Annotated in this window: 211 protein-coding genes, 1 tRNA gene and 2 pseudogenes (1 of these 214 cut by a window edge); 134 read left to right on the top strand and 80 right to left on the bottom strand. The window is 62.6% G+C overall.

Going from position 1 to position 227,416, the window contains the following annotated elements; genetic code table 11:
- Nucleotides 1-221 (bottom strand): helix-turn-helix domain-containing protein (locus BLT09_RS12960; RefSeq protein ID WP_167366419.1); only part of this gene is annotated, 221 nt, incomplete at its 3' end.
- 141 nt (nt 222-362) lie between these two features.
- Nucleotides 363-1,691, bottom strand: a complete 1,329-nt coding sequence (locus BLT09_RS12965) for a DNA polymerase IV (protein WP_091593567.1) — start codon at nt 1,689-1,691, stop codon at nt 363-365.
- Nucleotides 1,692-1,759: 68 nt separating this feature from the next.
- Here BLT09_RS12965 and BLT09_RS12970 point away from each other — a divergent pair.
- From BLT09_RS12970 to BLT09_RS34280, 3 genes and pseudogenes are all read left to right on the top strand, one after another.
- A pseudogene (locus BLT09_RS12970) lies at nt 1,760-2,335 on the top strand (GNAT family N-acetyltransferase).
- A 123-nt stretch (nt 2,336-2,458) separates the two neighbouring features.
- Entirely contained in the window at nt 2,459-3,181 is a 723-nt protein-coding gene (locus BLT09_RS12975; RefSeq protein WP_091593569.1) for a DUF6065 family protein, read from the top strand.
- Between the two features lie 741 nt (nt 3,182-3,922).
- Nucleotides 3,923-4,438 (top strand): hypothetical protein, encoded by a 516-nt coding sequence (locus BLT09_RS34280; protein WP_167366420.1) that lies wholly within the window; start codon nt 3,923-3,925, stop codon nt 4,436-4,438.
- On the opposite strand, the gene BLT09_RS12985 is transcribed toward BLT09_RS34280, so the two are convergent.
- A complete protein-coding gene (locus tag BLT09_RS12985; RefSeq protein WP_091593572.1) occupies nt 4,398-5,189 on the bottom strand; it encodes an anti-sigma factor family protein in 792 nt (263 codons plus the stop codon). The two genes, BLT09_RS34280 and BLT09_RS12985, sit on opposite strands and share 41 nt — an antisense overlap.
- The gene (locus BLT09_RS12990; protein ID WP_091593575.1) at nt 5,186-5,728 is read right to left on the bottom strand and encodes an RNA polymerase sigma factor; all 543 of its coding nucleotides are present in this window, start codon (nt 5,726-5,728) and stop codon (nt 5,186-5,188) included. Before BLT09_RS12990 ends, BLT09_RS12985 begins: the two co-directional genes overlap by 4 nt.
- Nucleotides 5,729-5,829: 101 nt before the next feature.
- Here BLT09_RS12990 and BLT09_RS12995 point away from each other — a divergent pair, with 101 nt between their 5' ends.
- Both BLT09_RS12995 and BLT09_RS13000 read left to right on the top strand, forming a co-directional pair.
- On the top strand, nt 5,830-7,290 hold the full coding sequence (locus BLT09_RS12995; protein WP_236473603.1) for a S8 family serine peptidase: 1,461 nt from the start codon (nt 5,830-5,832) through the stop codon (nt 7,288-7,290).
- Nucleotides 7,291-7,440: 150 nt separating this feature from the next.
- Entirely contained in the window at nt 7,441-8,934 is a 1,494-nt protein-coding gene (locus BLT09_RS13000) for a hypothetical protein (protein ID WP_091593578.1), read from the top strand.
- Nucleotides 8,935-8,958: 24 nt separating this feature from the next.
- Here the strand turns inward: BLT09_RS13000 and BLT09_RS13005 are convergent, their stop codons facing one another.
- On the bottom strand, nt 8,959-9,258 hold the full coding sequence (locus tag BLT09_RS13005; protein ID WP_091593580.1) for a DUF3572 domain-containing protein: 300 nt from the start codon (nt 9,256-9,258) through the stop codon (nt 8,959-8,961).
- Nucleotides 9,259-9,507: 249 nt separating this feature from the next.
- Between BLT09_RS13005 and BLT09_RS13010 the strand changes: the two genes are divergently transcribed.
- A complete protein-coding gene (locus BLT09_RS13010) occupies nt 9,508-9,864 on the top strand; it encodes a response regulator (protein WP_287247952.1) in 357 nt (118 codons plus the stop codon).
- 33 nt (nt 9,865-9,897) lie between these two features.
- Nucleotides 9,898-11,271, top strand: coding sequence for a PleD family two-component system response regulator (locus BLT09_RS13015; protein WP_023801084.1), 1,374 nt, complete (start codon nt 9,898-9,900; stop codon nt 11,269-11,271).
- 392 nt (nt 11,272-11,663) lie between these two features.
- On the opposite strand, the gene rpmG is transcribed toward BLT09_RS13015, so the two are convergent.
- The 7 genes from rpmG to topA form a co-directional block, all read right to left on the bottom strand.
- A complete protein-coding gene (rpmG, locus tag BLT09_RS13025) occupies nt 11,664-11,831 on the bottom strand; it encodes a 50S ribosomal protein L33 (protein WP_006201775.1) in 168 nt (55 codons plus the stop codon).
- Between the two features lie 243 nt (nt 11,832-12,074).
- Nucleotides 12,075-12,527, bottom strand: coding sequence for a hypothetical protein (locus tag BLT09_RS13035; RefSeq protein WP_091593586.1), 453 nt, complete (start codon nt 12,525-12,527; stop codon nt 12,075-12,077).
- Between the two features lie 104 nt (nt 12,528-12,631).
- Nucleotides 12,632-13,807 carry an MFS transporter gene (locus BLT09_RS13040; RefSeq protein ID WP_091593587.1) on the bottom strand — a complete coding sequence of 392 codons (1,176 nt, stop codon included), beginning with the start codon at nt 13,805-13,807 and terminating at the stop codon, nt 12,632-12,634.
- A gap of 21 nt (nt 13,808-13,828) precedes the next feature.
- Nucleotides 13,829-14,563, bottom strand: coding sequence for an NUDIX hydrolase (locus BLT09_RS13045; RefSeq protein WP_091593589.1), 735 nt, complete (start codon nt 14,561-14,563; stop codon nt 13,829-13,831).
- A gap of 73 nt (nt 14,564-14,636) precedes the next feature.
- Nucleotides 14,637-15,089: a DUF983 domain-containing protein gene (locus BLT09_RS13050; protein ID WP_091593591.1), complete on the bottom strand. Its 453-nt coding sequence runs from the start codon at nt 15,087-15,089 to the stop codon at nt 14,637-14,639.
- Nucleotides 15,089-17,395: a ribonuclease R gene (gene rnr, locus BLT09_RS13055; protein ID WP_091593593.1), complete on the bottom strand. Its 2,307-nt coding sequence runs from the start codon at nt 17,393-17,395 to the stop codon at nt 15,089-15,091. The genes BLT09_RS13050 and rnr overlap by 1 nt, the downstream gene beginning before the upstream one ends.
- Before the next feature lie 6 nt (nt 17,396-17,401).
- The gene (gene topA, locus BLT09_RS13060) at nt 17,402-20,041 is read right to left on the bottom strand and encodes a type I DNA topoisomerase (RefSeq protein WP_091593595.1); all 2,640 of its coding nucleotides are present in this window, start codon (nt 20,039-20,041) and stop codon (nt 17,402-17,404) included.
- 415 nt (nt 20,042-20,456) lie between these two features.
- Between topA and BLT09_RS13065 the strand changes: the two genes are divergently transcribed.
- The 6 genes from BLT09_RS13065 to BLT09_RS13095 all read left to right on the top strand — a co-directional run bounded on the left by BLT09_RS13065 (nt 20,457) and on the right by BLT09_RS13095 (nt 26,471).
- Nucleotides 20,457-21,203 (top strand): cytochrome c biogenesis CcdA family protein, encoded by a 747-nt coding sequence (locus BLT09_RS13065; RefSeq protein ID WP_091593984.1) that lies wholly within the window; start codon nt 20,457-20,459, stop codon nt 21,201-21,203.
- A 348-nt stretch (nt 21,204-21,551) separates the two neighbouring features.
- Nucleotides 21,552-22,913 (top strand): bifunctional UDP-N-acetylglucosamine diphosphorylase/glucosamine-1-phosphate N-acetyltransferase GlmU, encoded by a 1,362-nt coding sequence (gene glmU / locus BLT09_RS13075; protein WP_091593597.1) that lies wholly within the window; start codon nt 21,552-21,554, stop codon nt 22,911-22,913.
- Nucleotides 22,914-23,071: 158 nt separating this feature from the next.
- Nucleotides 23,072-24,895 (top strand): glutamine--fructose-6-phosphate transaminase (isomerizing), encoded by a 1,824-nt coding sequence (gene glmS, locus BLT09_RS13080; RefSeq protein ID WP_091593599.1) that lies wholly within the window; start codon nt 23,072-23,074, stop codon nt 24,893-24,895.
- 118 nt (nt 24,896-25,013) lie between these two features.
- Nucleotides 25,014-25,295 (top strand): type II toxin-antitoxin system RelE/ParE family toxin, encoded by a 282-nt coding sequence (locus tag BLT09_RS13085; protein WP_091593986.1) that lies wholly within the window; start codon nt 25,014-25,016, stop codon nt 25,293-25,295.
- A gap of 37 nt (nt 25,296-25,332) precedes the next feature.
- A complete protein-coding gene (locus tag BLT09_RS13090; protein ID WP_077383967.1) occupies nt 25,333-25,632 on the top strand; it encodes a HigA family addiction module antitoxin in 300 nt (99 codons plus the stop codon).
- 80 nt (nt 25,633-25,712) lie between these two features.
- Entirely contained in the window at nt 25,713-26,471 is a 759-nt protein-coding gene (locus BLT09_RS13095) for a DUF502 domain-containing protein (RefSeq protein ID WP_091593601.1), read from the top strand.
- Here the strand turns inward: BLT09_RS13095 and recG are convergent.
- Nucleotides 26,423-28,534: an ATP-dependent DNA helicase RecG gene (gene recG / locus BLT09_RS13100; protein ID WP_091593603.1), complete on the bottom strand. Its 2,112-nt coding sequence runs from the start codon at nt 28,532-28,534 to the stop codon at nt 26,423-26,425. The genes BLT09_RS13095 and recG overlap by 49 nt on opposite strands.
- Before the next feature lie 310 nt (nt 28,535-28,844).
- Here recG and BLT09_RS13110 point away from each other — a divergent pair, with 310 nt between their 5' ends.
- The 3 genes from BLT09_RS13110 (at nt 28,845) to BLT09_RS13120 (ending at nt 34,468) form a co-directional block, all read left to right on the top strand.
- Nucleotides 28,845-29,132 carry an FAD assembly factor SdhE gene (locus BLT09_RS13110; protein WP_091593605.1) on the top strand — a complete coding sequence of 96 codons (288 nt, stop codon included), beginning with the start codon at nt 28,845-28,847 and terminating at the stop codon, nt 29,130-29,132.
- Between the two features lie 13 nt (nt 29,133-29,145).
- The gene (mfd, locus tag BLT09_RS13115; RefSeq protein WP_091593607.1) at nt 29,146-32,643 is read left to right on the top strand and encodes a transcription-repair coupling factor; all 3,498 of its coding nucleotides are present in this window, start codon (nt 29,146-29,148) and stop codon (nt 32,641-32,643) included.
- Nucleotides 32,644-33,094: 451 nt separating this feature from the next.
- Complete coding sequence (locus BLT09_RS13120) at nt 33,095-34,468, top strand: class II 3-deoxy-7-phosphoheptulonate synthase (protein WP_091593609.1); 1,374 nt, start codon at nt 33,095-33,097, stop codon at nt 34,466-34,468.
- Nucleotides 34,469-34,562: 94 nt separating this feature from the next.
- On the opposite strand, the gene BLT09_RS13125 is transcribed toward BLT09_RS13120, so the two are convergent.
- The 4 genes from BLT09_RS13125 to BLT09_RS13140 all read right to left on the bottom strand — a co-directional run bounded on the left by BLT09_RS13125 (nt 34,563) and on the right by BLT09_RS13140 (nt 36,521).
- Nucleotides 34,563-34,928, bottom strand: coding sequence for a type II toxin-antitoxin system RelE/ParE family toxin (locus BLT09_RS13125; RefSeq protein WP_091593611.1), 366 nt, complete (start codon nt 34,926-34,928; stop codon nt 34,563-34,565).
- Nucleotides 34,925-35,191 carry a type II toxin-antitoxin system ParD family antitoxin gene (locus BLT09_RS13130; RefSeq protein WP_091593613.1) on the bottom strand — a complete coding sequence of 89 codons (267 nt, stop codon included), beginning with the start codon at nt 35,189-35,191 and terminating at the stop codon, nt 34,925-34,927. Before BLT09_RS13130 ends, BLT09_RS13125 begins: the two co-directional genes overlap by 4 nt.
- Nucleotides 35,192-35,380: 189 nt before the next feature.
- On the bottom strand, nt 35,381-36,187 hold the full coding sequence (locus tag BLT09_RS13135) for an RES family NAD+ phosphorylase (protein ID WP_091593615.1): 807 nt from the start codon (nt 36,185-36,187) through the stop codon (nt 35,381-35,383).
- Entirely contained in the window at nt 36,147-36,521 is a 375-nt protein-coding gene (locus BLT09_RS13140) for an MbcA/ParS/Xre antitoxin family protein (protein ID WP_091593990.1), read from the bottom strand. Before BLT09_RS13140 ends, BLT09_RS13135 begins: the two co-directional genes overlap by 41 nt.
- A 235-nt stretch (nt 36,522-36,756) precedes the next feature.
- Here BLT09_RS13140 and BLT09_RS13145 point away from each other — a divergent pair, with 235 nt between their 5' ends.
- The 3 genes from BLT09_RS13145 to BLT09_RS13155 all read left to right on the top strand — a co-directional run bounded on the left by BLT09_RS13145 (nt 36,757) and on the right by BLT09_RS13155 (nt 38,310).
- On the top strand, nt 36,757-37,176 hold the full coding sequence (locus BLT09_RS13145) for a GFA family protein (RefSeq protein ID WP_091593992.1): 420 nt from the start codon (nt 36,757-36,759) through the stop codon (nt 37,174-37,176).
- Between the two features lie 94 nt (nt 37,177-37,270).
- Complete coding sequence (locus BLT09_RS13150) at nt 37,271-37,630, top strand: diacylglycerol kinase (RefSeq protein ID WP_091593617.1); 360 nt, start codon at nt 37,271-37,273, stop codon at nt 37,628-37,630.
- Nucleotides 37,631-37,728: 98 nt separating this feature from the next.
- Entirely contained in the window at nt 37,729-38,310 is a 582-nt protein-coding gene (locus BLT09_RS13155; RefSeq protein ID WP_091593620.1) for a hemerythrin domain-containing protein, read from the top strand.
- A 3-nt stretch (nt 38,311-38,313) separates the two neighbouring features.
- Here the strand turns inward: BLT09_RS13155 and BLT09_RS13160 are convergent, their stop codons facing one another.
- Together BLT09_RS13160 and BLT09_RS13165 are read right to left on the bottom strand one after the other, a co-directional pair.
- Nucleotides 38,314-38,901 carry a DedA family protein gene (locus BLT09_RS13160; protein ID WP_091593622.1) on the bottom strand — a complete coding sequence of 196 codons (588 nt, stop codon included), beginning with the start codon at nt 38,899-38,901 and terminating at the stop codon, nt 38,314-38,316.
- On the bottom strand, nt 38,898-39,461 hold the full coding sequence (locus BLT09_RS13165) for a DUF1003 domain-containing protein (protein ID WP_091593994.1): 564 nt from the start codon (nt 39,459-39,461) through the stop codon (nt 38,898-38,900). Before BLT09_RS13165 ends, BLT09_RS13160 begins: the two co-directional genes overlap by 4 nt.
- Nucleotides 39,462-39,550: 89 nt before the next feature.
- On the opposite strand from BLT09_RS13165, the gene BLT09_RS13170 reads away from it, so the two are divergent.
- From BLT09_RS13170 to gltX (BLT09_RS13185), 4 genes are all read left to right on the top strand, one after another.
- A complete protein-coding gene (locus tag BLT09_RS13170; RefSeq protein WP_091593623.1) occupies nt 39,551-40,264 on the top strand; it encodes a DNA-3-methyladenine glycosylase I in 714 nt (237 codons plus the stop codon).
- A 174-nt stretch (nt 40,265-40,438) separates the two neighbouring features.
- Nucleotides 40,439-42,184: an NAD+ synthase gene (locus tag BLT09_RS13175; RefSeq protein WP_091593624.1), complete on the top strand. Its 1,746-nt coding sequence runs from the start codon at nt 40,439-40,441 to the stop codon at nt 42,182-42,184.
- Between the two features lie 419 nt (nt 42,185-42,603).
- Complete coding sequence (locus BLT09_RS13180) at nt 42,604-44,409, top strand: ABC transporter ATP-binding protein (protein ID WP_091593996.1); 1,806 nt, start codon at nt 42,604-42,606, stop codon at nt 44,407-44,409.
- Between the two features lie 297 nt (nt 44,410-44,706).
- On the top strand, nt 44,707-46,080 hold the full coding sequence (gene gltX / locus BLT09_RS13185; RefSeq protein WP_091593627.1) for a glutamate--tRNA ligase: 1,374 nt from the start codon (nt 44,707-44,709) through the stop codon (nt 46,078-46,080).
- On the opposite strand, the gene BLT09_RS13190 is transcribed toward gltX (BLT09_RS13185), so the two are convergent.
- The 6 genes and pseudogenes from BLT09_RS13190 to BLT09_RS35670 all read right to left on the bottom strand — a co-directional run.
- Nucleotides 45,998-47,134, bottom strand: coding sequence for a DUF2865 domain-containing protein (locus BLT09_RS13190; protein ID WP_091593629.1), 1,137 nt, complete (start codon nt 47,132-47,134; stop codon nt 45,998-46,000). The genes gltX (BLT09_RS13185) and BLT09_RS13190 overlap by 83 nt on opposite strands.
- 310 nt (nt 47,135-47,444) lie before the next feature.
- Nucleotides 47,445-49,769: an NADP-dependent malic enzyme gene (locus BLT09_RS35800; protein WP_091593630.1), complete on the bottom strand. Its 2,325-nt coding sequence runs from the start codon at nt 49,767-49,769 to the stop codon at nt 47,445-47,447.
- A 366-nt stretch (nt 49,770-50,135) separates the two neighbouring features.
- Nucleotides 50,136-50,510 carry a type II toxin-antitoxin system VapC family toxin gene (locus BLT09_RS13205; protein ID WP_023801114.1) on the bottom strand — a complete coding sequence of 125 codons (375 nt, stop codon included), beginning with the start codon at nt 50,508-50,510 and terminating at the stop codon, nt 50,136-50,138.
- Complete coding sequence (locus tag BLT09_RS13210; RefSeq protein WP_268929459.1) at nt 50,510-50,728, bottom strand: AbrB/MazE/SpoVT family DNA-binding domain-containing protein; 219 nt, start codon at nt 50,726-50,728, stop codon at nt 50,510-50,512. The genes BLT09_RS13205 and BLT09_RS13210 overlap by 1 nt, the downstream gene beginning before the upstream one ends.
- A 394-nt stretch (nt 50,729-51,122) precedes the next feature.
- Complete coding sequence (locus tag BLT09_RS13215) at nt 51,123-51,716, bottom strand: LysR family substrate-binding domain-containing protein (RefSeq protein ID WP_236473608.1); 594 nt, start codon at nt 51,714-51,716, stop codon at nt 51,123-51,125.
- A 168-nt stretch (nt 51,717-51,884) separates the two neighbouring features.
- Nucleotides 51,885-52,007 (bottom strand): annotated as a pseudogene (locus BLT09_RS35670) (LysR family transcriptional regulator); the annotation flags it as partial.
- 96 nt (nt 52,008-52,103) lie between these two features.
- On the opposite strand from BLT09_RS35670, the gene BLT09_RS13220 reads away from it, so the two are divergent.
- Nucleotides 52,104-53,177, top strand: coding sequence for an alpha/beta fold hydrolase (locus BLT09_RS13220; RefSeq protein WP_091594001.1), 1,074 nt, complete (start codon nt 52,104-52,106; stop codon nt 53,175-53,177).
- A 186-nt stretch (nt 53,178-53,363) separates the two neighbouring features.
- Here the strand turns inward: BLT09_RS13220 and BLT09_RS13225 are convergent, their stop codons facing one another.
- Nucleotides 53,364-54,311, bottom strand: coding sequence for a LysR family transcriptional regulator (locus BLT09_RS13225; RefSeq protein WP_091593634.1), 948 nt, complete (start codon nt 54,309-54,311; stop codon nt 53,364-53,366).
- Nucleotides 54,312-54,450: 139 nt separating this feature from the next.
- Between BLT09_RS13225 and BLT09_RS13230 the strand changes: the two genes are divergently transcribed.
- Nucleotides 54,451-55,419, top strand: a complete 969-nt coding sequence (locus BLT09_RS13230) for an MBL fold metallo-hydrolase (RefSeq protein WP_091593636.1) — start codon at nt 54,451-54,453, stop codon at nt 55,417-55,419.
- Between the two features lie 354 nt (nt 55,420-55,773).
- On the opposite strand, the gene BLT09_RS13235 is transcribed toward BLT09_RS13230, so the two are convergent.
- Entirely contained in the window at nt 55,774-56,184 is a 411-nt protein-coding gene (locus BLT09_RS13235) for a DUF1761 domain-containing protein (RefSeq protein WP_091593638.1), read from the bottom strand.
- Nucleotides 56,185-56,255: 71 nt separating this feature from the next.
- Between BLT09_RS13235 and BLT09_RS13240 the strand changes: the two genes are divergently transcribed.
- On the top strand, nt 56,256-56,891 hold the full coding sequence (locus BLT09_RS13240) for a TetR/AcrR family transcriptional regulator (protein ID WP_091593640.1): 636 nt from the start codon (nt 56,256-56,258) through the stop codon (nt 56,889-56,891).
- A gap of 125 nt (nt 56,892-57,016) precedes the next feature.
- Here the strand turns inward: BLT09_RS13240 and BLT09_RS13245 are convergent, their stop codons facing one another.
- Entirely contained in the window at nt 57,017-57,796 is a 780-nt protein-coding gene (locus tag BLT09_RS13245; RefSeq protein WP_091593642.1) for an SDR family oxidoreductase, read from the bottom strand.
- A gap of 119 nt (nt 57,797-57,915) precedes the next feature.
- On the opposite strand from BLT09_RS13245, the gene BLT09_RS13250 reads away from it, so the two are divergent.
- On the top strand, nt 57,916-58,746 hold the full coding sequence (locus tag BLT09_RS13250; protein WP_091593644.1) for a UDP-2,3-diacylglucosamine diphosphatase: 831 nt from the start codon (nt 57,916-57,918) through the stop codon (nt 58,744-58,746).
- Nucleotides 58,747-58,959: 213 nt separating this feature from the next.
- On the top strand, nt 58,960-60,177 hold the full coding sequence (locus BLT09_RS13255) for an MFS transporter (RefSeq protein WP_091594004.1): 1,218 nt from the start codon (nt 58,960-58,962) through the stop codon (nt 60,175-60,177).
- Here the strand turns inward: BLT09_RS13255 and dgcA are convergent.
- Nucleotides 60,148-61,131, bottom strand: a complete 984-nt coding sequence (dgcA, locus tag BLT09_RS13260; RefSeq protein WP_091593646.1) for an N-acetyl-D-Glu racemase DgcA — start codon at nt 61,129-61,131, stop codon at nt 60,148-60,150. The genes BLT09_RS13255 and dgcA overlap by 30 nt on opposite strands.
- 101 nt (nt 61,132-61,232) lie before the next feature.
- On the opposite strand from dgcA, the gene BLT09_RS13265 reads away from it, so the two are divergent.
- From BLT09_RS13265 to BLT09_RS13280, 4 genes are all read left to right on the top strand, one after another.
- Nucleotides 61,233-62,420, top strand: a complete 1,188-nt coding sequence (locus BLT09_RS13265) for an ABC transporter permease (RefSeq protein ID WP_027155114.1) — start codon at nt 61,233-61,235, stop codon at nt 62,418-62,420.
- Between the two features lies 1 nt (nt 62,421).
- Entirely contained in the window at nt 62,422-63,237 is an 816-nt protein-coding gene (locus tag BLT09_RS13270) for an ABC transporter ATP-binding protein (RefSeq protein WP_091593649.1), read from the top strand.
- Between the two features lie 14 nt (nt 63,238-63,251).
- Nucleotides 63,252-64,625: an MlaD family protein gene (locus tag BLT09_RS13275; RefSeq protein ID WP_091593650.1), complete on the top strand. Its 1,374-nt coding sequence runs from the start codon at nt 63,252-63,254 to the stop codon at nt 64,623-64,625.
- 115 nt (nt 64,626-64,740) lie between these two features.
- Nucleotides 64,741-65,355 (top strand): ABC-type transport auxiliary lipoprotein family protein, encoded by a 615-nt coding sequence (locus BLT09_RS13280; protein ID WP_413468419.1) that lies wholly within the window; start codon nt 64,741-64,743, stop codon nt 65,353-65,355.
- A gap of 141 nt (nt 65,356-65,496) precedes the next feature.
- Here the strand turns inward: BLT09_RS13280 and BLT09_RS13285 are convergent, their stop codons facing one another.
- Complete coding sequence (locus BLT09_RS13285; protein ID WP_483127908.1) at nt 65,497-71,613, bottom strand: kinesin; 6,117 nt, start codon at nt 71,611-71,613, stop codon at nt 65,497-65,499.
- A gap of 303 nt (nt 71,614-71,916) precedes the next feature.
- Between BLT09_RS13285 and BLT09_RS35805 the strand changes: the two genes are divergently transcribed.
- From BLT09_RS35805 to BLT09_RS13300, 4 genes are all read left to right on the top strand, one after another.
- The gene (locus BLT09_RS35805) at nt 71,917-73,056 is read left to right on the top strand and encodes a pentapeptide repeat-containing protein (RefSeq protein WP_413468415.1); all 1,140 of its coding nucleotides are present in this window, start codon (nt 71,917-71,919) and stop codon (nt 73,054-73,056) included.
- Nucleotides 73,057-73,276: 220 nt separating this feature from the next.
- Nucleotides 73,277-73,645 (top strand): Hpt domain-containing protein, encoded by a 369-nt coding sequence (locus BLT09_RS13290; protein WP_091593656.1) that lies wholly within the window; start codon nt 73,277-73,279, stop codon nt 73,643-73,645.
- A gap of 100 nt (nt 73,646-73,745) precedes the next feature.
- Nucleotides 73,746-74,066 (top strand): 2Fe-2S iron-sulfur cluster-binding protein, encoded by a 321-nt coding sequence (locus BLT09_RS13295; RefSeq protein WP_006334837.1) that lies wholly within the window; start codon nt 73,746-73,748, stop codon nt 74,064-74,066.
- Nucleotides 74,067-74,273: 207 nt separating this feature from the next.
- Nucleotides 74,274-75,302 carry an NAD(P)/FAD-dependent oxidoreductase gene (locus tag BLT09_RS13300; RefSeq protein ID WP_091594006.1) on the top strand — a complete coding sequence of 343 codons (1,029 nt, stop codon included), beginning with the start codon at nt 74,274-74,276 and terminating at the stop codon, nt 75,300-75,302.
- A gap of 42 nt (nt 75,303-75,344) precedes the next feature.
- Here BLT09_RS13300 and BLT09_RS13305 read toward each other — a convergent pair whose 3' ends face one another.
- Complete coding sequence (locus BLT09_RS13305; RefSeq protein ID WP_167366422.1) at nt 75,345-75,962, bottom strand: DUF922 domain-containing Zn-dependent protease; 618 nt, start codon at nt 75,960-75,962, stop codon at nt 75,345-75,347.
- Between the two features lie 84 nt (nt 75,963-76,046).
- On the opposite strand from BLT09_RS13305, the gene folP reads away from it, so the two are divergent.
- The 3 genes from folP (at nt 76,047) to folK (ending at nt 77,854) form a co-directional block, all read left to right on the top strand.
- Nucleotides 76,047-76,889, top strand: a complete 843-nt coding sequence (folP, locus tag BLT09_RS13310) for a dihydropteroate synthase (protein ID WP_091593660.1) — start codon at nt 76,047-76,049, stop codon at nt 76,887-76,889.
- A 109-nt stretch (nt 76,890-76,998) separates the two neighbouring features.
- Nucleotides 76,999-77,358 carry a dihydroneopterin aldolase gene (gene folB / locus BLT09_RS13315; protein WP_091593663.1) on the top strand — a complete coding sequence of 120 codons (360 nt, stop codon included), beginning with the start codon at nt 76,999-77,001 and terminating at the stop codon, nt 77,356-77,358.
- The gene (gene folK, locus BLT09_RS13320; RefSeq protein WP_091593665.1) at nt 77,342-77,854 is read left to right on the top strand and encodes a 2-amino-4-hydroxy-6-hydroxymethyldihydropteridine diphosphokinase; all 513 of its coding nucleotides are present in this window, start codon (nt 77,342-77,344) and stop codon (nt 77,852-77,854) included. The genes folB and folK overlap by 17 nt, the downstream gene beginning before the upstream one ends.
- A gap of 170 nt (nt 77,855-78,024) precedes the next feature.
- Here folK and BLT09_RS13325 read toward each other — a convergent pair whose 3' ends face one another.
- Nucleotides 78,025-78,573: a DUF924 family protein gene (locus BLT09_RS13325; RefSeq protein ID WP_167366423.1), complete on the bottom strand. Its 549-nt coding sequence runs from the start codon at nt 78,571-78,573 to the stop codon at nt 78,025-78,027.
- A gap of 18 nt (nt 78,574-78,591) precedes the next feature.
- Entirely contained in the window at nt 78,592-80,427 is a 1,836-nt protein-coding gene (locus tag BLT09_RS13330; RefSeq protein WP_091593667.1) for a monovalent cation:proton antiporter-2 (CPA2) family protein, read from the bottom strand.
- 252 nt (nt 80,428-80,679) lie between these two features.
- Here BLT09_RS13330 and BLT09_RS13335 point away from each other — a divergent pair, with 252 nt between their 5' ends.
- The gene (locus BLT09_RS13335) at nt 80,680-80,946 is read left to right on the top strand and encodes a hypothetical protein (RefSeq protein WP_023801139.1); all 267 of its coding nucleotides are present in this window, start codon (nt 80,680-80,682) and stop codon (nt 80,944-80,946) included.
- A 186-nt stretch (nt 80,947-81,132) separates the two neighbouring features.
- Here BLT09_RS13335 and BLT09_RS13340 read toward each other — a convergent pair whose 3' ends face one another.
- The 4 genes from BLT09_RS13340 to BLT09_RS13355 all read right to left on the bottom strand — a co-directional run bounded on the left by BLT09_RS13340 (nt 81,133) and on the right by BLT09_RS13355 (nt 85,207).
- Nucleotides 81,133-81,687: a hypothetical protein gene (locus BLT09_RS13340; RefSeq protein WP_091593669.1), complete on the bottom strand. Its 555-nt coding sequence runs from the start codon at nt 81,685-81,687 to the stop codon at nt 81,133-81,135.
- A 190-nt stretch (nt 81,688-81,877) separates the two neighbouring features.
- Nucleotides 81,878-82,966 carry a YcjF family protein gene (locus tag BLT09_RS13345; RefSeq protein ID WP_091593671.1) on the bottom strand — a complete coding sequence of 363 codons (1,089 nt, stop codon included), beginning with the start codon at nt 82,964-82,966 and terminating at the stop codon, nt 81,878-81,880.
- Nucleotides 82,963-84,477 carry a YcjX family GTP-binding protein gene (locus BLT09_RS13350; RefSeq protein WP_091593674.1) on the bottom strand — a complete coding sequence of 505 codons (1,515 nt, stop codon included), beginning with the start codon at nt 84,475-84,477 and terminating at the stop codon, nt 82,963-82,965. The genes BLT09_RS13345 and BLT09_RS13350 overlap by 4 nt, the downstream gene beginning before the upstream one ends.
- A gap of 226 nt (nt 84,478-84,703) precedes the next feature.
- Nucleotides 84,704-85,207, bottom strand: coding sequence for a SixA phosphatase family protein (locus tag BLT09_RS13355; protein WP_091594010.1), 504 nt, complete (start codon nt 85,205-85,207; stop codon nt 84,704-84,706).
- 264 nt (nt 85,208-85,471) lie between these two features.
- On the opposite strand from BLT09_RS13355, the gene dksA reads away from it, so the two are divergent.
- The gene (gene dksA, locus BLT09_RS13360; protein ID WP_006202025.1) at nt 85,472-85,888 is read left to right on the top strand and encodes an RNA polymerase-binding protein DksA; all 417 of its coding nucleotides are present in this window, start codon (nt 85,472-85,474) and stop codon (nt 85,886-85,888) included.
- Nucleotides 85,889-85,972: 84 nt separating this feature from the next.
- On the opposite strand, the gene BLT09_RS13365 is transcribed toward dksA, so the two are convergent.
- Complete coding sequence (locus tag BLT09_RS13365) at nt 85,973-86,719, bottom strand: flagellar biosynthetic protein FliO (protein ID WP_167366424.1); 747 nt, start codon at nt 86,717-86,719, stop codon at nt 85,973-85,975.
- Between the two features lie 368 nt (nt 86,720-87,087).
- Here BLT09_RS13365 and cckA point away from each other — a divergent pair, with 368 nt between their 5' ends.
- Both cckA and BLT09_RS13375 read left to right on the top strand, forming a co-directional pair.
- Nucleotides 87,088-89,658, top strand: coding sequence for a cell cycle histidine kinase CckA (cckA, locus tag BLT09_RS13370; protein ID WP_091593676.1), 2,571 nt, complete (start codon nt 87,088-87,090; stop codon nt 89,656-89,658).
- 188 nt (nt 89,659-89,846) lie between these two features.
- The gene (locus BLT09_RS13375; RefSeq protein ID WP_091594014.1) at nt 89,847-90,557 is read left to right on the top strand and encodes a purine-nucleoside phosphorylase; all 711 of its coding nucleotides are present in this window, start codon (nt 89,847-89,849) and stop codon (nt 90,555-90,557) included.
- Here the strand turns inward: BLT09_RS13375 and BLT09_RS13380 are convergent.
- Nucleotides 90,554-90,859, bottom strand: coding sequence for a ribbon-helix-helix domain-containing protein (locus tag BLT09_RS13380; protein ID WP_027151971.1), 306 nt, complete (start codon nt 90,857-90,859; stop codon nt 90,554-90,556). The genes BLT09_RS13375 and BLT09_RS13380 overlap by 4 nt on opposite strands.
- Before the next feature lie 257 nt (nt 90,860-91,116).
- Here BLT09_RS13380 and BLT09_RS13385 point away from each other — a divergent pair, with 257 nt between their 5' ends.
- From BLT09_RS13385 to BLT09_RS13395, 3 genes are all read left to right on the top strand, one after another.
- The gene (locus BLT09_RS13385; RefSeq protein ID WP_091593678.1) at nt 91,117-91,512 is read left to right on the top strand and encodes a VOC family protein; all 396 of its coding nucleotides are present in this window, start codon (nt 91,117-91,119) and stop codon (nt 91,510-91,512) included.
- 79 nt (nt 91,513-91,591) lie between these two features.
- Nucleotides 91,592-92,140 (top strand): Twin-arginine translocation pathway signal, encoded by a 549-nt coding sequence (locus BLT09_RS13390; protein WP_091593680.1) that lies wholly within the window; start codon nt 91,592-91,594, stop codon nt 92,138-92,140.
- A 46-nt stretch (nt 92,141-92,186) separates the two neighbouring features.
- Nucleotides 92,187-93,758 carry a GMC family oxidoreductase gene (locus BLT09_RS13395; RefSeq protein WP_091593682.1) on the top strand — a complete coding sequence of 524 codons (1,572 nt, stop codon included), beginning with the start codon at nt 92,187-92,189 and terminating at the stop codon, nt 93,756-93,758.
- 66 nt (nt 93,759-93,824) lie between these two features.
- Here BLT09_RS13395 and BLT09_RS13400 read toward each other — a convergent pair whose 3' ends face one another.
- The gene (locus BLT09_RS13400; protein ID WP_091593684.1) at nt 93,825-94,220 is read right to left on the bottom strand and encodes a hypothetical protein; all 396 of its coding nucleotides are present in this window, start codon (nt 94,218-94,220) and stop codon (nt 93,825-93,827) included.
- Between the two features lie 292 nt (nt 94,221-94,512).
- On the opposite strand from BLT09_RS13400, the gene urtA reads away from it, so the two are divergent.
- The 6 genes from urtA to BLT09_RS34285 all read left to right on the top strand — a co-directional run bounded on the left by urtA (nt 94,513) and on the right by BLT09_RS34285 (nt 100,775).
- Nucleotides 94,513-95,823, top strand: a complete 1,311-nt coding sequence (gene urtA, locus BLT09_RS13405) for an urea ABC transporter substrate-binding protein (protein ID WP_091593686.1) — start codon at nt 94,513-94,515, stop codon at nt 95,821-95,823.
- Between the two features lie 124 nt (nt 95,824-95,947).
- Complete coding sequence (gene urtB, locus BLT09_RS13410; protein WP_091593689.1) at nt 95,948-97,564, top strand: urea ABC transporter permease subunit UrtB; 1,617 nt, start codon at nt 95,948-95,950, stop codon at nt 97,562-97,564.
- Nucleotides 97,561-98,793 (top strand): urea ABC transporter permease subunit UrtC, encoded by a 1,233-nt coding sequence (urtC, locus tag BLT09_RS13415; protein WP_091593692.1) that lies wholly within the window; start codon nt 97,561-97,563, stop codon nt 98,791-98,793. The genes urtB and urtC overlap by 4 nt, the downstream gene beginning before the upstream one ends.
- Before the next feature lie 3 nt (nt 98,794-98,796).
- The gene (gene urtD, locus BLT09_RS13420; RefSeq protein ID WP_091593693.1) at nt 98,797-99,543 is read left to right on the top strand and encodes an urea ABC transporter ATP-binding protein UrtD; all 747 of its coding nucleotides are present in this window, start codon (nt 98,797-98,799) and stop codon (nt 99,541-99,543) included.
- A gap of 70 nt (nt 99,544-99,613) precedes the next feature.
- Nucleotides 99,614-100,309 carry an urea ABC transporter ATP-binding subunit UrtE gene (urtE, locus tag BLT09_RS13425; protein ID WP_091593695.1) on the top strand — a complete coding sequence of 232 codons (696 nt, stop codon included), beginning with the start codon at nt 99,614-99,616 and terminating at the stop codon, nt 100,307-100,309.
- A 289-nt stretch (nt 100,310-100,598) separates the two neighbouring features.
- A complete protein-coding gene (locus tag BLT09_RS34285) occupies nt 100,599-100,775 on the top strand; it encodes a hypothetical protein (RefSeq protein WP_091593697.1) in 177 nt (58 codons plus the stop codon).
- 31 nt (nt 100,776-100,806) lie between these two features.
- On the opposite strand, the gene BLT09_RS13435 is transcribed toward BLT09_RS34285, so the two are convergent.
- The 6 genes from BLT09_RS13435 to BLT09_RS13460 form a co-directional block, all read right to left on the bottom strand.
- Complete coding sequence (locus tag BLT09_RS13435) at nt 100,807-101,613, bottom strand: DUF72 domain-containing protein (protein ID WP_091593699.1); 807 nt, start codon at nt 101,611-101,613, stop codon at nt 100,807-100,809.
- Nucleotides 101,614-101,814: 201 nt separating this feature from the next.
- The gene (uvrA, locus tag BLT09_RS13440; protein WP_091593700.1) at nt 101,815-104,736 is read right to left on the bottom strand and encodes an excinuclease ABC subunit UvrA; all 2,922 of its coding nucleotides are present in this window, start codon (nt 104,734-104,736) and stop codon (nt 101,815-101,817) included.
- 299 nt (nt 104,737-105,035) lie between these two features.
- A complete protein-coding gene (locus BLT09_RS34290) occupies nt 105,036-105,212 on the bottom strand; it encodes a hypothetical protein (protein ID WP_167366425.1) in 177 nt (58 codons plus the stop codon).
- Nucleotides 105,213-105,985: 773 nt separating this feature from the next.
- Nucleotides 105,986-106,591, bottom strand: coding sequence for an ATP-dependent Clp protease proteolytic subunit (locus tag BLT09_RS13450; RefSeq protein ID WP_091593704.1), 606 nt, complete (start codon nt 106,589-106,591; stop codon nt 105,986-105,988).
- 21 nt (nt 106,592-106,612) lie between these two features.
- A complete protein-coding gene (locus BLT09_RS13455; RefSeq protein WP_091593705.1) occupies nt 106,613-107,107 on the bottom strand; it encodes an SRPBCC family protein in 495 nt (164 codons plus the stop codon).
- Nucleotides 107,104-107,421 carry an ArsR/SmtB family transcription factor gene (locus BLT09_RS13460; protein ID WP_091593707.1) on the bottom strand — a complete coding sequence of 106 codons (318 nt, stop codon included), beginning with the start codon at nt 107,419-107,421 and terminating at the stop codon, nt 107,104-107,106. The genes BLT09_RS13455 and BLT09_RS13460 overlap by 4 nt, the downstream gene beginning before the upstream one ends.
- A gap of 133 nt (nt 107,422-107,554) precedes the next feature.
- Here BLT09_RS13460 and BLT09_RS13465 point away from each other — a divergent pair, with 133 nt between their 5' ends.
- Nucleotides 107,555-108,073, top strand: a complete 519-nt coding sequence (locus tag BLT09_RS13465; protein ID WP_091593708.1) for a single-stranded DNA-binding protein — start codon at nt 107,555-107,557, stop codon at nt 108,071-108,073.
- Nucleotides 108,074-108,205: 132 nt separating this feature from the next.
- Entirely contained in the window at nt 108,206-108,631 is a 426-nt protein-coding gene (locus tag BLT09_RS13470; RefSeq protein WP_091594016.1) for an OsmC family protein, read from the top strand.
- Between the two features lie 84 nt (nt 108,632-108,715).
- Here BLT09_RS13470 and BLT09_RS13475 read toward each other — a convergent pair whose 3' ends face one another.
- Together BLT09_RS13475 and BLT09_RS13480 are read right to left on the bottom strand one after the other, a co-directional pair.
- Nucleotides 108,716-109,345 carry a MarC family protein gene (locus BLT09_RS13475; RefSeq protein ID WP_091593709.1) on the bottom strand — a complete coding sequence of 210 codons (630 nt, stop codon included), beginning with the start codon at nt 109,343-109,345 and terminating at the stop codon, nt 108,716-108,718.
- A gap of 78 nt (nt 109,346-109,423) precedes the next feature.
- Complete coding sequence (locus BLT09_RS13480; protein WP_091593711.1) at nt 109,424-109,960, bottom strand: hypothetical protein; 537 nt, start codon at nt 109,958-109,960, stop codon at nt 109,424-109,426.
- Between the two features lie 84 nt (nt 109,961-110,044).
- Between BLT09_RS13480 and BLT09_RS13485 the strand changes: the two genes are divergently transcribed.
- Both BLT09_RS13485 and gyrA read left to right on the top strand, forming a co-directional pair.
- Entirely contained in the window at nt 110,045-110,899 is an 855-nt protein-coding gene (locus tag BLT09_RS13485) for a helix-turn-helix transcriptional regulator (protein WP_091593712.1), read from the top strand.
- A 192-nt stretch (nt 110,900-111,091) separates the two neighbouring features.
- A complete protein-coding gene (gene gyrA, locus BLT09_RS13490; protein WP_091593714.1) occupies nt 111,092-113,902 on the top strand; it encodes a DNA gyrase subunit A in 2,811 nt (936 codons plus the stop codon).
- Nucleotides 113,903-113,959: 57 nt separating this feature from the next.
- Here gyrA and BLT09_RS13495 read toward each other — a convergent pair whose 3' ends face one another.
- Nucleotides 113,960-114,112 carry a hypothetical protein gene (locus BLT09_RS13495; RefSeq protein ID WP_084646649.1) on the bottom strand — a complete coding sequence of 51 codons (153 nt, stop codon included), beginning with the start codon at nt 114,110-114,112 and terminating at the stop codon, nt 113,960-113,962.
- A gap of 325 nt (nt 114,113-114,437) precedes the next feature.
- Between BLT09_RS13495 and coaD the strand changes: the two genes are divergently transcribed.
- From coaD to glpK, 20 genes are all read left to right on the top strand, one after another.
- On the top strand, nt 114,438-114,938 hold the full coding sequence (gene coaD, locus BLT09_RS13500) for a pantetheine-phosphate adenylyltransferase (RefSeq protein WP_027151950.1): 501 nt from the start codon (nt 114,438-114,440) through the stop codon (nt 114,936-114,938).
- A 74-nt stretch (nt 114,939-115,012) separates the two neighbouring features.
- Nucleotides 115,013-115,603, top strand: a complete 591-nt coding sequence (locus BLT09_RS13505; RefSeq protein WP_091594018.1) for a peptidylprolyl isomerase — start codon at nt 115,013-115,015, stop codon at nt 115,601-115,603.
- A gap of 29 nt (nt 115,604-115,632) precedes the next feature.
- Entirely contained in the window at nt 115,633-116,145 is a 513-nt protein-coding gene (locus BLT09_RS13510) for a peptidylprolyl isomerase (protein WP_091593716.1), read from the top strand.
- A 122-nt stretch (nt 116,146-116,267) separates the two neighbouring features.
- Nucleotides 116,268-117,380: a tRNA preQ1(34) S-adenosylmethionine ribosyltransferase-isomerase QueA gene (gene queA / locus BLT09_RS13515; RefSeq protein ID WP_091593718.1), complete on the top strand. Its 1,113-nt coding sequence runs from the start codon at nt 116,268-116,270 to the stop codon at nt 117,378-117,380.
- Entirely contained in the window at nt 117,377-118,507 is a 1,131-nt protein-coding gene (gene tgt, locus BLT09_RS13520; RefSeq protein WP_091593720.1) for a tRNA guanosine(34) transglycosylase Tgt, read from the top strand. The genes queA and tgt overlap by 4 nt, the downstream gene beginning before the upstream one ends.
- A 181-nt stretch (nt 118,508-118,688) precedes the next feature.
- The gene (locus BLT09_RS13525) at nt 118,689-118,925 is read left to right on the top strand and encodes an Lrp/AsnC ligand binding domain-containing protein (RefSeq protein WP_023801175.1); all 237 of its coding nucleotides are present in this window, start codon (nt 118,689-118,691) and stop codon (nt 118,923-118,925) included.
- Nucleotides 118,926-119,096: 171 nt separating this feature from the next.
- Nucleotides 119,097-120,509 carry a circularly permuted type 2 ATP-grasp protein gene (locus tag BLT09_RS13530; RefSeq protein ID WP_167366426.1) on the top strand — a complete coding sequence of 471 codons (1,413 nt, stop codon included), beginning with the start codon at nt 119,097-119,099 and terminating at the stop codon, nt 120,507-120,509.
- Between the two features lie 236 nt (nt 120,510-120,745).
- The gene (locus tag BLT09_RS13540) at nt 120,746-121,687 is read left to right on the top strand and encodes an alpha-E domain-containing protein (protein WP_091593725.1); all 942 of its coding nucleotides are present in this window, start codon (nt 120,746-120,748) and stop codon (nt 121,685-121,687) included.
- Between the two features lie 117 nt (nt 121,688-121,804).
- Entirely contained in the window at nt 121,805-122,599 is a 795-nt protein-coding gene (locus BLT09_RS13545; protein ID WP_023801178.1) for a transglutaminase family protein, read from the top strand.
- Nucleotides 122,600-122,631: 32 nt separating this feature from the next.
- Nucleotides 122,632-123,363: a proteasome-type protease gene (locus BLT09_RS13550; RefSeq protein ID WP_091593727.1), complete on the top strand. Its 732-nt coding sequence runs from the start codon at nt 122,632-122,634 to the stop codon at nt 123,361-123,363.
- 55 nt (nt 123,364-123,418) lie between these two features.
- Complete coding sequence (locus BLT09_RS13555; RefSeq protein WP_091594020.1) at nt 123,419-124,828, top strand: pyridoxal phosphate-dependent decarboxylase family protein; 1,410 nt, start codon at nt 123,419-123,421, stop codon at nt 124,826-124,828.
- Nucleotides 124,829-124,955: 127 nt separating this feature from the next.
- Entirely contained in the window at nt 124,956-125,735 is a 780-nt protein-coding gene (locus BLT09_RS13560; protein WP_091593730.1) for a DeoR/GlpR family DNA-binding transcription regulator, read from the top strand.
- Nucleotides 125,736-125,861: 126 nt separating this feature from the next.
- Nucleotides 125,862-127,388 (top strand): glycerol-3-phosphate dehydrogenase, encoded by a 1,527-nt coding sequence (glpD, locus tag BLT09_RS13565; RefSeq protein ID WP_091594023.1) that lies wholly within the window; start codon nt 125,862-125,864, stop codon nt 127,386-127,388.
- 28 nt (nt 127,389-127,416) lie between these two features.
- Entirely contained in the window at nt 127,417-128,499 is a 1,083-nt protein-coding gene (locus BLT09_RS13570) for an ABC transporter ATP-binding protein (protein WP_091594025.1), read from the top strand.
- A gap of 12 nt (nt 128,500-128,511) precedes the next feature.
- Nucleotides 128,512-129,582 carry an ABC transporter ATP-binding protein gene (locus BLT09_RS13575; protein ID WP_091593732.1) on the top strand — a complete coding sequence of 357 codons (1,071 nt, stop codon included), beginning with the start codon at nt 128,512-128,514 and terminating at the stop codon, nt 129,580-129,582.
- Between the two features lie 2 nt (nt 129,583-129,584).
- The gene (locus BLT09_RS13580) at nt 129,585-130,451 is read left to right on the top strand and encodes a carbohydrate ABC transporter permease (RefSeq protein ID WP_091593734.1); all 867 of its coding nucleotides are present in this window, start codon (nt 129,585-129,587) and stop codon (nt 130,449-130,451) included.
- A gap of 43 nt (nt 130,452-130,494) precedes the next feature.
- On the top strand, nt 130,495-131,373 hold the full coding sequence (locus tag BLT09_RS13585; RefSeq protein WP_413468417.1) for a carbohydrate ABC transporter permease: 879 nt from the start codon (nt 130,495-130,497) through the stop codon (nt 131,371-131,373).
- Nucleotides 131,374-131,375: 2 nt separating this feature from the next.
- Nucleotides 131,376-131,657 (top strand): DUF2160 domain-containing protein, encoded by a 282-nt coding sequence (locus BLT09_RS13590; RefSeq protein WP_023801186.1) that lies wholly within the window; start codon nt 131,376-131,378, stop codon nt 131,655-131,657.
- A gap of 72 nt (nt 131,658-131,729) precedes the next feature.
- Complete coding sequence (locus BLT09_RS13595) at nt 131,730-133,454, top strand: ABC transporter substrate-binding protein (protein ID WP_091593736.1); 1,725 nt, start codon at nt 131,730-131,732, stop codon at nt 133,452-133,454.
- An 88-nt stretch (nt 133,455-133,542) separates the two neighbouring features.
- Nucleotides 133,543-135,036 carry a glycerol kinase GlpK gene (glpK, locus tag BLT09_RS13600; protein ID WP_091593738.1) on the top strand — a complete coding sequence of 498 codons (1,494 nt, stop codon included), beginning with the start codon at nt 133,543-133,545 and terminating at the stop codon, nt 135,034-135,036.
- Between the two features lie 81 nt (nt 135,037-135,117).
- Here the strand turns inward: glpK and BLT09_RS13605 are convergent, their stop codons facing one another.
- Nucleotides 135,118-135,696: a BA14K family protein gene (locus tag BLT09_RS13605; protein WP_091594029.1), complete on the bottom strand. Its 579-nt coding sequence runs from the start codon at nt 135,694-135,696 to the stop codon at nt 135,118-135,120.
- A 263-nt stretch (nt 135,697-135,959) separates the two neighbouring features.
- On the opposite strand from BLT09_RS13605, the gene BLT09_RS13610 reads away from it, so the two are divergent.
- Nucleotides 135,960-136,035, top strand: a tRNA-Lys gene (locus BLT09_RS13610).
- A gap of 116 nt (nt 136,036-136,151) precedes the next feature.
- Here the strand turns inward: BLT09_RS13610 and dprA are convergent.
- From dprA to BLT09_RS13630, 4 genes are all read right to left on the bottom strand, one after another.
- A complete protein-coding gene (dprA, locus tag BLT09_RS13615) occupies nt 136,152-137,276 on the bottom strand; it encodes a DNA-processing protein DprA (protein ID WP_091593740.1) in 1,125 nt (374 codons plus the stop codon).
- Complete coding sequence (gene plsY, locus BLT09_RS13620; protein ID WP_091593741.1) at nt 137,273-137,860, bottom strand: glycerol-3-phosphate 1-O-acyltransferase PlsY; 588 nt, start codon at nt 137,858-137,860, stop codon at nt 137,273-137,275. Before plsY ends, dprA begins: the two co-directional genes overlap by 4 nt.
- A 146-nt stretch (nt 137,861-138,006) precedes the next feature.
- Nucleotides 138,007-139,293 carry a dihydroorotase gene (locus BLT09_RS13625; protein ID WP_091593743.1) on the bottom strand — a complete coding sequence of 429 codons (1,287 nt, stop codon included), beginning with the start codon at nt 139,291-139,293 and terminating at the stop codon, nt 138,007-138,009.
- A complete protein-coding gene (locus BLT09_RS13630) occupies nt 139,290-140,255 on the bottom strand; it encodes an aspartate carbamoyltransferase catalytic subunit (protein ID WP_091593745.1) in 966 nt (321 codons plus the stop codon). Before BLT09_RS13630 ends, BLT09_RS13625 begins: the two co-directional genes overlap by 4 nt.
- 158 nt (nt 140,256-140,413) lie before the next feature.
- On the opposite strand from BLT09_RS13630, the gene BLT09_RS13635 reads away from it, so the two are divergent.
- The 3 genes from BLT09_RS13635 to BLT09_RS13645 all read left to right on the top strand — a co-directional run bounded on the left by BLT09_RS13635 (nt 140,414) and on the right by BLT09_RS13645 (nt 143,351).
- Nucleotides 140,414-142,042, top strand: a complete 1,629-nt coding sequence (locus tag BLT09_RS13635) for a DNA alkylation response protein (RefSeq protein WP_023801194.1) — start codon at nt 140,414-140,416, stop codon at nt 142,040-142,042.
- 156 nt (nt 142,043-142,198) lie between these two features.
- On the top strand, nt 142,199-142,618 hold the full coding sequence (locus BLT09_RS13640) for a UPF0158 family protein (RefSeq protein ID WP_091594031.1): 420 nt from the start codon (nt 142,199-142,201) through the stop codon (nt 142,616-142,618).
- A 391-nt stretch (nt 142,619-143,009) separates the two neighbouring features.
- Nucleotides 143,010-143,351: a DUF6105 family protein gene (locus BLT09_RS13645; protein WP_413468414.1), complete on the top strand. Its 342-nt coding sequence runs from the start codon at nt 143,010-143,012 to the stop codon at nt 143,349-143,351.
- On the opposite strand, the gene ruvX is transcribed toward BLT09_RS13645, so the two are convergent.
- Nucleotides 143,318-143,803 (bottom strand): Holliday junction resolvase RuvX, encoded by a 486-nt coding sequence (gene ruvX, locus BLT09_RS13650; protein WP_023801197.1) that lies wholly within the window; start codon nt 143,801-143,803, stop codon nt 143,318-143,320. The two genes, BLT09_RS13645 and ruvX, sit on opposite strands and share 34 nt — an antisense overlap.
- A 100-nt stretch (nt 143,804-143,903) precedes the next feature.
- On the opposite strand from ruvX, the gene BLT09_RS13655 reads away from it, so the two are divergent.
- The 4 genes from BLT09_RS13655 to BLT09_RS13670 all read left to right on the top strand — a co-directional run bounded on the left by BLT09_RS13655 (nt 143,904) and on the right by BLT09_RS13670 (nt 147,086).
- A complete protein-coding gene (locus tag BLT09_RS13655; protein ID WP_091594033.1) occupies nt 143,904-144,608 on the top strand; it encodes a metal-dependent hydrolase in 705 nt (234 codons plus the stop codon).
- Nucleotides 144,609-144,767: 159 nt separating this feature from the next.
- Nucleotides 144,768-145,055: an Asp-tRNA(Asn)/Glu-tRNA(Gln) amidotransferase subunit GatC gene (gene gatC / locus BLT09_RS13660; protein ID WP_023801200.1), complete on the top strand. Its 288-nt coding sequence runs from the start codon at nt 144,768-144,770 to the stop codon at nt 145,053-145,055.
- A 7-nt stretch (nt 145,056-145,062) separates the two neighbouring features.
- Nucleotides 145,063-145,521 (top strand): GNAT family N-acetyltransferase, encoded by a 459-nt coding sequence (locus BLT09_RS13665; protein ID WP_091593749.1) that lies wholly within the window; start codon nt 145,063-145,065, stop codon nt 145,519-145,521.
- Nucleotides 145,521-147,086, top strand: coding sequence for an amidase (locus tag BLT09_RS13670; RefSeq protein WP_091593751.1), 1,566 nt, complete (start codon nt 145,521-145,523; stop codon nt 147,084-147,086). Before BLT09_RS13665 ends, BLT09_RS13670 begins: the two co-directional genes overlap by 1 nt.
- 35 nt (nt 147,087-147,121) lie before the next feature.
- Here BLT09_RS13670 and BLT09_RS13675 read toward each other — a convergent pair whose 3' ends face one another.
- On the bottom strand, nt 147,122-147,877 hold the full coding sequence (locus BLT09_RS13675; protein ID WP_091593754.1) for a DUF599 domain-containing protein: 756 nt from the start codon (nt 147,875-147,877) through the stop codon (nt 147,122-147,124).
- Between the two features lie 159 nt (nt 147,878-148,036).
- Between BLT09_RS13675 and BLT09_RS13680 the strand changes: the two genes are divergently transcribed.
- From BLT09_RS13680 to BLT09_RS13695, 4 genes are all read left to right on the top strand, one after another.
- Nucleotides 148,037-149,440 carry an L-serine ammonia-lyase gene (locus tag BLT09_RS13680; protein ID WP_091593757.1) on the top strand — a complete coding sequence of 468 codons (1,404 nt, stop codon included), beginning with the start codon at nt 148,037-148,039 and terminating at the stop codon, nt 149,438-149,440.
- Nucleotides 149,441-149,562: 122 nt separating this feature from the next.
- The gene (locus BLT09_RS13685) at nt 149,563-150,000 is read left to right on the top strand and encodes a DUF1489 family protein (protein WP_091593759.1); all 438 of its coding nucleotides are present in this window, start codon (nt 149,563-149,565) and stop codon (nt 149,998-150,000) included.
- A gap of 97 nt (nt 150,001-150,097) precedes the next feature.
- On the top strand, nt 150,098-150,829 hold the full coding sequence (locus BLT09_RS13690; RefSeq protein ID WP_167366427.1) for a VWA domain-containing protein: 732 nt from the start codon (nt 150,098-150,100) through the stop codon (nt 150,827-150,829).
- Entirely contained in the window at nt 150,826-151,527 is a 702-nt protein-coding gene (locus BLT09_RS13695; protein ID WP_091593763.1) for a DnaJ domain-containing protein, read from the top strand. Before BLT09_RS13690 ends, BLT09_RS13695 begins: the two co-directional genes overlap by 4 nt.
- Nucleotides 151,528-151,571: 44 nt before the next feature.
- Here the strand turns inward: BLT09_RS13695 and BLT09_RS13700 are convergent, their stop codons facing one another.
- A complete protein-coding gene (locus BLT09_RS13700; RefSeq protein WP_091593765.1) occupies nt 151,572-153,002 on the bottom strand; it encodes a D-alanyl-D-alanine carboxypeptidase in 1,431 nt (476 codons plus the stop codon).
- Nucleotides 153,003-153,341: 339 nt separating this feature from the next.
- On the opposite strand from BLT09_RS13700, the gene BLT09_RS13705 reads away from it, so the two are divergent.
- From BLT09_RS13705 to clpA, 6 genes are all read left to right on the top strand, one after another.
- On the top strand, nt 153,342-153,671 hold the full coding sequence (locus BLT09_RS13705; protein ID WP_023801209.1) for a phasin family protein: 330 nt from the start codon (nt 153,342-153,344) through the stop codon (nt 153,669-153,671).
- A gap of 154 nt (nt 153,672-153,825) precedes the next feature.
- Nucleotides 153,826-154,893 carry an ABC transporter ATP-binding protein gene (locus BLT09_RS13710; RefSeq protein WP_236473600.1) on the top strand — a complete coding sequence of 356 codons (1,068 nt, stop codon included), beginning with the start codon at nt 153,826-153,828 and terminating at the stop codon, nt 154,891-154,893.
- A gap of 115 nt (nt 154,894-155,008) precedes the next feature.
- The gene (locus BLT09_RS13715) at nt 155,009-156,034 is read left to right on the top strand and encodes an extracellular solute-binding protein (RefSeq protein WP_091594037.1); all 1,026 of its coding nucleotides are present in this window, start codon (nt 155,009-155,011) and stop codon (nt 156,032-156,034) included.
- Nucleotides 156,034-157,755, top strand: a complete 1,722-nt coding sequence (locus BLT09_RS13720; RefSeq protein ID WP_208602503.1) for an ABC transporter permease — start codon at nt 156,034-156,036, stop codon at nt 157,753-157,755. Before BLT09_RS13715 ends, BLT09_RS13720 begins: the two co-directional genes overlap by 1 nt.
- A 432-nt stretch (nt 157,756-158,187) precedes the next feature.
- Nucleotides 158,188-158,514, top strand: a complete 327-nt coding sequence (clpS, locus tag BLT09_RS13725) for an ATP-dependent Clp protease adapter ClpS (RefSeq protein ID WP_023801212.1) — start codon at nt 158,188-158,190, stop codon at nt 158,512-158,514.
- Between the two features lie 6 nt (nt 158,515-158,520).
- Nucleotides 158,521-160,986: an ATP-dependent Clp protease ATP-binding subunit ClpA gene (clpA, locus tag BLT09_RS13730; RefSeq protein WP_023801213.1), complete on the top strand. Its 2,466-nt coding sequence runs from the start codon at nt 158,521-158,523 to the stop codon at nt 160,984-160,986.
- A 90-nt stretch (nt 160,987-161,076) separates the two neighbouring features.
- Here clpA and BLT09_RS13735 read toward each other — a convergent pair whose 3' ends face one another.
- The 4 genes from BLT09_RS13735 to BLT09_RS13750 form a co-directional block, all read right to left on the bottom strand.
- Complete coding sequence (locus BLT09_RS13735; protein ID WP_091593767.1) at nt 161,077-161,511, bottom strand: HIT family protein; 435 nt, start codon at nt 161,509-161,511, stop codon at nt 161,077-161,079.
- Between the two features lie 118 nt (nt 161,512-161,629).
- Complete coding sequence (locus BLT09_RS13740; RefSeq protein ID WP_091593770.1) at nt 161,630-162,847, bottom strand: GNAT family N-acetyltransferase; 1,218 nt, start codon at nt 162,845-162,847, stop codon at nt 161,630-161,632.
- A 41-nt stretch (nt 162,848-162,888) separates the two neighbouring features.
- Nucleotides 162,889-163,617: a glycerophosphodiester phosphodiesterase gene (locus BLT09_RS13745; RefSeq protein ID WP_091593772.1), complete on the bottom strand. Its 729-nt coding sequence runs from the start codon at nt 163,615-163,617 to the stop codon at nt 162,889-162,891.
- Nucleotides 163,618-163,624: 7 nt separating this feature from the next.
- Nucleotides 163,625-164,089 (bottom strand): RidA family protein, encoded by a 465-nt coding sequence (locus BLT09_RS13750; protein ID WP_091593774.1) that lies wholly within the window; start codon nt 164,087-164,089, stop codon nt 163,625-163,627.
- Between the two features lie 138 nt (nt 164,090-164,227).
- Here BLT09_RS13750 and BLT09_RS13755 point away from each other — a divergent pair, with 138 nt between their 5' ends.
- The 17 genes from BLT09_RS13755 (at nt 164,228) to lpxB (ending at nt 181,227) form a co-directional block, all read left to right on the top strand.
- On the top strand, nt 164,228-165,055 hold the full coding sequence (locus BLT09_RS13755) for a cell envelope integrity EipB family protein (RefSeq protein WP_023801218.1): 828 nt from the start codon (nt 164,228-164,230) through the stop codon (nt 165,053-165,055).
- Nucleotides 165,056-165,154: 99 nt separating this feature from the next.
- Nucleotides 165,155-166,453: a hypothetical protein gene (locus BLT09_RS13760; RefSeq protein WP_091593777.1), complete on the top strand. Its 1,299-nt coding sequence runs from the start codon at nt 165,155-165,157 to the stop codon at nt 166,451-166,453.
- Nucleotides 166,454-166,554: 101 nt separating this feature from the next.
- On the top strand, nt 166,555-166,833 hold the full coding sequence (locus BLT09_RS13765; RefSeq protein WP_091593780.1) for a DUF4031 domain-containing protein: 279 nt from the start codon (nt 166,555-166,557) through the stop codon (nt 166,831-166,833).
- Complete coding sequence (locus BLT09_RS13770; RefSeq protein ID WP_091593782.1) at nt 166,830-167,441, top strand: LysE family translocator; 612 nt, start codon at nt 166,830-166,832, stop codon at nt 167,439-167,441. The genes BLT09_RS13765 and BLT09_RS13770 overlap by 4 nt, the downstream gene beginning before the upstream one ends.
- Before the next feature lie 177 nt (nt 167,442-167,618).
- Nucleotides 167,619-168,416: a 30S ribosomal protein S2 gene (rpsB, locus tag BLT09_RS13775; RefSeq protein WP_027151898.1), complete on the top strand. Its 798-nt coding sequence runs from the start codon at nt 167,619-167,621 to the stop codon at nt 168,414-168,416.
- Nucleotides 168,417-168,533: 117 nt separating this feature from the next.
- On the top strand, nt 168,534-169,457 hold the full coding sequence (tsf, locus tag BLT09_RS13780; protein ID WP_091593785.1) for a translation elongation factor Ts: 924 nt from the start codon (nt 168,534-168,536) through the stop codon (nt 169,455-169,457).
- 321 nt (nt 169,458-169,778) lie between these two features.
- Entirely contained in the window at nt 169,779-170,501 is a 723-nt protein-coding gene (gene pyrH / locus BLT09_RS13785) for a UMP kinase (protein WP_023801221.1), read from the top strand.
- A 122-nt stretch (nt 170,502-170,623) separates the two neighbouring features.
- On the top strand, nt 170,624-171,178 hold the full coding sequence (gene frr / locus BLT09_RS13790; protein WP_077384157.1) for a ribosome recycling factor: 555 nt from the start codon (nt 170,624-170,626) through the stop codon (nt 171,176-171,178).
- A 32-nt stretch (nt 171,179-171,210) separates the two neighbouring features.
- Nucleotides 171,211-171,942 (top strand): isoprenyl transferase, encoded by a 732-nt coding sequence (locus tag BLT09_RS13795; protein WP_091593787.1) that lies wholly within the window; start codon nt 171,211-171,213, stop codon nt 171,940-171,942.
- On the top strand, nt 171,939-172,769 hold the full coding sequence (locus BLT09_RS13800; protein ID WP_091593789.1) for a phosphatidate cytidylyltransferase: 831 nt from the start codon (nt 171,939-171,941) through the stop codon (nt 172,767-172,769). Before BLT09_RS13795 ends, BLT09_RS13800 begins: the two co-directional genes overlap by 4 nt.
- Before the next feature lie 134 nt (nt 172,770-172,903).
- A complete protein-coding gene (rseP, locus tag BLT09_RS13805) occupies nt 172,904-174,046 on the top strand; it encodes an RIP metalloprotease RseP (protein ID WP_091593791.1) in 1,143 nt (380 codons plus the stop codon).
- Between the two features lie 217 nt (nt 174,047-174,263).
- Nucleotides 174,264-176,636, top strand: coding sequence for an outer membrane protein assembly factor BamA (gene bamA, locus BLT09_RS13810; protein WP_091593793.1), 2,373 nt, complete (start codon nt 174,264-174,266; stop codon nt 176,634-176,636).
- A 180-nt stretch (nt 176,637-176,816) separates the two neighbouring features.
- Entirely contained in the window at nt 176,817-177,875 is a 1,059-nt protein-coding gene (gene lpxD, locus BLT09_RS13815; RefSeq protein WP_023801227.1) for a UDP-3-O-(3-hydroxymyristoyl)glucosamine N-acyltransferase, read from the top strand.
- Between the two features lies 1 nt (nt 177,876).
- The gene (fabZ, locus tag BLT09_RS13820) at nt 177,877-178,335 is read left to right on the top strand and encodes a 3-hydroxyacyl-ACP dehydratase FabZ (protein WP_023801228.1); all 459 of its coding nucleotides are present in this window, start codon (nt 177,877-177,879) and stop codon (nt 178,333-178,335) included.
- A 13-nt stretch (nt 178,336-178,348) separates the two neighbouring features.
- A complete protein-coding gene (gene lpxA, locus BLT09_RS13825; protein WP_091594041.1) occupies nt 178,349-179,182 on the top strand; it encodes an acyl-ACP--UDP-N-acetylglucosamine O-acyltransferase in 834 nt (277 codons plus the stop codon).
- The gene (locus BLT09_RS13830) at nt 179,169-180,071 is read left to right on the top strand and encodes an LpxI family protein (RefSeq protein ID WP_091594043.1); all 903 of its coding nucleotides are present in this window, start codon (nt 179,169-179,171) and stop codon (nt 180,069-180,071) included. The genes lpxA and BLT09_RS13830 overlap by 14 nt, the downstream gene beginning before the upstream one ends.
- Complete coding sequence (gene lpxB, locus BLT09_RS13835) at nt 180,061-181,227, top strand: lipid-A-disaccharide synthase (protein ID WP_091593795.1); 1,167 nt, start codon at nt 180,061-180,063, stop codon at nt 181,225-181,227. Before BLT09_RS13830 ends, lpxB begins: the two co-directional genes overlap by 11 nt.
- 137 nt (nt 181,228-181,364) lie before the next feature.
- Here lpxB and gltA read toward each other — a convergent pair whose 3' ends face one another.
- Nucleotides 181,365-182,693, bottom strand: coding sequence for a citrate synthase (gltA, locus tag BLT09_RS13840; protein WP_031255684.1), 1,329 nt, complete (start codon nt 182,691-182,693; stop codon nt 181,365-181,367).
- 179 nt (nt 182,694-182,872) lie between these two features.
- Nucleotides 182,873-184,297, bottom strand: coding sequence for a glutamate--tRNA ligase (gene gltX / locus BLT09_RS13845; RefSeq protein ID WP_091593797.1), 1,425 nt, complete (start codon nt 184,295-184,297; stop codon nt 182,873-182,875).
- 103 nt (nt 184,298-184,400) lie between these two features.
- Here gltX (BLT09_RS13845) and BLT09_RS13850 point away from each other — a divergent pair, with 103 nt between their 5' ends.
- Nucleotides 184,401-186,857, top strand: coding sequence for a ComEC/Rec2 family competence protein (locus BLT09_RS13850; RefSeq protein WP_091593799.1), 2,457 nt, complete (start codon nt 184,401-184,403; stop codon nt 186,855-186,857).
- Here BLT09_RS13850 and lexA read toward each other — a convergent pair.
- From lexA to BLT09_RS13880, 6 genes are all read right to left on the bottom strand, one after another.
- Nucleotides 186,851-187,603 carry a transcriptional repressor LexA gene (lexA, locus tag BLT09_RS13855; protein WP_091593801.1) on the bottom strand — a complete coding sequence of 251 codons (753 nt, stop codon included), beginning with the start codon at nt 187,601-187,603 and terminating at the stop codon, nt 186,851-186,853. The genes BLT09_RS13850 and lexA overlap by 7 nt on opposite strands.
- Before the next feature lie 104 nt (nt 187,604-187,707).
- Complete coding sequence (locus BLT09_RS13860; RefSeq protein ID WP_091593802.1) at nt 187,708-188,913, bottom strand: molybdopterin molybdotransferase MoeA; 1,206 nt, start codon at nt 188,911-188,913, stop codon at nt 187,708-187,710.
- On the bottom strand, nt 188,913-189,410 hold the full coding sequence (moaC, locus tag BLT09_RS13865) for a cyclic pyranopterin monophosphate synthase MoaC (protein WP_091594045.1): 498 nt from the start codon (nt 189,408-189,410) through the stop codon (nt 188,913-188,915). The genes BLT09_RS13860 and moaC overlap by 1 nt, the downstream gene beginning before the upstream one ends.
- Nucleotides 189,411-189,476: 66 nt before the next feature.
- Complete coding sequence (gene trpC, locus BLT09_RS13870) at nt 189,477-190,328, bottom strand: indole-3-glycerol phosphate synthase TrpC (protein ID WP_091593804.1); 852 nt, start codon at nt 190,326-190,328, stop codon at nt 189,477-189,479.
- 4 nt (nt 190,329-190,332) lie between these two features.
- Entirely contained in the window at nt 190,333-191,343 is a 1,011-nt protein-coding gene (gene trpD, locus BLT09_RS13875; RefSeq protein ID WP_091593807.1) for an anthranilate phosphoribosyltransferase, read from the bottom strand.
- On the bottom strand, nt 191,340-193,232 hold the full coding sequence (locus BLT09_RS13880) for a SurA N-terminal domain-containing protein (protein WP_091594047.1): 1,893 nt from the start codon (nt 193,230-193,232) through the stop codon (nt 191,340-191,342). Before BLT09_RS13880 ends, trpD begins: the two co-directional genes overlap by 4 nt.
- A gap of 146 nt (nt 193,233-193,378) precedes the next feature.
- Here BLT09_RS13880 and tpiA point away from each other — a divergent pair, with 146 nt between their 5' ends.
- The 8 genes from tpiA (at nt 193,379) to BLT09_RS13920 (ending at nt 200,208) form a co-directional block, all read left to right on the top strand.
- Nucleotides 193,379-194,146, top strand: a complete 768-nt coding sequence (tpiA, locus tag BLT09_RS13885) for a triose-phosphate isomerase (protein WP_091593810.1) — start codon at nt 193,379-193,381, stop codon at nt 194,144-194,146.
- A gap of 301 nt (nt 194,147-194,447) precedes the next feature.
- Nucleotides 194,448-194,906 (top strand): preprotein translocase subunit SecG, encoded by a 459-nt coding sequence (secG, locus tag BLT09_RS13890; protein WP_023801242.1) that lies wholly within the window; start codon nt 194,448-194,450, stop codon nt 194,904-194,906.
- 211 nt (nt 194,907-195,117) lie between these two features.
- Entirely contained in the window at nt 195,118-196,236 is a 1,119-nt protein-coding gene (locus BLT09_RS13895; protein ID WP_091594049.1) for a L,D-transpeptidase family protein, read from the top strand.
- A gap of 137 nt (nt 196,237-196,373) precedes the next feature.
- Nucleotides 196,374-198,011, top strand: coding sequence for a CTP synthase (locus BLT09_RS13900; RefSeq protein WP_091593812.1), 1,638 nt, complete (start codon nt 196,374-196,376; stop codon nt 198,009-198,011).
- Nucleotides 198,012-198,044: 33 nt separating this feature from the next.
- Nucleotides 198,045-198,584: a DUF1697 domain-containing protein gene (locus BLT09_RS13905; RefSeq protein WP_091593814.1), complete on the top strand. Its 540-nt coding sequence runs from the start codon at nt 198,045-198,047 to the stop codon at nt 198,582-198,584.
- Between the two features lie 332 nt (nt 198,585-198,916).
- On the top strand, nt 198,917-199,168 hold the full coding sequence (locus BLT09_RS13910; RefSeq protein ID WP_023798583.1) for a type II toxin-antitoxin system Phd/YefM family antitoxin: 252 nt from the start codon (nt 198,917-198,919) through the stop codon (nt 199,166-199,168).
- The gene (locus BLT09_RS13915) at nt 199,165-199,599 is read left to right on the top strand and encodes a type II toxin-antitoxin system VapC family toxin (RefSeq protein WP_091593817.1); all 435 of its coding nucleotides are present in this window, start codon (nt 199,165-199,167) and stop codon (nt 199,597-199,599) included. The genes BLT09_RS13910 and BLT09_RS13915 overlap by 4 nt, the downstream gene beginning before the upstream one ends.
- A 306-nt stretch (nt 199,600-199,905) precedes the next feature.
- Entirely contained in the window at nt 199,906-200,208 is a 303-nt protein-coding gene (locus BLT09_RS13920; protein ID WP_091593819.1) for a DUF982 domain-containing protein, read from the top strand.
- Between the two features lie 60 nt (nt 200,209-200,268).
- Here the strand turns inward: BLT09_RS13920 and BLT09_RS13925 are convergent, their stop codons facing one another.
- Nucleotides 200,269-201,051: a response regulator gene (locus tag BLT09_RS13925; protein ID WP_091593821.1), complete on the bottom strand. Its 783-nt coding sequence runs from the start codon at nt 201,049-201,051 to the stop codon at nt 200,269-200,271.
- A 125-nt stretch (nt 201,052-201,176) separates the two neighbouring features.
- Between BLT09_RS13925 and BLT09_RS13930 the strand changes: the two genes are divergently transcribed.
- From BLT09_RS13930 to BLT09_RS13950, 5 genes are all read left to right on the top strand, one after another.
- Nucleotides 201,177-202,199 (top strand): cytochrome-c peroxidase, encoded by a 1,023-nt coding sequence (locus BLT09_RS13930; RefSeq protein WP_091593824.1) that lies wholly within the window; start codon nt 201,177-201,179, stop codon nt 202,197-202,199.
- Complete coding sequence (locus tag BLT09_RS13935) at nt 202,196-204,718, top strand: two-component system VirA-like sensor kinase (protein ID WP_091593826.1); 2,523 nt, start codon at nt 202,196-202,198, stop codon at nt 204,716-204,718. The genes BLT09_RS13930 and BLT09_RS13935 overlap by 4 nt, the downstream gene beginning before the upstream one ends.
- 148 nt (nt 204,719-204,866) lie before the next feature.
- Entirely contained in the window at nt 204,867-205,373 is a 507-nt protein-coding gene (locus BLT09_RS13940; RefSeq protein WP_208602504.1) for a c-type cytochrome, read from the top strand.
- 230 nt (nt 205,374-205,603) lie between these two features.
- Nucleotides 205,604-206,479, top strand: a complete 876-nt coding sequence (locus BLT09_RS13945; protein WP_091593828.1) for a class I SAM-dependent methyltransferase — start codon at nt 205,604-205,606, stop codon at nt 206,477-206,479.
- A 14-nt stretch (nt 206,480-206,493) separates the two neighbouring features.
- Entirely contained in the window at nt 206,494-207,024 is a 531-nt protein-coding gene (locus tag BLT09_RS13950) for a cupin domain-containing protein (RefSeq protein WP_167366429.1), read from the top strand.
- A 101-nt stretch (nt 207,025-207,125) separates the two neighbouring features.
- On the opposite strand, the gene BLT09_RS13955 is transcribed toward BLT09_RS13950, so the two are convergent.
- On the bottom strand, nt 207,126-207,809 hold the full coding sequence (locus BLT09_RS13955) for a TetR/AcrR family transcriptional regulator (RefSeq protein ID WP_236473594.1): 684 nt from the start codon (nt 207,807-207,809) through the stop codon (nt 207,126-207,128).
- A 132-nt stretch (nt 207,810-207,941) separates the two neighbouring features.
- Between BLT09_RS13955 and BLT09_RS13960 the strand changes: the two genes are divergently transcribed.
- From BLT09_RS13960 to BLT09_RS13970, 3 genes are read left to right on the top strand one after another with little or no spacing between them, the layout of a single operon-like run.
- Complete coding sequence (locus BLT09_RS13960) at nt 207,942-208,967, top strand: efflux RND transporter periplasmic adaptor subunit (protein ID WP_091593834.1); 1,026 nt, start codon at nt 207,942-207,944, stop codon at nt 208,965-208,967.
- Between the two features lie 6 nt (nt 208,968-208,973).
- Nucleotides 208,974-210,215, top strand: a complete 1,242-nt coding sequence (locus tag BLT09_RS13965; protein WP_091593837.1) for an ABC transporter permease — start codon at nt 208,974-208,976, stop codon at nt 210,213-210,215.
- The gene (locus tag BLT09_RS13970) at nt 210,212-210,883 is read left to right on the top strand and encodes an ABC transporter ATP-binding protein (protein WP_091593840.1); all 672 of its coding nucleotides are present in this window, start codon (nt 210,212-210,214) and stop codon (nt 210,881-210,883) included. Before BLT09_RS13965 ends, BLT09_RS13970 begins: the two co-directional genes overlap by 4 nt.
- 69 nt (nt 210,884-210,952) lie before the next feature.
- Here BLT09_RS13970 and otsB read toward each other — a convergent pair whose 3' ends face one another.
- The 4 genes from otsB to BLT09_RS13990 form a co-directional block, all read right to left on the bottom strand.
- Complete coding sequence (otsB, locus tag BLT09_RS13975) at nt 210,953-211,714, bottom strand: trehalose-phosphatase (protein WP_091593842.1); 762 nt, start codon at nt 211,712-211,714, stop codon at nt 210,953-210,955.
- Nucleotides 211,711-213,471 carry an alpha,alpha-trehalose-phosphate synthase (UDP-forming) gene (locus BLT09_RS13980; RefSeq protein WP_091594053.1) on the bottom strand — a complete coding sequence of 587 codons (1,761 nt, stop codon included), beginning with the start codon at nt 213,469-213,471 and terminating at the stop codon, nt 211,711-211,713. Before BLT09_RS13980 ends, otsB begins: the two co-directional genes overlap by 4 nt.
- A 152-nt stretch (nt 213,472-213,623) precedes the next feature.
- Nucleotides 213,624-215,786: an amylo-alpha-1,6-glucosidase gene (locus tag BLT09_RS13985; RefSeq protein WP_091593846.1), complete on the bottom strand. Its 2,163-nt coding sequence runs from the start codon at nt 215,784-215,786 to the stop codon at nt 213,624-213,626.
- 44 nt (nt 215,787-215,830) lie between these two features.
- Complete coding sequence (locus tag BLT09_RS13990) at nt 215,831-216,892, bottom strand: glycosyltransferase family 4 protein (RefSeq protein WP_091593848.1); 1,062 nt, start codon at nt 216,890-216,892, stop codon at nt 215,831-215,833.
- A gap of 215 nt (nt 216,893-217,107) precedes the next feature.
- Here BLT09_RS13990 and BLT09_RS13995 point away from each other — a divergent pair, with 215 nt between their 5' ends.
- Nucleotides 217,108-217,410, top strand: coding sequence for a DUF982 domain-containing protein (locus BLT09_RS13995; protein WP_091593850.1), 303 nt, complete (start codon nt 217,108-217,110; stop codon nt 217,408-217,410).
- Between the two features lie 125 nt (nt 217,411-217,535).
- Here BLT09_RS13995 and BLT09_RS14000 read toward each other — a convergent pair whose 3' ends face one another.
- Entirely contained in the window at nt 217,536-218,276 is a 741-nt protein-coding gene (locus BLT09_RS14000) for a helix-turn-helix transcriptional regulator (protein WP_091594055.1), read from the bottom strand.
- Between the two features lie 246 nt (nt 218,277-218,522).
- Between BLT09_RS14000 and BLT09_RS14005 the strand changes: the two genes are divergently transcribed.
- A complete protein-coding gene (locus BLT09_RS14005) occupies nt 218,523-220,274 on the top strand; it encodes a PAS domain S-box protein (RefSeq protein WP_236473591.1) in 1,752 nt (583 codons plus the stop codon).
- A 67-nt stretch (nt 220,275-220,341) separates the two neighbouring features.
- Here BLT09_RS14005 and BLT09_RS14010 read toward each other — a convergent pair whose 3' ends face one another.
- Nucleotides 220,342-221,016, bottom strand: coding sequence for a LuxR C-terminal-related transcriptional regulator (locus BLT09_RS14010; RefSeq protein ID WP_091593852.1), 675 nt, complete (start codon nt 221,014-221,016; stop codon nt 220,342-220,344).
- A 371-nt stretch (nt 221,017-221,387) separates the two neighbouring features.
- On the opposite strand from BLT09_RS14010, the gene BLT09_RS14015 reads away from it, so the two are divergent.
- The gene (locus tag BLT09_RS14015) at nt 221,388-222,074 is read left to right on the top strand and encodes a N5-glutamine methyltransferase family protein (RefSeq protein WP_091593855.1); all 687 of its coding nucleotides are present in this window, start codon (nt 221,388-221,390) and stop codon (nt 222,072-222,074) included.
- 83 nt (nt 222,075-222,157) lie between these two features.
- On the opposite strand, the gene BLT09_RS14020 is transcribed toward BLT09_RS14015, so the two are convergent.
- On the bottom strand, nt 222,158-222,433 hold the full coding sequence (locus BLT09_RS14020) for a hypothetical protein (RefSeq protein WP_167366430.1): 276 nt from the start codon (nt 222,431-222,433) through the stop codon (nt 222,158-222,160).
- A 115-nt stretch (nt 222,434-222,548) separates the two neighbouring features.
- Nucleotides 222,549-223,406 carry a beta-keto acid cleavage family enzyme gene (locus tag BLT09_RS14025; RefSeq protein ID WP_091593857.1) on the bottom strand — a complete coding sequence of 286 codons (858 nt, stop codon included), beginning with the start codon at nt 223,404-223,406 and terminating at the stop codon, nt 222,549-222,551.
- 94 nt (nt 223,407-223,500) lie between these two features.
- On the opposite strand from BLT09_RS14025, the gene BLT09_RS14030 reads away from it, so the two are divergent.
- Nucleotides 223,501-224,823, top strand: a complete 1,323-nt coding sequence (locus BLT09_RS14030; protein ID WP_091594059.1) for an aspartate aminotransferase family protein — start codon at nt 223,501-223,503, stop codon at nt 224,821-224,823.
- A gap of 12 nt (nt 224,824-224,835) precedes the next feature.
- Here the strand turns inward: BLT09_RS14030 and BLT09_RS14035 are convergent, their stop codons facing one another.
- Complete coding sequence (locus BLT09_RS14035) at nt 224,836-225,708, bottom strand: MurR/RpiR family transcriptional regulator (RefSeq protein ID WP_167366431.1); 873 nt, start codon at nt 225,706-225,708, stop codon at nt 224,836-224,838.
- Nucleotides 225,709-225,825: 117 nt separating this feature from the next.
- On the opposite strand from BLT09_RS14035, the gene BLT09_RS14040 reads away from it, so the two are divergent.
- Both BLT09_RS14040 and BLT09_RS14045 read left to right on the top strand, forming a co-directional pair.
- Nucleotides 225,826-226,809: a TAXI family TRAP transporter solute-binding subunit gene (locus tag BLT09_RS14040; protein WP_091593861.1), complete on the top strand. Its 984-nt coding sequence runs from the start codon at nt 225,826-225,828 to the stop codon at nt 226,807-226,809.
- Between the two features lie 72 nt (nt 226,810-226,881).
- A protein-coding gene (locus BLT09_RS14045; RefSeq protein WP_091593863.1) for a TRAP transporter permease crosses the window boundary here: on the top strand, nt 226,882-227,416 show its 5' portion. The gene runs 2,069 nt beyond the window's last position; only the first 535 of its 2,604 coding nucleotides appear in the window; it begins with the start codon at nt 226,882-226,884; its stop codon lies off the right edge, out of view.

The following is a 227,416-nucleotide window of genomic DNA, read 5'->3' on the forward strand; positions in this document are numbered from 1 at the left end:
GCACGCACCGCAAGTGCAGCCGTTTCCACCTCCGGCGCGCACTGCGCCGGGCTCGATCGCGGCCGCCGCGACTGCTCGGCCAGTCCTGCCTCGCCCTCGCTCCGGTAGCGCAAAAGCAGCTTGTGGCCGCACGTCCGTCCGATACCGAAGCGCCGACACAACGCGCTCACATTCGCCCCCTCTGCGGAGGCGAGCCTCACGAACTCCAACCTCTGTTTCATCGCGCTTTTGTCCTTGAATGGCATCCCGAACCCCTCGCGCGCAATGCGCAAAACTGTTCGCGATGTCTTCGCACACCTGTTCGCGATGTCTCCGGTCCAAACAAAGGGGAGAAGGGGAGCCAATCTCGGTTCGGGGCCATGTCAGTCCTCGATCGGCTCGGGCGGGTGGGCATTGCGGCCCTTGCCGAAGGTGTAGCCGGTCTCCACCGCCCTGCGGCCGAACTTGTCGCGCAGCGTGTCGATCGCGCCTTCGGCCATGGCACGCTTGCGTGACTGGATATCGACGAGGTCGGGCGGATCGGCCTTTTCGTCCTTCGAGAGGTCGCTGACGCCGATGCCGAGCAGCCGGTATCTGGTGCCGTCCGCCTCCTTGCGCAGCAGCTCGAGCCCGGTCGAGAAAATGCGGTCGGCCAGCCGTGTCGGGTCGCCGAGCTGCCGGTTGCGCGTGCGGGTCTTGAAATCCTGCGTCTTCAGCTTCAGCACGACGGTGCGCCCGGCAATGCCGGACTTCTTCAGCCGCCCCGAGACTTTTTCCGACAGCGCTCTCAGCACCGAAACCAGTTGCTCGGGGGAGGCGATGTCGGTGTCGAAAGTGGTCTCTGCCGAGACGCTTTTCGCATCCTGGTCGGGGTGAACGCGGCGGTCGTCCTCGCCGCGTGAAAGATGGTACAGCCGGTCGCCCATCACGCCGTAGCGGCGCATCAGGTCGCCGCGCTCCATGCGCTGCAACTGGCCGATGGTGCGGATGCCGTCGCGCTCAAGCGTGGCGGCGAAGGCTTTTCCCACCCCCCAGATCAGCGTCACCGGCTGCTCGGCCAGGAAGCCGGTCGCCTCGGCCTCGCCGATCACCGAAAAGCCGCGCGGCTTGCGAAAGTCCGACGCCACCTTGGCCAGGAACTTGCAGTAGGAAAGGCCTGATGAAACGGTGATGCCGATCTCCTTCTCCACCTCGAGCGCGAAGCGTGCCAGCACCACCGCCGGCGGCAAGCCATGCAGGCGCTCGGTGCCGGCAAGGTCCAGAAACGCTTCGTCGATGGAGATCGGCTCGACCAGCGGCGTCAGCGCCTGCATCATGGCGCGCACCTCGCGGCCGACGCGACCATATTTTTCCATGTTAGGCGGGATGACGACCGCTTCCGGACAGGCTTCGAGCGCCTTGAACATCGGCATCGCCGAGCGCACCCCGTGGATGCGGGCGATGTAGCAAGCGGTGGAGACGACGCCGCGCTTGCCGCCGCCGATGATCAACGGCCGGTCCTTCAGCGCCGGGTTGTCGCGCTTTTCGACCGCCGCATAAAACGCGTCGCAGTCGATGTGGGCGAGATGCAGCCGGTAGAGCTCCGGATGGCGGGCCAGCCGTGGACTGCCGCAGCGCTCACAGCGCCGTACCGCACCGCGCTGAAAGGTCAGGCAGTCGCGGCAAAAACCGTGATCGGGATTGTTGACAGGAACCGCCATCGCTGCGAACATAAAGAGAACAAAAGCAATGGTACGTCAGGACGGACGCCACGACAAGGCGGTGGGCCGGGAGAGAGTTCGTGAATACGACCATAGCGCCGCTGGTGCCCGAGCTTTGGGCGGATTTTGAAGATCTTTTCGGTAAGCAGGGTGCCTGCTACGGCTGTTGGTGCACGCATTTCCGGCTGTCGCCGGCCGCGCGCCGCGCCAGCAACCGGGAACGCAACAAGGACCACATCAAGGCGCGGATCGAGGCCGGGCCGCCACCGGGCGTGCTGGCGTTCGAGGATGGCAAGGCGGTCGGCTGGATGCAGATCGGCCCGCGCGCCGACGTGCCCGAATGGAACAACAAGGGCAGGGGGTCGGCGCCGGTCGATCCCGCCGACGCCACCGATCCGGGCGTCTGAGCGATTTCCTGCTTCTTCATCCGCGTCAAGGCGCGCGGCAGGGGCGTGACGCACCGGCTGGTCGAAGGGGGGATCGAATTTGCTCGCCAGAATGGCGCGCGGCTGGTCGAGGCATGCCCGATCGACCTGTCGAGAGATTCGCGTTCGATCGGGCTGTTCGTCGGCTCGTCGCGGGTCTTCGAGAAAGCCGGTTTCGAGAGGCTGGTCGAGCGCAAGGCGGGCCGGCCGCTGATGCGATTGGTGCTTTAGACAACGCTGCTGTGCGCGCCGCGGCGACCGAACTATCGTAGTCGGCCTGCATATCAGACGCCCATCCGGGAATAAATCCGGCTGCGGCCCGTTCCTCCTCGGATTTTTCCATGGAGGCCATCGATGTTTCATTTTTCCCAGACTTCTCAGAAGACCTCTCGCTCGATCCGGTTTGCCTGTCGGCCGGAAGATCATGGCGTCATCGCGCCGCCAGTGGCGGCCAAGACGGTCCTGCCGGACTGGTTCCGCAAACTGCCGCCGGTCGATGCGCAGCAAGCCTCGGCCACCAACAATGGCCTGACCGTCAAGCGCTGCATGCCGTTTCTCGACGCGATGACAACCGGCTGGATCCTGCCGCTCGCGGCGACCGTCCGCCTTGAGGTCAAGGATGGCGGCAGCGCCGTCGATGCCGGCTGGGAGTTCGACAGGGTGATGGTGAGCAATCATGGCGCCCATCAGGTCGCCGGCAATCCGAAGGAACCGGCACCGCCATGCAAGTTTCACAATTACTGGTCGATCCGTACCCCGCCGGGCTGGAGTTGTCTGTTCCTGCCGCCGCTCAATCGGCCGGCTCAGCCTTTTGAATGCGTCGCCGGCATCGTCGATACCGACACCTACGCAGCCCACATCCATTTTCCGTTCTTTGCGACGGCGCCGGATGGCCTCTACGTCATCGAAAAGGGAACGCCGCTGGTCCAGGTCATACCGTTTCGCCGCGAAGATGCGGCGCTCAAGGCCGAGATCCAGGCGGAGACCGGAGCCGAGGCGACCGAGCGCGAAACGGTCTACCGCAACACGATTGCCAGCGAAGGCTGGTATCGCAAATGGGCCCGCGCGGCCCGCTAGACTTTTTCTGGAGAAGAATACGAAAACGGGGCCGCTAGGCCCCGTTTCCTTGTGGATTGCCAAGCGCGGATGATTTTCAAGTCGAAGCGAACCGTCGCTCTGTCTTGACGCATCGGGGGCGGTCGGCAGCGAACGTGCACAATCCCTTTCAGCCGAATCGCAGACTTTTGAGATTGGCCGAAAACACCCCTCCCTCGTCATCCTAGGGCGAAGCGACGCAGACCCCTGGGATGCATACCGTTACCTTGGAGCGCTGCTGCGGTGCAGAACCTTTGATCGCCGAGGGACAGCGCCCCCCTCTGTCCTGCCGGACATCTCCCCCACAAGGAGGGAGATTGGCCTTCATCACTGATTTCGCCAACCACCAGCGTTGCAAAAAGAATGCTGTCCGCGAAGCTGCCAATCTCCCCCCAAGTGGGGGAGATGTCCGGCAGGACAGAGGGGGGCGCGAAGGATCGCTACAGAGCGCTTTTATTCTGCATTCTTCGGCGGATGTCACGGAATGGATCCCAGGGTCTGCACCGCGTCGCTTCGCTCCTTGCTCCACCCTAAGATTACGAACTCGTGGTGGCCTATGCCAATCGCCAGCGAATGCGAAACGGGGGCCGGCTGGCCCCCGTTTGTCTTTCGATAGTTTAGAGCGGCGGACACAAGTCGAAGCGCGCCGCCGCTCTATCGTCCGGCCTATGTCAACGCCGCCAGTTGCGCGACCAGCCGCGATCCGAACCGTTCGAGTTCGAGTTGGAGGAACTGTTCGACGATGAGTTCGAATTCGAGTTGCTCGAGGAATTGGAGCTGGAGTTCGAAGACGAGTTCGAATTCGAATTGCTCGACGAATTAGAGCTGGAATTCGACGAACCGTTGGACGACGAATTGGAGCTCGAATTTGAAGAGCTGTTGCCAGCGACGATGAAGGAACCGTCGCTTTGGCTGGACATTGCCGCCGGCGGACGCTCGGTTTCCGGCGCCCCCGCGGGAGACTCCTTCGCCTGCGCCGTGGTGCTCGCGAGCGCTGCCATTCCTGCGACCAGTGTCGACTTGAGCTTCCAGTGTCTTGTCATGGTAGTTACTCCTTGTTTCAGACCGGACCGGCAGTTGCGGCCCGGCGGAGTAACGGGCGATCGCCGGCTTTATTCCATTCAAAGAAAGTTGGATTCCATTTCAGAGCAAGCCGGGCCAGAGCAAGCGGGGTCAGAGCAGCCGGGCCGTCGCAGTTTCACTTCCGGTCCTTCTGACGGATCTCGTCCAGCGCTTTGACTTCCTCCTCGGCTGACATCGGAGCGCCTGCTTCGATCGCCGAAAGATAGGCGTCGAGGGCTTCGGTCGACGAGGCCGGGGCATAGCCTCCGGCGTCGCCCGGCGCCACGACCGCGAAGCTGACGCGCCATTCGTCGCCGGAACGGCAGGCGACCGACATCACCGTGGAGCGGTCCTGCGAGTCGACCTCGAATTCGCGGCACAAATCCTGCGAATCGTTACGGAACGTAGCGATGGCCCGAAACCGGTCGCTGATCCCGGCGAGCTTGATCTCCTTGCCGGACTCGACCGTTTCAAGGGCCTGGGCCAGGCCCGGCCTGATGACGCCGGCAACCCACAAGCCGCCCTGCGTGCGTTCGTTGCTGCCTGCTGCCCAATAGCCGGCGAGCCCGCCGCCAATTGCCGCCGCGAGAGAGGCGGCAATTGGCAGCATCCATCGAGACCTCGAAGCAGGCCCTGCCAAGCGCCTGTTGCCGAAGGGCAGTATCGATGCTGTCGCCGCTTTCTCGCCGGCACGCCTGGCCTCGATCATCTGCTCGACGGCCGCGACAAGTTTTTCGGGAACCGGCTCGTCGAGCAGCGGCTTCAGCGCGGCCTGCGCCTGCGCTCTGGTTTCGATGAACACAGCAATCCTGGCCACCAGACGGTCGTCCGTTTCCATCGCCTGCTCGATCCTGGCGACCATGTCCGGATCAAGCTCACCGTCGGCGAACCGCATCAGGATTTCGTCCGAAAAAGTCTCTTCGGTCATTTTGCAGCCCCTTTTGTGACCGGAGAACGGGTGGGCGCCGAAGTTATTCCAGTCGCCTCCGCCAGATTCCTCCTCGCCCGGGCCAGCCTGCTCATCACCGTCCCGATCGGCACGGCAAGGACTTCCGCGGCCTCCTTGTAGGAAAGCTCTTCGACACAGACCAGAAGCAGCACGTCGCGCTGGTCGGCGGCGAGATCGCCTATGGCTTGCGCCACGCTGTTCAGCGCCAGCCGCGCCTCCATCTCGCGCTCACCGGAAACGCCGGCGATGTCATGGCGCCCGTCGATATCGTCCTGCGGGCCGGCGACCTTGCGCTTGCGGATGTCGTCGATCCACAGGTTTCTCAGGATCGTGAACATCCACGCGTCGAAGCGCGTCCCTGGCTCGAAACGCTGCTCGTTGGCGAGCGCCCGTTCGCAGGCGCGCTGGACAAGATCGTCCGCGATGTCGCGGGACCGGCACAGCGCAATCGCGAACCGGCGCAGATTCGGCAGAAAAGCGACAAGCTGATCTTGGACGCGGTCGGCTTTTTCCGGCATGTTGCTCCAGGTTCTGGAATAAAGCGGCCCCGCGCCCGTTCCTCGCAAGGCTAGCTTATTGCCAGACAGCTCCGCTAGCCTCGCGATGTTGAAAATCGGCGATGGCCGGAAATGTGAGGGAGACCATGCGCGCCACCTCCTGGTTGAGACCAAAAGCCCTGCTGCTTTTCTGGGTCGCCGTCGCATTGCTCGTCGATCCTCAGGCGCCGGGCGGCCAGCTCGCGCTCGGCGAGTTCGGACCAAGATCGGCGTTGGCCGATGACGACGGTGGCGGTGACGATGGTGGCGACGATGGCGGTGGTGATGACGGCGGTCAGTCCGGCGCTTCGCCCGGTGGCTCGCGAACGACGTCCAGCCGATCGACCGGCCCGAACCTGTTTCGCGCGCTGACGGATCGGTTTCTTCCGCGCCCGCCAAGGCGCAGCGGCAGGCGCGCGCAACGGCCAGCCGCCCCTTTGCCGTCTCGGGTACCGGGCCAGATCGTGGCGACCGGGCTGAGTTCGGCTGAGATCGGTCGGCTTCAGGCAACCGGCTTCACCGTACTGGACCGTGCCGACATTCAGCTTCTTGGATCGGAGCTGATTCGGCTGCGCATTCCACCCAACATGCCGCTGGAGGCTGCGCGCGATCTTGTCATCGATGCCGCTCCGCAGTCGACGGCAGATTTCGTGCATTACTACCGGCCGGGACAGGAAGCTGAATGTGCCGGGCCGCACTGCGCCGCCGCGGGCCTGATCGGCTGGCCGGCCGGTAGCGGACTGCCAGCCGGCTGCGGTGGCAATGTCACGATCGGCCTTATCGACACCGCGATCAATCCTGCGCATGACGCCTTCTCGAAAGGCCGGGTCGAAGTTCTTCGCCTGTCGGACGACGGCGTTCCCGAGTCCGGCCGCCAGCACGGCACCGCCGTCGCGGCCCTGCTTGTCGGCGGCGCCGACAGCCGTACTCCCGGCCTGCTGCCGCACGCCAGGCTCATCGCGGTCGATGCGTTTCATCGGGGCGATCGCCAGGATGACCGCTCGGACGCCTACGATCTGCTTCGCGCGCTCGATCTTCTTTCGGCGCGCGGCGTGCAGGTGACGAATATGAGCCTGTCGGGTCCTGCGAATGCGCTTCTCGAGCAGGTTGTCCGAAGACTCTCCGAACGCGGCATGGTGATCGTCGCCGCCGCCGGCAATGGCGGCCCAAAAGCCGGGCCTGCCTATCCGGCGGCCTATGCTGAAGTGATCGCGGTGACGGCGGTCGACCGCATGAAACGCCCATACAGGCGCGCCGGCCGCGGCGAGCATATCGACCTGGCCGCTCCCGGCGTCCAAGTGTGGACGGCCGCGTCGGTCAGCGGCGCACGGCCGAAGACCGGCACCTCCTTCGCGGCGCCCTTCGTCACCGCAGCCGCTGCCTTGATGAAATCGGCAAACAGCAACGCCACCGCAGCCGACATTCAAGACGCGCTCGGCAAGTCGGCGGAAGATCTCGGCGCGCCGGGCAAGGACGACGTCTTCGGCTGGGGCCTGCTCAATGCCAGCGCCGCTTGCCTCGTCACGTCGAAGAAGGCGACCTGAAGCTCCACTGTCGATGCCGGAGGATAGCGCGGAGGGCGAAGGCTGGTTATAGACCGGCTTCCAGCCCCAACGAGGGGATTGCACCCCAACGGTTTCCGATTACGGTTGCGGCTGGAGTTTTTACCACAGAAACAGCAACGGAGATTCTGCGTGAATCGTGTTCTGCCGGCCGTCTTTGTCCTCGCGCTCAGCGCGCCTGCCTTCGGCCAGACCGTCGACGGCGAGGGTGCCAAGCAGCTCTCCGAAAATCTGTCCCGCTATTTCGGCAGCAAGGCGATCGACAGCGGCTTCCTGAAGGTTTCGGTGGAAGGCGACGCCTATAAACTCGCCGTCGACTTCAAACCTGTCGTCGACCTGCTGGCGGCGCAGAATTCCTTCAAGTTCGACTTCAGCCCCTACGCATTGCTCGTCAAGCCAGGCAGCAACGGGACATGGAGCGTCTCGGCGGACGTGTCGCAAAGCGGGTCCTTCGAGTTCAAGGGGCCAGAGGGCCCGCAGAGCATGGAGTTCTCGATTACAAACGGCAAGTTTTCCGGCGTCTACGATCCCGAACTCGCGGCTTTCACCAGCGCCACACAGTCGATAGCCGGGATGACGATGAATTCCCGGGACGCCGTGCAGCGCGCCAAGGTGAGCACCGGCGCCGGTACGGCCACCATGAACGCAAGCAAAGCTGTGAATGGCGGCGTGGATTTTACCGCAACGCAGTCGCTCGCCGATTTCGCCGAAGCGCTCGACTTTGACGATCCCAAGAGCGGGCTGAAATTCCCGCTCACGATCAAATCGCCAAAGCTGTCGGTGAACGCGACCGGCAAAGGCGTGCGGACCAGGCCGCTTCTCGATCTGCTGGCATTTGCCGTCGCCAATGAAGACGAGGCCAGACTGAAGGCCAACCAGGCGCAGCTCAAATCGCTGCTGCTCGCCGCGCTGCCGCTGTGGGAGCGGATCGACGGAACCTACGGGTTCAAGGATCTCACCGTCGAAAGCCCAGTCGGGCTTTTCGGGGCGACTGAGCTGGACACAGGCTTCGGGACCGACGGCATCGCCCAGAACGGAGCAATCAACTACTCGATCAGGGCCGCGGGACTGAAGATCCCTGACAATCTCGCGCCCGCCTGGAGCACGGCGCTGCTGCCGACCGATGTCAATCTGAGTTTCGGCGGCGCCAATATCGATCTCGACAGCATGGCGAAAAAGGCGATCGAAGCCTTTGATCTGAACAAGAATCCACCGCTGCCGGCCGACTTCGGCGACACCTTGACCGCTGATTTCATGGCCAAGATGCCGAAATTTGTCATCGGCCACAGCACGGTGAAAAACGGCGATATGGAAATCGCGATGGAAGGCGAGATGACGTTCGCCGGCATGAAGCCGGAGGCCAATGTGACCATCGATATCGCAGGCTATGACAGGATCGTGGAAAGCCTGCAGGCGGCGGCGAAGTCGGAGCCGGAAGCCGCGCAATATGTGCCGGTGGCGCTTGCGATCAAGGGATTCGGCAAGACGCTGCCGGACGGCCGCATCGAATGGGTCGTCAACGGCAAGCCGGACGGTTCGGTCACCGTCAATGGTGTCATGGTGAAGCCGGCCGATCCGGTTGCGAATGATGAAGGCGACGACGGCGAAGAAGAAGCGACGCCGTAGGCGTTTTGGCGATCCGATCGTCGCTTATATCGAATGCTCATGGTCGTCGTCGCCAAGCGGCAGCGCCCGTAGCGCCTTGCCGACGGAAGCCGGCGGCGTGCTGGTTTCCGCCGCGAACCGCATGAGCGTCGGCTCGTGGGCGAGGATGAACTGCAGCACGCCGGCCAGGAATCCCGGCTCGCCGGCGGCCTGGCGGATCGAATGCGCCTCGATGCCGGTGATCGCCAGGAAGCGGGGCAGAAGTTCCGGATCGGCGGCGACGAAGCCCAATGCCTTGACGGCAATGGTTTCCGCTTCCTCGCGCATTGACCCTGGGTTTGCCATCACTACCTTCTTGTGGGTTGAATGAGTCTGTTTTTGGCAGTAATCGCAAGCGTCGCCTGCGGCAAGCCATCTGTCTCTGCAATGCGGAGTTCGCGGTGAAATCCGAAGCTTTTCCGGCAGCCGGTTTCCGTTTCGTCAATTATCTCGCGGTAGAGTTGAGCAGGGTTTGGTGCGTACCGGCGAGGGCGCATGGCGGCATCCTTCGAGCGGAAGGCAGGCCGGGACGGGAATTTGATGCCTAAGAAGGTCATGATCGTCGAGGACAACGAGCTCAACATGAAGCTCTTTCGCGACCTCATTGAAGCGAGCGGTTACGAGACGGTACGCACGCGCAACGGTCTGGAAGCGCTGGATCTGGCGCGACTGCACAAGCCGGACCTCATTTTGATGGACATCCAGCTGCCCGAAGTGTCGGGGCTGGAAGTGACCAAATGGCTGAAGGAGGACGACGACCTCCATGTCATCCCGGTCATTGCCGTCACCGCATTCGCGATGAAAGGCGATGAGGAGCGTATCCGCCAGGGTGGCTGCGAAGCCTATATTTCCAAGCCGATCTCGGTGCCGCGTTTCATCGAAACCATCAAATCCTACCTGGGCGACGCCTGATGCGCCCTTCCAGCCGAGCCGGAGCTTTATGAGATGACTGCACGGATCCTCGTCGTCGACGACATCCCTGCCAATGTCAGGCTGCTCGAGGTCCGGCTGCTTGCCGAATATTTCGAGGTGCTGACCGCCACCAACGGGCCGGACGCGATCGAGACCTGTGAAAACGGCAAGGTCGATGTCGTATTGCTCGACGTGATGATGCCTGACATGGACGGGTTCGAAGTCTGCCGCCGGCTGAAGAGCGATCCGGCGACGTCGCACATCCCGGTTGTCATGATCACCGCGCTCGACCAGGTTTCGGACCGGGTGCGCGGCCTCGAGGCCGGTGCGGACGATTTTCTGACCAAGCCGGTCAACGATCTGCAGTTGATGACCCGCGTCAAAAGCCTGGTCCGGCTGAAGACTTTGACCGATGAGCTGCGCCTGCGCGCCTCGACCACGCGCAATATCGGCATCGAGGAGCTGTTGAGCCGCAACTTCGCGTCCGCGGACACCACGCCGAAGGTTCTGCTGATCGACGAGCGCAAATCCTCCATTGAGCGCGTCCAGAAGATGCTGCGCAGCAGCGCCGACCTCGACATCGCCACCGATCCGCATGCCGGCTTCTTCCAGGCCGCCGAGACGCCCTATGAATGCGTGATGATCTCGACGGGTTTTGCCGATTTCGATCCGCTCAGGCTCTGCTCGCAACTGCGTTCGCTCGATCGCACCCGTTTCGTGCCGATCATCCTTTTGGCGGAGCAGGGTGAGGAGGGACGCATCGTCCGCGGCCTCGAGCTTGGCATCAACGATTATCTGATGCGTCCGATCGACCAGCATGAATTGACCGCGCGGCTGCGCACGCAGGTGCGCCGCAAGCGCTACAACGACCAGTTGCGCGCCAGCGTCACCCAGACCATCGAGATGGCGGTGACCGACCCGCTGACGGGATTGCACAATCGCCGTTACCTCGACAGCCATCTGCAGACACTGTTCGACCGCGCCGTGGCGCGGCGGCGGCCGCTGTCGGTGATGATCACCGATCTCGACCGCTTCAAGACCGTCAACGACACGCATGGCCATGACGGCGGCGACGAGGTGCTGCGCGAATTCGCGCGGCGGCTGCGCAAGAATGTGCGCGGCATCGATCTCGCCTGCCGCTTCGGTGGCGAGGAGTTCGTCGTGGTGATGCCGGACACGGACGGCGCCGTCGCCGAAAAGGTGGCGGAGCGGATTCGCGCCGAAATCGCCCAGATGCCGTTTGCCGTCGGTCAGGACGGCAAGACGATCGAGGTTACCGTCAGCGTCGGCGTGTCGTCGGTGCTGAAGGGTGTCGACTCGGTTGCCGGGCTGATGAAGCGGGCCGACCTCGCGCTCTACGAAGCCAAGAGCGCCGGCCGCAACCGGGTCGTCGCCAAGGCGGCGTAAAAGTCCGATTATCCTGTCAATGTGACAGGGTTACGAATTTACCTTAACGCAAGCGATTCGCCGGGCTTGGTTAAGAAATTGTTGATTTTCGCAGGCAGTTGCGCAAATGTGCAGGCCGATGACGGGACCGGCGCGAGGGCAGATCGCCGGATCGATCCGAAGAATACCCCATGATTCAGGTCCGCCGCATCTCCTGGGTCCGTGGGGTCGGCCGGCCGGCGCTGGCACATAGTGGCCTCCTCGTACCGCTGCCAAACGCCGGCCGGCCCCCATTCTCAAAATAACATCAAGTCTCTGCGCCAAGCATTGGAAATTCTGGACTTTTCGAGCTTTGAAAACAAAAAAGCCGCCCACGGGGCGGCGTTTTTGTCTAGGCAGGAAAGCAGATTAGATTACTTGATCTTGGTTTCCTTGAACTCGACGTGCTTCTTGGCGACCGGATCGTATTTGCGGAACGACAGCTTGTCGGTCTTGGTGCGGCTGTTCTTGCTGGTGACGTAGAAGAAACCGGTGTCGGCGGTCGACAGAAGCTTGATCTTGATGTTTGCGGCTTTGGCCATTGTATCAGTCCATTATGTTCGTGGAGTCTTGGCCGCTGGAGCACGGGAAAACACCCGGACGCGGGAAACTTGGCGCGACACATAAACAACGCGCCCGGAAAGTCAACCCTGTGAGGCGACCTCTTCCTTCTCCCCTTGTGGGAGAAGGTGGATCGGCGCGTAGCGCCGAGACGGAAGAGGGGTGTTGGACGGAGTGCTGTCGGTGCCAAGCCGGAGCTCCCCTCATCCGGCCGCGTTCCGATTCTACGCATCTTCTTTAACTGCGGCCTTCTTCCAGTCTCCCGTGGTGTTCCACCAGCGGTTCGGGTTCGAGCGGTCGTCCAATCCCTTGGATCGGCTGGCGAGGATCGGCTGGATGCGGATCACCGGCTCCTGATAGGTGTGGACCCGGAAGATCGCCTCGACGATGCGGGCGGCCAACGCCTGGTCGTCGGGCAGCTCGAACGACACTTCCACCGTGCCATGCCGTCGGCGCAATTCGGTCTCGGCGCCGGCGGCAGCACCTTCGAGCGCCCGGTAGCGCTCGATGCCGTGCGCCGACTGGTAGGCATTGCTGTCGTATTTGCCCGTGGTGAGCGGGGCGATCGCGACCACCGCTTCCATGATACGGTCGACATCGGAAGCCGGCGCCTGGAAGGTCACAAGCAGCAGCAATTCCATCCGCAGCGATTTCGTTTCAAACCCGGAGTCGATCATGGCGGCATCCTCAAATTCGTGGCGTGTTGCTGACAATCTACCCAGGTGCTGCTGACACGGTTATGTCAGCAGCCTTGCGCCACCTGAGGCATCGATCGGGTCTTTTACAGGATTTTTCGGATGAGCCTGGCGCCGACCAGCGCGATATAGAAGGCGAAGAACAAGCCGAGCGCCCAGCCGAAACCGGAGGGGCCGAAAAGGTCCATGCCGATGCCGATCGCCTGCGGGCCGAGCACCATGCCGACACCGTAGCAGAGCACGAATGCAGCGTTGGCCGAGGCCAGGTCGTGGCCGGAAAGCTGCGAGCCGAGATGGGCCAGGCCGATCGTGTACATGGCCGCGACGACGCCGCCCCAGACGAACAGAAGCGCCGCCATCAGATGCCAGTTCTGCGCGAAGTGCGGCATGAAGATGGTGCCGGCAAGCCCGATGGTTGCACAGGCCAGAAGCAGATAACGGCGGTCGTTGACACGGTCGCTGATCATGCCGAGCGGGATCTGCAACAGCACGTTGCCGAGGCCGATCATGGTGAGCAGCAGGGCGGCATCGGCCTCGGAGTAGCCGATACGATTGCCATAGACGGGGAACAGCGCAAAGCCACCGGTCTCGACCGCGCCGAACACCAGCACCGCAGCTGTCGCTGTCGGCACCAGCCAGATGTAGCGCAGGAAGTTGCTGGTTTCGCCGTTGGAGACGATCGTCGGGCTCTCGTTGCGGGCCGCCAGAACTGGAATGGCGGCCAGCGTCACTAGCGCCATGATGACGCCGAAGGGCAGGAAGCCAGCGCTGCCGAGTTGGGCGAACAGCCACGGCCCGGCGGCAAAGCCGAGCGACAGCACGGTGGCGTAGATGCCGAGGACGAGACCGCGCCGGTGCGGCGGCGCCGATGTGCTGATCCAGAATTCCGACAGGATGAAAAGCACCGTCAGCGCGATGTGCAGCAGGACGCGCAGCGGAAACCACATCCAGAAGTCCGGTGCGAAATGGAAGCCGACAAAGGCCAGCACTCCGGTGGCGATCATGGCGAGCATCGTCCTGGCGACGCCGAACCGCATCGCCAGCGGGGTGGCGAGCGGTGCGCCGGCGATCGAGGCGAGGCCGGCGACAGCGGTGTTGAAGCCGATCATCGACGCCGAATGGCCACGCGTTTCGAGAATGACGCTGAGCAGCGGCATGCCGAGGCCGATGGCGATGCCGACGACGCTGATCGACGAGATCGCCGCGATCATCGGCAGCCAATGGACGCGTTCTTCGACCTCTTGCTGGGTATCGACTGTCATGGGATGTGAATGCTCTATGCTCTAAAGAATTTCGCGAACGAAGCGATTGCCGACAAGCCGGTAGAATGGCACGGAACCACCGGGGCGCAGCAGCGGATCGTCGACGAGCCGCTTTTCCAGCTCCCCCAGGATGGCCCTGGTGATGTCGGGCACATCAGCTTCTCTGGCCTTGGCGAGCGGCAGCCAGACCAGTTCCTCCAGCTCGTTGGTCGGGCCGCCGTCCAGCAGCTCCACGGCGACGTCTTCGCGCCAGGCGCTGAAGAAGCGCGTGTCGAAGCGCCGCACCCGGTTTGGCGGGGTGATGGCGCGCGCGATGAAGCGCAGCGCTTCCAGCGACGGTCTTACGCCGTGCTCGGCAAAACCCTGCCAATCGCGTCTGGTCGTGGCGAAGGCGCCCTTCTGGCCGATCAGCAGGCCGGCTTCTTCATAGGTCTCGCGAATCGCCGACAGGGCGATGGCGCGGGCACGGGCCGGGCTGGTGCGGCCGACGCCGGCGGTCAGCCTCGCCTGTTCCTCAGGGTGCAGCGCTGTGGCAACGGGAATTCGGCTGTCGGCCGGATCGGTGCGGCCACCGGGAAAGACGAATTTCCCCGGCATGAAGGCGTGACGGGCGTGGCGCCTGCCCATCAGCACCAGGAACTCGGCGCCCCTGCGGTCGAGCAGGATCAGCGTCGCGGCGTCGCGGGGGCGTATAGGCCTGGCGTCGAGCGCGATCGGCTCAACCTTGTCGACTTCCGCCTTGGTCATAACGTCCATGCGCACGACCTAGCGGAATCTTCTTCGATGCGAAAGTGGCGTCCAGCCATGCCGATTTGCGCCAGCCTCGATTTCAAGCCTCGGGATGCGACTCGATCAGATCTTCTTCCCCGCCGAAGCCGTGCATATAGAACGCCCATTGCAGGCCGATGACGGCGCCCTTGACCGGCTGCAGCAAGACGATCGCCATGAGGATGGTCAGCGGCACCCAGATGGCGACGTGCTGCCATGTGGACAGAGTGGAGGCCGCTTCGACACCCATGAAGGCGCCGAGCACGATGTGGCCGACGATGGCCACCACCAGATAGGCCGGCAGGTCGTCGGCGCGGTGGTGATGAAGCGCCTCACCGCAATGATCGCATGTATCGACGGTCTTGACGAAGGCACGAAACAGCTTTCCCTCGCCGCAATGTGGGCAGCGGCCAAACGCGCCACGCTTCATCGCCGTCCACAGCGGGCGGGCGATCCGTCCCGTGTGCTGTTCGCCGCCGAAAACCTGTTCGTTCATTTTCAGATCGCTTGGCATTACCGTCTCCTGCCGCGCGAGCCTGGACGCGATTGCGACGCACGGGCGCGGCCCTTGGCCTTGTGAAACGACCGTTTGGAGCCGGGCAGCGGCTTTGGGTCGGTCAGCATCTCGAAACGCATCGCGCCGGCCATAGGCGCCACCTCGATCAGGCGAACCTCGACGCGGTCGGCAAGCTGATAGCCCTTGCCGGTGCGTTCTCCGAAAAGCGATCGGGCAGTTTCGTCGTATATATAGTAATCGCCGCCCAGACTTGACACCGGAATGAAACCATCTGCGCCATACTGCGGCAATTGGACAAATAGTCCCGATTTGGTGACGCCCGAAATGCGTGCATCGAAGCAATCGTCGACACGCTCTGCCAGATAGGCGGCGATCAGCCGGTCGACCGTGTCGCGCTCGGCGGCCATGGCGCGGCGCTCGGTGGCTGAGATCAGCGCAGAAACTTCTTCCAGCCGCTCCGCTTCATCCTGCGTCAGTCCGCCTGCACCGAAGCCGAGCGCGGCAATCAGCCCGCGATGCACGATCAGGTCGGCATATCTGCGGATCGGCGAGGTGAAGTGCGCATAGCGTTTCAGGTTGAGGCCGAAATGGCCGATATTGCTTGGCGAATATTCGGCCTGCATCTGCGTGCGCAGCACCACCTCGTTGACCAGCCCCTCATGGTCGGCGCCGCGGACGCGATCCAGGATGCCGTTGAACTGGTTTGGCCGCATCTGGGCGCCGCGCGCCAGCGAAAGGCCAAGCGTCTGCAGGAATTCACGCAGCGATTCCTGCTTGGCGAGCGAAGGTGCGTCATGGATGCGGTAGACCAGCGCCTGTCGTTTCGCCTCCAGCGTCTCGGCCGCCGCGACATTGGCCTGGATCATGAATTCTTCGATCAGCTTGTGCGCGTCAAGCCGCTCCGGCACGACGACGCGGTCAACGGTGCCGTCCTCCTTGAGCAGGATCTTCCGCTCCGGCAGTTCGAGCTCGAGCGGCTGGCGCGTCTCACGACCGCGCTTCACCACGGCATAGGCGTCCCACAGCGGCTTCATCACCGTGTCGAGAATCGGGCCGGTCTTGTCGTCCGGCGCGCCGTCGATCGCGGTCTGCGCCTGGCGATAGGCGAGTTTTGCCGCCGATTTCATCATGATGCGGTGGAACGAATGCCTGAGCTTGCGGCCATCGGCCGAGAAGGTCATGCGGACCGCCAGCGCCGGGCGGTCCTGGCCTTCGCGCAGCGAACAAAGGTCGTTGGAGATGCGCTCCGGCAGCATCGGCACGACGCGATCCGGGAAATAGACCGAGTTGCCACGCTTCAGCGCCTCGCGGTCGAGCGCGGTGCCATAGCGCACATAAGCGGCGACATCGGCAATCGCCACGGTAACGACCACGCCGCCGGGGTTCTTCTCGTCCGGATCTGCTGTCGCGAACACGGCGTCGTCATGGTCCTTGGCGTCGGCCGGATCGATGGTGACCAGCGGCAGCTCGCGCCAGTCTTCGCGGCCGGCCAGCGTCGCCGGTTTGACCGCCTCCGCCTCGGCGGTGACGTCTGCCGGGAAAATATGCGGAATGTCGTGCGCGTGGATGGCGATCATCGAGACCGCCTTTTCGCTGGTCAGCGAACCCAGCACCGCCAGCACCTTGGCCCTGGGCAGCCCGTAGCGGGAGGCCCGCGCCGGCTCGACCTCGACCAGATCGCCGTTCTTGGCGCCGTTCTGGAATTCCTTGTCGACGACCAACTCCGGCTGGCGCCTTTCGACAGGCTCGATGCGGAAGGTACCGTCCTGCAGCACGCGAAAAACGCCGAGAACAGCATCGGTGCGCTTCTCGAAGATCTTCATCACCCGCCCGGTATAGGCAGGGCCGGTCGCATCATCGGTTGGAAAGGTCTTGGCCAGCACGCGGTCGCCAATGCCCGGGGTCGGGCCGCCGCCGCCACGCGACACCCGGATCGCTATGACAGGAGGCTCGCCGTTGCCCACCGCTTCGGTTGGGTGCGCCAAAAGCACGCCGTCGGCATCGCGGCCAAAGATGTCGAGCACGGCGACATGGGCGAGGGAGCCGACGCGGGCGAGCCGCTTGCGCTCCTTGGTCAGCAGGCCTTCATCCTGCAAGTCGCGCAATACGTCCTTCAGCCAGATACGGTCCTCGCCGCGCAGCGCGAACGCCTTGGCGATGTCGCGTTTGCCTGAGCGATCCGGATTTTCGGCGATATAGCGCAGGATTTCGTCGCGGGACGGCCGGTAATCATCCTTGACTTTGGCCCGGGTGTCGGCGGTGCGCAGATCGCCATGACTTCTTCCGGATTCCCTGCGCGCCACGATGCACTATCCCTTCTTGTTGGCCACTTTCTTGGCCGCCATTTTTTGGGCCGCCGGTTTTTTGGCCGCAGGCTTTTTGGCAGGTGCGGCCGCTTTGCGGAAGGGCTTTCTGCCGCCATTGCCGCCCTTGGCTTCCTTCTCGGCAATGAGCGCCACCGCGTCCTCGATCGTCACCGACTGCGGGTCCTTGCCCTTCGGCAGCGTCGCATTGACCTTGCCGAAATTGACATAGGGCCCGTATTTGCCATCACGCACGACGATCTTGCCGCCGCCCGCCGGATGCTCGCCAAGTTCCTTCAAGGCGGCGGGCGTGCCGCCATTGCGACCGCCGGGGCCCTTCAATTGCTTCTCGGCGATCACCGACACGGCGCGGTTGAGACCGATCGAGAACACGTCCTCGATATTGTCGAGATTGGCGTAGGTGCCGTCATGCAGCACGAACGGGCCGTAGCGCCCCAGCCCGGCCGAGATCATCTTGCCGGATTCCGGATGCTTGCCGACGTCGCGCGGCAGCGACAGCAGGGCGAGGGCTTTTTCGTGGTCGATCGAATCGGCGGTCCAGCCCTTGGGCAGGCTGGAGCGCTTGGCTTCCTTGCCGTCGCCGCGCTGGACATAGGGCCCGAAACGACCACTGCGCAGCGTGATTTCCTCCGCCGTATAGGGATCCTTGCCCAGCACCTTGGTGCCGTCCTCGCCATTGCCGTTTTCGGCATTGGGGTTGGCGGCGTCGCCGAGCTGGCGGGTGAAGGAGCATTCGGGATAGTTCGAGCAGCCGACAAAGGCGCCGAATTTGCCGAGCTTCAGCGACAGGTTGCCGGTACCGCATTTCGGGCAGATCCGCGGGTTCGAACCGTCTTCCCGCGCCGGAAACACCAGCGGCGCCAGTTCCTCGTTGAGGGCGTCGAGCACATCGGTGACGCGCAATTCCTTGATATCGGCGACGGCGCCTGAAAAATCCTTCCAGAAATCGCGCAGCACATCCTTCCAGGCGAGCTTGCCGTCGGAAATCTCGTCGAGTTTTTCCTCGAGCGAGGCGGTGAAATCATATTCGACATAGCGCTCGAAGAAGCTTTCGAGGAAGGCCGACAACAGCCGGCCCTTGGCCTGCGGCAACAGCTTGCGCTTGTCCATGCTGACGTAGTCGCGGTCCTCCAGCGTCTTCAGGATCGCCGTGTAGGTCGACGGCCGGCCGATGCCGAGCTCTTCCAGCTTCTTGATCAGCGAGGCTTCCGAATAGCGCGGCGGCGGTTCGGTGGTGTGCTGGGTGGCGTTGATCGCCTCGCGCTCGAGCTGTTCGCCGGCACGGATCTCGGGCAGACGGCGGTCTTCCTCGTCTTCCGCATCCTCGTCCTTCTGGTCGGTGTAGGCGGCAATGAAGCCATCGAAGCGAACGACCGAACCGACGGCGCGAAGCTCCGCGCTGCGGGCGCCGTTGACCGCCTCGATCTCGACGGTGGTGCGCTCGATCTCGGCCGGCTGCATCTGGCTGGCGATGGCGCGTTTCCAGACAATCTCGTAAAGCCGCGCCTGGTCGGCATCGAGATATTGCCTGACCGAAGCCGGCGTGCGCATGAAATCGGTCGGGCGGATCGCTTCGTGCGCTTCCTGGGCGTTCTTGGCCTTGGTCGTGTAGTTGCGCGGCTTTTCGGGCAGGTATTTTGGGCCGAACTCTTTTGCGATCGCATCGCGCGCGGCTGATATCGCCTCGGGCGCCATCTGCACGCCGTCGGTTCGCATATAGGTGATCAGGCCGGTGGTCTCGCCGCCGATGTCCATGCCTTCATAGAGCCGCTGCGCCACCTGCATGGTGCGGCTTGCCGAAAAACCGAGGCGCGAGGAGGCGGCCTGCTGCAGCGTCGAGGTGGTGAAGGGCGGGCCTGGATTGCGCCTGGTCGGCTTGGCTTCGACCGACAGCGCCTTGAAGGTCGCGCCATCCAGCATCGCCTTGATGTCGTCGGCCTGCGCCTTGTTCGAAATGTCGAGCTTTTGCAGTCTCTTGCGATCGAAGGCAGTCAGCCGCGCCTCGAAATTATCCTTGCGCGGCGTGCCGAGAATGGCGGCGATCTGCCAGTATTCCTCGCGGATGAAGCGCTCGATTTCCAATTCGCGGTCGCAGACGAGGCGCAGTGCCACCGACTGGACGCGGCCGGCGGAGCGGGCGCCCGGCAGCTTGCGCCACAGCACGGGCGACAGCGTGAATCCGACGAGATAGTCGAGCGCGCGGCGGGCGAGATAGGCGTCGACCAGCGGCGCATCGATCTGGCGCGGATTGGCCATCGCTTCCAGCACCGACGATTTGGTGATGGCGTTGAAGACGACGCGGCTGACCGGCTTGTCCTTCAGCGCACGCTTCTGCTTCAGCACTTCAAGGACATGCCAGGAAATGGCTTCGCCCTCACGGTCCGGATCGGTGGCGAGGATCAGGCCGTCGGCGTCTTTGACCGCCTTGGCGATGTCGGCAAGACGTTTGCTCGAGGCGGTGTCGACAGCCCAGGACATGGCAAAATCCTCGTCCGGACGCACCGAGCCATCCTTGGCCGGCAGATCGCGGACGTGGCCGAACGAGGCCAGGACCTTGTAGTTCTTTCCGAGGTACTTGTTGATTGTCTTCGCTTTGGCCGGCGATTCGACGACGACGACGTCCATGAGGTCTCATATCAGCTGTGGTGCGGCAGAAGAATTCCGCTGCGCGCGACGAAATCTCGTATAATTGTCGCTCACATGGCCGTGCTTTTGCATCCGGTCAAGGGCAAGCGCCCAAAATGCAGTCCTGCATTGAGGGGTGCGTCATGTGATATCCGCAATCCTGGATAGGGAGAGCGGCTGCCCTGATCGTTGGACAAACCGGCAATGAATCCGGGAGAACGGGACAAATACTTGCGCCGATATAAGAGAAACATCGATCACGCGCCAGCCCTGGTTTGAAGAGACGGCAGGCATGATGCGACGTTGACGGGCGAGACGGGCGTGGCAAGCGGCCGTGCGACTTGCCACGCGATGGTGATTGGCGGATCGGCGCGGTCGCGGCTATATGGCAGCGCAAACCATCAGGAGTTCGGGAATGGCGTTGGATATCGGCTATGTCAGCGCGGTCGGGGCGGGGGCGATCTCGTTCCTGTCGCCTTGCGTGCTGCCGCTGGTGCCGCCCTATCTCTGCTATATGGCCGGCGTGTCGGTCGATGATTTCCGCGGCAATGCCGGCGCCACCGCCAGGGCCGACGCACGCAGCGCGCTGCTTTTTGCCTCGATCGCCTTCGTTCTCGGCTTCTCGACCGTGTTCGTGGCGCTGGGCGCCGGCGCCTCGACCATCGGCCGGCTGCTGCGCGTCTGGCAGGAGCCGCTGGCGATGGCGGCTGGCGTGCTCATCATCCTGATGGGGCTGAATTTTCTCGGCATATTGCGCATCCCGCTGCTGTCGCGTGAGGCGCGCTTCCAGTCACAGGGCAAGCCGGCCAGTATCGTTGCCGCTTATGTCATGGGACTGGCCTTCGCCTTCGGCTGGACACCCTGCATCGGACCGGTGCTGGGTCCGATCCTGACGCTGGCCGGCGGCCGCGAGACGGTGGGCGAGGGCGCGGCTCTGCTTGCCGCCTATTCGCTCGGCCTCGGCATACCGTTCCTGGTCGCGGCGCTGTTTTCCGGCGCCTTCATGCGCTTTCTCGCAAAATTCCGCGTCCATCTCGGCCGCGTCGAAAAGGCGATGGGCGCGCTGCTGGTCGTCGCCGGCGTGTTTTTCCTGACCGGCGGCGTGCAGGCCGCATCCTACTGGCTGCTGGAGAATTTCCCGGTGCTGGGGCAGTTGGGGTGAAATTGGATCAATGCTGTCGCAAATTGGTGTTGCCGGCCCGCAATCGCTTCAGGTCTGCGCTGCCCCTCATCGCCCTGCCGGGCACTTCTCCCCGTATAGTGACGGGGAGAAGGGACGCCTTCGCAGAGGATTTCGCCAATCTCCAACGCTGCAGAAAGAGCGCCAAGGTTGCGGCCAGCCCTCTTCTCCCCGTCACTATACGGGGAGAAGGTGCCGGCAGGCGGATGAGGGGCAGCGCCGAGTTCGAAAATTGGACTGCCGCAAATCTCACCGGAATTTAACCGCATTGGTGCAGCATGGCGCCAATCCATGCCTTGATTCCCAACCCTCTTTATATGGTCGCATTCCATGAGCCAGAGAACCTGCCTGTCCGTCATCCTCGCCGCCGGCGAGGGCACGCGCATGAAAAGCGCTGTGCCAAAAGTGCTGCACCCGATCGCCGGCCTGCCGATGGTCGCCCATGTCGTCAAGGCTGCGGAAGCCGCAGGCAGCGGTGATCTGGCGCTGGTGATCGGCCATGGCGCGGACGAGATGCGCAAGGCCACGCAAAAATTCGCGCCGAAGGCGGAGACCTTCGTCCAGGACAAGCGGCTCGGCACGGCGCATGCCGTTCTGGCGGCTCGCGACGCGATCTCAAAGGGTTACGACGACATCCTCGTCATGTTCGGCGACACGCCGCTGATCGACCCGGAGGTGCTGAGTGCTGCGCGTCTGAAACTGGCCGGAGGCGCTGCCGTCGTTGTGGTCGGCTTCCGCACGTCAAATCCGTCCGGCTATGGCCGACTGATCGAAAAAGGCGGCAAGCTCATCGCCATCCGCGAGGAAAAGGACTGCACCGACGAGGAGAAGAAAATCACCTTCTGCAATGGCGGTCTGATGGCGGTTGCCGGCAAGCACGCGCTGCAGCTGCTCGACCAGGTCGGCAACGACAACGCCAAGGGCGAATACTATCTCACCGACATCGTCGAGATCGCCGGCGGGCAGGGTTTTGACGTCGTTGCGGCAGAAGCCGGCTTCGAGAATGTGCTCGGCATCAACAACCGTGCCGAACTCGCTGCGGCCGAAGGCATCTGGCAGGCGCGCCGGCGGCGCGAGGCCATGCTCTCCGGGGTTTCCCTGATCGCACCCGAAACCGTCTTCTTTTCATACGATACCGAGATCGGCGCCGATACGATCGTCGAGCCCAATGTCTGGTTCGGGCCGGGCGTGACAATCGCCACCGGCGCCAGGATCCATGCCTTCAGCCATATTGAAGGTGCCACGATCGCTTCGAACTGCGATGTCGGTCCGTTTGCACGGCTGCGGCCGGGCGCCGATCTCAAGCAAAGAGCCAAGGTCGGCAATTTCTGCGAGGTCAAGCAGGCGACGGTCGAGGAGGGCGCCAAGGTCAATCACCTGACCTATATCGGCGATGCCCGCGTCGGCGCCGGCGCCAATATCGGCGCTGGAACCATCACCTGCAATTATGACGGCTACTCGAAGTTCTTCACCGACATCGGCGAAGGCGCCTTCGTCGGCTCGAATTCGTCGCTGGTGGCGCCTGTCACAATCGGCAAGGGCGGCTACGTCGCTTCGGGCAGCGTGATCACCGAAAGCGTGCCCGACGATGCGCTCGCCTTCGGCCGCGCCCGCCAGAGGACGCTGCCTGGCAAGGGCAAGGAATTGCGCGAGCGTTTTGCTGCGGCTGCGGCGGCCCGGAAAAAAGGCTAGCCTGGCTGCTGTAACCGGATTGCAAGAGCGCCCTGTCATGGTGCATCTGTGCAGAACCGTTCCGGCTGATACGGAACAAAACGCAATGTGATTTTCGCGGCAGCCCGGCCAACCCTAAATAGCGCCGGGTTTTCATGCCGGAATCGGGGGCAACGTCTATGTGCGGTATCGTCGGAATTGTCAGTCACTCGCCGGTCGCGCCGCTCATCGTCGATGCGCTGAAAAGGCTCGAATATCGCGGCTATGATTCGGCCGGCGTCGCCACCGTCGAGCACGGCCAGCTGGCGCGTCGTCGCGCCGAGGGCAAGCTGATCAATCTCGAACGCCGGCTGAAGGACGAACCGCTCGACGGCATGATCGGCATCGGCCATACGCGCTGGGCGACGCATGGCGTGCCCAACGAGACCAATGCGCATCCGCATTTTTCCGACGGCGTCGCCATCGTCCACAACGGCATCATCGAGAATTTCGCCGAATTGCGCGACGAGCTGATGCGCGACGGCTACACATTTTCATCGCAGACCGACACCGAGGTCGTCGCACACCTGGTCGGGCGCGAACTGGCCAGGGGCCTGCAGCCGGTCGAGGCCACGCACCAAGCGCTGAAGCGGCTGGAAGGCGCCTTTGCGCTGGCCATCATGTTCAGGGGAGACGAGGATCTCATCGTTGGCGCGCGCAACGGTCCACCGCTGGCCGTCGGCCATGGCGATGGCGAGATGTTTTTGGGCTCCGACGCTATCGCGCTTGCCCCCTTCACCAATTCGATCACCTATCTGGAGGATGGCGACTGGGCGGTGGTGCGCCGTAACGAGGTTGCCATCTTCGACATGGACGGCAACAAGGTCGAGCGCAAGCGCCAGCAGTCGCTTAGCACCAGCTTCATGGTCGACAAGGGCAACCGGCGCCATTTCATGGAGAAGGAAATCCATGAACAGCCCGAGGTGATCTCGCACACGCTGGCGCATTATGTGGATTTCGTTGGCGGCGTCTCGAAGCCGCTCGACCTGCCGTTCGATTTCGCCAAAATCGACCGGCTGGCGATTTCGGCCTGCGGCACTGCCTATCTGGCCGGCCTGATCAGCAAATACTGGTTCGAGCGCTATGCGCGGCTGCCGGTCGACATCGATGTCGCTTCGGAATTCCGTTACCGTGAAATGCCGCTGTCGAAGACAGACGCCGCCTTCTTCATCTCGCAATCGGGCGAGACCGCCGACACGCTGGCCTCGCTGCGCTATTGCCGCAAGGCCGGCATGAAGATCGGCGCGGTCGTCAATGTCCGCGAATCGACGATGGCGCGCGAATCCGACGTTATCCTGCCGACGCTGGCCGGGCCGGAGATCGGCGTCGCCTCGACCAAGGCTTTTACCTGTCAATTGTCGGTGCTGGCTTCGCTTGCCGTGCGGGCCGGGGTGGCGCGCGGAACGATTTCGCCGGAACAGGAAACGACGCTGGTCCGCCAACTGTCGGAAGCGCCGCGCTACGCCAACCAGGTCCTGAAGCTCGACGGCCAGATCGAGAAGGTTGCGCGCGACCTCTCGCACTACAAGAACGTGCTCTATCTCGGCCGCGACACCAATTTCCCGCTGGCCATGGAAGGCGCGCTGAAGCTCAAGGAAATCTCCTATATCCATGCCGAGGGCTATGCTGCCGGCGAGCTGAAGCACGGGCCGATCGCGCTGATCGACGAGAACATGCCGGTGATCGTCATTGCCCCGCATGACCGCATTTTTGAAAAAACCGTGTCGAACATGCAGGAAGTGGCGGCGCGCGGCGGCAAGATCATCCTGATCACCGACAGCAAGGGTGCCGCGCACGCCACGGTGAAGACGATGGAGACGATCGTGCTGCCGGACGTGCCGGAAATCATCTCGCCGATCGTCTACGCGCTGCCGATCCAGATGCTGGCCTATTTCACCGCGGTGTTCATGGGCACCGACGTCGACCAGCCGCGCAACCTGGCGAAATCGGTGACGGTGGAGTAAGGGCTGGCAAGTTTCGACCAGCTGCCGATAGGTCCGGTGACGGTTAGTATCAGTTATTGATACATATTTCTTGCACGCCCTCGTGTATCAATGTATGATACGTGACGAGGGGCAGAAATTGATCGTTTCGTTCAAAGGCAAGGCGGTGGAAGCGGTTGCCGAGGGGAAGGCGCCGAAGGGTTTTCCACCCGATCTGGTTGCCCGTGGCGAACGTCGTCTTCGTGCTATCGCCAATGCCGCCCAATTGAATGACCTTAGATCGCCACCCGGAAACCACCTTGAAGCTCTGAAAGGGAGTAGAGCTGGGCAGCATTCTATCCGTATCAACGACCAATGGCGCATCTGCTTCAGATGGACTGATGCTGGCGCCGAGGATGTGGAGATCGTCGACTACCATTGAGTGGGCACTTGCCCTAATCCTTCGAGGTCCCTGAACCATGCTCAAGTTCGCACGTCCAATTCACCCCGGAGAATTCCTGCGCGAGGAATATCTCCTCCCGCTTGGCATGAGCGCTGGCGCGCTGGCGAAGAAGCTTAATCTTCCGCGCACTCGTATCGAACGCATTGCCAAGGAAGAGATCGGCTTGACTCCCGATACCGCGCTTCGCCTCGCCAGGTTCTTCAACACCACGCCGGAATTCTGGATGAATTTTCAGCAGGCCTATGAGCTCGAAACCGAGGCACGGAAACTCGCGCCGGAGCTCGAGAAGATCGAGCCGCTGGAAGTCGCGGCATAGTTGATCTTTTAAAAAATTCGCAGTTCCAAAGCCGGATGCGGTTCATTAATGTCGCGCCGCAATCAGCGCTGCGGTGAACCATGTCCGATGCTTCCAAGACCTCAGGCATGACCCGGCTGCGGAATTACTTCCTGACAGGCTTTGTCGTCTGTGCGCCGCTGGCGATCACCGCCTACATCGCCTGGTCGTTCATCGGCTGGGTCGATTCCTGGGTAAAGCCCTATATTCCGGCGCGTTACAACCCAGATAGCTATCTGCCGGCGCCGGTTCCGGGGTTCGGGCTTATCGTCGCGTTGATCCTGATCACCCTGATCGGTTTCCTGACCGCCAATATCGTCGGCCGGGCCATCGTCTTGTTCGGCGAACGGCTGCTCGGCCGCATGCCGCTGGTGCGCGGCATCTACGGCTCGCTGAAGCAGATCTTCGAGACCGTGCTGTCGAACAAGGGCGACATGTTCCGCCAGGTCGGGCTGGTCGAATATCCGCGCAAGGGCGTCTGGTCGCTGGTCTTCGTTGCCAGCGAGAAGGAAACCGAGATCAACCAGAAGCTCGACCAGGAGGGTGATCCGCTGATCGCGGTGTTCATGCCGTGCACGCCCAACCCGACCACCGGCTTCCTGATGTATGTGCCGAAATCCGATATCGTGCTGCTCGACATGACGATCGAGGACGGCGCCAAGCTGATCGTTTCGGCAGGCCTGGTGGCGCCGGCGGTCAAGACGAAAATGGTAACGTTGAACGGCAAGCCGATCGGCGGCCAGATCGGCAATCCGCCTGTGGATGTCGAGCCTCAGCCGGCGCGCAAGAGCCGCACCGCCTCGTCGCGGCCGAACAAATAAAGCAGCATGCGAAGGGCGGCGCCGCGTTCGGATTGCAGTTCCGGATCGCGCGACAGGATCAGCCGCGCGTCGTCGCGAGCCGCTTCGAGCAGGTCGGCATGCGCCTCGATGCGCGCCACCTGGAAGCCAGGTGTGCCGGACTGGCGGGTGCCGAGCAACTCGCCTTCGCCACGCAGTTTCAGATCTTCCTCGGCGATGCGAAACCCGTCCTCGGTATCGCGCATCACTGACAGCCGGCGCGTTGCCGTCTCGCCGAGCGGGTCCTTGTAGAGCAGCACGCAGGACGACGGTTTTTCGCCGCGACCGACCCGGCCGCGCAACTGGTGCAACTGGGCGAGGCCGAAGCGCTCGGCATGCTCGATGACCATGATCGTCGCATCCGGCACATCGATGCCGACCTCGATGACCGTGGTGGCGATCAGGATGCGTGTCTCGCCGGCCTTGAAGGCGCGCATCGCCTCGTCTTTTTCGACGCCCTTCATGCGCCCGTGCACCAGGCCGATCCGGTCGCCGAACAGCGGCTTCAAGGAGGCAAAACGGTCCTCCGCCGACATCAGCTTGATCTCTTCGGATTCCTCGACCAGCGGACAGATCCAATAGATCTTCTGGCCGTCGGCGACGGCGTCGCGCATGCGGCCGACTAGTTCGTCGAGCCGCTCGAGCGGCAGGGTGACGGTGCGGATCGGCTGGCGCCCGGCCGGCTTTTCCGTCAGCTTCGACACATCCATGTCGCCGAAGGCGGTTAGCACCAGCGTGCGCGGGATCGGCGTCGCAGTCATCACCAGCATGTCGGGCGCGTCGCCCTTGGCGGTGATGGCGAGCCGCTGGTGGACGCCAAACCGGTGCTGCTCGTCGATGACGGCAAGGACCAGGTCGTGGAACGTCACCGTTTGCTGGAACAGCGCGTGGGTGCCGACGACGATGTCGATCTCGCCACTGGCCAGACCGGTCAGCGTCTCGGTGCGCTCGCGGCCCTTTTCGCGGCCGGTGAGGATGGCGATGCGCAGGCCTGCTTGTTCCGCCAACGGCGCAATCGTCGCAAGATGCTGGCGCGCCAAAATTTCGGTCGGCGCCATCAATGCCGCCTGGCCGCCGGCCTCGACAGCGCGCGCCATGGCGAGCAGCGCGACAACCGTCTTGCCTGACCCGACATCACCCTGCAGCAGGCGCAGCATGCGTTCGGGGTCACCGAGATCGGCATTGATTTCGGCAAGCGCCATTTCCTGCGAATTGGTCAGCGAATAGGAAAGGGCGGCGCGCAGCTTTTCGACGAAGCGGCCGTCCCCGACCAGCGGCCGGCCGGACAGGCGGCGGACTTTTGCGCGCACCAGCGCCAGCGACACCTGGCCTGCCAGAAACTCGTCATAGGCGAGACGCCGCCAGGCCGCGCCGTCGACCGACACGTCGATCGGGTCGGCGGGATTGTGGATGCGGGCGAGCGCATCACCGAAGGCGGGAAAGCTGCGGCGGCGCAGAAACTCACCCTCCTGCCATTCCGGCAGCGCCGGCAAGCGAGCGAGCGCCTGGCCGATTGCCCGGCGCAGCACTTTTCCCGAGAGGCCGGCGGTGAGCGGATAGACCGGCTCGACCAGCGGCAGGTTTTCCACTTCGCTGGCCAGTGCGATGTGGTCGGGATGAACCATGGTCGGGCGGCCGTTGAACCATTCCATGCGGCCGGAGACCATGACATGCTCGCCCTCCGGCATCGCCTTTTCGAGATAGGCGGCATGCGCATGGAAGAAGGTCAGCGCGATCTCGCCGGTGTCGTCATGGGCGTAAACCCGGTACGGCACCGATCGGTTGCCGCGCGGCGGCGGCTGGTGACGATCGATGCGCACTTCGAGGGTGACGATCGCGCCTTCGGCCGAACCGACGATGCCCGGCCGGTTGCGGCGGTCGATCACCGAATGCGGCAGCACGAACAGAAGATCGCCGGCACGTGCGGGGCGGCGATCACCAAGATCGGCCGGCACGATCTTCTCGATCAGTGCGCCGACCTTCGGCCCGACGCCGGCAAGCGAGGTGATCGGGACAAACAGCGGATCGAGGAGGGAAGGTCTCATAGGTGAGAGACCACGCGATGTCGGCGCTCACCGCCCTCCGTCCTGCCGGACATCTCCCCCTCAAGGGGGGAGATCGGCAGCTTTGGCCTCATCGCCCATCCTGCAGCTGTGGAGATTGGCGAAATCAGTCGCGACGGCAAATCTCCCCCCTTGAGGGGGAGATGGCCGGCAGGCCAGAGGGGGGTGCCTGGGCCGATGTTGTCAGGAGTGTATGTCACACCGGGATGTTAGACACCCGCCGGACCGTTGCAAGGCTGACACCGCGCTCTATCCACGCTATATGCGCCGCTTCAGGCAAGGATGCTGGACAATGACCGGAACAAGACGATCAAGCGAGGGGCTCGACGCCCGCCGCCGCAAGCTTCTGTTTCGATCCTGGCATCGCGGCATGCGCGAAATGGACCTTATTCTCGGCAGTTTCGCCGACGCCGAGATCGGCGCCTTGACCGGCAACGAACTCGACCAATATGAGAGGCTCCTCGAAATTGCCGACACCGAATTCCTGCCTGTGATCACCGGCGAGCGGCCGATTCCGGCTGACATCGACTGTGCCGTCCTGCAAAAAATCCTGGCGTCGCGCCAGGCGATGACATTCTGAAATACGTGATTTCATGAGCCTGATCCCCACCATCGGCCTGCCGAAAGGCCGCGCCGGCCAGTTCATCGTCGACGGCGTCGCCGACGGTTACGAAGCCTTCGCGCTGGTGCAGGCCGCGCACGAGATCGCGCCCGACAAGCCGGTGCTGTTCGTGGCACGCGACGGCCAGCGCCTGCCTTCGATCGTCGAGGCGCTTTCATTCGCCGCGCCTGGCCTGCCGGTGCTCGAACTGCCGGCCTGGGACTGTCTGCCCTATGACCGCGTTTCGCCCGCCTCGGATGCAGCCGCGCGGCGGCTGGACGCGCTCACCGCGATGATCGCGCTGGCAAAAAACCCACACCGCGCCGTCATCCTGACCACCGCCAACGCGCTGCTGCAGCGCATTCCGCCGGCAGGCCTTGTCGAGGCGCAGACATTTCACGCCAAACCCGGCAACCAGATCGACATGAACGCACTGGCGTCGCGGCTGGAGATATCAGGCTTCGAGCGGGTGCCGACCGTGCGCGGCGTCGGCGAGTTCGCCGTGCGCGGCGGCATTCTGGACCTGTTGGCGCCGGGCTGGACGGAAGCCCTCAGGCTCGATTTCTTCGGCGATACGCTGGAATCGATCCGCGTCTTCGACGCCGCCACGCAGCGCACCACCGGCCAGCGCAAGTCGATGGCGCTGCAGGCGATGAGCGAAGTGGCGCTGACGCCGGAGACCATCAGCCGCTTCCGCCGCAGCTACATCGACGCTTTTGGCGCGCCCTCGCGCGACGACGGGTTGTATGCGGCGGTCAGCGAGGGACGGCGTTTCGCCGGCATGGAGCACTGGCTGCCATTCTTCTACGAGCGGCTGGAGACGGTGTTCGACTATCTGCCGGACACGCCTGTCGTGTTCGACCATCTGGCGCATGAGGCACTGGCCGAGCGTCATGCGCTGATCCTCGACCATTACGAGGCGCGCAGGAAGCAGGCTGACGGCGCGCTGAAGGACGCCGTCCCCTACAAGCCGGTGCCGCCCGACCTGCTTTATCTGTCGCCGGAAAACCTCATCGCCTCGCTTGGCCCGCGCGAGGCGATCGACTTCACGCCGTTCGACGCGCCCGACGCCGGCGCCAGGAAAATCTTCCATGCCGGGTCGCGGCACGGCCGCAGCTTCGTCGAGGAACGCGCCGACCCCAACGTCAACGTCTTCGACGTCGTTGTAAAACACATAGCCGACGAGCGCGCCGCCCGCCGCCGCGTCGTCGTCGCCGGCTGGACCGAAGGTTCGCTCGACCGGCTCGGCCAGATCCTGGCCGAGCATCATCTCGGCAACCTCGAGCCGGTGGCTACGCTGGCCGAGGCGGAAAAGCTCGAGCCGGGGCAGGCGGGACTTGCCGTACTGCCGCTCGAATCCGGCTTCGAGACCGAGAAACTGGTCGTCGTCGCCGAGCAGGACATTCTGGGCGACCGGCTCATCCGTCGCTCGAAGCGCAAGAAGCGTCCTTCCGATTTCATCGCCGAAGCCTCGGCGTTGTCCTCCGGCGACATCGTCGTCCATAGCGACCACGGTATTGGCCGCTTCATCGGGCTGCGCACCATCGAGGCGGTCGGCGCGCCGCATGATTGCCTCGAAATCCATTACGCCGGTGACGACCGGCTGTTCCTGCCGGTGGAGAACATCGAGCTTTTGTCGCGCTATGGCTCGGATTCGACTGAGGCGACATTGGACAAGCTTGGCGGCGGCGCCTGGCAGTCCAGAAAAGCGCGGCTGAAGAAACGCCTGCTCGACATGGCCGGACAGTTGATCCGCATCGCCGCCGAGCGGCAGATGCGCGCTGCCCCTTCGCTGGTGCCGGCAGACGGTCTCTATGACGAATTCGCCGCGCGGTTTCCCTATGAGGAGACCGACGACCAGCAGACGGCGATCGATTCGGTCATGGGCGACCTGGGCGCCGGCAAGCCGATGGATCGGCTGATCTGCGGCGATGTCGGCTTCGGCAAGACCGAGGTGGCCCTTCGCGCCGCCTTCATTGCGGCGATGGAAGGCTTTCAGGTCGCGGTGGTGGTGCCGACGACGCTGCTGTCGCGCCAGCATTTCAAGACCTTTTTGCAGCGCTTCTCCGGCCTGCCGATCCGCGTCGCCCAGGCCTCGCGGCTGGTCGGTGCCAAGGAACTGGCAGAGGCCAAGAAAGGCATCGCCGACGGCACCGTCGACATCGTCATCGGCACTCACGCTCTGCTCGGCTCGTCGATCTCGTTCAAGAATCTCGGCCTGTTGATCATCGACGAGGAACAGCATTTTGGCGTCAAGCACAAGGAGCGGCTGAAGGACCTGAAGAGCGACGTGCATGTGCTGACGCTGTCGGCGACGCCGATCCCGCGCACGCTGCAACTGGCGTTGACCGGGGTGCGCGAACTGTCGCTGATCGCCACGCCGCCGGTCGACCGCCTGGCGGTGCGCACCTTCATCTCGCCCTTCGACCCGCTGGTCATCCGCGAGACCCTGCTGCGGGAACGCTACCGCGGCGGTCATTCCTTCTATGTCGTGCCGCGCATCAGCGATCTGGCGGAAATTCATGATTTCCTTCGTGAATCCGTACCCGAGCTAAAGGTGGCTGTCGCTCACGGCCAGATGCCGCCCGGCGAGCTCGACGACATCATGAACGCCTTCTACGACGGCCAGTACGATGTGCTGTTGTCGACCACCATCGTCGAATCCGGCCTCGATATCCCGACCGCCAACACGCTGATCGTGCATCGCGCCGACATGTTCGGCCTGTCGCAGCTCTACCAGCTGCGCGGCCGCGTCGGCCGCTCGAAGGTGCGCGCCTATGCGCTGTTCACGCTGCCGGCCAACCGCAAGCTGACCGATACCGCCGAGCGCCGGCTGAAAGTGCTGCAGTCGCTCGACACGCTCGGCGCCGGTTTCCAGCTCGCCAGCCACGATCTCGACATCCGAGGTGCCGGCAATCTTCTCGGCGAAGAGCAGTCCGGCCACATCAAGGAGGTCGGCTTCGAGCTCTACCAGCAGATGCTGGAGGAGGCCGTTGCCGAGGTCAAGGATTCCGGCGAGGTGCAGGATGGCGGCTGGTCGCCGCAGATCGCCGTCGGCACGGCGGTGATGATCCCCGAAAGCTATGTTCCGGACCTGCAGCTGCGGCTGGCGCTCTACCGCCGCCTCGGCGATCTCGAAAACACCGAGGAGATCGACGCTTTCGGCGCCGAGCTGATCGACCGCTTCGGACCGCTGCCGGAGGAAGTGAAGCATCTCTTGAAGATCGTCTTCATCAAGGCGCTGTGCCGCAAGGCCAATGTCGAAAAGCTCGATGCCGGACCAAAGGGCGTCGTCATCCATTTCCGCAAGCGCGAGTTCTCCAACCCCGTCGGGCTGGTCACCTTCATCGGCGAGCAGGGTTCGCTGGCCAAGATCCGGCCGGACCACAGCGTCGTTTTCGTCCGCGACTGGCCGACACCTGAAAAGCGGCTGGCCGGTTCAGCGGTCGTCATGACGCAGCTGGCAAGGCTGGTGGAGAAGGCGGCTTAGCGCGGCTCAGCCGGCTCCCCCTTCTCCCCTTGTGGGAGACGGTGGCCGCGAAGCGGTCGGATGAGACACATCGCCCGGCGCCGGGCGCCATCGTAGATGAAAGGTGCGCGGGCCGCTTTCTCTGGTATCTCGGTTTTAAAATCGAGCCCTTGGCCCCAAGTCGCTATCCGATTGAAATAAAACAGAGTTTGAAGTTACTTTCATGGCAGGGGTGTTCCAGCTTGGCAAAACCGCGCTCCGGCCAACACCCCTCATCCGTCTTGGCGCTGCGCGCCAATCCACCTTCTCCCACAAGGGGAGAAGGAAAGACAGGCGGCGAGCTTGCGCCATTCGCCACCACCGAAATTCCGGTCTAGAATACGAAATCGGCTTCGTGTATGGAGCCGCGATCCCCATATTGGGGCGAAATGGCGGGCGACAGCACCCGCTGGAAAGAATTTTGGGTGCAACGATGACGAAATGGTCGCCGAATTCGTGGAGAGCAAAGCCGATCCAGCAGGTTCCTGCCTATCCGGATCTTGCCGCGCTGAAGAACACGGAAGCCCAGCTCGCCACCTTTCCCCCGCTGGTTTTTGCAGGTGAGGCACGCAAGCTGAAGAAGCAACTTGCGACCGTCGCTGCCGGTGACGCATTCCTTCTGCAGGGCGGCGATTGCGCCGAGAGTTTTGCCGAACATGGCGCGGACAACATCCGCGACTTCTTCCGCGTCTTCCTGCAGATGTCCGTGGTGCTGACCTTCGCCGGCGCGCAGCCGGTGGTGAAGGTCGGCCGTGTTGCCGGCCAGTTCGCCAAGCCGCGCTCGTCCGACGCCGAGACCAAGGGCGGCGTTACCTTGCCCAGCTATCGCGGCGACATCATCAACGGCATCGAGTTCGACGCCAAGTCGCGCATTCCCGACCCTGCACGCCAGGAGATGGCCTACCGCCAGTCAGCGGCGACGCTCAACCTGTTGCGCGCTTTTGCGCAGGGCGGCTACGCCAGCCTGGAGAACGTGCATCAATGGATGCTGGGCTTCGTGTCCGACAGCCCGCAGGGCGAGAAATACGAGTCGCTCGCCAACCGCATCACCGAGACGATGGACTTCATGAAGGCTGTCGGCATCACCTCGGAGACCAATTACGCGCTGCGCGAGACCGACTTCTATACCAGCCACGAGGCGCTGCTGCTCGGCTACGAGGAGGCGCTGACCCGCGTCGATTCGACCTCCGGCGACTGGTATGCAACCTCCGGCCACATGATCTGGATCGGCGATCGCACCCGCCAGCCCGACCATGCCCATGTCGAATACTGCCGTGGCATCAAGAACCCGCTGGGCCTGAAATGCGGCCCGTCACTGACGCCGGACGGCTTGCTGCAGCTCATCGACCTGCTCAATCCGGAAAACGAGCCCGGCCGGCTGACGCTGATCGCGCGCTTCGGCTCCGACAAGGTCGCCGAGCATCTGCCGAAGCTGGTGCGCGCAGTGCAGAAGGAAGGCCGCAGCGTGGTGTGGTCGTCGGACCCGATGCATGGCAACACGATCGAGGCCGCCGGCTACAAGACACGGCCGTTCGACCGCATCCTGAAGGAAGTGCAGAGCTTCTTCGAGGTGCATCGCGCCGAAGGCACGCATCCGGGCGGCATCCATATCGAGATGACCGGCAAGAACGTCACCGAATGCACCGGTGGCGCCCGCGCCATCACCGCCGAGGAATTGCAGGACCGCTACCACACCCATTGCGACCCACGCCTCAACGCCGACCAGGCGATCGAACTGGCGTTCCTGGTGTCGGACCTGCTCAAGAAAAGCCACCCGGTCCAGCACAAGCAGGCCGTCAACGGCTGATTTCATTCGCCATCGATCAAGAAGCGCCTGACAAGTTCCCGGCTCCTGAGGAACCCGGACCACCGGACGGCTCATCACCGCCGGGTATCTCCGGCTATCTACCTTGGCTTTTCTTGAGTGCTCTGATCACTCTATGCCGTGGTTCCATGCGCTCGTGGAGCACTCGAACGACAATGACGCCGATCGTATCGTCCGAAAGGCGACCCTTCATGTAATAGAGGCAATGCGCGGCACCTCCGAGCCTTCTCGCAGCGATCTCCAGGTGCAGCAGTCGAACACCGGCGGCGAGTTCGGCGCGCTCGATGGAGCCTGGTCGATCCGGATCTTCCGAGACTAGTTCGATACCACGATCGATGATGCGGGCGTAGGCCCGGACTTGCTGCGGACCGAACGTCTGCAGCGTATGTCGCAAGATGTCCCGGATGTCGCGTTCGGCGGGTTCGGTAAGCTCGTGTCTCATTTCCTGGGCGATTCGAGCATCACCTCATCGAGAATGTCACTGACGCTTTTCTTCGAGAAGCGCCCTGCATCAGCGGCTTCCATCCCAATACTGATTTCGCGCCGAAGGATGGCGAGTTTCTCCGCCTGCTGGGCCTTTTCGTGTCGCAGCAGGCGCAGCGCTTCCCTGACCACTTCACTCGAGGAGCCGTACCCGCCTTGGGAGACTTCATGCTCCACGAATTCAACCATCTCGCTTGGAAGGCTTACGTTCATCGTTGCCATGTCGCTTCCTCTGCACCTGCACTTCTCCTGGATAGATGAGTGTTTGGCAATCTTTGTCAATGGCATGAAATCCGAATGGGGCGGTGGCAAGGCCGCTTGGTAAGGAAAGCCTTACCCAGGGCGAGACGCTGCTGCGCTACGCGCCCGCCGGTTGAATAGTGGCCGCCGTCGTGTCTAGCCAGGATCTGCTCAGCGGCCGCGCTCCCAGCGCAGTCCGTTGAGCCGGGGATCGGCGGCAAACGCGGTCCTGGAAAACTCGATCCGGTTTTGCGGGAACTCGCAGATCGCCTGCACGCCGAAGGCGCCCAGCCTGATGCGCCAGGTGTGGGGTTCCAGCGGTTTCGGCTTGGCAAAGCCGCTGCATGCCAGCAGCGCCACATTAGCGCCTTTCGGGTCGCGCACGGAGCGATAGCGGATCGCCTCCATCCCGGCTTCGCGCGCGACATCGGCAATATTTTGGCAGGCCGCATAGTCGGTCGGGTGCGTCCACGCCGCTGCGTCGCGGTCGAGCGGCGGCCGCGTCAGGTCGATCACCTTTGTGCTGCGTATCGCTGCGGCGAAGGCGGTGTATTCGGCGGCGTCGCGTGGCCACGGCGTAGCCGGCGATTCGGCGAAGAACAGCAGGCGGTAAAAAGCCATCTCAGAGACGGCGGTCATAATGGTTTCCGCCGCATAGTAGACGCCCTTGGTCCTGCCGGCGCGGCGGAAGCGCGAACCGTGTGGATAGATCGAGCCGTAGCGGAAGGGTGTTGCCAGGAGATAATGCAGATGCCGGCATTCCAAGGGGATTTGCGGCTTGGTTTCCTCGATCAGGTCTTCGAGGACGGCCTGCTCGTCGAGCGTGTCAACGACTTTCAATGTCGAGACGCGGTGCTGCGCCTCGACCATGCGCCAGTATTTGCCGTCGAGCCCATCCTTGCCATCGAGCCCATGCTTGCCACCTCGTTTGGCGGATTCAGACGAGAGCGCGTCGGGAGTCCAGATAGGCGATGACATCGACAAGCCCTGATATAGTCACGATTTTTTCGAGCGGGGTGCCATCGAAGGCCGTGTTGGCATTCTTCAGCCATGCCCGGGCGACGGTCTCGTCGCCGCCGACAATGGCGTCGAGCGAGCGGAACAGGCGGACGAACAGCACGGCAAGCTCGAACGGCTTGGTTCCACGCTCCAGCAGGAATTCCTGCCTGCGCATGCGCGAAACCGTGGCTTCCGAAACCCCGATGATGGAGGCCAGCATCCTGGCGGTAATGTCCAGCAGGTCGGCGGCGCGCAGCGTCGCCTTGGTCAGCACTGCATTTTCGGCCGTGTTGGCGGCGAGATTGGGTTGCATTGTCGGCAGCGTCTCCTTTCTGTTGAAAATATAGCGCACAAAAATTCATATGGAAAGATATTGCTTTAACAATTGGCGGAGCGTCGAGAGGCTGTTGGCGCGGCCTGCCGCTTTGTCCAAACCGTGCTGTGCGGAACACGCTCGTCGAATGTCGCATTCGCTTGAGCACGGCCGCTGCAAAACTGGAATCCTGGCAAGGGACGCCGAGGATCACGGCTGCGTCGGGAGGCCCGAGATGGACAACACACATAGCGGCTCTTGCCTGTGCGGGGCTGTGCGGTTCAAGACGCGAGGGGCCTTGCGCGGTGTCATCTACTGCCACTGCTCGCAATGCCGGAAGCAGAGCGGGCATTTCTACGCTGCAACCAATGTTGCCAACGCAGACATCACGATTATGGGCGCGAAAAGCATCACCTGGTACCAAGCATCGTCGTTTGCCAGGCGCGGTTTCTGCAAGACATGCGGCTCGTTGCTGTTCTGGAAGCCGCAGGATGATGAATATGTTTCGGTTCTCGCCGGACTGTTCGACAAGCCCACCGGACTTCAGGGCCAATGCCACATATTCGTCGGCGACAAGGGCGACTACTACATGATCGACGATGGGCTGCCGCAGTTCGAAAAGTCCACGTCGTCGATCAAGGTCGCCGATGAGTGACAAGCTCGCCGGCAAATGATTTTTGCAGCGATCGCCTTATTCCCTTGATCCGGCCATTGCGCTATCCCCTGCCGGTGATTCGGAAAGGTTTGGCATGCAGCGGCTGATCGATGCTTTCTACAATTCAGTGCGGGCATTTCGCAAATTGGCTTCCAGCGAAAAAGCCTTCCAGCAGGAGCTGATGCTGCTCGTGCTGGCGCTGCCGCTCGGCTGGTTTGTTTCGGTGTCGTGGCGCGGCTATGCGCTGCTGATCGGCGCGGTGCTGCTGCTGATCATGGTCGAAGTGCTGAACACCGGCATCGAGGCCGCATGCGATGCGTTCAGCCGGGAGTTCAACGTCGATATCCAGCTCGCCAAGGACTGCGGTTCGCTGGCGGTGCTGATTTCGGTGGTGATCGTTGCCGGCGTCTGGGGCATCGCCATCATCGAGCGAATCATGGGGCTACCGATCTAGCCATCAAACCCCTACATGCCGGTCACCACAACCTGATCCCATGATCTGTTCCGAAACCCGGTATCCACTTTCCGGGATCATGGTCTGAGGAGACCGACATGACCGCCGATTCCCTGCTGCTCGAACGCGCAGGCCTGCCGGACGATTTGCGCTGGCTGGCTGAAAAATACCCGCGCGAGGTCTGGCAGGGCCACGCCAATATCCATGGCATCGCCACTATGTGGCTGCAGCGGCACGACATGTTCCGCGAGCTCGGCGGCATCCTGACCAACGGCATTGGCGACTATCGCGACGGCAGGCTGACGGCGCCGGGGTTCGCGGGCTGGTTCGCGCCGCGGCTCAACCACTTTCTTGGGCACCTCGACGGCCACCATAATGTCGAGGATATCCATTATTTTCCGGTCTTCGCCAAGGCCGAGACCCGGCTGAAGCGCGGCTTCGAGATTCTCGATACCGATCATCATACGATCCATGAAGGGCTGGAGCGCAATGCCGAGGCGGCAAACGCTTTCATCCGCACGCTAAGCGAGAGCGAGGACAAGCAGCGCTTTGCCGCCGATGCCTATGCCGACGAGAACAGCCGGCTGATCGCCATGCTGACCCGGCACCTTGCCGACGAGGAAGACCTGATCATCCCGCTGATCCTTGATCGCGGCGACCGGGCGCTCGGCATCGACTGATCATCACGTCTCCTTGCTACGCTCCTTCTTGGCAATGGTATGAGCGATGAACCAGGCAAAGACGGCCACGCCCAACCCAATCGCCAGGGCGATCAGCAATCGCTCGTGACGGACCAGCGCCTGGCCGACGATGCGCTCCGCGCCCAGCCCGAACACATAGCCGACGGTGGTGAACAATCCGGCCCAGACCATCGATGAAATGGCGTTGAGAATGACAAAGCGCGTCACGGCAATGCCGGACAGTCCGGCCGCGATGCCGCCGACCAGGCGCAGGCCATAGATAAAGCGGTTCGTCAGCACGAAAATGTCGGGATGGGTGGAGACAAGACGGTAGGCGTGGCTGAAACCCGGCCGGCCCTTCAGTTTGACCACGAACGGATGGTCGGCGAAGCTTCGTCCGAGGATAAAGAAAAAACTGTCGCCGGCAAAGGCGCCGATGGCGGCCGCCAGAAACGCCTGCCACAGGACGAAGACATGCTGATGCGCGAAAAAACCGCCGAGGAGGGCGGCACTTTCGCCCTCGGCGACACAGCCCAGAAAGACGGCAATCAGCCCATATTGCTCGATGAGATTATGGATGGCATCCGTCATGAAGGCGTCCGCTGCTTCGACAGGATATCGTCGATCCGCTTCACCTGTTCGGCCAGCTGCGCGATCTCGTCGCGCATGCCAACGATCTGGCTGTGGCGCAGTTCGTCCAGCTTCTCATGCAGCGCCATGATCTCGATCTCGGCCTTGAGATTGACCTCGTAGTCGTGGGCGGCGTCGATGCGGTCGCGCTCGGCCTGGCGGTTCTGCGCCATCATGATCACCGGCGCCTGCAGCGCAGCGACCATCGACAGGATAAGGTTGAGGAAGATGAAGGGATAGGGATCGAAGGCGTCGCGCGACAAAAGCCAGGCATTGCCTGACGTCCACAGGATCAGGAAGGCGATGAAGACCAGGATGAAGGACCACGAACCGCCGATCCGGGCGATGGTATCGGCGAGGCGGTCGCCAAACGTCTGGTGAAAAGCGACGGCCTTGTTGGTGTCCTTCGCGATCGTGGTGCGTTCGAGCGTGCTTTGCAGCACCTGGCTCTCGACCTGGCTTAGGCCATCCGGCCTTCGCCGCAGCCAGCGGTTTGCCAGATCTTCGATCGTCTTGTTCATTGTCGCCTCCGTCGTCAGCGTCCGCATAGACCTAGAGGCTGCCGGTTCGCGCGGGAAGTGGTAGATTGACGCGACAGGGTGAGGAAACAATGATGGATTTTCAGAAAATCCGCGCCCGCGCGGCCAAACGCAAGGGCGGGGAAGCGGTGCTGGCGTCGCTGCTGGGGCCGATGCCTGACAATGCCGCGGTGGCTGACATTTCCGATGATCGCATCCTGTCGACGATGGCCGAGCGTGTTTTCGCCGCCGGCTTCGTCTGGCGCGTCATCGAGCAGAAATGGCCGGGTTTCGAACAAGCGTTCCTCGGCTTCGAGCCGAAGCGGCTGTTGTTCCAGCCTGACGATTTCTGGCACGAACTGACGGCCGACGAGCGCATCGTGCGCAATCCGCAGAAGATCAAGGCGGTTCGCGACAACGCGGCTTTCGTCGAGCGTGTGTCGAAGGAGCACGGCGGCTTTGGCAGGTTCCTCGCCGACTGGCCAGAAGACGACCAGGTTGGACTGATGGCCTATCTCGCCAAGCACGGCAGCCGGCTCGGCGGCAATACCGGCCAGTATTTTTTGAGGTGGCTGGAGTGGGACGCCTTCATCATCTCAGGCGACATGGCGGCCGCACTGCGCGACGCCGGCCTGGACATCGCCGAACACCCGACCTCGAAGCGCGATCTCGACAAGATCCAGAACCAGATCAATGCCTGGGCGGCGGACACCGGGCTGCCGCGCCGGCATATTTCGCGCATCCTGGCGATGTCGATCGGCGAAAACCATTCGCCGCAGGCATTGCGCGAATATATGGGCGAATAGGACGCGATCGGTATCCGGCGGTCCGATCGGTCTTACGAATGAGATGTGTCATACGGTCTGACACGAATGACCTAGGTCATTCGGTCTGGACACGAATGACCTAGGTCATTCGGTCTGGGGTGGTCCAAGCAAACGCCATTGCCCGGCCAATTCTGTCGCGCTAAGTCAACAGGCATGACCGACAAGACCGCTTCCGACATATTGCGCATCGCCGTCGCCCAGCTCAATCCAACGGTTGGCGATGTCGTCGGCAATCTCGCCAAGGCGCGCGAGGCGAGGGCGGATGCCGCTCGCCAGGGCGCCGACATCGTGCTGTTCACCGAGCTTTTCCTTGCTGGGTATCCGCCCGAAGACCTGGTGCTGAAACCGGCGTTCCTGAAGGCCTGCGAGCGGGCGGCGCAGGATTTCGCTGGCGATACTGCCGATGGCGGGCCTGGCTTCATTATTGGCACGCCGCTGAAGCGCAAGAGCGGCACGCACAATTCGATCATCTTTGCCGATGGCGGCAAGATCCTTGCCGAGCGCTACAAGCTCGATCTGCCGAACTACGGCGAATTCGACGAGAAGCGCGTCTTCCAGGCCGGCCCTGAAATCCAGGGGCCGGTCAATTTCCGCGGCGTGCGCCTGGGGATTCCGATCTGCGAAGATATTTGGGGCGATGTCGGCGTCTGCGAGACGCTGGCCGAAAGCGGTGCTGAAATCCTGCTGGTGCCGAACGGCTCGCCCTATTATCGCGGCAAGGTCGATGTTCGCCACCAGATTGTCATCCGCCAGGTCATCGAATGCGGATTGCCGATCATCTATGCCAACCAGCTTGGCGGCCAGGACGAGCTGATCTTCGACGGCGCGTCGTTTGCCATAGGTTCCGACAAGACGCTGGCCTTCCAAATGAGCCAGTTCGAGGAAACGGTCAACGTCACCACCTGGAAGCGCAACCGCGCCGCCGCAGGCGCGCAAAATAGAAATAACGCCGCGGCAGGCGTGCAAAGTGGAAATAGTTCCGAGGGCTGGGTCTGCTCCGAAGGACCGATGTCAAAAATCCCGGAAAAGGAGGAGGCCGATTACCGCGCCTGCATGCTGGGCCTGCGCGACTACGTCAACAAGAACAGTTTCAGGAATGTCGTGCTCGGTCTTTCCGGCGGCATCGATTCGGCGATCTGCGCCGCACTTGCCGTCGATGCGCTCGGCGAGGAGCGGCTGCGCGCCGTGATGATGCCTTACCGCTACACCTCGAAGGACTCGCTCAAAGACGCCGAGGATTGCGCCCGCGCGCTCGGCTGCCGTTACGACATCGTGCCGATCTTCGAGCCGGTCGAGGGATTCCTGCATACGCTGACGCAGCTTTTCGAGGGAACAAAGGAAGGCATCACCGAAGAAAACCTGCAGAGCCGCGCGCGCGGCACCATTTTGATGGCGATCTCCAACAAGTTCGGCTCGATGGTGGTGACCACCGGCAACAAGAGCGAGATGTCGGTCGGCTACGCCACGCTCTACGGCGACATGAATGGCGGCTTCAACCCGATAAAAGACCTCTACAAGATGCAGGTCTATGCGCTGGCGCGCTGGCGCAATACGCATGTGCCTCCGGGTGCGCTAGGCCCTTCCGGCGAGGTGATCCCGAACAACATCATCGACAAGGCGCCGTCGGCGGAACTGCGCGAGAACCAGACGGATCAGGATTCGCTGCCGCCCTATCCGGTGCTGGACGACATATTGGAGTGTCTGGTCGAGAACGAGATGGGTGTCGACGAGATCGTTGCCCGCGGCCACGACCGGGCAACGGTGACGCGCATCGAGCACCTGCTCTACATCGCCGAATACAAGCGCCGGCAGGCAGCGCCGGGCGTCAAGATCACCAAAAAGAATTTCGGCCGCGACCGCCGTTATCCCATCACCAACCGGTTCAGGGATGGCGGATAGATCGCCGTTTTTTGCTCCTGTGAAAATGGCAGCCGCGAGGAAGTGCACAACCCGCGATTGTTGCAAATCGCCTCACCAATTGGACCAGATGCGCTTTCAGCAACTTGCTGGCTTGGCGACACGGTGACGCATCTCTATAAACGCCTTTCCGCGATCCCTTATGCGGGAGGACCGAATGCCAGGATTTGACATCGTTATGCGAGGCCGCGAAGCCTAGGTTTCAGATGGCGCCGGGAGGTTTTCAGCTTCACGGCCAGGCAATCTGACAACAGGGCATTCGTCGATGCCGGTCGCCGCCCGTATTCGGGCGAGCCGCCAATATGCCGAACCTTCCGCATTCCCGGGCACTCACGCGCCCAACGCGGTTTTCTCAATTTCGACCTTACCGGGACCGGGCTCGTTTGCGCCCGAATGACATCATGGCTCGTTTTCAGATCGATTTGCGCGCCGGCGCCTTTCGCAGCGTCCTTGGCTTCACGCTCAGTCATTGGCGGCGCCAGCCGTGGCGGCTTTCGCTCATCATGGGCACATTCCTGCTGTCGACCTTGGCCGACGTGCTGACGCCGCTCTATTCCGGCCGGCTGGTCGACGCCGTCGCCAGCAGTGCTGCGGCCGACGATGTCGCCTGGGACGCGGCGATGGCGGCCTTTTCGATGCTGGTGGCGCTGGCGCTCACCGGTGTCGTGCTGCGCAACCTCGCCTTCATGGCCATCGTCGAATTGACCCTGAAGATGATGGCGGATATCGCCGCCGACGCCTTCCACCGGGTCCAGCGTTTCTCCACCGACTGGCACGCCAACAGCTTCGCCGGATCGACCGTGCGCAAGATAACCCGTGGCATGTGGGCGCTCGACCTGCTCAACGACACGATCCTGATCGCGCTGCTGCCGTCCGTCGTCATGCTCGTCGGCTCGACGCTGCTGCTCGGCTGGTTCTGGCCGCTGATGGGTGCTGTCGTCGCCGCAGGCTCGGTGCTGTTCATCGCGGTGACGGCGCTGCTGTCGCTTGGCTATGTCGCGCCCGCGGCAAGGCTTGCCAATGCATGGGACACGCGCCTTGGCGGCTCGCTGGCCGATGCGGTGAGCTGCAACGCCGTGGTCAAGGGCTTTGGCGCCGAGGAACGCGAGGAAACACGCCTCGCCAAGGTCGTCGCCAGATGGCGCGCCCGCACGCGCCACACCTGGGTGCGCGGCACCATCAACGGCACCACGCAAGGATCGATGCTGCTGCTTCTGCGAACAGCGGTGATCGGATTTTCGCTGCTTTTGTGGTCGTGGGGGCAGGCGAGCGCCGGCGATGTCACCTTCGTGCTGACCTCGTTCTTCGTGCTGCAAGGCTATCTGCGCGATATCGGCACGCACATCCGCAATTTGCAGCGCTCGATCAACGACATGGAGGAACTGGTCGACTTCCAGTCCGAGCCGCTCGGCATCGAGGATGTGCCCGGCGCCAGGCCGATCCGCATCACCGACGGCCGCATCAGCTTCGACAACGTCACCTTCCATTATGGCAGCCACCGACTGCCGCTGTATCGCGACTTTTCGGTGGACATCGCGCCGGGCGAGCGCGTCGGGCTGGTCGGCCATTCGGGCTCGGGCAAGACGACCTTCGTCAAGCTGATCCAGCGGCTTTACGACGTGAACGCGGGAACGATCCTGATCGACGGCCAGGATATCTCCGGGGTGGCGCAGGCGTCGCTGCGCGGGCAGATCGCTATCGTCCAGCAGGAGCCGATCCTGTTCCACCGGTCGCTGGCCGAAAACATCGCCTATGCCCGGCCGAGCGCGACGCAGGCAGAGATCGAGCATGCCGCACGGCTGGCAAGCGCGCACGACTTCATCGTCGATCTGCCGAAAGCCTATGGCACGCTAGTCGGCGAGCGCGGCGTGAAATTGTCGGGCGGCGAGCGCCAGCGGGTGGCGATCGCGCGGGCTTTCCTTGCCGATGCGCGGATCCTCATTCTGGACGAGGCGACGTCGAGCCTCGATTCGGAATCGGAGGTGCTGATCCAGCAGGCGATGGAGCGGTTGATGGTCGGCCGCACGACGCTGGTCATCGCGCACCGGCTTTCGACGGTGCGAGCGCTTGACAGGCTCCTGGTGTTCGATCGCGGCCGCATTGTCGAGGAGGGCTCGCATGATCAGCTGATCCGGCTGCAAGGCGGCATCTACCGCCGGCTGTTCGAGCGCCAGGCGCTCGAATTGACCAAGGGGCTGGCGATCTGACGACTTGCAGCGCCGCGCGCGTCCAACAACTTTGAATCTGCGGATTGTGCTTTCCGCAAATCGGTTCCGATTTTCGGGCCGATTAGAGCGACGTGCGTCCCCTTGGACGCACAAAGTACGCTCTAACAACTTTGAATCTGCGCATCGTGCTTTCCGCAAATCGGTTCCGATTTTCGGGCCGATGCGCTAAAACGCGCGTCGCTGCCGCCTTTTCATCGCCTTCGTCATGTCTTATGTCTGCGGCCAAGCGCGGGGGCGTGTCTTGTCAACAGCAAAACCATCCGGTACGCCCCATTCATGACAGTTACCGTCCGTTTCGCCCCATCACCCACCGGCCGCATTCATATCGGCAATGCCCGCACTGCGCTGTTCAACTGGCTGTTCGCCATGAACAACAAGGGCCGCTTCATCCAGCGCTTCGACGACACCGACGTCGCGCGCTCGACGCAGGAATTCTCCGACGCCATCCTCTACGACCTGCATTGGCTTGGCATCTTTCCCGACGCCACGGAATACCAGTCGCGGCGCTTCGAGTTCTACGATGCGGCGGTGGAGAAATTGAAGGCGGCGCGCCTTCTCTATGCTTGCTACGAAACACCGGAAGAGCTCGATCTCAGGCGAAAGGTGCGCCGCACGCGCGGGCTGCCGCCGGTCTACGGCCGCGAGGCGCTGACGCTGACGGCTGAGCAGGTCGCCGAATACCAGACCGACGGCCGCCGGCCGCATTGGCGCTTTCTGCTGCCCAATTTCACCAGCGACCCGCTGCAGCCGGAGCGCACCGAAATCCACTGGAACGATCTGGTGCGCGGCGAGGAAACCGTCGACCTAGCCTCGCTTTCCGACCCGGTTCTCATGCGCGAGGACGGCACCTATCTCTATACTCTGCCTTCGGTGGTCGACGACATCGAGATGGGGATCAGCCATGTCATCCGCGGCGACGACCACGTCACCAATACCGGCGTGCAGTTGGCCTTGTTCCAGGCGCTGGGTGCCGAGCCGCCGGTGTTCGGCCACCACAATCTGTTGACCACCGCATCGGGCGAGGGCCTGTCGAAGCGGAGTGGCGGGCTGTCCATCGAAAGCCTGCGCGAGACCGGCATCGAGCCGATGGCGGTCGCCTCGCTGGCGGTGCTCGTCGGCACCTCGGAAAACGTCGCCGCCGTGCAGACGATGGCTGAGCTTGCCGAGCGCTTCGATCCGGCGGCGACATCGAAATCCCCGGCCAAATTCGATCCGGACGAGCTTTTCGTGCTCAATCGCACGCTGCTGCACCACATGCCGTTTTCCGAGGCGCGCGACCGGCTGATCGTGCTCGGCATTTCCGGCGAACAGGCGGAGCCGTTCTGGCTGGCGGTTCGCGGCAATCTCGACAGGTTGGCCGACGCCGCAATCTGGTGGCGCACACTTCGCGACGGCCCGCAGGAGCAGCCGGACTTTTCCGACCCCGACCGCGAGTTCCTTCGCCAGGCGTTCGACCTTTTGCCGGAAGACCCCTGGAACGGGTCGGTCTGGAAGGAGTGGACCGGCAGGATCAGGGAAGCAACCGGCCGCAAGGGCAAAGCGCTGTTCACGCCGCTCAGGCTGGCCCTTACGGGCCAGCCCTCGGGGCCGGAGCTTGCAGATCTGTTGCCGCTGCTGGGTCGGGAAGGAACGTTGGCCCGACGACCCTGACCTTGCGCTGTTCCGGCGGCGGCAAGGTCGTCGGCGAGGGTTTTGCGGCGGGGCGCTCGATGGCTTCGCGATCGAGCCGGCCTTCGACATTGGCCAAACTCTCGGGGTCGGCGGGGGCAGCCTGTTTCGGGCTTGGCGGGTTGCCGGCAATGATCTCGAAATTTCGCGCGGCGTTGCAGCCGCAGGCCGGCGGACGCGCGGGCTGCTTGTAGAGATAGGCGGTCGGCAGTTCGCTGTAGGGCCTGCCGGTTACCGAAGACATCATGCCGCCCGAGTCGTCGCCAAAGCCGCGCGCATAAAACACCTGCATCTCGGTGCCGGGGCAACTCGAATCGCAGTTCTTCTGGTCGCGCTCGAAATCGCCCAGCGAGGCGGCGTTCGACATCGGGAAGAAATAGCCGTCGCAGGTGCGCACGCACATGGTGCGGAATTCGCCGTGCGGCTGGCCCATGTCGTCGGCATTATCGAGCATGGTGCGGATGTCGCGCGGACCCACGGCTTGATCGGGCTCTTCAGGCCGGTCGGACGCGCCGGGTCCAATTGCGTCGCTGCCCAAAAGCTGGTCGAGCAAGTTTTTCTCGTCGGTTCCACGGCTGGCGTCGCGGCCCGTTGCCGGCTTTGGCGGCGCCGCATCATCGCGGCAGCCATTGGCGTCGAGCGAAGCCAATATGCGTGCGCGATTGCGGTGCGAGCCGTCGCCGGCGAGTTCAGCGCGTGTGGCTTGCAAGCCGTCGAGATTGGCTGCCATCCGATCGATGGTGGCGTCGAGTGTGGCGCATGCGTTGGCGTTGCGGCGCGACGGCGAAAAGCCGCAGCCGGCGCGGCTGGATTGGCTGACGGCCTTTGAAATCCGCTGGCGCTGCCGCACGATTGCATCATCATATTTCCTGAGCAGGGCTGGCTTGGTGCCGCCACTGCGCGAGGCGGCCGCGAGATCGGCTTCCAGCTGCCGGCAAACACCGGAGGCGGCCTGCGGTTCGGTGGCGGCAAAGCCTGACAATGCCAGGGCACCGAGCAGTGCTGCGGCGCGCGTCAGCTTCCACCCTCCGCCCATACGGAACTCCGCTTGCCTCGTCCGTTGCGAAGGTTACCGCGTCCGCGGTTAACTGTTTATTTAGCTTACCCGTCAAATTGCGTTTTGTTGGGCGTGACCAATGCAACGTCGGCGCCGCCCCTCATCTGCCTGCCGGCATCTTCTCCCCGTATTGTGACGGGGAGAAAGGGGCTGGCCGCAACCTTGGCACCCATTCTGCAACGCTGGAGATTGGCGAAATCGTTTGCGAAGGCGTCTTTCTCGCCGTCACTATACGGGGAGAAATGCCCGGCAGGGCAATGAGGGGCAGCGCAGACCTGAAGCGATTGCCTTATCCCAAACTTACGACCGCCTGCGCCTTGTGGGCCGCTTCGACCACCGCGAGCGCCGTCATGTTGACGACGCCGCGTGACGTCACCGACGGCGTCAATATATGCGCCGGCCTGTCGGTGCCGAGCAGGATCGGGCCGACATGCAGCGCGTCCATCATCGCGCGCAGCGCAGTGAGCGTGATGTTCGCCGAATCGAGATTGGGGAAGACCAGCAGATTGGCTTCGCCCTTCAGCCGCGAATGCGGATAGACCCGCTGGCGCAGCGGCTCCGACAGAGCCGAGTCGGCATGCATCTCGCCGTCGCATTGCAGGTCCGGCGCGATGCGCGCCAGGATCGCCGCTGCCTGCCGCATCTTGAGCGCGCTTGGCGAATCGCGCGAGCCAAAATCCGAATGCGACAGCAGGGCGGCCTTGGGCTCGATGCCGAAGCGCTGGATTTCCTCGGCCGCCAGCACCGTCATCTCGGCGATCTCCTCGGCGGTCGGATCGACGGTGACATGGGTGTCGGTGAGGAAAACGATGCCGCGCTGCGAGATCAGCATGGAGAGCGTCGACAGGTCGTGATCCTTGATGCCGGCGCGCGGGCCGATGATCAGGGTGACATTGCGCAAATGCCGCTCGAACCGTCCTTCCAGGCCGCAGACCATGGCGTCGGCGTCGCCACGCTTGAGGGCAAGTGCGGCGATCACCGTGTTGTCGGTGCGCACCATGGTGCGCGCGGCCTCCGTCGTGACGCCACGCCGGCCGGCGAGCTCGATCAAAAGGTCGACATAGTGGCGATAACGCGGATCGTCCTCGGGATTGATCAGGCCGAAATCGACGCCCGGTTTGATGCGCAGCCCGTAGCGTTTCAGCCTGACTTCGATGACATGCGGGCGGCCGATCAGGATCGGCTCGGCGATGCCTTCCTCCAGCACCACCTGGGCGGCGCGCAGCACGCGCTCGTCCTCGCCGTCGGCATAGATGACGCGCTTGGCGCTCGACGTCTTGGCCATCGTGAACACCGGCTTCATGACCAGGCCGGAGCGGAAGACGAAGCGGTTGAGCGTGTCGATATAAGCGGCAAAGTCGGTGATCGGCCGTGTCGCGACGCCGGTGTCGCAGGCGGCCTTGGCCACCGCCGGCGCGATGCGCAGGATCAGCCTGGGATCGAACGGCGAGGGGATCAGGAAATCGGGCCCGAAGATCGGCGTTTCGCCGGAATAGGCGCGGGCAGCGACGTCAGACGGTTCCTCGCGGGCAAGGGCTGCGATCGCCCGCACCGCAGCCATCTTCATCTCTTCGTTGATGGCGCTGGCGCCGCAGTCCAGGGCGCCACGGAAAATGTAAGGAAAGCAGAGTACGTTGTTGACCTGGTTGGGAAAATCGGAACGGCCGGTGCAGATCATCGCGTCGGGTCGCGCCGCCCGTGCCGCTTCCGGCATGATCTCGGGGTTGGGGTTGGCCAAGGCCAGGATCAGCGGTTTTGGCGCCATGTGCTGGAGCAATTCCGGTTTCAGCACGCCGGCGGCCGAAAGGCCCAGGAACACGTCGGCGCCCGGCAGCACATCGGCCAGCGTGCGCGCCTCGGTGTCCTTCACATAGGGGTCCTTCCAGCGGTCCATTTCGTCGACGCGGCCCTTGTAGGCGACGCCGAAACGATCGGTGACCCAGATGTTTTCGATGCGCGCGCCGAGCAAAACCAGCAAGTTGAGGCAGGCGAGGGCCGCTGCCCCGGCGCCGGAGGTGACGATCTTGATGTCGGAGATCGTCTTGCCGGCAAATTCCAGCCCGTTGAGCACGGCGGCGGCGACGATGATCGCAGTGCCGTGCTGATCGTCGTGGAAGACCGGTATGGCCATGCGCGCCTTCAGTCGTTCCTCGACCTCAAAACATTCTGGCGCCTTGATGTCCTCGAGGTTGATGCCGCCGAAGGTCGGCTCCAGCGCCGAGATCGTCTCGACCATCCGCTCGATGTCAGGCGCGTCGATCTCGATGTCGAAGACGTCGATGCCGGCGAATTTCTTGAACAGCACCGCCTTGCCTTCCATCACCGGCTTGGAGGCCAGCGGGCCGATATTGCCCAAGCCGAGCACCGCCGTACCGTTGGAGACGACACCAACCAGATTGGCCCGCGCCGTGTAGTCGGCGGCGGCTGCCGGATTGTCGCGGATCTCCAGACAGGGCGCCGCGACGCCCGGCGAATAGGCAAGCGCCAGATCGCGCTGGTTGCCGAGCGGTTTTGTTGCCTGGATTTCAAGCTTTCCAGGGCGTGGATGCTTGTGGAAATAAAGTGCGGCTTCGTCGAGGTCCGACCGGGCTGCTTTTTTGTTTTCGCCTTGCATGCCGGCCGCTCCTCAGTCCGTTTGCTGTTTTGAGTCTCTTAGCATGCAGCCGAGGCTTTTCGAGAGGTGATATGTCGCAAAGTGCGGCCTTTGGCTTCGCATCGCCGGTCCGGCCTGTGTGGTCTGCCATTGAATGTTGGGATGACGGGCGGGGTGCTGTGACGAGCTACGCCGACATCCCAGTTTGAATGTCTGCAATGGGTGGAAAACGACCTTCACGCGCGAGCCGCATCGAATACGAGCGCGCTTCTGTTCGCTTGGGCAAAGCAGAAAATTCTACGTCTTGACCGACGTGCCGAGTTTTCACTCGCTCTCGGTCGAGAGCTGCCGGAGCCGACATCACCCCGCGGCCCAACAATGTCAGCGCTAGATCTTTTCGATGAGGGTGACGACTGGCAGGCTCTCGAAATGCTTGTCGCAAGTCAGGAGCGTCGCGTCATGCGCCCGAGCGGTCGCGAAAATGATCGCATCTGCGGTCGCCAATTTGTGCTTCCGGCAGGCTTCGGCGGCCGCTAGCGCGATTTCCGTGTCAAGCGGGACCACCGTACAGACCTGCGTAAAGGCGATGGTCTGATCGGCTTTGTCTTCGCCTACTTCGCGAGTGAGCCATTTTGCGAGTTCCAACTGCACAATGGTCGGAACGAGCCAGTCGGCTCGCTCGGGCAGATGCTCTGCCACCTGCTCTCCAGTCGGAGAGCCTATCAGCCATTCGATCCAAGCCGAGGTATCGACGAGCACCATCAGAAACGGTCCGACCGGTCGCGATATTCCGTCGCCGAAGCGCCCTTCGCCAGCCCCTTCAGCGCTTCCCGCTTCGGCACAGGGACGAGTAGCACGCCCGTTCCCTTCGGGATGAAGGCCAAGGTCAAACCCGCTTCCCAATGCTGGGCGGTCCGGATCGCCTTGGGGATCGATATCTGGAACTTCGAGGACAGGGTTGCAGTCTCCGGCATTATCATACCCTCACTTGATCGATGCGCCAAACGTAAGACGCAATGAGGGCCAATGCAAGGAGCTTACGGCAGCCGTCTAGTCTCGGATTTCGAGACAGGGCACCGCCACGCCGGGCGAATAGGCGAGCGCCAGGTCGCGCGGGTTGCCGAGCGGCTTGTCGCCTGGATTTCAAGCTTTCCAGCGCGTGGATGCTTGTGGAAATAAAGTGCGGCTGCGTCGAGGTTTAGCATGCAGCGCAGGTTTTCACGATGCCAAATGACGCAGCCGCCATTAGGGGGAAGGATCGTGGAAAACCATACCATGTCAGATTGTTGCGCTGAAATCCTCACCTGCCTTGTCGCGGCCGGCGCGGATGTCATCGGGCGCGTCGCGCGGCCGGGCGTGTCCAGTCGCGGGCGGTCAACTCACGTCTGAACGAGCCTCAAGCAGTTTCCAGACGCTATCGACAATCGCCGGCCGTGGCCGCCGTTTCGCGATCACGGCAAGTGGCCAGGCGGGCAGCGATACGTCTGCGATCGCTGCATAGCGGACGCCCTGAAACACAAGGCGCTGGGTCGATCGTGGCAGCAGCGCCGCTCCAAAGCCGGCGGCTACGAGCGAGAGCATGGTCAGTGCCCGCGTTGCCTCCTGGACGATCCGCACCTCGAGACCAGCCCTGGTGAACGTGTCCATGATGCGGGCGTGGAGTGCCGGGCCTTGTACAGCCGGAAACATGATGAGCCCGTGGCGGGCGATGTCCGTCAGCGTCACCCCGTGCGTGTGCCGGTCATCAGGCAGAACCGCGATAAGATCTTCAGCAGGATAGCCATGGATGTCGAGACGTTCGTCAGTACCGAGCGGTGGATGCACGAAACCGATGTCGATCTCACTCCGCGACAGCGCCGCAATCTGCTCATTGGTGGACACCTCGATGAGCTTTGGATGGATGTCCGGATATGTCTCGCGAAGCCGGGATAGGAGATGCGGCAGATGTTCGTACAGAGCCGCCGACACGAAGCCAATCCTGATCTCGCCAGCTTCGCCGTCATGCGCTGCGCGGGCGACGTGAAGCGCCGCATCGGCGTGCAGTACCGATGCCCGCGCCTCCTCCACGAAGGCCGCGCCGGCGCGCGTCAAGGTCAGGCGGCGGTTGGCCCGCTCGAACAGCTTGACGCCGAGTTCTTTCTCCAGGCGACCGATCGATTGACTAAGCGGAGGCTGCGCCATGGCCAGCCGCAGTGCGGCACGCCCCATATGCAATTCCTCCGCAACGGCGAGGAAATGTCGCAAGTGCCGAAGTTCCATATCTTGACGATATCAAACGGGCTCAAATACGTCATCGATAAGATATCGAATAGCTGGCAGTCTTTGCGAAACGCGATTGCGATCGGAGATATCATCATGTCCCATTTCACCGCCTTTCCCCTTGTGCTCGCCGCAGCCATGATGGCTGCGGCTCCAGTCCCGGCAGGCGAGCCGGATCTCGTCAGGGCCGACAGGTTCGTCGAACTACCGACGGGCGAGCGCCTCTTCGTCCGGGAGGTGCGCCGTCCTGGCGCAGCGTCCGAACCCAAGTCCGCCGTCCTCCTCATCCATGGCGCACGCGTGCCCGGCGTCGCGTCCTTCGATCTGCCTGTTGCGGGCGGATCGTTTGCCGCCGACCTCGCGGCGGGCGGGCACCTTGTCTATGTCCTGGATCTTCGCGGCTACGGCGCATCGAGCCGTCCTGTGGCCATGGACAGGCCGCCGGACAAGTCCGCTCCCCTGATGCGCACCGAAGACGTCGTGGCGGATATTTCCGCAGCGGTCGACGGCATCGCGAGATGGAGCGATGTTTCGAGGATCAGCCTCGTCGGCTGGGCCACCGGCGGGCATTGGGCCGGCGCCTATGCCAGCCGCTTTCCGCAGACGGTTGATCGGCTCATCCTCTACAACACCCTGTATGGAGGCTCAGACCAGCATCCCACTCTTGGCACCGGCTCGCCGCTCGAAAATCCGGACCGGCCCGGGACGTTCAATGTCCACGCGTTCGGCGGTTATCGGCTGAATACACGTCCGAGTCTGTTCACCGCCTGGGACGACAGCATCCCGGCCGCGGACAAGGCTCAGTGGCGCGATCCCGCGGTGGCCGCGGCCTATGGTGATGCGGCACTCGCCTCCGACGAGACGGCGTCGACGCGCCAGCCGCCGAGTTTCCGGTCACCGAGCGGCGCCATGGCCGACAGCTTCGAACTCGCGTTCGATCGCCGGCAATGGTCGGCGGCGGCGCTCACCATGCCGGTGCTCGTCATCCGTTCCGGACGGGATTTCTGGAGCCGACCGGAGGATGCGAAGGCAATTGTGGACGAAGCACCAAAAGCGGAACGCCTGAACATCCCGGACGCTACCCACTTCGTGCATCTCGACCGCGAGGCCGCAGGGCGCGGTGTGTTCCTCGGCGCCGTGAAGCGGTTTCTCGATCGGCAGGAGGAATGACCATGAAGGGCAGTTCATGTGTCCTGGGGGAGCAGCAGCCGCAACGGTCGACCGCCTCCAGGCTTTGCGGCTACCGTCCACCCGACAGCTACTCACTGCGCGGTTGCGGGGCTACGCCTATCTCCGCCGCGCCACATCTCGACTCCCCCGTCTCCGCCATTTCCCTGCGCGTACAAACGTCAGACTTCACTGGGCCGGCGCCGTTTCCCTGGATGTACATGCTTTTTTGTCATCGATGAACGCACCCATCGCGGCGAGGTGGTCGGCAAAGCCGGCAACGAACCGCCTAACCTTCAACGGAATGAAGCGGTTCGATGGATAGACCGCATGCACATGGTGCGGCGCATAGTGCCAGTCCGGCAGCACATGTTCGAGCAAGCCTTCGGCGATGAGCGGATCGAGTGTCACCCTGTGCCCGAGGCCGATGCCGACGCCGGACAGCAACGCTTGATGATTGAGCAGCGAATTGTCGGAGCGCATGGCCGGCCGGATTCGCACCTCGGCCTTTTCGCCGCCCGGGCCGGTGAGCGGCACGACATCGCGCTTCCTGATGTGGGCGTAAAGCAGATAATCATGGTCGGCGAGATCTTCCGGGCGTCGCGGCCGGCCCCTGCGGTCGAGATACTCTGGCGTTGCCGCAAGGCAGCGCCCGATCACCCCGAGCCTGCGCACGATCAGCCGGTCGTCATCGATGGTCCCCATACGGATCGCCACGTCGAGCCCCTCTGCGATCACATCGACGAAACTGTCGGTCAGCGCCACGTCGAGCAACAGTTCCGGATAGGCGCGCTTGAACTCGATCAGATAGCTGCCAAGCACGCCGGCGCCGAAGCTGGCCGGCGCGCCGACGGCAAGACGTCCGCACATCTTCGATTCGAGGCAGCCGACGCTGCGGTCCGCCTCCTCGAGGCGCTCAATGATGTCGCGGGCGCGCTCCAGATAACGCCGGCCGGCTTCCGTCGGCGAAACATGGCGGGTCGTACGGTCAAAGAGCCGGACGCCTAGACGCGTTTCCAGTGCACGGATCTGCTGGCTGACGGCCGGCTGGCTCAAGCCCAACTCGCGCGCTGCCGCCGAGAAGCTGGCGGTATCGCAGGCGCGTACGAAGCTGGTCAGCTCGGTCAAGCGGTCCATGATGGCAACTCTCCGTCGTGATTAATAAACAAGAGTAATAAGACATATAAGGAATTGGCAAGTTCAAAAAGCTGAGCCTATGGCATAGACCCGCCTTGCTCCGCCTGGAGCTCTAGATCCCCAAACTGGAGACGATGCAATGCCGCTTTCCCGCCGTCATTTTCTCGCCGGTGCCGGCCTAACCGGCGGCACTCTCCTAGCCAATGTCTCCGTTCCGGCGGTGGCCCGCGCGCCGCTGGTCGACGCCGCAACGCTTGGCGCGCTGCGCCGCAACGTGGGATCGGTCCAGGTTACGGCGCTACTAGATGGCTATATCGACCTTGGTTCCGAGCTGGTCATCGGGCTCGCTGAGGCCGATGCGGAGCGGCTGGCTGAGGCCAGCTTCCAGAAGCCCGGACCGCGCCGCGCACCGGTCAATGCCTATCTCATCAATCTTGGCGACCGTCTGGTGCTCGTCGACGCCGGTACGTCGGACAGCATGGGCCCGTCACTCGGCCGACTTCCGGCCGCTATCGAGGCGGCCGGCGTCTCTCCGGACCAGATCGATACATTGCTGATTACCCACATGCATCCCGACCATATCAACGGCGTTCTGACTCCCGCCGGCCAGGCACTGTTTCCCAATGCCGAGCTCGTCGTCACCGCCGCCGATTACGCCTTCTGGCATGACGACGCGAACATGAACCAGGCGCCGGATGGGGCAAGGCCGTTCTTCATCGGCGCCCGCCAGGCCGCCGCCGCCTATGCGAACCGCGTGCGGCAGGTGGGTGGCGAGGGCGAGGCGGTCGGCGCGATCCGCACCGTGCCGCTGCCCGGCCACACTCCGGGCCATGCCGGCTTCATCGTGGAATCGGACGGCGAGGCGCTGTTCATCTGGGGCGATGTCGTGCACATGGCGACCTACCAGTTCGCGCGCCCGGACTGGAGCATCGCCTTCGATGTCGATTCCAAGCTGGGTGCCGAAACGCGCAAGCGGACGCTCGACCGGGTCGCTGCTGACCGGATGCTGATCGCCGGCATGCATTTGCCGTTCCCCGGCTTCGGCCATGTGGCGCGCGATGGCGACGCCTATCGCTTCGTGCCGGACGAATGGCCCTATGCACTGTAGCGGCGGCCGGCGCGGGAAGGGGCCATCATAGCCCCGCTGCTCAACACCACACCCGGCCCCTCGCCAGCGCAGCCGATGTCTTTGAGACTTCGGACGATAAATCGGCTCCTTATGGTCTGGCACGGCACCTGCAACGCCTGCGTTCAGAGCCGTCACTTCCTGACAAGAACGGCCGAGATGGATCGCCTCCCGGCGTTCCCAGACAGCAACAGCCACACGTCATCCATAAAGTGCCAATGCCAGCGCTTGGATTTTTTCGTTAGAATCGCGACACGGCCGTAAACCCGCTCGTCAACTTGCGCCGCAGTGCGAGCAAATCCGGATGCCTGGAACAGGTCGACAACAGCGCCTTTGTTACCGTAACACGGTCAGGATCACGCCCATTGCCACCATGCTGACCAAGCGATAGCCGGCATTGATCGCATAATAGCGCAGAGGCCGGTGCTCATAGGTCACCGAATGCAGCAGCGTGACAGCGACGAAGCCGAGCCAGAGCAGGAAAGTGCAGAGAACGGTCGAGACGATCGTCAGCGCGCCCCAGGCGTGAAGTACCTGATCGAGGATAAACGCCATGACCGCAAACGAGGCAAGGTCGACCGCAATCGCCCGCCCCAGGCCGGCGGCGAATTTCGCGCCGTCGACGCCCGACATCTCGGCCCACGGTCGGATGAAGAGCAGCGGCGAATACCAAAGCCCAGCGACAACCCAGGCTGCGAGGACCGCAGTTCCAATCCCCCAGAGGTTTATCGGCACAAACTCGATCATGCTGCTCCTCCTTCCAGCCTACTGATTCAATGATCTGGCGATTATATTGGGTATAGCTTACTATATCCAATATGAATGACAATTCAAAGACCCGCAGGCGCTACGACGTACGGCTGCGGTCGGAGCGCGCTTCCGGCACGCGCCAACGCATTCTCGATGTGGCGAAAGAGCTCTTTACTGCGCGCGGAGTGGAAAAGGTCACGATCAATGACATCTCATCAGCCGCCGGTGTTTCGGCACCGACCGTCTATGCCCTGTTCCAGTCGAAGACCGGCATTCTAAGAGCCGTGGTCGAGCGTTCCTTCTTCGGCCCGCGCTATGCGGAGATAGCCAAGCAGGCCGAGAACGCGAGAGACCCCGAGGAGATTCTGCGTATTACTGCCTCGATCTCTCGGGTCATCCTTGATGCGGAACGCGAGGAGATCGGCCTTATGCGAGGCGTCTCGGCGCTGTCTCCCGAGCTGAAGGCGATCGAGACGGAGTTGGAGACCGTTCGCTTCAAGCTCCAGGAAGCGCGTGCCAACCTTCTCGTCGCATCCGTCACTGTCGCGCGCCAACTCGGCTTAGCCCGCGTGCGCGACATCCTATGGATGTATACCGGCCGCGACGTATATCGCATGCTCGTGTTGGAGCGGGGTTGGTCTTCGGACGAATATGAAAGCTGGCTCGCCGAGACGCTGATCAAAGCGCTGATGGGGCGAGACTAGTTGCACTCTCATAAGTGCGTGGAGGCGGTCAGGGGCGGCCGCAGCAAGCCTCGGGATCCGCCGTGAAAGACGGTCAGAAAAACATCCTTTTTCTCGCCGTTGCCAGCGGGACCAAGCGTTAAGCGCTAAAACGCGCTGACGTAGAGGCCACCGTCGACCGGTATGTTCTGCCCGGTCAGGTAGCCGGCATGAACCGAGCACAGGAAGGCGCAGATCTGGCCGAATTCCTCGGGCGTGCCGAGCCGCTTGGCCGGAATGTTGACTGCTGCCTGTGCCTTGCGTGCGGCGGCGGCAGCCGGATCTTCCGGGGTGCCGGCTTCATGCGGGGGACGCAGCCGGTCGGTGTCGAGCTTGCCCGGCAGCATGTTGTTGATCGTTACGTTGCGGTCGATCACCGTCCGCGCGACGCCGGCCAGGAACGAAGTCAGGCCGGCGCGCGCGCCGGACGACAGATCGAGGCCGGGAATGGGAACATAGACCGACAGCGAGGTGATGTTGACGATGCGGCCGAAGCCGCGCTCGGCCATGCCGTCGATCACAGCCTGGACCAGTTCGACCGGGGTCACCATGTTCTGGGTGACGCCTTCGAGGATTTTTTCGCGGTCGAGCTCGCGGAAATCGCGAAGCGGCGGTCCGCCATTGTTGTTGATGAGGATATCGGGATCGGGACAGGCGGCAAGCAGCGCCTTCTGCACCTCGGGCTTCGACACGTCGCCGACGATCTCGGTCACCTCAACGCCAAATCTTTCGCGCAGTTCGGCGGCGGTCTTGGCCAGTTGGTCGGCGTTGCGCCCGTTGACGACCAGGTCGCAGCCGGCTTCGGCCAGCGCTATGGCGCAGCCGCGCCCAAGGCCTTTGCTCGAAGCACAGACGATGGCCTTTTTTCCGCGAATACCGAGATCCATGGCGATTTCTCCTCTGATTGGGGTCGCAACCTACTCTTGGCGCTGGACCAATCGCAACCGTCATACGGTTGTTGCATGAATCGAGGCATAGCCTGTTCGGAAGCAACGGTGAGAATCCAATGCCTGGCGCAGAGCCCCGCACTTTCCGCAGCATGTTCATCTCCGACGTCCATCTCGGATCGAAGGCGGCGAAGGCCGAGTTCCTGATCGATTTCCTGCGCCATCATGACGCCGATATCATCTACCTCGTCGGCGACATCGTCGACGGCTGGCGGCTGAGACGGAACTGGCACTGGCCGCAAAGCCACAATGACGTCGTCCAGAAATTGCTGCGCAAGGCGCGCAAGGGCGCCAGCATCACCTACATCGCCGGCAATCACGACGAATTCGCGCGCCAGTTCCAGGGCGTGCATTTCGGCGGCATCGTCGTCGCCGACCGCGTCGTCCACGAGACCGCCAACGGCAAACGCTTTCTTGTCATCCATGGCGACCAGTTCGACACCGTCGTCCACAATGCGCGCTGGCTGGCCTATCTCGGCGACTACGCCTATGACGCGGCAATGCTGGTCAACCGCGCGGTGACGCGGCTTCGCCAACTGCTTGGCCTGCCATACTGGTCGTTTTCGTCCTGGGCCAAGGTCAACGTCAAGAAGGCGGTGAATTTCATCGGCTCGTTCCAGACCATGCTGACCGAGGAAGCGCGCCGCTCGCATGTCGACGGCGTGATCTGCGGCCACATCCACCATGCCGCGATCGAAAATTATGAGGATGTGCAGTACATCAACACCGGCGACTGGGTGGAGAGCTGCACCGCGGTGGTCGAGCATTTCGACGGCCAGATGGAGATCCTGCACTGGGCGCATGTCCTGCCGGAGGCTCCGGTCGGCGGCGAAGTGCTGGTGCCGATCGACATCGTCGCCATCAAGGGCAGGGCGGTCCAGGCTGCCTGACGCGATGATGCGTTCATGCATGTCGCGCAAAGGTGTGCAGCGGTTTTGCGATAACGACATGCATAAAACAAGAAACCTAAAGCGCGTCGCATGAGGCCGGTCAAACGCGACGCGCTTTAGCCCACGGTTTCATCGCTTTTTTCGCCATGTTATGGGATCGGCGTGCGTTGGCTGGCCGGCCGGTCGAATGCTGCGCCGACGGATTGCCTGTTGATGTCCTCCCTGCCGCCGCTTTCACCCGAACAACTCGTCAAGCCGCGTCAGTTCGAACTGCGCATGGGCCTGATCTTCTTCACGCTTTTCGTGCCGCTCGGGATACATTTGCCGTACTTTCCGTTGTGGCTGCAGGCAAACGGTTTTGATGCCGAGCAGATAGCGATCATTCTCGCGGCACCGATGTTCCTGCGCGTGGTGACGACGCCATTGTTTACGGCACTGGCCGACAGGGCGAGCGACCGCGCCCATGTCTATGTCGCGCTGACGGCCGCATCGTTGGCGCTGTCCGCCGGTTATTTCCTGACGCCGACTTATGCCATGGTGCTGGCCGTTTCGCTGGCGCTCACTGTCGCCTGGACGCCGCATTCGCCGATCGCCGATTCGCTGGCGCTGTCGGGGGTGCGCCGCTTCGGCTCGAATTATGCCAACATGCGCAAATGGGGATCGATCTCCTATCTGTGCGCAAATCTTGCCGGCGGTTTTATCCTGTCGGCGACCGGCGCCCAGGCAGTTCCGGTGATCATCTTCGTGGCGTTTGGCGCCGCACTTGTCGTCGCACTGATCGCGCCGCGGCTCGGCCGTCCCCGCCGTGCCTCGCCGCTTTCGGCTGCCGACATCCAGCAGTCGGCGCCAAATCTCCTCAACGGCTATTTCCTGTATTTCTCCGTCGGCGTCGGCGTCATCACCGCCAGCCACGCGTTTTTCTACGGCTTCGTCTCGATCTACTGGAAATCGATCGGCATCGGCGACTCTGTGGTCGGGCTGCTTTGGGGTTGGGGTGTCCTGGCCGAGATCGGCATGTTCATGATCTTTACTCGGGTTTTCGGTTCCTTCTCGGTCGTATCGATCATGGTGATGGCGGGAATAGGCGCGATCGTGCGCTGGATTGCCTTTCCCTTGATCTGGCCACTTGGCCTTGGCGTAGGCGGGTTTTTCGCAGTCCAGACGCTGCACGCGGTCTCGGTGGCGCTGGTGCTGATCGGCCTGCAGAAAATGATCGGTGAGACGGTCGCGGAGGAACGCACCGGGGCCGCGCAAGGCATCGCCTATTTCTCCAACGGCTTTTTCACCGCTGTGGTGACACTCCTGTGCGGCCCGCTTTACGACCGCTTCGGCGTCGACGGCTTTTTTGCCATGATCCCGATCGCCCTGGTCGGCCTTGTGCTGATCGGGCTTGCGGCGCGTTCAGCCCCACAGCGTCGGATCGGGCGGTGACACCAGCGAACCTTGGTAGACAAGGCCAGGCGCACGGTCGCGGGCCAGCAGCAGCGGACCGTCGAGATCGACGAAATCGGCATCCTGGGCCAACAGCACCGCCGGCGCCATGGCCAATGACGTGCCGACCATGCAGCCGACCATGACGCCAAAACCCAGTTCGCGGGCGCGATCGCGAAGGACGAGGGCAGCGGTCAAGCCGCCTGACTTGTCGAGCTTGATGTTGACGGCATCGTAAAGGCCGACAAGCGAGGCAAGGTCTTTAGCCTCATGCAGGCTTTCATCGGCGCAGATCGGCACCGGATGGGCGATGTTGCGAAGGATGCCATCACGGCCCGCCGGCAGCGGCTGTTCGATCAGCGCGATGTCGTGCTCGGCGGCAAAGGTCAGATTTGCAACGATGTTGTCGTCGCTCCAGCCCTCGTTGGCGTCCAGGATGATGCGGCTCGCCGGTGCCGCCTCGCTGACCGCGCGGATGCGGGCCATGTCGTTGTCGCCGCCGATCTTGACCTTGAGAAGCGGGCGCAGGGCATTGGCGCGGGCCTGGGCTGCCATGGCTTCGGGCTCGCCGAGCGACAGTGTGTAAGCCGTCTCGAGCGCCCTCGGCGGCGCCGCGCAGATGCTGGAAGCCACCGGCTTGCCTGCGATCTTCGCCTCCAGGTCCCATAGCGCGCAGTCGACGGCGTTGCGCGCCGCGCCCGCCGGCATGGCGTCGAGCAGCGCGGCCCGGCTGATGCCGTCTTGAATCTGCTCCCGCATCGCCTCGATCGCATCGCGCACACCCTCGATGGTTTCGCCATAGCGTTTGTAGGGGACGCATTCGCCGCGCCCCCTCTGGCCGTCCTCGCCGATCGTCACTGTGACGACCTCGGCTTCGGTTTTCGAACCGCGCGAGATGGTGAAGGTCCCGGCGATAGGAAAGCGCTCGGACTCGACCGAAATGACACGCGCCATATTTTTCTGCTCCGGCTGTGCGACAACAAGCTTGTCGGCAAATCGACAGGTGGGTTCTGTCAGGTTAAACAGATCGGCCCCGTCAGGCTAAATAGGACGCCATGTTGACGATCCGCAAACGCGACGCAAGCGGCACGACCGCCAAGGAGGCCGACCACCAGCCGCGCGTTGTGGTCGGCGAGGACGGCGGCGTCCTCGGCTGCGCTTTCTCCGGGACCTGGACGACACGCACCGTGGCGCTCGTCGATGCCGAGATGCGCAAGATCGAGCAACGCAGCGGCTTTCAGACGCTGGCGCTCGATCTCTCGCATATCGAGAAAATGGATACCGCCGGGGCCTGGGTGATCGACCGTCTGGTCAGCGCCTTCGAAAAGCAGGGTGTGAAAATCACGATGCAGGGGCAAAGCGAGGTTGCCTCGATCCTGCTCGGCGCCGTCGGTGACGCCGTTCGACGCGAACCTGATTCCGGCATCGTTGGGCCGCCGAACATCGTCATTCGCGCGCTCGAGGCGGTTGGCCGGCGCGTCTATGAGATGCGTGACGATTTCCTGGCCGCGATGAACATACTGGGCGCCACGATACGTGGCGCGCAGATGAAGCTTGGCCGCGGCCATGCGGTCAATCCGGCGGCGATCTTCAACCAGATGGACCGCATGGGCGTCGGCGCCATCCCGGTGGTTGTGCTGATGTCGGCCATCGTCGGGGCGATCGTCGCCCAGCAAGGCGCCTATCAGCTCAGCTATTTCGGTGCCGATATCTTCGTCGTCGACCTTGTCGGCGTGCTGATCCTGCGCGAGCTCGGCGTGCTGATGACTGCGATCATGATCGCCGGCCGTTCGGGCAGCGCCATCACGGCTGAAATCGGCTCGATGAAAATGCGCGAGGAGGTCGACGCGCTGAAGGTCATCGGGCTCAATCCGATCGGCGTTCTGGTGTTTCCGCGGCTGGTCGCGCTGGTGATCGCACTGCCTTGCCTGACGATCATTGCCAATTTCGCCGCACTCGGCGGCGGCATACTGGCGGCATGGCTCTACTCCGACATCGCACCGGCCGCCTTCATCGACCGGCTGCGCGTTGCCATCGATCTCAGCACCATCTTTGCCGGGCTGATCAAGGCGCCGTTCATGGCCATGATCATCGGCACGATCGCCTCGGTCGAAGGCATGAAGGTCGGCGGCAGCGCCGAATCGCTCGGGCAGCACGTGACTGCTTCGGTGGTGAAGTCGATCTTCGTGGTGATCATCCTCGACGGGCTTTTCGCCATGTTCTACGCAGCGATCGAGTTTTGACATGGCGCTGCTTGGCACAAAGCCGACGACTACGCAAAGGGCCGACGAGGACGAGATCGTGCTTTCTGCGCACGACGTCACCGTCTCCTTCGGCGACAAGGTCATTCTCGACAAATTGTCGCTCCATATCCGGCGTGGCGAAATTCTCGGCTTCGTCGGCGCCTCCGGCGCCGGCAAGTCGGTTCTCCTGCGCACCATTCTCGGCCTGGTGCACAAGCAGTCGGGAACGATCAAGCTGTTCGGCGTCGATGTCGAAAAGGCGAGCGAGAGGGAGCGCCTTCGCATCGACATGCGCCTTGGCGTCCTCTTTCAGCACGGCGCGCTGTTTTCGGCGCTCACGGTGCTCGAAAACGTGCAGGTGCCGATGCGCGAATATCTCGATCTGCCGAAAAAGCTGATGGACGAGTTGGCGATGCTCAAGGTCGAACTGGTCGGGTTGCCGCCGGATGCGGCGCAGAAATTCCCGTCCGAGCTTTCCGGCGGCATGATCAAGCGTGCGGCGCTGGCCCGCGCGCTGGCGCTCGACCCCGACATCGTGTTCCTGGACGAGCCGACATCCGGCCTCGATCCGATCAGCGCGGCTGAGTTCGACGAACTGGTCGTCAAGCTGCGCGATACCATGGATCTGACCGTATACATGGTCACGCACGATCTCGACACGCTGTTCACCGCTTGTGATCGGGTGGCCGTGCTCGGCAACAAGAAAGTGCTGGTCGAAGGCACGATCGACGACATGCTCAAGAGCGAGGAACCCTGGGTGAAATCCTATTTTCGCGGAAAACGTGCGCGGCAACTTGATCTTGCGGCCCGCGCGTAGCCATAAGTGGATAAATGGAAACCAGAGCCAACTACGTCATTGTCGGCATTTTCACGCTAGCCGCGATCCTGGCGGCATTCGCGTTCGTCTATTGGACGGCCGCGATCGGCGACAGGGGTGAGACGGCGATGCTGCGGGTGCGCATTCCGGGATCGGCTTCCGGCCTCGGCCGCGGCAGTTTCGTGCTGTTCAACGGCGTCAGGGTCGGGGATGTCAGGCGCGTCTATATCGACCCCGCCAATCCGAACGACGCCATAGCCGAAGCCGAAGTAGGCCGCACGACGCCGATCACCAAATCGACGCAGGCCGATATCGGGATCGTCAGCCTCGCCGGCCAAGCGAGTATCGAGCTCAGGGGCGCTGACCCCAAGGAGGTCAACCTTCTCGACCAGGCGGAGCAGGAGGGCCGCGTCGCCGAGATCGTCGCCAACCCGTCGGCGGTCACCAACCTGTTGCAGACGGCGCAGAACATCTTCACCCGCGCCGATACGGTTCTCTCCCAGCTCGAAGGCTTCACCAGGGACGTTCGCGGGCCGCTGACGCAGACCGTCAACAATGTGCAGACCTTCTCCGATGCGCTGGCCAAGAACTCTGACGGCATCGACAAATTCCTCGCCAGCGTCAGTTCGCTGTCGGAGGAACTGAGGGGCGTCTCGGGCAAGCTTGACGGCACGCTGAAGGCGGCGGAAGGGCTGCTCAACGCCGTCGACAAGGATCAGATCAAGAGTATTGTCGCCAACGTCGATACGGTGACCGAGAACCTGAAGGAAACCAGCAAGCAGTTCGACACGGTCGTCAGGAATGTCGACACCGCGGTGGGGTCGATCAACGATTTCGCCCAAAGGACGCAAGGCACGCTGGCCAAGGTCGACGGCGTTCTCGACGGCATCGATCCGGCACAGGTCCGCACCGCGCTGGCCAACATCCAGAAGGCCAGCGAAAACGCCAACGAGGCTGCCGCCGACATCGCCAAGGTGACCAACAAATTCGCCAACCGGGCCGACGATATCGACCAGACGATCAAGGACGCGCAGCAGCTCGCGGAGCGCCTCAACGACGCTTCGGTGCGTGTCGACGGCATCCTCGTCAAGGTCGATACATTGCTCGGCTCAGGCCAGGCCGACGGCATGATAGCCGATGCCAGGAATACCCTGAAATCGTTCAAGCAGGTCGCCGACACGCTGAACGCCCGCCTCGGCACCATCACCGACAATCTGGCGCGATTCTCCGGCCAGGGCCTGCAGGACGTCGAAGCGCTGGTTCAAGACAGCCGTCGCTCGATCAACCGCATCGAAGAGGCGGTAACGGATCTCAGCCGCAATCCGCAGCGAATCCTGTCAGGCGGCGAAGGTGAGGTTCGGCAATTCGATGGCAGGGTGCGGCGTTGACTTCGGCTTTCGCCGGCCCCAAGAACGGCAGGCAAGTACGCTGCGGGTGCGATTTGCTCATTCGATTCGGGGACAACGGGGATCGCGTGTGAAGTCGGTCGTGCTTAAATTGGGCGTGCTTAGATTGGGCGGGGTCAAAGCGGGCGGGCCCACTGCGGGTGTGGCATTGCTTGCGCTTTCGCTGGCCGGCTGCGCGTTTTTGCCGGGCGGCGGGCCGGCGCCCCTGGACACTTTCGAACTGTCGGCGCCGTCGCTCGATGCGCGCGGCCGCGGCCGCCAACAAATCCTCATCGCCCAGCCTTCCGCGCTCAAGGCGCTGGACAGCCAGAACATCGTCATCAAGCCGTCGGTGCGCTCGATCCAGTACCTCAAGGGAGCGCAATGGGCCGACCGGCTGCCGCTGATCGTGCAGGCGCGGTTGGCCGAGACATTCCAGCGCTCGGGCAGTTTCGCCGGCGTCGGAAAGCCGGGCGAGGGCCTGGCGATCGACTATCAGGTGATCGTCGAGGTTCGTTCCTTCGAAGTCCGCGTCGACGGCGGCCAACATGCCGAGGTCGAGCTGTTCGTGCGGATATTGAACGACCGCAATGGCGAGGTGCGTGCCTCCAAGAGCTTCAACGCGACCGCGCCCGTCTCGGGCAGCGGCAACCAGGCCTATGTCGACGCGCTCGACAGGGCGTTCGGCGATGCTGCCAAGGACATCGTCCGCTGGACCGATGCGGTGATCTGACCTCAGCCGGGCACTCAATTGTCGCAGCCGGCGCCGCCCGAGGGGCAGCGCCAACGCCGGTAACGGTGTGAAATTCAATTCCGAAGCGATTGCCCTAAAAGGCGGGAGTTTCCCGCCTTTTTCTGTTCGCTTATCGTCTGATCAATGCAGGCGGCCACTGGCGTGGGCAAGCATCGTATAGACCTTGCCGGTGTCCGACGTCAGGTAGGTCTGCGCCATCATGTTGTCACGGTCGTTGCGCGACACGTCCTTGAGCAGCTTTTCGAAATCGTCGCAGTAACGGTCGACGGCGGCGCGAAATTCCGCCTCCATCTGATATTTGCGGCGAATCTCGTCGAACGTCTGCTGTCCCTTCAGCGTGTAGAGACGCCGGGTGAACACGTCACGCTCGCCGCTCCGGTAGCGGTTCCACAGTTCGATCGAGGCGTCGTGATCGATGGCGCGGGCGATGTCGACGGAAAGCGAGTTGAGCGACTCCACGACATGAAGCGGCGAGCGCTGGGCAGGGGCTGCCGAGCGTGGCGCTTCCGAAGGTGCTGCTGGCTTGGCGGCCTCTTCGCGCGATGCCCCGGTCAAGAGATCGCGCACCCAGCCGCCCTGCGGCGCGCGGCCATTAGGGTCGCGCTGGCGCGGCGCCGTCTCCGGCGGGCGTTCCAGGTCGCCGCGCAGTGCGGTGTCACCCGACGGCGCCTGCGGGGCAAGGGGTTCCGGGGCCGGAGGACGGCGCAGCGGCTCAGTGGCGCGCGGGGCAGGCGCCTGTTGTGCCGGGCGCAGGTTGCGCGGCTCCGAGGAGTCGGTGCTGCGGCCAGATTTCGCAACGATATCAGAGAGTTCCTTCAGGGCGTTGATTTGCTCGGAAACGGCACGGCGGATGGCCGTGGTCGATTCCTTTGCCTCTTCCGGCATCTCGATGACACCCTTCTTGAGCTCGGCGCGGGTAAGGTCGAGCTCGCTCTTGATCGAGCTGGCGGTGCGTCGCATCTCCTCGGTCGCGTCGGCAAAGCGCTTGGTTGCCGAATCGACGACGTCGGCAATGGAGGTACGGATCTTGTCCGCCGACTCCAGCGTTTTGCCTTCGGCGTTCTGCAACGTCTGGCCGACCAGATCCTCGAACGAGCGCATGACTTTTTCGAGATCCTCCGACTTCTTGACCAAGCCGACGGCGAGGTCCTCCAGCGACGACTGCCTTTCCAGCGTGTGTTCGAGGTTGCTCTGGGCCGAGCTCAACAGGTCCGAAGCACTCGACAGCAATCGGCTGTGCTCGTCGAACTTGGTGGCGATCGAGGCAACCTCGCGCAAGGTCGAGGACGACAGCTCGGTAAGCCGTGTCGTATTCGAATCGACCAGGCGCGCCGAGCTGGCGAAAGTCTGCGCGGCTTTTTCCGTTGTCGCCGCAAAGCTTTGCGTGCTGCCGGTCAGGCGTTCGTCGACCTGGCCGAGATTGGCCGCCGCCTGTTCGATCAGCTGGCCGAGCTGTGCGCTCGAGGTGCTCATGCGGCCGATGAGGTCGGCGACGCTGTCGGCGAGCGTCGAGCGCGCCCCTTCGACGGCCGACAATGTTTCGGCCGTGCGGCTGGCGAGCGCGTCAACCAAGGCGGCGTTTTCGCTGCGCAGCTTCTCGGTGGCGCGTTCGGTCACCTCTTCCATGCTCTTTTGCAGTTCCGAGCCGCCGTGGGCGAAGCGCTCGACCAGGGGCCGAGCCGTTTCATCGAGGATTTTCGAGATCTCGGCCGAACGTGCCGCAAGCATGGTGTTGAGTTCGCGGGTGTTGGTGCCGATGGTCTTGGCGGCGTCGTTGGTGCTCTGGCCGATATGCTGGCCGACCGCCGTGAAGGTTTCGGCGATCGAGTTGGCGCGCGAAATGAGCTGCGCCTCAGCGGTCGAAACCTGCTCGTTGAGCTTCTGGCCTATCGTTTCGGTGGTGTTGACCAGACGGTTTTCGACGCCGGCAACCTGTTCCTCGACGCGAGCCGCCGCGGCCGCCGCGCTGGAGGCCAGGCGCTCGTCGGCGCCGGCGAGCGCCTGCTCGATCTCACGGGCGTGGACGGCCAGGTCCTGCCCGGTCTGCTTTGCACGTTCGGCAACCCGCTGCTCGGTGCTGGCGAAGGCCCCGACGATGTTGTCGGCATGTTCTCCGATCGTCGACGTGCTGTCGGCGATACGCGACACCAGGCGGTGATCCGCCTCATCGAAGATGCGGCCGATCTCGGACGCGCGGGCCGACAACGCTTCCGAACCTTCGGCGATGCGCGAGATCAGCTGCTGGTCGGCAGCATCGAAAATGCGGCCAAGGTCCGATGCACGCGCTGCGAGCGCTTCGGCCGATTCGCCGATGCGCACGCTGAGCCGTTCGTCGGCGCCTTCGAAATTGCGCAGGATGTCACCGGCGCGTTCCGCCAGCGACTGTGCCGTTTCGACCGCGCGGGCAACCAGCTTCTGGTCCGCCGCATCGAATGTACCGGCGATCTCGCTGGCACGGGCAGCCAGCTGGTCGGCCGTTTCCTGGGCGCGCGCCAGCAACGAGTTCGAGGTGTCGTCGACGCGGGCCATGATTGCGCTCGATGCACCCTCCGCCCGGGCAACGAGCGCGCTTGACGTGTCTTCGGCACGTGCGGCGAGGCGGCGATCCGCTTCCTCGAAGGTGCGTGCGATATCCTCCGCCCTGGCGAGCAGGGCAGCAGAGGTCTGCTCCGCCCGTTCGGCGATCTTGCGATCGGCGTCACTGAAAGCCGCGCCTGCCTGCTCATGCAGTGCGCTGGTGACTTCCATGACCTTTTCGCGCAGCGCTCCGGCAACGAAGACGGCGCTCTTTTCGAGCACGTTGCGGACGTTGTCAACGCCGGTCGACAGCGCGCGCTCCATGGTCCCGGCACGCTCCTCGATGATGCCGGTCTGGCGGCTGAACGCCTGCTCGATCTTTTCGACGTCGGCGGCAATGGCGTCCGAGATGTCGGTGCTCCTGGCGGCGATCTGGTCGATATGGCCGGACAGGGAACGGTCGACTTCCTTGCGCGTGTCGGCGAGCTTGGAGAGGTCGTCCTCCAGCGCACGGGTCAGCGCGTCGCGGCCTTCGGTCAGCTTGCCGACGTGCCCGGCGATGATGTCGTCTATGTCGCTGCGGCTTGCCGCAATTTTCTGCAGGTCTGCTTCCAGCGCACGTCTGAGGATGTCGCGGCCTTCGGCCAGCTTCTCGACCTGGCCGGAAACCAGCCCGTCGATGCTCGACCGGCTTTCCGCCAGCTTGGCGAGATCGTCTTCGAGCGCCTTGGACAGGATCGAGCGGTCCTGGATGAGCTTCTCGGCGTGGCTGTTCACAAGACCGTTGACGCTGCCGAGGTCGGCCTCCAGCGCCCGCGCAAACTCTGCGCGATTGTCGGTCAGCTGCTGAGACTGGTCGGCGACGACACCCTTGATGGTGTTGAGGTCTGCTTCCAGCGCACGTCTGAGGATGTCGCGGCCTTCGGCCAGCTTCTCGACCTGGCCGGAAACCAGCCCGTCGATGCTCGACCGGCTTTCCGCCAACTTGGCGAGATCGTCTTCGAGCGCCTTGGACAGGATCGAGCGGTCCTGGATGAGCTTTTCGGCGTGACTGTTCACAAGACCATTGACACCGCCGAGATCGGCCTCCAGCGCCCGCGCGAACTCTGCGCGATTGTCGGTCAGCTGCTGAGACTGGTCGGCGACGACACCCTTGATGGTGTTGAGGTCTGCTTCCAATGCGCGTCTGAGCAGGTCGCGGCCTTCGGCCAGCTTCTCGACCTGGCCGGCAACCAGCCCGTCGATGCTCGACCGGCTTTCCGCCAATTTGGCGAGATCGTCTTCGAGCGCCTGGGACAGGGTCGAGCGGTCTGCGGCGAGCCTGTTCATGTGATCGGAGATCAGGCCGTTCACATTCTGCAGGTCGGTCTCCAAGGCTTGCGACAGTTGACCACGATCTTCCGCCAGCTTTTCCGACTGGCCTGAAATGACGTCCTTGATCGTGTTGAGATCGGATTCGAGCGCGCGCTTGAGGATGTCGCGGCCTTCGGCCAGCTTCTCGACCTGGCCGGCAACCAGCCCGTCGATGCTCGACCGGCTTTGCGCCAGCTTGGCGAGATCGTCCTCGAGCGCCTTCGACAGGATCGAGCGGTCTTCCACAAGCTTTTCGGACTGGTCCGATATAACGCTTTTGATCGTGTTGAGATCGGATTCGAGCGCGCGCTTGAGAATGTCGCGACCCTCGGCCAGTTTCTCGACCTGCCCGGTAACCAGCCCATCGATGCTCGACCGGCTTTCCGCCAATTTGGCGAGATCGTCTTCGAGCGCCTGGGACAGGGTCGAGCGATCTGCGGCGAGCCTGTTCATGTGATCGGAGATAAGGCCGTTCACGCTCTGCAGGTCGGTTTCCAACGCCTTCGAGAGCTGATCACGGTCTTCCGCCAGCTTTTCGGACTGGCCTGATAGGACCTCCTTGATCGTGTTGAGATCGGATTCGAGCGCGCGCTTGAGGATGTCGCGGCCTTCGGCCAGTTTCTCGACCTGGCCGGCAACCAGCCCGTCGATGCTCGACCGGCTTTCGGCCAGCTTGGCGAGATCGTCTTCGAGCGCCTTCGACAGGATTGAACGGTCCTCGGCGAGCCTGTTCATGTGATCGGAGATAAGGCCATTCACGCCCTGCAGGTCGGTTTCCAACGCTCGCGCTAGTTGACCACGATCTTCCGCCAGCTTTTCGGACTGGTCCGATAGAACGCTTTTGATCGTGTTGAGATCGGATTCGAGCGCGCGCTTGAGGATGTCGCGACCTTCGGCCAGTTTCTCGACCTGCCCGGTGACCAGCCCATCGATGCTCGACCGGCTTTCCGCCAGCTTGGCGAGATCGTCTTCGAGCGCCTTCGACAGGATAGAACGGTCCTCGGAGAGCCGGTTCATGTGATCGGAGATAAGGCCGTTCACGCTCTGCAGGTCGGTTTCCAACGCCTTCGAGAGCTGACCACGGTCTTCCGCCAGCTTTTCGGACTGGCCTGATATGACCTCCTTGATCGTGTTGAGATCGGATTCGAGCGCGCGCTTGAGGATGTTGCGGCCTTCGGCCAGCTTCTCGACCTGACCGGCGACCAGCCCGTCGATGCTCGACCGGCTTTCCGCCAATTTGGCAAGGTCTGCCTCGAGCGTTTGCGAAAGCAGGCTGCGATCGTCGGCGAGCCTGCCCGAATGGTCCTCGATCAGGCTTCGGATGCCCGACAGGTCGTCTTGGAGCGAACGCGAAAGCTCGCTGCGGTCTTCCGCCAGTTTGGCGGAATGGGTCTCGATGAGACCCTTGATGCCGACAATGTCGGTTTCCAGCGCCTTGGCGAGCAAGGCGCGGCCTTCGGCGATCTTCTCGACCTGGCCAGCGACCAGGCCGTCGATGCTGGCGCGACTGTCGGCCAGCTTGCCGAGATCGGCATCGAGAGCGCGTGAAAGAATGCTGCGGCCTTCGGCGAGCTTTCCAACATGGCCGGCAACCATTTCGTCAATGATCGTGCGGGCTTGTACAAGTTTTCCAGAGTCTTCGTTCAAGGCCTGCGAAAGCCTGTTGCGGCCCTCTTCGAGCCGTTCGAGATGGCTGCCGAGCGACGCATCGATGGCGGCTCGCGACTCGTTGACCTTGCGCAGATCCTCCTCGAGGGCGCGCGAGATCAGGTTGCGGCCTTCGGAAAGCTTCTGCACCTGGTCGGTGACAGCCGCGTCGATGCCGGCGCGGCTTTCGGCGAATTTCTCCAGATCGGCCTGCATGGCCGCCGTCATGTGTTCGCGGCTTTCGGAAAGCTTGCGGCTGTGGTTCTCGACAGCCTCCTCGATGCCGACGCGGGCATCGGCAAGCCGCTGGATGTCGGCGTCGAAGGCGCGCGACACCACATGACGGGCCGCTTCCATGCGGCCGGCGAAATCGCCGGCGCGTGCTTCGAGCATCGACGAGGTCGATGAAACGATATCGGCCATGTCGGCGCCGATCTGGGTCTTGCCCTGATCGATCATCGCCGAAAGCGTCTCCTTGCTCTCCTGGAAGGTATGGGCGATTTCGCGCGCGCGCTCGACCAGGGTCTCGTTGATCTGGCGTGCGCGGGCCTCGAGCGCGGCGTTGAGCTTTTGGGTGCCGGTGTCCAGCGCTTCGGCGCGGGTCTGGAACTCGCTGATCAGCACCTGGCCGCGTTCGGCCAGCGTCCGCTCGATGCCGTCAAGGCTGGCTTCAAATTCGGAGTTGAGCGTGCGTGCGGCGCCGCCGAGCAGCGACACCATGCCGGAGGTCCGATCGTCGAGCAGATCGGTCAGCGACCGGGTGAGGCCGTCGGTCGTCTCCGTCAGCTTGGCAATGCGTGTGTCGAGAAGGCTGGCGAAGGCTTCGCCGGAGGTCGACAGCCGGTCGGTGATGGATTCGAGCCGGCCTTCCACCGAATCGAAGATCGACAGCGAGCTTTGGTTGATCCTGTCGATCAGCGTCTCGCCGGAATTGGTGATGGTCATCGACAGGTTGGTCGAGGCGTTGAGGATACTGTCGCGAATGATGTCGCTGGCAGCCCCGATATCGTCCTTCAGCGTCTCATGCGCGCCGGCGATCGTGGCGCGCACGCGTTCGGCGTGGGTGACCACCGCTTCGCGCTCGCTGCCCAGCCCGTCGACGAGCGAGCGGATGCGGGATTCATTCTCCGAATAGGAGCGCTCGATCTGGTTGACCTCGCTGTGGACCAGGGTTTCGAGCTCGACGGCACGTGCAAGCGTGCGCTCGATGCCTTCACCCATGGCCGCAACCTCGCGGCGGACGGCTTGACCGATCATCATGACGCGATCCTGGGCGATTTGCTCCGGCTCGGTCAGGCGAAAAGCCACCTCCGTCATCGACTGAGCGGCGATGCGCATCTCCTGCGCGCGGCGAATCATGGCTGCAAACGCCCAGAACAGGAGGACCGGCAGGATCGCAGCGATTGCCAGGCCAATCAGTTCGGGACGGGCGAAAAACTGGCCGGGCGTGCGGATTTGCCAAATGCCTGGGCCAAACAGCAGATTTGCCAATGCACCGGCGCCCGCGATCCAGGCGAGCGAAACGAGCGCCACGACCCAGTAGATCGTGTTCGAGGCACGCCGATTGAGGGTGTGCAGCAGCGTCTTGTAATCTTTTTGACGAGGATCGTTGGCCGGCGTGAAGCCGGCCGGCTGCGTGCCATTGCGCGTTTCAACGGGGCGCGTTTCAACAGGGCGCGTCTCAAAAGGGCGCGTCCCAAAAAGGCGCGTTTCAACAGGGCGCAGTTCAGCAGGGCGCGGTTCCGCCGGCTTGGCGTTTGCCGCTTCTCTCTGGTCCTGGGCTTTCTGGTCCTGATTGGCGGCAGGCTCGGCATTCTGGCTCGGGTTGGCGATAGGCTCGGCATTCTGGCTCTGGTCGGCGACAGGCTCGGCATTCTGGCTCTGGTTGGCGACAGGCTCGGCATCCTGGTCACGGCCCTCACGTGCCAACTCGTCGGCGGCCTGCGATATCTGCGCTTCCAGATCCTCCATCGACGCGGCGATGTCGAGATCGCCGCCGGCATCGCCGCTCAGATCGATTTCAAGTGCTTTTTCGAGTTCCCTGGCTACGTCGTTGTCAAGCGTTCTTGTCGTCGATGTTTTCTTCGCCATGCCTTCGCTACCCTGTACAAGCTGCCGCGGGACTTGTTGATGTTGCTTTTCGTGTCCCACGCAAGAGGCTGAAAATGGACCTTTCGTATCGTAATGACACACCGGGGTAAAGAAAACCTGCATTCGGTGCGATACGTAAAACTTTAAATATAAGGTTAACAGAACTGTGATTCCGGCGCCGCTATCGCAACATTTTTTCGGGCCAATCATTAACCGGTCGTCCACAGGATGGGCCTATTTTTTTGGCGGCTGCCTCGTTTTTTGGCGGCTGGAAGAACGGAGTTGCAGAGTCATGCGTGGCGAAAACGGCATTGCCTTCTCGATGCCCGGCGGCGATGTGTCGGGAACGGCCGGGTCGCGGCCCGTGGACCTGGCGCATCTGGCGCGCCAGACGATGGGCGACCGCAGCCTCGAACAGGAGGTGCTGGCGCTGTTCGTGCAGCAGGCATTGTCGGTTCGCGACAGGATCATCGACGCCGATGTGAAGCAAAGACTGCTCCTGGCGCACGGGCTGAAAGGCTCGGCGCGCGGCGTCGGCGCCTTCGCTGTTGCCGATTGCGCCGGCGCGATCGAACTTCAACCTGAAGATACCAATACCCTCAAGCGGCTTGGCTCCCTGATCGAAGAAGTCCGCGATTTCGTCGCCGCCATCAGCCGTTAAACCCATTTCCGAAAAAAACGGCATAGAGCGACGCTTTCGCGCCGCAGTTGACTTGTCTGCGGGAGTGATTATCTCGGCTGGGACTCCCTTCAGGTGACAAATGACCAAGCTGACCTTCATCGCCCATGACGGCACACATTTTGACGTGGATGCCGAAAACGGCTCGACCGTCATGGAGAACGCGATCCGCAACGCGGTGCCGGGGATCGAGGCCGAATGCGGCGGCGCTTGCGCCTGCGCGACCTGCCATGTCTATGTCGATGAGGCGTGGACGGCCGAGGTCGGCGAGCCGGAAGCGATGGAAGAGGACATGCTGGACTTCGCCTACGACGTCCAGCCGAACTCACGGCTCTCCTGTCAGATCAAGGTGCGCGACGCTCTCGACGGCCTGGTTGTGCGCGTGCCCGCCCGCCAGGGCTGAAGCGTGGAGGCTTAAGCGGGGGATATAGCCGATTTTTCCGGCGCCGGCTTGGCAGCGGGCCAATGGTCATGCAGTGTCGCGCCGTTCTCTACAGCGCCGCACGTTCCCTGGACCACGCAAAGCACGCTGTAGCACGGTGATTTGGCGCAGGATCCCCGGCGAGAATCGATTCCGATTTTCGGGGTCATGCGCATCGAAGGCGCATGCATGACCGATATCATCAGGACGGACGTATTGATTGTCGGGGCAGGGCCTGTCGGCCTGTTCGCCGTGTTCGAGCTCGGCCTCTTCGACATGACATGCCATCTGATCGACATACTCGATCGGCCCGGCGGGCAATGCGCCGAACTCTATCCGGAAAAGCCGATCTACGACATTCCCGGCTGGCCATCGATCTCGGCCCAGGGCCTGGTCGACAGACTGCTTGAGCAGATCGCGCCGTTCAAGCCCGACTTCACCTTTAACCGCATGGTCTCGAGCCTCGAAAAGCTCGAGGACGGCAGCTTTCGCGTCATCACCGACGAGAACGAGGTGTTTGAAGCCAAGATTGTGGTTATCGCCGCCGGCGGCGGCTCTTTCCAGCCGAAGCGGCCGCCAATTCCGGGCATCGAGCTTTATGAGGGCAAGAGCGTCTTCTACTCGGTGCGCCGGATGGAGGAATTCCGCGGCCACGACCTGGTTATCGTCGGCGGCGGCGATTCGGCGCTCGACTGGACGCTGAACCTGCAGCCGGTGGCCAAGAGCGTGACACTTGTCCACCGGCGGCCGGAGTTCCGCGCGGCGCCCGACAGCGTCAACAAGATGTACGCCATGCAGGAGATGAAGGAACTGAATTTCCATGTCGGGCAGGTGACCGGGCTGACCGGCACGGACGGCCATCTCTCGGCGGCGACCATCAAGGGACCCGATGGTGACAGCGAGGTGCCGTGCACTCGGTTGCTGCCGTTCTTCGGCCTGACCATGAAGCTCGGACCGATCGCCGAGTGGGGGCTCAATCTTCATGAGAACCTGATCCCGGTCGACACCGAGAAATTCCAGACGTCGGTACCGGGCATCTTCGCCGTCGGCGACATCAACTGGTATCCCGGCAAGCTGAAGCTGATCCTGTCGGGCTTCCATGAGGTCGCGCTGATGGCGCAGGCGGCCAAGCGCATCGTCAGCCCCGGCGAGCGCATCGTATTCCAGTATACGACGTCGTCGACCAGCCTGCAGAAGAAGCTCGGCGTCGCCGGCTGAGTCTCTTACTCGACGAGAATCGCCCTTACCGTCTGGCCGAAGCTAACCCGGCAGCTGGCCGTTTTCGATGCGCTTCATGCGATAACGCAGCAGCCGCAGGATGCGGCTTTCGAAATTGATGGTTTCGACGCGATCGAACTGCATCTGGGCGCGGTCGTGCTTGGCAAGAATAGCGGCGGAGATCTCCGCTGCCTTGGCCTTGGCCTCCTGGCAGGTCTTGCGCGGGTGGGTCGCCTTCAGCGCATCCTCGAGTTCGCCGGCATGGTTCTTGGCGATCTCGACATGGCGGTCCTCATGACGCTTGATGTCGGCGGACAATGTATCCCAAAACAGCCTTACGCCGGCATCAGCCTTGCGCGGGCGGCGCCAGTCGGGAAGGATCACCTTGACCTTGACGGTGACATCGGCGTCGGCAATCGCGCAGGAGTTCGATCTTTCCGCATAGCTGACGCGGGTGGTGAACGCCATCTGCGTGGCGCCTGGATGCCGCATCCCGGTGCTCTTCACCCGAGGTCCAAGTTTCGTAAGCTGGGATCCGATATCATCGAGCGTTCTGCCGCCGATGCTGAAATAGCTATATGTCTTCACCAAATTCGCCGTGCCCGCCGGCAAGGCGGAACAAGCAAGCATCAGGGCGCAAAGCAGGGATCGTTTCATCATGTTGCCTCTTTGCCTACCTTGCGCTACGGCCGTTGCCGACGCAACGGAATTGATCTTTGGTGGATCACACATGGTTTATCGACAATGACGACGGGGCGATGGCAGTTGGCGCATGGGCGCCATCTCGACCTTGGCGGCAAGGCGGTGATCGTCGGTATTCTCAATGTCACGCCGGACAGTTTTTCTGACGGCGGACTGTTCGTCGCGCCCGAACAGGCGATTGCCCAGGCGCGCCGGATGGTGGAAGAAGGGGCCTCCGTCATTGACGTCGGTGGGGAATCGACACGCCCCGGCGCATTTCCGGTAGCCATCGAGGAAGAGCAGGCCCGCGTGCTGCCTGTCATCAAGGCGGTCGCCGGGCTCGGCGAGGCGCTGATTTCGGTCGACACCTATCGCGAGGACACCGCCCGGCTTGCCGTCGCCGCCGGCGCCCACATCCTCAACGACGTCTGGGGCCTGCAACGCGAACCGGGCATCGCGCGGGTCGCGGCCGAAACCGGCGCCGGCCTTGTCATCATGCACACCGGGCGTGACAGGCAAAAACTGCCCGACGTGATCGAGGATCAGTTTTTCTTCCTCGGCAAGTCCCTTGAAATCGCCCGGCGAAGCGGCGTTGCCGACGACCAGATCGTGCTCGATCCGGGCTTTGGCTTCGCCAAGGAAACCGCGGAGGAAAATCTCGACCTGATGACACGGTTTTCCGAGCTCGATGTCTTGGGCTTTCCGCTGATGGCCGGTACATCGCGAAAGCGCTTCATCGGCGCCGTCACCGGCCGCGACGCCTCGGCCAGAGACGCCGGAACAGCGGCGACGAGCGTCATACTGAGGCTCAAGGGCGCGCGGCTTTTTCGCGTCCACGATGTCGCAATCAATGTGGATGCGCTGGCGGTTGCGGATGCTATGCTGGCGCGTGAAACCGCCGCATAGCTCGCAAATCGAAATCGATTCCAGCAGGATGCGTAGATTAAAAGCCTTAGAGCGTAGTCTGTGCGCCCAAGCGGACGCGCATCGCTCCAATCGAGCAGGACGCTGAGCGATGTATATCATCCGCATGAAAAATTGCGCCTTCTTCGCTCGGCACGGCGTGCTGGATGAGGAGGAGACGCTCGGCCAGCGCTTCTATGTCGACGCTGCGCTCACCGTCGAACCCGGCCGCGCGCTGGTCGATGATGCCATCGAGGATACCGTCCACTATGGCGTTGCCTTCGGGGTGATCGAAAAGATCATCACCGGGGAGAGGCGTTTTCTGATAGAAGCGCTGGCGCTGGAGGTGGCCCGGGCGCTGACAGCCCGCTTTCCCCAGATAAAAAAGGCCGAGATCACTGTGCGCAAGCCGAACGCGCCGGTGCCCGGCGTGCTCGATCATGTCGAGGTGACCGTTGCCTGGCCCCAATAACACGGTCTACCTCAGCCTTGGCGGCAATCTCGGCGACCCGGCAAGGTCGATGGGCGCGGCGCTGCGCATGCTGGACGCCGACGGGAACACGCGCGTCGTTGTCGTCTCCTCGCTTTACCGCACGCCGCCCTGGGGCAAGCTCGACCAGCCGGATTTTCTCAATGCGGCTGCCGAAATTTCGACCGTGCTCGCACCACATGCATTGCTCGATCTCTGTCTCGACGTCGAGCGCAGGCTGAAGCGGGTGCGCGAGGAGCGCTGGGGTCCACGGCTGATCGACATCGACATTCTGGTGTTCGGCGATCGGATCATCCACGAAACCGGGCTAGAAGTGCCGCATCCGCGCATGCTGGAGCGCGCCTTCGTTCTGGCGCCGCTGGCCGAGATCGCGCCTGACCTCACCGTCGACGGCAGAAGCGTGGCGGAGCGGCTTGCCGCTCTCGACAGCGCCGGCATCGAGCAATTGTCGTCCGGCCGGGATTGGTGGCTGACTTGACGTCATAAACGCGGGCCACAATCGTCGAGGGCAATCGGTTCAGGTTTGCGCTGCCCCTCATCGCCCTGCCGGGCACTTCTCCCCGTATAGTGACGGGGAGAAGGAGGCCTTCGCAAAGGATTTCGCCAATCTCCATTAATCTTTGCCTGAGGCGATTGCCCTGCGCAAAGTCAGCCGGCAAATCCGCCGCCGTCGAGGAACACCTGTTCCTCCGGCGTCGTCTCGCGGCCGAGCATCCTGTTTCGATGCGGAAAGCGGCCGAAGCGCTGAATGATCTCCAGGTGCTCGACGGCATACTTCAGATAGGATTGGGCTTTGGCCGTGGTGACTTCCACCGATTTGAGCTGGTCGGCGAGATGCTCCGAATGCTCATAAGGCAAATAGAGGAAGACGCGAAGCTCTTCGTCGAGCGCCAGATCCTGGCCGGCGGCGATCGCCTTTTCGGCAAAATGCCTTGCCAGCGGGTCGGTGGCATACATATGGCCGGTGCCGCGAAAGCAGTTTCGCGGGAACTGGTCGAGCAGGATCATCAGCGCCAGTGAGCCTTCGGCATGCTCCGACCATCCGTCACATTCACGCCGCGCGGCAGCGTAATGCAGCTCGAGAAACCAGTTGCGGAACTCCGCGTCGAAGGCGTCATTCTTCTCGAACCATGCATCTTTCCCGGCGTCACGCCAGAATTTGGTGACGGAGAGCGCGCGCTCGTCCAGTTCGATCATCTGTTTGCTCTCCAATGTTTAGTCGGCAGGCTCGGATTTGTGCAGAACGCCGGCGGTTTCTTCATTGAGCGCCTGACCGGAGCGGCGCGGCTGGCTGAGCGGTGTCGGAATGGGTGTGCCGATATTGCCCTTGAGGAAGCGCGCTCCGGCGCGAACCCCTTCGGCGAGCTGCAACTCGAAACGGGCGGAATCGCGGTGGCGGACGTCCTCGATCACCTCGGCGACTTCCTCGGGGTCGACGCCCAGTGCTTCCAGCGTGGAGCCGCCGAAGACAAGCGCTGATTCGAAGGTTTCGCGAATCTGGAAATCGACGTCGGCACGTATCAACTGCAGTGCGGTTCCGCGGTCGAAAGCGCGTGCCAGCACGGTGAGCAGGGGAAACTCCGCCTTGATCAGCTTTGCGATGCGGACGGCGACATCGGGCTTGTCGACGCAGATCAACACGGCGCGCGCGCGGCCGGCGCCGGCGGCACGCAGAATGTCCAGCCGCGTGCCGTCGCCATAATAGACCTTGAAACCGAAATCGGCCGCCGCCTGGATCATCTCGACCTCATTGTCGATGATCGAGACGTCGATCCCGCGCAGCAGAAGCGGCTGGCTGGCGATTTGGCCGAAGCGGCCGAAGCCGATGATCAGCACGCTGCCGGTCAGGCCATCGGCGATGTCGACGCCTTCGAGCGACTGCTCGTCGCGTGGCGTCAGATACCGCAATGCCAGAATGGCCAGCGGCGTCAGCACCATGGAGATGATGACGATCGCCGTCAGCGTCGCGTTAGCCTGGCTGTCGATGATGCCGACCGCCGCCGCGGCGGAATAGAGAACGAAGGCGAATTCGCCGCCTTGCGCCATGAAGACGGCGCGCTCGAGCGCCTCCCGGTGGCCGGTCTTGAGGATGCGGGCGACGAGATAGATGCCGATCGCCTTTATCACCATGTAGGCGACGACGTAGATGGCGACAAGCCGCCAGCTCTGGGCAACCACGTGCAGGTCGAGCGACATGCCGACAGCGAGGAAGAACAGCCCGAGCAGCACACCGCGGAAGGGTTCGATGTCGGCCTCGAGCTGATGGCGGAAGGTGGATTCCGACAACAGCACGCCGGCCAGGAAAGCGCCCATCGCCATCGACAGGCCGCTGAGCTGCATGGCAAGCGCCGACCCCAGAACGACCAGAAGGGCGGCGGCGGTCATCACTTCGCGGGCGCGGGCATCCGCCAGGATGCGGAAGAACGGATTGAGCAGGTAACGCCCGGCCAGCACCAGCCCGACGATGGCGGCAAGACCGATGCCCACCTCCGTCAGCCGCTGCGTCAAGCTCATATCGGCGCCGCCCGGTGCCAGGAAAGCGATCAGCGCCAGCAGCGGCACGATCGCCAGGTCTTCGAGCAGCAGGATGGAGACGATGCGCTGGCCTTTGGGCGCGGCCATCTCACCGCGTTCCTCCAGAAGCTGCATGACGATCGCCGTCGAGGTCAGCACGAAACCGGCGCCGGCGACGAAGGATTGCGAGACCGGAAAACCTCCCGCCAGTCCGACCCCGGTCAGCAACAGCGCGCACACGCCGACCTGCAATGCGCCAAGGCCAAAGATCTCTCGCCTGAGGCCCCACAGCCGTGACGGCTGCATCTCCAGCCCGATGATGAACAGGAACATGACGACGCCGAGCTCGGCGACGTGAAGAATGGCTTCCGATTCGGAAAAGATGCCGATGCCGAACGGGCCGATGACCACGCCGGCCGCCAGATAGCCGAGGATGGAGCCAAGCCCGATGCGCTTGAAGATCGGCACGGCGACAACACCTGCGGCGAGCAGCGCCACGACGTGGATCAAATCGCTGCCCGCTGCTTCTGCCGCCATGCCTGCCGTTCCGTTCTCTCTAGGGACCGCTGCACGTGCTGCGGTATCGAGCGGCAAAGATAGGGGCTTCGGTTGAGATCGAACAGTCCGAATCCGGAAACTGGTGCAGCAGTGTTGCAGGCGCGCTCCACAACTTTATCCACCGGCTGCGTTGTGTGTTGCAGAAATCGGGCGCTAAGGACGCCGCGGCCTTGGCCGTGAGGGGCGGATGACGATCAAGTCGGCCGCCTTTTTTCGAGGGAGACGACTGACATGAAGACATTTTTGCTTGTTGCCGTTGGCATCGCGGCGCTTGCCGGATCGGCCTGCTCGAAGGCGCCGGACTGCACCACCGAAATGCTGACCAAGAAGGCCCAGGACATGACCGCAGCCCTTCAGGAGGCAATTACCAAGGATCCGGCCAAGGCAGCCGATCTCACCGCCAAGGTCCAGGCGGTCACAACCAAGTATCAGGGCGCGACGACGGCGGAGGAGGCCTGCAAGGCCTATGACGAGCTGACTGCCGCCATCAAGGCCTGAGAATCGATTTGAGTTTTGCTAAAAGAAGCGGTGGCCGTGGCTGCCGCTTTTTTGGTGAATAGTGAATAGTGAATAGTGAGTAGTCAGTACTCAGTGGTCAGTAGTGAATATCTAATTCCATTCACCATTCACCATTCACTAAATTGCACAGCGCGTTGCATTTTCACTGGATGCGCAGACGATCGTTCAGTTCGGCCCGATGGAGCCGACTTCGAGCGTATCGACGCGCTTCAGCTTCATGCCGATGACCGGCACCAATTGCTGGTCGACGCGCACCGCAACCGTCACTGTCATCGAATTGTCGTTGGGGACAAGAGCCTGCATGACGCCGCGCAACTGGTTACGGTTGATGGTGAAGACGACCTTGTTGGCGCTGACCACATTGCCGCCGATGATGTCGAGACCGGAACCGGCGGCACCGCCCATGAAGCTGCCCTTGTAGCCCTCGCGGCCCTTGTGCTGGATCGTCGCCGACATCTGCTGGGTGAACATGCCGACCCGGCAACCGCCGTCGAGCGACATGCCGATCTTGCCGTCCGGCGTCGAACCGGTGAAATTGCAGGTGAATTTCGTGCCCTTGTATTTGCCGGCGACGATTTCCCCCGGGCCGACCCATTCGCCTTTCACCGATTGAAAGAACTTCTTGTCCCGTTCTGCCGCAAAGGTCTTTTCGGCCATGCCGGCGGTTGTTGAAACCACGACTGCCATGGGCAGGACGCTAGACAAGATCACGCTTTTCATCGACGACACCCGGCAACAAAGAGACTGGTTTGGAACCCATCCGACCATGAACAAGATTGGTTAATGCTTCGTCACCGGTTGCGGATGACCCCGAAAATCGGACGCGATTTGCGCTGGGATCATGGGCAAAACAAACGTGTTGCAGCATCCCTTGGCGCGCCACCAGGACGTGCCGCGTCGGAGACGGTCGTCAGGTGTCGGAAGCGGATGTTTCCTTCTGCTTTTTGGTTGCAAATGATGTCAGCGCGGACAGGAAATCGCCCATGCCGGGCCGCCTCGCGGCGCTGAAGGGCAGGGGCCTTGCGGTCTCCATCGCAGCAATGCCGATGCGCGCCGTCATCATGCCGTTGACGACGCCTTCGCCAAGTTTTGCCGAGAGCCGGGCGGCAAGGCCATGGCCGACGATCTGCTGCACGAAACTGTCGCCGACGGCAATCGAGCCGGTCACCGCCAGATGGGCGAGAACGCTGCGTGCCAGCCGGAAGAACCCCAGCGTGCCCGGCCGGCCGCCATAAAGCTCCGACAGCCGGCGAATCAGCCGGCCGGCTTCGAACACGACATAGGCGACGTCGACCAGAGCGCGAGGGCTGACCGCCGTCACCAGCGACACACGCTTTGCCGCTTCGAGGATCATCACCTTGGCGCGCGCATCGAGGGGACCGAGGATTTCGGTCTCGGCCAGGCGCACCAGATTGCCACCGTCGATGATCTCGTCGCGCAAGTCCGCCAGGGCGCGCCTGCCGGCCGCGGTTTCCGGCTTGGCGGCGACAAAGGCCGAGAGCTCGTCGACCACATCGCGAGCGGCTTTCGGATCGTCGCGGGCGACGGCGTCGAGCGCCCGCTTCTGCAGCTTTTCGACCTCGGCGAGGCGGGCGATCGCCAGGAACTCGCGGGCAAGGATGACCAGGAGCGCGAGCAGCGCGATCACGGCCATGCCGGCGGCCAGCCAGCCCAGCCATTCGGCACGGGCGAACAGATCGCGAATCAGCTGGTCGGTCCAAAGGCCGAGGGCCAGCGAAACCAGAACGCCCAATGCGCCGAAAAACAGGCTGCCTGATATCGAGCGCTGCCGCGGCGCGGTTGCCGGCGGCGGTTCGGCGGCGATGATGTCCGGCTCGTCGAAAACGTCGATTTCCGCCGGCGTGACGACGGCGAGGTCAGCGTTCACGGTGCGCGGTTTTCTGGCCGCAGCGGCGTCGGGCTGGCGCAAGGCCGCCTGTTGCTTTGGCTGGGCTTCCGGCTCAATGCGAAATGCCGCCGGCTTGCGGGGCGGGGTCATGCCAGATGATCTCCGATCAGGAACTGCAGGGCGCGGTCGAGCCTGATATGCGGCAGCGACAGCGTGACGCCTTCGGCAGTGCGTTCGAGTTTTGGCGGGCGAAAGCGCACGAAGCGGATCGCCGGGTCCTCATTGCCCTGCCGATGGCCTGGGCTCTGCCGATGGCCCGGGTTCTGCTGACGGTCTGGTCCGGAGACATCGAACACTGCATCAATTTTCTCCGGCAAGTCACCGGGAAATATGGCTGTTTCTGTTCTGCCGTCAAATGTTTCGCCGTTGATCTTTTCACCTTTCAACGGTGTGCCGATGATGACCGGCAGCGTTTCACGGCCTTGCTTGACCGCGCCTTCCCGGGTCGCTCGCACCGCCGCGAGGGCGACCACATCGACATCGGCGCCGGTGAAATTCGCGCGCGCCACGGCGCGGTCGGCGAGCCGCCGCACGATCGCCTGCAGCCGCTCATGGCTTTCGTGATGCAGATGGTCCGCCTTTGTCGCCGCCACCAATATGCGGTCGATGCGCCTTGAAAAAAAGTCGGTCAGGAAATTGCCGCGGCCGGGGCGGAAACAGGCGAGGATTTCGGTCACCGCACGTTCGAGATCGGCCATTGCGCCGGGTCCCGCATTCAAGGCCTGCAAGGCGTCTATCACAACGATCTGACGGTCGAGGCGCGTGATGTGCTCCCGGAAGAACGGCTTTACGACATGCGTCCTGTAGGCCTCGTAGCGCCGCTCCATCATCGCCTGAAGCGACCCGGGCCGCGCCCGCCGCTCGCTCAGGCCCGGCAACGGCGCGAAGGTCAGCGCCGGTGAGCCCTCAAGGTCGCCGGGCATCAGGAAACGGCCGGGTGGCAGGGTCGAAAGCGCCCGCTCGTCGAGCTTGCATGCCTTGAGATATGCGGCGAAGCTCTCGGCGAGGCGTCGCGCCGTCATCTCATCGGCGTCGGCATTCGGGTCGATTGCGGCGGAGAGCGCGCGCCATTCCTGCGAAAGGTCGGCGCGCACCGGCAGCACGGCCATGTCAAAGGCTTCGCGTGAGAAATCAGCGTAGGATTTCCCGAGCAGCGGCAGGTCAAGCAGCCATTCCCCAGGATAGTCGACGATATCGACCGACAATCTGCCTGATGAGAACATGCGGCTCCAGCCGGAGGCCGATTCATATTCGATGGTAAGCCTCAGCTCGGAAATGGCACGTGTCGAATCCGGCCACAGGCGGTCGTTGACCAGGGCCGCGATGTGGTCCTCGTACTGGAATCGCGGCACGGCGTCATCGGGTTGCTCTTCGAGGAAGGCACGGGCGATACGCCCCGATTTCTGCGCCTCGAACAGCGGCAACCGCCCGCCATGGATCAGATTGTGGACAAAGGCTGAGATGAACACCGTCTTGCCGGCGCGGGAGAGGCCGGTAACACCCAGCCGCAGCGATGGCGAAAAAAGTCCGGTAGCGCGCCCCGACAGCGTATCCAGGGCAATCTTCGCCTCGTCGGTGAAAGTGGTCAGCGATGATGCCAAAATGCGGTCTCTCGGGGCTTCGGTCCGCCCCGATATAGGCGCTGCCGGCTAGTGTGGCGAATCCGAAATTCGCGGTACCTTGGAGCATCGCAGTGAGCGAATTTCGGTTCTAAGTCACACTGGCAAACCATCGTTTCTAGCGTGGTTTTGGATTTGAAGTTCCTGAACGCTGACGCCATTGAAGTGGCAGGAACGTCAAATCCACCACGCTACGTTTGAAATGGCGTCAGATATCGGCCGGCGACAGGAAGGCTTCGAGATAGCCGGTGCCTTGCGCGGCGTTGGCAAGACTGCCTGGAAAACGGACGACCGCGAGGCCGGAGGTCGGGAAGCCGTGGTTCAGCATTCCCCTGGCGACCTCCTCGCCATCACCCGAAAGCGCGATGGTGAGATCTTCCGTCATCGGATTGTGGCCGACGACGAGCAGCGAGCCTGGCCCGCCATTGCCGCGGATGAGGTTGAGATAGCCGGCGGCATCCTCGCTGTAGAGCGTCTCCAGGAACTGAACCCGGCCCGTATCGGTGTGACCGGCAAGGCCTTCAAGCGTTTGGCGCGCTCGCTTTGCATTCGAGCAAAGGGTCAGGTCCGGAATGTAGTTGCAGGCCCGCATGACCGCACCCATCGTATCGGCGTCGGCGACGCCGGATGCGTCGAGTGGACGATCGAAATCGCGCATGCCCGGCAGGGCCCATCCGGCCTTCGCATGCCTCAGCAGATAAAGCTTGCTCACCGGTCCCTCGCTTGTGCCAAACACCGAAACTCGTCAAAAGGCGCTGCGGGATTAGTCATGAGAAACGCCTTGCGCACAATGGCCGGCGCCCTACAAACCTAACGAATCATACGCGAATTCGGTCGCGCCCTTCATGCGAATGATGCGGCCCATGGCGTATTGGCCGAGATTAACAATTGCGTGAATCAGTCGTCGATTGCGCTTGTGCAGCATTCGGTCCGTGAATATATAGGCGCCAAATTTGGGGCTGTCTGGGTGAGTCGAATGAACGACATCGTTACCGCCGATTACGTACCCTCCGAAGACGAGCCGTTCATGAACGAGCGGCAGAAATCCTACTTTCGCCTGAAGCTCGTCACCTGGAAGAACGACATACTGCGCGAAGCGCGCGAAACTCTCGAAATCCTGCAGCAGGAAAACGCCAACCACCCCGATCTCGCCGATCGCGCCTCTTCGGAAACCGACCGCGCCATCGAACTTCGTGCCCGCGATCGCCAGCGGAAACTCATTTCAAAGATCGATTCTGCACTTCAGCGCATCGATGAAGGCACTTACGGCTATTGTGAGGAAACCGGCGAGCCGATCGCGCTGAAGCGGCTCGATGCGCGTCCGATCGCGACCCTGTCGATCGAGGCGCAGGAGCGTCACGAACGCCGCGAGAAGGTCTACCGCGACGACTGAAGCACGGGCGACGCGTCCAAAACGCAGCCAATAGCGATTTGTCAGGGCCGGTCTCCGGCCATTTTTTTGTTGGCTGTTGGCCGGTTATCTCTTCTGGCTGGACAACTCGCCGAGAAGCTTCGTCATCTCGTCATCGAGAGACGACGGCGCTTTCGCCGCCGGCTTGCTCTCCGGCTTGGCGGGGTGCGGGTCATCAAACGGGACCTCGAGCTCCCTCATCAGCGTATCGTCGATGGAATCCTCTTTTGCCAGGGAATTCGGCTTTGCCGGGGAATCCTGTCTTGCCGGCGATGGCGCGTACCGAACAGCATTGGTGTAGGCGGGCAGCGGCGTGATGGTCGCCGATTGAGGGCTTTGCGCTGCTGGCCTCGGCGCCGGTGCGGGCTGATGCGGCCGGACAGGCGTTGGGGCCGTGCTTGCCGGCGGCGGAGACGGTGCTTGCCTCACTGGCGCGGGAGCCGGTTGCGGCGCGCGCGGCGGCGGTGCCGGCTGATGGCCGCCGCCATCTCCGGTCAGTGCAGGACGGCGTAGCGCCGACAGCCTGATGTCGCGTTCGACGACGACGTCGGTCGGGCCGCCGATCAGCAGCAGGTGCTCGATATCGTCGCGGCGCACCAGCACCAACCGGCGGTGACTGTCGACTGCGGTGGCGTCCATCACGGCCAGCCGCGTCTTGCGGTTCCTGCCGCCGGCAACGAATGTTCCAAAAGTCAGATTGCGGACCAGCTTGATGATGAGGAGAACAATGACCACAAGGACAAGCGCGACAAAGGTCCACAGGATCGCCGCGGCATAACCGGGACCCGCCACGCTATCCAGCCACTGCAGCATTGGTGCACCCAAAATCAGCTTTCGAAGAAGACGCGACACTAGACTGTTGCGGCACGCGACTGCAAGTTACGTTTCGCGCTTCGTGAACAGCTTGAAACACCCATGTGGTGGATTTCAAGCTCCTGCGAATTGAGGGCGTCAGCGTCCCCACTTCAATCCACGACGCTGGATTTTCAGCAAGTTGCTGGCGTGATGAATCCGAAATTCGCTCGCGTCGGACCAGGAATGATGCGAATTTCGGATTCGCCGCACCAAGCGCCGAACGGGTGTCATTTTTAGCGGACAGTTGCCGCCAAGGCCTTTTCCGGACCCTGAGAATGTGATTCAACCGGGCAGGGCAAGTACCGGAATTCACGAGCAGGGGGCACATGGCCAAGGAAGCGCGCGGCGATTTCTATCCGGTACCGATCGTCGACCAGAACACGCGACCGGGCGCGGTCACCCGGCTCATCGTCTTCATCGTTGTGCTGACAGGGGCGGCGATCGTTTTCGGCCTTTTCCGAGAACGTCTTGGCGATCCATTCCTGCTTGGAATGCTTGGCGTGCTGGCGATGATCGGTGTCGGCTTCCTGTTCGCCACCGCCATCGGCTTCGTGCAGATCACACCTCGCTCGACGAGTGACGAGCTGTCGAAGGCCTTCGTCGATTCAATGTCGCAAGGCCTTCTGGTCACCGACACCAAGGGTCGTGTCGTCTACGCCAATCGGGCCTATGCCGACATGACGGGCGCGGCTTCTGCGGCGGATCTAAAGACCGTCGAAGGGTTGCTGTCCGATGTTCCCGAGGCCTCGGTGACCATATACCGGCTCGCCTCCGGCCTGCGCGACGGCCAGCCCGGCGACGGTGAGTTTCGCCTTGCCCAATCCATTCGACCCGGCGCCGAGCCGGGCGCGCGCTGGTACCGTGTCCGCGCCCGCGCATTCAGCGTTCCGGGCCAGCGGCTGCCCTTGCTCGCCTGGCAACTCGCCGACATCTCGAAAGAACGGGCCGAGCAGGAGCGCTTCTTCCTTGATCTGCAGGAGGCCATCGACCATCTCGACCATGCGCCTGCCGGCTTCTTTTCGGCCGACCAGGAAGGCCGCGTCACCTACATCAACGCCACGCTTGCGGAGTGGCTGGGCATCGACCTGACGAGCTTCACGCCTGGTGCCGTCACGCTTGCGGAGATCGTCGCTGGCGACGGCATGGCGCTGGTCCGCTCGGTCAAGGCCGATCCCGGCACCACCCGCAATGCGGTCATCGATCTCGATCTGACGACAGTGAAGGGCGAGGCGCTGCCCGTGCGTTTCATGCATCGGGTTTCGGCCAGCCGCGAGGGCGCCAACGGTCCGACGCGCACCATCGTGCTCAACCGGACGCAAGGCGAGGACGCTTCCGCCGATCTGCGCGCCTCGGAGATCCGCTTCACCCGCTTCTTCAATTCGACACCGATGGCAATAGCGGCTGTCGACAACCGCGGGCGCATCCTGCGCACCAACGCGCCTTTCCTGTCGCTGTTTTCCTCCGTCGTCGACGGGGACGCGGTCGATCGGCGCGTGCGGCTGGACACGGTGATCCATGAGCGCGACCGGCCCGCCTTTGCCGCGGCGTTCGAAAAAGCGCGACAACGGCAGGCCGATATCGAACCGATCGATACGCTGCTGCCCGGCAATGAAGAACGGCACATGCGCTTCTACGTCAACGCGGTTGCCGACGGCACCGGCGAGGGCGCCGAAGAATCGGCCATCGTCTACGCCGTCGAGACCACCGAGCAGAAGGCGCTCGAGGGCCAGATGGCGCAAAGCCAGAAGATGCAGGCGGTCGGCCAGCTTGCCGGCGGCATCGCACACGACTTCAACAATGTGCTGACCGCCATCATCATGGCGTCGGACCTGTTGTTGACCAACCACCGCCCGTCGGACCCGTCCTTCCCCGACATCATGAACATCAAGCAGAATGCCAACCGGGCGGCCTCGCTGGTGCGGCAGCTTCTGGCCTTCTCGCGCAAGCAGACGCTGCGGCCGGAGGTGCTCAACCTGACCGACGTGCTTGCCGATCTGCGGATGCTGCTGGCCCGTCTGGTCGGCAACGACATCAAGCTGAAGGTCGATCATGGCCGCGATCTGTGGCCGGTGAAGGTCGACATCGGGCAGTTCGAGCAGGTGGTGGTCAACCTGGCGGTCAATGCGCGCGACGCGATGCCGAACGGCGGCGAGCTCACCGTGCGCACCCGCAATGTGACCACACAGGAGAGCAAGAGCCTTCCCTACCGCGAACTTGCGCCTGCCGATTATGTGGTGGTCGAAGTTGAAGACACCGGCAGCGGCATCGCCCCCGAAGTGCTCAAGAAGATTTTCGAACCCTTCTTCACCACCAAGGAGGTCGGCAAGGGCACCGGCCTCGGCCTGTCGATGGTCTATGGCATCATCAAGCAGACAGGCGGCTTCATCTTCTGCGAGTCCGAGGTCGACAAAGGATCGGTGTTCCGCATCTTCCTGCCGCGCTACATTGCTGAGGCGAGAACGGCAGGCGAGCCCGGCGAGGCGCCGGCTGCACCGGCAAAGGTCGCCGACGCAGCCAAGGACCTGTCAGGTTCGGCCACGGTGCTGCTCGTCGAGGACGAGGATGCCGTGCGCATGGGCGGCATGCGGGCGCTGACGTCGCGCGGTTACACCGTCCACGAAGCGTCCTCGGGCGTCGAGGCGCTGGAAATCTTCGAGGCGCTCGGCGGCAAGATCGACATTGTCGTTTCCGATGTGGTGATGCCGGAAATGGATGGGCCGACGCTGCTCGGCGAATTGCGCAAGCGGCAGCCGGACATCAAATTCGTCTTCGTTTCCGGCTACGCGGAGGACGCGTTCGCCAAGAACCTGCCGGCAGACGCGCATTTCGGTTTCCTGCCGAAGCCGTTTTCGCTCAAGCAACTGGCCACAATCGTCAAGGACGTGCTGGAATCTTAATGCATGTCGCGCAAAAGTGTGCAGCGGTTTTGCGATCACGACATGCACAAAAACAACAACCTAAAGCGCGCCGCATGAGACCGGTCAATGCGACGCGCTTTAGGGCTCACTAATTCGCACTTGCGAAATGGCGTGAGACTGCCATGATTATGGGGCCAAACAGACGGCGGGTTTTGGGGGAGCATGCCGTGACGCCGCACAACGAGGCAGGCAAGGGTGATTATGCGGCAACAGTGCTGTTGCCGGGCGATCCGCAGCGTGCCGAATGGATGGCGGAAACCTTTCTCGAGGCGCCGCGCTGCGTCAACCGTCGAAGGCAGGCCCTCGGCTTTACCGGCTTGTTTCGCGGCAAGCCCGTCAGCATCCAGTCCACCGGCATCGGCGTCTCGTCATTCCTGATCTACGCGCACGAATTGCTCGACTTCCATGGCGTGAGGACACTGATCCGCACCGGTACCTGTGGTGCCCTGACTGCCGCGGTCAAACTGCGCAGTCTGGTGATCTCGCAAGCGGTGCGGGGTGAAAGTTCCGAGAGCGGCCAGGTTTTTGGGCTCTATGGTGCTGATGCCGGACCCGATCCGGGTCTGGTTTCCCAAGCCCTGGCCCGGGCTGCCGAAATCGGCATCGAACATCAGGCCGGGCTGACCATCTGCAGCGACATATTCTATCACCCCAAGGGGCGCGACCGCTTCGCCGAAGCGCAGGCACAGGGCGCGCTGGCCGTGGATATGGAGACCAGCGCGCTCTATCGCATCGCCGCGCATTTCGGCGCCAGGGCCTTGTCGATGCTGACTGTCGTCGACAATGTGGTGACCGGCGAGCAAACCGATTATTCCGAACGCCAGGCGCTCTTCACCGATATGACCCGCCTGGCGCTCGATGTCGCGATCGAAAGTTAAGCTGCCTGCCGCTTCGGCGCCGTGTGTTCTTCGATGCCGGGCCGATGGCCGCGCAGATAGAGAGCACAGGTCGTGCGCAGCATCGAGGCGAAGTTCGGAATCTGGCCATTGATCTCGATGGCCTCGTCATAAAGCTTCGAGATGAATTTCGGCGTCGTCAGGCCCTGGCTGTCGGCGATCTCGTCGAGCAATGCCCAGAACGTCGCCTCGAGCTGGATGCTGGTCGAATGCCCGTCGATACGAATCGACCGGTTGATCTGCCGGTAGCCATCCGGATCCTGCCCGGCAAAAACCCTGCACATCGTTACCTCCCGTTCTTATTGATCTGGTCGTTCTTATTGATTTTGGGCGCAATCGGCAGTGATTCGCGCCTTTGGCAGTGCCTTGTCGTGGCCAATTATCTTCAGCTGGAAAGCGGAAAACAGCAATCGGACTTTCGTCCTTAGGCGGTTTTCCCCGTCGTTAGATTAGCGCGTGGTAATCGGCTGCCACCACGTTTGCCGCAACCCGCGCATAATCACGCCGACGCGCACATCGCGCTTACCGCACGGAGTGTCATTTGGCGAAGGCGATCCACACCATGATCCGGGTTCTCGACGAGGCCCGGTCCGTCGACTTCTACCGGAAAGCGTTTGGACTGGACGTCGCCGAACGGCTCGATTTCGAAACCTTTACGCTGGTCTATCTGAGCAATGCCGAGGCGGAGCTCGAGGTCGAGATCACCGTCAATAAGGGCCGCCAGGAGCCTTATGCGCTCGGCGACGGCTACGGCCATCTCGCGGTTTCGGTCGCCGATCTGGACAGCGAACATGACCGGCTCGGCGCGCTTGGCCTGATCCCGAAGAAGATCGTCGAGCTCAACCGCGACGGAGCGCTGCTCGCACGCTTCTTCTTCATCGAGGATCCCGATGGCTACAAGATCGAGGTTCTGCAGCGTCAGGGCCGGTTCAAATAGGAGATACGACGGCCGCGCCGGCCAGCGCGGCGCCAGCCAGGGCACCTTCGGGTGCAGACAGCAAGCAAGGGAGGAACAATTGGTCACAATTTATGAGAGCAAGCCGGTCCATGAAACGAAGCCAGTTCTATCGCGCCGCGAGCTACTGAAGCGCGGCGGTGTCGGCGCGCTGCTGGTCATTTCAGGCAGTGCCGTCATCAGCCCGGAACATGCCTGGGGTCTCGAAACATCCGCGCTCAAGCCCGAAACCATGGCGACCCTGATCCAGATGGCGCGCGACATCTACCCGCACGACCAAGTGCCTGACAAATATTACGCAATTGCCGTCAAGGCGCACGATGAGCAGGCCGGCAAGGACCCTGCCCACAAGGACCTTATCGAAAAGGGTATCGCCGATCTCGACTTGAAATCGGGCAAGGACGGCTACACCGGTCTCGGCTGGGAGGAGCAGCGCGTTGCGGTGCTCAGGGATATCGAGGACACGCCGTTCTTCCAGGCCGTCCGCGGCGGGCTTGTCGTCGGCCTCTACAACCAGAAGGAGGTCTGGCCGATCTTCGGCTACGAGGGCGAATCCTACTCCAAGGGCGGCTACATGGCGCGCGGGTTCGACGACATCGAGTGGCTCTGAGCCCCATCGTCGCAACCGCACACAACAGACATCATGGGAGGAAACCTTGGCAGCACCATTTGATCTCAACAACGACGGCGTGGTCGTCATCATCGGCTCGGGCGCCGGCGGCGGCACGCTCGGCAATGAGCTTGCGCAGAAGGGCATCGATGTCGTCATGCTGGAGGCGGGCGCCCGTCACGAATACGAGGATTTCATCAATGACGAGTGGGATTCATTCGCCCAACTCGCCTGGACGGACAAGCGCACGACCTCGGGCGACTGGCGGGTGGCGAAGGATTTCCCCAACCTGCCGGCATGGATCGTCAAGGCGGTCGGCGGCTCGACCACGCACTGGGCAGGCGCCTCGCTGCGCTTTCAGGAGCACGAATTCAAAACGCTTTCGACCTACGGAAAACTGGAAGGCGCGAACCTGCTCGACTGGCCGATCACGCTTGCCGAGCTCGAGCCCTACTACGCAAAGGCCGAAGACAAGCTAGGCGTGACGCTCACCAGCAACATCCCGGGCCTTCCCGGCAACAACAACTTCAAGGTGATGAAGGCCGGCGCCGACATGCTCGGCTACAGGGAGTGCCACACCGGCCGGATGGCAATCAATTCCGAGCCGCGCGACGACCGCAATGCCTGCCAGCAGACCGGCTTCTGCTTCCAGGGCTGCAAATGGGGCGCCAAATGGTCGACGCTCTACAGCGAAATTCCCAAGGGCGAGGCGACCGGCCATCTCGAGGTCAGGCCGAATGCCATGGCCATCAAGATCAACCACGATGCGTCGGGCAAGGTAACCGGGGTCGTCTATGCCGACAAGGACGGCAGACTGAGGGAACAGAAGGCCCGCATCGTCGCGGTCGCCGGAAATTCGATCGAAAGCCCGCGGCTGCTGCTCAATTCGGCATCGAGCCAGTTTCCCGACGGCCTTGCCAATTCGTCGGGGCAGGTCGGCAAGAACTACATGCGCCACACCACCGGCTCGGTCTACGGCATCTTCGACAAGCCGGTGCATATGTATCGCGGCACCACCATGGCCGGTATCATCCGCGATGAGGCCCGCAACGATCCCTCGCGCGGCTTCGTCGGCGGCTACGAGTTAGAGACGCTGTCGCTCGGCCTGCCGTTCATGGCCGCCTTCCTCAATCCCGGCGGCTGGGGGCGTTCCTTCACCACGGCGCTCGACCATTACGACCACATGGCCGGCATGTGGATCGTCGGCGAGGACATGCCGCGCCAGGAAAACCGCATCACGCTGCATGCCGATATCAAGGACGCGCACGGCATGCCGGTGGCGGACGTCCATTTCGACGACCATGCCAACGACACGGCGATGCGCAACCACGCCTACAAGCAGGGCTCGGCGCTCTACGAGGCGGTCGGGGCGACGCGGACCTTCCCGACGCCACCCTATCCGTCGACCCACAATCTCGGAACCAATCGGATGAGCGAGAAGGCGGCCGACGGCGTCGTCAACAAGCATGGCCAGGCGCACGACATCAAGAACCTGTTCGTGTCGGATGGCAGCCAGTTCACCACGGGCGGGGCTGAAAATCCGACATTGACGATCGTGTCGCTGGCGATCCGTCAGGCCGAGTACATTGCCGGACAAATGTCGGCCAAAAGCATCTAGCCATAGCCTCCCGACTGCTGCTGGCGCGGAACCTCACAAGGTTTCGCGCCTCTTCTTGTCGGCCGTTCAACGCTTCGTGCAGGTCGAGGCGGTGAAGGCGCCGTCAGGCTGCTTCATGATGATGTCGAAGGACGGGCTGGTTTGACCGTCCAGGGTGGCTTGCGTGAGCGAGATCGAGTTGCCGCCGGTCGTGTAGCCGCCCAACGGGCCCAACCAGGTGATCTCGCCATTTTTATTCATCTGATAGTTGTAGCCCTGCCGGGCGGTTCCGAAGCTCACCGGGCCGCTATAGACATTGCCCTTGACGGTGATGTCGCCAAGGCTGAGGAACATGCCAAGCAGATAGACTTCGCAGTGATAGGTGCCATCCGGCAATTTGCCATCGATGAAGTCGGCGCGGGCGCTGCCGGTTGCCGCAACCAGAAGCATGGTGCTGAAAATGCGGGAAATCCTGGAGGTCATGCGGTCGCTCTTGTGAAGATCGATGTTGCCCCATTTTCCTGCAGCGCTGCAACGGTTCGCCGTCTATTGCTCAAAATTCATGCATTAATTCGCGAGTGATCAAAAATTGGGCGATAGCGGGGGACTTTTTCTCAAGCAGAGCACTGGCAGCGGCGCTTATCTTTGGCGGCTAATATATTAACCGGCTGATAGGGCTGGGAAATCCAGACCCGCTTGATTTTGCTCCTGCGGTTGGCACAGCCGTTGCATGGTCTGTTCGCGATGCGATCAACCAGTCAGGGAGTTTTGAAATATGCGGGGCAGTTTCTCGACAATAACAAAAATGTTTTCGGCAGGCGCGGTCACGGCCGGCCTGCTGATGAGCGTCCCGGCCAGGGCGGCTGACGACACGATCAAGGTGGGTATCCTCCACTCGCTGTCAGGGACCATGGCGATTTCGGAGACGACGCTGAAGGACGCCATGCTGATGCTCATCGAAGAGCAGAATGCAAAGGGCGGTCTGCTCGGCAAGAAACTCGAAGCGGTCGTCGTCGATCCGGCTTCGAACTGGCCGCTGTTCGCCGAAAAGGCGCGCGAGCTGATCTCCAAGGACAAGGTCGCGGCGGTGTTCGGGTGCTGGACCTCGGTGTCGCGCAAGTCGGTGCTGCCGGTGTTCAGCGAACTCGACAACATCCTGTTCTACCCTGTCCAGTATGAGGGCGAGGAGAGCGAGCGCAACGTGTTCTACACCGGCGCGGCGCCGAACCAGCAGGCTATTCCGGCTGTCGACTATCTGATGAGCGAGGACGGCGGTTCGGTTAAGCGCTGGGTGCTTGAAGGCACCGACTACGTCTACCCGCGCACCACCAACAAGATTCTCGAAGCCTATCTGAAAGCCAAGGGCGTCGCTGCCGAAGACATCATGGTCAACTACACGCCGTTCGGCTTTTCGGATTGGCAGACCGAGGTCGCGGCGATCAAGAAGTTCGGCTCCGCCGGCAAGAAGACCGCCGTCGTCTCGACGGTCAATGGCGACGCCAACGTGCCGTTCTACAAGGAGCTTGGCAACCAGGGCATCAAGGCCGAGGATATCCCGGTCATGGCCTTCTCGGTCGGCGAGGAAGAGCTTGCCGGTCTCGACACCGCGCCGCTCGTCGGTCATCTCGCAGCCTGGAACTATTTTCAGAGCATCGATACGCCCGAGAACGCCAAGTTCATCGCCGACTGGCACAAGTTCATCAAGAGCGACAAGCGCACCACCAACGACCCGATGGAAGCCCATTATGTCGGCTTCAACATGTGGGTGAAGGCGGTCGAGAAGGCCGGCACCATCGAACCTGACAAGGTCATCGACGCCGTGATCGGCGTCTCGGTGCCGAACCTGACCGGTGGCTATTCGACGATGATGCCGAACCATCACATCACCAAGCCGGTGCTGATCGGCGAAATCCAGGCCGATGGCCAGTTCGAGACCGTGTCGCAGACGCCTGGCCCGGTGATGGGCGACGAGTGGTCCGACTATCTGGCCGATTCGAAGGACCTGATCTCCGATTGGCGCGCGCCTCTGTCCTGCGGCAATTTTAATGTCGCCACCGGCAAATGCGGCGGCAAGGGAACCAACTGATCCTCCCGGGTCTGACGGTCGTGGATTTCTCCACGACCTGGACCGCGACGCGTCCGGGCGAACTCGTCCTCTCCTCCAGTTCGCCCGGACGCGAAGTTTCAACCATCAAGAATCGCAGAAATCGATGATCCTCACCCGCGCGATCGGCCTGACGCTGCTGCTCCTCCTGGGGATGCTGTCGCCGTCGAACGCTGCCGAAGCGGATCTGCGCGCCATCATCGCCAAATTTGCCACTGCCTCGAATTTCTCGGCCACCGAAGCTGTCGTGCGCGAGCTGGCGGCCACCGGTGATACTGCCGTCGAACGTCCGCTTGGCGCGCTTGCCGAGGGCGATCTTTACGTCCGCAAGGCCGATTCGCTGGTTTTCATCGGCAAGGCAGCTGGCGGCAGCGTTGAGCTGCTCGACCCGCTGAGCGGTGAAAAATCCGGTGACGCGGCCAAAAGCGAGATCACCAAGATCAAGGTCAACAACACGCTGCGCCGCGCCATCCGCGATGCGCTGGGCACGCTGACGCTCGGCGCAAAAGATCCGGCCGCGCGCATTGCCGCCGCCGACACCATGTTCAGGACGCCCGATGCGACAAACATCGAGCCGCTCGATGCTGCAGTCGCCAGCGAGACCGTGGCGAGCGTCAAAGCGCTGCTCGAACAGGCCCGCGCCGCATCGGTTCTGGTGTCCGACAGGTCGGAGTCCGACAAGCTGGCGGCGGTCGCCCTGATCGGCGGGCGCGGCGACCGCAACGCGCTGTCCCTGCTCACAGCCGTCGAGGCCAATTCCGAAGGCGCGGTCAAGGACGCGGCGACGGCGGCGATCGCCAACATCAATTCGACGCTGGCGCTGTGGGATGCGGGCCAGAACATCTGGTACGGCATTTCGCTCGGATCGGTGCTGCTGCTGGCGGCGATCGGCCTCGCCATCACCTTTGGCGTCATGGGCGTCATCAACATGGCGCATGGCGAAATGGTGATGCTCGGCGCCTACACGACCTTTGTCGTGCAGGAGGTGATCCGAACCTCCTTTCCCGGCCTGTTCGACTGGTCGCTGGTTATCGCGCTGCCGCTCGCCTTCTCGGTCGCGGCGTTCGTCGGCCTCCTCATCGAGCGGGGCGTGATCCGTTTTCTCTACGGCCGGCCGCTGGAGACGCTGCTGGCGACATGGGGCGTCTCGCTGATCCTGCAGCAGGCCGTGCGCACCATCTTCGGGCCGACCAACCAGGAGGTCGGCAATCCGTCGTGGATGTCGGGTTCGTTCTATATCGGCCAGCTTGCGGTGACCTGGAACCGGCTCTGGATACTGGTATTCGCGCTCGGCGTGTTCGCGGTGCTGCTTTATGTGATGAAGCGCACCCCCTGGGGCCTGCAGATGCGCGCCGTCACCGCCAATCGCCGCATGGCCGCTTCGATGGGCATCAGGACGCCGTGGGTCGACGCGCTGACCTTTGCCCTGGGATCCGGCATTGCCGGCATCGCCGGTGTCGCGCTCAGCCAGATCGACAATGTCTCGCCCAATCTCGGCCGCGGCTACATCATCGACAGCTTCATGGTCGTCGTCTTCGGCGGGGTCGGCAATCTCTGGGGGACGCTGGTCGGCGCCTTCTCGCTCGGCATCGTCAACAAGTTCCTCGAACCCTATGCCGGCGCGGTTCTCGGCAAGATCGTCGTGCTGGTCCTCATCATCCTGTTCATCCAGAAACGCCCGCGCGGCCTGTTCGCGCTGAAGGGCAGGTCGGTGGAAGCATGATCACCGGACGCTTCTTCGCCGCCGGCGCCGACCGCCGCATCGCCATCACGATCTTCATCCTTCTGGCGGTCGCCATCATCGTGCCGCTGCTCAATCTTGCGGTATCGCCGACAAGTGCGTTCTACGTACCGTCCTATGTCGTCGCGCTCACCGGCAAATACCTCTGCTACGCGCTGCTCGCCCTGGCGCTCGATCTCGTCTGGGGCTATTGCGGCATCCTTTCGCTCGGCCACGGCGCCTTCTTCGCGCTCGGCGGCTATGCGATGGGCATGTATCTGATGCGCCAGATCGGTTCGCGCGGCGTCTACGGCAATCCGCTGCTGCCGGACTTCATGGTGTTCCTGAATTATGGGGAATTGCCGTGGTTCTGGTACGGTTTCGACCAATTCTGGTTTGCCGCGATCATGGTTCTTGCGGTGCCTGGCCTGCTCGCCTTCGTCTTCGGCTGGTTTGCCTTCCGCAGCCGCGTCACCGGCGTCTATCTGTCGATCATCACCCAGGCGATGACCTATGCGCTGCTGCTTGCGTTTTTCCGCAACGACATGGGTTTCGGCGGCAACAACGGCCTGACCGATTTCAAGGATATTCTCGGCTACAACGTGCAGGCCGATGCGACACGCTCGGCATTGTTCGCGGCCAGCGCCGTCACCCTGGCGCTCGCCGTGTTCGTCACCTGGGCGATCGTCGGTTCCAAATACGGCAAGCTGCTGATGGCGGTGCGCGACGCCGAGAGCCGCACGCGCTTTCTCGGCTGGCGGGCGGAAAACGTCAAACTGTTCGCCTTCACCGTGTCGGCTGTCATGGCCGGCATTGCCGGCGCGCTCTACGTGCCGCAGGTCGGCATCATCAATCCGGGCGAGTTCGAGCCGTCCAATTCGATCGAGGTCGTGGTATGGGCGGCCGTCGGCGGGCGCGGCACCATCGTCGGGCCGATCATCGGCGCGCTCGTGGTCAATGCCGGAAAATCCTGGTTCACCGGCGTGCTGCCGGCGTTCTGGCTGTTTGCGCTGGGCGGGCTGTTCGTCGCCGTCACGCTGTTCCTGCCCAAGGGCATTGTCGGCATGTGGGATTCCTGGCGCGGCAATGCCAGGGCGCTGCGCGCAGCCTCGATCGCCGAGGAGGACGGCACCGATCCTGACGTCGCGCCACCGCCGAAGATCGTTCGCTCGGCTGCGAGAACGCCGGGCGACTGGTCCGCATCCGGCCCCGAACCGCAGCCGGCGGAGTGAGCGATGTCGAAGAGCAACACCATCCTCTATCTCGACGGCGTCTCGGTTTCCTTCGACGGCTTTCGCGCCATCAACAATTTGTCGCTGGTGCTCGACAAGGGCGAGATGCGGGCGATCATCGGTCCCAACGGCGCCGGCAAGACCACGATGATGGACATCGTCACCGGCAAGACGCGCCCCGACTCGGGCGAGGTTTATTTCGACGGGCAGGTCGACCTGACGAAACATGACGAGGCCGAGATCGCCATGATGGGCATCGGCAGGAAATTCCAGAAGCCGACGGTGTTCGAAAGCCACACGATCGAGGACAACCTGATGCTGGCGCTGAAGGGCCCACGCTCGATCTTCCCGGCACTGTTCCATCGCCGCTCGGCGGCGGAGGCGCGGCGGATCGACGACATCCTCGGCATCATCCGGCTCGGTGACAAGCGCGACGAGCTCGCCGCCAATCTCAGCCACGGACAGAAGCAATGGCTCGAGATCGGCATGCTTTTGGCGCAGGATCCGAAGCTGCTTTTGGTCGACGAACCGGTCGCCGGCATGACCGACGCCGAAACCGAGGAGACCGCGCGGCTGCTCAGGGATATTGCCCGCGACCATTCGGTCATCGTCGTCGAGCACGACATGCATTTCGTGCGCGAGCTCGGCGTCAAGGTCACCTGCCTGCACGAAGGCTCGGTGCTGTCCGAAGGCTCGCTCGATTTCGTTTCGGCCGACGAGCGTGTCGTCGAAGTCTATCTGGGGAGATGATCATGGTCTGGCGCGTTCCGTTCCATCATTTCGATCTTTCGTTCTTCAGGCGCTGGAGAAGGCGCTGACCATGCTCGAAGTCTCCAACGCCACGCTGCACTACGGCGCCGCCCAGGCGCTGCGTGGCGTCTCGCTGAAGGCCGGCGCCGGCAAGATCACCTGCGTGCTCGGCCGCAACGGCGTCGGCAAAACCAGTTTGATGAGATCGATCGTCGGCCACCACCGGCTGACGAGCGGAAGCGTTGCCTTCGAGGGGAAGGCGCTCGACCGGAGCGCGGCGTATGATCGCGCCCGGTCGGGCATCGCATTCGTGCCGCAGGGCAGGGAGATCTTCCCGCTGCTCACCGTGCGGGAAAACCTCGAATCGGGCTTTGCGCCATTGAAGCGCGCCGACCGCAACATTCCCGGCCACGTCTTCGAATTGTTCCCGGTGCTGAAGCAGATGCTCGGCCGCAGGGGCGGCGACCTTTCCGGTGGCCAGCAGCAGCAGCTTGCCATTGGCAGGGCACTGGTGATGCGGCCGAAACTGCTGGTGCTCGACGAGCCGACCGAGGGCATCCAGCCGTCGATCATCAAGGATATCGGCCGCGCCATCCGCTATCTGCGCGACCAGGCCGATATCGCCGTGCTGCTGGTCGAACAGTATCTCGATTTCTGCCGGGAACTGGCCGACGAAGTCAACATCATGGACCGCGGCCTGATCGTCCACACCGGCCCGGCCGAGGATCTCGACCGGGCGGATGTGAGGAAGTTTCTTACGGTGTAGGGTTCATCCCGTCGGTCGAGTAGAGGCGATTGGGCGACCATCGCCACTACTCGACCGAAGTCGCGAATGCCCGCCCAGTCTATCCTGAACGCCTTTGTTCCTGAACGCCTCTGGCGCGCTGAAGATTGCATGCTAGGCTTTACTTGGCCTTGTTGAGTCGGCCGCTTTCCGTATCAGTCACGTCGACAGATCAGGCGCAGGCTCAGCCGGCACGTTCCGTGCAAGCAGCCTCCTCCTGCGATCTGATCGTTGTTCAAACGCATTTGGGGCACTTGGGCCAGGGCAGCCGATGGAACGTTACGTCGAGGACCACCAGAAACGACGGCTTACCGAGCACGTCGACATCATGACCGCCATCGATATTCTGAAATCGCAAGGATACGACCACGACGAACTGATCGCGGAGCTCACCAAGGTGTTCTTCGTCGATCTCGATGCCTACAACGAAGTCGTGGTTGCGGCATGACCGAAGGGGTGGACGCGATGTGCCGCCAACGTCAGCCTGTGACGCGCTTCATCAGCGCCATGGCGCCGAACGGCGCGCGGGCCTTGCCTTCGGTGATGAAGTAGACGAACACATCACGCGGTTTGAGCGGCGCTTCGGTTGAGGGATCGGCACGCGGCAGGTCGGCCGGCGCCTTGCCCTGCGCCCAGGTCTTTGCCCGCGCCGCCCATTCGTCGAGCGTCTTTGGCGTGTAGCAGTCGGGATTGTCGTCGCTGCCGATCTGCAGCCGGACATAAATGAAATCGCCGGTGACGTCGGCGATCGCTGGATATTTGGCGTGGTCGGCGTAGACGATCGCCACCTTGTATTGGCGCGCCAGGGCAGCGAATTCCGACACGACGAAACTGTCGTTGCGCACCTCGACCGCATGGCGCAGCGCAACGCCGTCCTGCTTTTCAGGCAACAGCTTGAGGAAAGCCTCGAAATCGTCCGGGTCGAATTTTTTGGTTGGCGCGAACTGCCACAGGATCGGCCCGAGCTTGTCGCCGAGCGCGGCGACGCCCGATCCCAGGAAACGCGTCATCGACTCGCCGGCTTCACCGAGGACGCGGCGGTTGGTGACGAAACGGTTGCCCTTCAGCGAATAGACAAAACCGTCCGGCGCTTCGTTTGCCCATTTGACGAAGGTCGGCTCCTTGAAACTCGAATAATAGGTGCCGTTGACCTCGATGCTTGGCACCTGCCGGGTTGCATAGTGCAGTTGCTTCGCCTTGGACAACTTGTCCGGGTAGAAAGACTTGTCCCAGGGCTCGAAGGTCCAGCCGCCCATGCCGGCGCGGATTTTTCCAGATTGAGTCACTTTCGTCCTCCCGGGTTGAAATGGATCAGGCCGTAGCGAGCGTCTCGACAGCTTTAGTCATGTCGACAAGCGTCAGCCGGTGCGGATTGGGCGTAGGGCGCAAAGACGGCTTGCGTCAGCCGGGCGACAGCATCAGGATCACCGGCAAGCGCTCTTCTGATCTTCATTTGAAGGTTCTTCCAGACGCCAGCCAGTCTTCACTCACTCCGCCGCTTCGCGCTTGCCTCCGGGCCGCCGCTCCAGCAGCTCCCGCAGGAACTGGCCGGTGTAGCTGCGCTTTTCGCGAACAATATCCTCCGGCGTGCCCGAGGCCACCAGCTCGCCGCCGCCGTCGCCGCCTTCGGGACCGAGGTCGAGCACCCAGTCTGCTGTTTTTATCACTTCCAGATTGTGCTCGATGACGACCACCGTGTTGCCCTGGTCGACCAGCTCGTGCAGCACTTCCAGGAGCTTGGCGACGTCGTGGAAATGCAGGCCGGTGGTTGGCTCGTCGAGGATGTAGAGCGTCTTGCCGGTCGCCTTGCGCGACAGCTCCTTGGCCAGCTTGATGCGCTGCGCCTCGCCGCCCGACAACGTCGTCGCCTGCTGGCCGACATGGATGTAGCCGAGGCCGACCTGCTTCAGCGTCTCCAGCTTGTCGCGCACGCCGGGCACCGCGGCGAAGAAATCGACGCCTTCCTCGACCGTCATGTCGAGCACGTCGGCAATCGACTTGCCCTTGAACAGGACGTCGAGCGTCTCTCTGTTATAGCGCTTGCCGTGACAGACGTCGCAGGTGACATAGACGTCGGGCAAAAAGTGCATCTCGATCTTGATGACGCCGTCGCCCTGGCAGGCCTCGCAGCGGCCGCCCTTGACGTTGAACGAGAAGCGACCTGGCTGATAGCCGCGCGCTTTGGATTCCGGCAGGCCGGCGAACCAGTCGCGGATCGGCGTGAAGGCGCCGGTATAGGTGGCGGGATTGGAGCGAGGCGTCCGTCCGATCGGCGATTGGTCGATATCGATGACCTTGTCGAGGAACTCGAGGCCCTCGATGCGGTCGTGCTCGGCCGGGTGCTCGCGCGAACCCATGATGCGGCGCGACGCCGCCTTGAACAAGGTCTCGATCAGGAAGGTCGACTTGCCGCCGCCGGAGACGCCGGTGACGGCGGTGAAGGTGCCGAGCGGGATTTCGGCGGTGACGTTCTTCAGATTGTTGCCGCGCGCGCCGACGATCTTCAGGCGCCGGTTCTTCTTGGCCTCGCGTCGCACCGCCGGCGTCGCCACTTCGAGCTCGCCGGACAGATATTTGCCGGTGATCGAGGCGGGGCTGGCCATGATCTGCTGCGGCGTTCCCTGCGCGATGATGTGGCCGCCGTGGATGCCGGCGGCCGGGCCGATATCGACGACATAATCGGCATGCAGGATGGCGTCCTCGTCATGCTCGACGACGATCACCGTGTTGCCGATGTCGCGCAAATGCTTCAGCGTGTCGAGCAGGCGCGCATTGTCGCGCTGGTGCAGGCCGATCGACGGCTCGTCCAGCACATAGAGCACGCCGGTGAGGCCGGAGCCGATCTGCGAGGCCAGCCGTATGCGCTGGCTCTCGCCGCCCGACAGCGTGCCGGAATTGCGCGACAGCGTCAGGTAGTCGAGCCCGACATCGTTGAGGAAGCGCAGCCGCTCGCGGATTTCCTTGAGCACGCGCACCGCGATCTCGTTCTGCTTGTCGCTGAGTGCGGCGGGCAGTTCGGTGAACCATTGGTCAGCCTTGCGGATCGACAGCTCGGTGACCTCGCCGATGTGCTTGCCGGCAATCTTCACCGCCAGCGCTTCCGGCTTCAGCCGGTAGCCGCGGCAGGCCGGGCAAGGCGTGGCCGACATGAAGCGCTCGATCTCCTCGCGCATCCAGGCGGATTCGGTTTCCTTCCAGCGCCGCTCGAGATTGGGGATGACGCCTTCGAATGTCTTTGTCGTCTGGTAGGAGCGCAGGCCGTCATCGTACTGGAAAGTGACCTCGCGCTCGCCGGTGCCGTGCAGGATGGCTTGCTTTGCCTCTGCGGTCAGGTCGCGGAACTTGTCGCCGAGCTTGAAGCCATAAGCCTTGCCCAGCGCCTCGAGCGTCTGCACGTAATAGGGTGAGGTCGATTTCGCCCATGGGCTGACGGCGCCGGCGCGCAGCGACAGATTGTCGTCGGGCACGATCAGGCTGGCGTCGATGGCGCGCTGGCTGCCGAGGCCGTCGCAGGTCGGGCAGGCGCCGAACGGGTTGTTGAAGGAGAACAGCCTGGGCTCGATCTCGGGAATGGTGAAGCCGGACACCGGGCAGGCGAATTTTTCGGAGAACAGGATGCGCTCATGCGTCTCGTTCTTCGATTTGTTGACCGAATCCTCGCCGGTCTGGCTGGCGTCGAGCGGCCGGTCGGCGAATTCGGCCACCGCCAGCCCGTCGGCGAGCTTCAGCGCGGTCTCGATGGAATCGGCAAGCCGCGTCGCCAGATCGCCGCGCACGACGATGCGGTCGACGACGACGTCGAGGTCATGCTTGTACTTCTTGTCCAGCGCCGGCACGTCGGCGATCTCGTAAAAGACACCATCGACCTTGACGCGCTGAAAACCCTTTTTCTGCAGCTCCAGCAGTTCCTTGCGGTATTCGCCTTTGCGGCCTCGCACCATCGGCGCCAGGATGAACAGACGCGTGCCTTCCTCGACCGCCAGCACGCGGTCGACCATCTGCGAAACCGTCTGGCTCTCGATCGGCAGGCCGGTGGCCGGCGAATAGGGGATGCCGACGCGCGCGAACAGCAGCCGCATATAGTCGTAGATCTCGGTGACGGTGCCAACCGTCGAGCGCGGGTTCTTCGACGTGGTCTTCTGCTCGATGGAGATGGCCGGCGACAAGCCGTCGATCTGGTCGACATCAGGCTTCTGCATCATTTCGAGGAACTGCCGCGCATAGGCCGACAGGCTCTCGACGTAGCGGCGCTGGCCCTCGGCATAGATGGTGTCGAAGGCGAGCGACGACTTGCCGGACCCCGACAGCCCGGTCATGACGATCAGGCTGTCACGCGGCAGGTCGAGATCGACATTCTTCAGATTGTGTTCGCGCGCCCCGCGAATGGAAAGATATTTATGGTCGGCCATCGCCGGTCGCCGCCTCAGATCTGGAATCTCGTGGGATGGCGGGTTGTCCCGGCCATCTCCCATGTAGGTAATTTCGCTCACCATTTCGAGAGAACTCTCGACCAAAGCCTTTAACCGTCTTTCGCGCGGGCGAGCAAGCGGAAAGAACAAAGGCCGAACACGCTCCTGACAAATGCGCTCATCAAACCAGCTTCGCGCACCACCGCATTAAAGTTCCACGCGTTAGCAAACGTGCGAACCCCAAACGGGTGGACAGCTTGCGACCAATGCGGAACCCGGCGCACCTTTCGAGAACGAAGTCACACTGCAACAAAAGAAATCGTACCCAATAATACAATCGCTGCTGCCGCAGCGAACCAATACGACGAGCGCACAATGTTGCGATTGTTTTTCTTCCCGTCGCCTCTCACAAGCAAGACCAAGCCGACCGAGCAAAAGATAAATCCCACAAGGGCCGACAGAATAAAAAGATACATGCCGGTCTCCAACTCCAAGTCGCATTCTAGCGAATGGAGACTTCTGTCGATAGTCACCTCGGCGCAAGGCGCAGCGCTCTGATCCATGGCCGACGCCGCGCTGCTCAAAACGGATGCAAATTTCGGATTCGCCACACAAGCGATCACGTTTTTGGTAAATCGGCTATCCACCTGTTGACGTCTTAACCTCAAGGAGTCAGACTCCAGGCGTCACCGAAGCCGACTATCTTTCGATGGCCTCGCCGCCCTAAGGCGGCCTGCACGAGTTGCAGGCTTTTGCGATATGCGCTTCGGACGACACCAGTCGCAATGGACAGAAAAGGAGAGCAGAGGAATGACTCCACCGGACAGTCCCTTGAGGCTCCACGTGTCGCTGGAGCCGCGGCAGGCATAAGTGCCAGGGCCAGGCGTTTGCGCCGCCCGACAAACCGTGACCTGCCGATCCCATTAAAATCAGAGACTACTAGTCGGATCGTCGGCTGAACGCCGCGAAGCATCCGAGATCAAAGAGCCGGCAGTTCGCTCCCGGCCATTGGATTTCAGATCCAAAAAAGCCCCGACCGTTTTGCGGAAGCAGCGGCGGGGCTATTTGTTTCTATGGTGCAAGCACGCGGTCTTGCCTTCTCCCCTTGTTGTGGGAGAAGGTGGATTGGCGCGTAGCGCCAAGACGGTTGAGGGGTGACCAAGCTTCGCTCGGCCACCTTCTCCCACAACAAGGGGAGAAGGGGGGCCAAGCTCGAATGTCGGCGACTGGCGCTCATGGCGTTCGGCTTTCAAGCCGCCTGTTTGCGCGTATCAAAAACATGATCGACAAGGCCCCAGGCCTTTGCCTCCGCGGCGGTCATGAAATGGTCGCGGTCGAGCGTGCGTTCGACCTCTTCGAACGTGCGACCGCAGTGGCGCGCGTAAAGCTCGGTCATGCGCCGCTTGGTCCTGAGGATGCCTTCGGCGTGGCGCTGGATGTCGGAGGCCTGGCCCTGGAAACCGCCTGACGGCTGGTGCAGCAGGATGCTGGTGTTGGGCAGCGCGATGCGTCGCCCCGGGGTGCCGGCCATCAGCAGGAAGGAGGCCATCGACGCAGCAAAGCCCATGCAGACGGTCGATACGGGGCAAGAAACGTACTGCATCGTGTCGTAGATAGCGAAGCCGCTGGTCACCACACCGCCCGGCGAGTTGATGTAGAGGGAAATTTCCTTGTCTGGATTGTCGGATTCCAGCGACAGGAGCTGGGCACAGACCAACGCCGACACATTGTCGTCGATCGGACCGTTGATGAAGATGATGCGCTCGCGCAGCAGCCGCGAGAAAATGTCGAAGGCGCGTTCGCCGCGGCTCGACTGCTCGATCACCATCGGCACCAGATTGGCAAAACCGCTCATCGCTTTTCTCCGTTGTGCTGCTCAGGCCGCGCGCAGGACGAGGCGATGCGTGTTTGCGGCTATGGTCTGTCTGGGGTTTTGTGCGTTGAGCGAAAGCCGGCAACCGGCGCCGGCAACCGCAGGCGTCGCTACTCGCGCAAATCCGTCGTGGACGATGCGCAGATGCGTGCCGCCCGACACAGTGCGGTCAAGCGTGAAGGTGACGATGCTGTCCATTGGGCTGTCCAGCGGGCTGGTGAGCGGATTCGCTGTATTGCCAGGCGCCGGCCGCTCCCGCCAGGAGTAGCGCAGCAGGCGTTCGGGCTCGGCGTCGAGGATTTCGCACTCGATCGGTGCATCCGCCTTGGCAAAGGCAAAGCGGCTGCCGATCTCGGGCTTGATGTCGTTCGGCATCATCCAGGCCGCGAGCAGGTCCGGCACCGTCAGCGCCCGCCACACTTTTTCCGGCGGGTCTGGGAGCTCGCACTCGAACTCGATCGAGTCTGCCGCCATGTTTGAATGCTGTTTTGCCGTCATTGGTCCATATCCTTCAAAACCGCCTTGAGCCGTTCGATACGCTCGGGCCAGAACGCACGGTAACGCTCGATCCAGCCGAGCAGAGGCTCAAGCCCTTGCGGATCGGCGCGATAATAGGAGTTGCGGCCGGCTCGCCGCTCGGTCACCAGGCCGGCGCCGCGCAGCACTGCGAGATGCTGCGACACGGCCGGTTGCGACACGCTCGTGCCGCTGCGCAGCTCCGACACCGTCATCTCGCCGGCGGCGAGCCGTTCGTAGACGGCGCGGCGCGTCGGGTCGGCAAGCGCTCGAAATTGCTGACATTCCTTGACAATAGGGATCGATGGTTATAGAACGAAAAGAGAACAAAAACCTTGTGGGAAAAGCCAGCCACGGCAGGCGGGGATTGTCCGCAGTCTATAAGGTGAGAGCGAGAAAATTTGTTTCGGATGAGCGCGGAGAAGTATCATGGCGGGTAGCGTCAACAAGGTCATTCTGGTGGGCAATCTCGGGGCGGACCCGGAAATCCGCCGTTTGAATTCGGGTGAGCCGGTCGTCAATATCCGCGTCGCCACCTCGGAAAGCTGGCGCGACAAGACTTCCGGCGAGCGCAAGGAAAAGACCGAGTGGCACAATGTCGTCATCTTCAACGAGCAACTCGCCAAGGTCGCCGAGCAGTATCTGAAGAAGGGTGCGAAGGTTTATGTCGAAGGCCAGTTGCAGACACGCAAATGGCAGGACCAGACCGGCAATGATCGCTACACGACCGAAATCGTGCTGCAGAAATTCCGTGGCGAGCTGCAGATGCTCGACGCACGCGGGCAGGGCGAGGGCGGTCAGGTCGGCAGCTATGCCGGTGGCGGCAGCAGCCGCGGTTCCGATTTCGGCCAGTCCGGCCCGGGCGAGAGTCTCAATCGCGGCGGCGGTGGCGGCAACAAGGGTGGCGGCGGTTCGTCGCGCGAACTCGACGACGAAATTCCGTTCTGATCCCTCGGCGCGAGCGGGTCTGCGCGAGCTGACACCCAGCTACTTGAGGTCACGCATTGGCGTCCCGAAAATCTGTCTCGGATTTTCGGGACGTTGTGCGTTTGAGCGGTGCACGGTGAAAGGACGTATCAGGTGAAAGCACGGATCAAATGGGTCGAGGAGCGCACTTTCGTCGGCGAGTCCGGCAGCGGTCACAAGGTGGTGCTGGGAACCGCGTTCGGACCGGACGGCAAGACGCCGGGGCCGAGCCCGATGGAACTGGTGCTGCTCGGCACTGGCGGCTGCTCAGCCTATGATGTCGTCCACATTCTCGAAAAGGGCCGCGAGGCGGTCGAAGACTGCGTGGTTGAACTCGACGCCGACCGGGCGGAGAAGGAGCCGCGGGTGTTCACCCGCATCCATATGCATTTCATCGTCAAGGGCCGCGCGCTTTCGCCTGACAAGGTCAGGCGGGCGATCGACCTGTCGATCGAAAAATACTGCTCGGCCTCGGCAATGATGGCCAAGACCGCCGAGATCACCCACGACTTCGAAGTTATTGATACGACGGCGAAGTAGGATAGCGTCCAGTGGCCGTTCGTTGCGCGAGATGGATGACGAAAATGACGGCCTCGGCAATCAAGCGCGAGGCCGCTTTCATTTTCATGCCGCCATCAACGCCTTGACGCCGTCGGCGACGAACTGCACGGCGAGCGCCGCGAGGATGACACCGAGCAGCCGGGTCAGGATCGAGCGGCCGGTCTGGCCGAGGACCCGGTCGATGCGCTCGGCCAGCACGAACACCAGGTAAGTGATGACAAGGCAGATCGCGATGATGCCGACAAGGGCCGCCTGCGCGCCAAAACCTGGAAACGAGCCGGACAACAGGACGGTCGCTGAAATCGCGCCCGGACCGGCGATCAGCGGGATCGCCAGCGGAAAGGCGGCAATGTTGTGGATCATGTCCTTGGTGATGGCGACGTCGCCGATCTTCTCCTTGCGGTCCTGCCGACGCTCGAACACCATTTCGAAGGCGATGAAGAACAGCAGGAACCCGCCGGCGACGCGGAACGCCGGCAGCGTGATGCCGAACACCGACAGGATCGATGCGCCGGCGATTGCAAACAGCGCCATCACCAGGAAAGCAATGATCGAGGCACGCACGGAAACCTGGTTACGCTCCTCGCGGTTCATCCCGCGCGTCACGGCAAGGAAGAGCGGCGCCAGGCCAGGCGGGTCGATGGTCACCAGAATGGTGACGAAGGCGTTGAACAGGGTGTCGAAGCTCGGCATCTCTGACCCTCCCCGCCGGGCGGTGCCCGAGACCCCAGCATTGGTAGAGCAAAGCGGCGTCAGGGGGAACCGTGCAGGTCAGGTGCTGGCGACGCGTCGCGCCAGGAACTCGACTTCGAGCCGCCAGGTCGCACCATTGTCCTGCGAGCGTTCGCCCAGCCAGCGGAACGAATCTTCGGTGATCCGGGAAAAACTCCAGCGCACCGCGGCGCCGGTGCCGTCGGCGCCTTGCTGGACGATGGTGTCGCCCTCGGCGCGGCCGAGCTGGCGGCTGTAATACTGGGTGCGCGGATCGCTCCAGAAGATATGCCAGGCGTCGACGCCGGGGTCATAGACGCGCAGTGTCGTGCCATAGAAGGTCCATTGGCCGAGCGAGTTCTGTGCGCCACTGTTCCGCGCGGGCAAGATCCATACGTCCTGGATCGCGCGGCCCTCGAGCACCCAGCCGAAATGCACCTCGCCGCGTCCGGTCAGAACCTGGCCGTCTTCGAGATGGCGCGTGGCATCGAACGTCCAGGCGCCGACGAAGCGGCCGTAAAGGTTCAGTTTCTCGGCAAGGTCTGCGGCTGGCCCGTCGCTGTGCAGGGCTTCGGCAACGGAAGATGAATTGAACATGGTTTCTGCCCACTTTGTCAGGAGACCGGGAAGAATAGGCTTGGCAGTCTTCTTGCGCTTGGGAAAAATTGCTATCTTTCGGCCATGACGACGAGCGTGCATACACTGGCGTCCGGAAAAGGCTGGCGGGTGTCGGACGTAGTCTGCACTGCCGGCGCCGCTGATCGCCCGTTCGAGGAAGAGCATCGCAGCTTCTGTGTCGCAGTGGTGACCAACGGCACCTTCCGCTACCGCGCACGCCAGGGCACGGCGATGTTGACGCCGGGCGCAATTCTGCTCGGCAACCCCCGCACTTGCTACGAGTGTGGGCACGAGCATGGCGCCGGCGACCGCTGCATCTCCTATCATTTCAGCCCGGCCTATATGGAGCAGATCGTCGCCGACTCGCCGGGCGCGAAGAAGCTGGCCTTCAAGACGCCGCTTCTGCCGCCCTTGCCGGCGCTGGCACGGCTGCTGGCCGAGGCGGAAGCCGCGCGCGAGATGGCCGAGATCGAGGCGTTCGAGGAACTCGGACTGCGGATTGCCGGCGCAGCCGTCGCCTCCGGTATCACGCCCGCTGCCCGGTCACCGAGCCGCCGCGATCAGAAACGCGTTGCGGAGGCGGTGCGGCGCATCGAAAAGGATGCCGAAAGGCCGGTCTCGCTCGCCGAGCTTGCAAGCGAAACGGCGACCAGTCCTTACCATTTCCTGCGCAGCTTCCGGCATGTCGCGGGCATGACGCCCTACCAGTTCGTGCTGAAAACCCGGCTGCACAGGACGGCGGTGCGGCTGCGCATGTCGGACGAGGCGATCTCGACGATCGCCTTCGAAGCCGGGTTCAACGATTTGTCGACCTTCAACCGCCGTTTCCGCCGCGTGATGGGGGAGGCGCCCGGCGCCTACCGGCTCCGGCGGCGAGGTGATAAATTGCCGAACGCGTCCGTGGTTCCGGCTTTGTGAAGCAAAAAATTGGCCTGACAATGAGCTTTGCCCCGGCGGCCACGAAAGCGCCTCGGCCATATCGTCGCAATCAGTGATATCCTTTTGAAATCACCACAAAAACCGCCACTGGAAAACTGCCGCGGACGTTGGAGTTTCGGCCCGGCTTCCTATATAAGCACCGAGTGATTCCCGTTTTGATTGTGACCTGATTTGACCGACCAGAAGACACCGCGCGGCGCCGATGGCGGCCCCACCGGCATCGAGCCGATATCCATCATCGAGGAGATGCAGCGCTCCTATCTCGATTACGCGATGAGCGTGATCGTCAGCCGTGCGCTGCCCGACGTGCGCGACGGGTTGAAGCCGGTGCATCGCCGCATCCTCTATGCCGCCCATGAGAGCGGCTATCACTGGAACCGCAAATATGTGAAGTCGGCGCGCCCGGTCGCCGACGTGATGGGTAAATACCATCCGCATGGCGATGCCTCGATTTACGACGCCTTGGTGCGGATGGCGCAGGACTGGTCGCTGCGCGTGCCGCTGATCGACGGGCAGGGCAATTTCGGCTCGATCGACGGCGATCCGCCGGCGGCGATGCGTTACACCGAATCGAGGCTGACCAAGGTCGCGCATGAGTTGCTGGAAGACATCGACAAGGACACGGTCGATTTCCAGGACACTTATGATGCGTCCGGCAGCGAACCGAAAGTCCTGCCGGCGCGCTTTCCGAACCTGTTGGTCAACGGCTCCGGCGGCATCGCCGTCGGCATGGCCACCAACATCCCGCCGCACAATCTGGGCGAGGTCTGCAACGGCGCCATTGCCCTTATCGACAATCCGGCGATCGATCTGCCGGCGCTGATGGAGATCATTCCGGGGCCGGATTTTCCGACCGGCGGCATCGTGCTCGGCCGTTCCGGCATCTACAGCGCCTATTCGACCGGCCGCGGCTCCATCGTCATGCGCGGCCGCGTCAACGTCGAGGCGCGCGGCAACGACCGTGAATCGATCGTCATCACCGAGGTTCCCTACCAGGTGAACAAGTCGTCGATGATCGAGAAGATGGCCGAACTGGTGCGTGACAAGCGCATCGAAGGCATTTCCGACATCCGCGACGAGAGCGATCGGCAGGGCTACCGTGTCGTCATCGAACTGAAGCGCGACGCGGTCGCCGACGTCATCCTCAACCAGCTCTACCGTTTCACGCCGCTGCAGACGTCGTTCGGCGCCAACATGGTGGCGCTGAACGGCGGCAAGCCGGAATTGCTGACGCTGACCGACATGCTTAAGGCGTTCGTCGCCTTCCGCGAGGACGTGATCAGCCGGCGCACGAAATTCCTGCTGCGCAAGGCGCGCGACCGTGCCCATGTGCTGGTCGGCCTCGCCATAGCCGTCGCCAACATCGACGAGGTGATAAAGCTGATCCGCAGCGCGCCGGATCCGCAGACGGCGCGCGAGCAGTTGATGGAGCGGCGCTGGCCCTCGGGCGACGTCGAATCGCTGATCCTGCTGATCGACGATCCGCGCCACCGCATCAACGAGGACGGCACCTACAATCTGTCCGAGGAACAGGCGCGCGCCATCCTCGAACTGCGCCTGCAGCGGCTGACCGCGCTCGGCCGCGACGAGATCGCCGACGAGTTGAATACGATCGGCGACGAGATCAAGGACTATCTGGACATCCTGTCGTCGCGCGCCCGCATTCAGCAGATCGTCAAGGACGAGCTTGCCGCCGTGCGCGACGAGTTCGGCACGCCGCGCCGCACCGAGCTGTCCGATGGCGGGGCGGATATGGAAGACGAGGACCTGATCCAGCGCGAGGACATGGTCGTGACGGTCAGCCATTCCGGCTACATCAAGCGTGTGCCGTTGTCGCTCTACCGGGCCCAGCGCCGCGGCGGCAAAGGCCGCTCCGGCATGTCGACCAAGGAAGAGGATTTCGTCACCCGGCTGTTCGTCGCCAACACGCACACGCCGGTGCTGTTCTTCTCTTCGCGTGGCATCGTCTACAAGGAAAAGGTGTGGCGCCTGCCGATCGGCAACCCGCAGTCGCGCGGCAAGGCGCTGATCAACATGCTGCCGCTGGAGCAGGGCGAACGCATCACCACCATCATGCCGCTGCCCGAGGACGAGACCAGCTGGGGCGAACTCGACGTGATGTTCGCCACGACGCGCGGCACGGTGCGCCGCAACAAGCTGTCGGATTTCGTCCAGGTCAACCGCAACGGCAAGATCGCCATGAAGCTGGAAGAGGAGGGCGACGAGATACTCGGCGTCGAGACCTGCACCGACAATGACGACGTGCTTTTGACCGCAAGCTCCGGCCAGTGCATACGCTTCTCGGTTAGCGACGTGCGCGTTTTCCAGAGCCGCAACTCGGTCGGCGTGCGCGGCATCGCCATGGCTGCCAGCGACCGGGTGATCTCGATGGCGGTGATCGAACATGTCGATGCGTCGCCGGCCGAGCGCGCCGCTTATCTCAAGCGGGTGGCGGCCGAACGGCGGCTCGCCGCCGGCATTGCGGCGGGCGAGGACGAAGACTTCCAGCTCACCAATGAGGAGGTCGGCGAGGAGACGGAGCTTTCCGACGAGCGCTACGAATTCCTCAAGGCACACGAGCAGTTCGTGCTGACGGTGACGGAATATGGCTACGGCAAGCGCTCGTCTTCCTATGATTTCCGCCAGATAGGGCGCGGCGGCAAGGGCATCCGCGCCACCGATGTGTCGAAAGTGGCTGAGATCGGCCGTCTGGTGGCGACTTTCCCGGTCGGCAATGACGACCAGATCATGCTTGTCTCGGATGGCGGCACCGTCATCCGCGTGCCGGTCAACGGCATTCGCTTCGCCAGCCGCGCCACCAAAGGCGTAACCATCTTCAACACGGCCGACGGCGAGAAGGTCGTTTCGGTGGAGCGGATAACGGAACCGCAGTCGGACGAGGAAGCAGAAGAGAGTGTCGAGGGCGACGCAACTCTGGATACCGGCACTGAAGGCGCTGGCCCGGACAATAACGCCGAGTAGATCTTGATGCGCAATGCCGGCCCGATGGACCGGCGCCGTCAACCGATAGTGGCCGGTCTAGAAGTGGCGTGAAGGCTTGCGGATACCGAAGCCTCCGAATCGCTTGGCATTGGACTTGGCGCGGACGCGCTCTGCTTCCTGATGCAGCCCGAATACGGTGGCGATCAGCATGGCGATGGTCATTGCGGTGGCGAGCATGTAGATCAGCATGTGCGTGTTCTCCTGCACCTAGCAACGATCAAATGGGGTTTTGGTTTCATCTTCTGAAGCTGCAATCTAATGAACGCTGCGTGAAGCCTTCGTGATCGGCCCATTCATTGGTCGTTCATCTCGGCCAAAAGGTTCACTCAAAGCGCATCGCGATTACCGTGGCTCAGGCGATGCGCTTTGAAGTCCCGTTTGGGTGGATGCCGTTGTTCCAAACCGCTGCGCACCCTCGGGTCAGGCCCCAAAGGCAGGCGTTTGCGGCGACTTGCATTGGCGGCTCGCCGATCGGATTTGCCTTTGCGAGAGAGGCTCGCTAGAAGCACCTGCCATGACCGAACGCATCGCCCTTTATGCCGGCTCCTTCGACCCGCCGACCAACGGCCATCTCGACGTGCTGAAGGCGTCGCTGGCTGTGGCGGACACCGTCTATGCAGCGATCGGCATTCATCCCGGCAAGAAACCGCTGTTCTCGTTCGAGGAGCGGGTCGGCCTCATCGAAGCTGCGACGAAGGCCGAATTCGGTCGCGACGGCGCGCGCATCAAGGTCGTCGCTTTCGACGGGCTGGTCATCGACGCTGCCAGGAAGCAGGGCGCCTCGATCATGATCCGTGGCCTGCGCGACGGCACCGATCTCGACTACGAGATGCAGATGGCCGGTATGAACGAGACCATGGCGCCGGAACTGCAGACGGTTTTTCTGCCCGCCAGCCCTTCGGTGCGAACCATTACCGCCACACTTGTCCGTCAGATAGCCTCGATGGGCGGCGACATTCGCCCCTTCGTGCCGGCGGCCGTGGCTGGCGCACTCACCGCCAAATTTGCGAAATAATGCATGTCGCCCAAACGTGGAACCCGGTTTGGGGCAACGACATGCGTGAAACAAAGGTTTTCGGAGAAAGATCCATGCAGCTCAAAAGGCTCGCCACCTGCTTTGTCGTTCTTTTCGGTCTTGTGACCGCCTCCGTTTCGGCGTTTGCCGCCGATCCGGAAAACACGATGATCATCACGCTTAAGGACGGCGACGTGACCGTCGCGCTCAGGCCCGATCTCGCGCCGAAGCATGTCGAGCAGATCAAGAAGCTGGTGCGCCAGGGCGCTTATGACAACGTCGCTTTCCACCGTGTCATCGACGGCTTCATGGCGCAGACCGGCGACGTGAAGTTCGGCAACATGAAGAACGGCTTCAGCGCCGACGCTGTCGGCACCGGCGGTTCCGATCTTCCCGACCTGCCGGCCGAATTCTCTCAGACCGAGCGCTATCAGCGCGGCGTGGTCGGGATGGCCCGCTCGCAGGACCCGGATTCCGCCAATTCGCAGTTCTTCATCATGTTCGCGCCGGCGCCGCCGCTCGATGGCCAGTACACCATCGTCGGCAATGTCGAGAACGGCATGGAGTTGGTGGACAAGATCAAGAAAGGCGACGCGGCGCAGAACGGGGTCGTCACCGATCCCGATCGCATGATCAAGGTGCGCATCGCCGCCGACGGCAAGTAAACCCATTTATTTCAAAAGGATATTCTGACATGGCCGAGATCAAGGACCGCGAGAACGCGCTCATCATGGAAACGACCAAGGGCAAGGTCGTCATCGAACTGTTTCCCGATCTGGCGCCTGGCCATGTCGGCCGCATCAAGGAACTGGCGCGCGAAGGCGCTTACGACGGCGTGGTGTTCCACCGCGTCATCGACGGTTTCATGGCGCAGACCGGCGACGTGAAATTCGGCAATTCCAGCAAGCCCTCTTTCGCACCGGCGCGCGCCGGCACCGGCGGCTCCGACAAGCCCGATTTGAAGGCGGAGTTCTCCAACGCCAATCACGGCCGCGGCACCTGCTCGATGGCGCGCTCGCAGAATCCGAACTCGGCCAATTCGCAATTCTTCATCTGCTTCGACGATGCCGCCTTCCTCAACCGCCAATACACGGTCTGGGGCCAGGTCATCGAAGGCATGGACAATGTCGACAAGATCAAGCGCGGCGAGCCGGTGCCGGATCCCGACAAGATCGTGTCGCTGAAGGTCGCGGCCGACGTGAAATGACCTCCTCGGCTGTCGCGGCTATCACTCGGATACTTGCCGCGGCGGCCGCTCCGGCGCTGGCGACGGGGTCGATCGCTGGCGCCTGGGCGGTGGCCTGCCCGGAACTTTGAGGCGGGATTTTCTTGCGCGTCGATCTTTTCGACTTCGATCTGCCGGAGGAGCGCATCGCGCTTCGACCGGCAGAACCGCGCGACAGCGCCAAAATGCTGGTTGTCAGGCCGGGTGAAGGTCTCGAAGACCGGACGGTGCGCGAGCTGCCGTCGCTGCTCGAGACCGGTGACGTGCTGGTCTTCAATGACACCAAGGTCATTCCGGCACAGTTGAAGGGCATCAGGCGGCGCGGCGAAGCGGCGGCGCAAATCGAAGCCACGCTGCACATGCGGGTGGCGCCGGACCGCTGGCTGGCTTTCATGCGGCCGGGCAAGCGCATCGCCGCCGGTGACCGCATCCATTTCGGCCATGACGCCAATTCCTGCTTTCTCGGCCAGCTCGATGCCACGGTGATCGAAAAGGGCGAGGCTGGCGAGGCTTTGTTGGGTTTTGACCTCTCAGGTGCGTTTCTCGACGAGGCGCTGCACGCCGTCGGTCACATTCCGCTGCCGCCTTATATCGCTTCGAAGCGCGACGACGACGAACGCGATCGCAGCGACTACCAGACCATCTATGCCAGGGAGGAGGGGGCTGTGGCGGCCCCCACGGCCGGCCTGCATTTCACGCCCGAGCTTTTCGCCGCCCTCGATGCCAAGGGCGTCGAACGGCGTTTCGTCACCCTGCATGTCGGCGCCGGCACGTTCCTGCCGGTGAAAGTCGACGACACCGCCGATCACAAGATGCATGCCGAGATCGGTTCGGTCAGTCCGGAAACCGCCAGGGCGCTGAACGCGGCAAAGGCGCGTGGCGGGCGCATCATCGCCGTCGGCACGACATCGCTGCGCCTGCTGGAGAGCGCCGCGCGGAAGGACGGCATGCTGGCTGGATGGTCGGGTCCGACCGATATCTTCATCACGCCCGGCTATCGCTTCAAGGCCGCCGACATGCTGATGACCAATTTCCATCTGCCGCGCTCGACGCTGTTCATGCTGGTTTCGGCATTTTGCGGTCTGGAAACGATGCGTGCGGCCTATGCGCATGCCATCGAGAACCGCTACAGGTTCTACTCCTACGGAGATGCAAGTCTGCTGCTCAAGCAGGAGAACGATGGACGCGCGCCCGGTATAGAACAAGGAATTCAATGACTAAAGCGTTCACCTTCAAGGTGCTGGCGACCGACGGCAAAGCGCGGCGCGGCTCCATCACCATGCCGCGCGGAGAAATCCGCACGCCGGCCTTCATGCCGGTCGGCACCGGCGGCACGGTCAAGACCATGTATATGGATCAGGTGCGCGGCGTCGGCTCGGACATCATCCTTGGCAACACCTATCATCTGATGCTGCGGCCGGGCGCCGAGCGTGTGGCGCGGCTTGGCGGTCTGCATGAATTCGCCCGCTGGCCGCACCCGATCCTGACCGACAGCGGCGGCTTCCAGGTGATGTCGCTGTCGAAGCTGAGGAAACTGACCGAAAAGGGCGTCACCTTCCGCTCCCATATCGACGGCGCCGCCTATGAGATGTCGCCCGAGCGCTCGATCGAAATCCAGGGACTGCTCGGCGCCGACATCCAGATGCAGCTCGACGAATGCACCGCGCTGCCGGCCATGGAGAAGGAGATCGAGCGGGCGATGGAGCTGTCGCTGCGCTGGGCCGAGCGTTGCAGGACGGCGTTCGGCGACCAGCAGGGCAAGGCGATGTTCGGCATCGTCCAGGGCGGCGACATACCGGCCCTGCGGCTGCGCTCCGCGCAGGCGCTGAAAGCGATGGACCTCAAGGGCTACGCGATCGGCGGGCTGGCGGTCGGCGAGCCGCAAGCGGTGATGCTCGAAATGCTCGACATCACCTGCCCGGAGCTGCCGGCGGACAGGCCGCGCTATCTGATGGGTGTCGGCACGCCCGACGACATATTGAAATCGGTGGCGCGCGGCATCGACATGTTCGATTGCGTGATGCCGACACGCGCTGGCCGCCATGGCCTCGCCTATACAAGGCGCGGCAAGGTCAATCTGCGCAACGCCCGCCATGCCGACGATCCGCGCCCGTTGGACGAGGAGAGCGACTGCCCGGCTGCCCGAGATTATTCACGCGCCTACCTGCACCATCTGGTCCGCTCGCAAGAGGCGCTCGGGGCGATGCTTCTGACCTGGAACAATCTTTCCTACTACCAGAAACTGATGCAGGACATTCGTGCCGCCATCGAAGCCGGTACCTTCGAGGCGCGGGCGGCGGAAATTTCCGAGGGCTGGGCCAGGGGCGATATCCCGGCGATGTGATCGAGCCCTCAGGTGCTCAGCAGAGATGCACGGTTTCAGCGCCCGCGTACATCCGCCGTTTGGCTGCACTAAAGCTTCCCCCAGGTCCGCTTCTGCCTGAGCGCCGTCCTGACGCTTGAAAGCCGGGCGGCAGTCTGCCACAAGGGCGGCCTATGCGTGCAAGCTTGAGCAGGACCGGGCAATGAAGGCATTTTTCGTGCAGATAAAGTGCGATCTGGGCAAGTCCTATGACGTTGCCGGCGCATTGGCCGATGCCGAGATCGCCTCGGAAATCTACTCGACAGCCGGCGACTACGATCTGCTCGCCAAATTCTATGTCGACGACGATGAAGACATCGGCCACTTCGTCAACGAGAAGGTGCAGAGTCTTCCAGGCATCAAGGACACGTTTACAGTCGTCACCTTCCGCGCGTTCTGAGCGGCGCCTGCCGCCTGCCCGGGCACAAGGCAAAGCCTGACCCAGCCATATCGGCGCTGCCCTAATTTTAGGCAGGTCGCGACATACTGATCGCCAACATCCTCCAAATCACCGATTGCGCTTGATTTTCTCCGGTGACGCCAGTGAAATGGCCTGACAGGGAGTAAGCGATTGGCAGCGTTCGACGAAATGCTTCCGGAAATCTCCGGATTGAGAAAACCGTATTCGGCTTACGATCGCTGGCTGAAGGAGCAGGATCCGGCCAGGCTTACCGAAAAGATGCAGGACGCCGAACGCGTCTTTCGCAAGACCGGCATCACTTTTGCCGTCTATGGCGAGCAGGAAGCCTCCGAGCGCCTTATTCCCTTCGACATCGTTCCGCGCATCATTTCCGGCAATGAATGGCGACGGCTGACGCAAGGCATCGAGCAGCGCGTCCAGGCGCTGAACGCCTTTCTCGACGATATCTACCACCGCCAGGAGATTTTGCGCGCCGGGCGCGTCCCCAAGGAATTGATCGCCAGGAACGAGGCGTTCCTGCCGGAGATGATCGGAGTGCGGCCGCCAGCCGGCGTCTACACCCATATCATCGGCGTCGATATCGTTCGCATCAGCGAGAACGAATTCTACGTGCTGGAGGACAATGCGCGCACGCCGTCCGGCGTCTCCTACATGCTGGAGAACCGCGAGACGATGATGCAGCTCTTTCCCGAGCTGTTCCAGCAGATCAAGGTACGGCCGGTGGAAAACTATCCGCAGCTCTTGCGCCAGTCGCTGGCGGCAGTGCGGCCGCAAGGCACCAAGGGCGCGCCGACCATTGCCGTGCTGACGCCGGGCAGCTTCAACTCCGCCTATTTCGAACATGCCTTCCTTGCCGACCAGATGGGTGTGCAGCTTGTCGAGGGGCAGGATCTGCGCGTCGTCGATGGCCACGTCGCGATGCGCACGACCGAAGGCTACAAGCAGATCGACGTGCTTTATCGAAGGGTGGACGATTCTTTTCTCGATCCGCTGACCTTCCGTCCGGACTCGGCACTGGGTGTGCCGGGCATCATGGATGTCTACCGTGCCGGCAACATCACCATCGCCAATGCACCGGGAACCGGCATCGCCGACGACAAGGCGATCTATTCCTATATGCCCGAGATCGTTGAATTCTACACCGGCCGCAAAGCAATCCTCGGCAACATCCCGACTTGGCGCTGCTCGGAGCCGGACAGCCTGAAATACGTGCTCGAACATATCGACGAGCTGGTGGTGAAGGAGGTGCATGGCTCCGGCGGCTACGGCATGCTGGTCGGGCCGGCCGCTACCAAGAAGGAATGCGAGGATTTTTCCAAGAAACTCGCGGCAAGACCGTCGAACTACATCGCCCAGCCGACGCTGGCGCTGTCGACCTGTCCGATCCTGACCGACAAGGGACTGGCGCCGCGCCATGTCGATCTCAGGCCCTACGTGCTGGTATCTGATCGCATCCAGATCGTGCCGGGCGGGCTGACGCGTGTGGCGCTGAAAGAAGGCTCACTGGTGGTCAATTCGTCCCAGGGCGGCGGGACGAAGGATACTTGGGTGCTGGATGATTAGAGTGGGAAGTAGCGAGTAGGGAATAGCGAGTAGTGAATAGCGAGTAGTGAATAGTGAATAGTGAATAGTGAATAGTGCATAGTGCATAGTGCATAGTGGATAGTGAATAGACAAGGATGACATGTCGTTGATGTTGGTGAAATGCCCTGAAATAAAGCACGCGGCGTCGTGCCCTGGAAAAATTTGGCCATTCACCATTCACCATTCACCATTCACCGTCCGAAGGACCGCGTAGAATGCTTCTCGGCCGCACCGCCAACGGGCTCTACTGGATGAACCGCTACATCGAGCGGGCGGAAAACATGGCGCGGCTGGTCGATGCCGGGCTGCGCATGGCGCTGACCCGCACCCAGAACGCCTCCGAAGAGTGGAATTCGGTGCTGCTCAGTGCCGGTTCGGACGCCGCCTTCACGCAGAAATATTCCGACTATACCGCCGCCAACGTTGCCGATTTCCTGCTGCGCGACACATCCAACCCGTCGAGCACGATGACGTCGATCGAAACGGCCCGTAACAATGCCCGCATGGTGCGCACCGCATTGACGCGCGAGACCTGGGAAAGCATCAACGAAGCCTGGATGTCGCTGAAGCGCATGCTGGCCAAGCCGATCGACGAGCGCGACCTGCCCAGCGTGCTCGACGCGATCAAGCGCGAAACGGCACTGATCCGCGGCTCGTTCTACGGCACCATGCTGCGCAACGAGATCTTCGATTTCTCGCAGCTCGGCACCTATGTCGAACGCGCCGACAACACGGCGCGCATCCTGGACGTGAAATACTACGTGCTGTTGCCGTCGATCGCGTGGGTCGGCTCCACGCTCGACAACTACCAGTGGGAATCGATCCTGCGTTCGGTGTCGGCGCATCGCTCCTATCGCTGGGTCTACGAGGCCGACTACAAGCCGACCAACATTGCCGACTATCTGATCCTCAACGTTCGCATGCCGCGCTCGCTGACCTTCTGCTACCGCTTCCTGACGGAGCATCTGAAATTCCTGGGCGATGATTATGGCGAGCGCCATGCCTGTCATGTGACAGCCGGCAACACCCAGGCCATGCTGGCCGCCGGCTCGATCAAGGACATATTCGACGCCGGGCTGCATGAATTCCTGGCCAATTTCATCCGCGACAACATCAGGCTCGGCGACGAGATCGCGCAGGACTACAGGTTTTATTGAGCATGATCCCGGAAAGTGGAAGCCGGTTTCCGGAACAGATCATGCTCGGGGGACGAGCATGATCCCGGAAGGTGGAAGCCGGTTTCCGGAAATGATCATGCTCTGGGGACGAGTGCAATGCGGCTGAAGATCACCCACCGGACCGAGTACCGCTACGATGCGCCGGTGCACTATCTGTTGCAGCGGCTGCGGCTGCTTCCAGTCAGCGGACCGACACAGACCGTCTTGTCCTGGGCGCTGAAGATCGAAGGGGCGCGCGAAGAGGTGCGCTTCACCGACCATTTCGGCAACGACACGCGGCTTTTGAGCGTCGAAGGTGAGCGCGATTTCATCACCGTCGAGGCATCGGGCGAGGTGGTGACACGCGACACATCAGGCGTCAGCGGGCCGCATCAGGGGTTCGCGCCGCTGTGGTTGTTTGGCCAGGAAACGCCGTTGACCACGATCGGCGGCGGTATTCGCGAACTCGCGGCCTCGGTCGGCGAGGGGGCCGATATCGAAAGGTTGCACCGGCTGATGGCGGTGATCGGCGAGCGCGTCGCCTATACGATGGGCACCACCAACGCGGCGACCCCGGCCGAGGACGCGCTGGCGCTCAAGACCGGCGTCTGCCAGGACCACAGCCACATCTTTGCCGCCGCCGCGCGGGCCATGGGGTTTCCGGCCCGCTACGTCAGCGGCTATTTGATGATGGATGCGGCGGTCGAGCAGGCGGCGAGCCATGCCTGGGCCGAAGCGCATGTTGCGGGCCTTGGCTGGGTCGCGTTCGACGTCGCCAACGGCATTTCGCCCGACGAACGCTATGTGAAGGTGGCAACCGGCCGTGATTACCGCGATGCCACGCCCGTATCAGGAATTCGGCTGGGACAAGCGGAAGAACAGCTTGCGGTGACCGTCACCGTGGAGCAGTAATCCCCGGCAAGATTTGCTGCCAAAGGGATTCGATGACCTATTGCGTCGGCTTGAAGATCGATCGCGGGCTCGTGTTCATGTCGGACACGCGCACCAATGCCGGCATGGATTCGATCTCTACCTTCAAGAAGATGCATGTCTGGGAGCAGGCGGGCGAGCGCGTCATCGTGCTGATGTCGGCCGGCAATCTGGCGACGACGCAGGCTGTCGTCAGCCTGCTCGACGAACGCACCAAGGCGGTGGCCGATCGCCACGCCACGCTGCTTGAAACGCCGTCTATGTACCAGACGGTGCGGCTGGTCGGCGACACCGTCAAGGAAGTCATCGCCAGTTCGTCGCCGGCGGGCGAGAAGGCCGATTCCTACTTCAATGCCTCCTTCATCCTCGGCGGCCAGATCAAGGGCAGCGCGCCGCGGCTGTTCATGATCTATCCGGAAGGCAATTTCATCGAATCGACCGAAGACACGCCGTTCTTCCAGATCGGCGAGACCAAATACGGCAAGCCGATCATCATCCGCGCCTATGAGAAGGCGATGAGTTTCGCCGAGACGGTGAAACTGCTGCTGGTGTCGTTCGACTCGACGCTGAAATCGAACCTGTCGGTCGGTCTGCCGCTCGACCTGCTGTTCTACGAAAAGGACGCCTTCAAGGTCAGCCTGAAGAAGCGGATCGCCCAGGACGACCAATATTATCGGACGATCTCGGACGGCTGGTCGAATGCACTGAAGGCTGCTTTTGCCAGCCTGCCTGACTTTCCCGAGTGAAAGCCTCCGTTTTTCGTGCTCTTTGATCGCTGGGCTCGATCTGACGGAGAGCAAGATGAATAGCAACGAATTCCGGGAATGGTCGCTGCGCGCGGCCGAATGGGGTGCCGACTACAGGAGCACACTTCGCGAAAGACCGGTGCGGCCGCTCGTCGAGCCGGGCGAAATCTCCAGAAGCATCGACGTCTCGCCGCCGGAACATGGCGAAACGATGCAGGCAATCTTCGCCGACTTCGAGCGCAAAATCCTGCCCGGCATGACGCATTGGCAGCATCCGCGCTTCTTCGCCTATTTCCCGGCCAATGCCGCACCGGTCTCGGTGGTGGCCGAATATCTGGTCTCGGTTATGGCCGCGCAATGCATGCTCTGGCAAACTTCGCCGGCAGCGACCGAACTCGAGACGCGCGTCGTCGACTGGATGCGTCAGGCGCTTGGCCTGCCGGAAGGGTTTTCCGGCGTCATGCAGGATTCGGCATCGTCGGCGACGCTCGCCGCCGTGCTGACCATGCGCGAGCGCGCGCTCGACTGGCAGGGCAACAAGAAGGGCCTGCAGAGCCAGCCGATATTGCGCGTCTATTCTTCCGATCAGGTCCACACCTCCATCGACCGGGCGATCTGGGTGTCGGGCGTCGGCGAGGACAATCTCGTGCGCATTCCGGTTGCCGGCCGCTTCCGCGCCATGGATGTCGCGGCTCTCGAAGCGGCTGTCGTCGCCGACCGGCAGGCGGGCATGCTGCCGGCCGGCATCATCGCCTGCGTCGGCGGCACCAGCACCGGCGGCACCGATGATATCGCCGGCGTCGCCGCGGTGGCGAAACGGCACGGCCTCTATCTGCATGTCGATGCCGCCTGGGCCGGATCGGCGATGATCTGTCCGGAATACCGGCATTTCTGGGCTGGCGTGGAGCAGGCGGATTCCATCGTCTTCAACCCGCACAAATGGCTGGGCGCGCAGTTCGACTGCTCGATGCAGTTCATCCGCCGGCCGGAAGACCTGGTGCGGACGCTGGCCATCAAACCGGACTACCTGGAGACGCATGGGCGCGACGGCATCATCAACTATTCCGAATGGTCGGTGCCGCTCGGGCGGCGCTTTCGCGCATTGAAACTCTGGTTCCTGCTGCGCGCCCACGGGCTGGAAAATCTGCGGACCATGATCCGCAACCATGTCGCCTGGAGCGAAGGGCTGGCCGAGCGGCTGGCCAGGGAACCGGATTTCGAGATCGTCTCGGAGCCGATGCTGTCGCTGTTCTCGTTCCGGCATTTGGCGGACGGCACCGATTCGGACGAACACAACCTGCGGCTGGTCAACGCGATCAACGACGATGGCCGCATCTACCTGACGCAGACACGGGTGGACGGGCAGGTCGCGATCCGCTTTCAGGTCGGTCAGTTCGAGACGACGGCGGCGGATGTCGACACCGCATTCGGGGTCATCACCGAAATCGCCCGCCGGCTGGCCTGAAAATTGGTCGGCAAAGTTGCGTCGAGGTTTGTTTTTGGACGTATGCAAATTTCGTTAGCCGCACCATGCCTTTTCACCGCTTTCGTTTTTCGCTATAGACAAGGAAAACGAAAACGGGAGGTCACCGATGTATCTGTCGCCGCGTCATTCCGAGATCATCCAGATGGCCAAGGACAATGGCCGCGTGCTGGTCGACGAACTGGCAACGCATTTCAACGTGACGCCGCAGACCATCCGCAAGGACCTCAACGATCTGTGCGACCAGCGCCTGCTTTCCCGTATCCATGGCGGGGCGCTGTTCCCGTCCGGCATCGAGAACATGGAATATGAGGCGAGGCGCAAGATCGCCGCCGACGAGAAGGAGGCGATCGGTCGCGCCGCAGCCAGGCTGATCCCGGACAACGCCTCGCTGTTCATCAATATCGGCACCACGACGGAGTCGGTCAGCAAGGCGCTTCTCGATCATGCCGGCCTGATGGTCATCACCAATAATATCAATGTTGCCAATAGGATGCGCATATATCCTTCCATCGAAGTTGTTATTGCCGGCGGCGTCGTGCGGGGTTCCGACGGCGGTGTGGTCGGCGAGGCGGCGGTCGATTTCATCAGGCAGTTCAAAGTCGACTACGCGGTGATCGGCGCCTCGGCGATCGACCATGACGGTGCGTTGCTCGATTTCGATTTTCGCGAGGTGAAGGTGGCGCAGGCGATCATCGCCAATGCCCGGCATGTCATCCTCGTTTCCGACCAGACCAAGTTCGAGCGGACGGCGCCGGTTCGCATCGGCCACCTGTCGCAGGTCAACACTTTCATCACCGACCGCTGCGACATCCCGTCGGTGCGCAAGATCTGCCAGGAAGCAGAGGTTCAACTGATCGAAACCTCGCTCTCCTGGATGGGACGTTGATGGTGCCGTTGCGGCAACTCCCGCTGTTTATATTTCGTTTGACATTCGTTCCTATTTCGAAATAATCCCGACACGGTTTCGTAAAAACCTAAAAATGCTGCAATGCGAAATCCGGGAGGACTTTTTGTGAGCGCATCCCCGATCCATGACATCTTCGTCATCGGTGGCGGTATCAACGGCTGCGGCGTTGCCCGCGATGCGGTTGGGCGCGGCTTCTCGGTGTTTCTTGCCGAGATGAACGATCTGGCCAGCGGCACGTCCTCGGGCTCGACCAAACTGATCCATGGCGGCTTGCGCTATCTGGAGTTCTATGAGTTCCGCTTGGTGCGCGAGGCGCTGATGGAGCGCGAGATCCTCTGGAAGAACGCGCCGCACATCATCTGGCCGATGCGCTTCGTGCTGCCCTATGCCAAGGGCCTGCGCCCGGCCTGGCTGATCAGGCTCGGCCTTTTCCTCTACGACCACATTGGCGGGCGCAAATTGCTGCCGGCGACCAGGACGCTGGACATGGCAAACGACCCAGCCGGCAAGCCGCTGAAGCCGTTGTTTCGCAAGGCCTTCGAATATTCCGACGGCTGGGTCAACGATGCGCGGCTGGTGGCGTTGAACGCCCGCGACGCCGCCGATCGCGGCGCAACGATACGAACCCGCACGAAAGTCGTCGACGCACGCCGTGAAGGCGAGTTCTGGACGGTCAGGCTGCAAAACACGCAGACCGGCGACACCGAGGAGGTCAAGGCGCGGCTTTTGGTCAACGCCGCCGGCCCATGGGTCGACCACGTGCTGTCGGCTACGGTCGGGTTGAACGACGTGCACAATGTCCGGTTGGTACAGGGCAGCCATATCGTCATCAGCAAGAAATTCGACGATCCGCGCGCCTATTTCTTTCAGAACAAGGATGGCCGCATCATCTTTGCCATCCCCTACGAGGAAGAGTTCACGCTGATCGGCACCACCGACCAGGACTTTTCCGGCGACCCGCGCGACGTGAAGATCAGCGATGCCGAGATCGATTACCTCTGTGCTGCGGCGAGCGAATATTTCGCGCAACCGGTCAAGCGTTCGGACATCGTCTGGACCTATTCCGCCGTGCGCCCGCTTTATGACGACGGCGCCTCGAAGGCGCAGGAAGCGACCCGCGATTATGTGCTGAAGACCGACGGCGGCGAAGGCACGGCGCCGATCGTCAACACCTTCGGCGGCAAGATCACCACCTATCGCCGGCTGTCGGAATCGATGCTCGAGAAAATCGAGGGTTTTCTCGGCAAGCGCGGCAAGCCGTGGACGGCAAACGCGCCGCTGCCGGGCGGCGATTTCCCGGCGAGCGGCTTCGACGCCGAAGTGGCGAAACTGAAAACGGCCTATCCGTTCCTCGATGCGCGTCTGGCGCGCCGCCTGACCCGGCTTTACGGGACTCGCGCAAGGATGCTGCTGGGCCTCGCCAGGTCGAATGCCGACCTTGGCCGCAACTTTGGCGCCGATCTCTACGAGGCCGAGGTACGCTACCTCGTTCAAAATGAATGGGCGATGACGGCCGAAGATGTATTGTGGCGCAGGACCAAGCGCGGCCTGCAACTGAGCCGCGAGCAGGCGGCAGCGCTCGACGAATTCATGCGCGGGATAAGCCGGCGCCATGTCGCGGCTGCCGAATAGTCATGCAGAAAGCCTGGGAGGAGGCATCATGCTGGAACTGAGAAACGTGTCGAAGACGGTCGGCGCGGCGGAGCACATACGCGACGTGTCGCTGACGCTTCAGCATGGCTCGCTCAACGTCCTGCTCGGGCCGACGCTTTCCGGCAAGACCAGCCTGATGCGGCTGATGGCCGGCCTTGACGTGCCGACATCCGGCTCGGTCTGGTTCGATGGCAAGGATGTCACCGGCATCCCGGTGCAGAAGCGCAACGTCGCCATGGTCTACCAGCAGTTCATCAACTATCCGGCGATGACCGTTTACGAGAATATCGCCTCGCCGCTGAGGGTGGCCGGTGCCGAGCGGGCAAGGATCGACAAGGAGGTGCGCAATGCCGCAGCCCTTCTCAAGCTGACGCCCTTTCTCGACCGCACGCCGCTCAGCCTCTCCGGTGGCCAGCAGCAGCGCACCGCGCTGGCGCGCGCCATCGTCAAGAACGCCAGCCTCGTGCTGCTCGACGAGCCGCTCGCCAACCTCGACTACAAGCTGCGCGAGGAGTTGCGCGCGGAATTGCCGAAGATTTTTGCGGCAACCGGCACCATCTTCGTCTACGCCACGACCGAGCCGCACGAAGCCTTGCTGCTCGGCGGCAACACGGCGACGCTTTCCGAAGGCCGCATCACCCAGTTCGGCCCGACGATCGGCGTCTTCCGCAGGCCGAACGACCTCGTCACGGCCAGGACGTTCGCCGATCCGCCGCTCAACACGATCGTGCTGAAGAAGAGCGGTTCGAGCTTCCTTCTTGAAGGTGGGGTGAGCCTCCCGGTGCCGGCTGAACTCGTCGGTATTGCCGATACGAGTTACACGATCGGCTTCCAGCCCCACCATCTCTCCCTTGCCCGGCCGAGCCCGTCGGCGGTGGCGGTGAGAGCCAAGGTCTCGGTCACCGAGATCACCGGTTCTGAAAGTTTCGTGCATCTCGATTTCGCCGATGTCCGCTGGGTCATGCTTGAGCACGGCATCCTGGTGTTCGAGCCGGACCAGACCATCGAGGTGTTCATCGACCCGCGGCACATCATGGTGTTCGACGCGAACGGCCGCTCGGCCGCGCCGCCACAGATGCTGGCGGCTTGAGGAGGAGGGCACATGGCGCGCATCGACTGCAATCACATCCGCCACGCCTACGGGCCGCATCCGAAGTCGGACAAGGACTATGCGCTGAAGGAGGTGCATCACGCCTTCGAGGACGGCGGCGCCTATGCGCTGCTGGGGCCGTCGGGCTGCGGCAAGACCACGCTGCTCAACATCATTTCCGGCCTGTTGTATCCGTCGCACGGCGAGCTTCTGTTCGACGGCAAGGACGTCACCAATCTGTCGACGCAGGAGCGCAACATAGCTCAGGTGTTCCAGTTCCCGGTCATCTACGACACCATGACCGTCTACGACAATCTGGCCTTCCCGCTGCGCAACCGCGGCGTTGCGGAACCCGACGTCGACCGCAAGGTGCGTGAAACTCTTGACATGACTGGTCTGGCCGACATGGCCAAGCGAAAGGCGAGGGGGCTGACGGCTGACCAGAAGCAGAAGATCTCGCTCGGACGCGGGCTGGTGCGCTCCGATGTCAACGCGATCCTGTTCGACGAGCCGCTGACCGTCATCGACCCGCATATGAAATGGGTGCTGCGTTCGCAGTTGAAGCAGTTGCACAGGCGCTTCGGCTTCACCATGGTCTATGTCACGCACGACCAGACCGAGGCGCTCACCTTCGCCGAAAACGTCGTCGTCATGTATGAGGGCGAGATCGTTCAGATCGGCTCGCCAGCCGAACTGTTCGAGCGCCCCAAGCATACATTCGTCGGCTATTTCATCGGCTCGCCGGGCATGAACGTCATGCCGGTCGCGGTCGAAGGCAGGAGCGCGCGGCTCGGCAGCCAGACGATCGAATTGCCGGGCGCGCCCAAGGCCGGGATCACCGGTGCGATCGAACTCGGCATCCGCCCCGAATATGTCAGGCTTGGCGCCAGCGGCATGCCGGTTTCAATCCGCAAGGTCGAGGATATCGGCCGCCACAAGGTGGTGCGCGCCAGTTTCGAAGGCCGCGACATCGCGGCGATTGTCGGCGAGGACGAGGACATTCCCGCCGATCCGAAGATCGCTTTCGACCCGGCCGGCATCAACATCTATGCCGATTCCTGGCGCGTCGAGATGGGAGGCTGAGCATGGGAAGGACCTGGAACAACAAGGCCTGGTTCATGGTGCTGCCGGTGCTGTTGCTGGTGGCTTTCTCGGCGATCATCCCGCTGATGACGGTCGTGAATTATTCGGTGCAGGACACTTTCGGCAACAACGTCTTCTTCTGGGCGGGCGCGGAATGGTTCGAGGAAATCCTGCATTCCGACCGGTTTTGGGAAGCGATGGGCCGCAACCTGGTCTTCTCAGCCATCATCCTGGTCATCGAGATTCCGCTCGGAATCTTCATTGCGCTCAACATGCCGAAGAAGGGCTGGGGCGTTCCGGTCTGCCTGGTGCTGATGGCGCTGCCGCTGCTCATCCCGTGGAACGTCGTCGGCACGATCTGGCAGGTGTTCGGCCGCGTCGATATCGGCCTGCTCGGATATACGCTGCGCGCGCTCGGCTTCGACTACAACTATGTCAACGACCCGTTCGACGCCTGGATCACCGTCATTGTCATGGACGTCTGGCACTGGACGAGCCTCGTAGTCCTGCTCTGCTACGCAGGATTGGTTTCGATCCCCGACGCCTATTACCAGGCTGCCAAGATCGATGGGGCGTCGCGCTGGGCGATCTTCCGCTACATCCAGTTGCCGAAGATGAACCGGGTGCTGCTGATCGCGGTTCTGTTGCGCTTCATGGACAGTTTCATGATCTATACCGAACCGTTCGTCGTCACCGGCGGCGGGCCTGGCAACACCACCACTTTCCTGTCGATCGATCTGGTGAAGCTGGCCATAGGCGAGTTCAACCTCGGTGAGGCGGCGGCCATGTCGATCATCTATTTCCTGATTGTCATGCTTCTGTCCTGGGTGTTCTACACCGTCATGACAGCCTACGATGCGGAGCGGTGAGATGGCGCGCCTCGACGAAACCACGGCCAACGAACGAACGCTGATGCGGCAAACCCCCGCTACAGCGGAAGCGCAGACGGCGAACGCCGCGCTGGCCCGCAAGATGCGGCGGCGCGGCGAGGAGTCGCGGTTCTGGTGGCTGGTGCCGACGATCTACATCATCTTCCTGATGCTGCCGATCTACTGGCTGGTCAATATGAGCTTCAAGACCAACCAGGAGATCCTCGGCGCCTTCTCGCTTTGGCCGAGAAACCCGACGCTTGCCAATTATGCGGTCATTTTCAATGATCCGTCCTGGTACAGGGGCTACATCAACTCGATCATCTATGTGGTTATGAACACGGTGATTTCCGTCGCCGTGGCGCTTCCGGCAGCCTATGCTTTCTCGCGCTACCGTTTTCTCGGCGACAAGCATCTGTTCTTCTGGCTGCTGACCAACCGCATGGCGCCGCCGGCGGTGTTCGCGCTGCCGTTCTTCCAGCTCTATTCGGCTTTCGGCCTGATCGACACGCACATCGCCGTGGCGCTGGCGCACTGCCTGTTCAACGTGCCGCTGGCGGTCTGGATTCTTGAAGGCTTCATGTCGGGCGTGCCGAAGGAAATCGACGAAACCGCCTATATCGACGGCTATTCCTTCCCGCGCTTCTTCCTCAGGATATTCATGCCGCTGATCGCCAGCGGTGTCGGCGTGGCCTGCTTCTTCTGCTTCATGTTCTCGTGGGTGGAGCTGCTGATCGCGCGGACGCTGACCACGACCGCGGCAAAACCGATCGCCGCGATCATGACGCGCACGGTCTCGGCCTCGGGCCTCGACTGGGGTGTGCTCGCTGCAGCCGGCGTGCTCACCATCCTTCCGGGCGCGCTCGTCATCTGGTTCGTGCGAAATTATATCGCCAAGGGCTTTGCCCTGGGGAGGGTTTGATCATGAGCTTCTCCTGGATGGCCTGGACCTGGCCGACCGCCGCCTTCTTCGGCACCATCTTCCTGCTGCTTTGCGGCATGGCGGTCTGGGAATATGCCTCGCCTGGCGGCAATCCGCGCATCGGCGTCTTGCGCTTCGAGACGACGCGGGGCGACCGTCTCTTCCTATCGCTGCTTGGCAGCGCCTTTATCCATCTCGCTTGGCTGGGTCTTGTCGGACCCAACCTGTGGTGGGCTCTCGCTCTCTCCGTGGTCTACGCCATCGGCGTGTTCCGCTACGTATAGAGGGGGAAACTGTTGGAGCATCCCCGGGGGCTGCTCCAGATAGCACTTGGAACTGAACAGTGGAGGAAATACATGCGAAGGCAATTTCTGACGTCAACGACTGCTCTGGTCCTGCTCCTCGGAGCCGGCCAGGCCTATGCCGGAATGGACGAAGCCAAGGCGTTTCTCGACGCCGAGATCAAGGACCTGTCGACGCTCGATCGCGCCGGCCAGGAAGCCGAGATGCAGTGGTTCATCGATGCTGCAAAGCCCTTTGCGGGCATGGACATCAAGGTCGTCTCGGAAACCATCGCGACGCACTCTTATGAATCGGCGACGCTGGCCAAGGCGTTCACCGACATCACCGGCATCAAGATCACCCATGATCTGATCGGCGAAGGCGATGTTGTCGAAAAGCTGCAGACGCAGATGCAGTCGGGCGAAAACATCTACGACGCCTATGTCAACGACTCCGACCTGATCGGCACCCATTGGCGCTACCAGCAGGCACGCAGCCTGACCGACTGGATGGCGAACGAGGGCAAGGACGTCACCAACCCGAACCTCGACCTCGCCGACTTCATCGGCACCAAGTTCACGACGGCTCCGGACGGCGACCTTTACCAGCTGCCCGACCAGCAGTTCGCCAACCTCTACTGGTTCCGCTACGACTGGTTCAACGACGAGAAGAACAAGGCGGACTTCAAGGCGAAGTACGGCTACGACCTCGGTGTTCCTGTCAACTGGTCGGCCTATGAGGACATCGCCGAATTCTTCACCGGCCGCGAGATCGACGGCAAGAAGGTCTACGGCCATATGGACTACGGCAAGAAGGACCCGTCGCTCGGCTGGCGCTTCACCGATGCCTGGCTTTCGATGGCCGGCAATGGTGACAAGGGGCTGCCGAATGGTCTTCCAGTTGACGAATGGGGCATCAAGGTCGACGAGAAGTCGCGGCCCGTCGGTTCCTGCGTGGCTCGCGGCGGTGACACCAACGGTCCGGCGTCGGTCTATGCCATCCAGAAATATCTCGACTGGATGAAGGCTTACGCTCCGGCCGCTGCCCAGGGCATGACCTTCTCGGAATCCGGACCAGTTCCGGCGCAGGGCGAAATTGCCCAGCAGATGTTCATGTACACGGCCTTCACCGCCAACATGGTGGAGGAAGGCCTTCCTGTCGTGAACGAGGACGGTACGCCGAAATGGCGCTTCGCTCCGTCGCCGCATGGCGTGTACTGGAAGGACGGCATGAAGCTCGGCTACCAGGACGTGGGTTCCTGGACGCTGCTCAAGTCGACGCCTGACGACCGCGCCAAGGCAGCCTGGCTCTACGCGCAGTTCGTCACCTCGAAGACAGTCGACGTCAAGAAAGCCCATGTCGGCCTGACGCTGATCCGCGAGAGCACGATCCAGCACAAGAGCTTCACGGACCGCGCCCCGAAGCTCGGCGGCCTGATCGAGTTCTACCGCTCGCCGGCCCGCGTCCAGTGGTCGCCGACGGGTACGAACGTCCCTGACTATCCGAAGCTGGCACAGCTTTGGTGGCAGGCGATCGGCGACGCCTCGTCGGGTGCCAAAACTCCGCAGGAGGCGATGGACTCGCTCTGTGCCGAGCAGGAAGAGGTGCTTGAGCGCCTCGAGCGCGCCGGCGTGCAGGGCGACATCGGACCGAAACTCGCCGAGGAGAAAACCCTCGAGGAGTGGAACGCCGATGCCGTCGCCAAGGGCAATCTCGCGCCGCAGCTGAAGATCGAGCCGGAGAAGGACAAACCGCAGACCATCAACTACGACGAGCTGGTCAAGAGCTGGAGCAACTGAGCATCGGTCCGGGCGTTCGCGCCCGCATCGCACCAATCGGGGGAGGCGGCATCTTGCCGTCTCCCCTGTTTGCGCCGAGGGAGTGAGAATGACTGGCTTTATCCTAGCAATCGACCAGGGGACGACGTCGAGCCGGGCAATCCTGTTCGACGGTGACATGAAGGTCGTAGGCAGCGGCCAGAAGGAATTCACCCAGCATTATCCGGCCTCCGGCTGGGTAGAGCATGATCCGGAGGAAATCTGGTCGAGTGTTTTGGCGACGGCGAAAGCTGCGCTGAAGCGCGCCGGCCGCGATGCATCGGATGTCGCGGCAATCGGCATCACCAACCAGCGCGAGACCGTCGTCATCTGGGACAGGGCGACCGGCAGGCCGATCCATAACGCGATCGTCTGGCAGGACCGCCGCACCGCGCCGCTGTGCCAGAAATTGAAGAAGCAGGGACTGGAGAAGAAGTTCACCAGGAAGACCGGCCTGCTGCTCGATCCCTATTTCTCCGGCACGAAGATCGCCTGGATGCTGGACAAGGTGAAGGGCGCCAGAAAACGCGCCGAGAACGGCGAATTGCTGGCCGGCACCATCGACAGCTTTCTGATCTGGCGGCTGACCGGCGGCAAGGTTCACGCCACCGATGCCACCAACGCCTCGCGCACGCTGGTCTACAACATCGAAAAGAATGCCTGGGACGACGAGCTCCTGGCCATTCTCGGTATACCGGCAAGAATGCTGCCGCAGGTGAAGGATTGCGCCGACGATTATGGAATCACAGAGAAAAGCCTGTTCGGCGCAGAGATAAGGATCCTCGGTGTAGCCGGCGACCAGCACGCGGCGACCATCGGCCAGGCCTGTTTCGAGCCGGGCATGATGAAATCGACCTATGGCACCGGCTGCTTCGCGCTGCTCAACACCGGCAGCGATCTGGTGCGCTCGAAGAACCGCCTGCTGACGACCATTGCCTACAGGCTGAACGGCAAGACCACCTATGCGCTGGAAGGGTCGATCTTCATCGCCGGTGCTGCCGTCCAATGGCTGCGCGACGGCATCAAGGTGATCGGCAAGGCCGAGCAGAGCGGCGTGCTGGCGGCGAGCGCCGACCCGACTCAACAAGTCTACCTGGTGCCGGCTTTCGTCGGGCTTGGCGCGCCGCATTGGGATGCCGAGGCGCGCGGCGCCATTTTTGGGCTGACCCGCAATTCGGGTCCGGCGGAATTTGCCCGTGCGGCGCTCGAATCCGTCGCGTTCCAGACGCGCGACCTGCTCGATGCGATGCGCAAGGACTGGAAGGGCGCGTCAGCGAAGACCGTTCTCAGGGTCGATGGCGGCATGGTGGCGTCGGACTGGACGATGCAGCGGCTGGCCGACCTCCTCGATGCGCCGGTCGACCGTCCGACCATCCTGGAGACGACGGCGCTCGGCGCGGCATGGCTGGCCGGCTCGAAGGCGGGCGTCTGGCCGAAGACAAGGGAATTCGCCAGGAGCTGGGCGCTGGAGCGACGGTTTCGACCGGACATGGATGCATCAGTCCGTTCCGCAAAGCTGGCGGGTTGGCGCCATGCTGTGCGCCGGACACTGAGCCCGCTGTAGATTCGCGCACCGGAAGGATAAAGCCTGCGCCGTTGCCGGCGCAGGCTCTTCAACAAGCTTATTCAACTCTGCCCTGGCTTATCAATAGGGCGAGATGCACTGCCGGCGGGGGCCGTAGTAAGGCTTAAACGTGTTGTCGTAGGCCCGGTAAGATCTGTAGCGACTGTAGCACCACTCCACGTGGGCATCGCCGCGATAGATGCGGCGGCTCTGGTTGTTGATGATTGCGCCGGTGATCAGCGCGCCAGTGGCGAAGGCCGCCAGCGGGAACCAGTAGTCGTTGTAGCGACGATAGCCAGGACGATAATAGCGATAGCCGCGATAGCCGCGATAGTACCTGAAATCGTCACCGGCGAAACGACGAAAATCGCGGCGGGAAAAATCGCGACGGGAAAAATCGCGACGGAACTCACGGCGGAAATCGCGACGGGAGAAATCGCGACGGGAAAAATCGCGACGGAACTCACGGCGGAAATCGCGACGGGAGAAATCGCGGCCGAAACCACGCCTCCACCGTCTGTGTTCGACAGTCTGGACATCCGACGAGACATTCTGGCCTAGCGGCACATAGATGGGCTGGGCGTTGACCGGCACGATCTGCGCTACAGCGAACGACGCTGACAGCACGGTCGCCAGCAAGCCCGACATGATCCTGTTCATGGTCATCTCCTTGAACGCGTCGTCCCTTGTAGCGATAAAAACGGGGATGTTGCGCAATTGTTCCGCAAAAAATAGCAAGCTGCTGATTTGTAATAGGTCTCGGCATTTGTGCGAGACAGCCACTCCGATCTTGTCGAGACGGTTTGCGAGGCGTCAGCAGACCGCGAAAAGTCTGGCTCGCGAGGCCTCTTTTTCCGGTTGACCGTTCGTGACACTCTCCCTATGTTCCGCGCAATTTCGAGGGCGGCATCCTGAGCCCGCGGGAGCGCGTAGCTCAGCCGGTAGAGCAACTGACTTTTAATCAGTAGGTCCAGGGTTCGAATCCCTGCGCGCTCACCATTTTTTCCCTGAAAATCAACAGATTAGCGTTCCTGTTCCCGGTCTAAAGCGAGATGCTTCATGACGCTTGGGTTTTCCAGCGGCGTCGAGCCGGGTTCTCTCAAGAATCGTCTCGATCACACCAGCGAGACATTGCCGCCGGCGTGGCGCTCCAGCCGGCCGGCGAGGTCGAGTTCCAGCAGCACCATGAAAACTTGGGCGGGATGCAGGCCGGTGTGGCGGATGATTTCGTCGATCGCCACCGGCGTTGGGCCGAGCGCTTCGATGACGCGGGCGCGGTCGTCTTCGCCGGGTGGCGGTGTTGCCGAAAAGTCGGGCGGCTCTTCGAGCAGCCGCGTCCTTGGCGCCAGTTTGCCGACCAGCGGCGCGATCGCACCGGTAATGTCCGATGCCTCGGTGACCAGGGTGGCGCCGTCCTTGAGCAAGGCGTTGGCGCCGGCGGCGCGCGGATCGAGCGGCGAGCCGGGGACGGCGAAGACCAGCCGGCCCATCTCGCCGGCAAGCCTGGCGCTGATCAGCGAGCCGGAGCGCAGCGCCGCCTCGACCACGACCAGCCCCAATGCCGCACCGGCGACAAGGCGGTTGCGGCGTGGAAAATCCTGGGCGCGCGGCTGCCAGCCGAACGGCATCTCTGAAATGATGGCACCGCCGCGCTCGGCAATCTCGTTGCACAAAGCGGCATTTTCGGGCGGGTAGGGCAGGTCGAGGCCGCCGGCCAGCACACCGATCGTGCCTGACGCAAGGCTGCCCTGATGTGCCGCCGTGTCGATGCCGCGCGCCAGGCCGGAGACGATGCCAAAACCGTCGCGGCCGAGTTCGGCGGCGAGCGTCCGCGCCATCTTGATGCCGGCCAGCGAGGCGTTGCGGGCGCCGACTATGGCGACCGCCGGCAGCCGGAACACCGCGCCTTCGCCCCTGACCGCGAGCAGCGGCGGCGGATGGTCCATGCTTTTCATCAGCGGCGGATAGTCGGCCTCGCCAATGCCGACGAAGCGGGCGCCGGCGCGCCGTGCGGTCTCCAGTTCCGCCTCGGCCTCGGCCACCGTCGGGATGCGGACGATCTTTCTGGCGCCGCCCGAAACCATCAGCTCGGGCAGCATCTCGAGCGCCGTCTCGGCAGAGCCGAAACGGTTGATCAGGTCGCGAAAGGTGGCCGCACCGACATTCGGCGTGCGGATCAAACGAAGCCAGCTCAACCGCTGCCGGTCGCTGAGCCGCGTCCCGGCGGCGCGCTGGCTCACTCCCTGGCTCCGATCTTGTTCTCGGTGCCGGCCAGCAGCCGGGTAATGTTGGCCCGGTGTTTTATGATGACGATCAGGCTCATCAGCGCGAACAGCCCGGCAATCTCGGGCGTGCTGAGGACATAGAGCGCGATCGGCACGACGATTGCTGCTGTCAGCGCCGCCAGCGAGGAATAGCGGAACAGGAAAGCCATGGCCAGCCAGACGACCGCAAAGATCAGCGCCACCTGCCAGGCAAGAGCGATCAGCACGCCGAGATAGGTAGCGACCCCCTTGCCGCCCTTGAAACCGAGCCAGACCGGGAAGAGATGGCCGAAGAAGGCGCCTAAGCCGGCCCAGAGCCCGAGCTCCGGGGCAAAGTAACCGGCGATCAGCACCGCCGCCGTGCCTTTCAGCGCGTCGAGCAGCAGCGTGGCGGCAGCCAGGCCCTTGTTGCCGGTGCGCAGCACATTGGTGGCGCCGATATTGCCGGAGCCGATGTTGCGGACGTCGCCAAGGCCGGCGGCACGGGTGATCAGGAGGCCGAACGGGATCGAGCCGAGCAGATAGCCGAACACCAGCGCCAAGACGATGCCGTAAGCCATTGTTCCCCCGGATATGCCCTAAAGCGCGTCGCGTTTGACCTGCCTGATGCGACGCGCTTTAGGTTGCTGTTTTATGCATGTCGTTATCGCAAAACCGCTGCGCACCCTCGGGTCAGGCCCGAGGGCATGCTTTTGCGCGACATGCATTAGGCCGAAAACACTGTGCGGCCCGCCACCATCGTTTGCAAGACCTTGCCCTGCAGCCGCGCGCCTTCGAAACAGGTGTTTTTCGAGCGCGAACGGATGCCGCTTTCGCTGACGATCCATGGCTCGTCGAGATCGACCAGCGCAAGGTCGGCGACCGCACCCGGCTTCAGCGTGCCGCCGGCCAGGCCGAACAGTCTTGCCGGCGCAGTGGACAAGGTCTCAACCAACCTGAGCAGCGTCATATCGCCATTGTGGTAGAGCCGCAGCGCCGCGCCGAGCAGCGTTTCCAGTCCGATGGCACCGGCCGCGGCGTCGGCGAAAGGCAGCCGCTTGGTGTCGACGTCCTGCGGGTCGTGCGAGGATACGATGATGTCGATGGTGCCGTCCTTGACCGCCTCGATCATCGCCAGCCGGTCTTCCTCGGCGCGCAACGGCGGCGTCAGCCGGAAGAAGGTGCGGTATTCGCCGACATCGTTCTCGTTGAGCGACAGATTGTGGATCGAGACGCCTGCTGTGACTTTGGCGCCGTCGGCCTTGGCCCTCGTTACCGCGTTTGCCGCCATGGCAGTCGAAATCTTGGCCGCGTGATAGGCGCCGCCAGTCAGCCGCGCCAGCGCAAGGTCGCGCTCCAGCGGAATGGACTCGGCCTCGCGCGGAATGCCGGCAAGGCCGAGCCAGCTGGCATAGAGGCCTTCGTTCATGACACCTGACGAAGCGAGGTCGGCGTCCTGGGTTTCATGCGCGATCACGCCGCCGAAATCGCGCGCATAGGTCAGCGCGCGGCGCATCACCAGCGCGCTTGCTATGGTGTGCCGCCCGTCGGTGAAGGCGATCGCGCCGGCCTCGCGCAGCAGGCCGAATTCGGTCATCTCGCGGCCTTCGAGCCCCTTGGTGATCGCCGCCGCCGGAAAGATGTTGACGATGGCCGTGTCCTTGGCGGTGCGCAGCACGAATTCGACCAGCGCGACATTGTCGATCACCGGGTCGGTATCGGGCATCATGACGATGGAAGTGACGCCGCCGACGGCCGCCGCTACGCTGGCCGAAGCGATGGTTTCGCGGTGTTCGCCGCCCGGTTCGCCGATGAAGACGCGCGCATCGATCAGGCCGGGAATGATTGCCTTGCCGGCACAGTCGATAACGGTAGCATCTTGCGGGGCGCCCTGGTTCAAGGCCGCCTTGCTGGCAGCGACGATCTTGCGGCCCTCGACAATGACAGTGCCGACCTCGTCAATGCCGCGCGACGGATCGACGATGCGGGCCCGGCCGAACACCGTTGTGCTCATGCGCCGCGGCCCTCATGATTGCGGCGGGGATCGAGCAGCGCTTCCATCACCGCCATGCGCACGGCAACACCCATCTCCACCTGTTCCTGGATGACGCTCTGCGGACCGTCGGCGATTTCCGAAGCGATCTCAACGCCGCGGTTCATCGGGCCGGGATGCATGACCAGAGCGCCGTCCTTGGCCGCCTTCAGCTTCTCGGCGTCTAGGCCGAAATAGTGGAAATACTCACGCACCGAAGGCACGAAGGCGCCTTCCATGCGCTCGCGCTGCAGCCGCAGCATCATCACCACATCCGCGTCCTTGAGCCCTTCGGCCATCGAACGGGTGACGATCACGCCCATTTTCTCGATGCCGGCGGGCAAAAGCGTCGACGGCGCCACGACGCGCACCTGCGCGCCGAGCGCATTGAGCAGCATGATGTTGGAACGCGCCACGCGCGAATGCAGGATATCGCCGCAGATCGCCACGATCAGCTTCGACAGCGGGCCCCTGGCGCGACGGATGGTCAGCGCGTCGAGCAGCGCCTGCGTCGGGTGCTCATGGGCGCCGTCGCCGGCATTGATCACCGAGCAGCCGACCTTTTGCGCCAGCAGCGCGGCGGCACCCGCCGACTGGTGGCGGATGATCAGGATGTCGGGATGCATGGCGTTCAGTGTCATCGCCGTGTCGATCAGCGTCTCGCCCTTCTTCACCGAAGAACTGGCCACCGACATGTTCATGACGTCGGCGCCGAGCCGTTTTCCGGCCAGTTCGAACGACGATTGCGTACGGGTCGAAGCTTCGTAGAACAGATTGATCTGGGTGCGGCCACGCAGCGTCGAGGCCTTCTTCTCCGACTGCCGCGAGATCGCGACCGACCGGTCCGCCCTGTCCAGCAAAAGCTCGATGTCGGCGGGGGAAAGATCGCGGATGCCCAGAAGATGGCGGTGGGGATAGAGTGGCAGGGACAAAGCGTCGGTCATCTCAAGGCGCTGCTATAGGGTGGAGGACCTTTGGCTGCAAGCACCAGCTTTGGATTGCGGCCTTTCTCCCCGGTATTTTCGTCGCGCGCGTTGCGCGGCTTGGGCTATATCTAGCTGATGGCTTCGGATTCGTGGCCTTGTGATGATAAGGACAGTGTGTGACCGACGACGTGACGAACCAGCCGCCGCCGCTGGCAGGCGGCAACGCCTGGCGAGGTGATCCGTTGCTGATCCAGCTTGCCGAGCGTTTTTCCGATCCGGTGCGCAAGGATATCGATGGGCTTGGCCGTTTCGTGCTGACGCAGGAGGCGCAGGAATTGGCTCGCCTCGCCAATGTCGAGACGCCGAAGCTCAGGACCCACGACCGCCAGGGCCGGCGCATCGATCTGGTCGAGTTCCATCCAGCCTATCATGCGCTGATGCGCCGGTCGGTGGCGAACGGGCTGCATTCGTCGGTCTGGGAAAATGGCGATGCCGAGATCGGCCGCCGCCATCAGGTGCGGGCCGCCCGTTTCTACCTGACGGCGCAGCTCGAAACCGGGCATCTCTGTCCCATCACCATGACCAGCGCCTCGCTGGCAGCGCTGATGGCAAGCCCAAAACTGTTTCGCGAATGGGCGCCGCGGGTGACGACACGCAAATACGACCAGAGCCAGAAGCCACCGGTCGAAAAGGCCGGGCTAACGCTCGGCATGGGCATGACCGAGAAGCAGGGCGGCACCGACGTCCGCGCCAACGTCACCAGGGCCGAGCGCGCCGGCAGCAGCTTCTATCGGCTGACCGGCCACAAATGGTTCATGTCGGCGCCGATGTCGGATGCGTTCCTGGTGCTTGGACAGGCGCCGGAAGGACTTTCGTGCTTTCTCGTTCCGCGCATTCTCGGCGATGGCTCGGGCAACGGCTTCCGCTTCCAGCGACTGAAGGACAAGCTTGGCAACCGCTCCAACGCCTCGTCCGAAGTCGAGTTCGTCAATGCCATCGGCGAGATGGTCGGCGAGCCCGGGGCAGGCGTCAAGACGATCATGGATATGGTGACGCTGACCCGGCTCGACTGCGCGATCGCCTCGTCGGCGATCATGCGAGCCGGGTTGGCCGAAGCCGTCCACCACACCCGTCACCGCCAGGTGTTTGGAACCAATCTGATCGAGCAGCCGCTGATGCAGCGCGTGCTGGCCGACATGGCGCTCGACGTCGCCGCCGCCACCGCGCTGTCATTCCGACTGGCGCGCTCTTTCGACGAGGCGGCCGGCGACCGCGGCGAGGCGGCTTTTGCGCGCGCCATGACGCCGGTCGTCAAATACTGGGTCTGCAAGATCGCACCGCCGCTGCTCTATGAGGCGATGGAGTGCCTTGGCGGCAATGGCTATGTCGAGGAGGCCCCGCTTGCCCGCTACTATCGCGAAGCTCCGGTCAACGCGATCTGGGAGGGATCCGGCAATGTCATGGCGCTCGACGTGCTGCGCGTGCTGGGGCGTGCACCCGGACTGTTCGAGGAGGTGCTGGCCGGCATCGATCGCGATCTCGGCGCCGGCGGGCGCGGCACCGTCGGTGTGCTCAAGGCAGCCATGCAGGTCGCGGCAACCGACGAGGGCTCGGCGCGTCTGCTTACCGAGCAACTGGCGCTGTCGGCGGCGGCGGCGGAGCTTCGCAGGCTGGGGGCAGGGCGGATCGCCGACGCCTTCGTCGAGACGCGCCTCGCCGGCCAGTGGCGCAACACCTATGGCATGCTCGATTCACGCCATGACGCGCGTATGATCATCGACACGCTCTACCCCCCGGTCACCTGAAGCGACTTCGGCAAGGTTTCTCGTCGTCTGTCGCGCCGCTAGATGATTGCGAGCGCGGCGCAAATAATCTGAGACTGTGGGAACTCCCACGTTCGCGCCCGATTAGATAGGGTTGTTGTATACGGCGACGACAGGCTCATGCGCAGCGAGATGGCAATGGCAGTCAATTTCAGCGAGCTTCTGGATGCGTTCGAATTCGTGAACTCCGGCGGAGCCGGCGAGAATGAGGCCTATCTGTGCATGGAGACAGGCAAGATCTACTGGCATTCGGAATGGGTGGACGATGTCGAAGAACTGCCTGACGACCTCGAGGACAGCGAAAGATACATCGCCATTCCGGACAAGCGCGAACTCGATCTCGGCAAACCGCTGGTGCTGTCCTTCGCGCGCCACCACCTGCCCGACGATTACGACAAGGTTCGGGAGATCTTCAGCCGGGCGGGTGCCTATGCCCTCTTCAAGGATCTTTTGGAGCACAGGGGCGCCGTTGATCGATGGTACGACTTCGAGCAAAAAGCCACGGAAGAAGCGTTGAAGACCTGGTGCGCGGATAACGACATCAAGGTCAGCAGCTGAAGTTGAGGGAGAAGGTAAGAAGGGATCCAGCGCGATGCCGATGAGGGCAAGCGCGGTTCTCCCTTCTCCCCTTGTGGGAGAAGGTGGCCGCGAAGCGGCCGGATGAGGGGTGTTCCAGGGAACGCCCACGCCTCATTTCTTCCAGCACCCCTCATCCGTCTCGGCGCTGCGCGCCGATCCACCTTCTCCCACAAGGGGAGAAGGTAAAAAGGCCTGTGGATGACCGTTAACCTTAACAAATGGTTTCCATTGCAGCGGCAGGCCGCAAAGCCCACTGTCCTGTCTACGGAAGCAGGAACGCTATGCGGCATAAATTGGGCTCCTTGACGGCGAACGCGGCGGCGCACAACTCGGCGCTCTCGCGCATTTCAGGCCCCCTGGACACGAACTTGTGGCTGGACACGAACTTGAGGGATCGCTGATGCGCACCTTGTTCGCGCTATGGGCGACGCCGTTGGCCCTGTTCTGGGGCTGGTTCTTCCTGTCGCTCAACGACATCAATTTCGGCTATGTCCTGCTGAGCCGCCAATTGCATGACCTCGTCTTCCAGCTCTATGGCGAGATGCTTGGCATCGATCCGGCGCTCATTCCCGGCATGGTGGCGAAGGCCTGCATCCTCGACAGCCTGCTGCTGATGGCGTTTTGGGCATTTCGCCGCCGCCGGGTGATCGGTGGCTGGATCAGGATTATGCGCGACCGCTATTTCGACCAGGCGTCGACGCCGAGCGCCTGAAGCCGGTCGAGCGCGCCCTGCAGAATAAAGGCCGCCGCGGCCGAATCGATCTTGCCGGCGCGTTTGCGGCGCGAAAAATCCATCTCGATCAGCGTCCGCTCGGCCGCCACCGTCGACAGCCGCTCGTCCCACAAGACGAAGGGCAGGTCGGTCACACCAGCCATGTTACGGGCGAAGGCGCGGGATTTCTGGGCGCGCGGGCCTTCTGACCCGTCCATGTTGACCGGCAGGCCGAGCACCACGGCCCCGACATTCTCTTTCTGCAGCAAGGCGAGCAGCACTGCGGCATCCAGCGAGAATTTCCTGCGCATGATGACGGGACGCGGGTGGGCGAAGGCAAAGCCCCGGTCGGAAACCGCCACGCCAATCGTCTTGTCGCCAAGGTCGAGCCCGGCCAGCGTCTTGCCGCCGCCGAGCCGCGCCGGCAACTCCTCGATGGTGATGATGCTCAACGGCTTTCCTCGGACTATACGCCGCAATGGACGCTGTGGGACTTTAATTTCACTGCCGGCGTTCTATCCTTTGGCGAAGCAAAAATCGAGGAAGGCATTCATGAAACTGACCTGGTACGGACATTCCGCATTTCGCGTCGAAACCGCCGACGCGAAAATCCTCATCGATCCCTACCTGATCGGTAATCCGTCATGGACGGGCGGCTGGGAAGAGCCGGCGGAAGGGGTCACCCATGTTCTGTTGACCCACGGCCACAGCGACCACATCAGCGGTGCGCTTGAAGTACTTGGGAAAAGCGGCGCCATGCTGGTCGCCAATTTCGAGGTCTGCATGTACCTGGTCGGCAAGGGTGTCAGCGACAAGATCAATCCGGGCAATATCGGCGGCACGATCGATTGCGGCGGCTTCACCACCACCTTCGTCCAGGCGCTGCATTCCTCGTCGTTCCCGGGCGACAAGGGCCAGAACACCTATCTCGGCAACCCCGGCGGGCTCGTGCTGCATTTCCAGGAAGACAAGACGCTCTATCATATGGGCGACACCGACATCTTTTCCGACATGGCGCTGATCAACGAATTGCACGAGCCGAAGATCGGCATCGTGCCGATCGGCGACCGCTTCACCATGGGCGGCGCGGTGGCAGCCCTTGCCTGCCGGCGCTTCTTTCAGTTCGAGACGGTCATTCCCAGTCATTTCGGCACGTTTCCGATCATCGACCAGACCGCCAACAAGTTCGTCGCGGGGTTGGAGGGATCCGGGGTGAAGGTGGCATTGCCGGAGATCGGCGGGACAATCACCCTGTAGACTATGCACCTTGTAGAGCATGCCAAAGGCGCCAGCTGTTCGCTGCGACAGCGTTGCGCTGCCATCGACCTTCTCAGCCGGTTCTCGGCACGATGCATGTTGCGCGGCACGCGCCGCGCCGCTATAGCGCGGACTGGTTTTCCCGAGGCACAAGCAAATATGTCCGTTGATCTGCAGACAGTGAAGCGCGTCGCGCGTCTCGCCCGCATTGCGGTGAGCGAGGCGGATGCCGAGCGCATGACCGGCGAGTTGAACGCCATTCTCGGCTTTGTCGAGCAGTTGAACGAGGTCGAGGTCGCCGGCGTCGAGCCGATGACGTCGGTCATTCCGATGGAGATGAAGAAGCGCCCGGACGTCGTCACCGACGGCAGCAAGGCGGCCGACATCGTCGCCAACGCACCGGCGACCGAAGAGAATTTCTTCCTCGTTCCGAAGGTCGTGGAGTAGCGGGCCGATGGCAATCGAGATCGCCATCGAAACGCCGCTGCAGGACGACGTGCGCGGGCTGGTCAAGGAGCTCAACGACACGCTGCTGGAACTGACGCCGCCGGAGCACTGCTCCCACATGACCGTCGAGCAGATGTCCGACAACGACACGACTGTCTTCATCGCTCGCGACAACGGCCTCGCCATCGGCTGCGGCGCGCTGAAACGCCACGACGGCGCCGTCGGCGAGGTCAAGCGCATGTACACGCGGCCTTCGCATCGCGGGCAGAAGATCGGCGCCGGGATCGTCGAGCGAATCGAGGCGCTGGCGCGCAATGAAGGACTGAAGCGTCTGGTGCTGGAAACCGGCGACCGCCATCCGGCTGCGTGGACCGTCTATGAACGCGCCGGATTTTCGCGCTGCGGCCCGGTGCTGGACTATCCCGATTCCGGGTGGTCGGTGTTTTACGAAAAGAGCCTTGCCTGATGAGCGACCTGACCCACCTGACGATTTCGCAGGCCCGCGCCAAACTGCGCGCCAGGGAAATCACCGCAACCGAGATCACCGAAGCCTATCTCCAGGCGATCGAGCGGGCCAATCCGGCGCTCAATGCCTATGTCGTCGTAACCGATGACAAGGCGCGCGACATGGCCAGGGCCTCGGACGCAAAGCTTGCGAAGGGCGAGGGCGGGTCTCTCGAAGGCATTCCGCTCGGCGTCAAGGACCTGTTCGGCACCGAAGGCATCCACACCCAGGCCTGCAGCCATGTGCTGGACGGCTTCAAGCCGCACTACGAATCGACCGTCACTGCCAATCTGTGGGCCGACGGCGCCGTCATGCTCGGCAAGCTCAACATGGACGAGTTCGCCATGGGCTCGTCCAATGAGAGCTCCTACTACGGCCCTGTCGTCAATCCGTGGCGGCGTTCACGCGTCGACACGATGGTGATGCCGACCACGCATCAGGGCGATGGCGGTTTTGTCTCGGCCGGCGGCACCAGGACCGCGCGCACGCTGGATAACGCCCAACTCGTGCCGGGCGGCTCGTCGGGTGGCTCGGCCTCCGCCGTTTCGGCGTTCCTGTGTGCCGGCGCCACCGCCACCGACACCGGCGGCTCGATCCGCCAGCCCGCCGCCTTCACCGGCACGGTCGGCATCAAGCCGACCTACGGCCGCTGCTCGCGCTGGGGCATCGTCGCCTTCGCTTCGTCGCTCGACCAGGCCGGTCCGATCGCCCGCGACGTGCGTGACGCTGCGATTCTCTTGAAATCCATGGCCTCGGTCGATCCGAAGGACACCACCTCGGTCGACCGCCCGGTGCCGGACTACGAGGCGGCGATCGGCAAGCCGATCAAGGGCATGAAGGTCGGCATCCCCAGGGAATACCGCGTCGACGGCATGCCCGACGAGATCGAGGCGCTATGGCAGAAGGGCATTGCCTGGCTGAAAGATGCCGGCGCCGAGATCGTCGACATTTCGCTTCCGCATACCAGATACGCGCTGCCGGCCTATTACATCGTCGCGCCCGCCGAAGCTTCGTCGAACCTCGCCCGCTATGACGGCGTCCGCTACGGGCTGCGCGTGCCGGGCAAGGACATCGTCGACATGTACGAGAAGACCCGCGCCGCCGGCTTCGGCCGCGAGGTCAAGCGCCGTATCATGATCGGCACCTATGTGCTCTCGGCCGGCTACTACGACGCCTACTATCTGCAGGCGCAGAAGGTGCGCAACCTCATCAAGCGGGATTTCGAAAACGCATTCACTGCCGGCGTCGACGTCATCCTGACGCCGGCGACGCCGTCGGCGGCCTTCGGCATCGCCGACGAGGACATGGCCGCCGACCCGGTCAAGATGTACCTCAACGACATCTTCACGGTGACCGTGAACATGGCCGGACTGCCGGGCATCGCCGTGCCCGCAGGGCTTGACGCCAAGGGCTTGCCGCTCGGCCTGCAGCTCATCGGCCGGCCGTTCGACGAGGAAACCTTGTTCCAGACCGCTCATGTCATCGAACAGGCTGCGGGTACGTTCCAGCCGGAAAAGTGGTGGTAGTGTCGTCTCCCACCTGAAGGGGTGAGGGGCGTCGCCTACCGGCTGTCGGGCCGCATCGATCGGTTTTTTCCCGGACCGGGTGTCGGCTCGGGCGGCTGACCAATCACGGCTTGCCGCGCCGCCGAGAAGAACTGGCGACGCACCAGAACCGCCAGCAACAGCAGCGTCGACAGCACGAATACTTTTGGGTCGACGAACCAGCCGAGATAGCCGATCGAGAAGAACACGCCGCGCATGCCGGAATTGAAATGTTTTCCGGCCAGCATGTTCATGCGCGCCGCCCGCCATACCGCCGTCTCGCTGACCGGGTTGCGTGAAGCCTCGCCGTGCGGGATCGGCACTGCACCGATCAGGATCGAGCAATAGTTGAACAGCCGGTAGGCCCAGCCGAACTTGAAAAAGGAATAGGCAAGGATCAGCACCAATCCGAACACCTTCATCTGAAAGGCGGAGCGGGACGACGTCGCGCCGAGCGGCAGGTCGCTCAGCACCGAAACAACCTGATCGGAGGCGCCGAGCAGGGCAAAACAGCCGCCGATCGCAATCAGCGAACTGGAGGCGAAGAAGGCGGTTCCCTGTTGAAGGCCGGCCATGATGGCGGTGTCGACAATGCGGACCTCGCGTTCGGCCATGTTCCGCATCCAGGCTTGACGCTGGACGTTCATCGCCGTCGTCAGCGACATGCGCCTGACCAGCTTTCCGTCGGAGGCGAGCGTATGCAGCACCCACACGAAAACGAAGAAGGCAAGCGCAACGAGGTCTGCCGTCGACAAATGGAAGGAATCGCCCATGCAACCCTCTTACCACAAGCGGTGGCGGCGCTTCGATGGCGGAACGCAACGATGTCGCTGCCGGAGCAAACAAGGTCGGCAGGTGCAGCGCCGCAATCTTCGAAAGAGCGGAAACATCACAGGAATTCCTATATGTAAATTCCAATAGGAGAGCGACGCGTGTTCCTTTCGGTTTTCGACCTGTTCAAGATCGGCATTGGACCATCGAGTTCGCACACGATGGGACCGATGACGGCTGCGCGGCGTTTTCTCGACGAGGTCGCGGGAGATGACTGGCCACGCCCGGCCGGCGCCAAGGTCGACCGCATCGCCGCCAGCCTGCACGGCTCGCTTGCCTATACCGGCATCGGCCATGGTTCAGATCGCGCCGTCGTGCTAGGGCTTGCCGGCCAGACGCCGCAGACGGTAGACCCCGATCAGGCCGACAGCATCGTCGACCGTATCGCCGCCGAGAAGCGGATTTCGCCGCCCGGCCATCCGTCCTATCGCTTCGACCCGGCCACGGATCTGGTGCTGGATCGCAAGACGCCGCTTTCCGGCCACGCCAACGGCATGGCTTTCTCCGCCTATGATGCCGACGACCGCCTGCTGCTCAAGCGCATCTACTATTCGATCGGCGGCGGCTTCGTGGTTTCCGAAGAAGAACTGCAGCGGATGAAGGCGAAGGGCTCGGTGACGAGCGAAGGCAAGAAGGTTCCATACCCCTTCAAGAATGCTGTCGAGATGCTGTCGATGGCCGCGAAAAGCGGTCTTTCCATCGCCGACATGAAGCGCGTCAACGAAGAGACGCAGATGTCGCGTGAAGAACTCGACGCTGGCCTCGACGGCATCTGGAGCGCCATGAAGAGCTGCATCGAGCGCGGCCTGTCGCAGGACGGCATCATGCCGGGGGGCCTGAAGGTGCGCCGACGCGCGCGACAATTGCATGACAAGCTGCAGGAGCAGTGGCGGCAGAACCGGCCCAATCCGCTGCTCGCCAACGACTGGCTGTCGATCTATGCCATGGCGGTGAACGAGGAGAACGCCGCCGGCGGGCGCGTCGTCACCGCGCCGACCAATGGTGCTGCAGGCACGCTGCCGGCGGTGCTGCGCTACTGGCTGCATTTCCATCCCGAGGCCGACCAGCCAAGCATCCGCGATTTCCTGCTGACCGCAGCAGCGGTCGGCGGCGTCATCAAGACCAACGCTTCGATCTCGGGTGCCGAGGTCGGCTGCCAGGGCGAGGTCGGTTCGGCCTCGGCGATGGCGGCAGCGGGGCTGTGCGCCGTGATGGGCGGCACGCCCGAGCAGGTCGAGAACGCCGCCGAGATCGCGCTTGAGCATCATCTCGGCATGACCTGCGATCCGGTCGGCGGGCTGGTGCAGGTGCCTTGCATCGAGCGCAACGCGCTCGGCGCCGTCAAGGCGGTGACTGCCGCGTCGCTGGCCATCAAGGGCGACGGCGTTCATTTCGTGCCGCTCGATGCCGCGATCGAGACCATGCGCCAGACCGGCCTCGACATGAACGAGAAATACAAGGAAACCAGCCTCGGCGGACTGGCCGTCAATATCGTGGAATGCTGAGCCAAACCTTGCACTGTGGATTGGCGCCGTGGAAAACAGCGGCACTGTGGAGAAAGTCGGCACTGTGGAGAAAGTCGATTGGGCCAGTTGACGCCTTCGCGCGCCGGACTAAACCTTGATCCATGTCCCTCAATCTCATAAAGCTCTGCGTTGGCTGCGACAGCGTCGAAGATCTCGAAGAGTGGATCGCCTTCCGCCTCGACGAACGGCGGCGCGCCGGTGAACCGGTCGAGCACTACCACACCACCCGCATGACGCCGACGCGCGGCGCCGAGGTCACCGATGGCGGTTCCCTCTACTGGGTGATCAAGGGCAACGTGCAGTGCCGCCAGTTGATCACCGAAATCCGTCCTTTCACCGATGACGAGGGTATCGGCCGCTGTCACCTGATCCTCGATCCCGCGGTCGTGCCGACTGAATGGCAGCCGCGCCGCGCCTTTCAAGGCTGGCGCTATTTGAAACCGTCGGACGCACCGGCCGATCTCTCCAAGGGCAAAGCGGGATTGGTCGAAATTCCGCCGAAACTCAGGCGCGAGCTTGCCGATCTCGGCCTTCTCTAGTAAGACCCCAAAATTCAAAGATGCGGTGATCGCCGGCCCTCCAGATAGCCTCATGCTGGGCTTGCAAGCTGTGCGACAACGCCACATCTTGAATGTCATGAGCGACAAGAAGCAGCCCGTGCCCGCAAAGGCCAATCCTGCGCCGGTCGAATCCCAATCGAGCACCGGCGAGATCGACGCGTTTATCCGTCAGGCAAGGACGCTGGCTGCGTCCGCAACCGGTACTGGCAGGCTGATCCTTTCCCTCGACGCGACGATGAGCCGCCAGCCGACCTGGGATCTCGCCTGTGCGCTGCAGGGCGAGATGTTCGACGCCGTCGGCAAGGCCGGGGCGCTCAAGGTCCAATTGGTCTATTTTCGCGGTTTTGGCGAGTGCCGCTCATCCGCATTCGTCACCGATACGAACGCGCTGAAGCAGCTGATGACGCGGATCGAATGCCGCAGCGGCCACACTCAGATCGGCAAGGTGCTCGCCCATGCGGTGAAACAGACGGCGGCGGCCAAGGTTAACGCGCTGGTCTATATCGGCGACGCGATGGAGGAAAATATCGACGATCTGGCGGAAAAGGCCGGCAGCCTCGGCCTGCACGGCGTTCCTGTCTTCGTCTTTCAGGAGGGCCATGATGCCGGCGCGGAAAAGGCGTTCAAGGAAATTGCGCGGCTGTCCAAAGGCGCCTGGTTCCGATTTGATCGGCGGGCCGCCGCAACCTTGGCCAGCCTGCTATCGGCGGTTGCGGTGTTTGCGACGGGCGGGCTGAAGGCTCTGGAGGCCAGGGGCAGGCCGGAAGACCGGCTGATGATCGAGCATCTGCGGAGCGGCAGGAAATGACGGGCGCGACTATCGCATTCGTGGCGTTGCTTTTGGTGCTGCTCGGCGTGGCCATGGTGTTTCTGCGCTCCGACCCCGCGAAACTCGCAAGCTGGATGAGGACGCTTGGGCCTGTCCTACTGGCGCTGATCGGCGTCGCCGCGCTTCTGGTTGGACGCGCAGGCATCGGCGGCTTGATCCTGTCGACGGCGCTCGCCTGGTATGGCTCGATGCGGATGAAGCGGCCGACGGCGAAACTGGAGCCGGGCAAGTATTCGACGGTGCGCACCGCGGCCCTCGAAATGGAGCTTGATCACGATACCGGCAATCTGGAGGGGCTCGTGCTCGCCGGCCGCCATGAAGGCAAGATGCTAGGCACGATGAGCCTTGCGGAATTGCAGCAGCTTTATCGCGAACTCCCCGGCGACCCGGAGAGCCGCCAGCTGCTAGAGACGTATCTTGACGGCAGATTTCCCATCTGGCGCAAAGACGCGGAGGCGAATGGTGGCGACGGGCTGGGTGTTTCGCCAGGTTCGGGCGCCATGACTAAGGAGGAGGCCTACAAGATCCTTGGTCTTGAAGCGGGGGCCGCCGCGGCGGATGTCCGCAAGGCGCACCGCCGCCTGATGCAGCGCCTGCACCCCGATCTCGGCGGCACTTCGTTTCTGGCGGCGCGGATCAACGAAGCCAAGGACGTCTTGCTCTCCAATCACAACTAGTCTCCTTCGACGCAGAATTCTTCCGGGAGATGGTTCGACGCCGCCTACTGGTGGACGGCGTAGCACTCGATTTTCTTTTTCTTCAGGGCGTTGCAGGCTTTCGAGGCGGCAGTCTTCGAGCCAAAGCCGAACCGGGCGCGGTAGTAGGTGACGCCGCCTTTCTCGAAGGCGACAGTGAAGCCCACAGCATCGGCCAGGACCGAAGGCGCCTGTTTGCTCGTCTCGTCCAGGAGAGCCTGGGCTTCGGACTGTTTTGGCGAAGAGGCGACCTGGACTGCCCAGCCGGACGGCACCGATGCCGTGTTGACGGGATCGACCTTTGCCGGTTCGCCATAGGCTGCTGCGACCCGTGCGGTCGCCACATCGTCCGCCGTGGCCGCGGCCATTGTCTCGAGCTTTTTGGTCCGAGAGACGGGCGTGGTCTCAACGACGGGGGTGGCTTCTTCAACGACGGGCTCGGCCTCCTCGACCAGGGAGGCAATGGCATCGCCGTCCGGGGCCTCGTTGTACGCCGCATCGTCTTCCGGCCTGCTGTCCGGCGTCGGCGCGTCGCGCTTGGGCAGGAATACTTTCGCCAGAGCGGTGATCGGGTTGCCGCCGCCAGCCTTGGCGATCAGCATGCCGCTGCCGCGCGACGACGCCTTCGGCAGGTAGGTTTTGATCAATGCGGCCATCTGGTTGTCGCGGCTGCCGCCGGATTTCCCGCCTATGACCACCGCGACGATGCGGCGGTCGCCGTCGTCGACCGAGGAGACGAGATTGTATCCGGAGGCGCGGGTGTAGCCAGTCTTGATGCCGTCGACGCCCTTGATGCGTCCAAGCAGGCGGTTGTGGCCGTTGATGCGCCTGCGGCCGTAGAGAAAGGAACGCTGCGAAAAATAGCTGTAATACTGGGGAAAATGCTCCCGCAGCGCGATGCCGAGCACCGCCATATCGCGCGCGGTGGTGAACTGACCAGGATTTGGCAGGCCGTGGGCGTTGCGGAAAACGGTCCCCTTCATGCCCAGTGCCCGCGCCTTGGCAGTCATCATGTGGGCGAAATTGGCTTCATTGCCGCCGAGAAGTTCGCCGATTGCGGTTGCCGAGTCGTTTGCCGACTTGGTCACCATCGACAGGATCGCGGTCTCGACGGTGATCGCGCCGCCCCGTTTGACGCCGAGTTTGGTCGGCGGTTCGGCAGCAGCATTGGCCGAGAAGACGACGCGGGAGTTCTTGCCGATCTTGCCGTTCGCCATGGCCTCGAAGGCCAGGTAAAGCGTCATCATCTTGGTGAGCGAGGCGGGATAGCGTCGGCCATCGGCGTTCGAAGAGTAAAGCACCTTGCCGGTCTTGGCGTCGATGACGATGGCCGCCGACCTCGCCGCCATGGACGAAGCAGCTCCGGCAACGACGAATGTCATCGCCAAAGCGAGGATCATGATCGTTTTCAAGGAGGACGCGGATTTGGAGAGAATGCCCGACAACGCCTGACGCACCGATGGTTCCTTTGAATTTTTGTTGCGGTGGAGGCGGCAAAGGGGTCCTGCCTCACTTCAAGCCAAGCTATCGCGGCCAGCGTTACCAATCCGTTTATGGTAACCGCGGCGTTCACCATTTTCTTCGAGCTTGAGCTTTTCTTTATTCGAATCTTAGCCATTTCCCGACGGTTGCGCCGATCTGCTGGCCGGATGGCCGGGGCCGCACCCGGTGAAACCCGCACTCGGTAAAAAACTTGACTTTTGTGCAGTGCACAATATATTATTTGCATTGCACAACGCGGCCCCGGGAAAAGGCCGCGTCCACCGCTCAAGGACAACTGGCAAGGGATCGCGTGAATGACCCAGACCTATGAAGATTTCAGCAAATACGGCAAGGAGTTTGCGGATAGCGGCTTGAAGAGCTTCGCATCCCTTTCCAAGGGCGCGCAGGCCATCGCCACCGAGGCGGGCGAGTACACCAAGAAAAGCTTCGAGGCCGGCAGCGCAGCAGCCGAGAAACTTTTGTCGGCCAAGTCGCTGGAGAAGGCGATCGAGATCCAGTCCGATTTTGCCAGGCAGTCGTACGAAGCCTTCGTCACCGAAGCCACCAAGATTGGTGACCTCTATGCCGAACTCGCCAAGGAAGCCTACAAGCCGTTCGAATCGATCGTCGCAAAGGCGAAATAATCTCGCTACAAGATGTGAACACGGCCCTTGGGCCAGCAAGACGGACCCGGTCGCGAACGTGCGGCCGGGTTTTTTTCATGGCAATTAAGTTTCCAGCCGATCGACGCTGATCTAAACAGCAATGAGCCAGCTTGTCGGTTTAGCTTAAGGGCGAATGATGCATAGGTCGATAAATGATGCCGGCGCTCCGCTAACGCTGGAACACATCAGCCGAAGCTTCGGCGACACCCAGGCGCTGGATGACGTTTCGCTTTCGATTGCGCCTGGAGAGATCGTCTGCTTGGTCGGCCAGTCCGGTTGCGGCAAATCCTCGCTTTTGCGGATCATTGCAGGTGTCGATACTGCGGACAGCGGAAGAATTCTGCTCAATGGCATTGAGATCGCGGGCGCGGACAGCTTTGTCGAGCCCGAAGACCGCAACATCGGATTCATGTTCCAGGATTATGCCCTGTTCCCGCACCTGACCGTCGAGGAGAACGTGGCCTTCGGCCTCAAGCGGCTGTCGCGGCGCGAGGCGAGCGCCCGTGCGGCCGAGGTGATCGCCCGAATCGGCATCCAGGCGCTTTCCGGCCGTTACCCACACACGCTTTCAGGTGGCGAGCAGCAGCGAGTCGCACTGGCGCGGGCGCTTGCCCCAAAACCCGTCATTCTGCTGATGGACGAGCCTTTCTCGAACCTTGATCGTGGCCTGCGGGAGCGGGTGCGCGAGGAGACCATTTCGACGTTGAGAGCCTTGGGGACGACGGCGATCCTTGTCACGCACGACCCGGAGGAGGCCCTTTCCGTCGGTGACCGGGTTGTGCTGATGCAGGAGGGGCGGGTTGTGCAGGTCGGGACGGGCTACGATATCTATGATCATCCCAACTCACTCTACGTCGCCGAATTTCTGTGCCCGTGCAACAGGCTAGAGGGCATCTACCGCGATGGCCGGGTCGAAACGGTGCTGGGCAGCTTTCCAGCCCGGCTCGATCTTCCGGAAGGCGGCAAGGCGTTTGCCTGCATCCGCCCGCAGGCCGTCTCCCTTTCAGGTCCCGAGGAAGGTCTGCCGGCGCTTGTCGTCAACCGCTCTTTTCTGGGTGAGATCGAACAATTGCTGGTCAGGATCGAGGGCGTTGCTGACCTCTTGCGCTTGCGCACCACCAGCCGGATCGATGTAAAGCCGGGTGAGCCGATCCACCTGACCGTAGATCCAGGCGGCGTCCTGATATTCGCTGCGGCATAAGTCGCAACCGCTTTGGTCGCAAAGTAACTTGACTAAATTAGTCACATATGATCGAGCAATTCCTGGGCTGTCAACCAATGCCGGCCGCACCAATCAATTAATGGAGGACCGCTTCATGAAGAGCCTTTCCACATTGCGACTCGCCCTGGTGGGCGGCGTCTTCGCCCTCGCTGGCGGGGCCAGCGCCATGGCGGCCGAACTGAACATCTACACCACGCGTGAGTCTGGGCTGATCCAGCCGCTGCTTGACGCCTTCACCGCCTCGAGCGGCGTCAAGGTCAATACAGTCTTCATGAAAGATGGTCTGGCGGAGCGTGTGGCCTCGGAAGGGGAAAGCTCACCTGCCGATATTCTCATGACGGTCGATGTCGGCAACCTCGCTGACCTGGCCGAAAAAGGCCTGACGCAGCCGGTTGTATCAGATGTTCTGAAAGCCGCGGTCCCGGAGAACCTGCGTGACCCGGCCAACAACTGGTTTGCTCTGTCGATGCGGGCCCGCGTACTCTACGCGGCCAAGGATCTCGATCTTGCCGCGTTCAACTACGAGGACCTGTCCGATCCAAAATGGAAGGGCAAGGTCTGCATCCGGTCCGGCCAGCATCCCTACAACACCGCTCTTTTCGCCGATTACATCGCACATAACGGCGCCGAGGCGACGGAAGCATGGCTTGCCGCCGTCAAGGGGAATCTCGCCCGCAAGGCGGGCGGCGGCGACCGCGATGTGGCCAAGGACATCCTCGGCGGCATTTGCCAGATAGGCATCGCCAATTCCTACTACGTCGGACTGATGCGCTCCGGCAAGGGCGGTGAGGAGCAGGTCGCCTGGGGCGACGCGATCAAGGTCGTCCTGCCAACGTTCAAGGATGGCGGCACGCAGGTCAACGTCAGCGGCGCGGCCGTCGCAAAGCATGCGCCGAACAAGGGTGAGGCGGTCAAGCTGCTGGAATATCTGGTCTCCGACGACGCCCAGAAACTCTATGCCAAGGCAAATTTCGAATACCCGGTCAAGGCCGGCGCTCCGATCGACCCGATCATCGCCTCGTTCGGCGCGTTGAAGGTCGATCCAGTGCCGATGACGGAAATCGTCAAGCATCGCAAGCAGGCAAGCGAACTGGCCGAGAAGGTCGGCTTCGACAACTGATGGGCGATGCGGGCGTGGGCAGTGCTGCGCCCGGTGATCTCCCGATGTCGGATGTCGACCTGCGGAAAGCCTCCACTGTGAAGGTCGCCCGGTACAGGTCCGGGCGACTGTGGTTCATGGCGACGGTGCTTGTCGCTGCGCTGGTGGCGACTCCGGTTCTCGCCCTTATCTGGCAGGCGCTGCGGGGATCGAGCGGGCTCTGGCCGCATCTCCTCGCCTATGTGCTGCCACAGGCCTTCCAGCAGACCACGGCGCTACTCGTCGGCGTCGGTGTCCTCGTCACGCTTCTTGGCACCTCGACGGCCTGGCTTGTCACCGCCTATGACTTTCCCGGCCGCAGGTTTCTCGAATGGGCGCTGCTCCTCCCGCTCGCGGTGCCGACCTACATAATCGCCTACGTCTATCTCGATCTTCTCCATCCGATCGGCTTGGTCCAGGGTGCGCTCAGAGTGGCACTTGGCTTCACCAGCCCACACGAATTCCGCCTTCCCGACATCCGGTCGATGGGCGGCTGCATCGTGCTGCTCGGCTTCGTGCTCTACCCCTATGTGTACCTGACGACGCGGGCAATGTTTCTAACCCAGGCGGCCAATCTGGTCGAGGTGTCGCGCACGCTTGGAAGTGGCAAAGGCGGCGTCTTCTGGCGCGTTGCGCTGCCGCTGGCACGTCCGGCGATCGCCGTCGGCGTCAGCCTCGCGCTGATGGAGGCGCTGAACGACATCGGTGCCTCGGAGTTCCTGGGCGTGAAGACACTGACGGTCTCGGTCTACACGACATGGGTGACGCGGTCCGACCTGCCGGGCGCGGCGCAGATTGCGCTCGCCATGCTGTCATTGGTGGTCGCGCTCGTCACAACAGAGCGTTGGGCGCGCCGTCGTCAGCGTTATTGGTCGAGCGCACAAAAGGCGCGGAGTTTCACACCGCATCGTCTCGGAACCGTTTCGGGTCTGCTGGTTTTTGCGCTCGGCCTTCTGCCGGTGTTCATCGGGTTCATCGCCCCGGCGAGCTATCTTGTCGTCGAGGCGTGGAAGCGCGTCCGTTTCGCAGGGCTGTCGCCCCGGCTTTTGTTGGAAACGCTCAACACCGTCACCCTGTCGGCCATGGCCACGCTCGCAATCCTGCTCTTCGGCATGATCATCGCCTATACGGCGCGCTCGCTTCCCGGCCGTGTCACGGCGGCTTTGCAGCGGATTTCCACGGTCGGCTATGCGATGCCCGGCACCGTGGTGGCCATCGGAATATTGTTGCCCGTCGCGGCCCTCGATCAGATGATCGATCGAGCCGCGCTGGCATGGCTGGGCGCGCCAACCGGCCTGCTGCTGATCGGGTCCGGAGCAGCGCTAGGCTACGCCTATGTCGCACGCTTCCTGGCGATCGCGGTCGGTTCGGTCGAGGCGGGCTTCAGCCGCATTCCGCGCTCGTTCGATCACGCCGCGCGCAGCCTCGGCCACAATGTGACTGCCACATTCCGGCAAATTCATCTGCCGCTTTCGAAACCGTCGCTCGTCGCTGCGGGCTTGCTGGTGTTTGTCGATTGCATGAAGGAATTGCCGGCGACGCTTCTGTTGAGGCCGCTTAATTTCGAGACCCTGGCGACGCATCTCTACGGCGAGGCGGCGCGCGGAACCTACGAGGAAGCCTCGATCGCGGCACTTGCCATAGTTCTGGTCGGCACCTTGCCCGTCGCTATTCTCGCTCGTGTTGGACGATGGAAAGCCTGAGCGTGCCTGGCCTTAACAGTTACGCTGGCACCTAAAGCGCGTCGCGTTCGACCGGCCTCATGCGACGCGCTTCAGGTTGTTGTTTTATGCATGTCGTGATCGCAAAACCGCTACACACCCTCGGGTCAGGCCCGAGGGCATGCTTTTGCGCGACATGCATTAAAGCGCGTCTGTTGGCTGGCGCGTCCACGATAAACCGCAAGTGCCCCACGCCTGTCGGATCTTGCCGATGCCGTCGATTTTGAAATCAGGGGCCCTGCTGCCTTCACGATTTCGAAAAATCGGTCAAGTTTGGCCACCTAGCCATATTGTCAGCTAAACAGAAGGGCTTAAAATCATTCATCGAACACCTACATGTCGAACGCGCATGGGGATTCGAAAAGGCAGGGTTACGTGACGACAGGTTTGACTGCCACAACAGATGTGGTGCGGATGCAAAACGGCAGCGACGGCAATGAGACCGGTCGCGGCACGGCCGTCATCACGCGCACCAAAACCAAGACCAAGAAGCCTAGCTTATATCGGGTCCTCATTCTCAACGACGACTACACGCCCATGGAATTCGTGGTTCACGTGCTGGAGCGTTTTTTCCAGAAGGACCGTGAAGCCGCCACACGCATCATGCTTCATGTTCACAATCATGGAGTGGGCGAGTGCGGGGTCTATACATTCGAGGTGGCCGAGACCAAAGTGTCTCAGGTCATGGATTTCGCCCGACAGAATCAGCATCCGCTGCAATGCGTGATGGAGAAGAAGTGAGGTAACATGCCGGCTTTCTCCCAAGGCCTGGAAAAGGCGCTTCACCAGGCGCTGACGCTCGCCAATGAGCGGCACCACGAATACGCAACCCTTGAACATTTGCTGCTCGCGCTCATCGACGACACCGAGGCGGCCGCGGTCATGCGCGCCTGCAACGTCGATCTCGACGAGTTGAAGCATACGGTTCTCACCTACATCGATACTGAGCTCGACAATCTCGTTACCGGCTATGACGAGGATTCCAAGCCGACGGCCGGTTTCCAGCGCGTCATCCAGCGCGCGGTGATCCATGTGCAGTCGTCCGGCCGCGAGGAAGTCTCCGGCGCCAACGTGCTCGTTGCCATCTTCGCCGAGCGCGAGAGCCATGCCGCCTATTTCCTGCAAGAACAGCAGATGACCCGCTACGACGCGGTCAATTACATCTCGCATGGCATCGCCAAGCGGCCCGGCGCATCCGAGACGCGGTCGCCGCGCGGCGCCGATGACGAGCAGGGCCAGAGCGGCGCCGAGCCGCAAGAGGACAGCGGCAAGAAAAAGCAGCAGCAGGACGCGCTGACCGCCTATTGCGTCAATCTGAACAACAAGGCCAAGGCCGGCAAGATCGATCCGCTGATCGGCCGCGAGTCCGAGATCAACCGCACCATCCAGGTGCTGTGCCGCCGCTCCAAGAACAATCCGCTCTATGTCGGCGACCCCGGCGTCGGCAAGACGGCGATCGCCGAGGGCCTCGCCAAGCGCATCGTTGAGGGCGACGTGCCGGAAGTGCTGCATAACGCCACCATCTTCGCGCTCGACATGGGGACATTGCTGGCCGGCACTCGCTATCGCGGTGATTTCGAGGAGCGGCTGAAGCAGGTCGTCAAGGAGCTTGAGGATTATCCGGGCGCGGTTCTGTTCATCGACGAGATCCACACCGTGATCGGGGCAGGCGCGACGTCTGGCGGCGCCATGGATGCGTCGAACCTGTTGAAGCCGGCGCTGTCGTCGGGAACGATCCGCTGCATCGGCTCGACCACCTACAAGGAGTTCCGCCAGTTCTTCGAGAAGGACCGCGCCTTGGTGCGGCGCTTCCAGAAGATCGACGTCAACGAACCGACCATCGAGGACGCCATCGAGATCATGAAGGGTCTCAAGCCGTATTTCGAGGAGTTCCACAAGGTTCGCTACACGGCTGAGGCGATCAAGGCTTCGGTCGAACTGTCGGCGCGCTACATCAACGACCGCAAGCTGCCGGACAAGGCGATCGACGTGATCGACGAGACCGGCGCCTCGCAAATGCTGGTGCCGGAGGCCAAGCGCAAGAAGACCATCGGCATCAAGGAGATCGAAGCGACGATCGCCACCATCGCCCGCATTCCGCCGAAGACGGTTTCCGCCGACGACGAGAAGGTGCTGGCCGGTCTCGACATCGAGCTGAAGCGCGTCGTCTACGGTCAGGACACCGCGATCACGGCTTTGACCTCGGCGATCAAGCTGGCGCGGGCCGGCCTGCGCGAACCGGAGAAGCCGATTGGCTCCTACCTGTTCTCGGGGCCGACCGGCGTCGGCAAGACCGAAGTGGCAAAGCAGCTCGCGGCCTCGCTCGGTGTCGAGCTGATCCGCTTTGACATGTCCGAATATATGGAACGCCACACCGTCTCACGGCTGATCGGTGCGCCTCCCGGCTATGTCGGCTTCGACCAGGGCGGCCTGTTGACCGACGGCGTCGACCAGCATCCGCACTGCGTGCTGTTGCTGGACGAGGTCGAGAAGGCGCATCCGGATCTGTTCAACATCCTGTTGCAGGTCATGGACCATGGCAAGCTGACCGACCACAACGGCAAGCAGATCGACTTCCGCAATGTCATCCTGATCATGACCACCAATGCGGGCGCCTCGGATGCGCAGCGCGCGGCTATCGGCTTCGGCTCGACCAAGCGCGAAGGCGACGATGTCGAGGCGATCAACCGGCTGTTCACGCCGGAGTTCCGCAACCGTCTCGATGCGATCATCCCGTTCGGCTCGCTGCCGGTGCCGGTCATCCACCAGGTGGTGCAGAAGTTCGTCATGCAGCTCGAGGCCCAGCTCTCCGAGCGTGGCGTCACCTTCGACCTGTCGCAGGAGGCGATCGCCTGGCTGGCCGAGAAAGGCTATGATGAGCGCATGGGAGCACGGCCGCTCGGCCGCGTCATCCAGGAGCACATCAAGAAGCCGCTGGCCGACGAGGTGCTGTTCGGCAAGCTCAAGAAGGGCGGCACGGTGCGTGTCACCGTCGACAAGAAAGAAACCGGCGAAACCGGGCTCAAGCTCGAGTCACTCGCCGACGAGGCGCCGGTCAAGCCGAAGAAGGAAGAACCGGACGACACGCCGAAGCCCAGGAAAGCTGCCGGCAAGAAGCCGGCCGCGAAAAAGGCGGTCGCGCAGAAGGCGGAGCCCAAGGGCAAGGATGGCAGCAAGCGCAGCCTGGTGCCGCAACTGCCCCGCAAGGGATGATGGCCTGAAAGCAAAAAAAGCTCCGGAAACGGGGCTTTTTTTAATGGATGAAGAGCTGGTGGGTGGCCGAACGCGCGCGCGGCGTCCGCGTCAGTTTGCCAGCGCCGTCCGTATCTTGCCCGCATTCTCAGCCAACACTTCCGGCTTCTCCATCTGCCCACTATGCGGCTTCAAAGGGATGCCCTCGAAGCGTGGTATGACATGGACATGGAGGTGGTAGACGGTCTGGCCCGAAGCAGGCTCGTTGAACTGCAGAATGGTGACGCCATCGGCGCCGAAGGCCTTCTTCACCGCCACCGCCACTTTTTGCACGACGGCGAAGAGTGGGCCGAATGTTGCCGGATCTGCGTCAAGCAGGTTGCGCGACGGCGCCTTCGGCACAACCAGCGTATGACCCGGCCCTTGCGGCATCACATCCATGAAGGCGACAACCGCGTCATCTTCATAGACGCGATGCGACGGGATTTCACCGCGCAGGATTTTCGCGAAGATATTGTTGCTGTCGTAGGTGGTTTGTTCGGCCATGGCGTGCGCTCCGGATTGTGTGTTGTTCCTACCGCATCGACCCGACAATCGGAATCGATCTTCGGAAAGTACGATGCTTTCGAGCGTGCTTTGTGCGTCCAATTGGACGCACAAAGCTCTAATCGTCCGCCAGATCCTTGCGGAACGGGGTGTGCTCTTCGAGATAGCCGGCCATCCGCTCCACTTCGCGGCGCTCGCGCCTGAGATAGTCGGCGACCGCGTTACGCAAGCCGGGATGCGCAATGTAATGCGCCGAATGCGTGGTCACCGGCCTGTAGCCGCGCGCCAGCTTGTGCTCGCCTTGTGCGCCGGCTTCGACCACCTTCAGCTTACGGTCGATGGCGAAGTCGATCGCCTGGTGATAGCAGACCTCGAAATGCAGGAAGGGGTGGTCCTCGATGCAGCCCCAGTTGCGCCCGTAGAGCGCATCGGAACCGATGAAATTGATGGCACCGGCAATGTAGCGTCCATTGCGCTTGGCCATCACCAGCAGGATGTCGTCGGCCATGCGCTCGCCGATCATCGAGAAAAACGCGCGGCTGAGATAGGGCCGCCCCCATTTCCTGCTGCCGGTATCCATGTAGAAGGCAAAGAAATCGTCCCAGATCCTTTCGGTCAGGTCCTTGCCGGTCAGCCAGTCGATCGAGATGCCGTGAGCGAGCGCCTCGCGCCGCTCCTTCCTCATCGCCTTGCGCTTGCGCGATGCCAGCGTGGCGAGAAAATCGTCGTAGGTCGAATAACCCTCATTGAAGAAGTGGAACTGCTGGTCGGTGCGGTGCAAAAAACCCGCCGCTTCCAGCGCCTCGACATCCCTCAGCTGCGCGAAGGTCACGTGCGCGGAGGAAACGCCGAGTTTTTCCGTCACCGCCTTCAGGCCGGCCGCCAGGCCGGCCTTCACGGCGCGACTGTCCTCGCCCTTGTTGACCAGCAGGCGAGGGCCGGTGACCGGCGTGAACGGCACGGCGCATTGCAGTTTAGGATAGTAACGCCCGCCGGCGCGCTCGAACGCGTCCGACCAGCCGTGATCGAAGACATATTCGCCCTGGCTGTGCGATTTCAGGTAGCAGGGAATGGCACCGAGCAGCTTTCCCTGCGCTGTCTCGAGCCTGAGATGATGGCCCTGCCAGCCGGTGCGCCGCACGGCGCAGCCGGAATCCTCAAGCGAGCTCAGAAAAGCGAATGAAACGAGTGGGTTGTATCCGTTTTCTGTATCGCCGCGTGAGGTCCCGCCGAGGCCATCCCATTCGGCGCAGGTGAAGGCTCCGATGCCGGAGGCAACCCGGATCGCATACGCTCCATTCGCCGTTTGCCCGTCGCCTTCATCGCCTTGATCCATGAGGCCTATTTAAGCTCCGTGCCGGTCCATGCAAGCTCAGTTCAAGCGACCTGCACAAGATCCGGCTCAAATCCTTCGAACGTCATCTGGTCGGCATATCTGAAGGTCAGGTCGACCGCCGGTTGGTCGAGCACGGTCCAGGTGATGACCGGCATTTTGAGCCTTTCGCGCACGAAACTGACAAACTGGTTCGGCAGGTCGCCGGCGGCGTAGGAGGCGAAGGCGATGTCGTGCGCCAGCATGGCGAAATGCGCCTCGATCAGCTTGACTTCGTTGCCATAAGCGGTCAGCCCGCCCGGAATGCCGGGCGCGTGTTTTGGGAAGTCGCGGATCAGCCAGTGGTCGAACGACATGATCGCCGCCTTGCCCCTGTAGTTCTTGAGCATCTTGCCGACGCTTTCCACCAAGCCTTCGTCACGGCCGGGAACCCCTTTCAGTTCGACGACCAGCGGCACGCGGCCATCGACCAGGTCGAGGGCCTGCTGCAGCGTCGGCAGACGATCTGATGTGCCGCCGATCTTGAGGGCCGTCATTTCTGCTGCCGTGCGCTGCCAGACGAACCCGTCCTGGCTGGTCAGCCGCTTCAGATCGCTATCGTGGATGATCACCGGGATGCGGTCTGACGACAGATGCACATCGCATTCGATCGCATAGCCGCGTTCAGCCGCAGCGGCAAAGGCGGAAAGCGTGTTCTCCCAGCGCGTCTTGTTCATGTCGTGGAGGCCGCGATGGGCAATGGGTCGGGCGGTCAGCCAGGAAAGGTCGGTCATGCCGGGCTCATTCGACTTCGAAGATGGCTTCGATTTCCACTGCGGCATTAAGCGGCAGGGAGGCGGCACCGACGGCGGCGCGAGCATGCTTGCCGGGATCACCGAGCACTGCAACCAGTAGATCCGAGGCGCCGTTGGCAACCAGGTGCTGCTCGAAAAAATCCGGCGCCGAGCCGACGAAGACGGTGATCTTCACCACGCGGCGGATTTTCTCGAGATCGCCAAGTGCTGCCTTGGCCTGCGCCAATATGTTGATCGCGCAGTATTTTGCCGCTTCCTGGCCGATTGCGATGTCGACGTCACGGCCGAGCAGGCCACTCGCCTGCAGCTTGCCCTCGCTGAGCGGCAGTTGTCCGGCGATGAACAGCAGATTGCCTGATCTGCAATAGGGCACGTAGTTGGCGGCGGGCGCGGCAGCGACCGGAAGCGTCACGCCGAGATCGCTTAGCCGCTTTTCGATTGTTTCACTCATGGTATTTCCCTATTGCTTGATGACGCTGCGCAGGCCGGGCCGAAATTGCAATTTTTGCCTCGCTTCCGCCACGACTTTTTTTAAGCTGGACCCTCTTTCCCTGCGGCCTGCCATCAGGCGCGATGATCGGAGCCCCTCATGCGCGCAACACGCCTCGCATTCCACGCTGTCCTGCTGCCAGCGGTGTTCTCGATGGCGCCGGCTTTTGCCGTACCGGCGCTGCAGGCGCATCGCGCGGTTTACGATCTGACCCTGGACAAGGCCTCCGACCGCTCCGGCATCACCGGCATTTCCGGCCGCATGGTCTATGAGTTCAACGGCTCGCCTTGCGAAGGCTATACGGTGAAGTTCCGTTTCGTCACCCAGATCGTCACCAACGAGAATACAAGGCTGACCGACCAGCAGACGACCACTTTCGAGGACGCCGAAGGCAAGACCTTCTCGTTCGTGACAAAATCCTTTGTCGACCAGACTCTCGACAAGGAGGTCAAGGGCACCGCGACGAAGGAGACAAACGGCCTCAAGGTCGACATCGACAAGCCGGAGAAGAGCAGCGTCGAACTGCCGGCCACACAGTTTCCGACGCAGCATCTGGCCGAACTGATCGACAAGGCCGAAAAGGGCGAAAATTTCTACGAAACCAACCTGTTCGACGGTTCGGAAGATGCCAACAAGGTGATGACCACCACCGTAGTCGTCGGCAAGAAAGCCGATGCCGACAAGACCGATCCGGAAGTGCCGGCACTGGCAAAACTCGCCACCGACAAATACTGGCCAGTCGACATCGCCTATTTTGACAGCACCGACAAGTCAGGCGAGGAGGTGCCGGAATACCGGATCAGCTTCAAGCTGCATGAGAACGGCATCACGCGCGATCTGCTCATGGACTACAACGACTTCTCGATGACCGGCAAGCTGGTCAATCTTTCGCTGTTCGATCAGACGAAACCCTGTCCGCCGAAATAGAGCCTTGGGTTAGCCACGCCCGCAAGGCGGCGGCGAATGACTTGAACACGCCGCAATTGCATTTCAAGCTCTACGCCGAGGGATCGATCGGGGGGTGGGTTGAGCAAAATCGATGTGTTCGTGGCGCCGACGCCCAATCCGGCGCTGATCAGGATCATGACTGTCGTCAACCGGGTCGTCATGCTGCGTGGCATTCCCGGGTTTCGCGACCTGTTGCCGTTCAACCGCGTCGCCGGATTGCGCGGTGTCGCCAATGTCCGCCATATCGACTTTCCCGACCACGACCGGCAGCGGCTGAAGGCCTGTTGCGGCGCAGGCAAGGCAACGTTCATCACGCCCAACCATCCGGAATTCTTCACCGACTGGATGATCGACAAGGAGATCGTCTCGAGGGTCAGTCCGCTCGCGGCATCCTGGGCCACGCATGGCGTCGTCAACGGCCTCGGCCGGATCATGCAGAAATTCTGGCTGGCCAACAATCTGATCGCCCAGATACCCGGCAACAGCGGCGCTGCCAAGGAACACTCGATCGCCTGGGCGCTGAAAGGGCATGGCGTTCTCTTGCATCCCGAAGGCGGCGTCGGCTGGCATGGCAATGTCGTCGCTCCGCTTCTTCCGGGGGCTGTCGAGATGGGGTTCGAAGCGCTCAAGCGCGGTCGCGTCACGGATCAGGATTTCAAAGTCTGGATCGCGCCGGTTGTCTGGAAGCTCGCCCTCACCAAAAATGTCGAGCCGGCGCTGGCGCAGGAATGCGCCTATGTCGAGAAGAGCCTGAAGATTGAGCGTCGTGCCGCCGATACGCTGCCGGAGCGCGTCCACCATATCTATGCGACGCTGCTGTCGCGCGATGAGATTGCCTGCGGCATGGCGCCCGACGAACGGGCTTCGTATGCTACGCGGCACAAGCAATTGCTGCGCGAATTGAGCCGGCGCCTGGGGGAGGGTATTTCGGTCGATCCCGGCGCCAGCGAGATCGCCGAGCTTTTGCGCCGGGCGCGCCGCTGGCTGCGGGAAGGCACCGGCGACGCCGAGCGACAAAAACAGATCCGCTCGTTGGCGGACACGATCCAGCGTCTCCAACGCGTCGGACCGTGGGCCTCAGCCAATCCGCGCATTGCGCAAGAGGAGATCGCAGAGCATCTGAAGCGTATCCGCAACGATTATTGCAAGGGCACGCTGCGCGACACGGTCAATTGCTTCGTACCGCAACCGGCAGGGCCGCGCTGCGCGCATATCCGGGTGCCGGAGCCGTTGGGATTGCACGTCTTTCCGGGCTCTATCGACGATGCCCTCGCCGAACTGCACCGGCGCATGCAGGAGACCATCACCACGACCGTGGCCGAACTCGAAGCCGCCGGCAGCTTCATTTTCTATCCGAATCCCTTCTATCATCGCTAGGATTGGCATCTCTAGCATTGGCATCGCTGACGTTGGATTTCGGCTGCGGGTGAGCTGCGGCTCCGCTGGTCGGCGCAAGATGAAGGAGTGCGGCAAGCCTCATGGCGGTCTATGTCGACGCGGCGATCTGGAAATGGGTCGGCCACCGCTGGTGTCACCTGCTGGCCGACGACACCGACGAGCTGCATCGTTTTGCGGCACAGCTCGGCGTCAAGCGCTCGTCCTATCAGGGGCCGCCGAAGACATCGGCGCCGCATTATGACATAACCGGCTTCGAGCGCGACCGCGCGGTGCGGCTAGGCGCCGTCGAATGCAGCCGCGAGGAGATCGTTGCTGTTTTCCGGCGGGTCCGGGTGCCGAAGGGGAAGACACGACTATGACGTTGACGGCATTTCTGGCTTACTGCGCTGCGATCACATTTGCCGCCGCCACGCCTGGCCCGGCGGTATTCACGGTCATTGCCAACGGCGTCTCGCGCGGGTTCGTTCGCGCGTTCCTGGCTGGGCTCGGTATCGCCGCCGGCGACGCGGTGCTGGTGACTTTGGCGCTGCTCGGCCTGGTGGCACTGGCACAGACCTTCGAATGGGTTTTTCTCATCCTGAAATATGCGGGTGCAGCCTATCTGATGTTTCTTGGCATCAGGATGTGGCGATCGGCTTCCGCGCGATCGAATGGACTGGAGGTTACGCAGGCAAGACTGTCTCGATCGTTTTACCTCGGCATCTCCATCGCATTGGGCAATCCCAAGGCGATCCTCTTCCACGCCTCCATGATGCCGTTGATCCTCGATCTCAATGCAATGAATTTCGCTGAGGGGCTGCTCGTGGTTACGGTCGTGATCGGCGTCAACATTATCACTATGGGCGTCTATGCGGTGCTTGCCGGGCAGGCTTCGGGCTGGTTCAAGACGCCAAGGCGGATGCGCTTGATGAACAGGTTTGCCGGCGGCGCCATGATCGGCACCGGTGCGCTGATCGCCGCACGCTGAGCCGCAAGACACCGCAGCGCTTGCGTTTGCCGCGCATCCCCTCTATATGCGCGCTCATTCCACACACGGACTTTGGTGTCTGCCCGGGAGAAATCCGGCTGAAACCTCCGGTGGCGTTCGAGGACAAAGTCCAGAAATGCCTGTGTCCGTGGAGGCTAACCGGAAAAGGACATAAGAATGGCTCTGCCTGATTTCAGCATGCGCCAGCTTTTGGAAGCTGGCATTCACTTCGGCCACCAGACCCACCGCTGGAACCCGAAGATGGCGCCCTATATCTATGGCGCCCGCAACAACATCCACATCATCGACCTCTCGCAGACGGTGCCGTTGCTGCACCAGGCGCTGAAGCAGGTTTCCGACACCGTCGCCAAGGGCGGCCGCGTGCTGTTCGTCGGCACCAAGCGCCAGGCGTCCGACATCGTTGCCGACGCCGCACAGCGCTCGGCCCAGTACTATGTCAACTCCCGCTGGCTCGGCGGCATGATGACCAACTGGAAGACGATCTCGAACTCCATCCAGCGCCTGCGCAAGCTTGACGAGATGCTGGCTGGCGAGGCCCAGGGGCTCACCAAGAAGGAGCGCCTTAACCTCGACCGCGAGCGCGAGAAGCTCGACAAGGCGCTGGGCGGCATCAAGGACATGGGCTCGACGCCAGACCTGATGTTCGTGATCGACACCAACAAGGAAGCGATCGCCATCCTCGAGGCCAAGCGTCTCGGCATCCCGGTCGTCGCCATCATCGATTCCAACTGCGACCCGGACAAGATCGATTTCCCGATTCCGGGGAATGACGACGCGGCCCGCGCCATCCAGCTCTATTGTGATCTGATTGCCAAGGCTGCAATCGACGGCATTGCTCGCCAGCAGGGCGCGCTTGGCGTCGACGTCGGCGCTTTGGCCGAGGCTCCGATCGAGCCGGCGCTCGAGCCGACGCCGGCCGCCGAGACACCGGCCGCCCAGACTCCGGAAGCGTAACAGCGAAGGCCGGTTTCGGCCTTCATCTTTCTCATATTTTGGCGCGCTGAGCGCTGGCGCCAGGCGCATCATCGAGGACCGGTGGTGCGTCGGTGCATTTTAAACAAAGAGGCGACAATGAGCATTTCGGCTGCACAGGTCAAAGAACTCCGCGACTTGACCGGCGCGGGCATGATGGACTGCAAGATGGCGTTGAACGAGACCAACGGCAACATGGAAGAGGCCGTCGACTGGCTGCGCAAGAAGGGCATCTCCAAGGCCGACAAGAAGGCCGGCCGTACCGCGGCCGAAGGCCTCATCGGCGTCGATTCCGGCGTGCGTGAGGCGGCGGTCGTCGAGGTCAATTCCGAGACCGACTTCGTTGCCCGCAACGCTGCCTTCCAGGAGATCGTCGCCAACGTCGCCAAGGTGGCGCTCGCCTATGGCGGTAAGACCGATGCCGTCGCAGCAGCCCCGTATCCGGGTTCCGACAAGTCGGTTGCCGACACCATCAAGGACGCTGTCGGCACCATTGGCGAGAATCTTGGCTTCCGCCGTTCGGCCAAGCTCACCGTCGAGCAGGGCGCCGTCGCCACCTACGTCCACAATGCGGTTGCCGACGGCCTTGGCAAGCTCGGCGTGCTGGTCGCCATCGAGACATCTGGCAACGCCCAGGCCGCCAACGCCTTTGCGCGTCAGGTCGCCATGCATGTCGCCGCCACCAACCCGATGGCGCTGACCACGGAAGAACTCGATCCGGCGGCGGTCGAGCGCGAGAAGGCGATCTTCGCCGACCAGGCGCGCCAGTCCGGCAAGCCGGAAGCGATTATCGAGAAGATGGTCGAGGGCCGTCTGCGCAAGTTCTACGAAGAGGTCGTGCTGCTTAAGCAGGCTTTCGTGCTCAATCCCGACATCACCGTCGAGAAGGCGCTGCAGGACGCCGAGAAGGAAATCGGCGCACCGGCCAAGATCACTGCCTATCTGCGCTTTGCGCTCGGCGAGGGCATCGAGAAGGACGAGACCGATTTTGCGGCGGAAGTCGCGGCGGCGGTCAAGAAGTAAAACGCACTCTATCTTTCTGAACGACTTTACGGCCGGGTGTCCGCGAGGATGCCCGGCCGATTTCTTACGCGGTATCGATGAAGGCCAGGCGTCGGCGACAGGCCGGCTGGCTATCTGCTCATGCCCGGATCTGCTCATGCAAGATTCTGCATGCACAAGTTGCATTTTCCGGTGTAAGCCAATGGCTGGAAGAGCGTTTGCCGGTTCCGGCGCCGCGTGACATCGCAGCGCCCTTCGTGTATCGGAACGCCAATGTTTCGGGGCAGCGCCTGAGCGGGGAAGCCGCCCCGGGCGCGTCACACGCATAATGATGAGGACCAGATGACGGTGAAGCCCCTCTACCGACGTGTCTTGCTGAAAGCGTCGGGCGAAGCGCTGATGGGTGAACAGCATTTCGGCATCGACGTGTCGGTGGTCGATCGCATCGCCGCCGACATCGCCGAGGCCCGTACCCTGGGCATCGAGGTTGGGGTTGTCATTGGCGGCGGCAACATCTTTCGCGGCGTGGCCGTTGCCTCCAAGGGCGGCGATCGCGTCACCGGCGACCATATGGGCATGCTCGCCACCGTCATCAACTCGCTGGCGCTGCGCACCTCGCTGAACAAAATCGGCGTCGACGCTGTGGTGCTGTCTGCAATCGCCATGCCTGAGCTTTGCGAGAGCTTTTCGCAGCGCCAGGCGACCGCCTACATGAACCAGGGCAAGGTTGTCATCTTTGCCGGCGGCACCGGCAATCCGTTCTTCACCACCGATTCGGCCGCGGCGCTGCGCGCGGCGGAAATCGGCGCCGACGCGCTGTTCAAGGGCACCCAGGTCGATGGCGTCTATTCCGCCGATCCCAAGAAGGACCCGCATGCGACCCGCTTCGAGCGCATCAGCCATGGCGAAGTCATAAAACGCGGTCTTTCGATCATGGATACGGCCGCGATTGCACTTGCGCGCGAAAACAACATCCCGATAATCGTCTATTCGATCCACGAGAAGGGTGGTTTCGGTGATATTCTGAGGGGCGGCGGACGTTGCACGGTCGTCACGGACGACTGATCGGGAGCCCGATGCCGAACCGAAGGTTTTCCGTAGGCGAAAAACGGGAACCGGTTTTCGGATCGAGGCTTGAATACGGGTTACCCTGAAGTGAACCCGGCTAACGGGTCGAGGAGACGATGATGAGTGGCGAATACGATGATCTCAAACGGCGCATGGACGGGGCGATCGCTGCGTTCAAGCACGATCTGGCTTCGCTGCGGACCGGCCGCGCGTCGAGCAACCTGCTCGACGCGATCCAGGTGCAGGCCTACGGCACCACCATGCCGATCAACCAGGTGGCAAACGTGTCGGTGCCGGAGCCGCGCATGATTTCGGTTTCGGTCTGGGACAAGTCGATGGTCGGTGCGGTCGATCGCGCCATCCGTGAATCCAATCTCGGCTTCAATCCGATCGTCGACGGCACCAATCTCAGGATTCCGCTGCCCGAGCTCAACGAACAGCGCCGCAAGGAGCTGGTCAAGATCTCGCATGGTTATGCCGAGAATGCCCGCATCGCCGTTCGCCACGTGCGCCGGGACGGCATGGAGTTCCTCAAAAAGGCTGAAAAGGACGGCGATATCAGCGAGGACGATCATCGCAAGCGGTCCGACCAGGTCCAGAAGCTCACCGACGAGATGATCGGCACCATCGACCATCTGCTTTCCGATAAGGAAGCTGAAATCATGCAGGTTTAGGGTCTGGCCACTGCTGGCTCGAAAGCGAGAACATGACAAGCCCCGCGCATGTCGCGATCATCATGGACGGAAACGGACGCTGGGCCAAGGCGCGTGGCTTGCCACGGCTTGCTGGGCATCGTGCCGGCGTCGAGGCGCTGCGCAACACGGTGCGCGCCGCTCCTGGTCTTGGCATCTCGTTCCTCACCGTCTACGCCTTCTCGTCGGAAAACTGGTCGCGGCCGAAGTCCGAAGTCAGCGACCTGATGGGCCTGTTGAAAATCTTCATCCGCCGCGACCTCGCCGAACTGCACCAAAATGGCGTGCGGGTCAGGATCATCGGCGACAGGGCAGGGCTGCAGCCTGACATCAGGAGCCTGCTTGAAGAGGCCGAAACGCTGACCGTCCGCAACGAAGCGCTGACCCTGGTCATCGCTTTCAACTATGGCGGACGCGACGAGATCGTGCGCACCGCGCGCAAGCTTGCCGCGGCGGTGGCGCGCGGCGAGCTCGACAGCGAGGCGATCACGGCCGAATCCTTTGCCGGCTCTCTCGACACCCGGGGTATTCCGGATCCGGAACTGGTCATCCGCACCAGCGGTGAGCTCAGGCTGTCGAATTTCCTTCTGTGGCAAGCGGCTTACAGCGAACTTGTCTTCCTGCCTTGCTACTGGCCCGATTTCAGCCGCGAGCATTTGGCTGACGCATTGCGCGACTTTGCCGGTCGCGAGCGCCGTTTCGGCGGGCTTGGCGCTGAAGGCGTCGCCGTGACAGCCAAGGGATGAGCAACCTCCAGCTTCGCGTTATTTCTGCCGTCGTGCTTGCGGTCGTCACGCTCGGCCTGACCTGGCTCGGCGGACTGCCCTTCCGGCTGCTTTGCGCCGCCATGACGATCCTGATCTTCTACGAATGGACGCGAATGTGCCGCCCGGTCGCCGCCACGGGTCTTGGTCTTCTGCCGGAAGCGCTGCTTCTGGTTTTCGTCGGCGCCTTGGTCGCCGGCCTGCCGGCGTCCTGGCTGCTGCTTCTTGTGGCGGTGATGGTCGTTGTCACCGTGGTCGTGGCTTCGATGCACCAGACTTCGATGCATCAAACGGGACAGTGGGACGCGTCCGGCCTTGCCTATGCCGCCATTTCCGGACTGTCACTTGCTCTTTTGCGCGACGGCGACCATTCCGGCCTCGTCGCCATTCTCTTCCTGTTCGCGGTGGTTTGGGCGACCGACATAGCAGCTTATTTCGTCGGCCGCGCTGTCGGCGGGCCGAAGCTGGCGCCGTCGATCTCACCCGGCAAGACGCAGAGCGGTGCGCTCGGCGGCGCCGTCGGCGGCGTGGTTGCCGGGCTGCTTCTGGCCGCTGCGGCCGGAGCCGGCAATCTCGCAGCGCTCGGCGTCGTCGCGCTGGTGCTTTCGCTCGTCTCCCAGGCCGGCGACCTTTTCGAATCATGGGTGAAGCGGCGCCACAACCGCAAGGATTCGGGCACGCTGATACCGGGCCATGGCGGCGTCATGGACCGGGTCGACGGGCTTGTCGCGGCGGCTTTCGCCCTGTACGTCATCGGCTGGATTTCGGCGACCGCCGACCATCCGGCACAGTGGCTGTTTCCAGCTTGATCGGCATTGGCTCTTTATCGGCATTGATTCGGGGGCCTGGTTTCTTGACCTGCGCAGGATGCGCCATGGATTCGCCTGGATTGATGCCACAGTCGCAGTACCGCCGTGCTGCGGACGAATTTTGAGGATATGAATTGAACGAGATTCTTCACGCGGTTTTCAGCACGGAGGGCTTTGTCCTCGGCACGCTGGTGCCTTTCCTGTTCGTGCTGACCGTCGTCGTGTTCGTTCACGAGATGGGCCATTATCTCGTCGGCCGCTGGTGCGGCATCGGCGTGAAGGTCTTTTCGATCGGCTTCGGCCCGGAACTCTTCGGCTTTAATGACAGCCATGGCACGCGCTGGAAGCTCTGCGCCATTCCACTCGGCGGCTACGTCAAATTCGTCGGCGACATGAACGCCACCTCGAGCCAGCCCAGTTCGGAGGAGATCGAAACGCTGACGGCTGCCGAACGCAAGATCGCTTTTCACACGCAGCCGGTCTGGAAGCGCGCGGCAACTGTGGTGGCTGGCCCGCTGTTCAATTTTCTGCTGACGATCGCCGTCTTCGCGGTGCTGTTTTCCGCCTATGGCCGGCCCGTGCTGGAGCCAATGGTGGCTGAAGTCACTGCGGGCAGCCCAGCGGCCAGGGCCGGCATCCTGCCCGGAGACCGCTTCGTCAGCGTCGACGGCAGCAAGGTCCGGACCTTCGCCGACGTCCAGCGCCGGGTCTCGGGCCGCGGTGGCGACCCCATCACCTTCGTCATGCTGCGCGACGGCAAGGAGATTACCGTTACGGCGACGCCCGAATTGATGGAGCAGCAAGACGGGCTGGGCAACAAGGTCAAGGTCGCGGTGATCGGCGTCGTCAACAACCAGGAATTCGGCCAGCCCAGGCTGATCACTTACAGCCCGGTCGGAGCGGTAGGGGCGGCGGTCGAGGAGACCGGATACATCATTCAGCGCACCGGTCAGTTCCTGCAGCGTTTCGTTGTCGGTCGCGAAGACAAATGCCAGCTGGGCGGCCCAATCAAGATCGCAAAGATGTCGGGGCAGGCGGCAAAACTCGGCTTCGACTGGCTTGTGCAACTTGTCGCGCTGCTGTCGGTCGGGATCGGTATTCTGAACCTTTTGCCGATTCCTCCGCTCGACGGCGGCCATCTCCTGTTCTACGGCGTGGAGGCCGTCATTCGGCGACCGGTGTCGGAACGGATGATGGAGTTGGGCTACAGGGCTGGCCTGCTTCTCGTCTTGGGCTTCATGGGGTTCGTTTTCTGGAACGACCTGTTTGGATGCTGAAATCATGAAGAAATTTGGCTTCAGCACAGCCAATGTTGAGACGCCGTTTACCATGCGTGGGGATATGCGTGACGCGAAAGCCACGCAATTGGGTTAAGTAAATACAAATTAACCAGGAGCCTTGCGTGTAGGGAAAATCCGGTTAATACGGTAGGGGAAATTACCGCACGTCCGGTTTTCTCGCCGTGGGGACTTCGAGAAAAGGTACAAAAGCCCGATGAAGGCAGCATCCAAGTTTCTGAGCGCCGCGTCCGCGGTGGCCCTGTCCGCCGCCCTGGTCGTACCAGGTGCGCTCGCAGTGCAGTTCGTTGCCACATCGGCGGCCGAGGCCGCAGTTGTTTCAAGAGTTGAAGTCAGCGGCAATCAGCGTGTCGACGCCGAGACGATCCGCAACTACGTCACGATCAAGCCCGGCAGGCCGTTTTCCAGCGCCGATATCGACGAGGCGGTCAAGGCGCTGTTCGGCACCGGGCTGTTCTCGGACGTCCAGATCAACCAGGTCGGTTCGACGCTGGTCATCAAGGTTTCCGAATATCAGGTCGTGAACCAGGTGCTGTTCCAGGGCAACAAGAAGCTCAAGGACAACGCGCTGGCGGCCGCGGTCCAGTTGAAGCCGCGTGGAACATTCTCGCAGCAGGCGCTCGATGCCGATGTCGAGGCGGTCAAGGCCGCCTACAGGCGTATCGGCCGCGACGACGCCGCCGTGACCACCCAGATCATGGATCTCGGCGACAACCGCGTGAACGTGGTGTTCAACATCAACGAAGGCGGCCGCACGCAGATCGCCGCGATCAATTTCGTCGGCAACAGCGCCTATTCGAGCCGTCGCCTGTCCGATGTCATTTCGACCAAGCGCTCGACCATCCTTTCGTTCGTGCTGCGCGACGACGTCTATGACGAAGACAAGCTCAACGCTGACCAGGAGTTGCTGCGCCGTTTTTATTACAATCACGGCTATGCCGACTTCCAGGTGATTTCCGCGGTCGGCGAGCTCGACGAAACCACCAATAAATACACGGTAACCATCACCGTGCAGGAGGGCGAGCGCTACACCTTCGGCGACATCAGCGTCGAGAGCACGATTCCCGAGGTCGACGGCGCATCGCTGCAGTCGGTGGTCGAAACCCACAAGGGCGATGTCTACAACGCCGAGAACGTCGAAGACACCATCATTGCATTGACCGAGAGGGTCGCCGGTTCCGGCTATCCCTTCGCCCAGGTGACGCCGCGCGGCGACCGCAATTTCGAGAACCACACCATTTCAGTGGTCTATACGATCGACCAGGGCACCAAGGCCTATGTCGAGCGCATCGAGATTCGCGGCAACGACCGGACACGCGACTTTGTCATTCGCCGAGAATTCGACGTGAGTGAGGGTGATGCCTTCAACCAGGTTCTCATCCAGCGCGCGAAGAAACGGCTGGAAGCACTCGATTTTTTTGAGAAAGTCGAGGTTTCGACCGTGCCCGGTTCTGAGCCGGACCAGGTGGTGCTGGTGGTCGACGTGGTCGAGAAGTCGACCGGCGAGTTCTCCGTCGGCGCCGGCTATTCGAGCGGTGGCGACACCGAAGGCCCGACCGTCGAAGGATCGATCAGCGAACGCAACTTCCTCGGACGCGGCCAGTTCATCAAGCTCTCCGCGGGCGGCGGCAAGAATTCGCGCGACTACAGCTTCTCCTTCACCGAGCCCTATTTCCTCGGGCGGCGCATTGCCGCCGGTTTCGATGTCTTCAACCGGACCAGGGAACGCGACGACTACAAGAGCGAGACGCTAGGCGCGACAGTGCGCTTCGGCCTGCCGATCACCGACGACATCTCGACGCAGCTGGCGTACAATATCTCTCAGGAGAAGTACGAGCTCGACGAAGACTGCGAGACCAACGGCGACTACGACCCCCTCAAATGCAACATTTCTACGGCTATCCTGGACGGCATCGCGGAAAGCCCGTGGCTCAAGTCGTCGGTCAGTCTCGGCCTGGTCTACAACACCATCGACGACATGAAGAACCCGCATGAAGGCATCTTCGCCAATGTCACCACGGAATTCGCCGGCCTCGGTGGCGACGCCAAATTCGTCAAGGTGACAACGCGTGGCAGCGTCTACCAGACATTGTCCGAGCAGCTTGATCTGGTGGCGGTGATTTCCGGCGGGGCTGGTCATATCCAAGGCTACGGCGGCGATGGCGACCTGCGCATCTTCGATCATTTCCAGAGCAACGACCGCATGATCCGTGGCTTCGCTTACGGCGGTATCGGCCCGGTCGACAGTGACGACGCCGGCGACCATCTTGGTGGCACCACCTATTTCAATGCCTCGGCGGAAGCCCAGTTCCCAATGCCGGTCATTCCGGAAAGCTTCGGCCTGCGCGGCGCGGTGTTCGCCGACGCGGCGACGCTCTATGGCAGCAAGATCGATGCTTCACTGGTCGATCAGTCGACGGTCGACATGCAGTGGCGTGCCTCTGTCGGCGTCGGCCTGATGTGGGCGTCGCCCTTTGGTCCGATCCGCATCGACTATGCGATCCCGGTCCTCGAGGAGGACACCGACGACGTGCAGGAATTCAACTTCGGCATATCGTCCCGGTTCTGATCGGCGGGCAACGATACTTCCGGGCCGTAGCGGTCCGGAAGAAAGTAATTCGACACTACGGCGCCGCGTGTCCTCCTGGACGCGCAAAGGACGCTGCAGGACTTTGATTTTGCGCATTATCCTTTCCGAAATTCGATTCCGATTTTCGGGGTCATGCGCTAGCTGGATATAGCTTCTGGAATGACCGATCCGGTGTTCTTCGCGCCATCACGCCGGTATACGGCTGGCGAAGTCGCGAATCTGACCGGCTCGGTGCTTGTCGATTCCGACCTCTCCGACAGATCGATCGAAGCATTGGCGCCGGCAAGCGAAGGCGGCGAGCACGCGCTTGTCTTTGTCGATGGCAGACGCAACTTCGCGCTGATGCAATCGCTGCGAGCAGCGGCGGTTCTATGCCCCGCCGAATTTGCCGGCAAAGCGCCGGCGGGTATCGCGGTTCTGATCCATCCGCGCCCGCAACAGGCTTTCGCGATGGTCGGCCGCCTGCTTTTCCCGGCGGCTGCGACACCGGCGCCGATGACCGGCGAAACCGGTATCTCGCCGCATGCCCATATCGATCCATCGGCGCGCGTCGAGGCCGGCGCGATCGTCGAGGCCGGCGCGATCATCGGCCCTCGCGCTTCTATCGGCAGCGGAACCGTCATTGCTCCTCATGCCGTTATCGGTCCCTCCTGCCAGTTCGGCCGCGACGGCTATGTCGGCCCGGGCGCCAGCATCCAGTACGCGCTGATCGGCAACCGCGTCATCATTCATGGCGGCGCCCGCATCGGCCAGGACGGTTTTGGCTTCGTGGCCGGCGCCAAGGGCCCGGAGCGCGTGCCGCAAATCGGCCGGGTCGTCATCCAGGACGACGTCGAGATCGGCTCCAATACCACCGTCGATCGCGGCGCCATGTCCGACACGATTATCGGTCAAGGCACCAAGATCGACAATCTGGTCCAGATCGCTCATAACGTCCGCATCGGCCGCAATTGCATAATCGCCGGCCTTTCGGGTATTTCCGGTTCCGTAACGGTGGGCGACAACGTCACCATGGGTGGCGGTGTCGGTCTTGCGGATCACCTGACGGTAGGGACAGGGGCCAAGCTTGCTGCAAGAAGCGGGTTCATGAGCAACGTCCCCGCAGGCGAGATTTGGGGAGGGTACCCGGCGCAGCCGATGGCGGAAGCCATGCGGGAGATCGCGGCTCTGCGAAGACTGGCCAGGGCGCGCAAATCGGGCGACGGAGGGAAGAGCTGAGATGGTTGCGGCGACAACGCTCGAGGCGGTCGACATATTGGGGCTGATGAAGCTCCTGCCGCATCGCTATCCGTTCCTGATGATCGACCGCATCATCGATATCGATGGCGACGAGTCCGCCACCGGCATCAAGAACGTGACCATAAACGAGCCGCATTTCCAAGGTCATTTCCCGGATCAGCCGGTCATGCCCGGCGTGTTGATCGTCGAGGCGATGGCGCAGACGGCCGGCGCCATCTGCATCCGCAGCCTAGGCACCGAAAAACCGTCGCTGGTCTATTTCCTGACCATCGACAACGCCAAATTCCGTAAACCGGTCGTTCCCGGCGACCAGTTGAAGATCCATGTGAAGAAAATCAAGAAACGCGGCAACCTTCTCAAATTCGCCTGCGAGGCTCTCGTCGACGGCGTCAAGGCCGCGGAAGCCGAGATCTCGGCGATGATGGTCGCGAGCGACTGACGATCGAATGCTTATGAAAATCCAGACAGTCATCCATCCATCGTCGGTCATCGAGGCCGGCGCAAAAATCGGCGAAGGCGTCCGCATCGGGCCATTCTGCCACATCAGCGCCGACGCGGTGCTCGGCGACCGCGTCGAACTGGTCAGCCACGTCTCGGTGATGGGCGCGACCACCATCGGTGCGTCGACCAAGGTGTATCCGATGGCGATACTGGGCGCGCCGCCGCAGAACAACAAGCACAAGGGCGGCCGCACCACGCTGGTCGTCGGTGAGAACTGCACGATCCGCGAAGGGGTGACCATGCACGTCGGCACCGATTCCAGCCGCGGCGAGACGACGATCGGTGACAACGGCAACTTCCTTGCCTACGCCCACATCGCCCATGATTGCATCGTCGGCAAGAACGCCACCTTCGCCAATCAGGCGACGTTGGGCGGCCATTGCGAGATCGGCGACAACGTCTATATCGGTGGTCTCAGCGCCGTTCATCAGTTTGTCCGCGTCGGCGACAACGCCTTTCTCGGCGGTTGCTCGGCATTCGTCGGCGATGTCATTCCCTACGCCATCGCCGTCGGCAATCGCGCCAGCCTTCGCGGCCTCAACATCATCGGCCTGAAGCGCGCCGGCCTGCCGCGCTCCGAGATCCACACGCTGCGCAAGGCCTACAAGACGATCTTCGATCGCTCCCGAACCGTCGGCGAAAACATCGAGTTCGCCAAGGCGGAATTCGCCTCGTCACCGACCGCCATGAAGATCATCGATTTCATCGCCAGTCGCGGTAAGCGGCACTATGCCGTCCCGTCGCTCAAGGCTGGCGGCGGCGACGATGCCGATGACGAAGATTGAGGGCACCCGGACGGGCCTTGATCTCGCGCCAGACGCCAGGGTCGGCATCATCGCCGGCGGCGGCAGTTTGCCGGTCGAAGTCGCCAAGGCGCTTGCTGGGCAAGGCAAGTCTCCCTTCGTGGTAATAGTGGCGGGCGAGGTCGACCGCATAGCCGACTTCGACGCCTATGAGCAGGCGACGTTGAGGCTGGAGGATGTCGGCTCACTGCTGCCGACGCTCAAAAATAGTCATGTTACCCATTTGGTGACAGCGGGCCATATCACACGCCGCCCCAGGCTGAGCGCCATGCGCCTCAATCTCGGCCTGCTCGCCTGGGTGCCCAGCCTTCTTGTCGGTGTAACCCAAGGCGACGACACCGTGCTGAAACTGTTCGTGCGAAGGGTCGAGCGCAGCGGCATCAAGGTGGTCGGCGCCCATGAGATCGTGCCGGAACTGGTCGCCGCCGAAGGCGCGCTGACCAAGGCAGCGCCGCGGAAATCCGACTGGCGCGACATCAAAGCGGCCCACGCAGCGGCAATGGCCATCGGCGCGCTGGATATCGGCCAGGCGGCTGTTGCGATCGGCGGCCGCGCCATCGCGCTGGAAGGCATCGAGGGCACCGACGGATTGCTCGATCGAACACGGCGGTTGCGCGGCCATGGCAGGCTGGCCGGCAGAACGCGCGGCGTCCTGGTCAAATGCGCCAAGCCTGGCCAGGAGTTGCGCGCCGATCTGCCCTCCATCGGCCCGCAGACGATCGAGGCGGCGCATGCCGCCGGACTTGCCGGCATTGCCGTCGAAGCCGGCCGCTCGCTGGTTCTCGAAGGCCCGACAGTCGTCGCTCGCGCCAACGCGCTCGGCCTGTTCGTGATCGGCCTGCCTGCTGCGGAGCCGGTGCATGGCGACTGAGCGACCGCTGAAGATCGCCATCGTCGCCGGCGAGGAATCCGGCGATCTGCTTGGCGCCGACATCGTAGAGGCGCTCAAGCGCGTGACCGGCCGCGAGGTCCGGCTCGTCGGCATCGGCGGCCGGCATTTGCAGGCGCTCGGCCTCACGCCGCTGTTCGACGGCGGCGAGATCGCGCTGATGGGATTGAGCGCCATCCTGCGCGATCTGCCGCGCCTGATGCGACGGATCAGCCAGACAGCCGCTGCGGTCGCCAATGAAAAGCCCGACTGCCTCATCACCATCGACAGCCCGGATTTTTCGCTGCGCGTGGCGAAAAAGGTGCGTGCCGCCGATCCGGCAATCCCGATCGTCCACTATGTCTGCCCGAGCGTCTGGGCATGGCGGCCGGGCAGGGCGGTGGCGATGAAACCGTATGTCGACCACATCCTCTGCATCCTGCCTTTCGAAGTGAGGGAACTCGCCCGCCTCGGCGGTCCGACCGGCACCTATGTCGGCCATCGCCTTACCCACGATCCGGGCGTGCTCGGCGCCGCCAAGGCGCAAAGCCTGCCGCGCGACCTGTCCGACGATCGTGTGAAGACACTGCTTGTGCTTCCCGGCTCGCGTCGCGGCGAGGTGCGACGGCTGGCCGGCCCGTTCGGCAAGACGATCTCGATCCTGCGTGCGCGCGGACACCGCTTGCGCCTGCTGTTGCCGACGGTGCCGCATGTCACCGACCTGGTCAGGGCTTCGGTGGCAAGCTGGGACGAGAAGCCGGAGATCATCCTTGATTCCGAGCGCAAATGGCAGGCCTTCGGCAAGGCCGATGCAGCGCTGATCGCATCGGGAACGGTGTCGCTGGAACTGGCGCTGTCGGGTGTGCCGATGATCTCCTGCTACCGGCTCGATCCGGTCATGCGGATGGCCCAACGCCTGGTCACCGTATGGAGCGCCTCCTTGCCCAATCTCATCGCCGACCGCCCGATCGTGCCGGAAAGCTACAACGAATATGTGCGACCGCACTATCTGGCGCGGCAGTTGGAGGCGCTGTTTTCCGACACCGCCTATCGCGCATGGCAGAAGGACGGTTTTGCCGAAGTGGCCAGACGCATGGCCGTCGACAGACCGTCTGGCGACATCGCTGCGGGGGTCGTGATGAGGTGTATCAAGCGGTGAATGGTGAAGTGGTGAATAGTGAATGGTGAATGGTGAATGGTCAAAATCGTGCTTGACCACAGGCCACAAAGAGACCCTGCTTCACTATTCACTATTCACTATTCACTATTCACTATTCACTATTCACTATTCACTATTCACCGTTTAGCAATCGGCACGTAGTCGCGTTCCGGCGCACCTGTATAGAGCTGGCGCGGGCGGCCTATCTTCTGGTGCGGATCCTCGATCATCTCCTTCCACTGCGCGATCCAGCCGACGGTGCGGGCGACCGCGAACAGCACGGTGAACATGGTGGTGGGGAAGCCCAGCGCCTTCAGCGTGATGCCGGAGTAGAAATCGACGTTCGGATAAAGCTTCTTCTCGATGAAATAGGAATCGGTCAGAGCGATCCTTTCCAGTTCCATGGCGATGTCGAGCAGCGGATCGTCCTTGATGCCGAGTTCGCCCAAAACCTCATGTGCGGTCTTCTGCATGATCTTGGCGCGCGGATCGTAGTTTTTGTAGACGCGATGGCCAAAGCCCATCAATCGGAACGGATCGTTCTTATCCTTGGCGCGGGCGATAAATTCCGGGATGTGGTCGACTTGGCCGATCTCGCCCAGCATGTTCAAGGCTGCCTCGTTGGCGCCGCCATGGGCCGGTCCCCACAGGCAGGCGATGCCGGCGGCGATGCAGGCGAACGGATTGGCGCCGGACGAGCCGGCGAGGCGAACGGTCGAGGTCGAGGCGTTCTGCTCGTGATCGGCGTGCAGGATGAAGATGCGCTCCATCGCACGGGCCAGCACCGGGTTGATCTTGTATTCCTCGCACGGCACGGCAAAGCACATATGCAGGAAGTTGGCCGCGAAATTCAGCTCGTTCTTCGGGTAAATGAAGGGCTGGCCGATGTGGTATTTGTAAGCCATCGCCGCGATCGTCGGCATCTTGGCGATCAGCCGCATCGATGCGACCATGCGCTGGTAGGGGTCCGAGATGTCGGTGGAATCGTGATAGAAAGCTGACAGCGCACCGACCACGCCACACATCACCGCCATCGGGTGGGCGTCGCGGCGAAAGCCGGTGAAGAAGCGCGACATCTGCTCGTGCACCATGGTGTGGCGCGTCACCCGGTAGTCGAAATCGTCCTTCTGCGCCTTAGTCGGCAGTTCGCCGTAGAGCAGGAGATAACAGACTTCGAGGAAGTCGCCGTGCTCGGCCAACTGGTCGATCGGATAACCGCGATGCAAAAGGATGCCGGCATCGCCATCGATGAAGGTGATTTCCGACTCGCAACTTGCCGTCGAGGTGAAGCCGGGATCGTAGGTGAAGGCCCCGGTGGTGCTGTAAAGCGCGCCGATATCGATGACGTCAGGTCCGACCGAGCCGCTTCGCACCTTGAGTTCGTGGGTTTTGCCGCCGAATTCAAGTTTCGCGGTCGACGCGTGGGTTTTGCCGCCAAATTCCATTTTTGTCGCAGCTTCGGACATTGCAAACTCCTTTTTGTTTTCTCATGTCGGCAAAGGCAAAATTTCTGCAACGCAACACGTCGAAAGTATCGGAGTTCGCGCGTTTGCGCCCGCAATTGGATGCGTGCCAAATTGGGCCAAGACCTAATGTTGCACTGCGAAACCCACCTTTCAATGCCAATCTTCTTGGGCCAGTTTTGCTAATCGATTTGATCCGCGACGCGCGCCAGGCTTTCCTCGCGGCCAAGCACGGCAAGCAGGTCGAACACGCCGGGCGAGGTGCTCTTGCCGGTGAGCGCGGCGCGCAGAGGTTGGGCCACAGCGCCAAGCTTATGGCCGCCGGCGAGCGCATATTGGCGGATCGCCGCTTCGGCCGCTGCGGCCGTCCAATCCCCTGAAATCGCCTTCAGCGCCGCATGGGCGCCCCGCAGGATCTCGCGCGCCTCACCGCCGAGCAGCGCCGCCGCCTTCTCGTCGATCGGCAGCGGCCGCTCGGCAAACAGGAAGGCGGCACCGTCAACCAACTCGACCAGCGTCTTGGCGCGCTCCTTCAAGCCGGGCAGGGCGGCCAGCAACTGCGCCTTGCGTGTGTTGTCGAGGCGCGCTGCGATCGCCGGGCCGCCTTCGAGATAGGGCAAGGTGTTGATGAAGATATCGAGCAATTCGGCGTCGTTCATGCGCCGCATATGCACGCCGTTCAGCGCCTCGAGCTTGGCGAAGTCGAAGCGGGCGGCCCCCTTGTTGACATCGCCGATGTCGAACCACGCAATCATGTCGGCGATCGACATGACCTCGTCGTCGCCGTGGCTCCAGCCGAGCCGCGCCAGGTAGTTGAGCAGTGCCTCGGGCAGATAGCCCATGGCGCGATAGGCTTCGACGCCGAGGGCGCCGTGCCGCTTCGACAGCTTGGCGCCGTCGGCGCCATGGATCAGCGGGATATGCGCCATTGACGGCACCTCCCAGCCCAAGGCTCGATAGATCACCATCTGGCGGGCGGCATTGGTCAGATGGTCGTCGCCGCGGATGATGTGGGTGATGCCCATGTCGTGGTCGTCGACGACGACGGCATGCATATAGGTCGGGTTGCCGTCCGAGCGCAGGATGATGAAATCGTCGAGGTCCTTGTTGGGGAAGCGGACTTCGCCCTGCACGCGGTCATGCACCACCGTCTCGCCTTCGGCCGGCGCCTTGATGCGGATCGCGCCCCTGGCGCCAACCGGCGCCTCTGACGGGTCGCGGTCACGCCAGCGGCCGTCATAGCGGGGAGGCAAGCCCTTGGCCCGCGCACTCTCGCGCATCGCCTCCAGCTCAGCCGGCGCCGCATAGCAGTAATAGGCTTTGCCGAGGCGCACCAGCTCCTCGGCAACCGCGCGGTGGCGCGGCGAGCGCTCGAACTGCGATACCGGCTCGCCGTCCCAGGTGAGGCCGAGCCAGGAGAGCCCATCGAGGATGGCAGCGGTTGCCGCATCGGTCGAACGCTCGCGATCGGTGTCCTCGATGCGCAGCAGCATCCTGCCGCCGGTGTGTTTCGCATACAGCCAGTTGAACAGCGCCGTGCGCGCCCCGCCAATATGCAGGAATCCGGTGGGCGAAGGGGCAAAACGGGTGACGACCTTGTCGGACATGGAACTCTCGGGGCAAGCGCAGGAAACGGATGTGGCTGCGCGGACTTTCGCGCGTTGCGCGTTCATGTAGCATAGGAGGTCAAGGGCGCAAGGGGCGAACCCTATGGCTGGACCAGGCCGCGGCGTGGACGAGAGCGAGGGCGCGAACGCAAGCGTCAGCGAACGATCGCTGTTCGCCGACGTTCCTCACGCCGAGCCGCTACCCGTTTCGCTGCCTGCGTCGCCGCCGGGCATCCAGCCTCTTTCGCCGGATCGCTCGGCGCCGATACCGGCTGCAGCACCCGGCCCTGTCATTCGTTTTCGCCGACAGCTCAGCCGTCTTTCACCATCCGGTGTCCGCAACAGCGTGGCCTCGGCAGCCGGCCTGGAACTCGACCGCGGCGTCGCCTTCCTGCTGGTGCCGGTTTTTCTGGCATGCGGGGTGATCGTCTATTTTTCGCTTGCCGTCGAACCGAACTTTGCCCAGCCCATCGCCGTCGTGGTCCTCACGGCATTGTGTGCGGCCGTCACGCGCTCACGCCGCAAAACGCATCTGTGCTTCATGGCAGCGTTGCTGTGCGCGCTTGGTGTGCTCGCCGCCAAGGTGGAAACCTGGCGCGCCGGAACGAAGATGCTCGGTTCGGAAATCCAGACCCGGCTGACCGGCCGTGTCGTCAGGCTCGACCAGATGGCGAACGGCCGGATCAGGCTGACCATAGACGTGATGTCGACCGCCCGGCCGACACTGCGTTATGCACCCGAACGTGTCAGGGTATCGGCACGCAAGATTCCCGCTGAGATGACCGCAGGCTCGGTGGCAACCGGCTATGTGAGGCTTCTGCCTCCGACTGGCCCGGTCAGACCGGACAGCTTTGACTTCTCCTTTGACAGCTATTTCGCCGGTATCGGTGCCAGTGGCTTTTTCCTCGGCAGTCCAAAGATCGTCGTCTCCGAAGATGCACCGTTAACCGCACGCCTTTCTTCGTCGATCGAGAAGGCGCGCGAAACCATCGCCGACCATATCAGGGACAGCATCGGTGGTGCCGAGGGGGAGATTGCCGCTGCGCTGATCGTCGGCGTGCGTGCCGGCATCCCCGAAGAGATAAACGAATCGATGCGGCGCACCGGCATCTACCACATCATCTCCATTTCCGGCCTGCACATGGCGCTTGTCGCCGGCACCGTCATGGGATTGCTGCGCGGCGCCTTTGCGCTGTTTCCCGACTTTTCGTCGCGCCGGCCGGTCAAAAAATATGCGGCTGCTGCGGCACTCGTCTCCATCGCTGCCTATCTGATCTTTTCCGGTATCGTGGTCGCGGCTGAACGCAGCTTCATCATGCTGGCGGTAATGCTTGTCGCCGTGCTGTTCGACCGGGCGGCACTCACCATGCGCAACCTGGCGATTTCGGCCATCGCTGTTATCGTCGTGTCGCCGCATGAGGTGGTCGGCGCAAGCTTCCAGATGTCCTTCGCCGCGACTGCGGCTCTCGTGGGCGCCTATGCCGGTTGGTCCGACTATCGTGCCGACAAGGCCAAGGCGCCGCGACAGCGACGGTCACCGGTCGCTTTCGTCACGCGCAAGCTCGTCGCCGGGGCAGGCACCATCGCAATGACCTCCATCATTGCCGGCAGCGCCACCGCGCTCTTCGCCATCTGGCACTTCCAGCGCGTCTCTCCGCTCAGCCTGTTCGCCAATCTGGCCGTCATGCCGATCGTCACGATCGTCATGTTCCTGGCCGTCCTCAGCGCCCTGGCAATGCCTTTCGGCCTCGACGGCCCTTTCCTCTACATGATGGGCAAGGGCCTGACGGCGATGATCGCAATTTCGGGATGGATCTCGGAGCGTTCGCCGGTCGATGCAGTCGGCCTGATTTCGTTGCAATCGGTCCTGCTGGTGACGGTCGCCCTGGTCATCGCCACGATGGCGACGACATGGCTGCGGCTTGCGGCACTTCCCTTTGCGCTCGCCGGCCTGCTGACGATTTCCGAGACGCGCACCCCCGACGTGCTGATCTCGGAGGATGCGCATCTGGTGGCGCTGCCGATCGGCGGCGGCGAACTTGCCGTCAACCGGATGCGTTCGAACGAATTCACCACCGACAACTGGAAACATGCGCTGGTTTCAACAACGATCGTCGAGCCCGAGACATTCGAAAAAGGAGATGTGCGGTTCGACATCGCCGACCCGGCCGACCTGCCGCCGGGAGCGCCTTTCACCTGCACTGCCGGCCTGTGCCTGGCCCGGCACCCGTCCGGCGCGCTCATCGCGCTCGCCGACAACCGTAAAACCGCGCGGCCGGCCTGTGCCTTTGCGGATTTGATCGTCATCGACGATGCCACAGCCTATTACAAACCCTGCCGCAACCCGCTGGTTCTCGTCGTCACCAAACGGCAGCTCGCTCGCATGGGCAGTGCCGCCGTCTTCTTCGATCCGCTATCGGCGACGACGCGCGCAGAAATCCGTTTTGCCGTCAGACAGCCATACAGGCCCTGGCATGAGCAGCGGCGGTTTTCGCGCGAGGCGAGGGGCCTGCCGCCATACCGCAGGGCCGAGAAACCCAAGAAGCCTGCCGTTCAGTAACGCCGGATCAGTCCGACGAGCTTGCCCTGCACCTTGACCCGGTCCGGCCCGAAGATGCGCGTCTCGTAGGCCGGATTGGCCGCTTCCAGTGCGATCGAGGCACCTTTGCGGCGGAATCGTTTCAGCGTCGCTTCCTCCTCGTCGACCAGAGCGACAATGATCTCGCCAGGCTGGGCGGTGTCGGCGTTGCGGATGATGACCGTGTCGCCGTCGAAGATGCCGGCCTCGATCATCGAATCACCCTTGACCTCCAGCGCGTAGTGCGTGCCGCCGGTGATCATGTCCGGTGGCACCGAGATCGAATGCGTCTGGTGCTGGATGGCGTCGATCGGCACACCGGCAGCGATGCGGCCCATCACCGGTATGGAGACGGTGGCAACGACGTCGTCGTCATTGCCGGCAGCACGCATGCGCGAAGGCGCCGGCTTGATCTGGCGTCCGAGGCCGCCCTGTCCAAGCCCGCCCTGGCCAAGGCTGCCTTGAATGACGCTCGGCGAGAATTTGCGCGCCGCATTGAGGCCCGGCGCGATCGAATCGGGCAGGCGCAGCACCTCCAGCGCGCGGGCGCGGTTGGGCAGGCGGCGAATGAAACCGCGTTCCTCCAGCGCCGTGATCAGCCGGTGGATCCCTGATTTGGAGGCGAGGTCGAGCGCTTCCTTCATCTCGTCGAACGAGGGCGGAATGCCGCTTTCCTTCAGCCGCTCGTGGATGAACATCAGCAGTTCAAGTTGTTTGCGTGTAAGCATCGCGACCCCCAACAGAATCAGAAAAACAAACCCAGAACAAACACTATCTGTTCCAGTTGTGTTCCGCAACCATTTAAAGTTTAATGAATGTGTTGACGTTTTGTTCAGCGTAGCATCAGCACGCTGCAGGCGGCGCCCGCTGCGGCTGCGGGAGCGAATGGCTCGCGCACGACCAGTCCGTTGGCGTCGGCCAGCATTCTGAGCATCGAGGAATCCTGGATACTGAACGGCGTTGCCTCAAGCGTGCCGGCTTCTTCCTTCACCACCGCGCGTACATAGTCCTGCCTGAGATCGTTGGCCGGCATGGCGGCGCCGAGCCTCGCCTGACGCATGTCCTGGCGGAAGGCGCGGCCGCCGAGCCGCGCCAGCAGCGGCTTCAGAAAGAGCTGCGTGCAGACCAGGCTGGCCACCGGATTGCCGGGCAGGCCGATGCAGCGGATGGCGCCCAGCCGCCCGAACATCAGTGGCTTGCCGGGCCGCATGGCGATTTTCCAGAAATCGAGCGCCATGCCTTCGCCGGTCAGCACGTCATGGACGAGGTCATGGTCCCCGACCGAGGCGCCGCCCAGTGTGACGATGACGTCCGCGCCTGCGTCGACGGCTTTTGTCACCAGCGCGGCGATCGCCTCCTTGCGGTCGGGGGCGATGCCGAGATCGAGTGCGCTGGCGCCGACCGAGCGGGCCGCGGCGGCGACGCCATAGGCATTGGAGGAGATGATCTGGTCGGGGCCAAGGTCGCTGCCCGGCGGCAGCAATTCGTCGCCGGTGGCGATGATGGCGACCAGCGGCCGTTTCACCACGCGGACCTGCTGGTGGTTGGCCGACGCCGCCAGCGACAATGCCGCCGGATCAAGCAGGCGGCCTTTCTCCAGCAGCGCGTCGCCCTTCGAGAAATCGAGCCCGAGGCGGCGGATGTTGCGGCCTTCAACCGTGGGCGCGGTCACTTCGACCATGCCGCCGCCGAGGTCGCGGGCATTCTCCTGGATGACGATGGTGTCGGCGCCTGCGGGAAGCGGCGCGCCGGTGAAGATGCGCACGGCCTGCGCCGGGCCGACTGTTCCGGTAAAGCCGCGACCGGCCGGCGCCATGCCGATCACCGAAAGTCTCGCGGGCACGGACGCGACATCGTCGGCCCGCACGGCATAGCCGTCCATGGCCGACGCGTTGAATGGCGGCTGGGTGCGGAGCGCCATGAGCGGCTCCGCCAGCACGCGGTCGGCGGCATCCATCAGGGCGACGCTTTCAGCCTGCAAGGGCGCAGCATCCGCAAGCAGGTGCTCGAGCGCCTCGGCGACCGCAATCAGCGCCATTATTGGCCTGCCCTCTGGGCATCCGCCTTGTAGTCGCCGGATTTGCCGCCGGTCTTTTCCACCAGCCTGATGCCGGAGATCGCCATGCCGCGATCGACCGCCTTGGCCATATCATAGATGGTCAGGCAGGCGACCGAGACGGCGGTCAGCGCTTCCATCTCGACGCCGGTCTTGCCGGTGACGCGGGCCAGCGCCGTGACCTTCAGGCCGGGCAGCGTCGCGTCAGGTTCGATGTCTACCGATATCTTGGTCAACAGCAGCGGATGGCAGAGCGGGATCAGCTCATGCGTCCTCTTGGCCGCCATGATGCCGGCGATGCGCGCCGTGCCCAGCACGTCGCCCTTCTTGGCATCGCCGTCGAGAATCATTTTCAGCGTTTCGGGCCGCATCGAGACAAGACCTTCGGCGATTGCCGTGCGGGTCGTCTCCGCCTTGTCGCCGACATCGACCATATTGGCTTCGCCTTCCGCGCCAAGATGGGTGAGGGCGGCCGACATCGTCAGGTCACCCTGGAGCGACGTGCGTCCGGTTGGACGCACAAAGTACACTCTGACGCTTTGTATCTATGCATCATGCTCTCCGAACATCGATTCCGATTTTCGGGCAGATGCATTGGCGGGCGCCTTGCCCGTCAAAAGCAGGTGCGTCGCAGTGGCCACGTCCTGTTGCCGCATCAAGCTCTCGCCGACGAGGAAAGTGCCAATGTCGCTCCGTTCCAGCCTGCGGCAGTCCTGGTGCGAGAAAATACCGCTCTCGCTGACCAGCAGCCGGTCGGCCGGCACCATCGCCGCGAGTCGCTCCGATGTCTCGATGCTGGTTTCGAACGTCCGCAGATTGCGGTTGTTGATGCCGATCAGCCGCGACGACAGTTTCAGCGCGCGTTCCGTCTCGGCCTCGTCATGAACCTCGACCAGCGCGTCCATGCCGAGCTCGAACGCCGTCGTTTCGAGTTCCCTGGCCACGGCGTCATCGACGCTCGCCATGATGATCAGGATGGCGTCCGCGCCCCACGCACGGGCCTCGAACACCTGATAGGGCTCGAACAGAAAATCCTTGCGCAAAGCCGGCAATGTCACGGCGCTGCGCGCATCGGTGAGGAATTCAGGCGCCCCCTGGAAAGACGGCGCATCGGTCAGCACCGAGAGGCAGGCAGCCCCACCTTCGGCATAGGCCGTGGCCAGCGCCGGCGGATCGAAATCGGCGCGGATCAGGCCCTTGGACGGGCTCGCCTTCTTGATTTCGGCGATCAGCGCGAAACTGCCGGATTTGCGTTTGGCTTCAAGGACCGAGAGAAAGCCGCGTGGTGCGTCGGCATCCTTTGCCCGCGCCTTGATTTCGGCAAGCGGCACCCGCGCCTTCGCCGCCGCGATCTCGTCGCGCTTGTAGGCTTCGATCTTGCGCAGGATATCAGACACGGCGCTATCCGTTCGAAATCTCGACCAGCCGGTCAAGCACCTTTAGCGCCCGGCCGCTGTCGATGGCTTGCGCCGCCGTCGCCATGCCATCGGCAAGCGTCGTCGCCTTTCCCGCCACCACCAGTCCGGCGCCGGCGTTCATCAGCACCGTATCGCGAAAGGCGCCGGCAGCGCCGCCCAGCATGTCGCGCAGCGCCTGGGCGTTGTAGGCGGCATCGCCGCCGCGCAACTCGTCCTTGGTATGCCGCTTCAGCCCGACCGCTTCCGGGGTCAGCGTAAAGCTGCGGATCTCGCCGCCGACCAGTTCGGCGACCTGGGTTTCGCCGGTGGTGGTGATCTCGTCATAGCCGTCGCCATGGGCGACCCAGGCGTGGTCGGCGCCCAGTGCCTTCAACGTCTCGGCCACCGGCATGATCCATTCCGGCAAGAAGACGCCAACCATCTGCCTGACGACACCAGCCGGATTGGAGAGCGGGCCAAGCAGGTTGAAGATTGTGCGGGTGCCGAGCTCGACGCGGATCGGGCCGACATGCTTCATCGCCGGATGATGCGCCGGCGCGAACATGAAGCCGACGCCTGCGTCGTGGATGCAGCGGCCGATCGTTTCCGGCGGGATGTCGAGCTTGACGCCGAGCGCGGTCAGCACGTCGGCGGCGCCGGTCTGCGAGGACAGTCCGCGGTTGCCGTGCTTGGCCACCGGCACGCCGCAGGCGGCGATGACGAAGGCGGATGCGGTCGAGATGTTAACGCTGTGCGAATTGTCGCCGCCGGTGCCGACGATGTCGATGGCGCCAGCCGGCGCGTCGACGCGCAGCATCATGGCGCGCATGGTGGCAACGGCGCCGGAAATCTCGCTCACCGTCTCGCCGCGCACGCGCAGCGCCATCAGGAAGCCGCCGATCTGGCCGGGCGTAGCGTCACCCGACATGATGATGTCGAAGGCATCGCGCGCTTCCTCGAAGGAAAGCGAGCTGCCGGCGGCGACCTTGGCGATATGGGTCTTGAGCGCGCTCATCTGGTCAGGGCTTGGGCAACGGCGGTCTGGTCGATGCGAACGTCATATTGCGTCTGCAGCTGCGCCACCAACTGGTCGAGCAGGTCGTCGGACATGCCGGCGGTGAACGATTTCTGCGCGTCGTCCGGCACCGAGCTGGCGTCGGCTCCGGCAGGCTCGAAGACTTCGGCGATCCTGAACAGGATCTGTCCGTCGCCGGTGGGCGAGGGGATCAATCCGGTCCCGCCTTCGCCTTCGCCGAACATGGCAGCCGCCCCTTCCTTGCCGAAATCGGCGTCGTCCGCGCCGCGCTTGACGCCGCGCTTGGTCTGCTTCTCAAGCTTGAGCTCGCTCGCGATCACGTCGAGCGTGGTGCCGGCCTCGAGTCGCTTTTCGAGCTCCTGCGCTTTTGCGGTGAGCCGCTTGGTCGTTTCCGCCGCCGTCCAGTCGGCCACCACCTTTTGGCGGACTTCGTCCAGCGTGCGGTCGCGGGCCGGCGTGACCGAATCCACCTCGTAGAACACGAAGCCGTTGTTGGCGGTGGTGAGGTCGGGATTCTCGGTGCCGGGCTCGGCATCGAACACCGCCTTGATGAGATCCGGCGATTCCGGCAGATCCTTGACGATGGCGCCGTCCGGCCTCAGGCCGGTGCGATCGATCGCGTCGATGGTGACGACCTTCAGCTTCAGCTTTTCGGCCGCTTCCTTGAGCGTGCTGCCCGAAGCGCGGCTATCTTCGTAGCTGTCATGGACGTCGAGCAGAATGCGGCTTGCCTCGCCGAGCGCCAGGTCCTTGCGGATGTCGGCGGCCACTTCGGCCAGCGGCTTCACCACTTCGGGCTTGATCTCGGTGACGCGCAGCAGAACCGGACCGAAGGCGCCCTGAACGACCGGGCTGACTTCGTTGACCTTGAGCGCAAAGGCCGCATCCGCCACCGCCTTGTCGGCGATCTTGTCCTTGGACAGCGTGCCGAGCAGCGTGTCGGCCTGCGTCTTGCCCTCGGCGGCGACGAGTTTGTCGAAGGTCGCGCCGGTCTCGAGTGAATCGAGCGCGGCCTTCGCGGCATCGGGCGTTTTGAACACGAGCTGTTCGATCGTGCGCGTTTCCGCCGTGGTGTAGCGCCCCTTGTTCTTGTTGTAGTCGTCGCTGACCTGCTGGTCGGTCACGGCACTCACATCCATGATGTCTTCCGGCTCGAGCCTGACATAGGAGAATTTGCGGTATTCGGGCGCCGCATAGGTCTTCTTGTTTTCCTCGAAATAGGCCGAAAGCGTAGTGTCGGATGGCGCTTCGATCGGCTCGACCAGCGATTTCGGCAAGGTCAAATAGTCGATGGTGCGGTCTTCGCCACGATAAAGCGCCACCGCCCTCAAGAACGTATTCGGGGCCTTGAGGCCGTCCGAAACCGCCTCGACGATCTGCTGGCGCACAGCCACCTGGGCGCGATTCCTGAGATAGTCTTCCGGCCGCATGCCGACCTGCTGCAGTATGTATTCGAAAGTCCTTCTGTCGAAGTTGCCGCCGGGACCCTTGAAGGCCGGGTCTTCATGCGTGAGTTGGGCCAGCCGGTCCTTGGACAGCCCAAGCCCGAGCTTGCGGGCCTGCTCATCGAGGACTGCCCCCGACACGAGTTGCGCCAGCACCTGGTTGTCGAGGCCGAGCGCCGTCGCCTGCTCGCGGCTGATGCGCTGGCCGAATTGCTGCGACATCACGCTGATCTGCCGGTCATAGGCCAGCCGATACTCGTTGATCGACACTTTGGTGCCGCCGGCCGTGACAACGGCGTCGTGGCCTGCAAAACCACCGACCATCTGTCCGGAAATGCCCCAGACGGCGAAGCTCAACACCAACAATATCAGCAGCGCTTTCGCGATCCAGGTCCCCGCGGCGCTTCTCAAGATACCAAGCATGGTCACTTCCGATTTTTTCGCGCATTTTCGCATGCGCCGAGTCTGAAACAAGCGCAATAGCGTCCTTCCGGCCCACTGTCGATTGCTTTGTGGGCTGAGTTTGGTAGTGAGGACGCAGCCGAATATTGCCCGGAGAAGCAAATCCCATGACGCCTGGAATCCGCCCGCTGGTCGCTGGCAACTGGAAAATGAACGGCACCAGCGCCTCACTCAACGAACTCAGGATGATCGGCAACGGCTTCATGAGCGGGCTCGATGCCGAGACCGAAGCGCTGGTCTGCGTTCCGGCGACGCTGCTTGCGCATGCCGCGGAGATCTTGTCGCGCACGCCGGTCCGGGCCGGGGGCGAGGATTGCCACAGCAAGGAGAGCGGCGCCCATACCGGCTGTATTTCGGCCGAGATGCTGAAAGATGCGGGCGCCAGTCACGTCATCGTCGGCCATTCCGAACGCCGCGCCGATCAAAACGAGGACGACGCCATTGTCCAGGCAAAGGCGTCCGCCGCGTGGCGCGCCGGGCTGGTTGCCATCATCTGCATCGGCGAGACGAGAGCCGAGCGCGAGGCGGGCGCCACGCTCGACGTGCTGTCGCGCCAGGTCGCCGGCTCGGTGCCGCCGAATGCAACGGCATCGAATACCGTCATCGCCTACGAGCCGGTATGGGCGATCGGCACGGGGCTGACGCCGACTGCCGCCGACGTTGCTGAGGCGCATGCGCATATTCGCGAAAAACTGTCGGAAAAGCTTGGCAGCGCAGCGGCAAAGATGCGCATCCTCTATGGCGGCTCGGTCAAGCCGTCGAACGCGGTCGAACTGCTGGGCGTAAAAAATGTCGACGGCGCGCTGGTCGGCGGCGCCAGCCTGAAGGCGGCGGACTTTCTCGGAATTGCCGAAGCCTATCGAAACATCTCCTAAAGCGCGTCGCGTTTGGCCGGCCTAATGCGACGCGCTTTAGGTTGTTGTTTTATGCATGCCGTTATCGCAAAACCGCTGCACACCCGCGGGTCAGGCCCAGGGTCAGGCCCAAGGGCATGCTTTAGCATCGAAAGGCTGTCGGGCACTTCGGATACTGTGCCGCAGCGGAAAATGTTGCAACGGCCGCATTGCTTCCCATATTCCGGCCACGGGCTTGGAATTGCCGTCAAAGCATTGTATTGAGCCGCCTCCAAATCACCGGTCGTATCTGCGGCCGCGCAAGGCTTTGCCAGGATAAGTTATGGAAACCGTACTGATCGTCGTCCACCTCATGGTTGTGCTCGCTCTTGTCGGCGTGGTGCTGCTGCAGCGCTCCGAAGGCGGCGGCCTCGGCATCGGCGGCGGATCGGGCTTCATGACCGCGCGCGGCGCCGCCAACGCGCTGACGCGGGCGACGGCGATCCTGGCGGCGGCGTTCTTCGCCACCTCGCTGACCTTATCGATCGTCGCCCGTTACGGCGAGAAGCCGATCGACATTCTCGATCGTGTGCCTGTGACGAACGGCGGGGGCGGCGTGCTCAACCAGTTGCCTGGCACCACGACGCCGACACCGCCGTCCGGCAATACGGCGCCAACGCCGCCTTCCGGCAATGATGCCGCAGCCCCGGCCCCCGCTGCACCGCCAGCGGCGGGAGCGACCACGCCGCCGGCCACAAACGGCGCCACCCAGCCAGTAACGCCGCAGGTTCCAAACCAGTAATCAGCAGACGTCCGGCGCCGCGATCTGTTGTTGTTTGAACACAGTCGCGGCAAATGCCGCACGATCGCGAGGATTCGACCGGGCGCGGCACGCCAGGGCGCTTGAGGCGTCTCCGATTAATCGATTATAGATTGCGCGCGGCACATTCGGGGTCCTTGGGGGACGCCGGGCGACGCCGTGGCAACAAGCATTGAACGATCGGATCTTCGCCATGCAGCTTCGCAGCTTCATTTTAGCCGGCCTTTGGGCCGTGCTCAGCCTTGGTGCGCCCGCTTACGCGGCCATGCCGGCGGGCAATTCGGCCCCTAAATCCGCAGTCACAACTGACGTCGTCAACGTCGCCGCCAAAAGCGATGCGGCGCAACTCAGGCTGCTCAAGACGAAAAAAGACCCGAGCGCGGCAGATCTTGCCCAGATCAGGAGGATCGAGGCCAAGATCGCGGCTGACAAGCAGTCTGCTCGAGTAAAGGCGATCGAGGCAAGGAAGCTGGCGATGCGCGAGGCGGCCAAAGCCAGGTCGGACGCGGAACGGCAGGCGTTTCTTGCCAGGAAGGGCCTCGCCAAGAAGGATAAGTCCGCTGGCAAGGCCAGGCTGGCCGATGCCAGGCCGGTCAAGATCATCGACCCGATTCAACCCATCGCAGCAATCCAGTCGGCCGAGGCAATTCCCGCCGAGGCCATGAACGTCGCGCTGACCGGCAACAACGGCGAATTGCGCAGCGAGCCGGTCGGACAGAAGCCGCAGCGCGTCGGGCTGTTCGCCGGCCTGTTCGGCGGCACGTCCCCGTCGATGTCGCTGCTCCCCGAGACCCGCGCCCTCGATGCCGCGCTCGCCAGCAAGGAAGCCAGGAAGCAGTTCAAGGTGAAGCCGGAGTTCGTGCCGCAAGAAGTCGAGTTCACCGGCTATAGCCCCGGCACCATCGTCATCGATACGAGCGCGCGCCGCCTCTATCTCGTCGAATCCTCCTGGACCGCCCGCCGTTATGCGATTGCGGTCGGTCGTGACGGCCTGCAGTTCAAGGGCACGGTCGCCGTCGGCGACAAGCAGGAATGGCCCCGCTGGATCCCGACGCTCGACATGCAGAAGCGTGAGCCGAAGAATTACGGCCGGTACAAGGACGGCATGCCTGGCGGCGGCGATAACCCGCTCGGCGCGCGCGCCATCTATCTCTACGACGGCAGGAAGGACACCCATCTGCGCATTCACGGCACCATTGCGCCGCAGTCGATCGGGACGAGCTCCTCCAACGGCTGTTTCCGCATGATCAACGAGCACGTCATGGACCTTTATCGCAGGGTGAAAGTGGGCACCAAGGTCGTCATCATCTGACGCCTTGACGGGTCAAACAAAAGGGCCGGCCTCGCCGGCCCTTTTGCTTTGGTTCGAGCATCATCAGGGCGCCTTCTTGGGAAAAAGCCTTCGCGGCGGTTTTTTCTCTGGCGGAATCAATTCGGCCGCGTTAAGCGATGAATCCCATGGCGCGATATGTATTCATCACAGGCGGCGTGGTTTCCTCACTCGGAAAAGGCATCGCTGCAGCGGCCCTTGGGGCTCTCTTGCAGGCGCGAGGCTATCGCGCGCGCATCAAGAAGCTTGATCCCTATCTCAATGTCGATCCCGGCACGATGTCGCCATACCAGCATGGCGAAGTCTTCGTGACGGATGACGGCGCCGAGACCGATCTCGATCTTGGCCATTATGAGCGCTTCACCGGCCGCTCCGCCAACCAGCAGGACAACATCACCACGGGCCGCATCTACAAGAACATCATCGAGCGGGAGCGACGCGGCGATTATCTTGGCGCCACCGTGCAGGTCATTCCGCACGTCACCGACGAGATCAAGAATTTTATCCTCAACGGCAATGACGATTATGACTTCGTCCTGTGCGAGATCGGCGGCACCGTCGGCGACATCGAGGCGATGCCGTTTCTGGAGGCGATCCGCCAACTTGGCAACGACCTGCCGCGCAACAACGCCGTCTACGTGCACCTGACACTGATGCCCTATATTCCAACGGCGGGCGAATTGAAGACCAAGCCGACCCAGCATTCGGTCAAGGAATTGCGCGGCATCGGCATCGCGCCCGACATCTTGCTGGTCCGCGCCGACCGCCCCATCCCCAGGGAAGAGCGCCGCAAACTGTCGCTGTTCTGCAATGTGCGAGAGAGCGCGGTCATCCAGGCGCTCGACGTGCCGCACATCTACGACGTGCCGATGGCCTATCACAATGAAGGGCTGGATTCGGAAGTGCTGGCCGCTTTCGGCATCGATCCGGCGCCGAAGCCGCGGATGGAGCCGTGGCAAGCGGTGTCCAAACGCATCCACAACCCGGAGGGCGAGGTGACCATCGCCGTCGTCGGCAAATATACCGGCCTCAAGGACGCCTACAAATCGCTGATCGAGGCGCTGTCGCATGGCGGTCTCGCCAACCGCGTCAAGGTCAAGCTCGACTGGATCGAGAGCGAGATATTCGAGAAGGAAGACCCGGCGCCGTGGCTGGAAAAGGTCCACGGCATTCTGGTCCCCGGCGGTTTTGGCGAGCGCGGCGCGGAAGGCAAGATCCTTGCGGCGAAGTTCGCCCGCGAGCGAAAAGTGCCGTATTTCGGCATCTGCTTCGGCATGCAGATGGCCTGCATCGAGGCAGCGCGTTCGCTGGCCGACGTCAAGCATGCCTCATCGACCGAATTCGGTCCGACCGAGGAACCGGTCGTCGGCCTGATGACGGAATGGCTGAAAGGCAACATGCTGGAGAAGCGCAGGGAAACCGGCGATCTCGGCGGCACCATGCGGCTCGGTGCCTATCAGGCGGACCTCGCCAGGGGCTCGAAGATCGCCGAGATCTATGGCGACACGCAGATTTCCGAGCGCCACCGCCACCGCTACGAGGTCAATGTCGACTACAAGGAGCGGCTCGAGGATTGCGGCCTGGTTTTTGCCGGCATGTCGCCGGACGGCGTGCTGCCGGAAACGGTCGAATATCCCGAACATCCCTGGTTCATCGGCGTGCAATATCATCCCGAGCTGAAAAGCCGGCCGCTTGACCCGCACCCGCTGTTTGCCAGCTTCATCGAGGCAGCGGTGGAGCAGAGCCGCTTGGTCTAAATCGACAGGCTATCGTGAGATATCCGGGCTAGCATGCAAACCTACGTCGCTCTGCTTTACAGCATCGTCCTGGGCGAGGGGCGGCGTGTCGTCATGTCCGATCTCAGGGCCATGACAGAAGGCCTGGGCCTGAACAACCCGCGCACGCTGGTGGCGACCGGCAATCTGGTTTTCGAAACGAAAGAAACAGAGATTGCCGCGCTGGAGCGCCGATTGGAGACGGCGTTCCAAAAGACCTTCGGCCGCCATGTCGACATCATCGTGCGCCGCGCGGATGACTGGTTGAAGCTTGCTGCCGGCAATCCGTTTCCCGCCGAATCGGCTGCCGCCGCGGATCAGGTAGCGGTGCGCGTGATGCGCAAGCCCGTTCCGGCTGAGGCCGTCGCGGCGCTGGAGGCCTATATCGGCAAGGCTGAGCGGATGCAGGCGGTCGGCGGCGACATCTGGATTTTCTTTTCGCGCGAGACGCCAAGCTCGCGTCTTGTGGCGGCGATAAGTCATAAACGGCTCGGCATCGGCACCTCGCGCAATTGGAACACGGTGCGCAGGCTGGCCGAGATGGTCGGCGGATAGGGCTTCCCCTTCTCCCTGGGAGAAGGGGAAATTGGAAATCTTGGCGTCGAAACTGTCCGCGACTTCCTTCGAGAAGTGATCGAGTTTCGGAATGTCTTTGGCTTGAATCCTTCCGGGAGCGTGGTTGCCTTTGCTGAATCCAATCTCCTGTGGGCACCTGTAAGCAGCCCAATGAAGACCATGTTCCTTCAGATCCAGGCGCATGGCCTGTCCATCGAGATCGATCCGTAACACCACTCCGTGCTGGGCCTGTTCTCCGAGAAGTGTCCACTTGCAATCGACGACGGATTTGCTAAATGTAGTTGCGTGCAACCACAATGGAGGCAACAGCAGTGAAACACATCAACATTCGCGAAGCCAAGGCCACTTTGACGGCACTCGTCGATGCCGCCGAGGCCGGCGAACCGATCACGATCACGAGGCACGGCAAGCCAGTGGCCGCTATCGTTCCGATCGAAGAAGCGAGGAAGATTTACCCCGAGAAGCCCAGCCTTGCGGAATACCTGCTGTCGTTCCCCGGTTGGCCCGAGGGCTTCGAACCGGAGCGCGACCGCACCCAGCAAAGCCGCGAGGTTAACCTTTGACCTCATACCTTTTCGACACCTCGGTGCTGTCGGCGACCGCGCCGGGAAAGCCTCCGCTGCCCCCGAATGCGGCAGCTTGGCTATTGCAGCAGACGGGCAACTTGTTTGTGCCTGCCTTTGCCCTCCACGAACTTCGGAGAGGCATCGCCAAGCTCGACCGCTCGGGAGCCACGGCGAAGGCTCAGACGCTAATGGCGTGGCTGCTGGGCATCATGACGGACTACAGCGCGGAAATCTTACCGATCGATGCGGCGGTGGCGTTGGAGGCAGGCCTCATGGAAGACGCCGCCACAGCCGCAGGGAGTCATCCAGGGCTGGCTGACATTCTCATCGCTGCGACCGCTAAAGCGAACTCCTTGACGCTCCTGACTGGGAACCTGAGACACTTCCAGCCCTTAGGAGTTCCCTGCCTCGATCCACTGACGCTTTGACGGAGAAGAGATCCCAAAGGGGTCTGCTGCGGCTAGCCAAATCCGGCTGCGTAATCCGCATACCTCAAATGCGGGTTGAGCGCCTCCAGGCCCCGACTCGGGATAATTGAAGTCCCAGTGCGGCGGCGGGCAACGGTTCGCCACATGTTTGTCATGTTTGGTGATTCGATTTCGGTCGAGTGATGTGAAAGACTTCGTTTTTGGCCCGAGTTTTTTCATCATCGGGTTCTGTTTGCCGGAAACACATGGTCAGCAGTAAGTTCAAAAGGTTCGATCAGGCACATAACGATCGACCGGGAGGAAACAATGAATCGCCTGCAATTCTTTACGCCTGTGCGTATTTCGCGCGGGCAGGAAAGTCCTGCCGAAGAAATTGATAGCGTAGCCGAAGCGATGGAGTTCTTGCGTAGATGGCCAATCGGCCGGCGTGGGCCCGTCTACCAATGCGCGGTGAATTGCTGCTCCGCGGCTCTGGCGGGCCGGATGTCGGCAGAGGAAGCAAGGAAGGCTTTTACCGGCTTCGCCCGCATCACGCGCTTGCTCGACGACGACATGGCTCTGCCGATAGGCGGCGGCAATGTTGATAGCGTGCATGCGCTGAGGCGATGAACGTTCCTATTTGACCCCTGCCAGGAACGGGGCGTCGTCAAAGTCACAGCACCTCGAAAATCACTGCACCTCGACCGGGGCAGCGAAGACGTAGCCAGCGCCCCGCTCGGTGACAATGAGTTTCGGCTCGCTCGGGCTGACCTCGAGCTTGCGGCGCAGGCGCAATATCTGCACATCGATACTGCGGTCAAACACCTCTTCGTCGTGAATCCTGCTGGCAGCGAGAAGCTGCTCGCGGCTCAGGATTTGTTGCGGCGATTGCAGGAAGGCTGCCAGCAGGTTGAACTCGCCGGCGGTCAGCGGCGTCGCTTCGCCGGCAGGCGAGCTTAGGCGCCGCATCCGCATGTCGAGTTCCCAGCCGGCAAAGCGGTAACGCTTGGGCTTCTTGCCAGGCGACTGCTGGCGTGTTGACCCCGATCGCCGCAGCACGGCGCGAACGCGCGCAAGCAGTTCCCTGAGGCTGAAGGGCTTGGTGATGTAGTCGTCAGCCCCGAGCTCCAGGCCGACGACGCGATCCACTTCGTCGCGCCTGTGGCCGGTGATGATGATGATGGGCGGCGCTTCCGGCGGACTGCCGAGTTGCCGCATGATTTCAAACCCGTCCTCGTCGGCAAGCCGCATGTCGAGGAGCACCAGGTCTACCGGTCTTTCATTGAGGACGCGCGACATGGCCCGGCTGTCGGCAACAGCGCTAACCCTAAAATTCTCGCTCTCCAGGTAATTGGTGAGCATCTCGCGAATTTCGGGGTCGTCATCAACGACAAGGATATGCTTCGCCGCCGCTGCCTGTTCGATTGTGCCTTTCGACTGCTCTTCGTAGCGAGTGTTCTGTTCGGCTAACATCTCAGACCGTCCGCAGGTATGGAACCCATGACCGAGCCGTTGCTTTATTAGACTTAACGCCGATTAACGGCGATTTGTTGGTAAGCACCGATAATCTTCGTGATCGGATACCACAGGCTCACTCGATGGCGTATGGGCAGATTGGTAAGGTTCGGGCGGGGCTTTTGGTTCCGCTTTGCCTGGCAGCGGCGGCACCGTTTGCGTTGGCCCTGGTCAATCAGCCGGCCGCTCCGATCGGCGAGCCGATTGCTCCGATAACGGGCACTGGTCCTTCCGACCAGGCGAAGATCGCCCTTGGCGAGAGCCTGTTCAACGATGCCCGGCTGTCGCATGACGATGTCATCGCCTGCAGCGGTTGCCACAGGCTCGATTTCAGCGGCGACGACGGCAGGGCTCGTTCTGCGGCGGCGGATGGCGGGCAGCTCGATTTCAACGCGCCGACCGTCTTCAGCGCAGCGCTCAATTTCCGGCTGAACTGGCGCGGCAATTTCCGCACTGTCGAGGAGCAGAACGAGGCAGTCCTGCTCGATGACAGGCTGATGAACACGAGTTGGGAAGAATTGCTGCCGAAACTGCGTTCCGACCCGGACTATTCGCAGCGGTTCGTGACGCTCTACGGCGCGGCTCCCGGCCGGACGGATGTGCTCGACGCCCTGGCCATCTTTCAACGCTCGCTGATCACGCCCAACGCCCGTTTCGACCGCTATCTCAAGGGCGAGCGCGACGCCATCACGGCGGACGAGGAGCATGGCTATCAATTGTTCAAGGCGTTTGGCTGCATCGCTTGCCATCAGGGCGCCAATGTCGGCGGCAATCTGTTTCAGAAGTTCGGCATCTTTCGGAATCCCTTCGCCGGTCAGAAAACCTTGTCCCAGGCGGATCTCGGCCGCTTCGCCATTACCGGCGTCGAGAGCGACCGCCATGTCTTCCGCGTTCCCAGCCTGCGCAATGTCGCGGTGACGGCGCCGTATTTCCACGACGGCCGTACCGCATCGCTCGCAGACGCAGTGAAGATCATGGCGCGGAGCCAGCTCGGCCGGGAACTCGACCAGCGCGATACCGATCTCATCGTCAAGTTCCTTGCGACGCTGACGGGCGAATATCGCGGCCAGCCGTTGACCAGCGCAGCCGATCGTCTGCAGCAATGAAGTCGCTACCCATCCTGGCGCCGGTCGTCGCGTGCCTGCTCATCGTCCTGACCTACCTCCTGCTGCAGGGCGCGGCTCCTGATGCCGCGCGCCACGAACGCACGCTCGACGCTCTCAGGACGGTCATCCTCTATAACGCTGCCCTGCAGCGCGACGTGTTGCGTGCACGGGCGGGGCTGTTGCGCAGCTACGATCCGCTTGTGCGGTCGATCGAGAACCTGAATGAGGCGACGCGGAGGCTGCCGGCTGCCGGGGACGTCGCAAGCGGCGAAGCACGGGCGGACATCGACCGCCGGATTGCCGAGGTCATCGCCGCGGTGCGCGACGAAGAAACGCTCGTCGAGGCGTTCAAGTCGGACAACGCGCTGCTGCAGAACTCTTTGAACTATTTCAACTATATGAGCGGCCGGCTCACGACCGAGGGCGACGGCCTTCGAGCGGTCGAGATCGGAGCTCTGATGATCGCCATGTCGCGGTTCATCAGCGATCCCCGGCCGGAGGCGGCAAGGGCAGTGACCGCCTCGCTTGACCGGCTGGCCAGGCCATCCGTCGATGCCGTGGCTGCAAGCGATGTCCTCTCTCTTGTCTCCCACGGCCGGCTTATCGTCACCAGGCTTCCGGCGGTCGACGATCTCGTCTCCCGCCTGCAGACTGCGCCAACGAGCGAACGGGCCCGCGCTCTGCAGGACCTGTATCTCGATGTGCATGGGCGCGCCGCGGCGAGGGCTGCGCGGTTCCAGACGCTGCTCTACGTCGCGGCGCTGGTCCTGGTGGGCTATGTGGCTTACCTGTTCGCCCGCCTGCGCCACAATGCGCGGATCCTGCGCGAGCGGCTGGAATTCGAAGGCTTGATCGCTTCAATCTCGACACAGTTCATCAATCTGCCGCGTGACCGCATCCGGGCCGGGATCAGCAAGGGCCTCGCGCGCCTGGTGGAACATGCCGGGCTCGACGGCGCCCAGATTTTCGTCAGCCGCACATACGATGCCGATCTTTCCGGCGGCTATTTCTATCGCCGTCCGAGCGGAAGCGCGACGGCCCGCCTGGCGAACGATTTGATCGAACTGGCTTCACACTGGACGCTCGCGGACCATGAACGGCAAGGCTGCATCGACGTCCCCCGCGTCGGCGAGCTTCCCGAGGGGCGGGAGAAGGCATGCCTGCAGGCGCATCAAATTCGATCGTGGCTGTGCATACCGATGTGGCATGCCGAAGAGCGGCTGGGTTTTCTGGCTCTCGATGGCGTAACGCACGAAAAGCATTGGACCGACGACGACATCGCGCTGCTGCGCACCGCCGCCGAGATCTTCGCCAACGCCATCGCGCGCCAACACAACGAACGGGAACGCGAGGCGCTGCAGGCGCGGCTCAACCAATCGCAGCGGCTGGAAGCAATCGGAACGCTAGCCGGCGGCATAGCGCACGAGTTCAACAACATTCTCAGCGCCGTCCTCGGCTATAGCGAGATGGCGCTGGTGGTGCTGCTGAAGGAGTCTCGTGCGCGGCGCTACGTCCAGCAGATCATGAAGGCCGGCAGGCGGGCGCAGGACGTCACGGAACAGATCCTTGCCTTCAGCCGTCGCCGCGAGCGGCAGCATCACGCGTTGCGGGTGCAGCCCGTGATTGCGGAGGCGGTCGATCTGCTGCGCGCCTCGTCCCCCGCCACGCTTGCAGTGGAGACGCATCTTGCAGCCGCGGATGCCGCGATGACGGGCGATCCGACCGAGCTTCAGCAGGTGGTGATGAATCTCGGCACCAACGCGGCGCAGGCGATGAACAGCCGCGGATTATTGGAGATCGCTCTCGACATGACTGAGATCGTCGAGGCGCAGGCGCTGTCGCACGGCAACCTGCCTGCCGGCCGCTATATCCGCCTTGCCGTCAGGGACAGCGGCAGCGGCATGGATCAGGCGACTCTCGAGCGCATCTTCGAGCCGTTCTTCACGACCAAGCCGGCAGGGCACGGCACCGGGCTCGGCCTGTCGACGGTGCACGGAATTGTCGCGGCACATCGGGGTGCGGTGGACGTGAAGAGCCAACTGGGCCAAGGCACGACCTTCGAGATTTATTTTCCGCAGATCGAACCCGCTTCAGCCCAAGCGGATGAGGGCGAGTGCGAGGCCACCGAGGTTCCGGTCGAGTATGGCAACGGCGAGACGATCCTGGTTGTCGATGACGATACGCCGCTGATGCAACTTGCCGAGGAGATGCTCGCCGCGCTTGGCTACGAGCCGGTCGGGTTCAACCGCAGCCCCGCGGCTCTCAATGCCTTCAGTGCCGATCCGGGGCGCTTCGACCTGGTGCTGACGGACGAGGTCATGCCTGACATGACAGGGGTCGAGCTCTCCGGCAAGTTGCATGAGATCCGGTCTGACCTGCCAATTGTCCTGATGACCGGTTACGGCCGCACGCTGCGATCGCGTCAACTGACGGCGGCCGGCATAAGCGAAGTCATCAAGAAGCCGCTGCTGTCGGCCTCTGTTGCACAATGCCTTGCCCGCCATCTGCATTCAGGCTGATCACGGTCGGCAGGGGTCCTCGTTACAACCGTAACCAAAATTCCGCCTGGCTGAAATCAATCTGTAGCCGGGCGTTTCTATGTTTCACGCCCAGATCGTGATCGCGAAAAGACCATGATCCCGAAAAGTGGACCGGCAGGAGAAGCTGATGACACGGTGGGTTCTCATCGGAATTACCGCCCTTGGCCTGAGCGGGTTGCTCGCCACCGTAACGCTCGACCCCAGTGAGATGGGTGCGGCGGCGGCGACCGACTCGATCGAGCGGGGTCGATACCTGGCAAAGATCGGTGGCTGCAACGATTGCCACACGCCAAATTATCTGGAGAAGGCCGGCAACGTTCCGGAGGATCGATGGCTGATCGGCGACTCGCTTGGCTTCAATGGGCCGTGGGGCACGACCTACCCGACGAATCTTCGCCAGCTTTTGCGCACGATGAGCGAAGACGAGTGGGTAAAGTCAGCGCGTACAATCGAGACGCGCCCGCCTATGCCGTGGTTCAACCTGCGCGCCATGACCGAGGCCGACCTGCGCGCCATACACCGCTATGTGCTTTCGCTGCCGGCAGACGATACGCCGGTTCCGGATTATGTGCCGCCCGGTCGTCCGCCGAAGACACCGCATATCGTGTTCGTCCCGCAGGCTCCGAAGCCGTAGCCGCGTCCGAAAGACGTAGTCGCCGCCGAAGATCCGGGGGCAGGGGGATGTTCTCCGCCTGTGCGGTACGTCAGACACGGCCGTCTGTTTCAGTCGTAACGCAATTCCCGATTCCGGAAATCGCGTTGTAGCACTGATCGCCGATCGTGACGGTCCAACCGGGGCGGTCAGATGGATGCCCGGCGATCAGGAAAAGTCAAAACCAGATAAATCGATCAGGGAGTCAAATAATGGACAATCTGCTTGGCCAATACGCGCCGAAGATCGACCGCGATCAAGGCACCACGGATCCGCGTCCCTATGCCTTGGGCTACACGGAACGTGAATTCCAGCGCCTGGAACTGCAGGGAGCGCTCATTCACGACCTTACCGAGGAATTCCTGCGCCGCGCGGGTATAGGACCGGGCATGCGCGTGCTCGACATTGGCTGCGGCGTCGGCGACGTCTCCTTGCTGGCCGGGAAGCTGGTCGGGCCCTCGGGAAGAGTGCTCGGCGTCGATCGCTCGGCGGGGGCAGTGGACATTGCCGAGCGGCGCGCCACCGAATCCGGCCAGTGTTACTGGACACGCTTTACCACAGGCGAGCTTGATACATTCTCACCCGACGAGACTTTCGATGCGGTGATCGGCAGGCTCGTCCTGATGTATCTGCCCGATCCGGCCGCAACCCTGCGCAGGCTTGTCGGGTTTCTTCGGCCGGGCGGCATCGTCGCCTTCCAGGAGATGGCGATGCCGCTCACCCGCAGTTTTCCAGAGGCGCCGCTGTTCAGCAAATGCCGCGGCTGGATAATCGAGACGATCGAGCGGGCAGGTTTCGAGGTCGACATGGGTGGCAGGCTACCGATGGTCTTCGCCGGCGCAGGGCTGCCGGCGCCGCAGATGAATTCCGCCGGCCTCGCCGGTAGCGGGCCCGACTCGCCGGTCTACGACTATGTTGCCGAGACCTTGCGCAGCCTGATGCCGATGGCCGAGGCGGTCGGCGCCGCGACCGCCACCGAAATGAGGGTTGATACGCTCGCCGAGCGACTGCGCAGCGAGGCCGTCGAACAGCAGATGTGCATTATGCTGCCGCCCCTTGTCGGCGCATGGGCAAATACGCAGGGATGACGAAGGAGGGATCGATGCTCGACACTGCCGTCAGCGAGCACGCGGGCCATCTCGTCGATCCATACAATGTCGAGACGCTCGACGTGCTGGGACCTGTGGTCCAGTTTCTTACACCGCCGCGCGATGACGAGCCTTGCGTCATGCGCGGCACCATACCGCCGGGCGTTATCGTGCCGCTGCACAGCCACGCCGACCCGGAGACCTTCATCCAGATGTCCGGCGAGATCGAAAGGCTTTCGCAGTCGCCGGAAGGCTTCGTCTGGGTATCCATCCGGCCGGGCGATATTTTCCACGTGCCGGGCGGGGCGAAGCACGCCTTTCGGAACCTGTCGACCGGGCCGGCCGTGATGATCCTCGTCAGCACGTCAACGATCGGCCGGTTCTTCCGGGAAATCGGCAAGCCGATCACCGGGGAAAGCAGGCATTCTGATCCTCCCTCAGCCGATGCGATGCAGCATTTCCTGAAGACCGCCGCGGCATATGGCTACTGGAACGCGACGCCGGAAGAGAATGCGAGTGTAGGTCTTTCATCGACGCCCCGCTGACCTGGACAGCGCCGGCAAAGCTTCCACGGCAATAGGCGGAGTCGCTGGGGCGATCTGTCAGGGCGCGGTGAATCGCTGCGCCGTGGCCCTGGCTCGGCGGCTCACGGGCCTGCTTCGAGGAAAGCCCGGGCAAACCCGGGTTGCGCTGCTTCTATCGTTCCATCGGGCAGCTTCAAAAGCCGGTCGATTGCGATGCCGTAGAGCCGCAGCCGATCGTCGAGCAGCCGCGCCGCTTCGTCGATATTGCCCTGCTCGGCCTTCAGCAGGGCGCGGTGCATTACATCCCGAAAGATCAGCCGCAGCTGCAAGAACATCTCGGCGAAGGCTTCCGGGTCGGGCACATCGAAGATGCCTTCGTCTCTGCCTTTCCTGAGCAGATCGGTGATTATCGGCATGGCCAATTCCCTGGCCGCCTGGTCGACCCGATGGAAGAGGGCAAGGTTCTCGGGCCGGAACAGGACGAAAAATGTCCTGCGCATGTGCGGAGCAAGCTCGACGTTCAGCCGCCGCGAGCCGGCAAACAGGGCATTGAGCCGGCCAAGCCCATCGAGTGAGGGATCGTTGAGCACGGGCTGCAACTCGGTGAAGCTGTCTCGGGCGAGACGTGTGGCGAGCGCCTCCAGCAGGGCCTCTTTCGATGCGAAATAGTAGTAGAACGCGCCCTTCGACAGGCCGGCCTCGCGGATGATGTCGTTCACCGTCGTGTTGTCGTAGCCGCGCTCGAAGAAAAGCCGCTGGGCGCAGTCGAGGAGCTCGGCGGATCGTATCTCCGGCGGCTTTATCACTCGGGGCAAAATCGAACCTCACAAAGTGCAGGTGGAGCAAGAGGAGCACGAACCGGAGCTTTATGCAACTTTTATAGACCGACGGTCGGTCTAGTGCTATTATCTGTCACCGCAGGACATTCGGATTCGATCATGAAGGAGAGTCCCTTGCGACGGATACGCTGGACTGTCGGCATCGTTGTTGTCGCGGCCGCGGCTGCGTTCGGCGCCTGGAATCTTTGGCAACCGGCCAAGGTTTCGGTGGTGACGCCACAACGCGGCGACGCGGCGGAAATCGTTTACGCGAGTGGCTCCGTCGAGCCGCGAACCTGGGCCAAGGTGACTCCGGTGGTTCGCGAAAGGATCGTCGAGCAATGCAATTGCGAGGGGTCGAGGGTTGCACAAGGCGACGTGCTCGCCAGGCTCGACGACAGCGAGGCCCGGGCCGTACTTGGCGAACTCGAAGCGCGTCAAGCGCTTGCCCAGGAAGAGCTCCGGCGGCTGACGGTGCTTGCCGAAAGGCGTGCGGCGAGCCAGCAGGCTCTCGATCGTGCGCAGAGCGAGCTCGGCCAGATCGAGGCGCTGGTCGCCGGACAGAAGGCGCGACTTGACTCCTACGTGTTACGCGCGCCGAGCGCCGGTGTCGTGCTCAGGCAGGACGGCGAGGTGGGTGAGGTCGCCGAACTCGGCACGGTGTTGTTCTGGGTCGGCGAGCCGAAGCCGCTCCTCGTCGTCGCCGAGGTCAACGAGGAGGACATACCCCGGGTCGAGGTCGGCCAGCGCGCGCTGCTTAAATCCGACGCGTTCCCCAGGCAGAACCTGGAAGCCGTGGTCGACAGCATCACACCCAAGGGCGATCCGGTGACGAAGACCTATCGCGTCCGTTTCCGCCTGCCGGACGATACGCCGCTTCGTATCGGCATGTCGACCGACGTGAACATCGTCATCCGCGTTTCGAAAAATGCGCTGTTGATCCCGCCCGTTGCTGTGGACGGGAATAAGGTGTTCGTCGTCGAAGCCGACAAGGCCCGACGACATGAAATCCGAACCGGCATTCGCGGGACCAATGGCATCGAGGTTCTGTCGGCGCTCGATGAGAGGGCTCGCGTCGTCTCGCCCTATCCCGCCGACCTCACCGACGGCGCGCGTGTGAGCATCATCGGCGCCCAGGAGCGATGAAGCACGATGCCGCTCATCTTCGACCTCGCCCTCACGCACATTGCCGGCCGCGGTCGCCAGACGCTGGTTGCCGTGATCGGCGTTGCGGTCGGTGTCGGATTCTCCATCGCCATGGCGGCGCTGATGCAGGGTGGGCAGGACGATTTCGTCAGGCAGCTCGTCGACACGATGCCGCATGTCGACATCACCGACGAGCAGCGCACAGCCCGCCGTCAACCGGCCGAGGATGCTTTTGCGACAGTGGCGATTTCCGGGCTCAGGCCGCGCGACGATCGCCGCGGCATCATCAACCCGACCGCCGCGACCTCCTGGCTGGAGAGCTGGATTCCCGGTCGGTTCGCGGCAAGCCTCAAAACGCAGGGTGTGATCCGCTTTTCCAGCCGCGAAGTCGGCGCGGCGATCATTGGCATCGAACCGGAGCGCGAGTCCGGCGTGTCGCCGATTGTCGGAAACTTCGTCGAAGGCAGCTTTTCGGCGCTTGCCGCGGGCGGCAACAACGTGCTCATCGGCGACACGATGGCGAGCCGGCTCGGCGCCGGGTTCGGTGACACGATAACGGCGGTTTCTGCCGAGGGACTGTCGCGCAACTTCAAGATCGCCGGCCTGTTCCACACCGGCACCACCGCGCGCGACGAAGGCGAGGCCTATGTGCTTCTGAAAAACGCGCAGATCCTCTCGGCGCGTCCGAACGCCATCAACGAGATCCGCATCAAGCTCGACGATCCTGACCGCGCTCCGGCGGTGGCGCAGCGTGCCGAGGCCGAACTGGGCTACAAGGCGGTGGCGTGGCAGGAGGCCAATGAATCGATCCTCGAAGCGCTCGTCGTACGCAACGTCATCATGTACACCGTTGTCGGTGCGATCATGCTGGTCGCTGGCTTCGGCATCTACAACATCATCTCCACCATCACGCACGAAAAGGCGCGCGACATCGCCATCATGAAGTCGCTTGGCTTCCCGGAATCCGACATGCGCCGGCTCTTTCTGCTGGAAGGCGTCGCGATCGGCGCTGCCGGCTCCGTGCTCGGCGGGCTGCTCGGCGTCTCCATGACCTATGCGCTGTCGCTGGTGCGTTTCGAGATCGCCGCGACCGGCCAGGAGATGACCCGCCTGCCGATCGCCTGGAGCTTGATGCACTACGTCATCGCGTCGGCTTTCGCGCTGGGCTCGGCGGCAGTGGCCGGCTACCTGCCGGCGCGTCGTGCGGCGCGCCTGAACCCCGTCGAGATCATCAGAGGCGCGTCATGAGCGCACTCATCGAGACCGAGAAACTGACCCGCGTGTTGCCCGAGACGGTTCCCGTCACGCTGGTCAAGGACATCACGCTGGCGATCAACGAAAGGGAATTCGTCGCCGTCACCGGTCCCTCCGGCTCCGGAAAATCGTCATTGCTTTATCTGCTCGGGCTGCTCGACCGGCCGACCGCCGGGACGTTGACAATAGGCGGCCGCGACGCCGAGCCGATGAATGAGAGGGAGCGCGCGCGGACCAGGCTTTCGATGCTGGGCTTCGTGTTCCAGTTCCACTTTCTGCTGCCGGAGTTCACGGCGCGCGAAAATGTCGAAATCCCAATGCGCAAGCTTGGCCGGCTGGCGCGTCCTCAGATGCGCGAACGGGCCGGTGAACTGCTCTCATCCCTGGGACTCGGCGAACATCTCGACAAGCGGCCTGACCAACTCTCGGGCGGCCAGCGTCAGCGCGTCGCGGTAGCACGCTCGCTCGCCAACGACCCGCCGCTTATCCTCGCCGATGAGCCGACGGGGAGCCTCGACAGCAAGAGCTCCGAGCAGGTCTTCGCAATCCTGGAGAACCTGGTGCGCGAGGGCGGCAAGACCGTCGTGGCAGTTACGCATGATCTCGACATGGCGGCGCGCATGGATCGCCGCATTCACATCGTGGACGGGAAGATCGGCTGAACCGGAACCAATCGGCGTTGATGGGATCAGGCATGGCGCGAGCCTGTCCAATGATCATCGGGGTCGCGATCAGGACACCCGCGCCGCGCCGAAATTGGCATCGAGCCAGGCTATTGCCTCGGTCACGTCGTCGAGACCATAGCTTGCAACCGTAGGCCCGCGCGGCTTCACGCGGATAGAGATGCCGATGGCCTCGTTTATTGCCTCGAAACCGTTTTCGTCCGAGGTGTCATCTCCGAGGAATACGGGGCGCCGGCCGGCAAAGGGCTGGATTTCCATGAAACGCCGGATGGCAGCTCCTTTGACGGCTTCCAGCGGCATGAGTTCCACGCCCGCGTTTCCCGCAATCACGCGGTACCCAGGCGGAAGTTGCGTCAGTGCCTGTTCGACAAGCTGCGTTGCCCGGGCAAGCAGTTGCGGCGCAGCGCGGGTATGGATGGCCAAGACCGGTCCCTTGCGCTCGATGTAGACCTTGCGTCCACCCAGTTCGGCTTCAATCTCGTCGGCAAGAGCCGCGATATCCGCCGGAGCGTCGGCAATGTCGACTTGACCGTCCGCCGTCAACCGATGCTCGAGCCCGTACAGCCCTGCAACGCGCAGCTTCAGGGGATGAAACAGTCTGTCCACGGCAGCGACCGAACGTCCGGTGATGAAGGCGAGGGCGCCGCCCAGCCTTCGCTCGATATTTCCGAGAAGCTGACGCAGTTCGTCACCGACGAAGACAGCGTCGGGATGAGCGGCATGTTCCAGCAAGGTGCCGTCGATATCGAGAAAAAGCGCCCATTGCCCTTCCGGCAGGTCGGGGGCTAGCGGCAGTCGAAGGTCCGTCACGACGCGGCCTTTCGTGCCCGCTCGAAGATGGAAACGACGTTGTTGCTGTTGGATGGCCGCTCGCCGTTGCCGGTCACCCCGCGTTTGCGAAGGCGCGCAGCGTCCAGCAGCATGCTGCCGGCCCAGCGATAGACGTTATTGTCGCGGACCATCTCGCGCATGGGCCGCATGCGCTCGCGCTGCTCGTCCGGCGTCATGGTCAACGCCTGTAGCAGCGCCTCGCTCATCATGGTCGCATCATAGGGATTGACGATCAGTGCCTCCAGGAGTTCGCGCGAAGCGCCGGCAAAGGTGCTGAGCAGCAGCACGCCCTGTTCGTCGTCGCGCGCCGCGACGAATTCCTTGGCGACCAGGTTCATGCCGTCATGCAGGCTGGTGACTATGCATATGTCGGCGGCGCGATAGATCTCGTAGACCTGCTCCTGCGAGTGATGTTCGTCGAGCAACAGGACGGGACTGTAGTTCTCGCCGCCGTAGCGCTGGTTGAGCTCTTCGGCATAGCGAAGGCATTCGTCATGAAGTTGCTGGTAGGCCGGCAATGTGCCGCGGCTGGGCGCCGCAACCTGCAGGAAAACCACTTTGCCTACCCGTTCGGGATATCGCGTAAACAATTCATCCAAGGCATGAAAGCGATCGGGAATGCCTTTGGTGTAGTCGAGGCGCTCGACGCCGACGCACAGTTTGACGTTCGCCGGCAGCCCGAATCTTTCGCGGACACGGGCACGGCATTCCTCGACAGCCGGCAATCTTGCCAGCAGTTCGGCCGGCCATTCTATGGAAATGGGGTAAGCGTGGACCAGAGTCGGATGCCCACCATAGGAGATCGCCGCGTCCGCCCGTTCTATCCGGCTTTCCAGGATGCGATCGACGCTCTCGGTGAAATTATTGGCATGAAACTGCGTGTGGAAGCCGATGATGGAGCTGCCGAGCAAACCTTCCAAGATCCGTTCACGCCATGGGCAGATGCTGTACACTTCGGAGTTGGGCCATGGGATATGCCAGAAAGTAATGATGATCGCCTCGGGCAAGCGCTCACGGATCATGCGCGGCAAGAGCGCGAAGTGGTAGTCCTGAACCAGCACGATCGGCCGCTCGTTGCGCGCTTCGGCAACCACCGTATCGGCGAACTTCCGGTTCACGGCCTCATAGACCTGCCAGTCCGACGCCCGAAAAATCGGGCGAGTGAAGGCGATATGACAAAGCGGCCACAGACCTTCATTGGCGAAGCCTAGATAATAGGCCTGGTATTCTTCCTCGGTCAGCCAGACCCTGCGCAGCGTGTAGGACGGATTGCCGGGCGGCACCTCGACCCGGTCGTTCTCGTCGACGGTGAGACGGTCCGCTGTTCCGCCGCCATACGCAATCCAGGTGCCGGCACAGGCGCGTGTGATCGGCTCAAGTGCCGAAACCAGTCCGCTGGCCGGCACTAGGAGCTCGATGCCATCATCCCTGGTGTTGTGGATGTAGGGCTCGCGGTTGGATACGACGATCACCTGCGTCTCCGGCAGATCGTCGGCCAGGATCTTGCGCAACGTGTCGGGCGACCATGTGATCAGCGCTGCATCGGCCGAGTGGCCATTCTTTTCAAACTCCCGCAGCACGGTGCGAGCCGCTTCCGAAGCCAAGTCATCGCCTGCGGAGGATGCGGCCGCTGGTATGTGGCGCCAGCGGGATATCGAGAACACCAGGGCAACAGCGGAAAGGCCAAGGCTTGCAATGATTAGAACCCAGAGTACCTCTATGCCAAAGTCTGACATGGGAACAACGATCTTCTCCGGCCGGTCGGTGGCCATTTTATTTGTTTTTCGAATTCGCGGCCGCCAATCAGCTGCCGTGCGTCGGAACGCTCGGACGGGCCATCGGTTCCGCTAATTGCAGCCCCGCGGTTGGTTCCATGCGAAAAGCCAAGCTAGGTCCGCACGACGAGCGGCACCAACCCCTCATGCCGTTCGGCGAGAAAGGCGACGACCCTGTCGCCGACACGCTGGAATGTCAGATCCACCTTCCTGGTGCCAACCCCAAGATGCCTCAGCGTGAGCGTGTCGATACCAATCGGCAGCCTGGGACGGGTGACGTGGATTTCGCCGTCCCAGCCGTCGATCTCAAGACCGAGGCAGGCCTGCATGAGCATGAAGGCAGACCCGGCCGACCACGCCTGCGGCAGGCAGGCGACAGGATAGGCGATGGGCGCTTCGCCCGGCGCGCGGGTAAAGCCGCAGAACAGTTCGGGCAGCCGCATGTTGAAATGGACAGCCGATTCGAAGGTGCTGCTCATCAGCCGGATCACGCTTTCACGCTCGCCAAAGCGTGCCAGACCGGCGCCGCAAATGGCGGTGTCATGCGGCCAGATCGAGCCGTTGTGGTATGACATCGGGTTGAAGAACACAGCATCGTCAGCGAGCGTCCTCAGCCCCCAGCCGGAATGGAAGGACGCCGAAAGCAGCTGGTCGGCGACCATCTGCGCCCGTGCCGGCGCGGGGAGGCCGACATAGAGAAGGTGCCCGACATTAGACGTCCGCACCTTGCAGGGCTCGCCGGCGCCGTCGATCGCCAAGGCATAGAAGCCGAGATCGTCCAGCCAGAAATGGCGTTCGACAGCGGCGCGCATGGCCTCGGCGCTGCTCTCCCAATGATCGGCCCTGTCGATTTCGCCGCGGCGGCGGGCGAGCGCCGCCAATCCCCGGAACGCCGCAAAGGCATAGCCTTGCACCTCCACCAGGGCGATCGGTCCCTTCGGGATTCGGCCGTCGGCATGGAACACGGAATCGCCGCTGTCCTTCCATCCCTGGTTGGCGAGGCCGGTCTCGGCGGCACGCTGATAGGTGACGAAGCCGGTCGGCCGGCTCGCCTCCTCGATCCATTCAGCCGCAGCGCAGAGCGACGGCCACTGGCTGTCGACGAACGCCATATCACCGGTACGGTCCGCATAGGCGCAGGCGAGATGGATGTAGAGTGGCGTCGTGTCGACACCGCCATAGTAGCGGCCGAAGGGGAGTTCCCGCAGCGCCGCCATTTCGCCTTTGCGGGTCTCGTGCATGATCTTGCCCGGCTGCGAATCGCTGAACGGCGATGTCTCCGTCGCCTGGTGCTGGGCAAGGAACGCCAGCACGCCTCGCGCCAAGCCCGGGTTGAGCCACAGCATCTGCAAGGCGGAGATCACGCCGTCGCGGCCGAACGCCGTCGAAAACCAGGGGATTCCCGCATAGGGGTAGGGTCCGGTCGTAAGCTCGGTGGTCAGCAGCGCCACATCCGCGCGGGCGCGCTCGACCCAATCGTTGAAGACGCGCCCGGAACTGTGCATCGTAGCACCATGGCGGCGTTTGGCCCGCATGCCGAAGCGAGCCCGGGCCGCGGCGGCGCGGAAGCGATCGCGGTTCGGTGTTTCCGCCATTTCGGGACCGACTTCGACATACAGCACCTTGCTGCTGCGCCTCGTCACGGCAATCAGGAAGTCGGCTCGGTCGCCCGTCAGATGGTCCGGCGCCTGCGAGAACGATATCGCCGACATCCGCGCCAGCCCGTCCAACCCGTCGTAGCGAAGCAGCACGCAGGTCGCGTCCGTCTTGGCAGCATGGGCCATGCCGCGCTTCAGCCTTGTCGATCCGCGCACTTCGAACATGTCGCGGAAATCGGCGGCAAAATACAGCGAAACGCGGATGGTGGAGTGTTCCTGGCTGTAGTTGGAAAGGGTGATGCGTTCAAACAGCCGGTCCTGCCAAAGCAGCCTGACGCGTTCGATATGGATCGCGCCCTGCGGAATATCCCGGCCGCGGACGCTCTGCATCGGCAGATTGGTCAGGTTGGCGGTGAAGAGCACATTGTCCTGGCTGAGCGACGCACCGAGCAGCGATGTCTGCCGGTCGCCGACGGTCAGCCGGAATTCGGAAAGCACTCGCGTGTCGTCACGGAAGAAACCGTCGCCGGCGCCGCGGATATCGCCGTAGGCGTCGGACACGGCAAAACAATCGCCTTGCTTGAGGGCGAACAGCCGATGCGGCTCTCGAGGTGCGGTGGCGTCCAGGGACGCAAGTGCTACCGCGGGATCAAGCTGGCGCTCGTCGAGTTGGGCCATTCTCTATATATCCCTCTCGTTTCGCCCCCCTGAGGTAATGCCGCTCACGACGCTCTTGCTTCGGCCGAGGCGCCGATCAGGCGCGCATAGGCGGAAACATAGTCGCGGGTCATTCTTTTGGCAGAAAACCGCGTTTCGAAGACAGCTCGCACCCTCCGCCTGTCGAGCCGCAGCAAGTCGGGCACTGAAGCAACCGCGCCTTGCATGGAATCCACGATAAAACCGGTCACGCCTTGATCGACGATTTCCGGCAAGGCGCCGCAGTTCCAGCCAATCACCGGCGTGCCGCAGGCCATCGCTTCTATGACGGCAAGACCGAACGGCTCCGGCCAGTCGATCGGGAATACGAGGCCGGCCGCGTTGCCGAGGAATTCCGCCTTCTTGTCTTCCTCGATCTCGCCAACATAGTCGACACGATCACCATCGACCAGCGGCTCGACCATGTTGCGGAAATAAGCCCGGTCGTCGTCGCCGATCTTTGCTGCAAGCTTCAGTTTCAGCCCCGAGCGCAGCGCGATCTCAATGGCACGATCCGGACGCTTGTCGCGCGACATCCGGCCAAGGAAGGCGAGGTAGGGCTCCCCTGGGCTCGGCTCGAAAACCGGCTTGTAGAGTTCGGTCGGCAGCCCGTGGTGGATCGTCGCCAGCCAGTTGGCGTCGGCCAGGCCCGTCCTTTGGCTGCCGGACACGGAGATCATCGGAAAGCGCGGAAAACGCTTATAGGCCGGTGCCAGATCGACGTAGTCGAGCCTGCCATGCGGCGTCGTCACCGTCCGCTCATGGATGCGCTCGAAGAAGGAAAAATGCAGGAAATGGCTGAGGTGGAAGTGAATGATATCAAATTCTTGAGCTCGTTTCCTCACCTCGGAAAGCATCGAAAGGTGCGCGGCTGTCTCGGATTTCAGCGGGCTTGGGTCAAGACGCAGCGCACCCTCGCGACATGGCACCAATTTTGCCGAGGTCCTTGTATCGCCACTGGCGAACAAAGTTACGTCGTGGCCTAGCTCCACCAACCCTTCGGTCAGATAGGAGACAATGCGCTCCGTGCCTCCATAGAGCCGAGGCGGCACGGATTCGTGGAGCGGCGCCACATGGGCTATTTTCATAGACCGGCATTTCCCAGAAAGACCATCGCTGATGTCGAAATGCACCACTCCCCCGAACGTTCCGCAACGGCAAGAAGTCGGGCGATGACTGGCGATTCCCCCAGCCGGCCCGCTGCCAGTTATCAAGGCCGTGGGCGTTTTTGCCGGGAACCAATTGGCTGGCCGTGAATTTAACTAGGTTCGATCGAACGCATCGCGATCGACGGGAGGAAAAGATGAATCGCCTGGAATTCTTTACGCCGGTGCGAATTGCGCGCGGGCACGGAGAGCCTGTGGAAGAAATCGACAATGTCAGCGAAGCGATGACGTTTTTGCGCCACTGGCCGAAAGGTAGGCGCGGCCCGGTGTATCAATGCGCGCTGAACTGCGCCGCTGCGGCACTGGCAGGCCGGATGTCTGCCGAGGAAGCAAGAAAGGCTTTTGTGGGCTTTGCCCGGATCACCCGGCTCCTGGATGACGACATAGCGCTGCCGATACGCGGCGAAAAGATAGACAGCGCATACACGCCTCGGCGATAGACGCCAGCGCTCCCAGGTGCCAGTTTGCCGACCAGCCCAGTTGGCGAGCAGCATCACCGCGACACCGGCGATCTGCGTCGGCGCCCAGGAAGCCCGGGCGCCTGGATCCAGGCCGACCCCAAAATTTATGGCAAGACCGAAATGCGCCCCAGAAGCGCCACCAGTTCCGCCTGACGTCTCGTTTCGGTCTTGGCGAACAGCGAGGCAAGCTGTGAGCGGATCGTGGTGCGACTGAGCCGCCAGCTGCGGGCGATCTCCAAAGGCGCATCGCCCTGAGCCAAACGCAGAGCCAGATGCGTTTCCGCGCTCGTCAAGCCAAACATCCTTTGCAGTGTCTGAGGATTTGGCCCCGACCTGTTCACACGGCCAAGCAATGCCACGATGCTGGTTCCGTCGGGGGCGATAAGACCGTTCTCTTTCAGTACCACCGGCCTGTCACCTGTGCTGCGGATCACCACCCAGGAAAGGGAGCCCGGCAGGAAAGGCGCCGGAACATTTGCGACCAGCCGCCTTAGGGCTGCCGAAAGCGCACTGGCTGTATCAGCCGCTTCGCCTTTGTGCTCCAGAGTGGGGCGCTCCGGTGTGGGGCGCTCCAGCGTGGTTAGAGCGGCCGCGTTCCATTCGATTACTTTTCTGTCGCGGTCTAGTACGAGATAACCACAGCCAAGGCGATCAAGCATGCCGGTGACGGATTCCAGGCTGCGTCTCCTTGGTTCGTCGCCCCCTGTCTCCGACCGATCTGATGCACGAGCTGAAGGATAAGCATAGGAGGGGCGCGTCACCTGCGCGTCAGGGTTATACTTGGTTCCTGTCGTGATGTACCGGTCGCCCACAACGGCATCACTGTATCTATCGATCATAGCCATCTTCCAACCTCCCCAAAGGTCCATCAGCCCGTAGTAACTTGCCCGGGATTTACGAACAGTCTTCTTGTGCAGGGCTCGCAAAAAATGCGCTCCCTACTGTCTTGAAACTCGTTATATTCTGATGAGTTCTGTTCGCCCCTGTTTGATAAAATGCGCGCTGTGATAGTGGTATGGCAATCCCGCAGTCGGACTAGGTTGTACGTTTTTTGCGCTAGTCTCGATGGCCTAGTCATAAGGTAGTAGTCTATGTCGATGAACTGGCAGTCGCGCAGGTCGGATTTGAACCCAACGGGCAGACTGCTAACTCACATTGCCTCCGCATCGGTGCTGGCTGCTACGCTGATATTTGAAACAAAAGCGTCAGCATACATCGGAGAAGGGTCGAGTTTCCTGGAATTTATTCCAGCTATTATTATCATTTCCTACCTTGAAGACCGTGGTCCTGCGCTTGCGGCGACGGTCCTGATGGTGGCTGCCGGCTTGTGGACACGAAGCACCCTGCATGGTCAGATCTCCGGCGAAGATTGGGCGCGCGCCATTCTGCTTCTGATTTCCGGTGGCGTGATTGCCATGACATTCCATCGGCTGCGGCAGGACGTGCGTGAGCTGCTGGAGGTAGCCGAAGCCAGGCTCGCTGCCGTCGAAGCAACCGAAAGCCGCTATCGCTGGGCTTTCGAGCGCGCCGCCATGGGGTTCGCAAACATCAACGACAAAGGTGAGCTGCTGCAATCCAACAGACGGCTCAGCGAGATGACAGGCTACGAGGAGGAGGAGCTTGCCCAATTGCAGCTGGAGACACTCGTCCATCCGGACGACCGTGATGCCTTGGCGCAATTGCTGGCTGGCCTGGGCAAAGACTCTGCTTCGTTCGCTTCGGAGGTGCGTCTGTTAAGAAAGAACGGTTCGGCATTCTGGGCGCGGCTAACGCTGTCTTTGTCCGTGCCCGACGGGGTTCTCTCAGAGACTATTTTCGTTGTGGTCGACGATATCTCGGGACGTCGAGCCGTGCACGAAGCGCTTCGGGCTCAGAAGGAGTGGCTGGATCTGGCTTTGTCTGCTGGACGCCTGGCCACGTGGCGGATCGACCTTAAAGACGGCATCGTCACCGGTTCGGGCGCATTCTGGGACATTCTCGGACTGCCCCCCGCCGGCAGCCGCCGGTTGGAGGAACTGTCGGCCGTCGTTCATCCGGCGGACTGGCCAAAGCTGGCTGTATCGAGAAAGCTCGCATCGGTCACGAACTACGACGTCGAGATTCGCGTACGACGACCGGACGGACATATCCGCTGGGTTGCTCTGCGCGGAAGGGAAGAGAAATACGATGATCGTCTACAGCGGCTCGGCGTGGCCGCCGACCTGACCGAGCGACGGCAAACCACGCTGCTGCGTGCCGCGGCAAAGAAGCGGGAGCGCATCATGCTCGAGCAACGCCACAGGTTCATCAACCTGTTCCCGGTGATCACGGCACTGGTGAACATGGTCAATGTTCCCGAGAACGATGTCGCCAGGTACAAGGAGACGCTGATCGACAGGATTCGTTCGCTCGAGGCAACGCATCTGCTGCTTTCGGGCAACAGCAGCGGGTCGGGGATGCTTCACGATCTCGTTGCCCAGGAGTTGCAACCGTATATGGGGACACGCGAAATATCTGTCAGCGGTCCCTCGGTTACGATGTCGGGAGGCGCCGCCGAGAGCTTTGCGATGATTGTTCACGAGCTTGCGACCAATTCCTTGAAACATGGAGCGCTTGGCGATTCAAAGGGCCGGGTCGAGGTAAATTGGACGTTCGCATCGGAAGATGGGGGCGGTGACATCGTGTTCGATTGGGTTGAATCAGGGCGGCGGCGGCCGCCTTCAAAAGTTGTCCGCCATGGTTTCGGTTCAATGATAATCGGAGTGGATGGGGCGCCGCTTGTCGGTCACTCCCCCAAGCTGGAAATGACGGATCACGGGCTGCGCTATTCGCTGCGGCTGTCGCGCAAGGAAATCGGCCCTTGACGCCAGCGGGCCAAGATCGGAAGCGTTAACAACGCCCCTTACGTATCAAAAGAACGTAGCGCTCTAATTAATTGATATCCCTCGTTAACCATGTCTTCAGCATAACGGCAGCCTCCGTCCGATTCCGCACCCCAAGCTCACGCAAAACCGCAGCGGCATGGATTTTCGTCGTCGCTTCGGCGATCTCCAGATCGCGCGCGATTTCCTTGTTCGAATAGCCTTCCGCCATCAGCTTGAGGACCTCCTTTTGCCTCGAGGTCAGCCTGCCAAGATTGCCGGTGGTGGTACGTCGCTGCGGGACAGGCTCGGCGGGAGCAGGTACGTGAGTTGTTTGCGCAGCACCGGGGCGCGACAGAAGTGCAGGGACGTAGATGCGGCCCGAGAGGATTTCGTTGACGGCCATGACGACCTCCTCGTCTTTTTGCGACTTTACGATATAGCCGTGGAGACCGATCGACAGAGCCGTGAGTATCTCCGAGCGTGAATCGTTTCCGGAAACGATGGCAAATCGCGTATCCGGATAAGCCGATAGAATGCCGCTGAGCACTTCCTGATTGAACAATCCCGGCATGTTCAAATCCAGGATCGCAAGATCAACGGACTCCTGCTCGGCCAGCAGACTGAGCGCGGCGTCGAAACACGACGCCTCAAATATCTCCACACCTGGAATGCCTGCGCTCAGAGCCAAGCGCAGGCCACGACGATACAGGCCGTGATCGTCGGCGATGACGATTCGATACATTGAACTACCCCAACGAAACCTGCATGGATTGAACGGTCACCGGCCTTTGGAGTCGTGGCCAATCGCTCGTCAATTCATTCAGTCAACGCCAGCGGTGCCCCAACACCGCAAGCCCAGCTTGCTAATATAATCCTAAAAGGCAGGTAAGGCTCCTCTTTTTTTGAACCCTGTCAACGAGAACCGCTGAACACGTCGAATCTTCCGTTCCTATCCTCCAGAACCATGTGCCAACGCCTTGAGACGATGCCGATGGCTCGCGATCGCCAATGCCATGGCGAGGCGTGTTTTTCGATTGCCGATCGGGAACTTAGTGATTTAACTTCCACTCAATTGTCGGGCACTGCGATCGGCAAGACAGGGAGGGAGCTGTCGTGAGCGAAGAGATCAGTGTCGCCGAAGCCTACCGCAGAGGCCGCACCATCTTCATGGGGCTGGAGTTGCTCATCGCGCCCGGTGCGCTCGTTCCCCGGCCGGAGACGGAGTTGCTCGGCATGACAGCACTTGATGTTCTGCGGCAAATGAACCTGTCGACGCCGCGGGTTGTCGACATGTGCTGCGGAGCCGGCAATCTGGCCTGCGCCATCGCGCATTACGCTCCTGCCGCGCAAGTCTGGGCGAGCGATCTCACCGATGGATGCGTCGAGGTCGCGCGCCGCAACGTCGCCCATCACGACATGGCAGATCGCGTGTCGGTGCTGAGGGGTGACTTGTTCAGTGCTTTCTCGGGCTTGGAGCTCGACAGCACGATCGACGTGATCGTCTGCAACCCGCCATACATTTCGGAAAAGCGGCTCGAGGGCGACCGCGCGCATCTGACCGAGCTCGAGCCGCGTGAAGCGTTTGCAGCCGGCCCCTACGGCCTGAGCATCCATATGCAGGTGATCAAGCACGCGCCGCGCTACTTGCGGCGCGGAGGCATCCTGCTCTTCGAGGTCGGTCTCGGCCAGGATCGGCAGGTCATGCGTTTGCTGGAGCGCTCCAAGTCCTTCGAGGGGATCCGGGCCATCACGAACGAAGCCGGCGAGGGAAGGGTGGTTGTGGGACATACTACGCCGTGAGCGTCAGCCATGCCGCAACGGCTGGCTCAATTCGCGGTGTTCACGCTTCTGGCGCGCTCCAGCAAAAAGCAAAAAGGTGGCGCTTACTCGCGTCCCTGATCGGCTTTTTGGGCTTTTCTTGATTTATTCGGTGCTATTGCAAGCCCGCTGTTGTCCGGGTTTGCGTCGGAGACAAAGCTGTATGCAAAGATGTGTCCCCGGTTTTCGTCGGTTACTCGGATCCAATCCTTTTCCCACCTTCGCAGCGTAACATGTCGATCTGTCGACATGGCGGCGGCTTTGAAGGGGCTCGGCGCGTTGATGACACGCACCGTAATCACGTCATCGCCCTGCATTTGTTCGACGAGATACGTCTGCATAAAGGCCTCCCCAGCGCCCGTTGCAACCTTAACGTCAGCCAAAAAGTTCGGTTGCAGCGTAGCAAAGAGATTTTCGACAAATGTGACGAACCGACGAGGCGTGTGGGCCGAGGGGTTAGCCCTGGATCGACCAAGCGGCGCGCAGGTCGTTGGCTTGGGCGAAACTGACGCCGCAAGCAGCCAGAGCGCCTTTGGTCGCTGTTACGAGCGCGGCATTGTCCTTGGCAGTCGTGCCGTCGGCCAGGGTAAAATTGTTCTCGAAGCCGACGCGGGCATGACCGCCCAGCAGCGCACCGGCCGTAACGCATGCGGTTTCCTGCCGACCGAAGGCACAGACCATCCAGTGCGCGAAGCGCGGGCGGTCCTGCGCAAGGAAGGGCAGCAGATCGGCCGGTCGCGAAACCTGTCCCGGCGTGTAGCGGCCGAGCACATAGAGCACCGGGATGTCGTCGAAAGGCACCAGACCTCGCTGCTGCATGGCGGCCAGGGCCGACGCCTCTTCGGGCGCGTAAAGAATGATTTGGGGGGCGATCCGCTCGCTTTTCAACCACGCCAGGAACTGCGCGAAAGCGGTCTCATGGGCGGCGTCCGGCACCAGTTCACGCAGCGCCAGCGAAACCGCCTCAGGGCGGACAGCGCGCACCACCGCCATCTGCTCGGCCGGCTGGTAGCGGCCGATCGCTTCGCTGGTGATCTGGATGATCAGCCGCTCGCCCACCGCATCACGTATCGCTTTCGTCGTCTCGCGATAAGCGTGCGCGTCGAGCAAATGGCCGCCGTCGCGGTCGCGGACATGGGTATGGATCATGGCGGCGCCCGCCTCAAGGCAGGCGGCGGCAGTCCGGGCCAATGCCCAGGGGCCGATCGGCAGGGCAGGGTGGTCTTGCTTGCCACGCCGTCCACCATTCGGCGCAACGGCGATTGCCGTCGGTGCGATAAGTCCAGGGCCGGCCGCGTCCCTGTCGACGGTCATAGGCTCAGTCCAATCGTTTCAGTATTGCGCAGTATGTAACATATGTTGCATGATAGGTTCGCTGCAAATCGCGCCATCGTCAATCGGGGAAGGCATGACACACATCCTGCACCGCCAGATCCATGCGAGCCTGCCCGTCGCGGCGGGCGGCAAGGGCATCGAACTGTTCGACCACGATGGCCGTGCCTATATCGACGCGTCAGGCGGTGCGGCGGTTTCCTGCCTCGGCCACGGCCATCCCGAGGTGACAGCCGCGCTCCATGCGCAGGCCGACAAGCTCGCCTATGCCCACACCAGCTTCTTCACCAACGAGCCGGCCGAGACATTGGCCGACAAGCTCGTCGCCGGCGCGCCACAAGGTATCAGCCACGCCTACTTCGTGTCCGGCGGCTCCGAAGCGGTGGAGGCGGCGCTCAAGATGGCACGGCAGTTTTTCGTCGAGACCGGCAGGCCAGAACGGCGAAACGTCATCGCCCGCCGCCAGAGCTATCACGGCAACACGCTCGGCGCTCTCGCTGCCGGGGGCAATGAGTGGCGCCGCGCCCAATTCCGCCCTTTGCTGATCGACACGCATCACATCGACCCATGCTATGCCTACCGCTACCAGAAAGCCGGTGAGAGCGAGGCGGCCTACGGACTGCGCGCCGCCCAGGCGCTCGAGGATAAAATTCTCGAACTCGGTCCGGACAGTGTCATGGCCTTCGTCGCGGAACCTGTGGTCGGCGCGACAGCAGGAGCTGTGCCCGCGGTTCCCGGCTATTTCAGGCGCGTTCGCGAAATCTGCGACCGCTACGATGTGCTCCTCATCCTCGACGAGGTGATGTGCGGCATGGGCCGCACCGGCACGCTGCACGCCTGCGAGCAGGACGGCGTTGCGCCCGACCTGATGACGATCGCCAAAGGCCTCGGCGGCGGCTACCAGCCCATCGGTGCGGTGCTGCTTTCGCGCCGCATCTTCGACGCTTTCGCCGAAGGCTCCGGCTTGTTCCAGCACGGCCACACCTATATGTGCCATCCGATGGCCTGCGCGGCGGCGCTCGCCGTCCAGGAGGTGATCGCTCGCGACGATCTGCTTGCCAATGTCCGGGCGATGGGAGCCCATCTTTCGCGGCGACTGGGCGAACGGTTCGGCAACCATGCCCATATCGGCGACATTCGCGGCCGTGGCCTTTTCATGGGTGTAGAGCTGGTCGAGGATCGCTCGACCAAGGCGCCCTTCGAACCGAAGCGGAAGCTCAATGCGAAGATCAAGCGCGAGGCGATGGCGCGCGGCCTGCTGGTCTATCCCGCAGGGGGCACGATCGACGGCGTGCGCGGCGATCACGTGTTGCTGGCGCCGCCCTTCATCATAGACGCCGCGGCAATCGACGCGGTTGTTGAACGGCTCGGCGACGCGATAGACGCTGCGGTGGCATAGCGCCAGCGCTCTTCATTCCGGCAGATAGGCCCCGAACGCCTGTAACTCCAGTTCCGTCTCCCTGACACGAGCCGCGGCTGCCGGCCCGCTGCGCGCCAGCATCGTTGCGGCCAGCGCTTCCACGATAGCCATGGCTGCGGCTACCGACGGGAAGAAGGACGGGCTGTCGGTAGAGAATCGCAAGACAACCTGCGCATGCCGCGCGATAGGAGCAGCCATGCTGTCGACGATCGCGACAATCGGAACGCTGTGTCGTTGCGCAGCCTCCACCACGGGCCCGAGTTCTCGCGAATAGGGCGAAAAGCCGATCGCGACGACCGCTTCCTTCTTTCCAAGCGCTGCCAGTTCCGCCTCGATCGCACCGCCGTCGCCGCCGAGCAGGGTGATCTCGCGCCGAAACATCCGGCAGAGATAGACGAGCGCGTGGGCGGGCGCGCGGCAGCTTCGGAACCCGGCGACACGTATGCGCTGAGCCTTCTCCAGTATCGCGCAGGCCCTTGCGATTTCTTCGCTGCCGTTGACGGCTTCGGCCGTCGCCAGATTGGCCACCGTCGTCCTCAGCGATTCGGCGAAGATCGTCTCCGACCTGCGCCTGACAAGCGCATCGGCCCTTGCCGCGAATGGCGCCTTGCCGGAGCGCAGCCGGTCTTCGAACGGCTTGCGCAGCGCCGCCCAGTCGCCAAAACCCAGTCGCCGAGCCAGTCGCACGAAGGTCGTCGGTGTCACCTCGGATCTCGAGGCCAGCACCCGCATGGACACCAGCGCCACCTCGTCGGGGTGATCGACCAGGAAACGCGCCGCCTTGCGCAGTTCCGAGCTCAATTTTGGGAGTTCGGTCAGTATGCGCGCCAAAAGCGCGTCGAAACCCATCTCCCGACCGTCCATTGTAACAAGCATTTCCCTTGATTGATAAAGCGCAACAATCGTAGCATGCATCGACGTGCCTTGACACCAAAACACCGGACGGCCGCGACGGCACGCAAAGTACCAAGGGAGAACCAGATGAAACATGCCCGGACTGCACGCCTCGGAGCGCAGATCGCCGCCTTGTCGGCGGCGCTGCTGTTTTCGGCCAGCGCAATGGCGCAGCAGAATTTCGTTACCATCGGGACCGGTGGCGTCACCGGCGTCTACTATGCCGCCGGCGGCGCTATCTGCCGGTTGCTCAACAAGGATCGCAAGACACACGGCATCCGCTGCTCGGTCGAATCGACCGGCGGATCGGCATTCAACGTGAACACGATCAAGGAAGGCGAACTCGACTTCGGCATGGCCCAGTCGGACGTCCAGTATAACGCCTTCAAGGGGCTGGAATCATTCAAGGACGGTGGCCCCCATACCGATCTGCGCGCGGTCTTCTCGATCCATCCGGAGCCGTTCACGGTGCTGGCGCATCCCAATGCCGGCGTGACGAAATTCGAGGATTTTAAGGGCAAGCGTTTCAACGTCGGAAATCCCGGTTCCGGGACGCGCGCTTCCATGGAGCGTCTGCTCGGCGCGATGGGCTGGACGCTGGCCGACTTTTCGCTCGCATCGGAGCTGAAGGCTGACGAGCACGGGCCGGCGCTCTGCGACGGCAAGATCGACGGGTTCTTCTACGGCGTCGGCCATCCTTCAGCGAACATCCAGGATCCGACGACCACCTGCGCCGCCAAGCTGGTGCCGTTGACTGGAGAAGTCGTGGATAAGCTTGTCGCCGAGAATCCGTACTACGCCAAGGCGATCATCCCAGGCGGTCTTTACGCAAACAATCCCGACGATACCGGGACTTTCGGCGTGCTCGCCACGCTGGTCACTTCAGCCAAGGTTCCCGATGAGAGCGTCTACCAATTGACCAGGGCGGTGTTCGAGAACTTCGACGAGTTCAAGTCGCTGCATCCGGCCTTCGCCAATCTCGATCCCGCCAAGATGGTGGCGGAAGGAAATTCCGCGCCGCTGCATCCGGGCGCTGAAAAATACTTCAAGGAGAAGGGCTGGTTGAAGTAGGCTTCGTGACCTGACGACGGGCCGGCGGGTCCAGCTGATCCGCCGGGGCCATCCGCAACAGGAGACGACGTCATGAGCGAAGTGAAGGCACAACCGGCCGGCGTCGATCTCGAAGAGCTCGAACAACTTGTCGCGGAGGCCGACACGGGTGGCCGGCATCCGGCTGGAACGGTTGGGCGAATCCTGCTCTGGGTTGCAGTCGCGTGGTCGCTTTTCCAACTCTGGTACGCTTCGCCTTTGCCGTTCGTGTTCGGCTTCGGCATCCTCAACGACACGGAAGCGCGCGCCATCCATCTTGGCTTTGCGTTGTTCTTGACCTTCCTCGCCTATCCGGCGCTGAGATCCTCGCCCCGCGATTACGTGCCGCTGCTCGACTGGGTGCTGGCCGTGGCCGGCGGATTTGCCGGCGCCTACCTGTTTCTCTTTTACGTCGTGCTGTCCGGACGGCCGGGCCAGCCGACCACGCTCGATCTGGTGACCGGCACCGTTGGCATCCTGTTGCTGCTCGAGGCGACGCGCCGTGCGCTCGGCCTTCCGATGGTGGTCGTGGCGTGTACCTTCATCTTCTACACCTTTGCCGGCCAGTACATGCCGGACGTGATTCAGC

Source organism: Mesorhizobium muleiense (genome assembly GCF_900099905.1).
GTDB classification, from domain to species: Bacteria; Pseudomonadota; Alphaproteobacteria; order Rhizobiales; family Rhizobiaceae; genus Mesorhizobium; species Mesorhizobium muleiense.

Bases quoted from the DNA above. Each gene is read 5' to 3' on its own strand.
- BLT09_RS12965 (WP_091593567.1), bottom strand. From the start codon at position 1,691: ATGTTCGCAGCGATGGCGGTTCCTGTCAACAATCCCGATCACGGTTTT.
- BLT09_RS12975 (WP_091593569.1), top strand. From the start codon at position 2,459: ATGTTTCATTTTTCCCAGACTTCTCAGAAGACCTCTCGCTCGATCCGG.
- BLT09_RS12985 (WP_091593572.1), bottom strand. From the start codon at position 5,189: ATGACCGAAGAGACTTTTTCGGACGAAATCCTGATGCGGTTCGCCGAC.
- BLT09_RS12990 (WP_091593575.1), bottom strand. From the start codon at position 5,728: ATGCCGGAAAAAGCCGACCGCGTCCAAGATCAGCTTGTCGCTTTTCTG.
- BLT09_RS12995 (WP_236473603.1), top strand. From the start codon at position 5,830: ATGGCCGGAAATGTGAGGGAGACCATGCGCGCCACCTCCTGGTTGAGA.
- BLT09_RS13005 (WP_091593580.1), bottom strand. From the start codon at position 9,258: ATGGCAAACCCAGGGTCAATGCGCGAGGAAGCGGAAACCATTGCCGTC.
- BLT09_RS13010 (WP_287247952.1), top strand. From the start codon at position 9,508: ATGATCGTCGAGGACAACGAGCTCAACATGAAGCTCTTTCGCGACCTC.
- BLT09_RS13015 (WP_023801084.1), top strand. From the start codon at position 9,898: ATGACTGCACGGATCCTCGTCGTCGACGACATCCCTGCCAATGTCAGG.
- rpmG (WP_006201775.1), bottom strand. From the start codon at position 11,831: ATGGCCAAAGCCGCAAACATCAAGATCAAGCTTCTGTCGACCGCCGAC.
- BLT09_RS13035 (WP_091593586.1), bottom strand. From the start codon at position 12,527: ATGATCGACTCCGGGTTTGAAACGAAATCGCTGCGGATGGAATTGCTG.
- BLT09_RS13040 (WP_091593587.1), bottom strand. From the start codon at position 13,807: ATGACAGTCGATACCCAGCAAGAGGTCGAAGAACGCGTCCATTGGCTG.
- BLT09_RS13045 (WP_091593589.1), bottom strand. From the start codon at position 14,563: ATGGACGTTATGACCAAGGCGGAAGTCGACAAGGTTGAGCCGATCGCG.
- BLT09_RS13050 (WP_091593591.1), bottom strand. From the start codon at position 15,089: ATGCCAAGCGATCTGAAAATGAACGAACAGGTTTTCGGCGGCGAACAG.
- topA (WP_091593595.1), bottom strand. From the start codon at position 20,041: ATGGACGTCGTCGTCGTCGAATCGCCGGCCAAAGCGAAGACAATCAAC.
- BLT09_RS13065 (WP_091593984.1), top strand. From the start codon at position 20,457: ATGGCGTTGGATATCGGCTATGTCAGCGCGGTCGGGGCGGGGGCGATC.
- glmU (WP_091593597.1), top strand. From the start codon at position 21,552: ATGAGCCAGAGAACCTGCCTGTCCGTCATCCTCGCCGCCGGCGAGGGC.
- glmS (WP_091593599.1), top strand. From the start codon at position 23,072: ATGTGCGGTATCGTCGGAATTGTCAGTCACTCGCCGGTCGCGCCGCTC.
- BLT09_RS13090 (WP_077383967.1), top strand. From the start codon at position 25,333: ATGCTCAAGTTCGCACGTCCAATTCACCCCGGAGAATTCCTGCGCGAG.
- BLT09_RS13095 (WP_091593601.1), top strand. From the start codon at position 25,713: ATGTCCGATGCTTCCAAGACCTCAGGCATGACCCGGCTGCGGAATTAC.
- recG (WP_091593603.1), bottom strand. From the start codon at position 28,534: ATGAGACCTTCCCTCCTCGATCCGCTGTTTGTCCCGATCACCTCGCTT.
- BLT09_RS13110 (WP_091593605.1), top strand. From the start codon at position 28,845: ATGACCGGAACAAGACGATCAAGCGAGGGGCTCGACGCCCGCCGCCGC.
- mfd (WP_091593607.1), top strand. From the start codon at position 29,146: ATGAGCCTGATCCCCACCATCGGCCTGCCGAAAGGCCGCGCCGGCCAG.
- BLT09_RS13120 (WP_091593609.1), top strand. From the start codon at position 33,095: ATGACGAAATGGTCGCCGAATTCGTGGAGAGCAAAGCCGATCCAGCAG.
- BLT09_RS13125 (WP_091593611.1), bottom strand. From the start codon at position 34,928: ATGAGACACGAGCTTACCGAACCCGCCGAACGCGACATCCGGGACATC.
- BLT09_RS13130 (WP_091593613.1), bottom strand. From the start codon at position 35,191: ATGGCAACGATGAACGTAAGCCTTCCAAGCGAGATGGTTGAATTCGTG.
- BLT09_RS13135 (WP_091593615.1), bottom strand. From the start codon at position 36,187: ATGTCATCGCCTATCTGGACTCCCGACGCGCTCTCGTCTGAATCCGCC.
- BLT09_RS13140 (WP_091593990.1), bottom strand. From the start codon at position 36,521: ATGCAACCCAATCTCGCCGCCAACACGGCCGAAAATGCAGTGCTGACC.
- BLT09_RS13145 (WP_091593992.1), top strand. From the start codon at position 36,757: ATGGACAACACACATAGCGGCTCTTGCCTGTGCGGGGCTGTGCGGTTC.
- BLT09_RS13150 (WP_091593617.1), top strand. From the start codon at position 37,271: ATGCAGCGGCTGATCGATGCTTTCTACAATTCAGTGCGGGCATTTCGC.
- BLT09_RS13155 (WP_091593620.1), top strand. From the start codon at position 37,729: ATGACCGCCGATTCCCTGCTGCTCGAACGCGCAGGCCTGCCGGACGAT.
- BLT09_RS13160 (WP_091593622.1), bottom strand. From the start codon at position 38,901: ATGACGGATGCCATCCATAATCTCATCGAGCAATATGGGCTGATTGCC.
- BLT09_RS13165 (WP_091593994.1), bottom strand. From the start codon at position 39,461: ATGAACAAGACGATCGAAGATCTGGCAAACCGCTGGCTGCGGCGAAGG.
- BLT09_RS13170 (WP_091593623.1), top strand. From the start codon at position 39,551: ATGATGGATTTTCAGAAAATCCGCGCCCGCGCGGCCAAACGCAAGGGC.
- BLT09_RS13175 (WP_091593624.1), top strand. From the start codon at position 40,439: ATGACCGACAAGACCGCTTCCGACATATTGCGCATCGCCGTCGCCCAG.
- BLT09_RS13180 (WP_091593996.1), top strand. From the start codon at position 42,604: ATGGCTCGTTTTCAGATCGATTTGCGCGCCGGCGCCTTTCGCAGCGTC.
- gltX (WP_091593627.1), top strand. From the start codon at position 44,707: ATGACAGTTACCGTCCGTTTCGCCCCATCACCCACCGGCCGCATTCAT.
- BLT09_RS13190 (WP_091593629.1), bottom strand. From the start codon at position 47,134: ATGGGCGGAGGGTGGAAGCTGACGCGCGCCGCAGCACTGCTCGGTGCC.
- BLT09_RS35800 (WP_091593630.1), bottom strand. From the start codon at position 49,769: ATGCAAGGCGAAAACAAAAAAGCAGCCCGGTCGGACCTCGACGAAGCC.
- BLT09_RS13205 (WP_023801114.1), bottom strand. From the start codon at position 50,510: ATGGTGCTCGTCGATACCTCGGCTTGGATCGAATGGCTGATAGGCTCT.
- BLT09_RS13210 (WP_268929459.1), bottom strand. From the start codon at position 50,728: ATGATAATGCCGGAGACTGCAACCCTGTCCTCGAAGTTCCAGATATCG.
- BLT09_RS13220 (WP_091594001.1), top strand. From the start codon at position 52,104: ATGTCCCATTTCACCGCCTTTCCCCTTGTGCTCGCCGCAGCCATGATG.
- BLT09_RS13225 (WP_091593634.1), bottom strand. From the start codon at position 54,311: ATGGACCGCTTGACCGAGCTGACCAGCTTCGTACGCGCCTGCGATACC.
- BLT09_RS13230 (WP_091593636.1), top strand. From the start codon at position 54,451: ATGCCGCTTTCCCGCCGTCATTTTCTCGCCGGTGCCGGCCTAACCGGC.
- BLT09_RS13235 (WP_091593638.1), bottom strand. From the start codon at position 56,184: ATGATCGAGTTTGTGCCGATAAACCTCTGGGGGATTGGAACTGCGGTC.
- BLT09_RS13240 (WP_091593640.1), top strand. From the start codon at position 56,256: ATGAATGACAATTCAAAGACCCGCAGGCGCTACGACGTACGGCTGCGG.
- BLT09_RS13245 (WP_091593642.1), bottom strand. From the start codon at position 57,796: ATGGATCTCGGTATTCGCGGAAAAAAGGCCATCGTCTGTGCTTCGAGC.
- BLT09_RS13250 (WP_091593644.1), top strand. From the start codon at position 57,916: ATGCCTGGCGCAGAGCCCCGCACTTTCCGCAGCATGTTCATCTCCGAC.
- BLT09_RS13255 (WP_091594004.1), top strand. From the start codon at position 58,960: ATGTCCTCCCTGCCGCCGCTTTCACCCGAACAACTCGTCAAGCCGCGT.
- dgcA (WP_091593646.1), bottom strand. From the start codon at position 61,131: ATGGCGCGTGTCATTTCGGTCGAGTCCGAGCGCTTTCCTATCGCCGGG.
- BLT09_RS13265 (WP_027155114.1), top strand. From the start codon at position 61,233: ATGTTGACGATCCGCAAACGCGACGCAAGCGGCACGACCGCCAAGGAG.
- BLT09_RS13270 (WP_091593649.1), top strand. From the start codon at position 62,422: ATGGCGCTGCTTGGCACAAAGCCGACGACTACGCAAAGGGCCGACGAG.
- BLT09_RS13275 (WP_091593650.1), top strand. From the start codon at position 63,252: ATGGAAACCAGAGCCAACTACGTCATTGTCGGCATTTTCACGCTAGCC.
- BLT09_RS13285 (WP_483127908.1), bottom strand. From the start codon at position 71,613: ATGGTGTCGCTGCTCGGCGGCGCCGCACGCACGCTCAACTCCGAATTT.
- BLT09_RS35805 (WP_413468415.1), top strand. From the start codon at position 71,917: ATGCGCGCCGGCGATCGTGGCGCGCACGCGTTCGGCGTGGGTGACCAC.
- BLT09_RS13290 (WP_091593656.1), top strand. From the start codon at position 73,277: ATGCGTGGCGAAAACGGCATTGCCTTCTCGATGCCCGGCGGCGATGTG.
- BLT09_RS13295 (WP_006334837.1), top strand. From the start codon at position 73,746: ATGACCAAGCTGACCTTCATCGCCCATGACGGCACACATTTTGACGTG.
- BLT09_RS13300 (WP_091594006.1), top strand. From the start codon at position 74,274: ATGACCGATATCATCAGGACGGACGTATTGATTGTCGGGGCAGGGCCT.
- BLT09_RS13305 (WP_167366422.1), bottom strand. From the start codon at position 75,962: ATGATGAAACGATCCCTGCTTTGCGCCCTGATGCTTGCTTGTTCCGCC.
- folP (WP_091593660.1), top strand. From the start codon at position 76,047: ATGACGACGGGGCGATGGCAGTTGGCGCATGGGCGCCATCTCGACCTT.
- folB (WP_091593663.1), top strand. From the start codon at position 76,999: ATGTATATCATCCGCATGAAAAATTGCGCCTTCTTCGCTCGGCACGGC.
- BLT09_RS13325 (WP_167366423.1), bottom strand. From the start codon at position 78,573: ATGATCGAACTGGACGAGCGCGCGCTCTCCGTCACCAAATTCTGGCGT.
- BLT09_RS13330 (WP_091593667.1), bottom strand. From the start codon at position 80,427: ATGGCGGCAGAAGCAGCGGGCAGCGATTTGATCCACGTCGTGGCGCTG.
- BLT09_RS13335 (WP_023801139.1), top strand. From the start codon at position 80,680: ATGAAGACATTTTTGCTTGTTGCCGTTGGCATCGCGGCGCTTGCCGGA.
- BLT09_RS13340 (WP_091593669.1), bottom strand. From the start codon at position 81,687: ATGAAAAGCGTGATCTTGTCTAGCGTCCTGCCCATGGCAGTCGTGGTT.
- BLT09_RS13345 (WP_091593671.1), bottom strand. From the start codon at position 82,966: ATGACCCCGCCCCGCAAGCCGGCGGCATTTCGCATTGAGCCGGAAGCC.
- dksA (WP_006202025.1), top strand. From the start codon at position 85,472: ATGAACGACATCGTTACCGCCGATTACGTACCCTCCGAAGACGAGCCG.
- BLT09_RS13365 (WP_167366424.1), bottom strand. From the start codon at position 86,719: ATGCTGCAGTGGCTGGATAGCGTGGCGGGTCCCGGTTATGCCGCGGCG.
- cckA (WP_091593676.1), top strand. From the start codon at position 87,088: ATGGCCAAGGAAGCGCGCGGCGATTTCTATCCGGTACCGATCGTCGAC.
- BLT09_RS13380 (WP_027151971.1), bottom strand. From the start codon at position 90,859: ATGTGCAGGGTTTTTGCCGGGCAGGATCCGGATGGCTACCGGCAGATC.
- BLT09_RS13400 (WP_091593684.1), bottom strand. From the start codon at position 94,220: ATGACCTCCAGGATTTCCCGCATTTTCAGCACCATGCTTCTGGTTGCG.
- urtA (WP_091593686.1), top strand. From the start codon at position 94,513: ATGCGGGGCAGTTTCTCGACAATAACAAAAATGTTTTCGGCAGGCGCG.
- urtB (WP_091593689.1), top strand. From the start codon at position 95,948: ATGATCCTCACCCGCGCGATCGGCCTGACGCTGCTGCTCCTCCTGGGG.
- urtC (WP_091593692.1), top strand. From the start codon at position 97,561: ATGATCACCGGACGCTTCTTCGCCGCCGGCGCCGACCGCCGCATCGCC.
- urtD (WP_091593693.1), top strand. From the start codon at position 98,797: ATGTCGAAGAGCAACACCATCCTCTATCTCGACGGCGTCTCGGTTTCC.
- urtE (WP_091593695.1), top strand. From the start codon at position 99,614: ATGCTCGAAGTCTCCAACGCCACGCTGCACTACGGCGCCGCCCAGGCG.
- BLT09_RS34285 (WP_091593697.1), top strand. From the start codon at position 100,599: ATGGAACGTTACGTCGAGGACCACCAGAAACGACGGCTTACCGAGCAC.
- uvrA (WP_091593700.1), bottom strand. From the start codon at position 104,736: ATGGCCGACCATAAATATCTTTCCATTCGCGGGGCGCGCGAACACAAT.
- BLT09_RS34290 (WP_167366425.1), bottom strand. From the start codon at position 105,212: ATGTATCTTTTTATTCTGTCGGCCCTTGTGGGATTTATCTTTTGCTCG.
- BLT09_RS13450 (WP_091593704.1), bottom strand. From the start codon at position 106,591: ATGAGCGGTTTTGCCAATCTGGTGCCGATGGTGATCGAGCAGTCGAGC.
- BLT09_RS13455 (WP_091593705.1), bottom strand. From the start codon at position 107,107: ATGACGGCAAAACAGCATTCAAACATGGCGGCAGACTCGATCGAGTTC.
- BLT09_RS13465 (WP_091593708.1), top strand. From the start codon at position 107,555: ATGGCGGGTAGCGTCAACAAGGTCATTCTGGTGGGCAATCTCGGGGCG.
- BLT09_RS13475 (WP_091593709.1), bottom strand. From the start codon at position 109,345: ATGCCGAGCTTCGACACCCTGTTCAACGCCTTCGTCACCATTCTGGTG.
- BLT09_RS13480 (WP_091593711.1), bottom strand. From the start codon at position 109,960: ATGTTCAATTCATCTTCCGTTGCCGAAGCCCTGCACAGCGACGGGCCA.
- BLT09_RS13485 (WP_091593712.1), top strand. From the start codon at position 110,045: ATGACGACGAGCGTGCATACACTGGCGTCCGGAAAAGGCTGGCGGGTG.
- BLT09_RS13495 (WP_084646649.1), bottom strand. From the start codon at position 114,112: ATGCTGATCTACATGCTCGCCACCGCAATGACCATCGCCATGCTGATC.
- coaD (WP_027151950.1), top strand. From the start codon at position 114,438: ATGACCGAACGCATCGCCCTTTATGCCGGCTCCTTCGACCCGCCGACC.
- BLT09_RS13505 (WP_091594018.1), top strand. From the start codon at position 115,013: ATGCAGCTCAAAAGGCTCGCCACCTGCTTTGTCGTTCTTTTCGGTCTT.
- BLT09_RS13510 (WP_091593716.1), top strand. From the start codon at position 115,633: ATGGCCGAGATCAAGGACCGCGAGAACGCGCTCATCATGGAAACGACC.
- tgt (WP_091593720.1), top strand. From the start codon at position 117,377: ATGACTAAAGCGTTCACCTTCAAGGTGCTGGCGACCGACGGCAAAGCG.
- BLT09_RS13525 (WP_023801175.1), top strand. From the start codon at position 118,689: ATGAAGGCATTTTTCGTGCAGATAAAGTGCGATCTGGGCAAGTCCTAT.
- BLT09_RS13540 (WP_091593725.1), top strand. From the start codon at position 120,746: ATGCTTCTCGGCCGCACCGCCAACGGGCTCTACTGGATGAACCGCTAC.
- BLT09_RS13545 (WP_023801178.1), top strand. From the start codon at position 121,805: ATGCGGCTGAAGATCACCCACCGGACCGAGTACCGCTACGATGCGCCG.
- BLT09_RS13550 (WP_091593727.1), top strand. From the start codon at position 122,632: ATGACCTATTGCGTCGGCTTGAAGATCGATCGCGGGCTCGTGTTCATG.
- BLT09_RS13555 (WP_091594020.1), top strand. From the start codon at position 123,419: ATGAATAGCAACGAATTCCGGGAATGGTCGCTGCGCGCGGCCGAATGG.
- BLT09_RS13560 (WP_091593730.1), top strand. From the start codon at position 124,956: ATGTATCTGTCGCCGCGTCATTCCGAGATCATCCAGATGGCCAAGGAC.
- BLT09_RS13570 (WP_091594025.1), top strand. From the start codon at position 127,417: ATGCTGGAACTGAGAAACGTGTCGAAGACGGTCGGCGCGGCGGAGCAC.
- BLT09_RS13575 (WP_091593732.1), top strand. From the start codon at position 128,512: ATGGCGCGCATCGACTGCAATCACATCCGCCACGCCTACGGGCCGCAT.
- BLT09_RS13580 (WP_091593734.1), top strand. From the start codon at position 129,585: ATGGGAAGGACCTGGAACAACAAGGCCTGGTTCATGGTGCTGCCGGTG.
- BLT09_RS13585 (WP_413468417.1), top strand. From the start codon at position 130,495: ATGCGGCAAACCCCCGCTACAGCGGAAGCGCAGACGGCGAACGCCGCG.
- BLT09_RS13590 (WP_023801186.1), top strand. From the start codon at position 131,376: ATGAGCTTCTCCTGGATGGCCTGGACCTGGCCGACCGCCGCCTTCTTC.
- BLT09_RS13595 (WP_091593736.1), top strand. From the start codon at position 131,730: ATGCGAAGGCAATTTCTGACGTCAACGACTGCTCTGGTCCTGCTCCTC.
- glpK (WP_091593738.1), top strand. From the start codon at position 133,543: ATGACTGGCTTTATCCTAGCAATCGACCAGGGGACGACGTCGAGCCGG.
- BLT09_RS13605 (WP_091594029.1), bottom strand. From the start codon at position 135,696: ATGAACAGGATCATGTCGGGCTTGCTGGCGACCGTGCTGTCAGCGTCG.
- plsY (WP_091593741.1), bottom strand. From the start codon at position 137,860: ATGGCTTACGGCATCGTCTTGGCGCTGGTGTTCGGCTATCTGCTCGGC.
- BLT09_RS13625 (WP_091593743.1), bottom strand. From the start codon at position 139,293: ATGAGCACAACGGTGTTCGGCCGGGCCCGCATCGTCGATCCGTCGCGC.
- BLT09_RS13630 (WP_091593745.1), bottom strand. From the start codon at position 140,255: ATGACCGACGCTTTGTCCCTGCCACTCTATCCCCACCGCCATCTTCTG.
- BLT09_RS13640 (WP_091594031.1), top strand. From the start codon at position 142,199: ATGGCAGTCAATTTCAGCGAGCTTCTGGATGCGTTCGAATTCGTGAAC.
- BLT09_RS13655 (WP_091594033.1), top strand. From the start codon at position 143,904: ATGAAACTGACCTGGTACGGACATTCCGCATTTCGCGTCGAAACCGCC.
- gatC (WP_023801200.1), top strand. From the start codon at position 144,768: ATGTCCGTTGATCTGCAGACAGTGAAGCGCGTCGCGCGTCTCGCCCGC.
- BLT09_RS13665 (WP_091593749.1), top strand. From the start codon at position 145,063: ATGGCAATCGAGATCGCCATCGAAACGCCGCTGCAGGACGACGTGCGC.
- BLT09_RS13670 (WP_091593751.1), top strand. From the start codon at position 145,521: ATGAGCGACCTGACCCACCTGACGATTTCGCAGGCCCGCGCCAAACTG.
- BLT09_RS13675 (WP_091593754.1), bottom strand. From the start codon at position 147,877: ATGGGCGATTCCTTCCATTTGTCGACGGCAGACCTCGTTGCGCTTGCC.
- BLT09_RS13685 (WP_091593759.1), top strand. From the start codon at position 149,563: ATGTCCCTCAATCTCATAAAGCTCTGCGTTGGCTGCGACAGCGTCGAA.
- BLT09_RS13690 (WP_167366427.1), top strand. From the start codon at position 150,098: ATGAGCGACAAGAAGCAGCCCGTGCCCGCAAAGGCCAATCCTGCGCCG.
- BLT09_RS13695 (WP_091593763.1), top strand. From the start codon at position 150,826: ATGACGGGCGCGACTATCGCATTCGTGGCGTTGCTTTTGGTGCTGCTC.
- BLT09_RS13705 (WP_023801209.1), top strand. From the start codon at position 153,342: ATGACCCAGACCTATGAAGATTTCAGCAAATACGGCAAGGAGTTTGCG.
- BLT09_RS13710 (WP_236473600.1), top strand. From the start codon at position 153,826: ATGATGCATAGGTCGATAAATGATGCCGGCGCTCCGCTAACGCTGGAA.
- BLT09_RS13715 (WP_091594037.1), top strand. From the start codon at position 155,009: ATGAAGAGCCTTTCCACATTGCGACTCGCCCTGGTGGGCGGCGTCTTC.
- BLT09_RS13720 (WP_208602503.1), top strand. From the start codon at position 156,034: ATGGGCGATGCGGGCGTGGGCAGTGCTGCGCCCGGTGATCTCCCGATG.
- clpS (WP_023801212.1), top strand. From the start codon at position 158,188: ATGCAAAACGGCAGCGACGGCAATGAGACCGGTCGCGGCACGGCCGTC.
- clpA (WP_023801213.1), top strand. From the start codon at position 158,521: ATGCCGGCTTTCTCCCAAGGCCTGGAAAAGGCGCTTCACCAGGCGCTG.
- BLT09_RS13735 (WP_091593767.1), bottom strand. From the start codon at position 161,511: ATGGCCGAACAAACCACCTACGACAGCAACAATATCTTCGCGAAAATC.
- BLT09_RS13740 (WP_091593770.1), bottom strand. From the start codon at position 162,847: ATGGATCAAGGCGATGAAGGCGACGGGCAAACGGCGAATGGAGCGTAT.
- BLT09_RS13745 (WP_091593772.1), bottom strand. From the start codon at position 163,617: ATGACCGACCTTTCCTGGCTGACCGCCCGACCCATTGCCCATCGCGGC.
- BLT09_RS13750 (WP_091593774.1), bottom strand. From the start codon at position 164,089: ATGAGTGAAACAATCGAAAAGCGGCTAAGCGATCTCGGCGTGACGCTT.
- BLT09_RS13755 (WP_023801218.1), top strand. From the start codon at position 164,228: ATGCGCGCAACACGCCTCGCATTCCACGCTGTCCTGCTGCCAGCGGTG.
- BLT09_RS13765 (WP_091593780.1), top strand. From the start codon at position 166,555: ATGGCGGTCTATGTCGACGCGGCGATCTGGAAATGGGTCGGCCACCGC.
- BLT09_RS13770 (WP_091593782.1), top strand. From the start codon at position 166,830: ATGACGTTGACGGCATTTCTGGCTTACTGCGCTGCGATCACATTTGCC.
- rpsB (WP_027151898.1), top strand. From the start codon at position 167,619: ATGGCTCTGCCTGATTTCAGCATGCGCCAGCTTTTGGAAGCTGGCATT.
- tsf (WP_091593785.1), top strand. From the start codon at position 168,534: ATGAGCATTTCGGCTGCACAGGTCAAAGAACTCCGCGACTTGACCGGC.
- pyrH (WP_023801221.1), top strand. From the start codon at position 169,779: ATGACGGTGAAGCCCCTCTACCGACGTGTCTTGCTGAAAGCGTCGGGC.
- frr (WP_077384157.1), top strand. From the start codon at position 170,624: ATGAGTGGCGAATACGATGATCTCAAACGGCGCATGGACGGGGCGATC.
- BLT09_RS13795 (WP_091593787.1), top strand. From the start codon at position 171,211: ATGACAAGCCCCGCGCATGTCGCGATCATCATGGACGGAAACGGACGC.
- BLT09_RS13800 (WP_091593789.1), top strand. From the start codon at position 171,939: ATGAGCAACCTCCAGCTTCGCGTTATTTCTGCCGTCGTGCTTGCGGTC.
- bamA (WP_091593793.1), top strand. From the start codon at position 174,264: ATGAAGGCAGCATCCAAGTTTCTGAGCGCCGCGTCCGCGGTGGCCCTG.
- lpxD (WP_023801227.1), top strand. From the start codon at position 176,817: ATGACCGATCCGGTGTTCTTCGCGCCATCACGCCGGTATACGGCTGGC.
- fabZ (WP_023801228.1), top strand. From the start codon at position 177,877: ATGGTTGCGGCGACAACGCTCGAGGCGGTCGACATATTGGGGCTGATG.
- lpxA (WP_091594041.1), top strand. From the start codon at position 178,349: ATGAAAATCCAGACAGTCATCCATCCATCGTCGGTCATCGAGGCCGGC.
- BLT09_RS13830 (WP_091594043.1), top strand. From the start codon at position 179,169: ATGACGAAGATTGAGGGCACCCGGACGGGCCTTGATCTCGCGCCAGAC.
- lpxB (WP_091593795.1), top strand. From the start codon at position 180,061: ATGGCGACTGAGCGACCGCTGAAGATCGCCATCGTCGCCGGCGAGGAA.
- gltA (WP_031255684.1), bottom strand. From the start codon at position 182,693: ATGTCCGAAGCTGCGACAAAAATGGAATTTGGCGGCAAAACCCACGCG.
- gltX (WP_091593797.1), bottom strand. From the start codon at position 184,297: ATGTCCGACAAGGTCGTCACCCGTTTTGCCCCTTCGCCCACCGGATTC.
- BLT09_RS13850 (WP_091593799.1), top strand. From the start codon at position 184,401: ATGGCTGGACCAGGCCGCGGCGTGGACGAGAGCGAGGGCGCGAACGCA.
- lexA (WP_091593801.1), bottom strand. From the start codon at position 187,603: ATGCTTACACGCAAACAACTTGAACTGCTGATGTTCATCCACGAGCGG.
- BLT09_RS13860 (WP_091593802.1), bottom strand. From the start codon at position 188,913: ATGGCGCTGATTGCGGTCGCCGAGGCGCTCGAGCACCTGCTTGCGGAT.
- moaC (WP_091594045.1), bottom strand. From the start codon at position 189,410: ATGTCGGCCGCCCTCACCCATCTTGGCGCGGAAGGCGAAGCCAATATG.
- trpD (WP_091593807.1), bottom strand. From the start codon at position 191,343: ATGAGCGCGCTCAAGACCCATATCGCCAAGGTCGCCGCCGGCAGCTCG.
- BLT09_RS13880 (WP_091594047.1), bottom strand. From the start codon at position 193,232: ATGCTTGGTATCTTGAGAAGCGCCGCGGGGACCTGGATCGCGAAAGCG.
- tpiA (WP_091593810.1), top strand. From the start codon at position 193,379: ATGACGCCTGGAATCCGCCCGCTGGTCGCTGGCAACTGGAAAATGAAC.
- secG (WP_023801242.1), top strand. From the start codon at position 194,448: ATGGAAACCGTACTGATCGTCGTCCACCTCATGGTTGTGCTCGCTCTT.
- BLT09_RS13895 (WP_091594049.1), top strand. From the start codon at position 195,118: ATGCAGCTTCGCAGCTTCATTTTAGCCGGCCTTTGGGCCGTGCTCAGC.
- BLT09_RS13900 (WP_091593812.1), top strand. From the start codon at position 196,374: ATGAATCCCATGGCGCGATATGTATTCATCACAGGCGGCGTGGTTTCC.
- BLT09_RS13905 (WP_091593814.1), top strand. From the start codon at position 198,045: ATGCAAACCTACGTCGCTCTGCTTTACAGCATCGTCCTGGGCGAGGGG.
- BLT09_RS13920 (WP_091593819.1), top strand. From the start codon at position 199,906: ATGAATCGCCTGCAATTCTTTACGCCTGTGCGTATTTCGCGCGGGCAG.
- BLT09_RS13925 (WP_091593821.1), bottom strand. From the start codon at position 201,051: ATGTTAGCCGAACAGAACACTCGCTACGAAGAGCAGTCGAAAGGCACA.
- BLT09_RS13930 (WP_091593824.1), top strand. From the start codon at position 201,177: ATGGCGTATGGGCAGATTGGTAAGGTTCGGGCGGGGCTTTTGGTTCCG.
- BLT09_RS13935 (WP_091593826.1), top strand. From the start codon at position 202,196: ATGAAGTCGCTACCCATCCTGGCGCCGGTCGTCGCGTGCCTGCTCATC.
- BLT09_RS13940 (WP_208602504.1), top strand. From the start codon at position 204,867: ATGACACGGTGGGTTCTCATCGGAATTACCGCCCTTGGCCTGAGCGGG.
- BLT09_RS13945 (WP_091593828.1), top strand. From the start codon at position 205,604: ATGGACAATCTGCTTGGCCAATACGCGCCGAAGATCGACCGCGATCAA.
- BLT09_RS13950 (WP_167366429.1), top strand. From the start codon at position 206,494: ATGCTCGACACTGCCGTCAGCGAGCACGCGGGCCATCTCGTCGATCCA.
- BLT09_RS13960 (WP_091593834.1), top strand. From the start codon at position 207,942: ATGAAGGAGAGTCCCTTGCGACGGATACGCTGGACTGTCGGCATCGTT.
- BLT09_RS13965 (WP_091593837.1), top strand. From the start codon at position 208,974: ATGCCGCTCATCTTCGACCTCGCCCTCACGCACATTGCCGGCCGCGGT.
- BLT09_RS13970 (WP_091593840.1), top strand. From the start codon at position 210,212: ATGAGCGCACTCATCGAGACCGAGAAACTGACCCGCGTGTTGCCCGAG.
- BLT09_RS13980 (WP_091594053.1), bottom strand. From the start codon at position 213,471: ATGTCAGACTTTGGCATAGAGGTACTCTGGGTTCTAATCATTGCAAGC.
- BLT09_RS13985 (WP_091593846.1), bottom strand. From the start codon at position 215,786: ATGGCCCAACTCGACGAGCGCCAGCTTGATCCCGCGGTAGCACTTGCG.
- BLT09_RS13990 (WP_091593848.1), bottom strand. From the start codon at position 216,892: ATGAAAATAGCCCATGTGGCGCCGCTCCACGAATCCGTGCCGCCTCGG.
- BLT09_RS13995 (WP_091593850.1), top strand. From the start codon at position 217,108: ATGAATCGCCTGGAATTCTTTACGCCGGTGCGAATTGCGCGCGGGCAC.
- BLT09_RS14000 (WP_091594055.1), bottom strand. From the start codon at position 218,276: ATGGCTATGATCGATAGATACAGTGATGCCGTTGTGGGCGACCGGTAC.
- BLT09_RS14005 (WP_236473591.1), top strand. From the start codon at position 218,523: ATGTCGATGAACTGGCAGTCGCGCAGGTCGGATTTGAACCCAACGGGC.
- BLT09_RS14010 (WP_091593852.1), bottom strand. From the start codon at position 221,016: ATGTATCGAATCGTCATCGCCGACGATCACGGCCTGTATCGTCGTGGC.
- BLT09_RS14020 (WP_167366430.1), bottom strand. From the start codon at position 222,433: ATGCAGACGTATCTCGTCGAACAAATGCAGGGCGATGACGTGATTACG.
- BLT09_RS14025 (WP_091593857.1), bottom strand. From the start codon at position 223,406: ATGACCGTCGACAGGGACGCGGCCGGCCCTGGACTTATCGCACCGACG.
- BLT09_RS14030 (WP_091594059.1), top strand. From the start codon at position 223,501: ATGACACACATCCTGCACCGCCAGATCCATGCGAGCCTGCCCGTCGCG.
- BLT09_RS14035 (WP_167366431.1), bottom strand. From the start codon at position 225,708: ATGGACGGTCGGGAGATGGGTTTCGACGCGCTTTTGGCGCGCATACTG.
- BLT09_RS14040 (WP_091593861.1), top strand. From the start codon at position 225,826: ATGAAACATGCCCGGACTGCACGCCTCGGAGCGCAGATCGCCGCCTTG.